At 72.1% G+C, this 221673-nt stretch carries 198 protein-coding genes and 2 tRNA genes (1 of these 200 cut by a window edge); 114 read left to right on the forward strand and 86 right to left on the reverse strand.

Annotated elements, in window-relative coordinates:
- Window positions 1-2133 carry the 5' portion of an AAA family ATPase gene (locus P696_RS52885; protein ID WP_051468087.1) on the reverse strand. Its footprint begins 531 nt before the window's first position, so the window shows 2133 of its 2664 coding nt (coding positions 1-2133); its start codon is at window positions 2131-2133; the stop codon falls past the left edge of the window.
- Window positions 2134-2377: 244 nt separating this feature from the next.
- On the opposite strand from P696_RS52885, the gene P696_RS0124145 reads away from it, so the two are divergent.
- Window positions 2378-2956, forward strand: a complete 579-nt coding sequence (locus P696_RS0124145) for a DinB family protein (RefSeq protein WP_026414355.1) — start codon at window positions 2378-2380, stop codon at window positions 2954-2956.
- Window positions 2957-3176: 220 nt separating this feature from the next.
- On the opposite strand, the gene P696_RS0124150 is transcribed toward P696_RS0124145, so the two are convergent.
- Both P696_RS0124150 and P696_RS0124155 read right to left on the reverse strand, forming a co-directional pair.
- The gene (locus P696_RS0124150) at window positions 3177-4118 is read right to left on the reverse strand and encodes a serine hydrolase (RefSeq protein ID WP_084338053.1); all 942 of its coding nucleotides are present in this window, start codon (window positions 4116-4118) and stop codon (window positions 3177-3179) included.
- Entirely contained in the window at window positions 4115-5095 is a 981-nt protein-coding gene (locus tag P696_RS0124155) for a LysR family transcriptional regulator (protein ID WP_026414357.1), read from the reverse strand. Before P696_RS0124155 ends, P696_RS0124150 begins: the two co-directional genes overlap by 4 nt.
- Window positions 5096-5204: 109 nt before the next feature.
- On the opposite strand from P696_RS0124155, the gene P696_RS0124160 reads away from it, so the two are divergent.
- The gene (locus P696_RS0124160) at window positions 5205-6857 is read left to right on the forward strand and encodes a penicillin-binding transpeptidase domain-containing protein (protein ID WP_026414358.1); all 1653 of its coding nucleotides are present in this window, start codon (window positions 5205-5207) and stop codon (window positions 6855-6857) included.
- Window positions 6858-7120: 263 nt separating this feature from the next.
- Here the strand turns inward: P696_RS0124160 and P696_RS47675 are convergent, their stop codons facing one another.
- Complete coding sequence (locus tag P696_RS47675) at window positions 7121-9982, reverse strand: AfsR/SARP family transcriptional regulator (protein ID WP_034486587.1); 2862 nt, start codon at window positions 9980-9982, stop codon at window positions 7121-7123.
- A 138-nt stretch (window positions 9983-10120) separates the two neighbouring features.
- Here P696_RS47675 and P696_RS47680 point away from each other — a divergent pair, with 138 nt between their 5' ends.
- Entirely contained in the window at window positions 10121-13141 is a 3021-nt protein-coding gene (locus tag P696_RS47680; RefSeq protein ID WP_034486590.1) for an AfsR/SARP family transcriptional regulator, read from the forward strand.
- Window positions 13142-13156: 15 nt separating this feature from the next.
- On the opposite strand, the gene P696_RS0124175 is transcribed toward P696_RS47680, so the two are convergent.
- Together P696_RS0124175 and P696_RS0124180 are read right to left on the reverse strand one after the other, a co-directional pair.
- Window positions 13157-14188, reverse strand: coding sequence for a magnesium transporter CorA family protein (locus P696_RS0124175; protein ID WP_026414359.1), 1032 nt, complete (start codon window positions 14186-14188; stop codon window positions 13157-13159).
- 9 nt (window positions 14189-14197) lie between these two features.
- On the reverse strand, window positions 14198-15226 hold the full coding sequence (locus P696_RS0124180) for a LacI family DNA-binding transcriptional regulator (RefSeq protein ID WP_026414360.1): 1029 nt from the start codon (window positions 15224-15226) through the stop codon (window positions 14198-14200).
- A 78-nt stretch (window positions 15227-15304) separates the two neighbouring features.
- On the opposite strand from P696_RS0124180, the gene P696_RS47685 reads away from it, so the two are divergent.
- The 4 genes from P696_RS47685 (at window position 15305) to P696_RS0124200 (ending at window position 18538) form a co-directional block, all read left to right on the forward strand.
- Window positions 15305-16537 (forward strand): MFS transporter, encoded by a 1233-nt coding sequence (locus P696_RS47685; protein WP_245627789.1) that lies wholly within the window; start codon window positions 15305-15307, stop codon window positions 16535-16537.
- A gap of 110 nt (window positions 16538-16647) precedes the next feature.
- Window positions 16648-17073, forward strand: coding sequence for a DUF6153 family protein (locus tag P696_RS0124190; RefSeq protein WP_026414361.1), 426 nt, complete (start codon window positions 16648-16650; stop codon window positions 17071-17073).
- A 58-nt stretch (window positions 17074-17131) separates the two neighbouring features.
- On the forward strand, window positions 17132-17767 hold the full coding sequence (locus P696_RS0124195; RefSeq protein ID WP_034486594.1) for a DUF305 domain-containing protein: 636 nt from the start codon (window positions 17132-17134) through the stop codon (window positions 17765-17767).
- A 180-nt stretch (window positions 17768-17947) separates the two neighbouring features.
- Window positions 17948-18538, forward strand: coding sequence for a DUF305 domain-containing protein (locus tag P696_RS0124200; RefSeq protein WP_026414363.1), 591 nt, complete (start codon window positions 17948-17950; stop codon window positions 18536-18538).
- A gap of 84 nt (window positions 18539-18622) precedes the next feature.
- Here the strand turns inward: P696_RS0124200 and P696_RS0124205 are convergent, their stop codons facing one another.
- Window positions 18623-20188: a dolichyl-phosphate-mannose--protein mannosyltransferase gene (locus P696_RS0124205; protein WP_026414364.1), complete on the reverse strand. Its 1566-nt coding sequence runs from the start codon at window positions 20186-20188 to the stop codon at window positions 18623-18625.
- Window positions 20189-20332: 144 nt separating this feature from the next.
- On the opposite strand from P696_RS0124205, the gene rsmI reads away from it, so the two are divergent.
- Both rsmI and P696_RS47690 read left to right on the forward strand, forming a co-directional pair.
- Entirely contained in the window at window positions 20333-21193 is an 861-nt protein-coding gene (rsmI, locus tag P696_RS0124210; protein WP_026414365.1) for a 16S rRNA (cytidine(1402)-2'-O)-methyltransferase, read from the forward strand.
- A 115-nt stretch (window positions 21194-21308) separates the two neighbouring features.
- Complete coding sequence (locus P696_RS47690; RefSeq protein WP_157429884.1) at window positions 21309-21614, forward strand: hypothetical protein; 306 nt, start codon at window positions 21309-21311, stop codon at window positions 21612-21614.
- Window positions 21615-21956: 342 nt separating this feature from the next.
- On the opposite strand, the gene P696_RS47695 is transcribed toward P696_RS47690, so the two are convergent.
- Complete coding sequence (locus tag P696_RS47695) at window positions 21957-23591, reverse strand: phospholipid carrier-dependent glycosyltransferase (protein ID WP_051468088.1); 1635 nt, start codon at window positions 23589-23591, stop codon at window positions 21957-21959.
- Between the two features lie 311 nt (window positions 23592-23902).
- Between P696_RS47695 and P696_RS47700 the strand changes: the two genes are divergently transcribed.
- Window positions 23903-25375 carry a glycosyltransferase family 2 protein gene (locus P696_RS47700; RefSeq protein WP_245627790.1) on the forward strand — a complete coding sequence of 491 codons (1473 nt, stop codon included), beginning with the start codon at window positions 23903-23905 and terminating at the stop codon, window positions 25373-25375.
- A gap of 281 nt (window positions 25376-25656) precedes the next feature.
- On the forward strand, window positions 25657-27447 hold the full coding sequence (locus P696_RS47705) for a phospholipid carrier-dependent glycosyltransferase (RefSeq protein WP_051468089.1): 1791 nt from the start codon (window positions 25657-25659) through the stop codon (window positions 27445-27447).
- Window positions 27448-27496: 49 nt separating this feature from the next.
- On the opposite strand, the gene P696_RS47710 is transcribed toward P696_RS47705, so the two are convergent.
- Window positions 27497-29062: an ArnT family glycosyltransferase gene (locus tag P696_RS47710; RefSeq protein WP_245627791.1), complete on the reverse strand. Its 1566-nt coding sequence runs from the start codon at window positions 29060-29062 to the stop codon at window positions 27497-27499.
- Between the two features lie 284 nt (window positions 29063-29346).
- On the opposite strand from P696_RS47710, the gene metG reads away from it, so the two are divergent.
- Together metG and P696_RS0124245 are read left to right on the forward strand one after the other, a co-directional pair.
- Window positions 29347-31143: a methionine--tRNA ligase gene (gene metG, locus P696_RS0124240; RefSeq protein WP_026414366.1), complete on the forward strand. Its 1797-nt coding sequence runs from the start codon at window positions 29347-29349 to the stop codon at window positions 31141-31143.
- Complete coding sequence (locus P696_RS0124245) at window positions 31140-31970, forward strand: TatD family hydrolase (RefSeq protein WP_026414367.1); 831 nt, start codon at window positions 31140-31142, stop codon at window positions 31968-31970. Before metG ends, P696_RS0124245 begins: the two co-directional genes overlap by 4 nt.
- Window positions 31971-32209: 239 nt before the next feature.
- Here P696_RS0124245 and P696_RS0124250 read toward each other — a convergent pair whose 3' ends face one another.
- Both P696_RS0124250 and P696_RS0124255 read right to left on the reverse strand, forming a co-directional pair.
- Entirely contained in the window at window positions 32210-32638 is a 429-nt protein-coding gene (locus P696_RS0124250) for a hypothetical protein (RefSeq protein WP_026414368.1), read from the reverse strand.
- Window positions 32639-32646: 8 nt separating this feature from the next.
- Window positions 32647-33633 carry a hypothetical protein gene (locus P696_RS0124255; protein WP_026414369.1) on the reverse strand — a complete coding sequence of 329 codons (987 nt, stop codon included), beginning with the start codon at window positions 33631-33633 and terminating at the stop codon, window positions 32647-32649.
- Window positions 33634-33875: 242 nt separating this feature from the next.
- Here P696_RS0124255 and P696_RS0124260 point away from each other — a divergent pair, with 242 nt between their 5' ends.
- From P696_RS0124260 to P696_RS0124280, 5 genes are all read left to right on the forward strand, one after another.
- Window positions 33876-34685 (forward strand): resuscitation-promoting factor, encoded by an 810-nt coding sequence (locus tag P696_RS0124260; protein ID WP_026414370.1) that lies wholly within the window; start codon window positions 33876-33878, stop codon window positions 34683-34685.
- An 85-nt stretch (window positions 34686-34770) separates the two neighbouring features.
- The gene (gene rsmA / locus P696_RS47715; protein ID WP_051468131.1) at window positions 34771-35724 is read left to right on the forward strand and encodes a 16S rRNA (adenine(1518)-N(6)/adenine(1519)-N(6))-dimethyltransferase RsmA; all 954 of its coding nucleotides are present in this window, start codon (window positions 34771-34773) and stop codon (window positions 35722-35724) included.
- Window positions 35675-36778, forward strand: coding sequence for a glycoside hydrolase family 26 protein (locus P696_RS0124270; protein WP_051468091.1), 1104 nt, complete (start codon window positions 35675-35677; stop codon window positions 36776-36778). Before rsmA ends, P696_RS0124270 begins: the two co-directional genes overlap by 50 nt.
- 73 nt (window positions 36779-36851) lie before the next feature.
- Entirely contained in the window at window positions 36852-37769 is a 918-nt protein-coding gene (locus P696_RS47720; protein WP_051468092.1) for a 4-(cytidine 5'-diphospho)-2-C-methyl-D-erythritol kinase, read from the forward strand.
- Between the two features lie 7 nt (window positions 37770-37776).
- A complete protein-coding gene (locus P696_RS0124280) occupies window positions 37777-39555 on the forward strand; it encodes an ABC-F family ATP-binding cassette domain-containing protein (RefSeq protein ID WP_026414372.1) in 1779 nt (592 codons plus the stop codon).
- Between the two features lie 25 nt (window positions 39556-39580).
- Here P696_RS0124280 and P696_RS0124285 read toward each other — a convergent pair whose 3' ends face one another.
- Window positions 39581-40078, reverse strand: coding sequence for a MarR family winged helix-turn-helix transcriptional regulator (locus P696_RS0124285; protein WP_026414373.1), 498 nt, complete (start codon window positions 40076-40078; stop codon window positions 39581-39583).
- Window positions 40079-40153: 75 nt separating this feature from the next.
- Here P696_RS0124285 and P696_RS0124290 point away from each other — a divergent pair, with 75 nt between their 5' ends.
- On the forward strand, window positions 40154-40963 hold the full coding sequence (locus P696_RS0124290) for a trans-aconitate 2-methyltransferase (RefSeq protein ID WP_026414374.1): 810 nt from the start codon (window positions 40154-40156) through the stop codon (window positions 40961-40963).
- A 100-nt stretch (window positions 40964-41063) separates the two neighbouring features.
- Window positions 41064-41426, forward strand: coding sequence for a VOC family protein (locus P696_RS0124295; RefSeq protein ID WP_026414375.1), 363 nt, complete (start codon window positions 41064-41066; stop codon window positions 41424-41426).
- 90 nt (window positions 41427-41516) lie between these two features.
- On the opposite strand, the gene P696_RS47725 is transcribed toward P696_RS0124295, so the two are convergent.
- Together P696_RS47725 and P696_RS47730 are read right to left on the reverse strand one after the other, a co-directional pair.
- Window positions 41517-42407 (reverse strand): TetR/AcrR family transcriptional regulator, encoded by an 891-nt coding sequence (locus P696_RS47725; protein WP_245627792.1) that lies wholly within the window; start codon window positions 42405-42407, stop codon window positions 41517-41519.
- Window positions 42408-42424: 17 nt separating this feature from the next.
- The gene (locus P696_RS47730) at window positions 42425-43444 is read right to left on the reverse strand and encodes an acyl-CoA desaturase (protein ID WP_084338055.1); all 1020 of its coding nucleotides are present in this window, start codon (window positions 43442-43444) and stop codon (window positions 42425-42427) included.
- 247 nt (window positions 43445-43691) lie between these two features.
- On the opposite strand from P696_RS47730, the gene P696_RS0124310 reads away from it, so the two are divergent.
- The 13 genes from P696_RS0124310 (at window position 43692) to rfbD (ending at window position 56987) form a co-directional block, all read left to right on the forward strand.
- Entirely contained in the window at window positions 43692-44564 is an 873-nt protein-coding gene (locus P696_RS0124310; protein ID WP_026414376.1) for an ADP-ribosylglycohydrolase family protein, read from the forward strand.
- A gap of 74 nt (window positions 44565-44638) precedes the next feature.
- Window positions 44639-44710: transfer RNA gene (locus tag P696_RS0124315), tRNA-Gln, on the forward strand.
- 179 nt (window positions 44711-44889) lie between these two features.
- The gene (gene glmU / locus P696_RS47735) at window positions 44890-46371 is read left to right on the forward strand and encodes a bifunctional UDP-N-acetylglucosamine diphosphorylase/glucosamine-1-phosphate N-acetyltransferase GlmU (protein WP_051468093.1); all 1482 of its coding nucleotides are present in this window, start codon (window positions 44890-44892) and stop codon (window positions 46369-46371) included.
- 46 nt (window positions 46372-46417) lie between these two features.
- Window positions 46418-47386 (forward strand): ribose-phosphate diphosphokinase, encoded by a 969-nt coding sequence (locus P696_RS0124325; RefSeq protein WP_034486600.1) that lies wholly within the window; start codon window positions 46418-46420, stop codon window positions 47384-47386.
- A 380-nt stretch (window positions 47387-47766) separates the two neighbouring features.
- Entirely contained in the window at window positions 47767-48393 is a 627-nt protein-coding gene (locus tag P696_RS0124335; RefSeq protein ID WP_026414378.1) for a 50S ribosomal protein L25/general stress protein Ctc, read from the forward strand.
- 98 nt (window positions 48394-48491) lie between these two features.
- Complete coding sequence (gene pth, locus P696_RS0124340; protein ID WP_026414379.1) at window positions 48492-49070, forward strand: aminoacyl-tRNA hydrolase; 579 nt, start codon at window positions 48492-48494, stop codon at window positions 49068-49070.
- Between the two features lie 120 nt (window positions 49071-49190).
- Complete coding sequence (locus P696_RS0124345; RefSeq protein WP_026414380.1) at window positions 49191-50657, forward strand: sugar transferase; 1467 nt, start codon at window positions 49191-49193, stop codon at window positions 50655-50657.
- Between the two features lie 106 nt (window positions 50658-50763).
- A complete protein-coding gene (locus P696_RS0124350) occupies window positions 50764-51690 on the forward strand; it encodes an inositol monophosphatase family protein (RefSeq protein WP_026414381.1) in 927 nt (308 codons plus the stop codon).
- Window positions 51691-51734: 44 nt separating this feature from the next.
- Window positions 51735-52652, forward strand: coding sequence for a sulfate adenylyltransferase subunit CysD (gene cysD, locus P696_RS0124355; RefSeq protein ID WP_026414382.1), 918 nt, complete (start codon window positions 51735-51737; stop codon window positions 52650-52652).
- A 32-nt stretch (window positions 52653-52684) separates the two neighbouring features.
- Complete coding sequence (locus P696_RS0124360; RefSeq protein WP_026414383.1) at window positions 52685-53947, forward strand: sulfate adenylyltransferase subunit 1; 1263 nt, start codon at window positions 52685-52687, stop codon at window positions 53945-53947.
- A gap of 159 nt (window positions 53948-54106) precedes the next feature.
- Complete coding sequence (locus tag P696_RS0124365) at window positions 54107-55174, forward strand: glucose-1-phosphate thymidylyltransferase (RefSeq protein WP_026414384.1); 1068 nt, start codon at window positions 54107-54109, stop codon at window positions 55172-55174.
- A complete protein-coding gene (gene rfbB / locus P696_RS0124370) occupies window positions 55171-56151 on the forward strand; it encodes a dTDP-glucose 4,6-dehydratase (protein WP_026414385.1) in 981 nt (326 codons plus the stop codon). The genes P696_RS0124365 and rfbB overlap by 4 nt, the downstream gene beginning before the upstream one ends.
- A complete protein-coding gene (gene rfbD / locus P696_RS0124375; RefSeq protein WP_026414386.1) occupies window positions 56148-56987 on the forward strand; it encodes a dTDP-4-dehydrorhamnose reductase in 840 nt (279 codons plus the stop codon). The genes rfbB and rfbD overlap by 4 nt, the downstream gene beginning before the upstream one ends.
- A gap of 99 nt (window positions 56988-57086) precedes the next feature.
- Here rfbD and P696_RS0124380 read toward each other — a convergent pair whose 3' ends face one another.
- On the reverse strand, window positions 57087-57689 hold the full coding sequence (locus P696_RS0124380; protein ID WP_026414387.1) for a dTDP-4-dehydrorhamnose 3,5-epimerase family protein: 603 nt from the start codon (window positions 57687-57689) through the stop codon (window positions 57087-57089).
- 47 nt (window positions 57690-57736) lie between these two features.
- On the opposite strand from P696_RS0124380, the gene P696_RS0124385 reads away from it, so the two are divergent.
- Complete coding sequence (locus tag P696_RS0124385; RefSeq protein ID WP_026414388.1) at window positions 57737-58816, forward strand: YncE family protein; 1080 nt, start codon at window positions 57737-57739, stop codon at window positions 58814-58816.
- Here the strand turns inward: P696_RS0124385 and P696_RS47740 are convergent.
- Complete coding sequence (locus P696_RS47740) at window positions 58757-60163, reverse strand: O-antigen ligase family protein (protein ID WP_170026568.1); 1407 nt, start codon at window positions 60161-60163, stop codon at window positions 58757-58759. The two genes, P696_RS0124385 and P696_RS47740, sit on opposite strands and share 60 nt — an antisense overlap.
- 47 nt (window positions 60164-60210) lie before the next feature.
- On the opposite strand from P696_RS47740, the gene P696_RS0124395 reads away from it, so the two are divergent.
- Window positions 60211-61119, forward strand: a complete 909-nt coding sequence (locus P696_RS0124395; RefSeq protein WP_026414389.1) for a sulfotransferase — start codon at window positions 60211-60213, stop codon at window positions 61117-61119.
- Between the two features lie 68 nt (window positions 61120-61187).
- On the opposite strand, the gene P696_RS47745 is transcribed toward P696_RS0124395, so the two are convergent.
- Both P696_RS47745 and P696_RS0124405 read right to left on the reverse strand, forming a co-directional pair.
- Window positions 61188-62945, reverse strand: a complete 1758-nt coding sequence (locus P696_RS47745; protein ID WP_051468095.1) for a right-handed parallel beta-helix repeat-containing protein — start codon at window positions 62943-62945, stop codon at window positions 61188-61190.
- 3 nt (window positions 62946-62948) lie between these two features.
- Window positions 62949-63521 (reverse strand): hypothetical protein, encoded by a 573-nt coding sequence (locus tag P696_RS0124405; RefSeq protein WP_026414390.1) that lies wholly within the window; start codon window positions 63519-63521, stop codon window positions 62949-62951.
- 215 nt (window positions 63522-63736) lie between these two features.
- On the opposite strand from P696_RS0124405, the gene P696_RS58330 reads away from it, so the two are divergent.
- Window positions 63737-67057, forward strand: coding sequence for a LamG-like jellyroll fold domain-containing protein (locus P696_RS58330; protein ID WP_051468096.1), 3321 nt, complete (start codon window positions 63737-63739; stop codon window positions 67055-67057).
- Between the two features lie 268 nt (window positions 67058-67325).
- Window positions 67326-68975, forward strand: coding sequence for a PQQ-binding-like beta-propeller repeat protein (locus tag P696_RS47755; RefSeq protein ID WP_051468097.1), 1650 nt, complete (start codon window positions 67326-67328; stop codon window positions 68973-68975).
- A 386-nt stretch (window positions 68976-69361) separates the two neighbouring features.
- Here the strand turns inward: P696_RS47755 and P696_RS0124420 are convergent, their stop codons facing one another.
- Both P696_RS0124420 and P696_RS47760 read right to left on the reverse strand, forming a co-directional pair.
- Complete coding sequence (locus tag P696_RS0124420) at window positions 69362-70165, reverse strand: phosphotransferase (RefSeq protein ID WP_026414391.1); 804 nt, start codon at window positions 70163-70165, stop codon at window positions 69362-69364.
- A gap of 425 nt (window positions 70166-70590) precedes the next feature.
- Window positions 70591-71736 carry a DUF1972 domain-containing protein gene (locus tag P696_RS47760; protein WP_034486602.1) on the reverse strand — a complete coding sequence of 382 codons (1146 nt, stop codon included), beginning with the start codon at window positions 71734-71736 and terminating at the stop codon, window positions 70591-70593.
- A 158-nt stretch (window positions 71737-71894) separates the two neighbouring features.
- On the opposite strand from P696_RS47760, the gene P696_RS0124430 reads away from it, so the two are divergent.
- The 3 genes from P696_RS0124430 (at window position 71895) to P696_RS47765 (ending at window position 77419) form a co-directional block, all read left to right on the forward strand.
- Window positions 71895-73031, forward strand: a complete 1137-nt coding sequence (locus P696_RS0124430; protein ID WP_026414392.1) for a glycosyltransferase family 4 protein — start codon at window positions 71895-71897, stop codon at window positions 73029-73031.
- Window positions 73032-73424: 393 nt separating this feature from the next.
- The gene (locus P696_RS0124435; RefSeq protein ID WP_026414393.1) at window positions 73425-76136 is read left to right on the forward strand and encodes a hypothetical protein; all 2712 of its coding nucleotides are present in this window, start codon (window positions 73425-73427) and stop codon (window positions 76134-76136) included.
- On the forward strand, window positions 76136-77419 hold the full coding sequence (locus tag P696_RS47765) for an MATE family efflux transporter (protein ID WP_051468098.1): 1284 nt from the start codon (window positions 76136-76138) through the stop codon (window positions 77417-77419). Before P696_RS0124435 ends, P696_RS47765 begins: the two co-directional genes overlap by 1 nt.
- Window positions 77420-78176: 757 nt before the next feature.
- Here the strand turns inward: P696_RS47765 and P696_RS47770 are convergent.
- The 5 genes from P696_RS47770 to P696_RS47790 form a co-directional block, all read right to left on the reverse strand.
- Window positions 78177-79154 carry a sulfite exporter TauE/SafE family protein gene (locus P696_RS47770; protein ID WP_084338058.1) on the reverse strand — a complete coding sequence of 326 codons (978 nt, stop codon included), beginning with the start codon at window positions 79152-79154 and terminating at the stop codon, window positions 78177-78179.
- 148 nt (window positions 79155-79302) lie between these two features.
- Window positions 79303-80817: an adenylyl-sulfate kinase gene (gene cysC / locus P696_RS0124455; protein WP_026414395.1), complete on the reverse strand. Its 1515-nt coding sequence runs from the start codon at window positions 80815-80817 to the stop codon at window positions 79303-79305.
- A gap of 113 nt (window positions 80818-80930) precedes the next feature.
- Entirely contained in the window at window positions 80931-82013 is a 1083-nt protein-coding gene (locus P696_RS58340; RefSeq protein WP_051468099.1) for a class I SAM-dependent methyltransferase, read from the reverse strand.
- Window positions 82014-82134: 121 nt separating this feature from the next.
- A complete protein-coding gene (locus tag P696_RS47785; protein WP_084338060.1) occupies window positions 82135-83718 on the reverse strand; it encodes an MFS transporter in 1584 nt (527 codons plus the stop codon).
- Window positions 83715-84350: a TetR/AcrR family transcriptional regulator gene (locus P696_RS47790; protein WP_064744104.1), complete on the reverse strand. Its 636-nt coding sequence runs from the start codon at window positions 84348-84350 to the stop codon at window positions 83715-83717. The genes P696_RS47785 and P696_RS47790 overlap by 4 nt, the downstream gene beginning before the upstream one ends.
- 248 nt (window positions 84351-84598) lie before the next feature.
- Between P696_RS47790 and mfd the strand changes: the two genes are divergently transcribed.
- The 5 genes from mfd to P696_RS0124495 all read left to right on the forward strand — a co-directional run bounded on the left by mfd (window position 84599) and on the right by P696_RS0124495 (window position 93215).
- Entirely contained in the window at window positions 84599-88156 is a 3558-nt protein-coding gene (gene mfd, locus P696_RS0124475; protein ID WP_034486727.1) for a transcription-repair coupling factor, read from the forward strand.
- Window positions 88157-88166: 10 nt separating this feature from the next.
- Window positions 88167-88847, forward strand: a complete 681-nt coding sequence (locus P696_RS0124480) for a SurA N-terminal domain-containing protein (protein ID WP_157429886.1) — start codon at window positions 88167-88169, stop codon at window positions 88845-88847.
- Window positions 88848-88850: 3 nt separating this feature from the next.
- Window positions 88851-89822 (forward strand): nucleoside triphosphate pyrophosphohydrolase, encoded by a 972-nt coding sequence (locus tag P696_RS0124485; protein ID WP_026414398.1) that lies wholly within the window; start codon window positions 88851-88853, stop codon window positions 89820-89822.
- 152 nt (window positions 89823-89974) lie between these two features.
- Complete coding sequence (locus P696_RS47795) at window positions 89975-92176, forward strand: transglycosylase domain-containing protein (protein ID WP_245627794.1); 2202 nt, start codon at window positions 89975-89977, stop codon at window positions 92174-92176.
- Window positions 92177-92270: 94 nt separating this feature from the next.
- A complete protein-coding gene (locus P696_RS0124495; protein WP_026414399.1) occupies window positions 92271-93215 on the forward strand; it encodes an NADP-dependent oxidoreductase in 945 nt (314 codons plus the stop codon).
- A gap of 53 nt (window positions 93216-93268) precedes the next feature.
- On the opposite strand, the gene P696_RS52895 is transcribed toward P696_RS0124495, so the two are convergent.
- On the reverse strand, window positions 93269-93622 hold the full coding sequence (locus tag P696_RS52895) for a hypothetical protein (protein ID WP_051468101.1): 354 nt from the start codon (window positions 93620-93622) through the stop codon (window positions 93269-93271).
- 85 nt (window positions 93623-93707) lie between these two features.
- Here P696_RS52895 and P696_RS56175 point away from each other — a divergent pair, with 85 nt between their 5' ends.
- On the forward strand, window positions 93708-93959 hold the full coding sequence (locus P696_RS56175) for a hypothetical protein (protein ID WP_157429887.1): 252 nt from the start codon (window positions 93708-93710) through the stop codon (window positions 93957-93959).
- On the opposite strand, the gene mgtA is transcribed toward P696_RS56175, so the two are convergent.
- Complete coding sequence (gene mgtA, locus P696_RS0124510) at window positions 93948-96761, reverse strand: magnesium-translocating P-type ATPase (protein ID WP_051468102.1); 2814 nt, start codon at window positions 96759-96761, stop codon at window positions 93948-93950. The two genes, P696_RS56175 and mgtA, sit on opposite strands and share 12 nt — an antisense overlap.
- On the reverse strand, window positions 96745-97107 hold the full coding sequence (locus P696_RS47805; protein ID WP_051468103.1) for an ArsR/SmtB family transcription factor: 363 nt from the start codon (window positions 97105-97107) through the stop codon (window positions 96745-96747). Before P696_RS47805 ends, mgtA begins: the two co-directional genes overlap by 17 nt.
- A 272-nt stretch (window positions 97108-97379) precedes the next feature.
- On the opposite strand from P696_RS47805, the gene P696_RS0124520 reads away from it, so the two are divergent.
- Window positions 97380-97724, forward strand: a complete 345-nt coding sequence (locus P696_RS0124520; protein ID WP_026414401.1) for a hypothetical protein — start codon at window positions 97380-97382, stop codon at window positions 97722-97724.
- Between the two features lie 38 nt (window positions 97725-97762).
- Here the strand turns inward: P696_RS0124520 and tatA are convergent, their stop codons facing one another.
- The 5 genes from tatA to P696_RS0124545 all read right to left on the reverse strand — a co-directional run bounded on the left by tatA (window position 97763) and on the right by P696_RS0124545 (window position 101066).
- Window positions 97763-98035 carry a Sec-independent protein translocase subunit TatA gene (tatA, locus tag P696_RS0124525; protein ID WP_026414402.1) on the reverse strand — a complete coding sequence of 91 codons (273 nt, stop codon included), beginning with the start codon at window positions 98033-98035 and terminating at the stop codon, window positions 97763-97765.
- Between the two features lie 45 nt (window positions 98036-98080).
- Window positions 98081-98623 carry an isochorismatase family protein gene (locus P696_RS0124530; protein WP_026414403.1) on the reverse strand — a complete coding sequence of 181 codons (543 nt, stop codon included), beginning with the start codon at window positions 98621-98623 and terminating at the stop codon, window positions 98081-98083.
- Window positions 98624-98648: 25 nt separating this feature from the next.
- A complete protein-coding gene (locus P696_RS0124535; RefSeq protein WP_026414404.1) occupies window positions 98649-99584 on the reverse strand; it encodes a threonine/serine dehydratase in 936 nt (311 codons plus the stop codon).
- Between the two features lie 20 nt (window positions 99585-99604).
- Window positions 99605-100591: a hypothetical protein gene (locus tag P696_RS0124540; protein WP_026414405.1), complete on the reverse strand. Its 987-nt coding sequence runs from the start codon at window positions 100589-100591 to the stop codon at window positions 99605-99607.
- Between the two features lie 196 nt (window positions 100592-100787).
- A complete protein-coding gene (locus tag P696_RS0124545; protein WP_026414406.1) occupies window positions 100788-101066 on the reverse strand; it encodes a hypothetical protein in 279 nt (92 codons plus the stop codon).
- A 181-nt stretch (window positions 101067-101247) separates the two neighbouring features.
- On the opposite strand from P696_RS0124545, the gene P696_RS0124550 reads away from it, so the two are divergent.
- Both P696_RS0124550 and P696_RS47810 read left to right on the forward strand, forming a co-directional pair.
- Window positions 101248-102630 carry a glycerophosphodiester phosphodiesterase gene (locus P696_RS0124550; protein ID WP_026414407.1) on the forward strand — a complete coding sequence of 461 codons (1383 nt, stop codon included), beginning with the start codon at window positions 101248-101250 and terminating at the stop codon, window positions 102628-102630.
- A gap of 55 nt (window positions 102631-102685) precedes the next feature.
- Window positions 102686-103045 (forward strand): tetratricopeptide repeat protein, encoded by a 360-nt coding sequence (locus P696_RS47810; protein WP_034486603.1) that lies wholly within the window; start codon window positions 102686-102688, stop codon window positions 103043-103045.
- Window positions 103046-103090: 45 nt separating this feature from the next.
- Here P696_RS47810 and P696_RS0124560 read toward each other — a convergent pair whose 3' ends face one another.
- Window positions 103091-103747 carry a dihydrofolate reductase family protein gene (locus tag P696_RS0124560; protein WP_342669036.1) on the reverse strand — a complete coding sequence of 219 codons (657 nt, stop codon included), beginning with the start codon at window positions 103745-103747 and terminating at the stop codon, window positions 103091-103093.
- Between the two features lie 327 nt (window positions 103748-104074).
- Here P696_RS0124560 and P696_RS0124565 point away from each other — a divergent pair, with 327 nt between their 5' ends.
- Complete coding sequence (locus P696_RS0124565) at window positions 104075-104377, forward strand: hypothetical protein (protein WP_157429888.1); 303 nt, start codon at window positions 104075-104077, stop codon at window positions 104375-104377.
- A gap of 90 nt (window positions 104378-104467) precedes the next feature.
- On the forward strand, window positions 104468-104809 hold the full coding sequence (locus P696_RS47815) for a DUF4288 domain-containing protein (protein ID WP_084338062.1): 342 nt from the start codon (window positions 104468-104470) through the stop codon (window positions 104807-104809).
- Between the two features lie 100 nt (window positions 104810-104909).
- On the opposite strand, the gene P696_RS56180 is transcribed toward P696_RS47815, so the two are convergent.
- Entirely contained in the window at window positions 104910-105356 is a 447-nt protein-coding gene (locus tag P696_RS56180) for a hypothetical protein (protein WP_157429889.1), read from the reverse strand.
- Window positions 105357-105399: 43 nt separating this feature from the next.
- Between P696_RS56180 and P696_RS58850 the strand changes: the two genes are divergently transcribed.
- On the forward strand, window positions 105400-105531 hold the full coding sequence (locus tag P696_RS58850; protein ID WP_281174983.1) for a hypothetical protein: 132 nt from the start codon (window positions 105400-105402) through the stop codon (window positions 105529-105531).
- Between the two features lie 187 nt (window positions 105532-105718).
- Here P696_RS58850 and P696_RS0124585 read toward each other — a convergent pair whose 3' ends face one another.
- On the reverse strand, window positions 105719-106069 hold the full coding sequence (locus P696_RS0124585) for a hypothetical protein (protein ID WP_157429890.1): 351 nt from the start codon (window positions 106067-106069) through the stop codon (window positions 105719-105721).
- Window positions 106057-106290, reverse strand: a complete 234-nt coding sequence (locus P696_RS0124590; RefSeq protein ID WP_026414411.1) for a hypothetical protein — start codon at window positions 106288-106290, stop codon at window positions 106057-106059. Before P696_RS0124590 ends, P696_RS0124585 begins: the two co-directional genes overlap by 13 nt.
- A 142-nt stretch (window positions 106291-106432) precedes the next feature.
- On the opposite strand from P696_RS0124590, the gene P696_RS47825 reads away from it, so the two are divergent.
- The 4 genes from P696_RS47825 (at window position 106433) to P696_RS0124600 (ending at window position 109334) form a co-directional block, all read left to right on the forward strand.
- Window positions 106433-107254, forward strand: a complete 822-nt coding sequence (locus tag P696_RS47825) for a helix-turn-helix domain-containing protein (RefSeq protein ID WP_051468105.1) — start codon at window positions 106433-106435, stop codon at window positions 107252-107254.
- A complete protein-coding gene (locus tag P696_RS54810; protein ID WP_084338064.1) occupies window positions 107251-107568 on the forward strand; it encodes a DUF397 domain-containing protein in 318 nt (105 codons plus the stop codon). Before P696_RS47825 ends, P696_RS54810 begins: the two co-directional genes overlap by 4 nt.
- A 208-nt stretch (window positions 107569-107776) precedes the next feature.
- A complete protein-coding gene (locus P696_RS54815; RefSeq protein ID WP_084338066.1) occupies window positions 107777-108094 on the forward strand; it encodes a DUF397 domain-containing protein in 318 nt (105 codons plus the stop codon).
- Between the two features lie 151 nt (window positions 108095-108245).
- Complete coding sequence (locus tag P696_RS0124600) at window positions 108246-109334, forward strand: hypothetical protein (protein ID WP_026414412.1); 1089 nt, start codon at window positions 108246-108248, stop codon at window positions 109332-109334.
- 27 nt (window positions 109335-109361) lie between these two features.
- Here P696_RS0124600 and P696_RS54820 read toward each other — a convergent pair whose 3' ends face one another.
- Together P696_RS54820 and P696_RS47835 are read right to left on the reverse strand one after the other, a co-directional pair.
- The gene (locus P696_RS54820; RefSeq protein WP_051468106.1) at window positions 109362-110549 is read right to left on the reverse strand and encodes a thioredoxin family protein; all 1188 of its coding nucleotides are present in this window, start codon (window positions 110547-110549) and stop codon (window positions 109362-109364) included.
- Between the two features lie 79 nt (window positions 110550-110628).
- Window positions 110629-111804 (reverse strand): MFS transporter, encoded by a 1176-nt coding sequence (locus P696_RS47835; protein WP_034486607.1) that lies wholly within the window; start codon window positions 111802-111804, stop codon window positions 110629-110631.
- Window positions 111805-111865: 61 nt separating this feature from the next.
- Between P696_RS47835 and P696_RS0124615 the strand changes: the two genes are divergently transcribed.
- Window positions 111866-112846 carry an ArsR/SmtB family transcription factor gene (locus P696_RS0124615; protein ID WP_026414413.1) on the forward strand — a complete coding sequence of 327 codons (981 nt, stop codon included), beginning with the start codon at window positions 111866-111868 and terminating at the stop codon, window positions 112844-112846.
- Window positions 112847-112886: 40 nt separating this feature from the next.
- Window positions 112887-113642 (forward strand): alpha/beta fold hydrolase, encoded by a 756-nt coding sequence (locus tag P696_RS0124620; protein WP_026414414.1) that lies wholly within the window; start codon window positions 112887-112889, stop codon window positions 113640-113642.
- A gap of 10 nt (window positions 113643-113652) precedes the next feature.
- On the opposite strand, the gene P696_RS0124625 is transcribed toward P696_RS0124620, so the two are convergent.
- Window positions 113653-114417, reverse strand: coding sequence for a hypothetical protein (locus P696_RS0124625; protein WP_026414415.1), 765 nt, complete (start codon window positions 114415-114417; stop codon window positions 113653-113655).
- Between the two features lie 64 nt (window positions 114418-114481).
- Between P696_RS0124625 and P696_RS47840 the strand changes: the two genes are divergently transcribed.
- From P696_RS47840 to P696_RS0124670, 9 genes are all read left to right on the forward strand, one after another.
- A complete protein-coding gene (locus tag P696_RS47840) occupies window positions 114482-115540 on the forward strand; it encodes a hypothetical protein (RefSeq protein ID WP_051468107.1) in 1059 nt (352 codons plus the stop codon).
- A 14-nt stretch (window positions 115541-115554) separates the two neighbouring features.
- On the forward strand, window positions 115555-116568 hold the full coding sequence (locus tag P696_RS0124635) for a hypothetical protein (RefSeq protein WP_211245840.1): 1014 nt from the start codon (window positions 115555-115557) through the stop codon (window positions 116566-116568).
- Window positions 116565-117473, forward strand: coding sequence for a hypothetical protein (locus P696_RS0124640; protein WP_157429891.1), 909 nt, complete (start codon window positions 116565-116567; stop codon window positions 117471-117473). Before P696_RS0124635 ends, P696_RS0124640 begins: the two co-directional genes overlap by 4 nt.
- Before the next feature lie 322 nt (window positions 117474-117795).
- A complete protein-coding gene (locus P696_RS0124645) occupies window positions 117796-118803 on the forward strand; it encodes an NAD-dependent epimerase/dehydratase family protein (protein ID WP_026414418.1) in 1008 nt (335 codons plus the stop codon).
- A complete protein-coding gene (locus P696_RS47845) occupies window positions 118800-119774 on the forward strand; it encodes a glycosyltransferase family 2 protein (RefSeq protein WP_051468108.1) in 975 nt (324 codons plus the stop codon). Before P696_RS0124645 ends, P696_RS47845 begins: the two co-directional genes overlap by 4 nt.
- Window positions 119771-121126, forward strand: a complete 1356-nt coding sequence (locus P696_RS54825; protein WP_084338068.1) for an ATP-grasp domain-containing protein — start codon at window positions 119771-119773, stop codon at window positions 121124-121126. The genes P696_RS47845 and P696_RS54825 overlap by 4 nt, the downstream gene beginning before the upstream one ends.
- Window positions 121113-121874, forward strand: a complete 762-nt coding sequence (locus P696_RS47855) for a hypothetical protein (RefSeq protein WP_051468109.1) — start codon at window positions 121113-121115, stop codon at window positions 121872-121874. The genes P696_RS54825 and P696_RS47855 overlap by 14 nt, the downstream gene beginning before the upstream one ends.
- Complete coding sequence (locus P696_RS0124665) at window positions 121829-123049, forward strand: hypothetical protein (protein WP_026414419.1); 1221 nt, start codon at window positions 121829-121831, stop codon at window positions 123047-123049. The genes P696_RS47855 and P696_RS0124665 overlap by 46 nt, the downstream gene beginning before the upstream one ends.
- The gene (locus P696_RS0124670) at window positions 123046-124365 is read left to right on the forward strand and encodes a hypothetical protein (protein ID WP_026414420.1); all 1320 of its coding nucleotides are present in this window, start codon (window positions 123046-123048) and stop codon (window positions 124363-124365) included. The genes P696_RS0124665 and P696_RS0124670 overlap by 4 nt, the downstream gene beginning before the upstream one ends.
- On the opposite strand, the gene P696_RS47860 is transcribed toward P696_RS0124670, so the two are convergent.
- The 4 genes from P696_RS47860 to P696_RS0124690 all read right to left on the reverse strand — a co-directional run bounded on the left by P696_RS47860 (window position 124268) and on the right by P696_RS0124690 (window position 128606).
- Complete coding sequence (locus tag P696_RS47860) at window positions 124268-125719, reverse strand: sensor histidine kinase (protein WP_245627795.1); 1452 nt, start codon at window positions 125717-125719, stop codon at window positions 124268-124270. The genes P696_RS0124670 and P696_RS47860 overlap by 98 nt on opposite strands.
- Window positions 125720-125873: 154 nt before the next feature.
- Window positions 125874-126761 (reverse strand): ABC transporter permease, encoded by an 888-nt coding sequence (locus tag P696_RS0124680; protein WP_026414421.1) that lies wholly within the window; start codon window positions 126759-126761, stop codon window positions 125874-125876.
- Complete coding sequence (locus tag P696_RS0124685; protein WP_026414422.1) at window positions 126751-127560, reverse strand: ABC transporter ATP-binding protein; 810 nt, start codon at window positions 127558-127560, stop codon at window positions 126751-126753. Before P696_RS0124685 ends, P696_RS0124680 begins: the two co-directional genes overlap by 11 nt.
- Window positions 127557-128606 carry an ABC transporter substrate-binding protein gene (locus P696_RS0124690; RefSeq protein ID WP_026414423.1) on the reverse strand — a complete coding sequence of 350 codons (1050 nt, stop codon included), beginning with the start codon at window positions 128604-128606 and terminating at the stop codon, window positions 127557-127559. The genes P696_RS0124685 and P696_RS0124690 overlap by 4 nt, the downstream gene beginning before the upstream one ends.
- A 256-nt stretch (window positions 128607-128862) precedes the next feature.
- Here P696_RS0124690 and eno point away from each other — a divergent pair, with 256 nt between their 5' ends.
- The 4 genes from eno (at window position 128863) to P696_RS0124710 (ending at window position 132614) form a co-directional block, all read left to right on the forward strand.
- A complete protein-coding gene (eno, locus tag P696_RS0124695) occupies window positions 128863-130146 on the forward strand; it encodes a phosphopyruvate hydratase (protein WP_026414424.1) in 1284 nt (427 codons plus the stop codon).
- Between the two features lie 62 nt (window positions 130147-130208).
- Window positions 130209-130673, forward strand: a complete 465-nt coding sequence (locus tag P696_RS47865; RefSeq protein ID WP_026414425.1) for an FtsB family cell division protein — start codon at window positions 130209-130211, stop codon at window positions 130671-130673.
- A 442-nt stretch (window positions 130674-131115) separates the two neighbouring features.
- Entirely contained in the window at window positions 131116-131694 is a 579-nt protein-coding gene (locus P696_RS47870; RefSeq protein ID WP_051468110.1) for a DUF501 domain-containing protein, read from the forward strand.
- The gene (locus P696_RS0124710) at window positions 131691-132614 is read left to right on the forward strand and encodes a Ppx/GppA phosphatase family protein (RefSeq protein ID WP_026414426.1); all 924 of its coding nucleotides are present in this window, start codon (window positions 131691-131693) and stop codon (window positions 132612-132614) included. The genes P696_RS47870 and P696_RS0124710 overlap by 4 nt, the downstream gene beginning before the upstream one ends.
- Here P696_RS0124710 and P696_RS54830 read toward each other — a convergent pair.
- Window positions 132565-132909 carry a CocE/NonD family hydrolase gene (locus P696_RS54830; protein ID WP_245627796.1) on the reverse strand — a complete coding sequence of 115 codons (345 nt, stop codon included), beginning with the start codon at window positions 132907-132909 and terminating at the stop codon, window positions 132565-132567. The two genes, P696_RS0124710 and P696_RS54830, sit on opposite strands and share 50 nt — an antisense overlap.
- On the opposite strand from P696_RS54830, the gene P696_RS47875 reads away from it, so the two are divergent.
- Window positions 132809-133513: a TetR/AcrR family transcriptional regulator C-terminal domain-containing protein gene (locus P696_RS47875; protein WP_245627797.1), complete on the forward strand. Its 705-nt coding sequence runs from the start codon at window positions 132809-132811 to the stop codon at window positions 133511-133513. The two genes, P696_RS54830 and P696_RS47875, sit on opposite strands and share 101 nt — an antisense overlap.
- Before the next feature lie 8 nt (window positions 133514-133521).
- Here P696_RS47875 and P696_RS59120 read toward each other — a convergent pair whose 3' ends face one another.
- Window positions 133522-134592 carry a DUF2510 domain-containing protein gene (locus tag P696_RS59120; protein ID WP_342669039.1) on the reverse strand — a complete coding sequence of 357 codons (1071 nt, stop codon included), beginning with the start codon at window positions 134590-134592 and terminating at the stop codon, window positions 133522-133524.
- A gap of 422 nt (window positions 134593-135014) precedes the next feature.
- On the opposite strand from P696_RS59120, the gene P696_RS0124725 reads away from it, so the two are divergent.
- Complete coding sequence (locus P696_RS0124725) at window positions 135015-135833, forward strand: uracil-DNA glycosylase (RefSeq protein ID WP_026414428.1); 819 nt, start codon at window positions 135015-135017, stop codon at window positions 135831-135833.
- Between the two features lie 1236 nt (window positions 135834-137069).
- Here the strand turns inward: P696_RS0124725 and P696_RS52915 are convergent.
- Window positions 137070-137726: a DUF4232 domain-containing protein gene (locus P696_RS52915; RefSeq protein ID WP_051468111.1), complete on the reverse strand. Its 657-nt coding sequence runs from the start codon at window positions 137724-137726 to the stop codon at window positions 137070-137072.
- Between the two features lie 205 nt (window positions 137727-137931).
- Here P696_RS52915 and P696_RS0124735 point away from each other — a divergent pair, with 205 nt between their 5' ends.
- The 3 genes from P696_RS0124735 (at window position 137932) to P696_RS0124750 (ending at window position 141593) form a co-directional block, all read left to right on the forward strand.
- The gene (locus P696_RS0124735) at window positions 137932-139302 is read left to right on the forward strand and encodes an NAD(P)/FAD-dependent oxidoreductase (protein ID WP_026414429.1); all 1371 of its coding nucleotides are present in this window, start codon (window positions 137932-137934) and stop codon (window positions 139300-139302) included.
- A 673-nt stretch (window positions 139303-139975) separates the two neighbouring features.
- Complete coding sequence (locus P696_RS0124745; protein ID WP_026414430.1) at window positions 139976-141223, forward strand: class I SAM-dependent methyltransferase; 1248 nt, start codon at window positions 139976-139978, stop codon at window positions 141221-141223.
- 297 nt (window positions 141224-141520) lie between these two features.
- Window positions 141521-141593 (forward strand) — tRNA-Leu (locus P696_RS0124750).
- 226 nt (window positions 141594-141819) lie between these two features.
- On the opposite strand, the gene P696_RS0124755 is transcribed toward P696_RS0124750, so the two are convergent.
- From P696_RS0124755 to P696_RS0124770, 4 genes are all read right to left on the reverse strand, one after another.
- Window positions 141820-142047 carry a DUF4287 domain-containing protein gene (locus P696_RS0124755; RefSeq protein ID WP_026414431.1) on the reverse strand — a complete coding sequence of 76 codons (228 nt, stop codon included), beginning with the start codon at window positions 142045-142047 and terminating at the stop codon, window positions 141820-141822.
- A 287-nt stretch (window positions 142048-142334) separates the two neighbouring features.
- Window positions 142335-143555, reverse strand: coding sequence for an acetyl-CoA C-acetyltransferase (locus P696_RS0124760; RefSeq protein ID WP_026414432.1), 1221 nt, complete (start codon window positions 143553-143555; stop codon window positions 142335-142337).
- 160 nt (window positions 143556-143715) lie between these two features.
- Window positions 143716-145113, reverse strand: coding sequence for an outer membrane protein assembly factor BamB family protein (locus P696_RS0124765; RefSeq protein WP_034486764.1), 1398 nt, complete (start codon window positions 145111-145113; stop codon window positions 143716-143718).
- A 157-nt stretch (window positions 145114-145270) separates the two neighbouring features.
- A complete protein-coding gene (locus P696_RS0124770; RefSeq protein ID WP_034486611.1) occupies window positions 145271-146284 on the reverse strand; it encodes an SGNH/GDSL hydrolase family protein in 1014 nt (337 codons plus the stop codon).
- A 186-nt stretch (window positions 146285-146470) separates the two neighbouring features.
- Between P696_RS0124770 and P696_RS0124775 the strand changes: the two genes are divergently transcribed.
- Entirely contained in the window at window positions 146471-147853 is a 1383-nt protein-coding gene (locus P696_RS0124775; protein WP_026414435.1) for a cystathionine beta-synthase, read from the forward strand.
- A gap of 247 nt (window positions 147854-148100) precedes the next feature.
- Here P696_RS0124775 and P696_RS0124780 read toward each other — a convergent pair whose 3' ends face one another.
- A complete protein-coding gene (locus tag P696_RS0124780; protein ID WP_026414436.1) occupies window positions 148101-150275 on the reverse strand; it encodes an MMPL family transporter in 2175 nt (724 codons plus the stop codon).
- Window positions 150276-150449: 174 nt separating this feature from the next.
- Here P696_RS0124780 and P696_RS0124785 point away from each other — a divergent pair, with 174 nt between their 5' ends.
- Both P696_RS0124785 and P696_RS47885 read left to right on the forward strand, forming a co-directional pair.
- On the forward strand, window positions 150450-151616 hold the full coding sequence (locus tag P696_RS0124785) for a cystathionine gamma-synthase (protein ID WP_034486613.1): 1167 nt from the start codon (window positions 150450-150452) through the stop codon (window positions 151614-151616).
- Window positions 151617-151792: 176 nt separating this feature from the next.
- Entirely contained in the window at window positions 151793-152908 is a 1116-nt protein-coding gene (locus P696_RS47885) for an alpha/beta hydrolase (RefSeq protein WP_245627798.1), read from the forward strand.
- A gap of 67 nt (window positions 152909-152975) precedes the next feature.
- Here the strand turns inward: P696_RS47885 and P696_RS0124795 are convergent, their stop codons facing one another.
- Window positions 152976-153521, reverse strand: coding sequence for a hypothetical protein (locus P696_RS0124795; RefSeq protein ID WP_026414439.1), 546 nt, complete (start codon window positions 153519-153521; stop codon window positions 152976-152978).
- 334 nt (window positions 153522-153855) lie between these two features.
- On the opposite strand from P696_RS0124795, the gene P696_RS56185 reads away from it, so the two are divergent.
- Window positions 153856-153993 (forward strand): hypothetical protein, encoded by a 138-nt coding sequence (locus tag P696_RS56185; protein ID WP_170026572.1) that lies wholly within the window; start codon window positions 153856-153858, stop codon window positions 153991-153993.
- 194 nt (window positions 153994-154187) lie between these two features.
- On the opposite strand, the gene P696_RS0124805 is transcribed toward P696_RS56185, so the two are convergent.
- The gene (locus tag P696_RS0124805) at window positions 154188-156221 is read right to left on the reverse strand and encodes a vWA domain-containing protein (protein WP_026414441.1); all 2034 of its coding nucleotides are present in this window, start codon (window positions 156219-156221) and stop codon (window positions 154188-154190) included.
- Window positions 156222-156248: 27 nt separating this feature from the next.
- On the reverse strand, window positions 156249-157637 hold the full coding sequence (locus tag P696_RS0124810) for a sigma 54-interacting transcriptional regulator (RefSeq protein ID WP_026414442.1): 1389 nt from the start codon (window positions 157635-157637) through the stop codon (window positions 156249-156251).
- 151 nt (window positions 157638-157788) lie between these two features.
- Between P696_RS0124810 and P696_RS0124815 the strand changes: the two genes are divergently transcribed.
- The 3 genes from P696_RS0124815 to ilvA all read left to right on the forward strand — a co-directional run bounded on the left by P696_RS0124815 (window position 157789) and on the right by ilvA (window position 161499).
- Window positions 157789-158955, forward strand: coding sequence for an FIST signal transduction protein (locus P696_RS0124815; protein WP_026414443.1), 1167 nt, complete (start codon window positions 157789-157791; stop codon window positions 158953-158955).
- Window positions 158952-160001, forward strand: a complete 1050-nt coding sequence (locus P696_RS0124820) for an ROK family protein (RefSeq protein WP_342669037.1) — start codon at window positions 158952-158954, stop codon at window positions 159999-160001. Before P696_RS0124815 ends, P696_RS0124820 begins: the two co-directional genes overlap by 4 nt.
- 283 nt (window positions 160002-160284) lie before the next feature.
- Window positions 160285-161499, forward strand: coding sequence for a threonine ammonia-lyase (gene ilvA / locus P696_RS0124825; RefSeq protein ID WP_026414445.1), 1215 nt, complete (start codon window positions 160285-160287; stop codon window positions 161497-161499).
- 44 nt (window positions 161500-161543) lie between these two features.
- Here ilvA and P696_RS47890 read toward each other — a convergent pair whose 3' ends face one another.
- The 9 genes from P696_RS47890 to hppD all read right to left on the reverse strand — a co-directional run bounded on the left by P696_RS47890 (window position 161544) and on the right by hppD (window position 172546).
- Window positions 161544-162320 carry an ABC transporter permease gene (locus P696_RS47890; protein WP_034486616.1) on the reverse strand — a complete coding sequence of 259 codons (777 nt, stop codon included), beginning with the start codon at window positions 162318-162320 and terminating at the stop codon, window positions 161544-161546.
- Window positions 162317-163279: an ATP-binding cassette domain-containing protein gene (locus P696_RS0124835; RefSeq protein WP_245627799.1), complete on the reverse strand. Its 963-nt coding sequence runs from the start codon at window positions 163277-163279 to the stop codon at window positions 162317-162319. Before P696_RS0124835 ends, P696_RS47890 begins: the two co-directional genes overlap by 4 nt.
- Window positions 163280-163374: 95 nt before the next feature.
- On the reverse strand, window positions 163375-164805 hold the full coding sequence (locus P696_RS0124840) for a M1 family metallopeptidase (protein ID WP_026414447.1): 1431 nt from the start codon (window positions 164803-164805) through the stop codon (window positions 163375-163377).
- Window positions 164806-164882: 77 nt separating this feature from the next.
- A complete protein-coding gene (locus tag P696_RS0124845) occupies window positions 164883-166400 on the reverse strand; it encodes a M1 family metallopeptidase (RefSeq protein ID WP_051468112.1) in 1518 nt (505 codons plus the stop codon).
- Window positions 166397-167830: a M1 family metallopeptidase gene (locus tag P696_RS0124850; RefSeq protein ID WP_245627800.1), complete on the reverse strand. Its 1434-nt coding sequence runs from the start codon at window positions 167828-167830 to the stop codon at window positions 166397-166399. The genes P696_RS0124845 and P696_RS0124850 overlap by 4 nt, the downstream gene beginning before the upstream one ends.
- A 128-nt stretch (window positions 167831-167958) precedes the next feature.
- Window positions 167959-169635 (reverse strand): M1 family metallopeptidase, encoded by a 1677-nt coding sequence (locus P696_RS47895; RefSeq protein ID WP_245627801.1) that lies wholly within the window; start codon window positions 169633-169635, stop codon window positions 167959-167961.
- A 108-nt stretch (window positions 169636-169743) separates the two neighbouring features.
- Window positions 169744-170562 (reverse strand): RDD family protein, encoded by an 819-nt coding sequence (locus P696_RS47900; RefSeq protein ID WP_051468113.1) that lies wholly within the window; start codon window positions 170560-170562, stop codon window positions 169744-169746.
- Window positions 170563-170644: 82 nt separating this feature from the next.
- Entirely contained in the window at window positions 170645-171175 is a 531-nt protein-coding gene (locus P696_RS58345) for a DUF4190 domain-containing protein (protein WP_084338080.1), read from the reverse strand.
- Between the two features lie 279 nt (window positions 171176-171454).
- Entirely contained in the window at window positions 171455-172546 is a 1092-nt protein-coding gene (hppD, locus tag P696_RS0124870) for a 4-hydroxyphenylpyruvate dioxygenase (RefSeq protein WP_051468115.1), read from the reverse strand.
- 116 nt (window positions 172547-172662) lie between these two features.
- Here hppD and P696_RS0124875 point away from each other — a divergent pair, with 116 nt between their 5' ends.
- Window positions 172663-173130 (forward strand): Lrp/AsnC family transcriptional regulator, encoded by a 468-nt coding sequence (locus tag P696_RS0124875; RefSeq protein ID WP_281174986.1) that lies wholly within the window; start codon window positions 172663-172665, stop codon window positions 173128-173130.
- A 9-nt stretch (window positions 173131-173139) separates the two neighbouring features.
- On the opposite strand, the gene P696_RS0124880 is transcribed toward P696_RS0124875, so the two are convergent.
- From P696_RS0124880 to P696_RS47910, 3 genes are all read right to left on the reverse strand, one after another.
- Window positions 173140-173787, reverse strand: coding sequence for a response regulator transcription factor (locus P696_RS0124880; protein ID WP_026414452.1), 648 nt, complete (start codon window positions 173785-173787; stop codon window positions 173140-173142).
- Window positions 173775-175010: a sensor histidine kinase gene (locus P696_RS0124885; protein ID WP_026414453.1), complete on the reverse strand. Its 1236-nt coding sequence runs from the start codon at window positions 175008-175010 to the stop codon at window positions 173775-173777. The genes P696_RS0124880 and P696_RS0124885 overlap by 13 nt, the downstream gene beginning before the upstream one ends.
- Before the next feature lie 183 nt (window positions 175011-175193).
- On the reverse strand, window positions 175194-175598 hold the full coding sequence (locus P696_RS47910; protein WP_051468116.1) for an ATP-binding protein: 405 nt from the start codon (window positions 175596-175598) through the stop codon (window positions 175194-175196).
- 251 nt (window positions 175599-175849) lie between these two features.
- Here P696_RS47910 and P696_RS0124895 point away from each other — a divergent pair, with 251 nt between their 5' ends.
- Window positions 175850-177208, forward strand: coding sequence for a helix-turn-helix domain-containing protein (locus P696_RS0124895; protein WP_026414454.1), 1359 nt, complete (start codon window positions 175850-175852; stop codon window positions 177206-177208).
- A 70-nt stretch (window positions 177209-177278) separates the two neighbouring features.
- On the opposite strand, the gene greA is transcribed toward P696_RS0124895, so the two are convergent.
- Both greA and P696_RS47915 read right to left on the reverse strand, forming a co-directional pair.
- A complete protein-coding gene (gene greA, locus P696_RS0124900) occupies window positions 177279-177779 on the reverse strand; it encodes a transcription elongation factor GreA (protein ID WP_026414455.1) in 501 nt (166 codons plus the stop codon).
- Between the two features lie 233 nt (window positions 177780-178012).
- The gene (locus tag P696_RS47915) at window positions 178013-178555 is read right to left on the reverse strand and encodes a DUF4307 domain-containing protein (RefSeq protein WP_084338082.1); all 543 of its coding nucleotides are present in this window, start codon (window positions 178553-178555) and stop codon (window positions 178013-178015) included.
- 186 nt (window positions 178556-178741) lie between these two features.
- On the opposite strand from P696_RS47915, the gene mca reads away from it, so the two are divergent.
- From mca to P696_RS47920, 3 genes are all read left to right on the forward strand, one after another.
- A complete protein-coding gene (gene mca / locus P696_RS0124910) occupies window positions 178742-179599 on the forward strand; it encodes a mycothiol conjugate amidase Mca (RefSeq protein ID WP_026414456.1) in 858 nt (285 codons plus the stop codon).
- Window positions 179599-179871 (forward strand): hypothetical protein, encoded by a 273-nt coding sequence (locus P696_RS0124915; RefSeq protein WP_026414457.1) that lies wholly within the window; start codon window positions 179599-179601, stop codon window positions 179869-179871. The genes mca and P696_RS0124915 overlap by 1 nt, the downstream gene beginning before the upstream one ends.
- 79 nt (window positions 179872-179950) lie before the next feature.
- Window positions 179951-181258 (forward strand): low temperature requirement protein A, encoded by a 1308-nt coding sequence (locus tag P696_RS47920; RefSeq protein WP_245627802.1) that lies wholly within the window; start codon window positions 179951-179953, stop codon window positions 181256-181258.
- 23 nt (window positions 181259-181281) lie between these two features.
- On the opposite strand, the gene P696_RS0124925 is transcribed toward P696_RS47920, so the two are convergent.
- A complete protein-coding gene (locus tag P696_RS0124925; RefSeq protein WP_026414458.1) occupies window positions 181282-181758 on the reverse strand; it encodes a pyridoxamine 5'-phosphate oxidase family protein in 477 nt (158 codons plus the stop codon).
- Window positions 181759-181840: 82 nt separating this feature from the next.
- Between P696_RS0124925 and P696_RS0124930 the strand changes: the two genes are divergently transcribed.
- From P696_RS0124930 to P696_RS0124950, 5 genes are all read left to right on the forward strand, one after another.
- Window positions 181841-182776 carry a ribonuclease Z gene (locus P696_RS0124930; RefSeq protein WP_026414459.1) on the forward strand — a complete coding sequence of 312 codons (936 nt, stop codon included), beginning with the start codon at window positions 181841-181843 and terminating at the stop codon, window positions 182774-182776.
- 106 nt (window positions 182777-182882) lie between these two features.
- Window positions 182883-183695, forward strand: coding sequence for a glycoside hydrolase family 16 protein (locus P696_RS52920; protein ID WP_051468117.1), 813 nt, complete (start codon window positions 182883-182885; stop codon window positions 183693-183695).
- Window positions 183696-183723: 28 nt separating this feature from the next.
- Entirely contained in the window at window positions 183724-185082 is a 1359-nt protein-coding gene (locus P696_RS0124940; protein WP_026414460.1) for a dihydrolipoyl dehydrogenase family protein, read from the forward strand.
- Window positions 185083-185166: 84 nt separating this feature from the next.
- Window positions 185167-187149 carry a thioredoxin domain-containing protein gene (locus tag P696_RS0124945; protein ID WP_026414461.1) on the forward strand — a complete coding sequence of 661 codons (1983 nt, stop codon included), beginning with the start codon at window positions 185167-185169 and terminating at the stop codon, window positions 187147-187149.
- Between the two features lie 198 nt (window positions 187150-187347).
- Window positions 187348-188517, forward strand: a complete 1170-nt coding sequence (locus tag P696_RS0124950; protein ID WP_026414462.1) for a C40 family peptidase — start codon at window positions 187348-187350, stop codon at window positions 188515-188517.
- A 51-nt stretch (window positions 188518-188568) separates the two neighbouring features.
- On the opposite strand, the gene P696_RS0124955 is transcribed toward P696_RS0124950, so the two are convergent.
- Window positions 188569-189207, reverse strand: coding sequence for an acyl-CoA-like ligand-binding transcription factor (locus tag P696_RS0124955; protein WP_026414463.1), 639 nt, complete (start codon window positions 189205-189207; stop codon window positions 188569-188571).
- Complete coding sequence (locus tag P696_RS47930) at window positions 189188-190699, reverse strand: MFS transporter (protein WP_051468118.1); 1512 nt, start codon at window positions 190697-190699, stop codon at window positions 189188-189190. The genes P696_RS0124955 and P696_RS47930 overlap by 20 nt, the downstream gene beginning before the upstream one ends.
- A 116-nt stretch (window positions 190700-190815) precedes the next feature.
- On the opposite strand from P696_RS47930, the gene P696_RS0124965 reads away from it, so the two are divergent.
- The 12 genes from P696_RS0124965 (at window position 190816) to P696_RS0125020 (ending at window position 201759) form a co-directional block, all read left to right on the forward strand.
- Window positions 190816-191337, forward strand: coding sequence for a hypothetical protein (locus P696_RS0124965; protein ID WP_026414464.1), 522 nt, complete (start codon window positions 190816-190818; stop codon window positions 191335-191337).
- 183 nt (window positions 191338-191520) lie between these two features.
- Window positions 191521-192078, forward strand: coding sequence for a hypothetical protein (locus P696_RS0124970; protein ID WP_026414465.1), 558 nt, complete (start codon window positions 191521-191523; stop codon window positions 192076-192078).
- Between the two features lie 156 nt (window positions 192079-192234).
- The gene (locus tag P696_RS0124975; protein ID WP_026414466.1) at window positions 192235-192996 is read left to right on the forward strand and encodes an isoprenyl transferase; all 762 of its coding nucleotides are present in this window, start codon (window positions 192235-192237) and stop codon (window positions 192994-192996) included.
- A 309-nt stretch (window positions 192997-193305) separates the two neighbouring features.
- Entirely contained in the window at window positions 193306-194655 is a 1350-nt protein-coding gene (gene phoH2, locus P696_RS0124980) for an RNA 5'-3' helicase PhoH2 (RefSeq protein ID WP_084338110.1), read from the forward strand.
- A 506-nt stretch (window positions 194656-195161) separates the two neighbouring features.
- The gene (locus P696_RS57535; protein WP_211245842.1) at window positions 195162-196286 is read left to right on the forward strand and encodes an aggregation-promoting factor C-terminal-like domain-containing protein; all 1125 of its coding nucleotides are present in this window, start codon (window positions 195162-195164) and stop codon (window positions 196284-196286) included.
- A gap of 554 nt (window positions 196287-196840) precedes the next feature.
- Entirely contained in the window at window positions 196841-197302 is a 462-nt protein-coding gene (locus P696_RS0124990; protein ID WP_026414469.1) for an aggregation-promoting factor C-terminal-like domain-containing protein, read from the forward strand.
- A 235-nt stretch (window positions 197303-197537) separates the two neighbouring features.
- Window positions 197538-198215, forward strand: a complete 678-nt coding sequence (locus tag P696_RS52925; RefSeq protein ID WP_051468119.1) for an aggregation-promoting factor C-terminal-like domain-containing protein — start codon at window positions 197538-197540, stop codon at window positions 198213-198215.
- Window positions 198216-198563: 348 nt separating this feature from the next.
- Complete coding sequence (locus tag P696_RS0125000; protein WP_034486618.1) at window positions 198564-198815, forward strand: hypothetical protein; 252 nt, start codon at window positions 198564-198566, stop codon at window positions 198813-198815.
- Complete coding sequence (locus tag P696_RS0125005; RefSeq protein ID WP_026414471.1) at window positions 198790-199308, forward strand: DUF6879 family protein; 519 nt, start codon at window positions 198790-198792, stop codon at window positions 199306-199308. Before P696_RS0125000 ends, P696_RS0125005 begins: the two co-directional genes overlap by 26 nt.
- Before the next feature lie 9 nt (window positions 199309-199317).
- Window positions 199318-200166, forward strand: a complete 849-nt coding sequence (locus P696_RS0125010; RefSeq protein ID WP_026414472.1) for a helix-turn-helix domain-containing protein — start codon at window positions 199318-199320, stop codon at window positions 200164-200166.
- A 64-nt stretch (window positions 200167-200230) separates the two neighbouring features.
- Window positions 200231-200569, forward strand: coding sequence for a hypothetical protein (locus tag P696_RS0125015; RefSeq protein ID WP_157429895.1), 339 nt, complete (start codon window positions 200231-200233; stop codon window positions 200567-200569).
- A 14-nt stretch (window positions 200570-200583) separates the two neighbouring features.
- A complete protein-coding gene (locus tag P696_RS0125020; RefSeq protein WP_051468120.1) occupies window positions 200584-201759 on the forward strand; it encodes a methyltransferase domain-containing protein in 1176 nt (391 codons plus the stop codon).
- 48 nt (window positions 201760-201807) lie between these two features.
- Here the strand turns inward: P696_RS0125020 and P696_RS58855 are convergent, their stop codons facing one another.
- Window positions 201808-202005, reverse strand: a complete 198-nt coding sequence (locus tag P696_RS58855; protein ID WP_084338086.1) for a DUF397 domain-containing protein — start codon at window positions 202003-202005, stop codon at window positions 201808-201810.
- Window positions 202002-202880 (reverse strand): helix-turn-helix domain-containing protein, encoded by an 879-nt coding sequence (locus tag P696_RS0125025; protein WP_051468121.1) that lies wholly within the window; start codon window positions 202878-202880, stop codon window positions 202002-202004. The genes P696_RS58855 and P696_RS0125025 overlap by 4 nt, the downstream gene beginning before the upstream one ends.
- A gap of 179 nt (window positions 202881-203059) precedes the next feature.
- On the opposite strand from P696_RS0125025, the gene P696_RS57005 reads away from it, so the two are divergent.
- The 3 genes from P696_RS57005 (at window position 203060) to P696_RS0125040 (ending at window position 205013) form a co-directional block, all read left to right on the forward strand.
- A complete protein-coding gene (locus tag P696_RS57005) occupies window positions 203060-203356 on the forward strand; it encodes a hypothetical protein (protein ID WP_026414476.1) in 297 nt (98 codons plus the stop codon).
- On the forward strand, window positions 203353-203823 hold the full coding sequence (locus P696_RS52930) for an ATP-binding protein (RefSeq protein WP_051468122.1): 471 nt from the start codon (window positions 203353-203355) through the stop codon (window positions 203821-203823). Before P696_RS57005 ends, P696_RS52930 begins: the two co-directional genes overlap by 4 nt.
- Window positions 203824-204161: 338 nt before the next feature.
- Complete coding sequence (locus tag P696_RS0125040) at window positions 204162-205013, forward strand: SDR family NAD(P)-dependent oxidoreductase (protein ID WP_026414477.1); 852 nt, start codon at window positions 204162-204164, stop codon at window positions 205011-205013.
- Window positions 205014-205090: 77 nt separating this feature from the next.
- Here P696_RS0125040 and P696_RS0125045 read toward each other — a convergent pair whose 3' ends face one another.
- The 4 genes from P696_RS0125045 to P696_RS0125060 form a co-directional block, all read right to left on the reverse strand.
- Entirely contained in the window at window positions 205091-206482 is a 1392-nt protein-coding gene (locus P696_RS0125045; RefSeq protein ID WP_034486620.1) for a class II fumarate hydratase, read from the reverse strand.
- Window positions 206483-206917: 435 nt separating this feature from the next.
- Window positions 206918-208204 (reverse strand): serine/threonine-protein kinase, encoded by a 1287-nt coding sequence (locus P696_RS47945; protein ID WP_051468123.1) that lies wholly within the window; start codon window positions 208202-208204, stop codon window positions 206918-206920.
- A gap of 502 nt (window positions 208205-208706) precedes the next feature.
- Entirely contained in the window at window positions 208707-210347 is a 1641-nt protein-coding gene (locus P696_RS0125055; protein ID WP_026414479.1) for a fumarate hydratase, read from the reverse strand.
- Window positions 210348-210580: 233 nt separating this feature from the next.
- Window positions 210581-211522 carry a DMT family transporter gene (locus tag P696_RS0125060; RefSeq protein ID WP_034486621.1) on the reverse strand — a complete coding sequence of 314 codons (942 nt, stop codon included), beginning with the start codon at window positions 211520-211522 and terminating at the stop codon, window positions 210581-210583.
- A 71-nt stretch (window positions 211523-211593) separates the two neighbouring features.
- On the opposite strand from P696_RS0125060, the gene pdxR reads away from it, so the two are divergent.
- On the forward strand, window positions 211594-213204 hold the full coding sequence (gene pdxR, locus P696_RS47950; protein WP_051468124.1) for a MocR-like pyridoxine biosynthesis transcription factor PdxR: 1611 nt from the start codon (window positions 211594-211596) through the stop codon (window positions 213202-213204).
- 29 nt (window positions 213205-213233) lie between these two features.
- The gene (locus P696_RS0125070) at window positions 213234-213464 is read left to right on the forward strand and encodes a hypothetical protein (RefSeq protein ID WP_026414481.1); all 231 of its coding nucleotides are present in this window, start codon (window positions 213234-213236) and stop codon (window positions 213462-213464) included.
- 117 nt (window positions 213465-213581) lie between these two features.
- On the opposite strand, the gene P696_RS0125075 is transcribed toward P696_RS0125070, so the two are convergent.
- Entirely contained in the window at window positions 213582-214832 is a 1251-nt protein-coding gene (locus P696_RS0125075; RefSeq protein ID WP_026414482.1) for an MFS transporter, read from the reverse strand.
- A gap of 198 nt (window positions 214833-215030) precedes the next feature.
- Between P696_RS0125075 and P696_RS47955 the strand changes: the two genes are divergently transcribed.
- Window positions 215031-215627 carry a DUF1707 SHOCT-like domain-containing protein gene (locus P696_RS47955; RefSeq protein WP_034486623.1) on the forward strand — a complete coding sequence of 199 codons (597 nt, stop codon included), beginning with the start codon at window positions 215031-215033 and terminating at the stop codon, window positions 215625-215627.
- A 63-nt stretch (window positions 215628-215690) separates the two neighbouring features.
- Here the strand turns inward: P696_RS47955 and P696_RS0125085 are convergent, their stop codons facing one another.
- Entirely contained in the window at window positions 215691-217037 is a 1347-nt protein-coding gene (locus tag P696_RS0125085; RefSeq protein WP_026414483.1) for an SMI1/KNR4 family protein, read from the reverse strand.
- Between the two features lie 48 nt (window positions 217038-217085).
- Window positions 217086-217730: a TetR family transcriptional regulator gene (locus P696_RS0125090; RefSeq protein ID WP_026414484.1), complete on the reverse strand. Its 645-nt coding sequence runs from the start codon at window positions 217728-217730 to the stop codon at window positions 217086-217088.
- 94 nt (window positions 217731-217824) lie between these two features.
- On the opposite strand from P696_RS0125090, the gene P696_RS0125095 reads away from it, so the two are divergent.
- A complete protein-coding gene (locus P696_RS0125095; protein WP_026414485.1) occupies window positions 217825-218247 on the forward strand; it encodes a MarR family winged helix-turn-helix transcriptional regulator in 423 nt (140 codons plus the stop codon).
- 15 nt (window positions 218248-218262) lie between these two features.
- On the opposite strand, the gene P696_RS0125100 is transcribed toward P696_RS0125095, so the two are convergent.
- From P696_RS0125100 to P696_RS0125120, 5 genes are all read right to left on the reverse strand, one after another.
- Entirely contained in the window at window positions 218263-218796 is a 534-nt protein-coding gene (locus P696_RS0125100) for a hypothetical protein (protein ID WP_211245844.1), read from the reverse strand.
- 64 nt (window positions 218797-218860) lie between these two features.
- Window positions 218861-219376, reverse strand: a complete 516-nt coding sequence (locus P696_RS0125105) for a TetR/AcrR family transcriptional regulator (RefSeq protein ID WP_026414487.1) — start codon at window positions 219374-219376, stop codon at window positions 218861-218863.
- On the reverse strand, window positions 219369-219791 hold the full coding sequence (locus tag P696_RS52935) for a DUF4260 family protein (protein WP_084338092.1): 423 nt from the start codon (window positions 219789-219791) through the stop codon (window positions 219369-219371). Before P696_RS52935 ends, P696_RS0125105 begins: the two co-directional genes overlap by 8 nt.
- A gap of 56 nt (window positions 219792-219847) precedes the next feature.
- On the reverse strand, window positions 219848-220198 hold the full coding sequence (locus P696_RS0125115; RefSeq protein ID WP_157429896.1) for a hypothetical protein: 351 nt from the start codon (window positions 220196-220198) through the stop codon (window positions 219848-219850).
- A gap of 74 nt (window positions 220199-220272) precedes the next feature.
- Complete coding sequence (locus P696_RS0125120; RefSeq protein ID WP_157429897.1) at window positions 220273-220620, reverse strand: hypothetical protein; 348 nt, start codon at window positions 220618-220620, stop codon at window positions 220273-220275.
- A gap of 123 nt (window positions 220621-220743) precedes the next feature.
- Between P696_RS0125120 and P696_RS56200 the strand changes: the two genes are divergently transcribed.
- Window positions 220744-221568, forward strand: a complete 825-nt coding sequence (locus tag P696_RS56200; RefSeq protein ID WP_157429898.1) for a helix-turn-helix domain-containing protein — start codon at window positions 220744-220746, stop codon at window positions 221566-221568.
- Window positions 221565-221673, forward strand: a 109-nt coding sequence (locus tag P696_RS56205; protein ID WP_157429899.1) for a DUF397 domain-containing protein, incomplete at its 3' end; no start/stop codon positions are given. The genes P696_RS56200 and P696_RS56205, both read left to right, overlap by 4 nt.

The following is a 221673-nucleotide window of genomic DNA, read 5'->3' on the forward strand; positions in this document are numbered from 1 at the left end:
CAGGCGGCGGGTGCGCGGCGCGGTCTGGCCGATGTACTCGCCGACCAGGTGCGTCCGGGACGCCTCGACCAGGTGCCCGGACGACAGGACGCCGAGCCGCCGGTAGATCCGTCCGAGCAGGCGGGCGACCATCGTCTTGCCGGTTCCGGGGCTGCCGGTGAAGACCATGTGCCGGGTCGGCGTGCTCACCCGCAGGCCGGAGCGGACGCGCGCCCGGTCGACGCGCGCGGTCGCGGCGAGCAGCGCGATCTCGTGCTTGACGTTCTCCAGCCCGGTCAGCGCGGCGAGCTCGGCCATCGGGTCGCCCGCGGCCTTCGCGGTGTCGAGCGTCGCCGGGACGTCGCCCTTCCGGACGACCGGCTGCTCGTCCTCGGCGGTCCTCAGCCCGGAGAGGACCAGGTCGGCCAGGTAGGGGGCGAGGCGGGCGTTGCGGAGGGTCTGGACGGGCGGGGTCGCGGCGAGCAGCGTCCCGGCGGCGGCGAGGGCGTGCCGGGTCGCGCGGGCGCCGCGGACGGCGAGCGCGCGGCGGAACAGTTCGGCGTGCCCGTCGGCGGTGAACGGGCGGGTCCGCGCGATCCGGAACCGCTGTGGCAGGACGGGGTTGACCTCGCCGATCCGGTGGTCGCCCTCGGCGTCGCAGAGCGCGGCGACGTGCAGTTCGGGATGGATGGCGAGCAGCCGGTGCAGCTCCTCGGCGACGGCCTCGCCGAGGCTCGGGTCGGCGACCACGGCGTCCAGGCCCTCGAACACCAGGAGGCGGTCGGCGCCGCAGTCGCGGACGTCGGCGTGGAGCTTGGCGACGGCGTCCGGGAGACGCTGCCCGACCAGCAGGTTCGCGGTCAGCCAGAGCGGGTCGCGGCTCAGGGACAGGGCGCGGCTGAGCTCCTGCGCGGCGTCCCGCTTGCCGGTGCCGTCCGGCCCGGCGAGCAGCAGCCGGACGCCCGGACGGGGCGCGCCCGCGCCCGCTGTGGCGCCCGCGAGGACGCGGTCGAGCGCGGCGGTCAGCTCCGGCTGGTCCACCAGGCCCGTGGACGGCGCGGCGGGCACGGCGGCGGGCTCGCCCGGGGCGGGCCTCAGCCGGTCGGCGAGCGGGTTCGGCACCCGGCGGCGCGGCGCGAAGAGGCGCCGCAGGTCGGTCTGGAACTGGACGACCGGAATCCACTCGGGGCGCGGGAACCACGGGTCGCCGGGCAGTCCCTGGACGATCGCGACGAACCGCATCGACATGTCGAGCCAGGCGCGGCAGGCGTCCGCCGCGCCCGAGACCAGGGCCGCGACCAGCCACGACCGCGTCTGCTCCTGCCACGCCGCGGCCTTGAACCCGCGCCGCTCGACCGGGAACCGGGCGCGGACCTCGCGGTACCGGTCCTCGCCGACCGCGACCGCCAGCTCCGGCGGTACGTGCTCCATGCTGCCCTGCAGCAGCAGCTGGACGAGATGGGTCTCGACCGACTCCTCGCGCGGCGCGACGGCCATCAGGTGCTCGCGCGCCGCGAGCAGCCCCTCGCACACCCACTCCAGGTACCCGACCGGCCCGAGCAGCTCCGGGACGGCGGCGAGGACGCTCTCGGGCGCGTGCGCGTGCCACTGCTCGCGCAGTTCCATCTTCGGCAGGTTGACCTCGCCGGGCGGCGGCGCGTCGTACAGGTCGATCAGCGCGCGGCGGCGGGTCTCCAGCGGCTCGATGCCCTCCAGCGCGACCAGGCACTCGCGGGCCAGGTCGATCGCGAGCTCCCGGTCCGGGGCCTCCACCAGCCAGTCCAGCGGCGGACGCCACCGGCCGCCGGGCGCGTCGCAGCGGGTCATGCGGGTGCTCAGCGGCGCGGGGTTCGCCAGGTGCCGGTACAGCAGGCGTTCGGGGAGCTGCGACCACGACCCGGCCTTGATCGCGCCGCCGCCCGGCAGGAACGCCAGGATCGCGAAGATCTCGGCCGTGACCAGGGACGCGGGCAGCGTGAGCAGCTTGTGCTCGTCGGTCGTGAGGCCCGCCGCGCGCGGGTCCGCGGCGAGCGCGTCGATCCGGGCGGCGACCTCGTCGAACAGGCCGTCCGGGACGCGCCAGGGGCCGTGGGCGTACACGTCCAGGACCGGCTCGTCGGTGAGCAGCAGTTCCAGGTGCTCCGGCAGCCGCAACGCATTCTCCCCAGGGACGTCCAAAACAGGGGTACAGCCTACGTTTCCGGACGTGTCGCCCGTCCGGGATCCGGAGGACGCGGCCCGGACGACGCGGCCCGGGCCCGTGCTCCGCCGGATCCCGCCAGTCTCCGCCTCCCCGCCCGTCCCGTCGAGAGTGAGATTCCCGGTTGGCGGGTACCGGCCGTCCGGAACCCGCGGAGCCGGAGCGGAGGGGCAGCGGGAGGGATGCGAGGATGACGGCATGCCGGGAAACGTGCGTCCTGTCGAGGACGAGCGCGACGGCCTGACGGCCTTCCTCGCGCAGCAGCGGAACGTTTTGCGCATCGCCGCGTACGGGCTCACCGACGAGCAGGCGGGGCTCACGCCGTCCGCGAGCTCGCTGAGCGTCGGCGGCCTGATCAAGCACGTCACGCGCGCCGAGCGCAACTGGATGAACATGGTGGAGCGCCTGCCGCGCGACAACGACCCCGAGGCGCACGCCGCGGCCTTCGTCTTCGGCCCGGACGACACCCTGGAAGGCGTCCTCGCCGACTACGCGCGCGCCGCCGAACGCACCGACAGGGTCGTCGGCGGGATCGCCGACCTGGGGTATCCCGTCCCGATCCCGAAGGGCGTGCCCTGGTTCCCGCAGGACGTGGACGCCTGGTCGCTCCGCTGGGTGCTGCTGCACCTGATCCAGGAGACCGCGCGGCACGCCGGGCACGCCGACATCGTCCGCGAGTCGATCGACGGCGCGACCGCCTTCCCGCTCATGGCCGCCGCCGAGGACTGGCCGGACATGCCGTGGATCACGCCCTGGCGGCCGGGAACCCCCGGCTGAAACCGCCTCTGACCTGCGCGGTAATCCAGCGTTGATCGACTCGTGTCAGGGTCGCTGACGTCGGCGCGCCTCCAGGGGGTTGGCAGGCGTGCCGAGCGTTGGCCTGGCCTCATGACGACCGCTGCGTTCTGGCCGGGCACTCCCTCAGCGCGGATCCCGGACGGCCCCAACCGTCCGGGATCCCGCCGCTGACGGGCCCCTCGTGTTCCTCTGGCCGTTCTCAGGTCATCCGGCGCAGCGCCTCGACGGCGATGCGGGCGGCGGTTCCGATCACGGCGTCCGCGCGCGGCGCGACGGCCACAGGCTCGGACGCGCGGGTGAAGACGGCCACGGCGTAGCGTCCGCCGTCGGGGTACTCGACGACCCCGATCTCGTTACGCAGGGTGAGTAGCGTCCCGGTCTTGCCGCTGACCCGGACGTCGTCGCGCGGGAAGCCCGAGGACAGCCGGTGCGGCCACACCTGGAGGCCGAGCAGGCGGCGCATCAGCGCGCACTCGGCGGCGGGGGCGGCCTCGTCCCGCCAGATCATCGACAGCAGCCGGGTCAGCTCGCGCGGGGTCCCGTCGCTGGTGCGGGACGGGTCGAGCGAGCCCAGACGGTCGATCATCCCCGGCTCGTCCAGGCGCTGCCACAGCTCGCCGAGGTCGGCCGCGCCGGAGTCGGCGAGCAGCGCGCCGAACAGGTCCCGGCCGTCGCCGGTCACGTGGACGCCGCGCAGGCCCAGCGCCTCCAGCGCCGCGTTGATCTCGTCCCGTCCGACGCGCGCGTAGAGGGCGTCCGCCGCGGCGTTGTCACTGACCGTGATCATCAGGCAGGCCAGGTCGCGCAGCGACATCGTCACGTCGTCCAGCATGACCGAGAGGCCGGTGCCGCCCTCGGTCCGCTCGTCCGGCCGCAGGGTGACCTGCTCGGACGGGTCCAGGACGCCGCGCGCGGCCAGCCGGAGGAACGCGACCAGAAGCGGGACCTTGTAGACCGAGGCGAGGACGACCGGGTCGTCCGCGCCGACGCCGAGCTCGCGGCCGGTGTCGATGTCCACCGCGTGGAGGCGTCCGGAGACGCCCGCCTCGGCGAACGCCCGCTCGATCGTCCGCAGCGTCTCGCGCGCGGCCACGGACACCGATCCGGCTGCGGAACCGGCCTTGGGGGCGCGGGCGGTCATGCCAGGAACCCGGAGGACGGGCGCAGCACGACGCGCCGCGGCGGGACGGCGTCGAGCGGCCGCATCGCGGCGACCTCGCGCAGGACGTCGGTGGTCACGGCCGCGAAGTCTGCCACCGCCGGGTCCTCCGCGTCGCGCCGCCAGGCGCACGAGGTGCGCAGCGCCAGCGGCGCCCCGGCCAGCGGACGCCACACCGCCCCGCCCCCGCCGCCGGTGCCGGTGGCGCCGGTCACGTCGGCCGGGCGCGGGACGAGCGCGACCGCCGTGCCGGACAGGACGAGCCCCAGCGCGAACTGCGGGTGCCGGGCCTCGTGGACGACCGGCGGCTCGAACCCGTTCCGGCGGCAGGCTGCCAGCAGGTCGTCGTGGACCCCCGGGGCCTCGTCGCGCGGGAAGAGCACCAGGTCACGGCCCCCGAGCGAGTCCACCGGGGGCTCCGGCGCGGAGGCGAGCGGGTCGTCCGCCGCGAGCAGGACGCCGAGGGGCTGCGCGAGCATCGGACCGAGCGCCAGACCGCGGGTGTCGCAGGGGTGGCGCAGGACGGCGACGTCGAGCGAGCCGTCCGCGAGGGCGCGGAGCTGCTCGGCCGTGCTCGTCTCGCGCAGGGTGAGCCGCAGGTCGGGACGCCGGTCGCGGAACGCCGACACCAGCGCCGCGACGACGTCGCCGCCGAGGTCGGACGGCAGTCCCGCGCGCACGAGGCCGACCTCGCCGCTGCGGGCGCGGTCGGCGAGCTCGCGGATCCGGTCGACGCGTCCGAGCACGTCGCGCGCCTCGGGCAGGAGCAGCCGCCCGGCGGCGGTCAGCTCGACCCTCCTGCTCGTCCGGTCGAAGAGCCGCACCCCGAGTTCGTCCTCCAGCCTGCGGATGCGCTGGCTCAGCGGGGGCTGGGCCATGCCGAGCCGCTCCGCCGCGTGGCCGAAGTGCAGTTCCTCGGCGACGACGACGAAGTGGGCGAGATGCCCAACGATGTCCATGACCTGGAACGATATCAATTCCCATACCGCTGCGGGATCGATACCACTCTTGGACATACCCCCGATGACCTGGTGTTCTGTGAGCTCACCGCACCAAGAGGGGGATGTCATGACGCGATCCCGGTGGATGGCGGTCGCCGCAGCCGCGGTGGCCGTCGTGCTCGTCGGAGCCGGGGCGTTCTGGCTGCTCAGGGGAGACGACGGGCCGAAGGGCACCGCCGAGAAGTTCACCGCCGCGTGGAGCCGGGGGGACTACGCCGCGATGCGCGACCTCACGGCGGTCCCGCCCGTCGACCTCACCACGAGGCTCGCCAAGCAGCGCGACGACCTGGGCGCGACGGCGCAGAAGTACACGGTCGCGTCCGTCGGCAAGCCGAAGGGCGGCGAGGCGGGCGGCGCGTACTCCGCGGAGCTCACCCTCGCGGGGGGCCGCACCTGGAGCTACGACGGGACGCTCGGGTTCACCAAGTCCGGCGGCGAGTGGAAGGTGGACTGGTCGCCGACCGTCCTCTACCCGACGCTGAAGGAGGGGCAGCGCCTCACCGCCTCGCGCTCCTGGCCGACCCGCGGGCAGATCAGCTACGCGGACGGTTCGTCCATGGAGGGCTCGCCGTCGGGGTCCGTGCAGCAGATCGTGGGGCCGGTCGGCCCGGCGACGGACGAGGCGGCCAAGAAGCTCGGCGCGCCCTACCGCAAGGGCGACCCGGTCGGCGTGGACGGCCTGAGCAAGCAGTACGAGAAGCGGCTCGCCGGGACGCCCGCGATGACCGTCCAGGTCGTCGACGCGTCCGGGCGGACGGTCTCGACGATCAAGCGGTTCGGCGGCCAGGACGGCCGGCCGCTGCGCACGACGATCGACGCGAGGGTGCAGAAGGCCGCCGGGCAGGCGCTGTCCGGCGTGGACAAGCCCGCCTCGCTCGTCGCGCTGCGTCCGTCCACGGGGGAGATCCTGGCCATCGCGAACAAGCCGGGCGGCCTGAACCGGGTGCTGCTCGGCCACTACCCGCCGGGCTCGACGTTCAAGGTCGTCACCGCCGCGGCGCTCGTCGCGGGCGGGATGGACGCCGGGACCCCGGTGCCGTGCCCGGCGACGATCAACGTCGGCGGCCGGCAGTTCAAGAACTACAAGTACGAGAGCTTCGGCACGATCCCGCTGCGGGACGCGTTCGCGCACTCCTGCAACACCACGTTCGCGCAGCTCGCTGTGGAGAAGCTCGGGCAGAAGAAGCTGACGTCGGTCGCGCAGCAGTTCGGGTTCAACGCGCCGATCGTGGGCGGGCTGCCCGCCGTCCGGGCCGCGTTCCCGGGGGCCAAGGACGACACCGCGTTCGCCGCCGAGTCGTTCGGCCAGGGCGAGGTGCTGACCAGCCCGCTGAACATGGCGAGCGTCGCGGGCGCGGCGGCGGACGGCACGTGGCGGACGCCCCGGATCGTCCCGGCCGACCTCGCCTCGCAGGCCGCCGACGCGGGCGGACGCAAGCCCGAGCCCCCGCACCGGCTCGACCCCGCCATCAAGACGGCGCTGCACTCGCTGATGCCCGCCGTCGTCTCCGAGGGCACGGCGCGCGTCGTGAACTTCCCGTCCGGGACGGCGGGCAAGACCGGCACGGCCGAGTTCGGCGGCGGCGACAACCCGCCCACGCACGCCTGGTTCATCGGCTACCGCAGTGACCTGGCCTTCGCCGCGATCGTCGAGGGCGGCGGCACCGGCGCCGAGGCCGCCGCGCCGATCGCCGCGACCTTCCTGGGCTCGGTCGGCTGATTCGGTCGGCTGAGCTGGGATCGGCGGCGTTGAACGGTTGTTGATCGGGGTTCGGCAGGCTGGGCGCAGACGGGCCGGGCGCGAATGACGGTCGACCTCGTTTCTTGGCGGGGGCGGGGTCTGGATCTCCGTCGGCTACGGGCGCGCCCGGCCCGACCCCCCAGTGTCGGGTGCCGACGGGTACGTCCCTTCTGGCGTTGCGGGCGACCCGCCGGCACCCGCCACGACAGGGGACCACAACCCAGGTCACTGCGTGTGGCGGGTCAGCGTGCCAGGTGGGCGCGGATGGCGTCGGCTTCTGGGAGGGCCTGGTCCTCGAAGATCCGCAGGGCCTCGGTCCAGTGCGTCCGGGCGACGGCGGTGTGGCCGCGCGCGGCGAGGGAGCGGGCGAGCGCGTCCAGGGCCATGGCCTGCCCCCACGGGTCGCCGACCTCACGCAGGACGGTCAGCGCGCGTCGGGCGTCCTCCTCAGCGGCCTCGGTGTCGCCGAGATCCAGCCGCGCGTGCGCGACGCGGAACAGCGACAGGCCCTCCCAGACGCGGTATCCGCCGGAGCGGAAGCGCTCCAGCGCCTCGACGTGCATCGCCAGGACCTCGGCGTGCCCCCGGACGTCCCGCAGGACGACGCCCGCCTGGTAGAGCGCGTATCCGATGCCGTACACGCCGCCGAGTTCGCGATGCAGCGCGAGTCCGGCGGTCACGGCCTCGACGGCCTCGTCGGCGTGTCCGACGTCGAGGAGGGCGCGGCCCATCGCGGCCAGCGTGACGCCCTCGCCGTGCCGGTCGCCGTGCGCGCGGAACGCGGCGAGCGCCTCGCGGTCGAACCCGAGCGCCTCCTCGTGCCGTCCGCGCAGGTAGGCGCAGTTGCCGAGGCGGCTGAGCGCGTCCGCGGCGGTCCAGGTGTCGCCGGTCTCGCGCGCCCGGTCGAGCGCGATCCGGCAGACGGCCTCCGCGTCCGCGATCCGGTTGGCGTAGTAGTGAAGCCAGCCGAGCAGCAGGTGGGCGCGGCCTTCGGCGCGACGGTCCCGACGCTGTGAAGAAGCGTCGATCACCGCATGCGCCGCCTGCTCGCATGCGCGCGCGTGGAATCCCGAGACGACCAGCGCGTCGGTGAGCAGCAGCAGGTCGGCGGCGGGGCCCGTCAGCCCGGCACGCGCGGCCTGTGCGATCACCGCGAGCAGCCCTGGCGCTTCGGCGGACAACCAGTCCCGCGCGGCTTCCGGGTCGGGAAAGGACGCGCCGGACGAGCCCGAAGCGTGCGCGCGGCCGTCGCCGGGGTTGACGGCCAGGTGGGCGGCGCGGGTGGTGGCCAGGCAGAAATCGACGAGGCGGCGGAGGGCGGCGGCGCGTTCGGCGGCCGGTTCGTCGGCTTCGGCGCGCTGCCGGGCGTACAGGCGGAGCAGGTCGTGGTAGCGGTACTGGCCGGGAACGGGCGAGCGGAGCAGGCTGACCCGTTCCAGGGCGCGGCACAGTTCGGCGGCCCGGACGGCCGGGACGGCGAGGACGGCCGCGGCGGCCTCCACCGAGAACGACGGCCCGTCCGGCAGGGCGAGCAGCCGGAACGCGCGCCGCAGCGCCGGGCGGAGCTGGTTGTAGCCGAGCTGGAAGACCGGCTCGACGGCGAGGTCGGCGACGCGGAGCTCGGCGAGGCGGCGGCGCCGGTCGGCCAGCCGGTCCACCAGCGACCGGACGGTCCAGCACGGGCGGGCGGCGAGCCGCGCGGCGGCGACGCGGACGGCGAGCGGCAGGTGCCCGCACGCCTCCAGGAGGTCGCGGGCGGCGTCCGGCTCGGCGGCGATCCGGTCGGGTCCGACGATCCGGACGAGCAGCTCGCGGGACTCGTCCGGCGCGAAGACGTCCAGGTCGACGGGGTGGGCCGCGGGAAGGGCGTCCAGCCGGGCCCGTCCGGTGACGATCACGGTGCTGCCGGACGTCCGCGGGAGGAGCGGACGGACCTGGTCGGCGTCGCGGGCGTCGTCCAGCACCATCAGGACGCGCCGTCCGGTGAGGACGCGGCGGAGCAGGGCCGTTCGGTCGCCGAGGTCGTTCGGGACGGCGTCGGTCGCGACGCCGAGGGCCTTCAGGAACGCGCCGAGGACCAGGTGCGGGTCGGCGGGGTGCTCGTGGGCGCCGTGCAGGTCGGCGAAGAGCTGGCCGTCCGGGTGGTCGGCGCGCAGGAGGTGCGCGACGCGCAGGGCGAGCGCCGACTTCCCGACGCCCGCGACCCCGGCGACGGTCGCGACGCCGGTCTCGGCGAGGGCGCGGCGCAGCTCGTCGACCTGGACGGCCCGTCCGGTGAAGTCGGCGACCGCGCCCGGGAGCTGCGCGGGCCGCGCGCTCGTCGCGGGCGTGGGCGAGGACGCGGCGAGAACCTGCTGGTGGAGGGCCGTCAGCGCGAGGCCGGGTTCGATGCCCAGCTCGTCCACGAGGGCGCGGCGCGTGTCGAGGTAGACGTCGAGTGCCTCCGCCCGACGGCCCGCCCGGTACAGGGCGAGCATCAGCAGCTCGCGCGGCCGTTCGCGCAGCGGGTACGCGGCGATCAGCCGTCTCAGCTCGTCGACGGCCTCGGCGTGGTTTCCGAGCCGGATGTCCAGATCGAGTTTGGCCACCTGCGCGGCCACGAGCCGCTCGGTCAGCCGGACGCGTTGTGCCTCGGCGAACGGTCCGGGGATCCCGGCGAACGCTTCGCCTCGCCAGAGTCCGAGCGCGTCGATGAGCAGTTCTCGTGCGCGCGCGTGGGCGCCGTTCGCCTCCGCTCGCTCCGCCTCGGCGACAAGGCGCGTGAAGCGGAGCGTGTCGGTCGCCTCGGACGGGACGCGTAGCGCGTACCCGCTGCCGACCGTGACCAGCACCTCGGACGCGCCGCCCGCGATTCGGCCGGGCTCGAACAGGCGACGCAGCCGGGACGCATAGGTACGCAGCGTGCCGAGCGCGCGCGGCGGGGGATCGCCGTCCCAGACGGCGGAGACGAGCTCGGGCGCGGACACCGGCGCGCCCTCGCGGAGCAGCAGGACGGCGAGCAGCGCGCGCTGCTGGGGCGAGCCGAGGTCAAGGTCGGTGTCCCCGCGCCGTCCGAGCGGCGGGCCGAGTAGGCGGAACCGCAGTGGCTCGGTCGGCGTCTCCATCGGGAAAGAGTAGATCGCGGCAGCTCATGACCGAACCCGGGCCGTGAGCACGTTCCCGGGGCCGGTCTCGGAACCTGTCGCGTCCGGATCAACGGACATGGCCTATCGATCACCACATTTAGGCCAGAATGGGCGTTTATGGACAGCGATCGGGGCCTCCGGTTCGCCGTGCTGGGCCCGGTGCGCGCCTTCCGGGACGGCGCGGAGCTGCCGCTCGGCGGCCCGCAGCAGCGCGCGTTCCTCGCCGCGCTGCTCGCCGTCGGAGGGCGCGGCCTGCCGATGGACCGGATCGTCGCGGCGCTCTGGGGCGACGACCCGCCCGCCCGCGCCGTCGGGACCGTCCGCACCTACGCCTCCCGGCTCCGCCAGGTGCTGGAGCGTGACCGGTCCCGCCCCGAGATCCTGCTGTCGGACGGCGACGGATACGCCCTGGTCGTCCCGGACGAGGCCGTGGACGCGCGCGCCTTCGAGGCGGACGTCGCCAGGGCCGACGCGTCGGTGTGCCCGGAGGTCCGCCGCGACAGGCTCGACGCCGCGCTGCGCGCGTTCACCGGCGTCCCGCTGACCGGCGTCCCCGGCCCGGACGCCGACGCCTGGCGCACCCGGCTCGCCGAACGCAGGCTCGACGTCCTGCTGACCCGCCTCGACCTCGACCTCGCCCTCGGACGGCACGCCGCCGCCGTCGCCGAACTCGGCCTGCTCGCCGGGGAGAACCCCCTGGACGAACGCGTCCACGGCCTGCTGATGACGGCCCTGTACCGGCACGGACGCCAGGCCGAGGCGCTCGCCGCCTACGCCGACGCCCGGCGCGTCCTCGAGGAAGAGCTTGGCGTCCGTCCCGGCCCTGAGCTCGCCGACCTGCACCAGCGGATCCTGCGCAACGACCCGTCCCTGGACATCGGCGACCGCGACGCCGCTCCGCTGCCCACCCCGGAACCCGCGCCCGAGCCGGAGCAGCCCTCCCTGCCCAAGCCTGCCGCGCTCCCCGCCGACCTTCCCGACTTCACCGGACGAACCGCCCTCGTCGAGGAGCTCGCCCGAGCCCTGACCGTCCCCGCCGAGGAACGCGCCGCGCCGCCGGTGCTGGGCCTGTGCGGCGTCGGCGGCGTCGGGAAGACCGCGCTGGCCGTGCACGTCGCGCACACCGTCCGCTACGCCTACCCCGACGGGCAGCTCTACATCGACCTCCAGGGCGTCTCGGAACACCCGCTCGACCCCTGCGTCGTCCTCGCCGGATTCCTGCGCTCGCTCGGCGTCCCGAAGGACGCGATCCCGGACGGCATGGCCGACCGGTCGGCGCTCCTGCGCTCCCACCTCGCCGACCGGCGCGTCCTGCTCCTGCTCGACAACGCCCGCGACGCCGCCCAGGTCCGGCCGCTGCTGCCCGGCGAGGGGGGCTGCGCCGTCCTGATCACCGGCCGCGCCCGCCTGGGCGGCCTGCCCGGCGCCCGGCACGTCGACCTGGACGTCCTCGAGCCCGTCGAGGCGATCGAGATGTTCGCCACGATCGCGGGACGCGACCGCGTCGCCGCCGAACGCGCGGCCGTCGTCGACGTCGTCGGGCTCTGCGGGCTGCTGCCGCTCGCCGTCCGGATCGTCGCCGCGCGCCTCGCCGCCCGGCCGTCCTGGACGGTCGGCACCCTCGCCGCGCGCCTCGCCGACGGCCGCCGCCGCCTCGCCGAGCTGCGGATCGGCTCGCTCGCCGTCGAGGCGACCTTCCGGCTCGGCTACGACCAGCTGAACCCCGCGCAGGCCCGCGCGTTCCGCCTGCTCGCCCTCCCCGACGCGAACGGCCTGTCGGTGGAGGCCGCCGCCGCGACCCTCGGCGAGACCGACGTGCTCGCGGTCGAGGACGTCCTGGAGTCCCTGGTCGACCTCGGGCTGCTCGACTCGACCGCGCCCGGCCGCTACCGCTACCACGACCTGCTCTGGCTGTTCGCGCGGCAGACCTCCGGACGCCTGGACGACACGGCCGCGCGGACCGTCGTCCCCGTCCGCCTGCTGACCCACCTGCTGACCGTCCAGCGCGCGGTGACCGGCCTCGTCCGCCCCGGCCTGTTCACCTCCGGAATCTCCAACCCCACCCCGCCCTCCGGAGCCGCGCCGACCGCCGAGGCCGCGTCGCCGCTCGAAACCGCGTCGCTCCTCGAAGCCTCGTACACGCCCGGTTTCGACTCCGCCGCACGGGCCCGGACCTGGACGTTCGGCAACCTCGACACGATGCTCACGGTCGTCCGGCAGATCGCCCGCGAGGGGACCGCGCCCGCCGCGGCCGCCGACCTGCTGTTCGCCCTCGACCCGCTGGTCGAGGAGGGCTACCGCTGGTGCGAGGTCGAGTCCGCCGCGCGCGCCCTCGCGGACGGCGGCCCCGGACCGTACGCGGAGGGCCGGGCCAGCTACGTCGTCGGCCGGGTCGCCGTCCACACCAGCCGCCTGGACGAAGCGGAGGAGGCCGCCGGACGCGCCGCCGAACTCGCCGGACTCGTCGGAGACACCGCGCTGCGCGTCGCGTCCCACGACCTGCTCGCGCACGTCGCGTTCTACCGGCTGCGCCCGCGCGAGGCCGCCGGGCACCTCGAACGCGCGCTCAGCCTCGGCCGCGAGCTGGGCGACCGCGCCGGGGAGATGGAACGCCTGGCCAGCCTGGCCTACACGCACGTCGAGCTGGACGAGCCCGATCGGGCGATCGACTGGGCCGAGGACGCCCGCGCCCTCGCCCGCGAACTCGGCTACGGCGCGGGCGAGGCGTACGCGCTCTACACCCTCGGCATGGCCCTCGACCGCACCGGACGCCTCGACGAGGCCGTCGCCCGCTACGACGACGCGCTCGCGATCTGCTGGTCGCAGGGGCTGCGCGCCCGCGAGTCCTACGTCCTGCTGCGGCTGGCCGAGACCCAGCTGCGCCGCGACCGTCCGGCGGAGGCGCTCGCCACGGCCGGGCAGTCCCTCACGATCGGCCGCGAGATCGGCGAGGAGTTCCAGGTCGGCCGCGCCCGCGTCGCGCTCGGCCGTGCGCACGCCGCGCTCGGCGACACCGCGGCCGCCCGCGCCTGCTGGACCGAGGCCCTGGACGTCTTCACCCGCCTCGATGTCGCCGAGTCCGCCGAGGCCCGCGCCCTCTTGAACACCCTCCGCGCCGGGAAAGACGCCACCCCCTGACCCGAGCGGTGAGGGTTAGAGCCAGTCGCGGCGTTTGAAGAGGACGTACAGCCAGGCGCTCAGCACGATGATCGCCAGTGAGCTGAACCAGAAGCCCCAGCCGTGTCCGTAGCCCGGGTACGGGACGTTCTGTCCGTAGAACCCGGTGATGGCGGTCGGGACGGCGATGATCGCGGCCCAGCTGGTGACCTTCTTCATCACCTCGTTCAGGCGGTTGCCCTGGAGGGCGATCCGGGTGTCCAGGAGGTTCGCGATCAGGTCGCGCAGGCCGTCGGTGTACTCGCCGACGCGCAGCGCGTGGTCGTAGACGTCCTGGTAGTAGGGGATCAGCGGCTGTGCGACGAACCGCACGTCCCGGCGGAGCAGGGTGTTGAGGATCTCGCGCATCGGCAGCGACACCCGGCGCAGCATGAACAGGTTCTTGCGCAGCCTGAAGCTGCGCTCCTGGATCTCCCGCACCGGGAACGCGTCGTCGAAGATCAGCTCCTCCAGCGCGTCCGCCTCGTCGTCGAACGCCTGCGCCGCGCCGAGCTGGTGGTCCACGACCAGGTCGAGCAGCGCGTACAGCAGCAGCCCGACCGTGTCGGACGCCGACCTGCCCTGGGTGATGTCGGGGCTGCGGTCCCAGCGCCGCACCAGGTCCTCGACCGGGAACCCCGGTTCCGGCCGGACGGTCACGATCGCCGTGTCCGTCACGAACGCCGACACCTCGAAGAGCCGCATGTCCGCGCCGTCGACGACCGGCAGGTAGAGGTTCAGGAAGAGGTAGTCGGCGTAGCGGTCCAGCTTGGTGCGCTCGTGCCGGGAGACGGCGTCCTCCACCGCGACCGGGTCGAGGTTCAGCTCGCGGCTGATCACGCGCATCGCCGTGTGCTGCGGCCCGCACAGGTCGAGCCAGACGACGGTGTCGTCCTGCTTCAGGTACTCGCTGACGTCGTCGGCCGGGAAGCCCTCGGCCTTCATGGTGCCGCCGTGCCAGGCACGGGTGCGCGGCGGCTCGGCGTAGATCTCGTCCTCGGCGGCAGGTTCCGGGGGCTGCGCGGTCATGCCGTCGCCCTACCCATGGAGCGGCCCGTGTACCGGCGCCGCCCCCACCGCCGCGGGCCCGGTCGACCCCCGGACGACCAGCTCGCCCGGCAGCGACAGCGACCCGGGACGCTCGCCCTCCAGAAGCCGCAGCAGCGCGTCCATGCCCGCCGCGCCCAGCTCGTCGGCGGGCAGCCGGACGGTCGTCAGCTCCGGTTCCAGCGCCGCCGCCAGCAGGACGTCGTCGAACCCCGTCACCGACAGGTCGCGCGGGATCTCCAGGCCGCGCGCCCGCGCCGCCTTGTAAGCCCCGGCCGACATCACGTCGTCGTCGCAGACCAGCGCGGTCGGACGGCCCGGGCCGCCGAGCAGGCGCAGGGCCGCGTCCTTGGCGTCGGCGACGTCGAGCGCGGCGTCCTCGCGGACGAGGGTCGCGCCCGGGACGGCCGCCACGGCGTCCGCGAGGGCCCGCCCGCGCGCGTGGAACGTCCACTGGTCGATGGACGACGCGAGGTGCCCGAACCGCCGGTGGCCGAGCCCGGCCAGGTGGTCCACGATCACGCGCATCCCGTCCTCGACGCCGAACACCACGGTCGGGGCCTCGGCCGCCGGATCCGAGTCGAGCATCACGACCGGCGTCCCGGCGAACCCGCTCAGCGCGTCCTCGGCCAGCGAGGACGCGAGGATCCCGTCGATCGCCTCGTGCGGCGCGGCGAACGGGCTGTCGGCCGGGCCCGCGTGCTCCGGCCAGGGGTAGGCGACGACCCCGAACCCGTGCTGCGCCGCGACCCGCGCCGCGCCCTCGTAGACCGCTCCGAAGAACGGCGCGGTCAGGGTCGGCACGACGAGCATCACCGTGCGGGTGGAGCCGAGCCGCAGGCTGCGCGCGGCGCGGTTCGGCCGGTATCCGAGCCGCTCAGCCGCGTCCTGGACGGCCGCCGCCGTCGCGGGCGACACCCGTCCCGACCACTTCCCGCCCAGCACCAGCGAGACCGTGGACTGCGACACCCCGGCCGCCTTCGCCACGTCCCGGCTCGTCGGGCGGCTGGTCATCGACATGCCTGCAGGCTAGCGGTATCCGTCTCGACGCCGACCACCCCGTCGTGGTACGTATGATGAATCGTCCTAGTAATACGTATGACTTCCCCTCGGAGTGTGATGCTCGGCTACGTGCGGTTCCTGCGTGCCCCGTTCGCGGCGCGGCTGCTCGGCGGAACCCTGCTCGGGCGGCTGCCCAACGGGATGGCGATGCTCGCGGTCGTGCTGCACGTGCGCGCGGCGGGCGGCGGCTATCCGCTCGCCGGGACGCTCGGCGCGGTGCTCGGCCTCGCCACGGCGGTCGGGCAGCCCGTCCTCGGCCGCACGATGGACCGGTTCGGGCAGGCCCCCGTGCTGCTCCCGGCCGCGATCGCGTCGGCCGCCGGGTTCACGCTGCTCGCCGCGTTCGGGGCCGACCCGCTCCCGGTGACCGTCCTCGCCGTGGTGCTCGCCGGGTTCGCGACGCCGCCGCTGGAGGCCGGTCTGCGCGCGCTCTGGCCGTCCGTCCTGTCCGACCCGGGCCAGGTGCACGCCGCCTACGCGCTGGACGCCGCCGCGCAGGAGATCCTCTTCACCGTCGGCCCGCTGCTGGTCGTGGCCGCCGCCGCGGTCAACACCCCGACCGCGCTGCTGCTCACCGGCGCCCTCGGCATCGCCGGGACGCTCGTGGTCATCACCGCCGAGCCGTCCCGCCGCTGGCGCGGCGAGCCGAGGTCGGGGGACTGGGCCGGGCCGCTGCGCTCGTCCGGCCTGCGCGTCCTGCTCACCTCGCTGAGCATGGCGGGCATCGCGCTCGGCGTGTACGCGGTCGCCGTCGTCGCCTACGCCGAACGGCTCCACTCGGCGACGGCGTCCGGGGTGCTGCTGGCCTCGATGTCGGCGGGCGCGCTGGTCGGCGGCCTCGTCTACGGCGCCCGGAGCTGGCCGGGCGAGCTGCACACCCGGCTGCCCTGGCTCCTCGTCCTGCTCGCCGCCGGGTACGCGCCGCTCGCCCTCGCGCCGGGCCTGCCGCTGATGACCGTCCTGGCGTTCGTCAGCGGCGTGTTCCTCGCCCCCACGCTGGCCTGCTCGTTCTCCCTGGTCGACCGGCTCGCCCCCGCCGGGACGGTCACCGAGGCGTTCGCCTGGATCGTCGCCGCGATCGGGGCGGGCAGCGCCCTCGGCTCGTTCGTGTCCGGATACGGCGAGCACCTGGCGGGCGTGCCCGGCGCGTTCGCCGGGGCGGGCGTCGGCGGCGTGCTCGCCCTGGTCGTCTGCCTCGCGGGCCACCGCACCCTCCGTCCGCCGCCCGTCCGCTCGGACGCCCTGACCCGCGGCGCGCCGGTCTCCTGAGCCACCCCTCAGGACCGGCGCGCCGCGCCCTTTCCCGCCCGTCGCGCACGTGGGCGGGGCCACAGAGGACGGAGGCGCCGCTCCGGCCGGGGGCCGGTAGGGTGGCGGGCATGAACGGGCGGGGGGTATCCAGGAGCGCGGCGCTGACGCTGCTCCTGAGCGCCCTGCTCGCGGGCCTGTTCCTGATGCACGGGCTGTCCGCGACCCCGTCCCCGATCCACTTCTCCGACCCCGTCCACGTGTCGGGACCCGCCATGACGGGCCCCGGCATGGGGGCCGACCACACGCCGGACGCGACGCCCCCCGTCCGCGCCGTCGTCGCCCACGCGGGCACGGCCCACGACATGACCGGATGCCTCGGCGGGACGGTCTGCCTGGCCCTTCTGGTGTTCGGCGTCATCGCCGTGGCCCTCGCCGGACGGTCCGTCGCCCTGCTACCCGCGCGGCTCCCGACCGGCGTCCGCTGGACGCGTCGTCGCGGCCCGCCGCGGGCCCGTCCGCCCGATCTTCACAAGCTCTGCGTGATGCGGCTGTGAGAGGTCCGTCCGACCTCGTCAGCACAGCCACACACCCAGAGCACAGGGAGATCGACAAATGAAGAAGCAGCACATCGCGGCCGTCGGCATGGCGGTCCTGCTCGGCCTCGGCGCGGCGGCCTGCGGCGGCGGGGACGACAAGAAGGACGGCACGATGTCCGGCCACGAGGGCATGCCGATGCCGAGCTCGTCGGCGTCGGCGTCCGCGCCCGCGTCCCAGGGCGGCCACAACGCGCAGGACGTGATGTTCGCGCAGATGATGATCCCGCACCACCGTCAGGCGGTGGACATGGCCAAGACCGTCCTCGCCAAGGGCAGCGACCCGAAGGTGAAGAACCTCGCCGGACGGGTCGAGAAGGCCCAGGCCCCGGAGATCGAGAAGATGTCCGGCTGGCTGAAGGGCTGGGGCGAGTCCGTCCCGGCCGCGGGCGGCGGTGGCGACATGGCCGGGATGGGGCACGGCATGGACGGCATGATGACCGAGAAGCAGATGGCCGACTACAACAAGGCGTCCGGCAAGGACCTCGACCGGATGTTCCTGACCATGATGATCGAGCACCACAGGGGCGCGGTCACCATGGCGCAGGCGGAGCAGAAGACCGGCTCCTCGCCGGAGGCCAAGGCCCTGGCCGACGCCATCATCAAGGCCCAGCAGGCCGAGATCACCGAGATGAACGGCCTCCTGAAGTCCTGACGCCCGTCCCGCGGGCCGCCGGTCCCCCGACCGGCGGCCCTGCTCTCCTGGGCCACCCCACAGGACCGGCGAGTCATGGGCCCTTTCATTCGATCTCCACCGGTTCGGCGTGATGCGCCTGTAAGGTCCGGCCCGAACTCAGCACGTCCCCTCACGTACAGAGCGCATGGAGATCGACCGATGAAGAAGCAGTGGATCGTGGCCGCCGGCATGGCCGTCGTTCTCGGCCTTGGCGCCACCGCCTGCGGCGGCGACGACAAGAAGAAGGACGACAAGGCGTCGGGCGCCGCCGCGGCCAAGGGCCCGCACAACAAGCAGGACGTCATGTTCGCGCAGATGATGATCCCGCACCACCGGCAGGCCGTCGACATGGCCAAGACCGTCGCCGCCAAGGGCGCCGACCCGAAGGTGAAGGGTCTCGCCGGACGGGTCGAGAAGGCCCAGGCCCCGGAGATCGAGAAGATGTCCGGCTGGCTGAAGGGCTGGGGGGAGTCCGTCCCGGCCGTGGGCGACCACGCCATGGAGGGCGTGGACCAGGACCTGGGCGGGATGATGTCCCCGAAGCAGATGGCCGACTACAACAAGGCGACGGGCAAGGCGCTCGACGAGCAGTTCCTGACCCTGATGGTCGACCACCACAAGGGCGCGATCACGATGGCCGAGGACGAGAAGCAGAACGGCTCGTCGCCCGAGGCGAAGGCCCTGGCCGGCGCGATCATCAAGGCGCAGCAGGCCGAGATCGCCGAGATGGGCGACCTGCTCAAGTCCTGACCGGACGTCCCGGCCGTTCCCGCGTCCGGCCTCGGGTTCCCGGCCGCCGCCTTCCGGCGGCCGGGCCCGCCCGCCTCCCGGCGGCTAGATCCAGGACTTGAACCAGATCCGGTCGTGCCAGGCGTCGAACGAGATCACCTGCGCCGACAGGATCGGGTAGAAGTAGGCGAAGTTCGCCAGCACCACCAGCAGGAACGCGCCCGCCGCGGCCGCGCCGAGCACCCGGCGCGGCCCCGGCAGGCGGGCGGGCCCGATGAGGTACCCGAGCGCCAGCACCACCGCGATGATCATGAACGGGACCATCGGGGTGGCGTAGAACAGGAACATCGTCCGGTCGTCGAACGCCGACGGGAACCAGGTCAGCCACCCCGCGGTGAAGCCGAGGATGGCCGCCCCCGCCCGCCAGTCGCGGGTCACCAGCCAGATTCCCAGCACGACGACCAGCGCGGCGATCGCGCCCCACCACAGCGCCGGGGTGCCGATGCCCAGGATCTCGCTGGAGCACTTGGACGACCCGCAGCCCGACGGCTCGGTGTAGTAGAACGCCACCGGACGCCGCAGCACCGGCCAGTCCCACGGCCACGACTGGTACGGGTGGCGGTCGTGCAGGCCGTTGTGGAAGTGCAGCATCTCCTTGTGGTACTTCCACAGCTTCGGCATCGCCTCGAACGGCCGCCACAGCGGGTTCGACGACGGCGTCCCCCGGTCCCAGCCGCCCGCGTTGAAGATCCACCCCGACCAGGTGACCAGGTAGGTGACCAGGGCGGCCCCGACGAGCTGGAAGAACGCGGGGACCGCGTCCAGCATCAGGGTGCCGAGCAGCGGCTCCCGCACCCCGGCCGCGCGCCGCGCGCCGTAGTCCCACAGGACGACCATCAGGCCGAACGCCGCGATGTAGAAGATGCCGGTCCACTTGGTGGCGACGGCCATGCCGAGGCAGATCCCGGCGGCGATCCGCCACCCGTGCAGGACGAACGGCCCGTACACCGACGTCTCGCCGCGCTCGACCATGTCGGCGAGGCGCTGCCGCGACTTGTCCCGGTCGACGACCAGGCAGCCGAATCCGGACAGGATCCAGAACATCACGAACACGTCGAGCAGCGCGGCGCGTCCGGTCACGAACGACAGGCCGTCCAGCGCGAGCAGCAGGCCCGCCGCGGAGCCGAGCAGCGTCGACCCGGTCATCCGGCGGACGACCCGGGCCAGGATCAGCACCGCGAGCGTCCCGCACAGCGCGGGCATGAACCGCCAGCCGAACGGCGTCGCGCCGAACAGCCACTCGCCGACGGCGATCATCCACTTGCCCGCCGGGGGATGGACGACGAAACTGCCGCCGTCCGTCCAGATGTTGGCGTGCGGGTCGGCGATGAGCATCTTGTCGGCGTCCTTGACCGTCGTGTGCTCGTAGCCGAACCTCAGCAGCGACAGCGCGTCCTTGGCGTAGTAGGTCTCGTCGAAGACCACCGCCTTGGGCGAGCCGAGCCGGTAGAAGCGGAGCAGCCCGGCGAGCGCGGTCACCAGCAGCGGGCCCAGCCAGCCGGCCAGGACGCCGCCCGGGATCGGCGGGGCCAGCCAGTCGCGCAGCCTCGACGGGTACGCCGGCTGCGGCGCCGCCGGGGACTCGGCGGGCGTCAGGTCCGTCATCGCCATCCGCCCATCGTAGGTGAGCGACCGAGCCCAAACGTGGACCTTCCGGGCCGCACCGAGAGTTCACCCGCCCGTCGCGCGCCCCCCGGACGCGCCCGGACGGAGGGCCCCGGTCCCGGCGCGCCGCCGACCCACGAGAATGGGGACATGACCACCGAGGCCCTGACCAACACCGGAACCCTCCTGCTGGCGGCGGCGCCGATCGGCCGCCCCGAGGACGCGTCGCGCCGCCTGCTCACCGCGCTCGCGGACGTCCCGGTCGTCGCGGCCGAGGACACCCGGCGGCTGCGCCGGCTCGCCGCCGACCTCGGCGTGGAGATCACCGGACGGGTCCTCGCGCACCACGAGCACAACGAGCGGGCCAGCGTGGACGGCCTGATCGCCGAGCTCCTCGCCGGACGCGACGTCCTGGTGATCACCGACGCCGGGATGCCGGGAGTGTCGGACCCGGGCTACCGGCTCGTCCGCGCCGCCGTCGCCGAGGGCGTCCCGGTGACCGTGCTGCCCGGGCCGTCCGCCGTGACGACCGCCCTGGTGGTCTCCGGCCTGCCCACCGACCGGTTCTGCTTCGAGGGCTTCCCGCCGCGCAAGCAGGGCGAGCGCGCCCGCCGCCTCGCCTCCCTCTCCCACGAGCAGCGCACGATGGTCTTCTTCGAGTCGCCCCGCCGCCTGGCCGACAGCCTCGCCGCGATGGCCGAGGCGTTCGGCGCCGACCGTCCGGCCGCCGTGTGCCGGGAGCTGACCAAGACCTATGAGGAGGTGCGCCGAGGCACCCTCGCCGACCTCACCCGATGGGCCGAGGACGGCGTCCTCGGCGAGATCACCGTCGTCGTCGGCGGCGCCCCCGAACACGCGGGCCTCACCGAGCCCGCCGACCTCGCCGCCGCCGTCGCCGCCCGCACGGAGGCGACGGGAGTGACCCGCAAGGAGGCGATCGCGGAGATCGCGAAGGAGAACGGAGTCCCCAAGCGCGTCGTCTACGACGCCGTCGTCGACTCCACCCGATAGTTCTCCGCCCCCGGACCGATCCAACAGTAGAATTGTGGGTAATAAACACCTCGGGCTCCGGATCGGGAAAAGGATGGAACCCGCCTGAAAAGCGTTCACCGAGGGGGTGGGGATCGTGCTTCACGAGGCATGGTCGAACCACGAGGTCTGGGTGTACGAGTGCCAGAACTGCGGTCGCACCTGGGACGAGGAGTTCGAGGTCCGGCACGTGGCGGACGGGCACGGCGGTGAGGCGGTCGCCTACGAGCACGACGGCCACTCCTGCACCACACCCTGGACCGAGCATCTGTGCCCCGACTGCCAGCGCGCCCGCGTCCGGGCCTGGCCGGCTCCGTGGCGCCGCCACCACGCCGTCCCCCCGACGCGCAAGGGCGACGACCTCGAACTCGTCTTCCGGCTACGCCGCCTGCACGCGTATTAAATTGAGCCTCCGGCTCTGAGAGCTCGCCTGGGGGCTCGCCCTCAGCCCGGATGCTCGTGCGAGCGCGGCATCGCTTCGCGATCAACCGCGCGGGGCTCGCCTTCGGCCTTGCCTCGCGCGGTTGGTAGCGCGCTCGCGCCGGTTGCGGTCGTCGCGTGGTTCCTGTGGCTGAGCGTGCGCGCTCTCGCCCGGGTCTTGTGACGCCTGCGGGTGGCGTGACTCAGAGTGTGCGTCCTTGCGGACGCCTCTCGCGTTCTCGCGGCGGGTAGGTTTTCGTCGGGTTATTTTTGCGTTCGCTCTTTTTTAGGAAGATTTAGCTCGGCCCTTTTTGTGCGCCCTGGGTCAGGCGGGCGCGGGGGTTTCGGGCTTCTTTTTGCGCCGGGTGAACAGGCGGGCGTATTTGGCTCGGACGTCGGCGGTGAAGGCGATGCCCGTGGCCAGGCCGGCCAGGGGGACGGCGGGGAGGACGTAGCGGTAGTCGAACTCCGCGGTGGCGGCCGGGGCCAGGAGCAGGCCGATCGCGAGGGTCCAGGGGAGCAGGGCGGGGCCGCCGAAGCGGCGCCAGAGGGGGACCATGCCGCCCAGGCTGACCACCAGCAGGACGCCCAGCAGGGTGCCGCGCAGGTAGACGTGGTCCTGGTAGACGCGGATGACGTCGGCGAACGGGTGGGTGAGGCGGGTGCTCGCCGAGCCGCGCTCGTAGGCGTCGGCCTCCTCGGCGGCGCTGGCGCCGCTGCCCATCGGCCAGGTGGGGTTGGGGCGGGCCTTGGTGCCGAACTCGTACTGGGAGTAGGTGGACTTGTCGGGGAAGACCGTCCGCTTCCAGTCGAAGACGCGGAAGAAGTCGTGCCAGACCGTCTGGGCGTAGTCACCGGGCTGGGCCAGGATCACGCGCTTGGCGTAGTCGTTGCCCAGGCGGTTCTTCTCGGGGTCCCAGCGGGTGCCGGTGTAGCGGTTGAGCGGGGACGCCTCGTTCCAGATGCCGTCCTGGGAGTTCGGCAGGCGGGTGCCGTCCTTCTCGGTGCAGAGGATCATCTCCTCCACCGGCAGGTTCTTGATCTTGTGGCAGTCGGCGAACTTGTAGACCCGGGCGAACAGGAAGAACCCGTTGCTGTCGGTGATCGCGAACTTGCCCTCCTCGGCCTTGTACCAGGACATGTACGCCACGACCGGGAGCGCGCAGGCGACGATCGTCGCGGCCAGCACGCGCCAGTTCATCCACCGGACGACCATGTAGCCGAGCACGCCGAGCAGCACCGGCAGGCCGACCGAGCGGGTCAGCCAGGAGATCCCGATCACCAGGCCGATCAGCGCCGCGACCCGCCAGGACGGACGGTCCTTCCACAGCAGCAGCGTCACCGCGGCCATGGTCAGGAAGGTGAACTGCACGTCCGACAGGACGAGCTGCTCCAGCTGGATCTGGTAGGCGTCCAGCAGCACCGGGACGGCGGCGAGCGTCGCGCCCCAGCCGGGCAGGCGGAACCGGTGCCGCAGCAGCGCGTAGACCATCACGCCCATGCCGAGGCCCATGAGGTGCTGGACGCCGACGACCAGGGCGAAACTATGGAAAGGCTTGAGGATCCAGAGGAAGAAGGAGTACCCGTCGGGCCGCAGCTGGTGCGGGTACGGGCTCATCGCGACGTGCAGGTAGTCGAAGCTGTCGTTGAAGAACATCGCGGGCCGGTAGCCGACCATCGCGATCCCGCGCAGGGCCGCCGCTATGACGAGGATCACAGTGAACAGTGGGTTACGGCGGACCAGGCCGTGGAAACGCGCCCACGCGCGACGCAGCCGGTCGGCCGGCGAGACCCGCTGGTCATCGCCCGGACCGCCCGCGTTCGCGGCCTCCTGCTCGGCGGCGTCGATCACCGCCTGGATCTCGGTCTCGCTGACCTCCTGCCCGGTCCCCGCCGCCGGCGCGTCCCCACCCGCCAGAACCGGACCCTCCGGCGCGCCCTCCACCGGGGGTTTCGCCATCGCGGAGCCTCCTGCCTTCGCTCCCGGGCCGGACCCGGCGGATCCCCGTTCTCCCGCCTGCGTCACAGCGGCCCCACCCCTCCCGGGCCGTGGTGCCCGTATGCTTGTGCCCCTAGAGTGCCGCCGGCGGCCGCGGCGGAGAGGGTCTTCGAGTTGCGAACAGGCAACACGATACGGGCGCTCTCGGACCTTGCGGCCCGCTTGATCCGTCTCCGGCGGGCATCATGAACGATGACACGCCGTCCCGCGGAACACGTCGAGAGTAGTTGAAAGTGCCGCAGACGGTCACCAGGGGTAACGAAGGAGATCGCGTGGAACTCTCCGTAGTGATGCCATGTCTGAACGAGGCCGAGACCCTCGAAACCTGCATCCGCAAGACGCTGGCGTTCTTCGAGGAGCAGGGCATCGATGGCGAGGTCGTCATCGCGGACAACGGCAGCACCGACGGCAGCCAGCAGATCGCCCGCGAGGCCGGGGCCCGCGTGGTGCCCGTCGCCGACAAGGGCTACGGCAACGCGCTGATGGGGGGCATCCGCGCCGCCCGCGGCAAGTACGTGGCCATGGGCGACGCCGACGACTCCTACGACTTCGCCACCCTCGGGCCCTTCCTCGAGGACCTGCGCGACGGCGCCGACCTGGTCATGGGCAACCGGTTCCAGGGCGGGATCGCCGAGGGCGCCATGCCGCCGCTGCACCGCTACCTGGGCAACCCGGTGCTGAGCTTCGTCGGACGGCTGTTCTTCGGCAGCAAGATCGGCGACTTCCACTGCGGGCTGCGCGCCTTCAACCGGCAGTCGATCCTGCGCCTCGGCCTGCAGACCGGCGGCATGGAGTTCGCCAGCGAGATGGTCGTCAAGGCCACCCTCGCCAAGCTCGACATCCGCGAGCGGCCGACGACGCTCTCGCAGGACGGACGGTCGCGTCCGCCGCACCTGAACACCTGGCGCGACGGCTGGCGCCACCTCCGCTTCCTCATGCTCTACAGCCCCCGCTGGCTGTTCCTGATCCCGGGCCTGGTCTTCATGACGCTCGGGCTCGTCGCGGGGATCGCGCTCGCGTCCGGCCCGGTCCGGATCGGCGACATCGCGTTCGACGTCGACACGCTCGTGGGCGCGGGCGCGGCGATGGTGATCGGCTTCCAGGCGGTGATCTTCGCCATCCTCACCAAGGTGTACGCGGCGCAGGAGGGATTCCTGCCGACCGACACCCGGGTGCGCAAACTGACCTCCTGGCTGAGCATGGAGAAGGGCCTGGTGATCGGCGGCCTGCTGGCCGCCGCGGGCCTGGCGGGCCTGGTCGCCTCGGTCATGCACTGGCGGGTCAACAACTTCGGTGAGCTCGACCCGCGGCACTCGCTGCGCATCGTCGTGCCGTCCGCGACCGCGCTGGTGATGAGCTTCCAGACGATCTTCGGCGCGATGTTCGTCTCCATCCTCGGCATCCGCCGCCGCCAGGCGCCGCCGCTGGTGGACGTCGCCGACGAGGCCGCGGGCGTCGTGGACGCGGCGGTCGAGAAGGTCGCCGTCGAGCGCGAGGCCGCCGCTAAGGCCGCGGAGGCCACCACCGAGAAGGCCGCTGAGAAGGCGGCCGGGAAGGTCGGCGTCACGGCGAAGGCCGGGTCCGAGACCAAGGCCGCCGCCAAGACCGCCTCGAAGCCGAAGGCCAAGGCCGCGTCCGCGAAGACGGCGTCTGCGAAGACGGCGTCTGCGAAGGCCAAGGCCGTGTCCGACAAGGCCGAGGCCGACGGCGCCGAGAAGGGCGACCCGGAGAAGTCCGGGGCCTGACCTCCCGCACCACGGCACCACCGCGCCGCAGCACCGCACGGCTCTCGACGCCGCGCGATCTCACACCCCTGACGAGCCCCGGGCCCACCGCCCGGGGCTCGTTCGCGTCCTCGGCGTCCTCGTGGGTGAAGGGCGGGTGACGGGCGGGTGGACGAACGTCGCTTATGCCGAGAAGTTGCTGAGTGTTTCCTGGCCGAAGACGTCGCATTCGCGGTGATGTGGCAGCCTGAGGGAGCAATGGATCAACCGATTGCGACCGTCCGCGCCCGGCCGCGGGTCCGATGCTGACCGACCCCGCCGCTTCGGCCGAGACCACCACGAAGAGCGCGCGGCCGGAGGCGTCGGGGACGTCCGCCGCGGATTCCGGGCTTCCCGGAGGACGGCGCTGGGGCCTGCTCCTCGTCGTCGCGTGGGTCGCCCAGGTCGGGATCCGCCTGGCGTTCGCGAGCGGTCAGTCGATGCCGGTCGCCACCCCGGACGAGACCGGCTACCTGTTCGCCGCGCGGGTCCTCACCGGCGGGCCGCCCGCCGACATGTCCTACGGCACGGTGTACCGGGGCGGCTATCCGATGCTCCTGCTGCCGGTGTTCGAGTTCGTGAACGATCCGGAGACCGTCTACCGCCTGTGCCTGGTGGTCAACGCGCTCGTGGGGGCGCTGGTCCTGCCGCTGGCGTACGTGCTCCTGCGGCGCTTCGGGCTCACCTCCGGACGGGCGTTCCTCTTCGCGAACGTCGTCGCGCTGCTGCCCGCCACGGTCTTCTACAGCGAGTTCGTGCTGACCGACGCCATCCTGCCCGCGGTGGTGCTGGGCTGGCTCCTGCTCGCGCACACGTGGTTCACGAGCGGGAGCCCGCGCGTCCAGGCCGCCGCCGCGGTCGGGGCCGCGCTGCTGGCCGCGTACGCGTGCGTCACGCACTCGCGGGGAGTCGTGATCATCGCCGTCCACGCGGTGCTGCTCCTGGTGGCGGCCGTCCGACGGTGGCGCCCGTTCTGGCAGACGGCGCTCGCGGCGCTGGCGCTGGGCGCGCTCTTCCTCGCCGGGACGAAGCTGAACTCCCACCTTTTCCACGTCCTTTACCCGATGGGTGACAACAACCTCGAGGACAACCTGCGCCAGAGGCTGACCAGCGCGGACGGGCTCGGCTGGACGTTCTCGCTCGCCGTCGGGCAGCTCTGGTACCTGGTCGTCGGGACGGGCGGGCTCGCCGGGATCGGGCTGCTCGGCTGCGGTTCCCTGGCCTTCCGGCGCGGGACCGAGCCGCGGCTGCGCCTGCTGGCGCTGGCCGTCCTGGCGTCCATCGGGGGGATCGCGGTCGCCACGTCGGCGGCGCTGCCCGACGAGGTCCGCGTGGGGAACTACGTGTACGGCCGCTACCTGGCCTGCTTCGCGCCGCTGCTGGTCGGGGCCGGGATCGCGGTGCTCGTCCGGGCGTCCCGGCGGACGCTGGCGTTCGCGGTGGGCGGGACGGCAGCGTTCGCGGCGGCGTCCGGCGCGGCCGTCCACTGGTACGCGGGCGACCGCCTGACCAGGTACGTCTTCACGCCGTTCGACTTCCCCGAGTCGTCCTTCCTGACGCTGGACTGGGAGAGGTTCCATCTGTGGCGGGCCACGGCCGCCGGGCTGGCGCTGCTGGGGCTGGCCGTCCTGGTGGTGTGGGCGCTGCGCGGACGCAAGGCCATGGTCGTCCTCGCCGGGACGCTCGTCGTCGTCGAGCTCGGCATGACCGGGACGGCCACGGCGGAGATCTCCCGGCCGCTCGTCCGCCGGTTCACCCCGATCGCCCGCCTGGACGACCTGGCCGTGCCGCACGAGCGGGTCGCGGTGGACTGGCAGGTCCCGTGGAAGCTCCGCCTCCCGATGATCTACGACGTCTGGTGGAGCAAGACCGTCGAGTTCGACGGGAAGCGGCACGAACCGCCCGCGGACCGCGCCGACCTGATCATCATGGGCTGGCGGGGGAGGGGCTCGCCGGACAAGTCCTGGCGGCGTGGGAAGCCCCCGGCGGGCTGGCACGTCGTCGAGACCCGGACCAGCCCCGAGGGCGGCTGGGTGGCCTGGCGCCACGACTGACCGCCACGACCGACCGGCGCGCGTCCGGTCAGCCCTGAACCGCGTCCGGTCAGTGGAGGTCCGAGCGGTCCGGCGGGGTCGTGGTCGGCGGAGCCTGGCCCAGTGTGGACGGGTGGTCCCAGACCTGCAGGACGCCGTCGGACGACTTCCAGAGCCGCTGCCAGCCCTTCTGCCGCTTGGGCCGCCAGCCGCCGAGGATCTGCGACTCCTGACCGCGCCAGCGCGTCCACAGGACGGGCGCGCTGAACGCCTCGACCGGCAGGCTGTAGTGGTCGTGCGGCCACGACTCGATCCGCCCGTTCCAGGTCCTGTTCCCCCAGGGATCGCGGACGTAGAAGGTCAGGGTCTGCGCGAGCCGCCGGTCGGAGTAGATCGTCGTGATGTCGTTCCGTCCGCGCAGCCAGGTCCGCAGCTCGTTCCAGGCGGTGTCGCGCGGCAGGTCCGGGACGGCCCGGACGCACACGACCACGTACGAGGCGGCCAGCGCGACCGCGAGCACCGCTGCGGGACGGCCGAGCCGCCGCCTGGAACGGTCCGGGACGCGTTGCCAGAGGAGGGCGACCGTGCCGAAACCGGCGGCCAGGATCGCGGGGAGCACCGCGTCCCAGTAGCGGGGCAGCCAGGCGCGCAGCGAGATCGACTTCGGGTCCACGACCCCGGAGAGCAGGGTGATCGGGACGGCGAGCGCCAGGAACCAGACGAGCGCGAGCAGCAGCCGCCGGTCCCGCGTGACGAGCCAGCCGGCGACGCCGAGCGCGAGGGCCGCGATGAAGACCGAGCCGAGCGCGCTCCAGTCGTGGAAGGCCCGGGTGAACGACTCGGCGGCCAGCTTCCGCGTCACGTGGTCGCGCGACAGGCCGCCGTGCTCGGCCGCCGAGATCAGCCCGGCGAGGGGGTTCCCCCAGACGATCTGGTTGTGCACCAGGTCGGCCACGAGGATCACGGCCATCGGGATCCCGACCGTGACGTTCCGCCGCCACGGGATCCGCAGCAGGACGAGGAAGACCGGGATGGCGACGAACATGAACGCCACGAACTCGCGGCTCAGGAAGGCCAGCCCGTAGAACGTCCCGGCGGTGAGGAGCCAGCGCGTCCGGTCGCGTCCCGTCCGGCGGGACGAGGTGACCAGCGCGGCCATGCCGAGCGAGAACAGGCCCGCGCCGGGCATGTCCGGCAGCATCACGCCGGTCGACCAGCCGAGCTCGTGCCCGAACGGGTTGGTCATCGTGAACAGCGGGTTCACGACGATGACCAGCACGGACGCCAGCCCGGCCAGGTTCCCGAACAGCGACCGGACGGCCAGGAAGCACCCGACGAGGAACAGCGTCACGCCGAGCGCCGTGACCGTGAAGTAGGCGATCTGCCCCGGCCCGAGGACCTCCTGCGCCAGCCGGGCGGGCAGCACCAGCCCGACCCGCGTCACCTGGTGCGGGACCTCGGAGAACGGCCACTGCTCGAGCGGGACGTCCGGCCAGTCGCGCGCCGCGAGCCAGACGTAGTACGGGTCGAAGTACAGCGGCGGGACCATGAGGACGTACTGGAGGCCGACCCCGCAGGCGGCGACCAGGGCGGTCAGGGCCAGCACCAGCCGATGCCGCCGCGCCCAGCCCCTCACGCCCGCCCCCGGGGCGCCGGCCGAGGTCTCAGAGACGGCCGTGGGGGCCGTGTCCGCGTCAACCAAAACCCTGCTCCGCTCCAGCGTCTCCGCACGTCATCGGCCAGTTCTGCAGGCTAGCGGGACGTTCCGGGGCGGGGCCCGCGACGACGCCGAACCGTCAGTGACCTTTCAGGAAGCGTCCCCCCTTCCGTGACCGGCCTGTGACCGGGCGTTCGGGACGGGTTGTCCACAGGCGGGGATATCAGTTCGGACGGGCCGGGCTCGCCCTCTACCCTTGGACCATGTCCTCGTCGAGCCGACACATCCTCACCGCGCCCGCCTGGCCGTACGCCAACGGGCCCCGCCACCTCGGGCACGTCTCCGGATTCGCGCTGCCCGCCGACATGTTCAGCCGCTACCAGCGGATGGCGGGCAACCAGGTCCTCATGGTGAGCGGCACCGACGAGCACGGCACGCCCATCCAGGTCCAGGCCGACAAGGAGGGCGTGAGCGCCCGCGAGCTGGCCGACCGCTACAACCTCGCCATCGCCGAGGACCTGCGCGGCCTCGGCATGAGCTACGACCTGTTCACCCGGACGACCACGCGCAACCACTACGCGGTCGTCCAGGAGATCTTCAAGGGTCTGTACGACAACGGCTACATCTTCCCCAAGACCACGATGGGCGCGATCTCGCCGTCCACCGGCCGCACCCTGCCCGACCGCTACATCGAGGGCACCTGCCCGATCTGCGGCTACGACGGCGCGCGGGGCGACCAGTGCGACAACTGCGGCAACCAGCTCGACCCGATCGACCTGATCAACCCGGTGTCGCGGATCAACGGGGAGAAGCCCAGGTTCGTCGAGACCGAGCACTTCATGCTCGACCTCCCGGCGTTCACCGAGGTCCTCGGCCGGTACCTGAAGGGCAAACAGGGCCAGTGGCGGCCGAACGTGCTGAAGTTCGCCCTCAACCTGCTGGACGACCTCCAGCCGCGCGCGATCTCCCGTGACCTCGACTGGGGCGTGCCGATCCCGCTCGACGGCTGGCGCGAGAACCCGGCCAAGAAGCTGTACGTCTGGTTCGACGCCGTCGTCGGCTACTTCTCGGCCTCGGTCGAGTGGGCCCGCCGCTCCGGCGACCCCGAGGCCTGGCGCGCCTGGTGGCAGGACCCGAACGCCCTGTCGTACTACTTCATGGGCAAGGACAACATCGTCTTCCACGCCGAGATCTGGCCGGCGATGCTGATGGGCTACGACGGCCAGGGCGACAAGGGCGGCACGGCCGGCTCGCTCGGCGCGCTGAACGTGCCCACCGAGGTCGTGTCGTCGGAGTTCCTGACGATGGAGGGCCGCAAGTTCTCCTCGTCTCGCCAGGTCGTCATCTACGTGAAGGACTTCCTCGAGCGGTACGACGTCGACGCGCTGCGGTACTACATCGCGGTCGCCGGGCCAGAGAACAACGACACCGACTTCACCTGGTCGGGGTTCGTCCGCCGCAACAACGACGAGCTGGTCGCGGCCTGGGGCAACCTGGTCAACCGGTCGGTGAACATGGCCGCCAAGAACTACGGCGCCATCCCCAGGGCGGGCGACCTGAACGACACCGACCGGGCGCTGCTCGCGCGCAGCCGCGAGGCGTTCGGCAGGGTCGGCGCCGAGCTCGAGCGGTCCCGGTTCAAGAACGGCATCACCGAGGCGCTCGAGGTCGTCCGCGACGCCAACCGGTACCTGTCCGACCAGGCCCCCTGGAAGCTCAAGGACGACCCGGCCCGCGTCCAGTCGATCCTGCACACCGCGCTGCAGGTCGTCGACGACGCCAAGTCGCTGCTCACCCCGTTCCTGCCGTCCTCGTCGCAGAAGGTGCACGAGCTGCTCGGCGGCGAGGGCGTGTGGGCCGCGCAGCCGCGGCTGGAGACCGTCTCGGAGGAGGGCGGCCCCGACTACCCGATCCTGACCGGCGACTACACCGTCGAGAAGGCCGTCTGGGAGTCGCGTCCGATCACCCCGGGCGTGCCGCTGACCAAGCCGACCCCGCTGTTCACCAAGCTGGACGACTCGGTCATCACCGACGAGCTGGCCCGCCTGGAGGGCGAGTGACCGCGGAGGCGCGAGGCAACGGCGAGGCCGCTCGCCCGTTCCCGCCGCTGCCCGACCGGCTGCCGGTGGACGTCTTCGACAGCCATTGCCACCTCGACCTGGTCGGGCTGCCCGTCCAGGAGCAGGTAGCGGCCGCGAAGGCGGCGGGCATCACCCGGATCGTCACGATCGGGGTCGACCTGGCGTCCTCGCGGCTGTGCGCCGACACCGCCGACGAGTTCGACGACGTGTACGCGGGCGTGGCGATCCACCCCAACGACACGACCGGTGTCACCGATGACGTCCTGAACGACATCGCCGTCCTGGCACGGCGTCCCAAGGTCCGCGCGATCGGCGAGACCGGGCTCGACTACTACCGCGACTGGGCCCCCAAGGAGGACCAGCACCGCTCGTTCCGCGCGCACATCGAGATCGCCAAGCGCAGCGGCAAGGCCCTGGTGATCCACGATCGCGACGCGCACGACGACGTCCTGCGCGTCCTGGAGGAGGAGGGCGCGCCCGAGAAGACGGTGTTCCACTGCTTCTCCGGCGACGCCGCGATGGCCGAGGTCTGCGCCGAGCGCGGCTACGTGATGAGCTTCGCGGGCAACATCACCTTCAAGAACGCCCAGCCCCTGCGGGACGCCCTGACGGTCGCGCCCCTCGACCTGATCCTGGTCGAGACCGACGCGCCGTTCCTCACCCCGGTCCCGAACCGGGGCAAGCCGAACGCGTCCTACCTCATCCCGCACACGGTCCGTTTCATGGCCGACTACAAGGGCGTCTCCGTGGACGACCTGTGCCGCGCCATCGCCGCCAACGGCGAACGCGTCTTCGGCCCCTGGTGACCCACCCGGCCCGCTGAACGTGCCCGACGCCCCGGCGACCGCTCCGGCCGCCGGGGCTCGGCGTCTCCTGGGGCTGAGGAGCGCCGCGAGAGCCCTGGCGACCGCTCGGCCGCCGGGGTCCGGCGTCTCCTGGGGGCGAGGAGCGCCGCGCGAGCCCTGGCGACTGCTCACGGCCGCCGGGGTTCGCCGTCGCCCAGTGGCCAGGGAGCGCTGCGCGATCGAGCGCGGCTCCCAGGCGCTCAGCGTTTCTGGGAGGCGCGCCATGCGGCGGCGGCGTCCTTCTTCCTGCGGTCCAGGACGAGCATGGCCAGGACGCCGAGGCAGGCGGCGACGCCGATGCCGAAGCCGCCGGTCGCGGGCGGGACGTGCCGTCCCCACCCGTGCCCGTAGGGCCCGAACGGGCCGAAGCGGATCGTGATGTCGCGGCCGTAGTCGCGCTCGTCCACGTTGTAGATCTTGCCGTCGCCGGGTGAGCCGTCGGTCCGGATCCACGTGCCGGTGCAGGTCGTTGTGCGCACGTGGCCGGTGTGCGAGCGGTGGCAGGACAGCACGCGCGCGTGGGCCTTCTCGCCCGCCAGCACGGTGTATGCGATCGCGACGGGCCAGACGGCGAACGCCAATGCGACCACGTAGAGGAACACCGCGGCTCGTGAACGCAGCGCGCGCATGAGGCTCCTCAGGACGTCCGGTACCGAATGAGAGCGAAGGCTACCGCCACGTTCCGCATCCAGGGATCCACCCCGGGATCGACCCGAACGAGCCATTTGTCGTCCTTCGGCCAGGCCGAGCCCACCTGCCGCCCCGTCGCGTCCGTGATTGCGAAGCGAAGCCCGGCCGCCGACGTGTCCAGCGCGAACACGACGACCGGGGCATCGGACGGGCCGAGGAGCTCGAACCGCAGGGACCCGTCGGCGACGTCGAGGGTGGAGGCGAGGCGGCCCAGAGGAGCGCCGTCCGCGTCATACAGCGCCCAGCCGCTCTCGTCGCCGCTGTCGGCCCCGGCCTGGCCCACAGGCCCGGTCGCGCCGTCGTCCCTGGCCTGACCCTCAGGCCCGGTCGTGCCGTCGTCCCTGGCCTGACCCTCAGGGCCGGTGCGACCAAGGGCCTCGATCTGGATGAGGGTTCTTTCGTCCGGGCCCTCGACGTGGAGCCGTCCGCGGACGGAGCGGATCGTCGTGACCAGCGGTGTTCCGTCCGGCGCCCATGCCTCGCCGCGGGTGACGGTGATCGCTCCGAGGGCGGCCAGGGCTGCGCGGTGCTCGTCCCGGCGGCGGCGGTGAACGGGGATGACGGCCAGTTGGGTGACGAAGCGCGCGCCGAAGAGCAACGGGCCGAGCATGGCTCCGAGGAGGCCCGGCCAGGCGCGCCCGAGGCCGTGCCCGTAGAGGCCGAACGGCCCGGACCGGACGGTGACGTCATGTCCGACGTCGCGCCGGTCCAGGTTGTAGAGATCGTCGGGGCCTCCGACGCCGTCACGGGTCCGCCACGTGCCGGTGCAGGCCAGCTTCGTGCCCCGGCCGATCGGCCGGTCATGGCATTCGACGACGTGGGCGGTCGCCCGATCGCCCGCCAGCAGGGTGTAGGCGACGCTCGCCGGCCAGACGAGGAGGGCGACGGCGAACGCCCCGAAGAGGACGGTCTCCACGCCCGGCGACTTCGGCATCGGCCCTCCCGGACGATCGGAACGTCGGTGGTGAGACGCGGAGGCCCGCGGGGCGGTTTCGGCGATTTCGGTCCAGATTGTGAGGGGGATGTTCCGGACTAGTAGTGGCGTCTGGGGCGGCGGTGGCGCTAGGTTCTCGCCCATCGGGACGGCACCCCCCAACGGCCGTGCCGGACGCCTCCAGGGCCGTCCGGACGCGGCGACCCCTCGAACGACCGTCCCGCCCCCCGGAGGAGATCCTCGTGCGCCGTCCCTCGAGTCTCGTCGTGCCCCTGGCCGCCGTCACCCTGCTCGCCGCCGCGTGCGGCGGAGGGGGAGGCGGGTCCAAGGGAGCTCCTCCCGGGAAGACCGGGGCGGCCGGGGACAACGCCGCGTCGCCGTCCGGCCCGCCGGCCAGGAAAATCGTGATCATGGTCGACACGGCCCGCACCGAGGTCATGACGACCGGGCAGACCGTCCAGCAGGTGCTGGATCAGGCGCATGTCCAGCTCGGAAAGTTCGACCTGGTGAATCCGGCGAAGACGGCCACGCCCGCGAACACGATCAAGGTCACGCGGCTGCTGTCGAAGCCGCAGACCAGGACGGTGAAGACCGATCCGCCGACGGTGAAGAAGAAGATGTCCTCGCTGCCGCCGTTCAGCCAGAAGGAGCTGCGGAAGGGCAGGCCGGAGATCAAGATCGTCCAGACGGCGTGGGTGCACCGGCGCGGCAAGAAGGTCAAGGCCGTCATCTTCCAGAAGCTGAAGCAGAAGGCCGTGCCGCGGATCCTCGGCGTCGGGCCGCAGAGCGCGGCGGGCGGGGACGTGGCCAAGCTGAACTGGGCGGGGCTGGCCAAGTGCGAGTCCGGCGGCAACCCGCGCTCGGTCAACCCGGCCGGGTACTACGGGCTCTACCAGTTCTCCCTCTCGTCCTGGGCGTCGGTGGGCGGCTCGGGCAAGCCGAGCGACGCCCCGGCGGCCGAGCAGACCTACCGCGCGCAGCTGCTCTACAAGCGGGTGGGCGGGCGCTGGCAGGGCCAGTGGCCGAACTGCGGGCGCTTCCTGTTCTCCTGAGATCGGCCCTCCCGGGATCCGGCTCTCCCGCGAACGGCTCTCCTTCGATCCGGAGCATCCCCGGGCACCTGGAAGACTGGGGGACGTGGGGGACTCTCAGGGACTTCTCGGCCCGGCCGACATCCGCGAGCTGGCCGGGGCGCTCGGCATCCGGCCGACCAAGACGCTCGGGCAGAACTTCGTCATCGACGCCAACACCGTCCGGCGGATCGTCCGGTCGGCCGACCTGGCGCCGGACGACGTGGTGCTCGAGGTCGGGCCGGGCCTCGGCTCGCTGACGCTGGCGCTGCTGCCGGAGGTCCGGCGGGTCGTGGCCGTCGAGATCGACGCGGCGCTCGCCCGCGCGCTGCCGATCACGGTCGGCGCGCGTGAGCCCGATCTCGCCGACCGGCTGGAGGTCGTCCACCGGGACGCGTTGAAGATCACAGAACTGCCGGGGCCGGAGCCGACCGCGCTGGTCGCGAACCTGCCCTACAACGTGGCCGTCCCGGTCGTCCTGCACCTGCTGGAGTGGCTGCCGTCGCTGGCGAAGGTGCTGGTCATGGTGCAGGCCGAGGTCGCCGACCGGATGACCGCCGCGCCCGGCGGCAAGATCTACGGCGTGCCGTCGGTGAAGCTCGCCTGGTACGGGGACGCCCGCAGGGCCGGTCCCGTCGGCCGCGCCGTGTTCTGGCCCGCCCCGAACGTGGACTCGGGACTGGTCGCCTTCACCCGCACCGCCCCGCCGGAGACCACCGCCTCCCGCAAGGAGGTGTTCGCCGTGGTGGACGCGGCGTTCGCCCAGCGCCGCAAGACGCTGCGGGCCGCGCTGGCGGGCTGGGCGGGCTCGGCCGCCGCCGCCGAGGAGGCCCTGCGCGCCGCCGGAGTCGACCCGAAGACCCGGGGCGAGCAGCTCGACGTGGCCGCGTTCGCCCGCATCGCCCAGTATCGTCCTGTGGGCGAGACCCGCGGCCGGGGACGGTCGCCGGAACCGGAAGAGGCGGAGGACCATGCTGAGCGCGCGGGTGACGGGGGCCTACCGGACGGTGCGGGCACGTGACCGCCTCCTGACCGGGACGGCGGTGGCCGCGACGCTCGCGCTGGCCGCGACGGGCTGCTCGGACGGCGCGCGCGCGACGCCGCGGATCACCACCACGGTCAAGCAGGGCGTCGCGCCCACCCCGCCGCAGCGCGGCGCGTACTTCGGCGCCTGGGTCTCCCCGGACGAGCGGACCGCGCTCCCCAGCGGCGGCCCGAGCCCCTCGAAGTCGGCGAAGCCGAGCCCGGACGAGTCGTCCTCGTCCCCGGCGTCGCTCACCGCCGTGGAGGGCTTCGAGCGGCAGCTCGGGCGCAAGCTGGACATCGCGCAGAGCTACCACGGCTGGAAGTCCGACTTCCCGGACGATTCCGACAAGGCCGTGCTCGCCAGCGACCGGTACCTGATGCTCAGCTGGTCGGCGGGGGACACCAAGCAGATCCTCGAGGGCAAGTTCGACGACATGGTCCGGCAGCGCGCCCGGGCCCTGAAGGCGACCCGCAAGCCGGTGTTCCTGCGCTGGCAGCGGGACATGGACCGGGTCGCCTCGGGCAAGATCCACACGCCCGTGGACTACGTCGCGGCCTGGAAGCACCTGCGGCTGATCTTCCACCAGGAGAAGGTCGACAACGTCGCCTGGGTCTGGTGCCCGTCCGCGCGCGCCTTCCCCGACGCCGCCGACGACTACTACCCCGGCGACGGCGAGGTGGACTGGGTCTGCGCGAACGTCTTCCCCACCGCCGACTACGACTACCGCGACCTGTCCGAGGTGGCCCGCAGGTTCCTGGAGTGGGCGCAGGACCACCCGCGCCCGGTCATGATCGGCGAGTTCGGCGTCCCGGCGTCCTACGGCTCGCGGCGGGCCGAGTGGCTGCGCAACGCCAGCAAGTACCTCCAGGAGCACCCGCAGGTGAAGGCCGTCGGGTACTTCGACTCCGACGAGGACGCCGAGGAGCCGCGCGACCAGGCGCACCGGTTCTCGGTCTCCGGCGACAAGCGGGCCGTCTCGGCGCTGCGCGAGCTGGCGACCATGCCGTTCTTCAACCCCCGCAACCTCCCCGTCACCCCCGGCTCCTGACCACCCGTCAGGCCCCGGCGTTCCGGGGCCTGACGGCCCGGGGCGGGGCGCGGTTACCGTACGCTCGGTAAGCGTGAATCCAGTGACGGTACGCGTCCCCGCGAAGGTGAACCTCCAGCTCGGCGTCGGGCCCCTCCGTGACGACGGCTACCACGACCTGGTCAACGTGTTCCACGCCGTGTCGCTGTTCGACGAGGTGACGGCCCTCCCCGCGGACGGCCCCGTGGTGACCGTCGAGGCCGCCCCGGACGCGCAGGTCGCGATCGAGGACGTCCCGGTCGACGGCGACAACCTGGCCCTGCGCGCCGCCCGGCTCCTGGCCGAGAGCCTCGGCGTCGAGCCGAACGTGGAGCTGCGCATCCGCAAGGCGATCCCGGTCGCGGGCGGCATGGCCGGAGGCAGCGCCGACGCCGCCGCGGCCCTGCTCGCCTGCGCGCGCCTCTGGAGGGCCGACCTCGCCCTCCCGAGCCTGCCCGACCTGGCCGCGAGGATCGGCAGCGACGTGCCGTTCGCGCTGCTCGGCGACACCGCGATCGGCCTCGGCCGGGGCGAGCGGCTGACGCCGGTCGAGACGTCCGGCACGTTCCACTGGGTGTTCGCGACGGCGGGCGGCGGCCTGTCCACCCCGGCCGTGTACGCCGAGTGCGACCGGATGCGCGAGGCCCAGGGAGAGCCGGTGCCGTGGCCGCGGCCGTCCGAGGCGCTGATGAAGGCCCTGGCCGCGGGGGACGCCCACGCGCTCGGCGCGGCCCTCACCAACGACCTCCAGCCCGCCGCGGTGATGCTGCGCCCGTCGCTGCGCCGCACCCTGGACACCGGCCGCGAGCTGGGCGCGCTCGGCTCGCTGGTCTCCGGATCCGGGCCGACCACCGCGTTCCTCGCCGAGTCGCCCGACCACGCGGCCGACCTCGCCGCCGCGCTCGCCCAGACGGGCGTGGCCCGGCAGGTCGTCCGCGCGCACGGTCCCGTCCCCGGCGCGACGGTAGTCTGAGTCCGCCGTGAATCTGATCAATGTTGAGAACATCAGCAAGTCGTACGGACCGTCCCCGCTGCTGAGCGGGGTGTCCCTGGGCCTGGACGAGGGCGACCGCATCGGCGTCGTCGGACGCAACGGGGGCGGCAAGTCCACCCTGGTCGCGATCCTCGCCCGCCTCCTGGAGCCGGACGACGGCCGTGTCACCCACACCCGCGGGCTCCGCATGGGCTACCTCACCCAGCGCGACGAGTTCCCGGACGGAGCGACCGTCAGTTCGGTCGTGCTCGGCGACCGCGCCGAGCACGAGTGGGCGGGCGACACCCGGGTCCGGGAGATCCTCTCCGGCCTGCTGGCGGACCTGCCGCTCGACGCCCCGATCGCCGGGATGTCCGGCGGCGAGCGCCGCCGGGTGGCCCTCGCGCGCCTGCTGGTGCCCGAGTCCGACCTGCTCGTCCTGGACGAGCCGACCAACCACCTGGACATCGAGGCGATCGACTGGCTCGCCCGGCACCTGAAGGCCCGCCGGGTCGCGCTGCTGGTCGTCACCCACGACCGCTGGTTCCTGGACGAGATCACCGACCGCACCTGGGAGGTCGTGGACGGCAAGGTCGAGCGGTACGAGGGCGGCTACTCGGCCTTCGTCCTGGCCAAGGCCGAGCGCTCCCGGATCGCCGCCGCGACCGAGGCCAAGCGGCAGAACCTGCTGCGCAAGGAGCTCGCGTGGCTGCGCCGCGGCCCGCAGGCCCGCACGTCCAAGCCCAAGTTCCGGGTGGACGCCGCGCAGGCGCTGATCGCCGACGAGCCGCCGCTGCGCGACACCGTCGAGCTGACCAAGTTCGCGACCGCCCGCCTCGGCAAGACCGTCTTCGACCTGGAGGACGTGACGGTCACGGTCGGCGGCAACGACATCTTCGAGCGGCTGACCTGGCAGCTCGGGCCGGGCGACCGGCTCGGCCTGGTCGGCGTGAACGGCAGCGGCAAGTCCACGCTGCTGCGCCTGCTGGACGGCGACGTCCAGCCCGCGTCCGGCAGGGTCGTCCGGGGCAAGACCGTCCAGCTGGCGCACCTGTCCCAGAACCTGGACGAGCTCGACCCGTCCCGGCGCGTCCTGGAGTCGGTCGAGGAGATCAAGCGCCGGATCACCGTCGGCAAGCGCGAGTGGACGGCGTCCCAGCTGCTGGAGCGCCTCGGCTTCCGCAGCGACCGGCAGTGGACGCCGGTCGGCGACCTGTCCGGCGGCGAGCGCCGCCGCCTCCAGGTCCTGCGCCTGCTGATGGGCGAGCCGAACGTCCTGCTGCTGGACGAGCCGACCAACGACCTCGACATCGAGACCCTCACCGAGCTCGAGGACATCCTCGACGGCTGGCCGGGCACCCTCGTCGTCGTCAGCCACGACCGCTACTTCCTGGAGCGCGTCACCGACCACGTGGTCGCCCTCCTCGGCGACGGCAGGGTCTCGTTCCTGCCCGGTGGCATCGACGAGTACCTCGGCCGCCGCGCGTCCGGCCAGGCGACGACCAAGACCGCCGAGGCCGTCCGCGCCGCGGCGGCGCAGGCCCCCCAGCCCGCCGCCAAGCCCAAGAGCAGTGGCCAGGACTGGAAGGCCCGCAAGGAGCTCGACCGCCTGGAGCGCCGTCTCGACAAGCTGGCCAAGCAGCAGGCCGCCCTGCACGAGCAGCTCGCCGCGCACGCCACCGACTACGGCAGGCTCCAGGAGCTCGACGCCGAGCTCAAGGCCCTCCAGAACGAGGCCGCCGAGGTCGAGGAGGAGTGGCTCATGCTCGCCGAGGACGTCGAGTAACCGGACGTCACGGCGGGCGCGGGGGTCAGTCCTGGTCGGTGTCGAAGGGGACCAGGAGGGTGCGCAGGAGGCCGCCGAGGGTCTCGCGGTCGCCGGGGGTGAGCGCCTCCAGGATGGCGTGCTCGCGTTCCAGCAGGGCCGAGAAGGCGGCGTCCACGCGGGTGCGGCCCGCGTCGGTCAGCCGGACGAGCACGCCGCGCTTGTCGGCCGGGTCCGGATGGCGTTCGACCAGGCCCGCGGCCGTGAGGCGGTCGATCCGGTTGGTCATGGTGCCCGAGGTGACCAGGGTGGCGCGCAGCAGGCGTCCGGGGGAGAGCTCGTAGGGCGCCCCGGCGCGGCGGAGCGCGGTGAGGACGTCGAACTCCCACGACTCCAGGTCGTGTTCGGCGAACGTGGCGCGCCGGGCCCGGTCCAGGTGGCGGGCGAGGCGGGAGACCCGGCTCAGCACCAGCAGGGGGGAGACGTCGAGGTCCGGGCGCTCGGTGTGCCAGGACTCGACGAGCCGATCGACCTCGTCGCGCATGAGGTCACCCTACCTGTCTTGATATCGAGACGTCTTTCTTGACATCAAGATAGCGGGCGGGCATCATCTGTCTTGATGTCGAGAGATGTGCGGCGTCCGCACGCGGCCGTCTGGGACCCCGAGCAGTACGGGGCCTTCGGGGGCGAGCGTGGCAGGGCCTTCTTCGAGCTGATCGCGCACGTCGGGCTGGAGCGCCCGGCCTACGCGGTCGATCTCGGCTGCGGTTCGGGCGAGCTGACCGCCGCGCTGGCGGCCCGCTGGCCGGACGCCGTGATCGACGGCTACGACAGCTCCCTGGAGATGGTCCAGGCCGCCCGCGCGCACGAGATCCCCGGACGGCTCGCCTTCGGCGTCTGGGACGTCGCGGACTGGCGTCCGGAGCGTCCGGTCGACCTGATCGTCGCCAACGCCGTCCTGCACTGGGTCCCGGAGCACGTCGAGCTGTTCCCGCGCTGGCTGGACGCGCTGACCGGCAGCGGCGTCCTCGCCTTCCAGGTGCCGGGCAACTTCGACGCGCCGAGCCATGTGCTGCTGCGGGACCTGTGCGAGTCGCCGCGCTGGCGCGACCGGCTCGGCGGGATCGTCCGGCCCGACCCGGTCCTCGGCCCGGCGGGCTACCTCGACGTCCTGACCCGGCTCGGCTGCCACGTGGACGCCTGGGAGACCACCTACGCGCAGGTGCTCCAGGGCGACGACCCGGTGCTGGAGTGGGTCAAGGGGACGGCGCTGCGGCCCGTCCTGACCGCGCTGAACCCGTCCGACGCCGCCGAGTTCGTCGGCGCGTACCGGGAGCGCCTCCGCGGGGCCTACCCGCCTAGTTCCTACGGAACGGTGTTCCCGTTCCGGCGCATCTTCGTGGTCGCAGCCAAGCGCGCCGACCCCTAGAGCAGGATGCCGTCCGCCGCGCGGGGGAAGCGATTCCGTTCCCCTGCGGTGCGTCACCCCGCGCGGCGGACGGCGTCCCATACCCTCCTAGGAGAACCCCATGCCGATCAAGGGCTACCACCATGTCCAGATCGCGGCTCCCGCCGGATCCGAGGACGCCATGCGAGCCTTCTACGCCGGGGTGCTGGGCTTCACCGAGATCCCGAAGCCCCCGGAGCTGGCCAAGCGCGGCGGCGTCTGGTTCCGCGGCCCCGGGCTCGAACTGCACGTCGGTGTCGACCCGGAGTTCCGCGCCCCGAAGAAGGCCCACCCCGCCTTCCTCGTGGACGGCCTGGACGCGCTCGCGGGCGACCTCCGCGCGGCCGGCCACGAGGTGATCCCGGACGGCCTGTTCCCCGGATACCGGCGCTTCTACGCCACCGACCCCGCGGGCAACCGCCTGGAGTTCCTCCAGCCCGCGTGACGGCGGAAACGCGAAGGGCGGCTCCCGCGTGGTGCGGGGGCCGCCCTTTTTGCTCGGACGCCTGGCCTGGACGCGTCCGGAGGACGCAGTTCAGCGGGTGGCGATCTCGGCGGGGTCGCGGACCGGGTCGGTCTCGGCCGCGCCGCCGGTCTCGGTCTCGGGCGCGTCCGGCTGCCCGGCCAGGACGCCCTCCTCGTCGGCGCCGTCCTCACGGCGGGCCTTGCGCTGGGCCTTCTCGGCCTTCGCGGCGGCCTTCTCCTCGGCGCGCTCGGCCTTCGCCTCGGCCTTGTCGGCCCTGGCCTGGGCCTTCTCCCGCTGCTTCTCCATCCGCTCCAGCTCCTTGCGGCGCCGCTTCGGATCGAGGTAGGGACGGGGCTCGAGGCCGGACAGGCCGTTCCAGGCGAGGTTGACGATGTGGGCGGCGACCTCCTCGCGGCCGGGTTTGCGCACGTCCAGCCACCACTGGCCGGTCAGCGCGACCATCCCGACGAGCGACTGCGCGTACATGGGCGCGGCCTTGTCGTCGTAGCCGTGGCGCTTGAACTCCTGCGCGAGGATGTGCTCGACCTCACCGGCGATCTCGCTCAGCAGGCTCGCGTAGGAGCCGGTGCCGGTGCCGCCGTGCGAGTCCCGGACCAGGATGCGGAACCCGTCCGGGCTCTCCTCGATGTACTCCAGCAGCCCGAGGGCGGCCTTCTCCAGCTTGGACCGGTAGTGGATCGCCGAGTTCAGGGCGTCGGTCACCAGGGAGAGCAGCCGCTCGAACTCGCGGTCCACCACGACCGCGTACAGGCCCTCCTTGCCGCCGAAGTGCTCGTACACCACCGGCTTGGAGACCCCCGCCGCGCTGGCGATCTCCTCCACCGAGGTGCCGTCCAGTCCCCGCTCGGCGAAGAGCGTCCGGCCGATGGTGAGGAGCTGCTCGCGTCGTTCCTTGCCGGTCATGCGCTTTCTGCGCGACCTTGGGGCGGGTTCAGTCACGTCGTCAATTGTGACGGTCACGCGGCCTTCTCGCCGCCCGGGGCGGCATCCGCGACCGTTTCGACGCCCGCGCGGCCGCCGGGCCGTCCGCCGGAGAGGCGCTTGGCCGCGAGGCGCTCGGTGTTCGGCCAGCGGACGCTCGTCGCCCACCCCAGCTTCTCGAACGCCCAGATGATCCGGGCGCTGATGTCGATCTGGCCCTTGAGGACGCCGTGCCGCGCGCACGTCGGGTCGGAGTGGTGCAGGTTGTGCCAGGACTCGCCCAGCGACGGGATCGCGAGCCACCACACGTTGCGGGACTTGTCACGCGCCTCGAAGTGCTCGGCGCCGAAGGTGTGGCAGATCGAGTTGATCGACCAGGTCACGTGGTGGACGAGGGTGACCCGGACGAGCCCGGCCCAGAAGAACGCGGTCAGCGCGCCCGCCCAGGACATGGTGATCAGGCCGCCGAGCACGCCCGGGAGGATCAGGGTCACCGCGACCAGGCCCGGGAACCAGCGGTGCAGGGCCGCGATGTCGCGGTCCTTGAGCAGGTCCGGGGTGTAGCGGCGCTTGTTGGTGCGGTTGCCGTCGAACAGCCAGCCGTAGTGCGCCCAGGCGAGGCCCTTGGTGAGGGCCTTCCAGTCCGAGCCGAACCGCCACGGCGAGTGCGGGTCGAGCTCCATGTCGGAGTGCTTGTGGTGCCGCCGGTGGTCGGCGACCCAGGTGATGACCGGGCCCTCCATGGCGAGGCTGCCCGCCACCGCCAGGAAGATCTTCAGGCCGCGGCCGGCCTTGAACGACCCGTGCGTGAAGTAGCGGTGGTACCCGACGGTGATGCCGCCCGCGGAGACCACGTAGAAGACCGCGGTGAGGACGACGTCGGTCCAGCCGAGGAAGCGGCCCCAGAGCATCGGGACGGCGGCGAGGAGCGCGAGGAACGGGACACCGGTGAACACCGCGACGAGGACCTTCTCGGCCGTCCCCTGGGGCTCGGCGTCGAACTCCGGTTGTGCCTTGCGTCGCTCCGTTGCGTCGACGACGGGGGCTGAGGACATGCGACACCACTTCTTCCTGCTCAGAGGGCGCTCTCTCCCGAAGCGCATACCTACGTCACCGTAACCTACGCTCCCGTAAGTAAACAGCGGCCGAAAGTAAAATCGCTCACAGCGGCCGAAAGTCGCGTTACGGTCACCATGCGGTCACCCCGCGCCGCATCCGCCCGACCTCCGACCTCACGACCCCAGACCTCCCCACCCCTCAGGCAGCCCGCACGCTCGGACCCCTCACCCGGACGGAGCCCGCATGGCACCTCTCACCCGCGCCCTCGCGTCCCTGGACGGACTCTCGGTCGGCGACGCCTTCGGCAACCGGTTCTTCGAACCCGACAACCGTGACCTCGCGCCCGACCGCGACCTGCCGCCCACGCCCTGGGCCTGGTCGGACGACACCGAGATGGCCTGCACGATCGTGGACGTCCTCGCCCGGCACGACCGGATCGAGCAGGACGACCTCGCCGCCCGCTTCGCCGAGCGCATGGACGTCGGCCGCCGGTACGGCGTCGGCGCGGCCGAGCTGCTGACCCGCGTCCGCTCCGGCCACGACTGGCGGGTCGCCGCCTGCGACTCCTTCGACGGCAAGGGCTCCTACGGCAACGGCGCGGCGATGCGCGTGGCCCCGCTCGGCGCCTACTTCGCCGACGATCCGGACCGTGCGGCGCAGGAGGCCGAGCTGTCCGCCGAGGTCACCCACGTCCACCCGGAGGGCGTCGCCGGGGCGGTGGCGGTCGCGGTCGCGGCGGCCTACGTCACCCGCACGGACGAGCCGTCCCCGCGCGATGTGATCGAAATCGCCCTCGACCACACGCCCGCTTCGGGGCAGTACGTCCGGCGCGGGCTGCGCCGGGCCCTGAACCTGCTCCGGCACGCGCCCAAGGAGGCCGCGCACGAGCTCGGGAACGGCTCCCGGATCTCCGCGCAGGACACCGTCCCGTTCTGCCTGTGGGCCGTCGCCACCCACCTGGACGACTACGAGCGGGCCGTCCGCGCGTGCGCGTCCGTCGGGGGCGACATGGACACCACGGCGGCCATCGTGGGCGGGATCCTGGGCGTCCGGACGTCCCCGCCCGCGGACTGGCTGGAGGCCCGGGAGCCCCTGCCCGAATGGCTCGGGGCCTGAAAAGGGGTACCGGAGGCGGGGCCCGGCTTCGGTATCCTTGCGGTGATCGGCGGGGCGCTCGTCCCGCCGTGCGGTCCGGCGTGGTGTAACTGGCAGCACAAGGGTTTTTGGTGCCCTTAGACAAGGTTCGAATCCTTGCGCCGGAGCTGACCGGCTTCCTCCCGCCTCGGGTGCTGGCTGACAGATCCGGGCCGGACGGTATCCTTCGGGTGTCGGGTGCGCTCTGACCTGCTCCGCCGCCTTCCGCGCACCGGTCGGCGGCAGGCAACGATCGCAGGCGCGCATCTCGTCACAACACCCGTCCGCGATGCCGAGGAGCCTCCTAGTGAGTGCCAGCCGCCCGGCTGCCGTCATCGTCCTCGCCGCAGGTGAGGGCTCCCGGATGAAGTCCCGTACCTCCAAGGTCCTGCACGAGCTGTGCGGGCGCTCCATGCTGGGCCACGTGCTGGCCGCCGCCGGAGCCCTGGACCCCGAGCGGACGCTCGTGGTCGTCGGCCACCGGCGCGAGCAGGTGATCGAGCACCTCCAGGGGGCCGCGCCGCACGCCGTCCCGGTCGTCCAGGAGCGTCAGGGCGGCACCGGTCACGCCGTCCGCACCGCCCTGGAGCAGGTCGGAGAGCTCCACGGGACCGTGGTCGTCACCAACGGCGACCACCCGCTGCTGCGCGGCGAGACCCTCGCCGAACTCGTGCGCACGCACGAGGACGAGGGCAACGCCGTGACCGTCCTGACCACCGAGATGCCCGACGCCACCGGCTACGGCCGCATCCTCCGGGAGGGGGACGGCGCGGTCGCGGGCATCGTCGAGCACAAGGACGCCACCGAGGCCCAGCGCGGCGTCCGCGAGATCAACGTCGGCATGTACGCCTTCGACGGCGCGCTGCTGGCGGGCGCCCTCAAGCGCGTCAGCACCGACAACGCCAGCGGTGAGGAGTATCTCACCGACGTCGTCGCGATCCTGCGCGGGGACGGCCACCGCGCCGGCGCCCACCTGGTCCCGGACTGGGTGGAGACCCAGGGCGTGAACGACCGGGTCCAGCTCGCCCAGGCCCGCCGCCAGCTCAACGACCGCCTCCTGGAGTCCCTCATGCGCGCGGGGGTCACCATCGTCGACCCCGCGTCGGTCTGGGTGGACGTCCAGGTCACCGCCGAACCGGACGCGGTCGTCCACCCGAACACCCAGCTCCACGGCGCCACCCGGCTCGCCGCCGGCGCCGAGGTCGGCCCCGGCTGCACCCTCACCGACACCACGGTCGGCGAGGACGCCCGCGTCGTCAACGCGGTCTGCGTCGAGGCCGAGATCGGCCCGGAGGCCAACGTCGGCCCCTACGCCTACCTGCGCCCCGGCACGCGGCTCGACCGCAGGGCCAAGGCGGGTACGTACGTCGAGATGAAGAACTCGCACGTCGGCGAGGGGGCGAAGGTCCCGCACCTCACCTACGCCGGGGACGCCGAGATCGGCCCGGGCGCCAACATCGGCGCGGGCACGATCTTCGCCAACTACGACGGCGTCACCAAGTCCCGGACCGTGATCGGGACCCGCGCGTTCGTCGGCAGCAACACGGTGCTGATCGCGCCGGTCGAGGTCGGCGACGGCGCGACGACCGCCGCCGGGTCGGCGATCACCAATGACGTGCCGCACGGCGCCATCGCCGTCGCCCGAGGGCGGCAGCGCAACATCGAGGGGTGGGTCGAGCGCAGGCGCGCCGGCACCCCCTACGCCGAGGCGGCGCGCCGGGCCCGCGAGAACGAGGGCCCGGAGCGGGAAGAGATCCCGGAGCGGGACGAGAACAGGGCCGGCGAGTGAACGGCGCAACGAACTCTGAGGGGGAGTCGTCCAAGTGAGTGGGATCATGACCAGCGGCCAGAAGAAGATGATGCTCTTCACCGGCCGCGCCCACCCGGAACTGGCCAAAGAGGTCGCGGCGAACCTCGACGTCGAGCTGACGCCGACCTCCGCCTACGACTTCGCCAACGGGGAGACCTTCGTCCGGTTCCTGGAGTCGGTCCGTGGCAGCGACGCGTTCGTGATCCAGAGCCACACCGCGCCGATCAACCAGTGGATCATGGAGCAGCTGATCATGGTGGACGCGCTGAAGCGCGCCTCCGCCAAGCGGATCACCGTGGTCGCGCCGTTCTTCGGCTACGCGCGGCAGGACAAGAAGCACCGCGGCCGTGAGCCGATCTCGGCCCGGCTGATGGCCGACCTGTTCAAGACCGCGGGCGCGGACCGGCTGATCACCGTCGACCTGCACACCGCGCAGATCCAGGGCTTCTTCGACGGCCCGGTCGACCACCTGTTCGCGCTGGACCTGCTGGCCGACCACTTCGAGGACAAGCTCGACCTGTCCCAGGTCACCGTGGTCGCGCCGGACGCCGGCCGGGTGCGGGTCACCGAGCGCTGGTCGGACCGGCTCGGCGGCGTGCCGATGGCGATCATCCACAAGAAGCGCGACCCGGACGTGGCCAACGAGGTCAAGGTGTTCGACGTGGTCGGCGACGTCAAGGGCCGCACCTGCGTGGTCGTCGACGACATGATCGACACCGCCGGGACGATCGTGAAGGCCGCCGACGCCCTGTTCGAGCACGGCGCGACCAAGGTCGTCGTCGCCGCCACCCACGGCGTGCTGTCCGGCCCGGCCGTGGACCGGATGAAGAACTCCAGGATCTCCGAGGTGGTGCTGACCAACACGCTGCCGATCCCGGAGGACAAGCAGTTCGACAAGCTGACCGTCCTGTCGATCGCACCGCTGGTCGCCCGCGCGATCCACGAGGTGTTCTCCGACGGCTCGGTGACCAGCCTGTTCGGCGGTCACAGCTGATCGACCCCGACGAACGCCCGGTCCGCCTCGCGGGCCGGGCGTTCGCGCGTTCCCGGCCTCTTTCCCGGCCCCGTGACCTGGGCGATCAAGGGTGGATCGTCCCGATGAGCCCGTTCCGTGCTCACGCAAAGCGGCGGTCGGTGGGCTGAGGCGTTCCGGCCATCGGCTAGACTCTGTGAATCCGCGTATGCCCCCGGGTCGGTTCAGTGCGGCCCTGGCAGTGGAACCTGGACAGGTTCCGCACTCCCCGGGGGACCGCGAACGAGTCTTCGAGGCGCATGACGCATCGCATGACGCATCGAGCAACGCCTGATTTCGCACTGTCCGTAGCGGACGACCGTGTGGTCGGCCGTGGATCGCAACAACGAGGAGTTTTCGCCGTGTCCGAGGTACGCATCGCCGCCGAGCCGCGCACCGAGTTCGGTAAGGGTGCCGCGCGGCGCACCCGCCGGGCCGGCAAGGTGCCCGCCGTCCTCTACGGCCACGGCACCGACCCCGTGCACATCACGCTGCCGGGCCACGAGCTCATGCTCGCCCTGAAGACCCAGAACGTGCTGCTGACGATCGAGGTCGACGGCAAGGACGCCGAGCTGGCCCTGCCGAAGGACGTCCAGCGCGACCCGATCAAGGGCTTCATCGAGCACGTCGACCTGCTCGCGGTGAAGCGCGGCGAGAAGGTCACCGTCGAGATCCCGGTGAACGTGGTCGGCGACGTCATCGCCGGCGGCCTGGTGGCCCAGGAGACCGTCCAGCTGTCGGTCGAGGCCGAGGCCACCCACATCCCGACCGCCGTGGACGTCTCGATCGACGGCCTGGAGATCGGCACCCAGGTGCACGCCTCCTCCCTCGCGCTGCCGGCCGGCGTCACCCTGGTCACCGACCCCGAGACGCTGATCCTGCAGATCAACGACGCGTCGGTCTCCGCGGGCGACACCGAGGGCGAGGCCGCCGAGGCCACGACCGAGGTTCCGACCGAGGCCGAGGCCGCCGAGGCCGCCGCCGAGTGACGACCGGTCCGGTCTGACGCTCGTTCAGCAAGTCTTGAGCACGGCCCCCTCCGGTGCGTCCGCACCGGAGGGGGCCGTGCCCGTTTCTCCGAGGAACCGTGGTGAGCACTGATCTGTGGCTGGTCGTCGGGCTGGGCAACCCCGGGCCGTCCTACGCGGGCAACCGGCACAACGCCGGGTTCATGGTGCTGGACGTCCTGGGCGGACGCGTCGGCGGCAGGTTCAGGTCGCACAAGGCGCGCGCGGACGTCCTCGAGGGGCGGCTCGCGGGCACGCGCGTCGTCCTCGCCAAGCCGCGCTCGTACATGAACGAGTCGGGCGGCCCGGTGAAGGCGCTGCGCGACTTCTACAAGGTCCCGCTCGAGCGCACGATCGTCGTCCACGACGAGCTCGACATCCCCTACGGGGCGATCCGCCTCAAGAAGGGCGGCGGGGACAACGGGCACAACGGGCTGCGGTCACTCACCAAGTCCCTCGGCGACCGGGACTACCTGCGGGTCCGCTTCGGCGTGGGCCGTCCGCCCGGCCGGATGGACGCCGCCGACTTCGTCCTCAGGGACTTCTCGTCGACCGAGCGCAGGGAACTCGATCTGAACGCCGAACGCGCAGGCGACGCGGTGGAGGCCTTGCTCACCGAGGGCCTGGACGCCGCCCAGAACGTGTTCCACGCCTCCTGACGCCCGTAAGATGCATCACAACGTGATGCATGTGGGCGCATGTGAACCTCGTGCGGTATTCGGCCGTCACCGAGATGTGAACCACCTTCCGGGGCAGGCGTGCAAGGCGGTGATTCGAGCATGACCCTGGTGGACGGGCTTCGATCGTCGGAAGCCGAGTCCTCCGGCGCGGCCCGGGCACGGTCGGGCGTCCAGCAGTGGATGCGGGCCTACCAGCGGGCCGCGGTGGCGCTCGACGCGACGGCCATGCTGCTGGGCGCCGGTGCGGCGTTCGCGGTGCGGTTCCCCGGAGTTCCGCACGATGACGATGTGCCCTATCTGGGCTTCAGCCTGGCCCTTCCGATGTTCTGGCTGGTCGCGCTCGCGCTGTGCCGGGCCTACCGGCCGCGCTACACCGGCGTCGGCTACGAGGAGTTCCACCGCGTGCTGCGCGCGGGGTTCCTGCTCGTCGCGTCCGTCGCGATGCTGTCCTACGCGTTCAAGATCGAGATCGCCCGCGGCTACGTGGCGATCGCGCTGCCGCTCGGCGTCTTCCTGACGCTGGTCGCGCGGTACCGGCTGCGCAAGCGTCTGCACCGGCGGCGCTGGAACGGCGCCTGCATGCGCCGGGTCGTCGCGGTCGGGCACCGCGCGGCGCTGTCGGACCTGATCCGCCTGCTGCGGCAGAAGCGCTACCACGGCATGGACGTCGTGGCGGTGTGCCTGCCGCCGAGCGACCGGGGCGGCCCGGTCCGCAAGGTGCCGGTCGAGGGAGACTTCGGCCAGGTCGCCCAGGTCGTGGACCGGGTCGGCGCCGACTCGGTCGCCGTCCTGGCCTGTCCCGAGATGGACGGCGTCGCGCTGCGCCGGCTGGCCTGGCAGATCGAGCGCGACGACGTGGAGCTCGCGGTGGCGCCCGCGCTGATGGACGTGGCGGGCCCGCGCATCTCGATCCGCCCGGTGTCCGGGCTGCCGCTGCTGCACGTGGAGCATCCGGAACTGGACGGCGTCCGCAAGGCGCTGAAGACGCTGCTCGACCGGGTGGGCGCGGGCCTGGCCCTGCTCGTGCTGAGCCCGCTGATGCTGACCATCGCCGTGGCGGTCAGGGCGACCGACCGGGGGCCGGTGCTGTTCCGGCAGGTCCGGGTCGGGCGCGGCGGGCGCGAGTTCACCGTCCTGAAGTTCCGGACGATGGTCGTGGACGCCGAGCACCGCAAGGCCGAGCTGATGGACGACAACGAGCACGACGGCGTCCTGTTCAAGATCCGGTCGGATCCGCGGGTGACCCGGGTGGGACGGCTGCTGCGGCGCTACTCGATGGACGAGCTGCCCCAGCTGTTCAACGTGCTGCGCGGTGAGATGTCCCTGGTGGGGCCGCGTCCGCCGCTGCCGGAGGAGGTCGCCAGGTACGGTGGCGACGTGTACCGGCGGCTGGTCGTCCGGCCCGGTCTGACCGGGTTGTGGCAGGTGAGCGGGCGTTCCGACCTGAACTGGGAGGAGTCGGTCCGGCTCGATCTGCGGTACGTGGACAACTGGTCGCTGGCGATGGATCTTCAGATCATGTGGAAGACGTGGTCGGCGGTGGTCCGGGGCTCGGGCGCCTACTGAGGCGTTCCGGACTTCGGACGGGACCCGATGTGGGTCCGGTTCCGGGGGTCATGGCATTCTTAACCCAATTGATCGGCTGAGTCGGGAATGGGCGGTGGCGGACGGGATGACGGACCTCGGGACGGACCGGACGACGGACCACGCGCTGGCGGCCGAGCTGGCGACGGAGGCGGGACGGCTTCTCCTGGCCGTCCGCGACGAGCTGGGCTTCGGCGACGCGCGCACGCTCAAGGACACCGGTGACCTGCGGGCGCACGAGTACCTGATGGCGCGGCTGGCCGAACGCTGTCCGGGTGACGCCGTGCTCTCCGAGGAGGGACGGGCGTCGGTCGCGGGCAAGCGGTCCGCCGGGTCGTCCGCCGTGCCCACCGCCAACACCGCGGTCGAGGAGCGCCTGGCGGCTCCCCGCGTCTGGATCGTCGACCCGCTCGACGGCACCCGCGAGTTCAGCGAGGAGGGACGGCTCGACTGGGCCGTCCACGTCGCGCTCTGGACCGGCGACCACCTCGCGGCGGGCGCGGTCGCGCTGCCCGCGCGCGGCGTGACCCTCCACACCACGGCGTCCGGCGCGGCCGTCCTGCCGACGGGGCCCGCCGCGTCCGGCTGGACGGCCGACACGCTCGGCTCCACGCGCGCGGAGGCGGCCGGTCTGGTCGTGCCGGAGCCCGCCGAGCCCGGACGGCTGCGGATCGCCGTGAGCCGGACGCGTCCGCCCGCGTTCCTCGAAGCGCTCGCCGGGCGTGTGCCCGTGGAGCTCGACCTCGTGCCGATCGGGTCGGCGGGCGCGAAGATCTCGGCCGTGCTGCTCGGCGAGGTGGACGGCTACGTCCACGCGGGCGGCCAGTACGAGTGGGACTCGGCCGCCCCGGCCGCGGTCGCGCTCGCGGCGGGCGCGCACGCGTCCCGCGTGGACGGGTCCCCCCTGGTCTACAACCGGGCCGACCCGAGGCTGCCGGATATCCTGGTGTGCCACCCCGGATCGGCGTCGACGCTGCTGGACGGCATCCGGGAGCCGTCGGAATCCGCCCCATGACCAGTCCCGACCCGAGTCGCCCCGAAGTCAGGGAGTCCGTGCCCATGCAGCGTTCCGATTACCTGCTGTCCCAGCTGGACGTGCTGGAAGCCGAGTCGATCCACATCATCCGGGAGGTGGCCGCCGAGTTCGAGCGGCCCGTCCTGCTCTTCTCCGGCGGCAAGGACAGCATCGTGATGCTGCGCCTGGCGCAGAAGGCGTTCCGGCCCGCTCCGATCCCGTTCCCGGTCATGCACGTCGACACCGGGCACAACTTCCCCGAGGTCATCGAGTACCGCGACCGGCGCGCGGACGAGCTGGGCCTGCGCCTGGTCGTCGCGTCGGTGCAGGAGTCCATCGACGCCGGACGCGTCGTGGAGGAGACCGGACGCCGCGCGTCCCGCAACCGGCTGCAGACCACCACGCTGCTGGACGCGATCGAGGAGCACCGGTTCGACGCCGCGTTCGGCGGGGCCCGCCGCGACGAGGAGAAGGCCCGCGCCAAGGAGCGCGTCGTGTCGTTCCGCGACGAGTTCGGGCAGTGGGACCCGAAGAACCAGCGTCCCGAGCTGTGGAACCTGTACAACACGCGCATCCGGCAGGGCGAGCACGTCCGGGTGTTCCCGCTCTCGAACTGGACCGAGCTGGACATCTGGGACTACGTCCGGCGCGAGGAGCTGGAGCTGCCGCCCATCTACTTCGCGCACACCCGCCGGGTGTTCGAGCGCGACGGCATGCTGCTGGACGCGCAGACCGGCTTCGCCAACCGCGGCGACGACGAGCCGGAGTTCGAGGCGACCGTCCGGTACCGGACGGTCGGCGACGCGTCCTGCACGGGCGCGGTGAAGTCGGCCGCCTCGTCGCTGGAGGAGGTCATCGAGGAGATCGCGGCGACGCGGATCACCGAGCGCGGGCAGACCCGCGCCGACGACCGCGCGTCCGAGGCCGCCATGGAGGACCGCAAGAAGGAGGGGTACTTCTAGTGAGCGCTGCAGTGGGGGCGACCGGGAAGCCCATGGACATCCTGCGGTTCGCGACGGCGGGCTCGGTGGACGACGGCAAGTCCACGCTCATCGGGCGGCTGCTGTTCGACTCCAAGTCGATCTTCGAGGACCAGCTGGAGGCGGTCGAGCGGACCTCCGCCGACCGCGGCGAGGACTACACCAACCTCGCGCTGCTCACCGACGGCCTGCGGGCCGAGCGCGAGCAGGGCATCACCATCGACGTGGCGTACCGGTACTTCGCGACGCCGCGCCGCAAGTTCATCATCGCCGACACCCCGGGGCACATCCAGTACACCCGGAACATGGTGACCGGCGCGTCCACCGCCGACCTGGCGATCATCCTGGTGGACGCGCGCAAGGGCATCCTGGAGCAGTCCCGGCGGCACGCGTTCCTGGCGACGCTGCTGAAGGTGCCGCACCTGGTCGTCGCGGTGAACAAGATGGACCTGGTCGACTACGACCGGGCCGTCTACGAGCGGATCGTGGACGAGTTCACCGCGTTCGCCGCCAAGCTCGACATCACCGACCTGACCTTCGTCCCGATCTCGGCGCTGCACGGCGACAACGTGGTGGAGCGCTCCGGGAACACCCCCTGGTACGAGGGCAGCTCGCTGCTGCACCACCTGGAGCACGTCCACATCGCGTCCGACCGGAACCTCATCGACGTGCGGTTCCCGGTGCAGTACGTGATCCGGCCGCACAAGAGCACCGACCCCGCCCTGCACGACTACCGGGGGTACGCGGGGCAGGTCGCGGGCGGCGTGCTGAAGCCGGGCGACGAGGTCGTGCACCTGCCGTCCGGGCTGACCACGACGATCACCCACATCGACGGCCCGAACGGCCCGGTGGACGAGGCGTACGCGCCGATGTCGGTGACGCTGCGGCTCGCCGACGACATCGACATCAGCCGCGGCGACATGATCGCCCGTCCGAACAACCGTCCCGAGGTCGCGCAGGACCTGGAGGCGATGGTCTGCTGGATGACCCCGGACCGGCAGCTCACCCCGCGCACCAAGCTGACCATCAAGCACACCACCCGCACCGCGCGCGCGATGGTCAAGGACCTGAACTACCGGCTGGACGTCAACACCCTGCACCGCGACGAGGAGGCGACCGGTCTCGGGCTGAACGAGATCGGCCGGATCGGGCTGCGCGTCACCCAGCCGCTGTTCGTGGACGACTACTCCCGCAACCGGCTGACCGGCGGTTTCGTCCTGATCGACGAGGCCACCAACAACACCGTCGCGGCAGGGATGATCATCTCGGCCCGGTAGGGAGAGGGGCGCGTCCTCACTGTGCGATGGCTGGTTGTGGCCAGGGGTGAGCGGGGCATCGGGCGTCCGGGTGGCCGGTAATGTCGAAGGAGTTTCCTTCGGGGTCTCTGGAGCCACTTTGAACCGTCTCGTTCCCCCCTGGCCCGGCGGGGGTGTCAGGTGAAGGCGCTCGTGCTGGCGGGCGGGTCGGGGTCGCGGCTGCGGCCGATCACGCACACCTCGGCCAAGCAGCTGGTGCCCGTGGCCAACAAACCGGTGCTGTTCTACGGGCTGGAGGCGATCCGGGACGCGGGGATCCGCGAGGTCGGCATCGTCGTCGGCGACACGGCCGCCGAGATCGAGGGCGCCGTCGGCGACGGCTCGCGGTTCGGCCTCGAGGTCACCTACCTGCCCCAGGACGCGCCGCGCGGGCTCGCCCACGCCGTCCTGATCGCGCGCGAGTACCTCGGTGACGACGACTTCGTGATGTACCTCGGCGACAACTTCGTCGTCGGCGGCATCGACGGGATCGTCCAGCGGTTCCGGGACGAGCGTCCGGACGCGCAGATCATGCTCACCCAGGTGTCCGACCCGCGCGCCTTCGGCGTCGCCGAGCTGGACGCGGGCGGACGCGTCGTCGGCCTCGAGGAGAAGCCGCGCGAGCCCAAGAGCGACCTGGCGCTCGTCGGCGTCTACATCTTCGGGCCCCGGGTGCACGACGCGGTCGCGCGGCTCAAGCCGTCCTGGCGGGACGAGCTGGAGATCACCGACGCGATCCAGGGGCTGATCGACGCGGGTCACCGGGTCGAGTCCACGGTGATCTCGGGATACTGGAAGGACACCGGGAACGTCACCGACATGCTCGAGGTGAACCGGCTGGTCCTGGAGGCCGTCGAGCCGTCGGTCGCGGGCGCCGTGGACGACTCGTCCGAGCTGATCGGGCGGGTCGTGGTCGAGGCGGGCGCGACGGTGACCGGGTCGCGGATCGTCGGGCCGGTGATCGTCGGCGCGGGCTCGGTCGTGCGCGACTCCTACCTCGGGCCGTTCACCTCGATCGACCGCGACTGCCGGGTGATCGGCAGTGAGATCGAGTACTCCATCGTCCTGCGCGGCGCGTCCATCGACGGTGTGGGCCGGATCGAGTGCTCGCTGATCGGCCGCGAGGCCGAGGTGACGCCCGCGCCGCATGTGCCCCGTGCCCACCGTCTCGTCCTAGGCGACCACAGCAAGGTGCAGATCAGACCATGAGAATTCTGGTGACCGGCGGGGCCGGGTTCATCGGGTCCCAGTACGTGCGCGACCTCGTGTCGGGCGTCTATCCGGCCTTCGCGGGAGCGGAGGTGACCGTCCTTGACCGGCTGACGTACGCGGGCAACCTCGCGAACCTGGATCCGGTGGAGGGCGGGTACGAGTTCGTCCTCGGGGACGTGTGCGACAGCGAGCTGCTCGCCGACCTCGTGCCCGGCCACGACGTGGTGGTCAACTTCGCGGCCGAGTCGCACGTGGACCGCTCGATCGCGAGCGCCGGGGAGTTCGTCCGGACGAACGTGCTGGGCGTGCAGGCGCTCATGCAGGCGTGCCTGGACGCGGGCGTGCCCCGGGTCGTCCAGGTGTCGACGGACGAGGTGTACGGCAGCGTCGAGGTGGGCTCGTGGGACGAGTCCGCGCCGCTCGCTCCCCGGTCGCCGTACTCGGCGGCCAAGGCGGGCGGCGACATGATCGCGCGGGCGTACGCCGTCACGCACGGCCTGCCGGTGTCGATCACGCGCTGCGGGAACAACTACGGGCCGTACCAGTTCCCGGAGAAGGTCATCCCGCTGTTCGTGACGAACCTGATGGACGGACTGTCCGTGCCGCTGTACGGGGACGGCGGGAACGTCCGCGACTGGATCCACGCCGCCGACCACTGCCGGGGCATCCAGGTCGTGGCCGAGCGCGGCGAGCCCGGCGAGGTCTACCACATCGCGGGGACGGCCGAACTGACGAACCTCCAGCTCACCCAGCACCTGCTGGACGCGCTCGGCGTCGGCTGGGACCGGGTCGAGCGCGTCCCGGACCGCAAGGGCCACGACCGCCGGTACTCGCTGGACGACACCCGGCTCCGCGCCCTCGGCTACGCGCCGGAGATCACGTTCGAGGACGGGCTCGCCGAGACCGTCCGGTGGTACGCCGAGCGTCGCGACTGGTGGGAGCCGCTGAGGAAGCGGATCGGGGACGGCTCGTGAAGTGGCTGGTCACCGGCGCCCGGGGGATGCTGGGCGCCGACCTCATGGCGCGGCTGGCGGACGCGGACGCCGTCGGGCTCGACCGCGCGTCCCTCGACATCGCCGACGGCGTGGCCGTGAAGGACGCCGTCGCGGCGCACCGTCCGGACGTGGTGGTCAACTGCGCCGCCTGGACGGACGTGGACGGCGCGGAGAAGGACTCAAGGGTCTTCGACGCGAACCACTTCGCCGTCATCCACCTCGCCGGCGCGTGCCGGGCCACGGGCGCGCGCCTGGTGCAGATCTCGTCCGACTACGTCTTCCCGGGGCACGGCCCCTACGACGAGGACGACGAGACCGGGCCGATCAGCGAGTACGGCTTCTCGAAGCTGTGGGGAGAGGAGGCCGCGCGCGACCACGAGCTCACCTACGTCGTCCGGACGGCCTGGCTGTACGGCGCGCACGGCGGGAACTTCGTCGCGACGATGGCGCGGCTCGCCGCCGAGCGCGACACCGTGGACGTCGTCGACGACCAGTTCGGCCAGCCCACCTGGACGGGCGACCTCGCCGACCGGATCGTCCGGATGGTCACGTCCGGCGCGCCCTACGGGACCTACCACGGGACGAACGCGGGCGAGACCAGCTGGTACGGGCTCGCCCGGGAGGTGTTCACGCTGCTCGGGCACGATCCGGAGCGGGTCCGGCCGACGACGACCGACCGGTTCCCGCGTCCGGCGCGGCGTCCGGCCAACTCCGTCCTGCGGCACGGCGGGTGGGCCCGCGCGGGTCTCCCGCCGATGCGCGACTGGCGTGACGCGCTGCGCGACGCCTGGCCGCGCCTGGACCTCAAGGGCTAACCCCTCTCCGCCGCGACGATCATGAAGTTCGGCAGGTGCATCTCGAACGCGGGAGGGCGCGAGAACGCGAGACGGGGCGGGGACGCGGGGCGGCGGCGATCAGGGGAACGCGGCGCCGAGCTTGTCGTAGTAGGCGAGGCAGTCCTGGTAGTCGGGGAGGAGCCCCGCGGCCAGGGCCTCGGCGAGGGACGGCGCGGCGGCGTCCTTGTCCGACAGGACGATGTCGAGGCCGTCCGGCCAGGCGATGCCGAGCTCGGGGTCCATCGGGTGGACGCCGTGCTCGCGCGGCGGGTTGTAGGACTCCGAGCACAGGTAGATCGCGGTCGTGTCGTCCTCGAGGGCGAGGAAGGCGTGCCCGAGGCCCTCGGCGAGGTACATGCAGCGCCGGTTCTCCTCGTCCAGCCGGACGGCCTCGGACCGGCCGAAGGTGGGGGAGCCGACGCGGAGGTCGACCACGACGTCCAGCAGGGCGCCGCGCACGCACCAGATGTACTTCGCCTGGCCCGGCGGGACGTCCGCGAAATGCACGCCGCGCAGGACGCCGCGTGCCGAGACCGAGCAGTTCGCCTGCTCCAGCTTCAGGTCGTGACCGAGTCGATCGCGCAGGGCGTCCGCCCGGAACCACTCGTGAAACGAGCCCCGGCCGTCTCCGTGCACGCGGGGCGAAATGACGAACGCCCCTTTGATGCCAAGTGGTTCCACATGCGCAAGAATGCCACACGGTCGGTCGAGGAGAGGCAGGTCACATCGTGCGATCCAGCACCTCCGCCGGAGCGCGGACGGGCACGTCCGCCGCGCTGCGCTCGGGGGCCCTCGCGGTCCCCGTGGCGGTGTCGGTCGCGGGACTGGTCGCGGCGGCCGAGGCCCCGGCGGCGACCGCCGCTCCGGATCCCGTCCCGACCTCCTCGCCGCAGGCGTCGGTGGCCTTCCGCACCTCCGACCCGCGCCTCTCCGACCCCGGCGCGCTGGCCAGGGGCATCGCCCACCCCGACGTCTGGTGGACGCTCGACGCCCGCCGGAACCGCCTGTTCGCCGTCGGCGACGACGGGAGGACGAAGGCGTCGTACACCGTCCCGGGCGCGCGCGGGTGGGACACGCTCGCGATCGTCAAGGGCGACGGTGGCGCGGGCACGCTCTACCTCGCCGACCTGACCGCGTCGGGCGCCAGGCACGACACCCTCACGCTGTACAGGGTGCCGGAACCGGCCAAGCTGGTGGACGCCGCGCTCGCCGCCCGCAAGTACCAGGTCGCCTATCCGGACGGCGCGCACCAGGCGGGGACGATCATCGGCGACCCGGCCGAGCAACGGCTCTACGTCGTGACCCGGGCGGCGGGCGCCGCGTCGGTGTACGCCCTGCCCGCCGCGCTCGGCTCGCGCGTCGTGAACCGGCTGACCGGGGTGCGGCGGCTGCCGTTCGGGGTGCGTGGCGGCGCGTTCGCCCCGGACGGACGCGTCATGCTGCGCGGCACCGGCGACGTCCGCGTCCTCGCCGGGATCCGCGACAAGGTCACCCAGGTGCTGAGGACGAGCGCGAGGGGCGACGCGATCGCCGTCGCGCCGGACGGACGACGCGTCCTCATCGCCGAGGCGGGCGCGCGCCCGCGCGTCGTCGCCCTGCCCCTGACGGACGGCCCCCAGCCGAAGGCGGGGAAGTCCACCCCACCCGCCGGACGCGCCGTGTCCGATCCCGTGGGGGAGTACCACTCCGCGAAGGAGACCGTGCCGGGCGGCATGCTCGGGACCGGGTCGCTCGCCGGGCTCGCCCTGCTAGGGGTGCTGGGTGGGGGACTCTATCTGCGGGGCCGCCGTCGGCGCGTCCGCGACTGACACGATGATGCGCGTCCCGCCGGTGTCGGTCGTCCTGGCCGTGCCCGTCGTCCTGGCCGTGCCGGGCGTCTCAGGCGTCTCGGCCGTCCGGTAACGGCCACGGCGGAGCGCCTCGGTCCACGCGACCAGGAGCAGCAGCCAGATGCCCGACACGTTCGCGGGCATCGCGAGGCCCTCGGTGGTGATGCCGTCCACCAGGAAGAACGCCAGGATGCCGAGCAGCGTGCCCGCGTCGCCGCGCAGGTCCCTGCGCCGGACGAGGGTGAGCAGCACCGTCCCGAGCGTCAGCAGCAGCGCCACGAACAGCGCCGTGCCGACCGTCCCGTTGTCGACGAGCGCGTTGATGAACGCGTTGTGCCCGCCGCCGAGCCCGATGTCCTGGAGGAACAGCCCGCGGGACGCGCCCAGCCCGTGCCCGAAGATCGGCTTCTCGCTGTAGGCGCGCATGGCGAGCGTCCACAGGTCGGTGCGCGAGTTCAGCGACGCGAGCTTGTCGGCCGTCTCGCCGCGCGCCACGAAGCCCATGATCTTGTCGGAGAAGGCCAGCACGCCGACCGCGCCGACCGCCCCGCCGAGCACGACCAGGTCGATCCGCCCGCGCGGGCCGCGCGAGGTCGCCATCAGGACGACCAGCCCGGCCGCAGCGCCCGCCGCCGCGCCGCGCGTCCCGGTCGCGACGAGCGCGCCCATCAGCACCAGCAGGACGCCCGCGTACACGAGCGGCGGCCAGCCGCGCGCCCGCTCCCCGTACACGCGGCTGCGGATCAGCAGCCCGAACACCAGCAGCACCGCGATGCCGAGGTACACGCCCGCGATCACCGGGTGGACGTAGAGCCAGTTGAACCGGGTGAGGGTCTGCGGCGTCCGGGGGAACGGGTGCGCGACGCCGATCGCGATGGACGCCAGCACCACGATCACGAACGCGTGCGCGAGCCGGTGCAGGTCGGCGACCGTCGCCCGCGTCGCCAGCACCTGGACGAGCGCCATCGTCACCATCAGCTGGACGCCGCGGACCGCCCCGAGCGACATGAACGGCGACCACAGCGCCGACATCGCCACGTACCCGGTGAACGCCCACGCCGCGAACAGCAGGCCGGTCGTCCGGCGCACCGGCGGGCGCAAGCCGAACCGGAGGTACAGGTACAGGGCCGCGAGGCCGTAGACGGCGATCTCCAGGAAGACCGTCAGGTCCGGGCTGCCGCCGACCGTCTCGTCCACCGGACGGCTGCGCAGCTTGTAGTCGCTGGCCAGCATCAACGCCATCGGCAGGAGCACGGCCCAGCGGCGGCCCAGTTCGAGGACCACGGCGGGGCGGGGCACGGCGGGACGGGGGAAAAGGGAAGGCATCGCCATCACAGGATAGGCGGGGGCGCGGGCGCAACTACGCTGTCAGCGTGAAACGCGACCTCCTCCCCGAACCGGTCATCGGCGCCGGACGCACCCTGATCCGCCGCTACGGAATGACGACCGCCGCGCTCCGGCCCGGTCCCGACTTCCTGCTGATCGGGGCGAAACGGGGCGGATCGACGTCGCTGTACTACGGGCTGCTCGAGCATCCGCGGATCATGCCGCTGTTCCCGAGCGCGCGGATCCTGCCGAAGCGCAACGACACCAAGGGCGTCCACTACTTCGACTCGCACTACGACGAGGGCGACGCCTGGTACCGCTCGCACTTCCCGGCGATCGCCGCTCGGCGCGCCGCGTCCAAGCGGGCGGGCGGGCCCGTCGTGGTCGGGGAGGGCTCGCCCTACTACCTGTTCCACCCGCTCGCCGCCGAACGCGCCGGACGCGACGTCCCGGACACGCGGATCCTGCTCATCCTGCGCGACCCGGTCGAGCGCGCTTTCTCGCACTACCGCGAGCGCCGCCGCCAGCACGCCGAGGAGCTGGAGACCTTCGAGGACGCCCTCGCCGCCGAGAGCGACCGCCTCGCGGGCGAGGAGGAGAAGATCCGCACCGTCCCCGGCTACCGCAGCTACGCCCACGAGCAGCAGTCGTACCGGGCGCAGAGCGAGTACGCCCCGCACCTGCGCCGCTGGCTCCTGCACTTCCCGCCCGAACGCGTCCACGTCCTGGTCGCCGAGGAGTTCTACGCCGACCAGCAGCGCGCCATCGACGGCGTCGCGACCTTCCTCGGCCTCCCCCCGGCCGTCCTGCCGAAGGCCGCGTCCAAGGTCTGGAACCCGGCCCCCAGCGCCGACCTGAAGGACACCACCCGCAGGTCGCTCGCGGAGCACTTCGCCCCCTTCAACGCCGACCTCGAGAAGCTCCTGGAACGCGACCTCCCCTGGACCAAGCCCTAGGTCGTGCATCGTTCGCGCCGCACGGCGTGCTGAGGCCCGCTCCCATGCAAGGACGGGGGCGGGGTGGGTCAGGTGCGCCAGGCGCCCTGGTGGGTGGTGCCGGTGGGTTTCTTGAGGAGGGTGGCGATGTCGGCGGGGAGGGGGAGCGGGGTCTTGCTCCGCTCCTGGCCGGTGGCGTCGCGGAAGGCGGCCTTGTCCTCGAAGCTCTTCGGGTCGCCCTTGCCGGTGGGCCAGACGACCAGGGCGCGCGGGTGGTCGGCGTCGCGGCGGGAGTAGGCGTTGCCGTTGACGGTGAGGCCCATCTGGGACGCGTCGCGCCGGCGGGTGGTGTCCTCGACGCACAGCAGGCAGGACGAGTCGTCGCGGCCGAGCGCGATGAGGTTGTTCGCGATGGTGATCTGGCCGATGCGCCAGGTCATCGCGCGGTCGGGCGGACGCCGCGGGTCGCTGCCGGTGGCGTGCGCCGGGGCGGTCGGGTCGTCGGCGCGGTGGTCCTGGATGAGGTGCAGGTCGCGGCCGTTGCGGGTCAGGGTGTTGTTCCAGACCCGGACGAACGAGGTGTCGTTGATCTTCAGGCCGTCCTCGCCGTTGTCGCCCACGACGTTGTCGGCGACCACGGCCTGCGCGCAGAGCTCCAGCACCAGGCCGTGGTCGGTGTTGCGGACGACGCGGAGCCCGGTGACCGTGATCCCCTGGACGGACTCGTCGAACCACAGGCCCTTGCCGCGGTTGTCGGCGACGACCCCGCCGACGACGGCGACCTTCCGGGTCCGGGTGATCTTGATGCCGCCGGAGACCGGCGCGGGACGGAAGTGCTCGGTGTTGTTGCCGCGCGACAGGACGTTCTCGATCCGCAGGTCGTCGGCGTAGTTGGCGTGCATGCCGAGCATCCCCGAGCGCAGCGCGGTGATCCCGCGCAGCCGGGCGTGCGGCGCGTCCACCGACAGGCCGGTGGACGCCGAGTCGGTGACCGTCAGGTTCTCGACCGTGACGTTCGCGGCGAGCACCTTGACCGTGCCGAGCTGCGGGATGGACGTGGCGTACCGGCGGACGCCGACGCCGCGCAGCACCGAGCCCGCGCCGCCGAGCGTGACGGCCTCCTCGAGCGTGCTCGCCCGCACCTCGTGCCCGGACGGGTCGGACCCGAGCAGTAGCCGCCGTCCGCGCAGGTCCGCGAAGAACGTGCCGGGCCCGACCCTGGCCGCGGACGCGACCTGCCGTTGTGCGACGCCGTCCACCCAGACCTGCTCGGGGTGTGAGGCCATCGGGAAGGCGGGGTCGAGGAACTTGAATGCCTCGTCGGTGCCGTCCCCGGCGCCCTTGGTGTAGCTGGGGCTGGCGTCGAAGCGGTACGTCCAGCCGCTCGCCGCCCACACCAATCCGGACCGTTTCCACGCGGTGACGCGGGAGCTGCCGTCCAGCCACACGGCCTCGCCTGGATGCGCCTGGATGGTCAGCCGTCGCCCTTGGGGGACGGTCACGGACTCGTGGTAGACGCCGCGCCGCAGCACGATCGTGCCGCCTTCGGGCGCGCGCGTGATCGCGGCGGCGAGGGTGCGCAGTGGCGCGGACGGCGATCCGGAGGCGGCGTCGCTCCCGTTGGGCGCGACGATCACCGCGCCGTGCGGGATCCTGTAGGAGGTGCGTCCGACGGGGAGCGAGCCCGCGCCCGCCTCGGCCTGCGGCGCGGGGCTGGTCCTCACCGCGCGGGGCCTGCTCTCCGGGTCGTCCTGGAAGGCCTGCTGCCAGCCGATGACGCCGCCCGCGACGACCGGGACGGTGATCGCGAGGCCCATCCACACCCGGGCGGTACGGCTGATGCGCATGGGCTAGGGGTGGATCGCGCCAGTGAAAAGGGCCGTCTTGTGCTTGCCGTCGAACGAGACGCCGAGCATAACCGACTTGTACCCCTGGCTGGGCAGGTCGAACGCGTACGAGGCGGACTTGCTCGCGCCGGGCTTGACCGTCCCGTAGAAGTCGTTCAGGTTCGCGTAGGACGTCGGGCTCGCGGTCTGCTTTCCCGCGCCGTACTTCGCGACGACCTTCACGCCGTTCAGGTCGAGCGCCTGCCCGGATCCGTTGGTGAACTTCAGCGTGAAGATGGTGAGGGTCCGCCCGGTGACCTCGCCCGGCCCCTGCTTTCGGTTCTTCACATACCGGACGCCGCTGACCGCGACCGTGACCTTGTCGCTGTAGGTGACCGGCTTCGTCAGCCCGCCCGACATCGTCACCGCCTTCGCGCCCGGCGCGGCGTTGGCCTGCTCCTCGGGCTGCTCGGAGGGCGCGGGGGGAGGCGGTCCGGGCTTGGCGTCCTTCTTCTTCTCCGACGAGCAGCCGGTCAGCGCCAGCGCCACGGTCAGCACCGCGACCGGGGCGACTCGGAGCGAACGCGGAACGGCCATGGGGAGAACTCCTCGAGGGTCGGGGGCGCGCCCGGCCGACGTGCCAGGCTTGGGGGAGGTCGTACGAGTCTAGGCGGACGGACGGGACCCCTGGTCACGATTCAGGCGCATTGCCCGCACCCCCGGGGGCCGACCGACCGGTAATCGTTAACCTAACGCTTACTTCTGGGGGCTGTTGTCACGCCCCGCTCCCTTCTTGTGGAGGATCCCCGCTTGTGAATGTTCGTCTGAATCGACGACTCACCTCCGGCTCGTCGGGACACCACGCCCGGCGCCGCGTCCCCGGCGTCCCCCGCCCGTCCCGGCGGAGCGCGGCGCTCGCCGGAGGCGTCGCGCTGGCCACCGCCGTCGCGGGCGCGATCGTCCTCGTGGACCCGCAGCACTCCGCCACCGTGTCGAGCACGGCCGCCGACTCGGCCGCCACCCCGCCCACGGTCAGCGCGGACCCGCTCCCCACCTGGCAGGTGAACGGCGTCGTCTGGAGCATGGCGACCGTCGGCGACACGGTGTACGCGGCCGGGAAGTTCACCAAGGCCCGTCCGCCGGGCGCGGCCCCCGGGACGCAGGAGGTCGACCGGCAGAACCTCCTCGCGTTCAGCCTGAGCACCGGCGAGCTCGTGAAGTCCTTCGACCACAAGCTGGACGGCCAGGGCCTGCGCGTCGTGGCCTCGCCGGACGGCAAGCGCGTGTACGTCGGCGGCGAGTTCACCGCCGTGGACGGCAGGGCGCACACCCGCCTCGCCGCGTTCGACACCGCGTCCGGCGCCCTCGTGGACGCCTTCAAGCCGGACGTGTCCAACAAGGTCCGCGGCATCGCCGCGACCGACTCGACCGTCTACTTCGGCGGCAACTTCTTCAACGTGAACGGCCAGGGCCGGACGCGCCTCGCGGCGGTCAGGGCGTCTGACGGGTCGAACCTGCCGTGGGCGCCGAAGGCGGACGACGACGAGGTGTTCGCGCTGGCCATCGCACCGAAGGGCGGCGTCCTGGTCGGCGGGCGGTTCCAGACGATCAACGGCGAGCCGCACGTCGGCGTCGGCCAGGTCGACCCGTCCAGCGGCGCGACGCTGCCGTTCGAGGCGCGGCCCATCCCGTCCAGGCAGGGCACGAACTTCTCCTACGTCACCGACCTGCAGGTCCAGGGCGACACGGTGTTCGGCGCCGCGGACGGCGAGGGCCACCACTGGTACGACGGCCGGTTCGCGGCGAAGGCCGACGACGGCAAGCTCGTCTGGCTCGACAACTGCTACGGCGCGACGTACTCGATGCTGCCGCGCGGCAAGACGGTCTACAGCGTCTCGCACGCGCACGACTGCTCCTCGACGGGCGACTTCCGCGAGACGAGCCCCGTCACCTGGCACCGGACGCTCGCCGAGACCGCCGACCCCACCGGCGTCGACCACTCCGTGCCGGGCAGCAACAGCAACTACAACCGGCAGCCCGTCCCGAGCCTGATGCACTGGTTCCCGACGCTGCTGGCGGGCACGTTCACCGGCCAGGGCCAGGCCGCCTGGGCGATCACCGGGAGCGATGACTACATCGCGCTCGGCGGCGAGTTCCCGAGCGTCAACGGCAACCCCCAGCAGGGCCTCGTCCGGTTCGCGAGCCGCGCGAAGGCCCCCAACAAGACCGGCCCGCGTCCGGACGGCTTCGCCAGCCCGGCCGCGCCGACCGCGACGTCGCTGCCCGGCGGCCGTGTCCGCGTCAACTGGCAGACCACCTGGGACATGGACGACCCGGCCCTCACCTACGAGGTGTACCGGGACGGCAACGCCACCACGCCGGTCGGGTCGGTCACCCGGACGTCGACGTTCTGGAAGCGTCCGACCATCGCGTTCGTCGACAAGACGGCCGCGCCCGGCGTCGACCACACCTACTCCGTCAAGGTGAAGGACCCCTCGGGCAACTCCACGCGCAGCGCGGTGTCCAACGCGGCGCGGCCGGGTGACGGCAAGGTCGGCTGGTACACCGACATCGTCGCCGCGGACGGCGCGGCGGGCCACTGGCGCCTGGGCGAGGCGTCCGGCAAGGTCATGGACTACGCGGGCGGGGGCGACCTGACCGCGGGCTCCGGCGTCAGCCGCGACGCGCAGGGCGCGATCGCCGAGGACGACGACCACGCCGGGACCTTCGACGGCTCGTCCGCCGGGACGGCCGGGGGAGCGCCCACGCCCGCCCCGGACGACCTGACCCTCGAGGCTTGGGTCAGGACCACGTCCACGTCCGGCGGGAAGATCGTCGGGTTCGGCGACAAGGCGTCGGGACTCAGCTCGACCTATGACCGTCAGCTGTACATGACCGGCGACGGTTCCGTGATGTTCGGCGTCTATGACGGTCAGACCAAGACGGTGCGCAGCAAGTCCGGTCTGAACGACGGCAAGTGGCACCACGTCGCGGCGACGCTCGGCTCGTCCGCGGGCATGAAGCTGTTCGTGGACGGCGAGCAGGAGTCCGCCGACGCCGACACCACGTTCGGGCAGAACTACGACGGCTACTGGCGGATCGGCGGCGACAACCTCGCCAGCTGGCCGCAGGCGGGCAGTTCGTACTTCAAGGGCGACATCGACGAGGTGGCCTACTACCCGTCCGCGCTGACCAGCGCCGTCCTGCACCGGCACTTCGCGGTCGGCACCGGCCTGGAGAAGCCGAACGTGCCGCCGGTCGCGGCGTTCGACCCGTCCTGCGCGCAGCTGTCCTGCACGTTCGACGCGGCGAAGTCCACCGACGCGGACGGTTCGATCAAGTCCTACACCTGGGACTTCGGCGACAAGACGACCGGTACCGGCGTGAAGCCCGTGCACCTGTACCAGGCCGCCGGGAGCTACACGGTCAAGCTGAAGGTCACCGACGACAAGGACGTCGCGACCGAGTTCACCGGGACCGTCGCGGTCAAGCCGCAGAACCTGGTCACCGACGGGTTCGCCCGGACGGTCGCGTCCGGTTGGGGCTCCACCACGCCGGGCGGCGCGTGGACGGTCTACGGCGGCACGTTCTCGACCAGCGGCGGAGTCGGCTGGATCAAGATGACCAAGACCGGCGCGCTCGGCGGCGCCGGGCTGAAGGCGGTGTCGTCGGCCAGCAACGACCTGACCTTCCAGGTCTCGTCCGACCGCGACCCGTCCGGCGCGGGCGTCGCCGCCTACGGGACGCCCCGGACGATCGCCGCCACGGGCGAGTACCGGGCCCGCGTCCGGATGGCGGCGGGCAAGGTCTACCTGCGGCTGAGCCGGACGAACGCGGCCGGCGCGGAGACCGCGATCGGCAGCGAGAAGGCCGTCGCGGGCATCGCGTTCAAGGCGTGGACGCGGTTGCGCGTCCGCGTCCAGGCGGTCGGGACGGCCCCGACGACGCTGCGCGCCAAGGTCTGGGTCGCCGGGCAGTCCGAGCCGGCCGCCTGGACGCTCTCCATGACCGACACCACGGCCGCGCTGCAACGCGCGGGCGGCGTCGGCGTGCGGGCCTACACCGCGAAGAACACGGCCGTTCCGGTGCGTCTCTCGCTGGATGACCTGCGGGCGGACCGCCTGGCCCCCTGATCCGGGCATCCGGGGTCGCGCGTCGCCGCGGCCCCGGATGAGTCGTCCGGCTCCGAGTCCTTCGGCTCCGGCGAGCCATTTCGGGGGTGTCCGGCGGTCCGCCGGGCGCCCTCCGCGTCCGAGGGCGGGCCCTCATACAGGGGACTCGCCCTCTTTGCTGTCTATTCTCCGGGATGCACTGAGGCGAATGCGGACAAGTACTACGATCACCCCCTGACCGTGGTGGCCGAGCGGCCACCGAGTCTCCGGGGCACAAGGGAAGCGATTCGTGAGGGCTCACACGCGACCAGAAACGTCCACCCGCCGGATCAGGCGCTCCGGCGTCGCGCTCGCCGGAGGGGCCGCGCTGCTCGGCGCGGCGTTCGTCCCCGTCGGAGCCGCGACCGCCGACACCGCGCCGCCGTCCGGGACGCCCGCGACGGTGACCGCCGACCCGCTGCCCACCTGGCAGGTGAACGGCGTCGTCTGGAGCATGGTGACGGTCGGCGACACGGTCTACGCGACCGGCAACTTCACCAAGGCGCGCCCGCCGGGCACCAAGCCGGGCAACGCCAAGGAGGTCGCCCGGCAGAACCTCCTCGCGTTCAGCCTGAGCACGGGCAACCTCGTCACGACGTTCAACCACAAGCTGAACGGCCAGGGCCTGCGGATCGTGGCCTCGCCGGACGGCAAGCGCGTCTACGTCGGCGGCGAGTTCACGACCGTCGACGGCAAGGCGCACACTCGCCTGGCCGCGTTCGACACCAAGACCGGCAAGCTCGTCGACACGTTCAAGCCGGTCGTGTCCAACAAGGTCCGCGGCATCGCCGCGACCGACTCGACCGTCTACTTCGGCGGCAACTTCTTCAACGTGAACGGCAAGGCCCGCACCCGGCTCGCGGCGGTGAAGGCGTCCAACGGCGCCAACGTCGACACCTGGCGCCCGACCGCCGACGACGACGAAGTGTTCGCGCTCGCGCTCGCCCCCGGCGGCAAGACCGTCCTGATCGGCGGACGGTTCCAGAACCTGGACGGTCAGCCCAAGGTGGGCGTCGGCGCCGTCTACACCTCCAACGGCTCCCTGGCCCCGTGGAGCAGCCGCCCGATCCCGTCGCGGGAGGGCCTGAACTTCTCCTACGTGACCGACCTGCAGGTGCAGGGCGACACGGTGTTCGGCGCGGCGGACGGCGAGGGCCACCACTGGTACGACGGCCGCTTCGCCGCCAAGGCCAACGGCGGCGACCTGGTCTGGCTGGACAACTGCTACGGCGCGACCTACTCGATCCTGCCGCTCGGCAAGACCGTGTACAGCGTCTCGCACGCGCACGACTGCTCGTCCCTCGGAGCGTTCGAGGAGACGATCCCGGCCTCCTGGCACCGGACGCTCGCCGAGACGACCGCCCCGACCGGCCGCGACAAGAGCGAGCCGGGCAGCAACAGCAACTACAGCAAGCAGCCGATCCCGAGCCTGCTGCACTGGTTCCCGACGCTGGCGTCCGGCACGTTCACCAAGCAGTTCCAGGCCGCGTGGGCGATCACCGGCAACGCGAACATCATCGCCCTGGGCGGCGAGTTCCCGTCGGTGAACGGCAAGGCGCAGCAGGGCCTCGTCCGGTTCGGCGTCCGCACCAAGGCCCCGAACAAGACCGGCCCGCGCACCATGGCCGCCCCGCGCGCGTCCGTCTCGTCCGGCAAGGTCGCGCTGCGCTGGACGGCCACCTGGGACATGGACAACGCGAGCCTGACCTACGAGGTGCTGCGTGACGGCGGCACCAAGGCGATCGGCACGGTGACCAAGGCGTCCACCTTCTGGACGACGCCGTCGCTGAGCTTCACCGACACGGCCGCCCCCAAGGGCAGGCACACCTACAAGATCCGCGTGAAGGACGCCCTGGGCAACACCTACACCACCCCGGCCTCCAACACCGTCACCCGCTGAACCACGAAGAAGCCGCCGCCCCTACCAAGGGGCGGCGGCTTCTCCACGTCGACCGCCCCCCGCTAGGGCGGCGGCTTCTCCAGTCGGCCGCCCCTCGGTACGGCGGCGGCTTCTTCGCGTCGGCCGCCCCTCGGTACGGCGGCGGTTTCCTCGCGTCGGCCGCCCCTCGGTACGGCGGCGGCTTCTTCGCGTCGGCCGCCCCTCGGTACGGCGGCGGTTTCCTCGCGTCGGCCGCCCCTCGGTACGGCGGCGGTTTCCTCGCGTCGGCCGCCACGACGCGCGTCGCCCGCCACCACGCGCGTCGGTCCGCCTCAGGCTGCCGCCGCATGCTGCGGCGCTGGGACGAGCGCGGTGCGGGGGACGTGGGTGCGGTGCGTCGGGTCAGGTCAGGCGTTCGTCGGCCGGAGGGCGCGGAGGATGTCGAGGAGACGCTGGTTGAGGGCCGCGTCGTGGTCTCCGCCCGCGCGGCGCGCGACGCGCTCCGTCCAGAAGGCGGCGGCCTCGGACACGTCGGGCGGCAGCGTCCCCAGCGGAGCCCCGAGCGCGGCGCTCGTGGTCGCGCGGTGGTAGACGAGGTCGGCGTGCGGGGGAGCCCACGCCGCGTCCTCCCAGTCGATCAGCCACGGCAGCCCGCGACCGCACACCCGCAGGTTCCACGCGGTGAGATCCCCGTGCATGGGACGCCAGCCTTCCGGAGCGTCCCCGCGCGGCAGGACGGAACCGAGAGCCTCCTGGACGGCCTCGACGACCCCCGCGAGATCGGGCTTCCGGACGGGACGCGCCGGACGCGGCGGCATGGCCTCGATGACCATCCAGTGGCTGCCCGCCGCTTCGCCCCGTCCCAGCACCAGCGGGACGCGGAAGGCGGGAGAGCAGCCGTTCGCGAACGCGCGCAGTGCACGCTCTTCCCGGTCGAGTTCGCCCGCGTCCTCGCGAACTTTCAGGAAACCGACAGGATGACCTGCGCGCAGTAGTACCGCCGCTACGCCGGTACGCGATGCCTGCGGACGCTCGTAGACCGCTAGGCCGTCGAAGCCGCCGACACCGTCCGCGACGTCCTGCCACAGCGACGCGTCACCTGGCGCCTCCCACGACGTGCGCGCCCCGGGCAGCATGCGCGGCCCAACGACGGCCACCGCCCCGTACAAGGCCCACTGCGCCGCGACCGCGACCGGCTTCGACTTCGTCAACAACGAAACCCCCGCCATCGCCGCCCGCCGCGACGAAACAGGAACCAACACATTCCCACCCCCCGGCACCCGCACGAACGCCCCCCGCGTGCCTCGGGCCTGCCCGGACGCGCCCCGCGCGCCGGAGGCCGGCGCGGGGATGGCCTGCGCGCTCGGGGGTTGCGTGGACGCGCCCTGCGCGCTCGAGGCCTGTGCGGGAGTGCCCTGCGCGCTTGGGGGCTGCGTGGACGCGCCCCGCGCGCCGGAGGCTTGTGCGGGGTTGGCCTGCGCGCTTGAGGCTTGTGCGGGGGTGGCCTGCGTGCTCGGGGGGTGCGTGGTTGTGGCCTGTGGGCCTGGGGTTTGTGCGGGGGTGGCCTGCGGGGGTGTGGGCTGTGGGTCTTCTGGTCGCTGGGCGGGAGGCTTGGGGGCTGGGGTTCGGTTGGTGGTCATGGCTTGGGGCGGACGGTGCGGCGGGTCAGGCGGCGTTCGGCGAGGTCCTCGCAGAGGCGCTCGTAGTCGCGGGCGATGTCGTCCCAGACGTAGCGCTCGGCGGCGCGCTTGCGGGCCTCCTCGCCGCGGTCGGCGGCGTGGCCCGGGTCGGCCTCGGCGGCCTCGAGCTCGCGTGCGAGGGCCGCGGGATCGCCGAAGAACCGTCCCGCGTCCTCGCCGAGGACCTCGCGGTTGAAGTTCACGTCGTAGGCGAGGACGGACGCGCCCGCGCCCATCGCGCGCAGGAGGGACGGGTTCGTCCCGCCCACCGAATGCCCGTGGACGTAGGTGAGCGCGCCCGCGTAGAGGGAGTCGAGGAGGTCCTGGTCCCAGACGCCGCCGAGGAAGGTGATGCGCGGGTCGTCGCCCGCGAGCTCGCGCACGCGCGCGGTGTACTCGTCCGCGTACGGGGCCGATCCGACCACGACCAGCGGCTTGCGCGCCGCGCTGCGCCGGTACCCCTCGACCGCGAGGTGGACGTGGTTCTCCGGCTCGAACCGGGCCACGACCAGGTGGAACCCTCCCGGCTCGTACCCCGCCTCGGCGAGCTTGCCGGTGTCGGCGCCGTCCAGGATCGTGGCGCCGTAGGGGATGAAGACCGACTCCGCGCCGAACTTCTCCCGGTAGTAGTCGCGGATGCCGATCGCGTCCGCGATCAGCGCGTCCGACCAGCGGACGGCCAGCCGCTCGACGGCCAGGTAGTAGCGCCGCCCCGAGCCGCTCCACTTGGTGCGCTTCCACTCCAGGCCGTCCACGTGCGTGGCGACCGGGACGCGCATCGCGCGCAGGACGGGCAGCAGCGGCGCGTTCGCGGCGTTGAACACCAGCGCCGCGTCCGGGCCGCGCCCGGCGACGCGGCGGCCCGCGGCGTGCGTGACCGACAGGGCGGTGTGGCTGAGCGTCTCGGCGACCTTCTTCTTCACGGCCGGGAGGTGGACGAGCCGCATCCCCAGATAGGTGCGGTCCGGATGCCGTTCGCCCCGGCAGTAGACGGTGACCTCGTGTCCGGCGTCGGCGAGCCTGCGTCCGATCTCCTCGACGGCGGTCTCGAACCCGCCGTAGCGTGCCGGAACACCTCGGGTGCCGATCATGGCGATGCGCACGGGGAGCCTCCGATGCGTCGATAGCGGTCCCTGAGGCTGCCCGGACCGGCGGGGAGGACCGGACGGGCCTCGCGCATCCAGGGGGTAATGCGGAGTTAATCTGAAGGTTGCGGGAGTCTGTTGTATCAAAGCCTGCCAGACGCGGCGGAAGGGGAAGCGTGGGCCAGCGAGGAACCAGACCCGTCGTGGTGCTGGCGCATCCGTCACCGGATCTCTACGGGTCCGACCGGATGCTCGTCGAATCCGTCCGCGGCCTGGTCCGCGACAAGGACGTCCTTGTGACGCTACCGGCGGACGGCCCCCTGGCGCAGGCGCTCCGTGACGCCGGCGCCCGCGTCGAGGTGACTCCCGTACCCGTCCTGCGCAAGGCGTACATGACCCCGGTGGGCATGCTGCGGCTCGCGTTCGACTCGGCCCGCACGCTGCCCGCCGCGTGGCGGCTGCTGCGCCGCGAACGCGCGACCGCCCTCTACGTCAACACCGTGACGATCCCGTTGTGGCTGGTCGCGGCGCGGCTGGCGCGCGTTCCCGCGCTCTGCCACGTGCACGAGGCCGAGGACGGCGTGCCCGGCCCGGTGCGCGCCGCCCTCGCCGCGCCGCTGCGCCTGGCCCGCTCGGTGATCGTCAACAGCCGCGCCAGCGCCGCCGCCCTCGGCTCCGCCGGCCGCCGCGCCCAGATCATCTACAACGGCGTGGACGAGCCGTCCGGGCCGGTCGCCGAACCCCGCGCCGAACTGTCCGGCGAGGCCCGTATCGTCCTGGTCGGACGGCTGTCACCCCGCAAGGGGACAGATGTGGCGGTCCGGGCCGTCCGGCTCCTGCACGACCGCGGCGTCCCCGTCCACCTGACCCTCGTGGGGGACGTCTTCCCAGGTTACGAGTGGTTCGAGGACGAGCTGCGCACCCTCGCGGGGGGCAGCCCGGCGATCGAGTTCGCGGGCTTCCGCCCCTTGGTGTGGGCCTCCTTCGCCGAAGCGGACGTCGCGATCGTGCCCTCGAGGGTCGAGCCGTTCGGTAACGTCGCCGTGGAGGCGATGCTGGCCGGCCGGCCCGTCGTGGTCTCCGCCACCCAGGGCCTCACCGAGATCGTCGTCGACGGCGAGACCGGCGTCCGGGTCGCCCCCGACGATCCCGAGGCCCTGGCGGACGCCATCACCCGCCTGCTGGACGACTGGAACTCCGCCCTGACCATGGCCAAGCGAGCCCGCGCGGACGCCGCCGCCCGCTTCGGCACCGCCCGCTACCACCGCGAACTCCGCGAGGCCGTCACCGCCCTCACCGCCCCCACACCGTGATCCGGAGCCCGAGCCGATTCCGTCCCCGCGAGTTTCCCCCGCGCCCCCCGTCCCCGCGACCCCCGTCCCCGCGAACTTCGTCCCCACGTCCCCCGTCCCCGCGAACTTCGCCCCCACGTCCCCCGTCCCCGCGAACTTCGCCCCCACGTCCCCCGTCCCCGCGAACTTCGCCCCCGCGACCCCCGTCAAACCGCGAACTTCGTCCCCGCGACCGAGCCACTGCCTCCGACCAGCGACGACGATCCACGATGCCGAGCCTCGACCCGCTCCCGAGAACCGAGCCGGGATGAACGCGACGGCGGCGAGCGCGTAGCCTGCCTTCTCGCCCCCCGACCGTTTCGTCCACCCTCCGCAAGGATCTGCCCGACCGCCCAGAGGATGAGAAGCAGCACGATGACCGCACCGAACCCCGCCCCTCCGGCGACCTCCGAGATCAGTCTCGTCGAGGCCGTGTGGCGCTACCGGCTGATGTCGTCCCTCATCGTGGTGGCCTGCGTGCTCGCCTCGGTCGCGGCGACCGCGTTCCTGCTCGGCGGCGCGACGGCGACCGCCCGCTTCGCCGTCACCGACCCGACGAACAACAACAACGTCCTGCGGCAGGGCGTGGTGTCCGGGCCCGGCTACGCCGCCTACACCGCACAGCGCGCCGCGTTCGCGGGCTCCGCCCCGGTGCTCGGCCGCGCCTCCGAGCTGATCAAGGCCAAGCACGGCCCGGCCCTGACCGCCGCCGCCCTGCGCGGACGCGTGAAGACCTCCACCAAGCCCGACAGCGGCGTGGTGATCGTGAGCGCCTCCGGCGGTGACGTGCCCGAGGCCGCGTTGATCGCCAACGCGGTCGTCCAGGCGTACCAGGAGCAGACGATCGCGACCGCGACCGCCAAGCTCGACACCCAGCTCAAGAACATCCAGAACAGCGAGCGCGAGATCACCCGCTCCCTGGAGAGCACCCCCTCGACCACCCGCGAGGGCCGGGTGCTGGCCGCCAACCTCGCCAAGCTCCAGTCCCAGGAGAGCGGCGTCCTGTCCGCCCGCGCCAACGCCAACGACGGCGTGCAGTTCGTGGACAGCGCCGACCCCGGCGGGTCCACCCCGAACCAGCTGCCGCAGAACGCGGTCATCGGCCTGGCCATCGGCGCGATCCTCGCCTGTGTCATCTCCTTCCTGCGCGCCACCTCGGGCGGCCCGCTCCGGCGCGGCCCCCGGGGCTCCCGCCCCGGCGGCCCCGAGCGCCGCATCGAGGCCGTCTGGTCCGACGACGAGGTCTACGGCCCCACCTCCCGTCCCGCACTTCCCGCGGGCCACACGTCCCCGAACCCGGTCGTCTACCCCGACCACCGCACCGACTCGGCCCGGCACGCCACCCCTCCGTCCCGCCGCGGCGACACCTCCCCCCGCCACGCCGACACCTACCCCCGGCACGGCGACACCTCCCCCCGCCGCAGCAACCCCCCCATGCCCTCCGCGGACTCCGCCGCCCCCCGCCCCGGCACCGCCTACACCAACGCCACCCCCTCACGCCAAGACCCGACGAACGCCTACACGACCCCACCCCGAACCAACGGCACCCCCCGCACCAACCCCCCCACCCCACCCGCAGACACCACCCCCCGTGGCAGCGCGCCGCCCGCAGACACCACCGCCTCACGCGCGAACGGCGCCACCCCACGCGGCACCACCCCGTCCCTGGACGCCCCCAACCCCCGCGCAGCGACCCCCGACGCCTACACGGCGGCCACCGGCTCGCACACGAACCCAACGAGCCCCTACGGCACCAGCAGCACTTCCCGCGCGAACGGCACCACCCCGCGCGGCACCGACCCGTCCGCAGACGCCACCAGCACGCGTGCGGCGGGCGCTGACGCGTACACGGCGGCCCCCGGCTCGCGCGCGGACGCGACCAGCTCCTTCGGTACTGGCACGGCCTCTCGCGCGAACGGCACCACCTCGCGCGGCACCGACCCGTCCGTGGACGGCACCAGCACGCGTGCGGCGGGCGCTGACGCGTACACGGCGGCCCCCGGCTCGCGCGCGGACGCGACCAGCTCCTACGGCACCAACAGCGCCTCGCGCGCGGACGCGTCCGGCTCGACTGGCGCGAGCCCGTCCGCGGATGGCACCAGCGCGCGTGGGAGCGGCGCGTCTGTGGATGGCGCTGCCTCGCATGCTGCGGGTACCGACTCTTACTCCGGTGACAGCGGCTCGCGTGCTGGTGGCGCGGGTTCGGGGTCGGGCGCGGGCGCGTCTGGGGCGCGTGGGCGGGAGTCGGTGGCCGGGGACACGTATGTGGCTGGGGGGAATGGGGCTTGGGCTGGTGATTCGGCTGGTGGGGGCTCCTCTCGGGGGGACGGGTCGGGGTTCGGGACGCGAGGGGCCTCGGATCCGGACGGGCGGCGGGTCGCCGGTGCACGGTCCGGAGGAGGACGGCACTCCGCCGGACGGGGGGCCGACGCTGCGGATCCGCTCGGCGTTGATCCGCTGAGCGGGGGTTCGCGGGCGGATGCGGCGGCTGAGAGTGGCTTCGGCAGGGCCCCTGAGCTCGGGGCCTCGAACACCGGGGCCGAGTCGGGCAAGAGTGCTTCGGCCGGGGATGACGGGGCGCCTGCCGCTTCCGGCCGGTCGCGGCGGAGCGGGGGACGGTCGCGTTCCGGTGGGTCTCATTCGCGTGGCTCCTCTCGGGAGGACGGATCGTTCCGCGACCCGGCGAAGGCGCTGGAGACCGGGCTGGCCTCCACGCCGCCGCGGACCGCGGGCAAGGACGAGGGGGAGGGCGCCCCGGAGGGGACGCCGAGCGGGAAGGACGCCGGATCGCGCATCCCCGTGGACCTCTGGAGTGAGGGCACTTCCGATTCTGCGGGAGACCCCGGACGGACGGTGGAAGACCTCCGGATTGTGGACGACGAGATGCTCGCCGCGGTCGGCCTAGGGAAGTCGGGCTCGAACCCGGGGAAGTCCGGTTCCGCTAAGGGAGACGCCTCGTCCAAGGCGGGCAAGGACGAATCGGGCCGGAAGGCGGCCGACGCTAAGAACGCCAAGGACACTCAGGACGGCGACGTTTCCAAGGACGCGTCCGGGGAGACGCCGCCGAAGCGGTACGACCTCGACTGATGGGCAAGGGTCTCAAGGGGAAGGCCGCCAAGCTGCTGTCGTCAGCGGGCGGTGCGGTGGCGGTGCAGTTCGTCACGGCGGGCGGCAGCCTGGTGGTGCAGTCGCTCGCGGCGCGGACGCTCGGGGCGTCCGGGTACGGGGCGTACGCCCTGTTCTTCGCCGTGCTGGTCATGATCACGTCCGTGCAGACCAGCTTCGTCGGGGACACGCTCACGGTGTTCGACCGGTTCGACCCGAAGGTCCGGGGCGCGCTGATCTGGTCGGTGGCCGGGACGGTCACGGCGGGCGCGCTGGTCGGAGCGGTCGTGTCGGTCGCGATGGGGCTCGCTGGGGCGGCCGGGACGGCGCTGTTCGCGCTGCTCGTGGCGTTGTGGCTGCTGAACGAGACCGGACGGCGGATCTTCACCGCGCGGATGGAGTTCTGGCGGCTCACGCTCAACGACGCGTCCTACCTGGTGGTGACGCTCGCCGCGCTCGGGATCGCGGTCGGGTCCGGCGTGGACGGCTCGGTCGAGCTGCTGCTCGGCGCGATGTGCGTCGGCTGCGTCGCCTCGATCGCGCTGGCCCGGCTCCGGCTGCCCGCCGAGGAGTACGCGGGCGCGCCGCTGCGCGGGACGGCGCTGCGGGGGATCCTGGAGTTCGCCTGGTGGCGGTCGGTGCAGGCCGGGGTCCGGCCGGGCGCGCTGCTGCTGGCCAGGATCATGATCGCCGCGTTCGCGTCGACCGCGGCGCTGGCCGGGGTGGAGGCGGCGCGGCTGCTGCTCGCGCCCGCGATGACGTTCGTGAACGGCGCGGGCTGGTTCCTGCTCGGCGACTTCGCGAAGGCCGAGCGGGAGGGCAGGCCGATGCCCGCGCGCGCCGCGCTGCGCGCCTGCGGGCTGATGGCCGGGATCGCGCTGGTCCTGAGCCTCGGCGGGATCGTCCTGGTCGACTGGCTCGGCCCGGTCGTGACCGGGGGCTCCTTCGACGTGAACCGGACGGCGCTCGCCGGATGGGGCCTGTACGCGGTCTGTTTCGCCTGCACGCTGCCGCTGGCGAGCCTCGCGACCGCGCGCAAGAAGTCCCGGACGGTGTTCGCGGTGCGCGGCGTGGAGAGCGCGTTCGGGCTGCTGGTGCTGCTCGTCCTGCTCGCGGCGGCGCCCGGTCACGCGGCGCTCGCGCCGTACTGCCTCGGTGGCGGCGGGCTGGTCTCGGCGGCGCTGCTCTGGTTCCTGCTGCGCCGGGAAGATCCGCGCCCGGCGGAAACGCCCGAAAGGGCCGCTGTGTACGAGGTTTCGGGATAGCTCCGGATTGCCGGGTGGCTATCGTTGCCGCATGCCAGTTGTGCTCTGCGGCGCGGTCGTGCTCGCCGCCGTCCTTGTGGCCGGGGCGGTCTTCCTGGTCCGTCCCGGCCTGGTGGGGACGGTCGCGGACGCCCTGAACGGCGCGAACCCGGTCGGACGCGTTCGGCGGAGGCTCCTCGACGCGCGCGCGGAACTCGTCCGGACGCTCGGCCCCTGGGCGGCGTTCGCGCTGATCGGCACGGCGGTCATCGGGACGACGCTGGTCGTCGCGTGGCCGTTCGGACGGCTGGTCGCCTTCCGTTTCGGACAGCACGCGATCGACCGGCCGGTCTACGACTGGATCGCCGCGCACCGGCTGCACGGCGGCTGGACGAGCCTGATGGCGCAGCTCACACAGATCGGCGACCGTCCCGCGACCCGGTACTTCGCGATCGCGTCCATGGTCGTGACGCTGCTTCTGGCACGGCGACGCCGATGGGTTCCGGTCGTCCTCATCGCGGCGATGTTCGTGACGCAGTACTGGGGCCAGCTCGCGCTCGCCGCGCTCGTGGACCGGGGGCACCCGCCGACCAACCCGGGAACGTACCCGTCCGGTGCGACGATGCGGCTGCTCGCGCAGGGTGGCTTCTGCGTCTTCCTCATCTTCCAGTACGCGCGCGCACGAGGAATGCGCTGGGCGTCGAGCCCGCGCTGGATCACCGCCGCGTTCACGCTCGTCGTGCTGTCCGGGGTGGTCGAGGGCTACACAAGGCTCGACCTAGGTCGCCACTGGATCACTGACGTGGCCGGTGGCTGGCTGGTCTCCGGGCTGCTGCTGTCCGGATTCGCCTTCGCCGCCGGAGCCGTCCTGCCGTGGGCCACGGGCTCGCGCACGCGCGCGGGACAGAGCCCAGAACGCCGCGCCCGCGACGGCCATGCCGACCATGACCCAGGCGAGGGGGACGGCCGGAACGCCGAACATCTTCAGGCCGGACACCACTAGGACGAACGCCAGCATCCGCCGGACGATCCCGCCCGGCGCGCGCGACGAGATCCGCGACCCCAGGTAGACGCCAGGGATCGACCCGGCGAGCAGCGCCGCCGTGACCTGCATGTGGAAGTCGCCGAACAGCAGGTGCCCGAGGGCCGCCGAGAAGACCAGCGGCACGGCCTGGAGCAGGTCCGTCCCGACGAGCTGGTTCGCGCGCAGCGCCGGGTACAGCGTCAGCAGCGCCACGATGATGAGCGACCCGGACCCGACCGAGGTCATCCCGACCACCAGCCCGCCGACCAGGCCCACCAGGGCCGTCGGCACCGGCCGGACGGCGATGTCGGGCGCGGTGCCTTCGTCTTGCTCGTCGGACGCGCGCCCGCGCGTCAGCCACGCCTTGAGGACGATCCCGGCGGCGGCGACGAGCAACGCCACGCCCATCGCCTTCTGCACCACGTTCTCCACGGACGCGCCGTCCCCGAGGGCGCGCGCGACGAGCACCCCGGCGAACGCGGCGGGCACCGAGCCGACGCACAGCCACCCGGCCAGGCGCAGGTTCACCGTCCCGCGACGCAGGTGGACGGCGCTCCCGACCGGCTTCATCACGGCCGCCGCGACCAGGTCGCTGGAGACCGCGGCCAGCGGGCTGACCCCGAAGAACGTCACCAGCATCGGGGTCATCAGCGCCCCGCCGCCCATGCCGGTCAGCCCGACCACGACGGCGACGAGGAACGAGCCGCCGGCCATCGTCCAATCGAAGTGCATCGGCATGACCTACCAGACATATCGGGAAACCCGGTATCAGGGTACGAGGGTTCGCCGCCCGACAAAACCCCGGGCGGACGAAACCCTGACCAGACGAAACCCGGGCGGACGAACCCCGGCCAGGAGGCTCCTCGCCGTGGAAGGAGGTCTACTCCGGGCGGAGCCAGCCGCCCTCGGTGAGGAGCCCGACGACGCGCGCGACGGCCTCGTCCGGCGTCATCTGGGACGTGTCGAGGGCCAGGTCGGCGTCCTCGGGCTCCTCGTACGGGTCGGAGACGCCGGTGAACTCGGGGATCTGGCCCGCGCGCGCCTTGGCGTACAGGCCCTTGCGGTCGCGGCGCTCGCACTCCTCCAGCGGCGTGGAGACGTGCACGAGGACGAAGTCGCCCGCGGCCTCGACCATCCGGCGGACCTCGGCGCGCGTGGCCGCGTACGGCGCGATCGGCGCGCACACCGCGACGCCGCCGTGCCGGGTGATCTCGGCCGCGACGAAGCCGATGCGGCGGATGTTCAGGTCGCGGTCGCCGCGCGAGAACGTCAGGCCCGCCGAGAGCAGGCGGCGGACGACGTCGCCGTCCAGGAGGGTGACGGTGCGTCCGCCGCGCTCGACGACGGCGTCGTAGACGCCGCGCGCGATGGTCGACTTGCCCGATCCGGACAGTCCGGTGAAGAACACCGTGAGGCCGCGCTCGTGCTTCGGCGGGCGCGCCACGGCCAGCTCGGCGGCGACGGCGGGCGGGGTGAACCAGTCGGGGATCGGCTCCCCGCGGTCGAGCAACTCGCCGAGCCGCTCGACCGTCAGCTCCGCCTTGACGTGGTCGGGCTCGATGCGCGCGAGAGGCCGCCAGACCTCCACGTCCGCGTCGTAGGCCCACGGTTCCGGGACGACCACGGGGATCGCCGTGCCCTCCACCTCAGCGGACGCCAGCAGATGCGTCGCGCCGTAGGCCGCGGCCACCTGCGCGCGCAGGAGCGTGTCGCGTTCGGCGTCCGCGTCGCGTCCGTTGGCGCCGTCCGGCGCGTGGCCGTTGGCCGCGGGACGGGCGGGCAGCGGCACCGGGATCACCTGAGTGCCGTCCGGCAGTTCCCGCCGGACGGCAAGAAGCGCGCGCACGAGGGATTCGTCATGCCCACCGCTCAGCAGCGGCAGGACCAGGACGCGCGCGCCCAGCCTCTCCGCGACCTGACGGACCTGCCCGAGGCCACGCCGATGCAGCGGCTCGCGAGTGGCGACGGCCAACACCGGGCCCTCGGCAGGCTCGATCTCGTCCGGACGGCGGCGCAGCCTGTGGAACGGCCCATGCGCGGGCGCGCGCAGGGCCTCCAGCGGACCGGCGAGCCGCCAGCTCTGGGTGGTCGGGTCCTGCCACGCCTCGCCGACCGTCAGGACGGCCAGCGGCACGCCCTCCGGGTCCTGCAGGACGACCCGGTCGTGCGCGGTCAGCTCCTTCGGGACGGTCAGCGTGACCGGGACCGGCCACGGCGTTCCGTCGGCGAGCCGCCCGCCCGCGATCACCATCGCCGTGTCGAACGACCCGAGGAAGCCCGGAAGCGGCCGGAACACGCCCGACAGCAGCAGCTCCAGATCCGCGAGCTCCACCGGGTCGGGCGTCCAGGTGGGCAGGTCGCGCAGCATGTCGGGAAGGCCGGCTTCGGCGGTCACCGCGGTCTCCGATCCCGCCCGGCGCAGACGGCCGGGCCGATCCAGGTCACTAGGGGTTTACCGCAGAAATTTACCGAGCCTCCGGGTCGCCGCGCACCTCGCACCGCGCTCCGTCAGATCACTCTGGCGTACCGGTTCTCCGGCTTGCGGATCACCAGCGTCACCTCGGAGTGCGCGGCGGTCAGCCGCCCCCGGCTCGCCGTCGCCACGCTGCGGCACGCCGCGGCGACCAGCCCGGTCCCCGCCCCGAGGGCGGTCATACAGTCCCGCGAGAGGTACTGCTCGGCCACGACGAGGCCGCGCATCCCGCAGTACCACTCCATCCCGGCCCGCGAGGCGACCCGGTCGTACACCGTCGGCGCGGGCGGCGGCAGCAGGATGACCCCGTCCCCCTCCACGTTCTTGGACACCATGCGCCGAGCCGAGGCACGCCCGGAGGGCACGCTCCCCGCCCCCGTGCCCACCATGTACCGGCCGTCCAGCCGACGGTCCGGCGGCGCGCCGTCCGCGAACCGCCCGTCCAGCGACGCGCCCCCCGCCATCGCGCCGCTCGACGCCGGATCGTTCACAGCCTGGCCGTCCGGCGCTGCATGCTGAACCGGCAGACCGTCCGGCGGGGTCGCGTCGTCGAGCCGGGCGCCTCCGCCCGGGCCGGGGCCGAGTGTCCCGGGGACGTGTTCGGGTTCGCGTACGACGCGCCGGGAGGCGGCCAGACGTGGACGGGGGACGCGGCTCGACGCGGCGCGGGCGGCGAAGCGGCGTAGCAGGTCGGGGACGTTGCGGTCGAGGAAGCCGAAGGCGGTGTCGCGGTCGCGCATCCGGACCAGGAACAGGCCGCCGGGCTTGAGCGCGGCGGCCATGCGGTCGAGCACCAGCTCGGCGTTGCGCAGCCGCTCGATCAGGTAGGGGGCGTGGACCACGTCGAACGCGCGCGGCGGCATCGGGACGTCCCGCAGGTCGCCCAGGTGCCAGGCGTCGAGGTCGGGGCGGGCGCGGGTCCGGGCGCGCAGCGCGGGCAGGTCGAGGTCCACGCCGGTGGTCTGGACGTCGATCCGCCCGAGGTCGAGCGGGTGCCCCCATCCGCAGCCCGCCTCCAGCAGCTGCAGGCGGTACCGCGGACGCTCGGCCGAGTACTGCCGGACGCGTTCGGAGAACAGGACGCCGGGGTTGACCGGTGTCGTGCGCGGTTCGGTCACAAGTGCGCAGCGTAGCCGGGAGATCGCACAGTGTCCGCTATTTATCTTTTCTTGGCGGGTTCCAAAGGAGTCGCATGAGCCCGTTGCGGCCCGGCCGAAACCGGGCCGCAACGGCTGGGGATCAGTGCTCGACCTCGCTCAGGTCCAGGTCGCGCGGGGTCAGCAGCCAGACCGCGACGGCGGCGGCCAGCATCAGCGCGCCGCCCGCGATGCCCGTCCATTCCAGGGACGTGGTGAACGCGGCCTTGGCCTGCTCGACCACGTGCGCGCCGCCCGGGCCGGCGACCTCGACCGCGCCCGCGATGGACTCGCGGGCCTGGTCCGCGGCCCGTCCGGTGATCCCGGCGGACGCCAGGTCGGACGCCGGCAGCCCGTTCCGGAACACCACGGCGGCGACGCTGCCGAGCACCGCGACGCCGAGCGCGCCGCCCAGTTCGTAGCTGGTCTCCTCGAACGCGGCGGCGCTGCCGGACCGCTCGGCGGGCGCGCCCGCCATGATCACGGCGGACGCCACGGCCAGCGCGCCGAGCCCGATCCCGACGACCAGCAGGGAGACCGCGACGGTCGGGTAGCCGAGGGGCCGCGGCCCGAGGAACAGCGCCGCGAACCCGGCGCCGATCAGCAGCAGCCCGCCCGACAGCACGGCCCGCGCGCCGATCCGGTTCGCGATGGCCGGGGCGAGCGGCGAGAACACCGCCGCGCCGACCGCCTCCGGCAGCAGCCGGATCCCGGACTCCAGCGGCGAGTACCCCTGGACGACCTGCATCCACTGCGCGAGCAGCAGCATCGTCGCGGCGGCGGCGACGCTCACGGTCAGCGCGGTGACGATCCCGGCGGAGAACGCCCGTCCGCGCAGGAGCCGGACGTCCAGCAGCGGGTGCTCGCGGCGCAGGCAGCGCCGGACGAACCCGCCCAGCGCGACGGCCGCGATCGCGGCGGCGCCGAGCCCCTCGCCGGTCAGGCCGTCCTTGCCGAGGTGCTTGATCGCGTAGACGAGCGCGACCATGCCGACGACCGACAGGACCGCGCCGAGCGCGTCCCACGGGCCCGGGTTCGGGTTGCGCGACTCGGGCAGCAGCAGCCACCCCGCGACCAGCGCGACCGCCATGACCGGGACGTTCACGAGGAACGCCGAGTGCCAGGAGAACGCCTCCAGCAGCCCGCCGCCGAGGATCGGGCCGAGCGCGCCGCCGAGCGCGGCCATGGTCGCCCAGATCCCGAGCGCCGTCGCGCGCTCGCGCGGGTCGGTGAACAGGTTCCGGATCATCGACAGCGTGGACGGCATGATCATCGCGCCGCCGACGCCGAGCAGCGCGCGGACGGCGATGACCGCGCCGGGCGAGTTCGCCCACAGGACGGCCAGCGAGCCCAGCCCGAACAGGGCGAACCCGGCGAGCAGCGTCCGCTTGCGTCCCCAGCGGTCGCCGACCGCCGCCCACGTGACCAGCAGCCCGGACACGACGAGCGAGTAGACGTCCACCATCCACAGCAGCGAGATCGAGTCCGGCCGCAGGTCGGCGGAGATCTCCGGCAGCGCCACGTTCAGGACGGTCATGTCCATGACGACGAGCAGCAGGCTCGCCGACAGCACGGCCAGGCCCGCCCACCGGCGCGGATGCGGCGCGGGCACACGCGCCCGGGCCTCCGCGCCCGGACGCGGCTCCGCGGCTAGCGGCGCGTTCTCGACCGGCTTGGCGGCCGTCATGGTCTTCCTCCGTCGGTCTTGGTCGGACCCGTGGTCTTGGTCGGACCCGCGGTCTTGGTCGGGCCCGTGGTTTTGGTCGGGCCCGCGCCGGTCATGAAGGTGCCGAGCAGCAGGTCAGGGGCGTCGCGGCGGGCCACGTCGCCGCGGCGCAGGCTCTCCCGGACGCTGATCATCAGGCCGTAGACGGTGTTGCTCACCCAGCGGACGGGCAGGTCGGCGCGCAGGACCCCGGCGTCCTGGCAGGCCGCGTAGAAGACGATCTCGCGCTCTTCCAGGCGTTCGTTCCAGGTGACCAGTTCCGGGACCTGGTTCACGAAGTGGTCGGTGAGCGCGAAGCCGTAGTCGTCGGCGTCCGCGACATAGGCGGTCAGCATCGTGCGCAGGGCCGCGGTCAGGCGGCCGGGGTCGCCGGACGCGGCGGCGGCGTCGATGCCCGCGGCGTCCTGGGACTCCTCCCAGCGGCGCGTGGCGCGCTCGCCGAGGGCCCGCAGCAGGTCCTCGCGGGAGGCGAAGTGCCGGTGCAGGGTGGCGCGGCTCACCCCGGCGGCCTCGGCCAGCTGGGCCATCGAGGCGGTCGGGTCCGCGTTCAGGTACCGGGTCGCGGCCCCGAGGATCTCTTCAGTGTTCCGCATGCTACCCATCAGCGTCTCGTTTGCGACATTGATGTCTCACTCTAGACGATGATGTCAAGGCAATTTCGGGCGGGGGCGCGACGCGGCGAGTGGGGAGGAGTCCGCACGGGTTGTCGCAGGCGCCGCGTAGGGTGGGGCATGACACCGGGGTGGTGGGTGAACTCTCCGGGTTTTCGGGCTGCCCCGAATCGGGTCGCGGCAGGCGACGTCGCGGATTGTTCGGCGGGGCGATGACGTTGCAGGCTGTGATGACGCTTTCTGGACTTGTTGACCTCGCTTACACCGATGACGTGCTCGCCGCCGCGCTGGCCAGCCCCGACGAGCCCCGGGCCGTCGTCGCGCCGCCGTCCCTCTGGCCGATCCTCGGGGCCGCCCTGTCGCGCGCCCTCCACCGCAGCGGCCCCTCCGGCTCCGCTGCGGGCACGGGGGTCGTCCTGGCGGTGACCGCGACCGCGCGCGAGGCCGAGGACCTCGCCGCCGCGCTCACCAGCCTCCTCGAACCGGACCGCGTCGCGCACTTCCCCGCCTGGGAGACCCTCCCGCACGAGAAGCTGTCGCCCCGCTCCGACACCGTCGGCCAGCGCCTCGCCGTCCTGCGGCGGCTCGTCCACCCAGACGCGGACGAGGCGGCGGCCGGAAGGTCGGACGACGCCGGCTGGGCGGCGAAAGCAGGACGGCTGGACGTCGTGGTCACGCCGGTCCGGGCCGTCCTCCAGCCGATCGTGGCGGGGCTGGCCGACCTCGAGCCGGTCCGGCTGCGCGGCGGCGAGGACGCCGACCTCGACGACGTCGTCCGCAGGCTCGTGGACGCCGGGTACCACCGCGTCGACCTGGTCGAGAAGCGCGGTGAGATCGCCGTGCGCGGCGGCATCCTGGACGTGTTCCCGCCGACCGAGGAGCACCCGCTCCGCGTGGAGTTCTGGGGCGACACGGTCGAGGAGATCCGCTACTTCAAGGCCGCCGACCAGCGCTCCCTGGAGATCGCGCAGGACGGCCTGTGGGCCCCGCCGTGCCGCGAGTTGCCGCTGACCGACGCCGTCCGGGAACGCGCCCGCGACCTCGCCGGACGGCACCCGGCGCTGGAGGAGATCCTGCTGCGGATCGCCGACGGCGACACGGTCGAGGGCATGGAGGCGTTCTCGCCCGTCCTCGCCGAGCGCATGGAGCTGGTCACCGACCTGCTGCCGGAGGGCTCGGCGCTGCTGGTGTGCGAGCCGGAGCGGATCCGGACGCGGTCGGTCGAGCTCGTCCGCACCAGCCAGGAGTTCCTGGACGCGAGCTGGGTGAACGCGGCGGCGGGCGGCGAGGCCCCGATCGACCTCGGCGCGGCGGCGTTCCGGTCGCTGGAGGAGGTCGTCGAGCACAACGACGCGCTCGGCCTGCACCGCTGGACGGTCTCCGCCCTCACCCAGGAGGGCGAGCTCGACCTGCGCGTCCATCCGGCCGAGGCGTACCGGGGCGACACCGCCCGGGTGATGGCCGACCTGAAGGCGTGGATCGACGGCGGCTGGCGGGTCGCCCTGGTCACGGCCGGGCACGGGCCCGCCGAGCGGCTCGTCCAGCTCGTCGGCGAGGAGGGCCTCGGCGCGGCGCTCACCGACCTGTCGGACGAGCCGAAGCCGGGCGTGGTGAACGTGTCCACGGGCCTGCTGGAGAACGGGTTCGTCTGGGACGAGATCAAGCTCGCCGTCCTCACCGAGACCGACCTGTCCGGGCAGAAGGCGTCCACGAAGGACATGCGGCGCATGCCGTCCCGGCGGCGCGGCGGCATCGACCCGCTGCAGCTGCGGCCCGGCGACTACGTGGTGCACGAGCAGCACGGCGTCGGACGGTACGTCGAGATGGTCAGCCGCACCGTGCAGGGCGCGACGCGCGAGTACCTGATCCTGGAGTACGCCAAGAGCGACCGGCTGTTCGTCCCGACCGACCAGCTGGAGGAGCTGACCCGGTACGTCGGCGGCGAGGCCCCGAGCCTGCACCGGCTCGGCGGCGCCGACTGGCAGAAGGCCAAGACGCGGGCGCGCAAGGCGGTCAAGCAGATCGCGGGCGAGCTGATCCGGCTGTACTCGGCGCGGATGGCGAGTCCCGGCCACGCGTTCGGCGCGGACACCCCGTGGCAGCGCGAGCTGGAGGACGCCTTCCCCTACGTGGAGACGCCCGACCAGCTCGCCGCGATCGACGAGGTCAAGTCCGACATGGAGAAGGCCGTCCCGATGGACCGGCTGATCTGCGGCGACGTCGGCTACGGCAAGACCGAGATCGCGGTCCGGGCGGCGTTCAAGGCCGTCCAGGACGGGCGGCAGGTCGCGGTGCTCGTGCCGACGACGCTGCTCGTCCAGCAGCACCTGTCGACGTTCTCCGAGCGGTTCTCGGCGTTCCCGATCAGCGTGAAGCCGATCAGCCGGTTCCAGACCGAGGCGGAGATCAAGGAGACCCTGGACGGCCTGGCCAAGGGCACCGTGGACGTCGTGGTCGGCACGCACCGGCTGCTGTCGGCGCAGACCCGGTTCAAGAACCTCGGCCTGGTGATCATCGACGAGGAGCAGCGGTTCGGCGTCGAGCACAAGGAGGAGCTGAAGCGGCTGCGCACCCAGGTGGACGTGCTCGCCATGTCGGCGACGCCGATCCCGCGCACCTTGGAGATGGGCCTGACCGGCATCCGCGAGATGTCCACGATCCTCACCCCGCCGGAGGAGCGGCACCCCGTGCTGACCTTCGTCGGGCCGTACGAGGAGAAGCAGATCGCCGCCGCGATCCGGCGCGAGCTGCTGCGCGAGGGCCAGGTGTTCTTCGTGCACAACCGGGTCCGGTCGATCAACAAGGTCGCCGCGCAGCTCCAGCAGCTCGTCCCGGAGGCGCGGGTCGCGGTCGCGCACGGCCAGATGAACGAGCACGAGCTCGAGAAGGTGATGGTCGACTTCTGGGAGAAGAACTTCGACGTGCTCGTGGCGACCACGATCGTCGAGTCCGGCCTGGACGTCCCGAACGCCAACACCCTGATCGTCGACCGCGCCGACATGTACGGCCTGTCGCAGCTGCACCAGCTCCGCGGACGCGTCGGACGCGGACGCGAGCGCGCCTACTCCTACTTCCTGTACCCGCCGGAGTCGCCGCTGACCGAGACCGCGCACGAGCGGCTCGCGACGCTCGCGCAGCACACCGAGGTCGGCGCGGGCATGTACGTCGCGATGAAGGACCTGGAGATCCGCGGCGCGGGCAACATCCTCGGCGCGGAGCAGTCCGGGCACGTCGCGGGCGTCGGGTTCGACCTGTACGTCCGGATGGTCGGCGAGGCCGTCCGGGACCTGAAGGAGGGCGGCGCCCCGGCGGAGGCGCTGCCCGAGACCAGGGTCGAGCTGCCGGTGGACGCGCACCTGCCGCACGAGTACATCCCGGGCGAGCGGCTGCGCCTGGACGCCTACCGGCGGATCGCCGCGATCACCTCCGACGAGGAGATCGCGGCCGTCGCGGACGAGCTGAAGGACCGGTTCGGCCCGCTGCCCGTCCCGGTGCTGAACCTGCTGGAGGTCGCGCGGTTCCGGGCCAAGGCGCGGAAGGCGGGGCTGAGCGAGGTGACCGTCCAGGGCACGTTCGTCAAGTTCGCGCCGGTCGACCTGCCGGACTCGCGGCAGGTCCGGCTCCAGAGGCTCTACCCCAAGAGCCTGCTGAAGCCGACGACGGGGACGCTGCTCGTCCCGGCGCCGAAGACCAAGCCCCTCGGCGGGACGCCGCTGCGCGACCAGGAGCTGCTCAGATGGGCCACCGACCTCGTCGAGGCCCTGTTCCTCGAACCCGCGCGGGCCTAGGGTGCCGATCATGAAGAAGTCGAGGATCACCGCGCTCGCGGTGCTGCCGCTGTCGGCCGTCCTGCTCTCGGGGTGCGGTCAGGTGAGGGCGGGCGCCGCGGCGCTCGTCGGGGACGACCGGATCACCGTGTCCACGCTGAACCGGACCGTGAACGAGTGGCAGCCGCAGATCCTGGCGGACCCCCAGGCCAACGCCGCCTGGGACGACGAGCTCAAGAAGGAGCTTCTGCTGGATCCGGACAAGCTGAGCGAGCTCGACGTCCGCTCGCCGGCGTCTCCGAGAAGAACCCTGAACAGCATGATCTACCTCAGGCTCGCCGACCGGGCCGCGAAGGACAACGGGATCGAGCCGTCCGAAGGGCAGGTCTCCCAGGTCATCGACCTGCTGAACCAGAATCCGACGAACTTGGCGTCCCGGACGCTCGTCTACGGGCTGCCGACCGACCGGGGGCGGGACGTGGCGCGGGCGAAGGTGATCGAGCTCATGCTGCTCGACCGGTTCGGCGCGGACCAGAGCACCAGGTCCCCCGCGACGCAGCAGGCGATCAAATCGCTGTCCGACGCGTTCACGAACGCGGCGAGGGAACTGAAGATCCGGCTCAACCCCCGGTACGGCGTGTACGACCCGACGAGGATCACGATCGACCCGGTGGTGTACCGGCTGTCCGCTTACGAATCAGGTGTGCGTTAACCCATGAGTCTCATCCTGCTGGCGACCTCCCACCGGGTCGCGCCCGGTCTTCTGACCTGGCGCGCCTGGGAGGCGCTGCGCTCGGCCCCGCGCGTGCTGGCGCGGAACGACCATCCGCTGCTGCCCTACCTGGCCGAGGCCGGCGTCCACGCGGAGCAGGTCACCGACCCCGACCCGTCCGCGCTGGTCGACCTGGCGCGCGAGGGGCGGGTTGTCTTCGTCGCCGGGCAGGACGGCGACGAGCGGCTGATGCGCGACATCGGGCGGCTGGTCGTGGACGACCCGCTGGACGTCGAGGTGCTGCACGGGTCGTACGACCTGCCGGGCGCGCGGCTGCTCGACCTGGTCACGGTCATGGACACGCTGCGCCGCGAGTGCCCGTGGGACCGTAAGCAGACCCACGAGTCGCTGGTGAAGTACCTCCTGGAGGAGGCGTACGAGGTCGACGACGCGGTCTCGGGTGGCGACTACGGCGCGCTGCGCGAGGAGCTCGGAGACGTGCTGATGCAGGTCGCGTTCCACGCGGTCGTGGCGTCCGAGCGGGACGACGAGACCGCGTTCACGGTCGACGACGTGGCGGCGGGGATCGTCGACAAGCTCGTCCGGCGGCACCCGCACGTGTTCGCGGACGTGACCGTCCGGGACGCCGACGAGGTGAACGCGAACTGGGAGCAGATCAAGGCGGCCGAGCGGGCGGAGAAGAAGGGTGAGGCGGCCTCGGTGCTGGACGGCGTCCCGATGGGCCAGCCCGCGCTGAGCCTCGCCGCGCAGCTGCAGCGCCGCGCGGCCCGGGTCGAGCTGCCCGAGGACGCCTACGAGGTCGCGGACTCCGATCTCGGGGCGCGGCTGTTCTCGCTGGTCAGGCAGGCGCAGGCGGAGGGTGTGGACGCCGAGGCCGAGCTGCGGGCCGCGGCCCGGGCGTTCGCGGACCGCGTCCGTGACTGGGAGCGGGAGCACCCCACGACGTCCGGGTGACACCGGCCGGAGGGCCACGGTCAGGGCTCGGACGGGCGTGATCGCACGGTCTGGAAGGGCGGTGCCGCAGGGCTTACGGCCGGATGCGGACCGTTCCGACGAAGATCGGCGAAGGTCTGGTCCGGCCTTGGCCCGCCGTTTACCCTGGGGCGGTGCTGCCTGGACTGCGGGACGACGACATACCGGACAAGATCCGGGCCGTGCGCGGGCTGTTCGGCTTCGCGGCCCTGGCCGGGGTGCTGGTCGCGCTCCTGCTGCTGCCGGCGGCGTTCACCGCGGGGGTGTCCACGCGCGACGCCGCGGGCTGGTTCGAGGACGTCCCGGACGGCGTCGACACCAGCGGCGTGCCGGAGCGGTCCACGATCCTCGCGGCGGACGGCAGCTCGATCGCGACGTTCTACTACCAGAACCGGATCGACGTCCGGATGGACCAGATCGCGCCGGTCGCTCGGCAGGCCGTCCTGGCGATCGAGGACAGCCGGTTCTACCAGCACGGCGCGCTCGACTCCAAGGGCACGCTGCGCGCGCTGATCAGCAACCTCGGACATGGCGAGGTCACCCAGGGCGGGTCGGGCATCACCCAGCAGTACGTCAAGAACCTGCTGCTCACGCAGGCCACCACCGCGACCCAGCGCAAGGGCGCGACGGAGCTGTCGGCGGGACGCAAGATGCGCGAGCTGCGGTACGCGGTCGCGCTGGAGAAGCGGTACTCCAAGGACGAGATCCTGCGCCGCTACCTGAACATCGCCTACTTCGGGGACGGCGCGTACGGCATCGAGGCGGCGGCCCGGCACTACTTCTCCAAGACCGCGGCGAAGCTGACGCTGCCGGAGGCGGCGCTGCTCGCGGGCGTCGTCCGCTACCCCTACGCCTACGACCCGGTGAACCACCCGGACGTCGCGCGCCAGCGCCGCGACGTCGTGCTCGCGCGGATGGCCGCGCTGGGGTGGATTCCGCAGGCCACCGCGGACGCCGCCGCCAAGCAGCCCGTCCAGCTCCACGTGCACCAGGCGCGCAACGGCTGCGTGAGCAGCGGCGCTCCCTTCTTCTGCGACTACGTGCAGCGGGAGATCCTGACGAACTCGGCGTTCGGGAAGACCAAGGCGGACCGGGAGAAGCTGCTCAAGCAGGGTGGCCTCACCATCCGGACGACGCTGAACTGGAAGGTGCAGAAGGCGGCGCAGCGGGCGGTGGACCGGCACGTCCCGCCGAAGAACTCCGCCCACAAGGCCGCCGCCGAGGCGCTGGTCGAGCCGGGCACGGGCGCGATCCGCGGGATGGCGGTCGACCGCGACCTCGGCCCGGACAACAAGCGCGGCAAGACCTGGATCAACTTCGCCGCCGACGCCGACCACGGGTCGAGCATCGGCATGCAGTCGGGGTCCACGTTCAAGGTGTTCACGCTGGCCGCCGCGCTGGAACTCGACATGCCGTTCGGCGCCATGATGAACGCGCCGACCTCGTTCACCCCGACCGGCTACCGCAACTGCGACGGCAAGCGGGTCGGCGACCCGAACGCCTCGCTGCGCAACTCGGCCGACGGCGAGGGCGGCAAGCAGTTCTCGCTGGTCACGGGCACCTGGCACTCGGTGAACACCTTCTTCCTCGGGCTGGAGAAGGAGGTCGGGCTCTGCGAGACCGTCCAGATGGCCGAGAAGCTCGGGATGCGCCAGGCCAACGGGAAGCCGCTGGAGGAGTACCCGTCCTTCACGCTCGGCTTCAACCCGGTGTCGCCGCTGCGGCTCGCCTCGGCGTACGCGACGTTCGCCGCGCGCGGGAGGTACTGCCGTCCGGTCGCGATCGCGTCGGTGACCGACACGAACGGCAAGCCGATGAAGGTCCCGACGGCGGGCTGCAAGCAGGTGATCGACAAGGGCGTCGCGGACGCGGTGAACTACGTCCTGCGCGGCGTGCTGACGAAGGGCACCGCGGCCGGGTCGGGGATCGGGCGTCCGGCGGCCGGGAAGACCGGCACGGTCGACAACTTCTCCGCCGCCTGGTTCGCCGGGTACACGCCGGACCTGGCGTCCGCGGTGTGGGTCGGCGACCCGCGCGGCGGCTACAGGTACCCGATGGACGACCTGTGCATGAACGGGGAGTGCTACGGCGAGGTGTTCGGCGCGACGATCCCGGCGCCGATCTGGCAGGACACGATGTCGGAGGCGCTGGACGGCACGTCCGAGACCGACTTCCACGGCCCGCCGTCGCACTACTTCAGCATGGGCGACGGCGAGGTCGACCCGTCCAAGAAGGACAAGAAGGATAAGAAAGACAAGAAGGGCGACAAGAAGAAGGGCGGCGGCGACACCCCGCCGACCACGCCACCGACCCTCGCGCCGAGCCCCGGGCCCTGATCCGGCGGCAGGTCCAACCCTCTGACCTGCGCGGTCGTGTGGTTTCCCGAACCCTGGGTAGATCATCTGCGACGGGGGAAACGGGGGAAGCCGCATGCGTGCCATCGCCGTGTCGGAGTACGGCGCGACGCCATCGCTCATGGACCTCGACCGGCCCGAACCCGGTCCGGGCGAGATCCTGGTCAAGCTGGTCGCCGCCGGGATGAACCCGTTCGACTGGAAGGTCGCGGACGGGGCGCTGGAGGGCGTCGTCGAGGCGCGGTTCCCGCTCATCCTCGGCCAGGACGGCGCGGGCGTGGTCGAGGCGGTCGGCGAGGGCGTCGACCGGTTCCGGGAGGGCGAGCAGGTGTACGGGTCGTTCGGCGGGATCCCGCGCGGCCTCGGCAGCTACTCCGAGTTCGCCGTCGGCGCGCAGGACGGCCCGGTCGCGACGATGCCGCAGAAGATGGTCTACAGCCAGGCCGCGGCCGTCCCGACCGCGAGCATGACCGCCTACAACCTGGTCGAGAAGGTCGGGGTCGCGGACGGGACGAGGGTCCTGATCATCGGCGCGACCGGCGGCGTCGGGCAGGCGGCGGTGCAGTTCGCCGCGCTGAAGGGCGGCTACGTCATCGCCACCGCGCCGCCCGACATGGCCGAGACGATGCTGCACCTCGGAGCGGACGAGACCATCGACTACCGCGAGGGCGACCTGTTCGAGACCGTCACCGAGGCCCATCCGGACGGCCTGGACGTCCTGATCGACCTGGTCGACGACGAGCGGCGGCTCGACATGCTGGCCGGGGTGCTGAAGAAGGGCGGCGTCGTCGCGTCCACGATCGGGCAGGCGAACACGGCGGGCCTGAAGAAGCGCGGCATCAAGGCGTACAACTTCCAGAACAAGGCGTCCGGGGAGCTGCTCACGGTTCTCGCCGACCTGATCGACCGCGGGAAGTTCACGGTGCACGTCAGCCGCGAGGTCGACCTGTCGGAGGTGCCGGCGACGATCGCCGAGGCCAGGCGCGGCGGGGCACGCGGCAAGACCGTGATCCGCCTCTGACCGATCCGGGGACGCCCTGATGGCGGGCTTGGCGGGGGCGGAGGCCGGGGCGGTCAGTCGGGTTCGGGGGAGTAGCCGCCGGGGCGGGTCTGGGAGTGGAGGTCGTCGGCGAACGCGTCCTCGTCCGGGGGCTCGCCGCCCGGTCCCCGGATGGCGGTGACCTCGGCGGGACGGTCGTCCCACACGGTCTCCTCGCGCCGCCGGTCGCCGCGCCGGTACTCCTCGCCGGTCTCGCGCATGATGCCGAGCCGCCCGTCCCCGGGGTCGGGATCGTCCTCGATCACCAGGTCGTCGGGCGGATCCTCGATGTAGCGCTCGGTCGAGCGGGTGGTGTATTCCTGCTCGTCGTCGCCCATCTCGACCTCGTACCGCTGCTGCTCTTCCTCGTTGTCGTGTCGGCGGACCATAACGTCCCCCCTGCATAGCCCTTAACTGGGTGATTCCCGGTGCAGCGTACGTTATGTGCGTTGACGTGCGGGAATATCATCCGGCATGAGCGCTTCTGACCTGCGAAAACGGCTGGAGAACGTAGAAGCGGCGCTGCGTCGGCTGCGCGGACAGGGCGCGGGGCTCGGCGCCGAGTACGGCGAAGTCCCGCAAGATTTCGGCGATTCCGGGCAGGATCTCCAGATGCGCGAGGAGATCGAGGGGCAGATCGCCGACCTGGAGGCCGAACGCGACCGGATCAAGGCCGAGCTGGGCGAGGAGGGCAGCCCCGACACGACCGACCGGTCACGCCACTGACGCGTTTCCCGCCCCGCCGGCCGTTCTGCCGTCGTCCGCCCTGAAACACCGGTTCCGGACGATCACCAGCGACGCCCCGTACCCCGCCAGGACGGCCCCCAGCACGGGGATCGCGTTCAGCGGGAGCGGAACCAGCCCGAGCGGCCCGGCCAGCGGCGACAACGGCAGGAGCAGCGCGGTCAGCGAGAGCAGCCAGGCCGCCGCGACGACCGTCCGGGACGCGGGAGGCGAGCCGCGACGGCGGCCACGGCCGCGCAGGACCAGCAGGGTGAGGGCCTGCGCGAGCAGGTTCTCCACCAGGAACCCGGTGTGGAACAGCGCCTCGCCGCCCGATCCCGTCCGGGCGTCCAGCAGCCACCAGAACAGCCCGAACGCGACCAGGTCGAAGAACGCGCCGAGCGGCCCGAACACGGCCACGAACCGCGCCAGGACGCGCGGGTCGAAGGTGCGCGGGCCGCGCAGGTCGGCCGGGTCGACCCTGTCCCGGGCGAGTGAGAGCTGCGAGACGTCGAACAGCAGGTTCTGCGCGAGCACCTGGAGCGGCAGCAGCGGCATGAACGGCAGCAGCACGCTCGCCGCCAGCATGGACGCGACGTTCCCGAGGTTCGAGGTCACCGCGATCCGGATGTACTTGACGCCGTTGCCGAACGTCCGGCGGCCCTCGGTGATGCCGTTCGCCAGGACCGACAGGTCGCGGCCCGCGAGCACCACGTCGGCCGACTCGCGCGCCAGGTCCACCGCGCCGGTGACCGAGATCCCGACGTCGGCGGCGCGCAGCGCGGGCGCGTCGTTGATGCCGTCGCCGAGGAACCCGACCGTCCGCCCGGTGCGGCGCAGCGCCCCGACGATCCGCGCCTTCTGCCGCGGATCCACCCGCGCGAACACCGGCGTCACCCCGCACGACGAGCCGTCCGGGCCGTCCGGCGGGGTGAGGAGGCCGTCGGGGGAGGTGAGCAGGGCGTCGAGTTGGGCGTCGGACAGGTCGTCCAGTTCGGCGCCGAGAACGACCCGGCCGGGGGTGAGGCCGGTGTCCCGGCAGGTCCGGACGGCGACGAGGGGGTGGTCGCCGGTCACCACGACGAGCGCGACGCCGAGACCGGCGAGCCGTGCGAGCGCGGCGGGGGCGGACGGGTCCGGCTCGTCCCGGAAGCCGACGAACCCGGCCAGCGTGAGGCCGTGCTCGTCGCCCGGGGCGTAGTCGCGGCGGGCCGCCGGACGGTCGGCGACGGCCACCGCGAGCAGCCGCTCGCCGGTCGCGGACCGCTCGTCGGCGAGGGCCGCGAGCCGGTCCCGGTCGTCCGCGGTGAACGGCACGTCGCCCGCCGGGGTCCGGACGCGGACGCAGAGCGGCAGGACGTCCTCGACGGCGCCCTTGGTGATCAGCAGGTCGCGGCTCAGGCGGCCGGGGCGGCGCAGCACCACGGTCGCGCGGCGGCGGTCGGAGTCGAACGGGACGGCGTCGACGGCGTGGACGTCGTCGGACGGCGGGTCCGCGCCGTCCAGGAGCGCGTCGTCCACGGTGTCGCCCGCGGCCTCGGGGACGAGCTCGGTCGCGAACCAGGCGTTCAGGCGCGCCCAGTGCAGCACCTGGTCGTCCGGTTCGCCCGACGCGTCCAGATGGGACGTGAGTGACAGCCGGTCGAGCGTGAGCGTGCCGGTCTTGTCGGCGCACAGGGTGTCCATCGCGCCGAGGTCGTGGACGGCGGGCAGCCGCTTGACGATCACGCCGTCCCGGGTCAGCGCCGACGCGCCGCGCGCCAGCGTGGCCGTCACGACCAGCGGCAGCATCTCCGGGGTGAGCGCGACCGCGATCGACACCGCGAACAGCAGCGCGCTCGACCACGGGCTGTGCTCGGGCTCGGTGAACAGCAGCGCGATCGGGACGGCCGCCGCGACCATCGCGATCAGCGCCCAGGACACCGTCCGGACGCCGCGGTCGAACGCGGTCTCCGGCGCGGCGCGCGGCACGTCCCGCTGGAGCGCGGCGAAGTGGGTGCGCGGGCCGGTCGCGACGGTCACGGCCGTCCCGGTGCCGCTGACCACGCTCGTCCCCATGAGGCACAGCTCGGGACGGTCGAACAGCGGGGTGTCCGGATCGGGCTCGGGTCCGGCGCGTCCGGTCCACGCTGCGCGCTTGGCGGCGGGCAGCGACTCGCCGGTCAGGACGGCCTGGTCGACGCGCAGCCCGGTCGCGCTCAGCAGCCGCAGGTCGGCCGGGACCATGTCGCCGGGCGCGAGCCGCACCACGTCCCCGGGGACGATCTGCTCGACCGGCACCTCCCGCTCGACGCCGGGGGATCCGGTGTCCGCGCGGCGCAGCACGGTCGCGGTCGTCGTGGTGAGGGCGCGCAGCTCGGCGGCGGCCCGTCCGCCGCGCCGTTCCAGGCGCAGTCGCAGCAGGGAGCTCAGCACGGCCAGCGAGCCGATCAGGGCCGCGCCCCAGGGATCGCGGGTGACCGCGGTGACCGCGCTCAGCAGCACCAGGACCAGCACGAACGGGTCCTTGACGACGACGACCAGGTGCTGCAGCAGGAGGGTGCGCCCGGTGCAGGCGGTCGGGGCGGCGGCCTCCTGGCGGAGGAGCCGCTCCTCGGCGTCCGTCTCGGTCAGGCCGCGCGCGGACGTCTCCAGGCCCCGCAGCACCGACAGCGGCGGACGCCCCGCGAACCCGGCGAGCATGGCGTGGGAGCGGGGCAGGTCGGGCAGGTCGTCCGGCGCGTCCGCGGGCGCCGGGACGAACAGGGGGTCCTCGGAGGGCGGGGCCGCGAGGCCGAACGGGTCGGACTCAGGCGCCGAGGCCACGGACGGGGACCGCTTCCACGGGGACGCCCTGGAGGTGGGCGACCATCTGCGCGACGATCGCCGCGACGTGCGGGTCGTCCACCACGTAGACCTGGTGGCGGCCCTCCCGGCGGGACCGGACGAGCCCGGCCAGCTTGAGCTTGGCGAGGTGCTGGCTCACGGCGGGGACCGTGCCGCCGACCCGCTCGGCCAGCGAGCTGACGTCCTGCTCGCCCTGCGCGAGCACCCACACCATGTGCAGGCGCATCGTGGCGGCGAGCATGCCGAAACGGCCCGCCGCCTCCTGGAGCAGCTCGGGCGAGAGCGTCTCCGGGGGCCGCGCCGTGTCCCGCGTCCGCTCCTTCACCGGTGCGCCTCCCGCCGTCGGTGGCCCCGCCCGTGCGAGGCCGTCCAGGAGCCGTCGCCGCGCGGGCGCCGCTCCGGTACGAGGGTATCCAAAACGCCCGTCCCGGCGGGGAGGAGATCCGTGCGGCCGGATCGGCGCCGGAGGGCAACCTCTCGGCTGCGGCGCGCATCAAACAGGGTGACGACGGAGAACATTAAAGTGATTGCGCAAATAAAATGACCATGGAGACACTGCTGGCTGTACGGGGAAGCGCGGAGGGAGCACCACTGAGCATGAAGCGGGGGAAGAGGGCGGCGGAGGCCGCCACGCTGTCGCTCGGCGTCCGGATGGCGGAGGTCGAGGCGCTGTACTCGGGCGCGCTGACCGCCGAGACCGCCGCGGACGAGGCGGAGGCGCTGCGCGAGCTGGCCCGCGCGGCGCGCCTGCTGTCGGCGCTGGCCGAGGTCGCGGCCGAGAGCGCGGGCGAGCCCGCCGGGATGACCGTCCCGCCGGCCGGACGCGTCGTGGTCGCCCACCCGTCCACGCTGTCGGCGAAGCCGCGCGTCCGCCGCCGGATCGCCCGCACCCAGCACACCGTCGACTGGATCATCACCCGCAGCCGTCCCGACCCGCACTAGGGCGGCGGGCCGGGGGCGTTCGGTCAGGGGGTGGACGGTCAGGGGCGCCGGTGGTCGACGGCCTGGCCGTCCTGGCTGACCAGGCGCGGAGCGGCCTCGGCGACCTCGCGCGAGGCCGGGGCCGAGGGTGGGGACGAGGGCGCGGGGGCGTCCTCGTCCTTCTCCTTGTCGTGCAGGCCGTTCATCTCGGCCTTGAGGATCCGCGCGGACTGCCCGAGCGAGCGTGCCATCTTGGGCAGCTTCGCCGAGCCGAACAGCAGCAGAGCCACGATGATCACGATCAGCCAGTGCGACGGCGACAGCTCACCCATGACGACCCAACTCCTTCCAGGACTTTTCCACCCACCACTCTAAAGTTATCGCGCAAGTGAGCAAGCAATGGCGTCGAGGGTCTCCCGGGTGGACGGCACCGGGCCGAGCTTGCGGAGGACGTAGTCGACGGCGAACTCGTGCGCGTGCGCGTCCAGGCCGCTCATGGCGTCCTCGACGAAGATCATCCGGAACCCGGCGTCGTCGGCGACGCGTCCGGTGGACTCGACGCCGAAGTTGGTCACCAGCCCGGTCAGGATGATCGTGTCGATATCGCGTTTCCGTAGCTGAGCCTCAAGGTCAGTGCCCTGGAACGCGCCCCACGTCCGCTTGACGACCTCCAGGTCGGACGCCGCCACCTCGATCTCGGGGGACAGTCCGCTGCCGGGCGGCTGCTCGTCCACGCCCGGACGCTCGACGCGCACCCAGGCGACCGTCCCGCCCGCGTCGCGCAGGGCGTCCGCCAGCCTCACCGAGCGGGCGAGGACGTCCGGGCCGCTGTGCGGCGCGGTCGGCAGCGCGACGATCCGCTCCATCAGGTCGATCGCGACCAGGGCCGTCCGTTCAGGAGTCAACGTGAGTTCGCTCATGTCGGACATAGTGGCATCGGACGGATTACCGGGTCACCAGATCGGACGGATCGGTGTTCGCCCCGCAGACCACGATCGCCGTCCGCTCGTCCGGCGCGGGCGTGTACGCGCCGGTGAGCAGGGCCGCGAGCGCGGCGGCGGTGCCGTGCTCGGCGACGAGGCGGTGCCGTTCCCACAGCGTCCGCCGCGCCTCGACGATCGCCTCGTCCGGCACCAGGACGGACCGGACGCCCGTCCGCCGCGCCACGTCGAACGCGATCTCGCCGATCCGGGACGCGCCGAGCGAGTCCGACGCCACGCCCGACACCGCCACGGTCGCGCGTTCTCCCTGGTCGAGTGCCGTGTGCAGGGTCGGGCACCGCTCGGGCTCGACCGCGACGACCCGCGCCTCGCCGTCCAGCGCGGTCGCGATCCCGGCCATCAGGCCACCGCCGCCGACCACGATCAGCGCGGTGTCGAACGCGCCGCCGGTCTGCTCCAGCAGCTCCAGGCCGATCGTGCCCTGACCGGCGCAGACCTCCGGCTGGTCGTAGGCGTGGCAGAGCAGTGCGCCGGTGTCGGCGGCGTCCTTGAGCGCGGCCTCCTGCGCGTCCGCGTACTTCTCGCCGACCGGACGGACGTCCGCGCCGAGCGCCCGCAGCTTCTCGACCTTCACGGCGGGCGCGTTGCGCGGCAGGAACACCCGCGCGGGCACCCCGAGCGTCGCGGCGGCGTGCGCGACCCCGAGCCCGGCGTTCCCCCCGGACGCCGTGACCACCCCGGTCGCCGGGAGAACGCCCTGCTCGGCGGCGGTGAGGAGCCGGTTGAACGCGCCGCGCGCCTTGAACGACCCGCCGTGCTGCGTCTGCTCCAGCTTCAGCCACACCGGGACGCCGAACGCGTCGCTCTCGAGGAGCGGGGTCCTGCGGACATGCCCGGCGATCCGGGCGGCGGCGGCGCGGACGTCCGACTTCTCGATCATGGGAGCCCCCTCGGCTGAGATCACGTCCCATCATGCCCGTCGGGCGTCGCCGGGCAGCTCGGCGTCGTCGGCCCCGGCGTGCCCGGATCGCCCGTGGTCGGGTCGGGGTCCGGCGTCGTCGGGGGGCTGGACGGCCTCCGCGCCGGACGGGTGTTGTGGAGCTTCATGACCTGCTGGAGGCCGGGGGAGTCGGCGAGCGTCGGGCAGGCCCAGTCGGACTGGCGGCCCCACGAGTAGCTGATGTCGAACGCGGGCCGCGGCAGCAGCGCGTCCCACTGGCTCAGGATGGTCGTGAGCTGCGCGGACGTCGGCAGCTTCCAGTTCTTCTCGCCCGCGCTGCACGCCTGCCCGAACGTCTGGATCACCGGCACCATCATCGCCCGCGCGAATCCGGCGCGGCCCGCCTGCGCGACCATCGTCCCGATCGCCTTCGGGTCGCAGCCCGATGCGTCCGACCTGCATGGATACGGGTCGAGGCCGATGAGGTCCAGGTGCGTCGCGGACGGTTTCAGCGGGGCCATCGGCCAGTCGGTCAGCGACGCGAACGCCTTCTGGCCGGGCGCGTACCGGTGGATCAGGTCGGCGCGCTCGCGGATCTGCCCGACGATGCCGGGGCACTCGGCGGGGTTCGGCTCGTCCGACAGGTACCAGCCGTAGACGCGCGGGTCGCGGGCGAGGCGCCGGACGGTCGAGCCGAAGTCGTCCGCGGACAGGTCGAAGCCGCCGCACGTGGTGTTCCCGACCCAGACGAGCGCGCGGCCGTCCTTGGGCAGCGCGTCGATCTCGTCCGGGCCGACGTCGAAGAGGTTGAAGCCGAGCGCCGCGGCGCGCGTCCGGTCGGAGGCGGGCATGTTGAGGGCGACGTGCAGCGTCCCGGACGTATGTCGCGGGGCCGCGACGGGCACGACCGGCGACGCCGAGCCCGCGGAGGGGTGGACGAGGTAGCCGAAGACACCGCCCGCGAGGGCCGCGGTGGCGGCGATGGCGGCGAAGTGGTGAGTACGCAACGCTCCTCCCGGGGGCGGGATACCGGCGTCCCGCCGGACCCTGCTGCCCGGCGGCCGGACGCGATCGCTCTCCACCGTCCCCCGGCCACCGCCCGACGCCCGTGTCCCAGAACGAACGGGCATAAATGGGTGGGAACAAAAGAACCGCCCCGGGGCGGGCCGGGGCGGCGTCAGACCGTCAGCGCCAGGCGGAGGGTCAGGCGCGCTTCCAGCGCCACTGGCCGTTCGTGTACCGGACGCAGCGGTACCGCTTGCCCGTCTTGTACGCGTACCCGTAGTGCAGGCGCGCCGCCCTGGGGCAGTACGAGCCCGGCGTGATGCACTCCCAGTGCTTGTTGACCTTGTGGGAGTGGCAGCGCGCGGCGGACACCGTCGGCGCGGTCGCCGGGGCGGCGTTCGCCGGGACGGTGGCGCCGGTGACGACGCCGGTGGCCATGACGCCGGTGGCGGCGGTGACGAGCAGCTTCCTGAGCATCGAGCTCCTTCCGAGGTGAAGGTGACGTGAACGAAGTGCTGCACATTTAACTGAAATCCGATGCCTACGTGGGCGAACACGAAGAGCCGGATATAAGAGGCAAGTTCACCTCAACGACACTGGGCGATCACTCGGGGTGAGTAGCGTCCGGGCCACGCTCCCCCCACCAGCGAGGTTCGCCATGCGTCGCCCTCTCGCCATCGCCGTGACCGCCGCCGTCCTTGTCCCCATCTGGACATCCCCGACCCGCGCGGAGACGGGTTCCGGGTTCCGGTTGCCGCAGCGGTTCTTCATCGCGCACCGGGCGTCCGGGTCGTTCCTGGAGCCGGAGAACACGGCGTCGGCGTTCGAGGCCGGGATCCGCGATCCGGACGCCGACCTGCTCGAATTCGACGTCCAGGTGCTCAAGGACGGCGTCGGCGGCGTCTGGCACGACCTGACCGTCGACCGCATCAGCTCCGAGCGCGGACGCGTCAACGCGCGCACGAGCAGGCAGTTCACGAAGCTGCGCATCGACGCGCACTCGTGGTTCGGCGGGACGGCCAAGGACACCCATCCGCTCCTCCTGGACGAGGTGCTGGCGAAGTACGCGCCGCGCAAGCAACTCCTCGCGCACCCCAAGGACTCCCGCGCGGCCCGCCTCGTCATCAGGCACGTCGTCGCCCGTCACCTCACCGGGCGCGTCCAGATGCAGACGGATCACCTCGCGGACGCCGTGGCCGCGCGGAAGGCGGGCATCACCGCGCAACTCCTCATCGGCACCGACGCCCAGGCCCGGGCGACTTCGCCGTCGCAGGTCAGGAAGGCCGGGATCCAGCGCGTCTCGGTCAACTCGCTGCTCTCGGACGCCCTGATCGCCCGGTACGTCCGCGAGGGGCTGGTCGTGGCGTGCTTCAACGTCGAGTCCCAGACGCGCCGGGACCGCCTGTACCGGCTCGGCGTGCGCGGGATCGACACCGACGACCCCGTCTACCTGCACGGATCCCGCTACCGCCGCACGTCCGACCCGTTCGCCACCGGCACCTACTGGCCGGGCCACATGGGCCAGGCCCAGACCGCCGCCGCCATGGGCCTCTACCAACGCGGCCGTTTCACCGCCCCCGGCTGGTGGACGATTCCGTACGGCCGCGCCGACCTCTTCACCCGGCAGGGCTGGGCGACTCTGGGACGTTCCTACAGCCTGCGTGCGACCGTCCGTTTCGACCGGCTGAGCGCCCGAGGGGCCGACGCCGCCGCGATCCAGTTCTCGTCCCCCACGGACGACCCGTACGCCGCCCAGACCGGCGGCTACGACCTGGCCCTCCGCCAGAACGGCAGCCTCGACCTCTACAAGGATCACCGGCTGCTGGCGTCCGTCCGGACTCCGGCGATCACCCGTTCCGGGACGACGGCGAACGTGACGGTGACCGTCGCGCCGTGGACGATCACCGTCCGGCGCGAAGGTTCGCGGGGCGTGACCGTGTCCGATACGTCCTACCGTGGCCAGTACCTTTACCTGGGCCGGATCAAGCCGCCGGGACACGACGGCCCGCAGCTCTCCTTCCGCGACATCGCCGTGGAATGAAAGCGGGACCCTCTTGGTTGAAGGTTCAACGAACAGCGGGACCGGGAGGGAACAGATGAACACCTACGACGAGTTCCAGCGCGCTCAGATGTTCTTCGACGCGCGGGACTACATCTCGGCGTCGCGCATCCTGGCCCCGGTCGCCGAGGCCGAGCCCGGCAACGGCTCCGTCGCCGAGCTGCTCGCCCGCGCGTACTTCCACAGCGCCCAGCTCGGCCGCGCCGAGGACGCCTTCCGCCGCCTGCTCGAGATCGCCCCGGGCAACGGCTGGGCGTACGAGGCCATGGCCCGCACGCTGGAGCGCCGCAACCGCTCCGACGAGGCGGCCCGCTACCGCAAGCTGGCCACCGCGATGGGCGTCACCCCGTCCGAGGAGATCCAGGTCTCGGTGACCGCCGCGAACCTCGCTGACTGACGAACAACCCCCTCTGAAGGCCCGTCCCGCCCGGGACGGGCCTTTTCAGCTTTTCGCGAGCACGTACGTCCCCACGAAGACGCCGTTCCCGGTGGTGACCGAGTCGACGAGGTCGAACGCGGTCAGTTCGTCCCCGTCCTCCGCGAACAGCCGCACGCCCGAACCCAGCAGGATCGGGTGGATCATCAGCACCATCTCGTCCACGAGCCTGTCCCGCAGCAGCGACCGGACGAGCGCCCCGCTACCGAAGATCACCAGGTTCTCGTCCCGCTGCATCTTCAGCTCGGCGACCGCCTCGCCCGCGTCGCCGTCGAGCAGCGTCGAGCCGGCCCACGGCAGCGGATCCGTCATCGTCGTCGACACGACGTACTTCTGGACGCGGTTGAACGCGTCCGTGACCGGGTTCGGCGGCTGCTTGGGCCAGTAGTCCCAGAACCGCGCGTAGGTCACCCGCCCCACGAGCAGCGACCAAGTGTCCGACATCCGCGCCCCCATGGCCCGCTGCATAGCCGGATCCTGCCGCTCAGCCGCCCACCCCCCATGCCGAAACCCACCCCGAGGATCCTCATCCGCATGCCCCGGAGCCTGCATCACCCCGTCCAACGTCAAATGCTCCATCGCAACAACCTTGCCCATCCCCAACCCCTTTCCGTCGCTCCCCCGGAGCGTCCAGACCTCGAAAGAGCATCGCGACCAGCCCATCACGCGAACCCCCGGATGCCTGCCCGTTCGGATTGCCCGCAACCGCCGAGCATGTCCCTGGCTGCTGCGGCGCTTGTGTCGCACGGTCTGGCCATCTCCGTGGGTGCCCTTCCTCTGAGTGACCTTCCCGGGACGGGTGCAGAGGTTATTTGATTCCGATCACGGCCCGGATGATTCCCGTGTTGAAATATAGGCGCAATTTTAGAGTCGCCCCCGGGAGGGGGTTGGGAGAAAGGGGGATAAATGGACAGGTGGAGGGTTTGCTGGAGAATTTGTGAAAAGGTGATTCCTGTCCATAGAATTGCCGATTTCGCTGTTCGGGGTACGATGGCGGTCCTGCTGACTCTCGGCGGTCTGCTCGGCGGAATCGATCAGGCCCACGCGGTGGCCGTCGAGCAGCCCACGCGGGTCGCGGGCTGCGGTGGGACCAGCGCTGGCAACGGCTGGGACGCGGCCGAAGGTGACTTTCTGACCGCTGACGAGTTCATCTCGTGCTACCGCAAGGCCTCGATCCGGAGAGTCTTCCCTTCGCAGTTCCTCTCCTGGACCATTGGAGACATCCGCAGCGACAAGTCCGCTGCAGGAAAGCGCGCTTGGAAGCTGCTCAACGACAACCGCTTCAAGAAGTAGTCAATCAACCGCGTGCGGCGGGCCGCTTGGGTGGTGAGGCTTCGAGCGGCCCGCCGGGGATTCAGCCGCTGAACCCTTGAGGAGACCTAGGTGAGTACATCCGGCAATCGCCCTTTTGTCGTCGTCCGGCTGTTTGAGGCGACGTCGGACGTGGATTCTACCTTCCGCATGTTCAGCGAGGACTTCGCCCTGATCTATGCCTCCTCGGTGGAGGGCGCACGGTCGGCGGTCGAGCGGGCCGGACGGGAACCGGAGGCCCAGTATCGGAACGCGGTCGGTGAGCAGATCACCTGGAGTCTCAAGCGCATCGTCGACATCGCTCCCGTCCTCGATGAGGACCTCTCTCGCGACGCCGACCTCTACAGCAGAACCTTCGACCGGCTCGAACCCTACGACGAGATCACCGCCCCCGACTCGGCGGCCACAGACTGACCACCGTCGCACCGCCTGACGAGCGGAGCCCCGTGCCTGGGCCACGGAACGCCCGCCCGACACCTTCGGGCGAGCGTTCCTTAGCCTGCCCAGACCGGCGTCAGCCGCCGAAGAGATCACCGACGGCCACGGCTTCCGCCGCTCGTGCCAGCCATTTCCGCAGGACGGCCGGATCGTCGCACTGGGCGATCCGCGCGACCGCATCGTCCGGGACCTCGACGTCGTGGTTGTCCAGCGTCATGAGGATGACCACGGCGAGCCCGCCGACCCTCCCAGCGACCTTGAAGGGGTTGCCGGGCAGGTCGTCCGCCTCCGTGACCTTCGGCCAAGCGTCACGGAAGACGTCCGTCAGATCCGTCGCCACGAGCGCCCGCGCCATCCATACCTTGAAGGTGATCACGTCGGTGGTCGCCTGGAGGCTCTGCAGCGCGTTCGTGCGGTGTCGCGTGGCTACCTCGCGCTCGTTGAGGACGGTCTCGATGGCCTCTCTCCACCCGGCGGCGAGGCCGAGCGAGTAGCCCGGATGGCCGTCACCAGGAAAGCTCACACCGCAGTCTTCCGTGATCGCCTCCGAGGGAGGCGATCCTCGCGTGCTCCTCCAGTACTCGGAGAACGCCTGGGCCATGACCCTGGTGACGGTCTCCTCCGGGAGCTCGAAGCGCCTCGCCCGCAAGATGAAGAGCAGGCTTTCGGCCCCTCCCATGGCCGTGCCCGCCGAGTAGCCGTCGTGGTGTGACCGGACGAGGTCCTGGACGCTTGAGGTGCTCCTCGTTCGGTAAGGGGCCGCGTCAGCCATGGTTGCTCCGCTCGCGGAGGCCCTGGAAGATCTCGTCCACCGAGGCCGACGCGGCGATCAGCGGCTCGAACACGTCCTTGAACTGGTCGGTGAGGGCCATGAGGGTCTCCAGTTCACTGTTCGGGGGGCGTGGCCCGTGCGGGATGGCTGGGGCCGATCCAGTAGGTGAGGATGGCGGTGAGCTGGTCGACGGCCAGGTCGGGGCGGCGGTGGGACGCGAGGCAGTCGCCGCTGGACGAGCGGTAGTACCAGCCGTGCCGTCCCCTCAGGAGAAGGACGCTCTCCCCGAGCTGCGGGGACGTCGCCGAGCGGACGTGCAGGAGCGGGATGCGCGCGTCGTAGCGGGTGTCTACGACCCAGCCCGCTTGGAGGAGAAGCCTGCGGATGCGGTTCAGCCGGTGCTTCATCCACCGGCGGCGGAGCCTTCCGGGGGACGGCAAGGGGCGGGCGATCACAGCGACCACCGACTCCGCGCGCGACGGCGCTCCTGGGCCAGCTCGTCCCAGAGATCGTCGGCGGAGCTGCGGATGATGGTCGGGTCGATGCCTTCGTCCGGGTCATGGAGGGTGGCGCACCAGTCGCCGGGCGCGCCGTCCCCACGTCGGGCCCGCCAAATGCGGTGACCTGCGTATTCGCGGCGCAGCGCGTCCAACGCCTGCTCGTCGGTGACGGTTCGGGTGTTCATATCGCCCTTGTCTGTCGTGCGTGATGTGCATCACAAAGCCTTCCGTGTTCAGCTACTCTCAGCCACAGACCGCAACGGACCGCGATGGGACCGAGTTCGGAGCGGTGGCGATCCGCGCACCCGACCCCCAGAGGGAGACGCGATGACTGCGAGCAAGGAGCCGTACGAGGGACGAGCCATCCGGGCCTTCGCCGGAGATCTGACCGCGTGGAGGGTGCAGCGCGGGCTAAACAAAGTGGAGTTGGCCGAGCGGCTCGGCTACGACGCCTCACTCATCGGCCAGATCGAGGCATGCAAGAACATCCCCTCGCAGAAGTTCGCGGAGGACTGCGACACCTTCTTCTCGTGCGCTGGGTCCTTCGCCCGCCGCTGGGACCAGATTGAGGAGGAGCGTGCGTTGCATCTGTTGCCCCCTGGATTCACGGACTACATGCAGCGTGAGGCCAGTGCGACCAAGCTCTACCTCTTCGAGCAGAATGTCATCACGGGGATCTTTCAGACCCCCGAATATGCTCAGGCGCTCCTGAGTATCGGCCGCACGCAGGAGGAGGCGGAACCGCTGGTGGCCAAGCGGATGGCGCGGCAGCAGCTCCTCACGCGCGATCGTCCGCCAAGGATCGTCGTGGTCTTTGATGAGGGAGCCATCAGGCGGATGGTCGGGGGGCGTGAGGTGATGCGCCAGCAGTACAGACGTCTCATCGAGATTGCCAAGATGCCCAACGTCACGCTCCATATCATCCCGAGGGAGAAGGGGGCACATGCGGGTCTTGCTGGTGCTTTCTTCATCCTCGGCTTCGAAAAAGGGCCCGATGTCGTCTACACGGAAGGACATGTCGGCGGGTACATGACCGAGCACCGACCCGTTGTACAGGAGTACCAAGTACGCTACGACTTGATCAGGGGTGCGGCGTTGTCCGCTGATGAGACCCTGAAGCTCCTGTATGCGGCATTGGAGAATCTGTGAACACTCCAGACTGGGCAGTCGCTCGGTGGCGCAAGAGCAGTCGTAGCACTGATACGGGTGGTGCGTGTATCGAAGTCGCGGACATCACGTGGCGAACGAGTTCCCACAGCGGCAGTACCGGTGGTCAGTGCATCGAGGTGGGCGACGTGGCCTGGCAGAAGAGCAGCCACAGCGGCGACACCGGCGGTGCGTGCGTTGAGGTTGGGGTTGTTGCGCCTGTGGTGGCGGTGCGGGATTCCAAGGATCCTGATGGGCCCAAGTTGCGCCTGAGTGCTGTCGCTTGGAAGGGGCTGCTCGCCCGCGCCGGACGGTGATGTAACCCCTCGGCTTATCTCTCGGTGGGCGCTGCCGCGCTCATGCTGCTCTTAATGTGCGGCGGCGCGGCGCCATCGATTGGCAGGGCCAGTTTGCTATGGGGTGCGTCAGCCGGAGTGGAATGCGCCACCCAGTGAGCTTCCAGTTCATCAGGGCGGCACGTCCGCGATCGTCTCCCCGAGCCGCTGCCCGAGCATCGGAGGTGCTGTGAACACCGCAGACTGGTCGACTGCTTCCTGGCGTAAGAGCAGCTTCAGTGGCAACACCGGTGGTGCCTGCATCGAAGTTGCTGACATCGCGTGGCGGACGAGTTCCTACAGTGGCGGTACCGGCGGAAACTGCGTCGAGGTCGGGGACCTGACCTGGCGGAAGAGCAGCCGCAGCACGAACACGGGTGGCAACTGTGTTGAGGTGGGAGCCGCTGCGGCTGTTGTGGCGGTGCGGGACTCCAAGGATCCTGATGGGCCCAAGTTGCTGCTGAGCGCCGCTGCCTGGACGGGCCTGCTCGACCGCGCCGGACGGTGAATTAGGCCGCTTCGGTTCATTTTCCTGGTCAACCGAAGTTTCATCTGGAGCGTCATTCATCAGGGGATCTCGGCCTGTTGGCGAGGTTTGCCTTGAGGTCTGTGTTAGGCGGCGTGGATGCTGCCTGTGCTCTTGATGGGGTGTTCTGGTTATGGAATTTCTGCGGGACGTGATCTACAGGCAGCTGACGGCGGATATCGCCTGCCCGTGTGGTTATCCGGTTACTCATCTGTCTGACGATCTCGTTCGTCTTGCTGGGGCGGAGGGTTCTACCCGGCACGCGGACGCCTTCGAAGGGCATGTGTTCGAGGGCGAGGTGTTGTGCGAACCGGCGCTTCCTCTGGTGGAAATCTGCTTGGCCGCGCTGACGCAGGAGCTTTCCGCGGCCTCCCGTGAGGCGTTCACCCGCATACTTCTCCGCATCGTTTCGGCCTCGGGGCAGGGGGTGGGGGCTGTTGGTGGTGAGCGGAACATCGTTCAGGAGTGTCTGGAGGCTGTGAGGCGGGGGACCTGGCTGTTCTATGCGGAAGTGTTCAACTGTCGCGCTCCGGGTGCTTCGGCCTTGTCCTTCATGATCCTTGAAAAGCTGGGCGAAGATCCGGCTTTGCTGGGTGCCGCTTATCGGGTTGCTCAACCCGCGTTGCGCAGCACCCCTCCGGATCATGCTGGCGGGTCGCTGGACGCCGTCGGGGAACAATGGGGGGCGAAGGACTTTCTGCGGGACGAGATCGCGCGTCAACTGCCGGAGGGCGTCGCGTGTCCGTGCGGGGAGTCGGTCTCCCACCTGGGGGACGACCTCCTCTACCTGGCCGAAGCCGGGAACGGATCGCCGCGCGTCAACGGCTTCGAGGGGCATGTTTTCAACGGCGAGTTTCTGTATAAGATCGCGCTTCCCGTTGCCAAGATATGCATGGCCGCGCTCACGCAGAGGCTGGCAGCCGAATCCCGTATGACCTTCATCAAGCTTCTGGACTGGATTGTGTCCGGCGATCCGGGACTGGATGTTCCGGCGGGTCGTGATTTCATCCAGGAAATAAAAGAAGTGGTGGAGCAGGCGAGGTGGATGCTCTATGCCGAGGTCTTCAACGGAGCTACGTCTGGTGCCTCTGGTTATGCGTTCATGATTCTTCAGGAGTTGGGAGACGATCCCGATCGTCTGCGGTCCGCCTATCAGGCGGCCTACTCCACTGTGGAATGGGTGCGGTTGGACAGCAGTGATGAGATGGGGGATGACGCGTGACCGAGGGCCGCTGAAATACTCGGCCGGTCAGTGTTCTAGGGCGTGTTTGATGAAGTGGTCCAGGTCTCGGCGGGGGAGGGAGCCGCCGTGGCCTGCTACTACTTCGCCTGCGCGGATGACGAGGACGGTGGGGACGCCCTGGATTTCGTAGCGGTCGGCTAGTTCGGGGGCGACGTCTATGTCGATGCGGGCGGTGGAGATGCGTTCGGCGTTGTCGGCGGCGAAGCGTTCGACTATGGGGCCGAACTGTTTGCAGGGGACGCACCACTTGGCGGTGAAGTAGGCCAGGACGGGTTTCTCCCCTGCGCGGGCGACCAGGCGGTCGAAGTCGTCGGCGTTCTCGATGGCGACGACGTTCTGGTCGCCGACGTGGGCGATGTCGCGGGGGGTGAGGGACGGGAGTTTCTCCGCCGGGTACCAGAGGCCGTTGATCTCGACGTCCGGGAGGGTGCGGATCAGGTCGAGGAGGTGGTCGGGCCTGAGCAGGTCGCCGCCGTCGGACGCCTTGACCTCCAGGACCTCCAGTTCCGGCAGGCGGGTGACGAACATGAAGTGGGACGGTTCGAGTGGGGTGTCCGTCCAGATGGTGAGGGACTCCAGGCCGTCCAGGGAGCCGAGGTTGTCGAGGCCGTCGGCGTTCAGCTCCTCGGAGAGCAGGCGCAGGGAGTAGAGGCCGTCGATGGAGCCGATTCCGGCGAGGGCGTCCTGGTCGGTGCTGCGGCGGGAGACCTCCAGGTTCATGAGGCCGGTTCCGGCGAAGCGCTCGAACCAGCGGCCGGGGCTGGTGTCGTCCTCGATGCCGAGGATCTCGAGTTCGGGGAGGTCGGCGAGGCGGGCCAGGGCGGCGTCCTCGGGGGCGGGTTCCTCCAGGACGACCTGGAACAACTCCTTCTGGCGGGCCAGGCGGCCGAGGCCCGCGCCGAGGACGCCGGACGCGGCGAAACCGGCGAGGGCGTCCTCGGGCAGGTCGTCCAGGAACGCCAGGTCGCCGGCGGGGGTGCCGTCGGGCATCTCCAGGGACGCCATGTGCCCGGCGGGGACGGTCACCTCGCCGCGCGCGTCCACGAGCGTGATGTCGTCGTCCTCGGTGCCGACGGCGACGATCTGGATCTCGCCCACCGAGTGGTCGTCCGGGAACCGCAGGACGACGTCGCCCCGGTTCCACAGCCGCTCGTCGTACTCGGCGCCGTTCTGCCCGCTGCTCTGCTCGGTCACCCCTCGGTGATTCCGCGAGCCGGGCGGGGAATGCCCGACCTGCGGAAACGTGGCCGAGATTTGGAGAACCCGGGACGGTCTAGACGGCTTCGGCGGGCACCGGCGGACGCAGGCCCGGCGCGATGGCGAGGGTGATCGCGACGGACGCGGCGGCCATCACCGCCATCCCGGCGGACGGGCCGGTGAACTGGGCGACGGCGCCCGCGATCGTCGCGCCGACGCCCTGCATCGCCAGCATCCCCGAGGAGAACAGGCCGAGCGCCTGTCCGTGCAGGTCGTCCGGGGTGAGGGCCATGAGCCGTTCCTGGAGGAGGAGCGTCGCGCAGTAGCCGACGGACGCGATGGTGATCGCGGCGACCGCGACGGGCAGGGCCGGGTCGAGGGCGAAGACCAGGTAGGGCGCGGCGAGCAGGAGCCGCAGGTACGGGCCGAGGCGTTCGCGCCACTCCGGCCGGAGGAACCGTCCGGCGAACACGTCCCCGGCGAACATCCCGACGGCCGCGACGGCGAGCAGGATGCCCGCGTGGGACGGCGAGTACGGCACGAACAGCGACTCGCAGCCGACGATCAGGCCGTTCGGCACCCACATCGCGATGTACACGTACCGCCGGGCCGGGGACGTCAGCAGCCGCGCGTTCCCCTGCCAGGTGGCGGCGATCGACGGGCGTCCCACGGCGCGCGCCGGACGTACCGACAGCCCGAACCGCGCCGCGAGCGCCGACGCCAGGTACAGGCCCGCGCCGACCAGGACCGTTCCACGCGGTGACAGGAGCGCGACCAGCAGGCCGCCGGTCGCGAATCCGGCGATCTGCGTGAGTCCGCTCGACATGTTCAGGACCGACCGGCCGAGGACGTATCCGTCCTTCGGGAGGATGTCGGTGAGCATCCCGTACCGGACGCCGCCCCCGATCGACCCGGCGAGCCCCTGGACGGCCAGCAGCGCGAACAGCGCCGCGACCGGCAGCCCCGGGAGCGCGACCAGCGCCGTGGTCAGGGCGAACACCAGGCCGGTGACGGTGAGGGCGGCGCGCGGCGGGAGCCGGTCGGCGGCCGAGAGCAGGGTGGTCGCGCCGACGAGCTGGGCGAACGACGGGCCGAACATCGCCAGCGAGGACAGCAGCGGCGACCGTGTCGCCTCGAACACCAGGGTGCCGAGCGCGAGGCCGCTCATCGCCATCCCGGCCGTGTTCGCCGAGACGACCGCGAACAGCGGCGTGTACTCCGGCGAACGGAACAGATCCCGATAGGTGCGCATGATCTGGATTGTTCGGCGTATGGCCCGAGTCGGTTAATGTTTCGCGGGGAGGCGAAACATCATGAGCGAGTGGGTGATCGACGCGGACACCCTGGCGTCCGGTCGGTTCGTCCTGTCGCCGTTGGCCGAGACCATCGGCTGCCTGCGCGACCTCGAACTGGAGCGGGCCGGGCATCCCGGACGCCGGGTCTGGATGGACGCCGTCCTGCCCGCCTACCGCGCGCACATGAGGGAGAACCCGGTCGCGCACCATATCGTCCGCGAGGGTCTCATCACCCTGAAGACCAGGTGGAACGCCGACTTCCTCACGCCGCCGCCGATGGGCGCCTTCGAGCCGTCCTTCGAGGACGAGCTCGCGGCGATCCGGGGGACCGCGCCCGCGCAGGCCCGCGCCGATCTGGAGGTCTCGTCCGGCGGCCCGCTGCCCGACATCATGTGCCGCGACGACCTGCCCGCGATCGCCGCCGACGCCATCGCCGAGGTCTGGCGCTACGCCGTCGAGCCGTTCTGGCCGCGCCGCCGACGCGTCCTGGAAGCCGACATCATCGCCCGCACCGGCCAGCTCAGCCGGGACGGCTGGGCCGCCGCGCTGGAGGGCCTGCGTCCCGGCATCCGCTGGCTCGGCGACGGCCGCCTGCGGATCAACGCCGCGGAGTACCCGCCGCGCGACGTCGCCGGCGCGCAGCTGTTCCTCGTCCCGATCACCTCGCCCAGGGGCTGGGTGAGCTGGGACGACAGCGTCCGCTACGCCAAGTTCTACCCCTGCGCGGGCGAGCTGGCCGCCCCCGACGGCGTCCGTGCCCCGCAGGCCCTCGCCCGCCTCCTCGGCGAGGGCCGCGCCGCCGTCCTGACCCTGCTGGACGACCCGAAGAGCACCACCCAGCTCGTCGCGCTGACCGGCCTCCCGCTCGGCTCCGTCGGCCGCCACCTCAAGATCCTCCTTGAGGCGCGCCTCGCCGACCGCCGCCGCTCGGGCCGCTCCGTCCTCTACTACCGCACCCGCACCGGCGACGCCCTCGTAGCGGCCCAGCTCACGCCCTGACCCGTCCTTCGAAGGCGCGGACGGCGGGTATTTTGGGGGGATGATCGACGTGCCCGTTCAGTACTTTCCGGCGCGCGACGGCGTGCGGCTGGCCTTCCGGGAGCTGGGGGAGGGACGGCCGCTGGTCCTGATCCACGGCTACTTCTCCACCGCGACCGTGAACTGGATCCGGTACGGGCACGCCGAGGCGCTCGCCGACCTCGGCTACCGGGTGATCATGCCCGACCTGCGCGGGCACGGGGACAGCGGCAAGCCGCACGACCCGGCGAACTACCCGCCGGACGTCCTCGCCGACGACGGGTTCGACCTGCTGGAGCACCTCGACCTGACCGACTACGTGCTCGGCGGCTACTCGCTCGGCGCGCGGACGACGACCCGGATGCTGGCGCGCGGCGCGACCCCGGTGCGGGCGATCCTCGGCGGCATGGGCCTGGCCGGGATCACCACGACCGAGGGGCGCGGCGACCACTTCCGGAACGTCCTGAGCAACCCCGGGACGTTCGAGCGCGGCACCGCCGAGTGGCGCGCGGAGGCGTTCCTGAAGACCGTCGGCGGCGACCGGACCGCTCTGCTCCGCGTTCTGGACACCTTCGTGAACACCCCGCGCGAGGATCTGGCGACGATGACGCTCCCGACGCTGGTCGTCGCCGGAGCGGACGACCACGACAACGGATCCGCGAAGGACCTGGCCACCGCACTCCCGAACGGCCGTTACGCCGAGATCCCGGGCAACCACATGAGCGCCGTGACGCGCAAGGAGCTGGCCGGGGCGATCGTGGAGTTCCTCGAAGGCTGACCGCTTCCCGTCAGGCGAGGGTCGGGGTGTCGTGGGCGTGGCACCGGTCCACGGTGACGCCGCCGGAGTCGTGGGGGACGACCGAGCAGAGCGTCGGGCGGCGGCGCCTGAGTGAGGTCACCTGGAGGACGCCGTCCACGACGCGGGCGTGGTGGTGCCGCCAGAGCAGGTGGAGGGCGCCGCACGCCGGGTGGCGGGCGGCGAGGTAGCCGAGCGCTGGGTCGTGCGCGACGACCGGCCCGGACGTCGTGATCGCCTCCGCCGCCGAGGCGCGGACGACCGTGATCAGGCTGGGCGCGATGATCTCGGGCAGGACGGCGTCCAGCTCGTCCCGCGCTCCGACGACGACGGCGCCGCTCCCCGCGGCGAGCCCGACCGCGCGTTCGTTGAGGGCGCGGCGGCGGGACTCGTCCACGACGTCCGCGCCCGGGGGGAGGATGACCGCATACGGACGACCGCGATCGAGCGTCCGGCGGTCCAGCATGGACGGCCCGGCCTCGATGACGGGCAGGCGTGACGGCGCGGCCACGGCCAGTGCGGCGCGCAGCGTCGCGGTCTCGGCGAGCCACAGGGACGGTTCGCGCGTCGGACGGAACGGGCTGCCCAGCGGGCAGAGCCGGAACAGCTGGTCAGCGAGCCCGGCGGACGCGGCGGGCGCCGGTTCGTCGAGCCGCCGCCCGGCCGCCGCCCACTGCTCGCGGTAGTACGGGACCTCGGAGAAGGCGCGCGCGACGGCGCGGCGGCGCGCCGCCTCCCAGCGCTGCACGGTCGTCATGGCGGCTCCGGTTCCCTGCTCTCACCCGTGGACGTCGCCGAACATTAGATGCCACACTGCGCGGGTGATCAAGGGTTTCAGGATCGGGCTCTTCGATCCGCGGCGCGACCAACACCCCCCTGGCTGGGCGGACTTCCGCGCGGCGGAGGGACTGAACGCGGTCTGGTCGCAGGATGTCCTTCGCGGCCTCGCCGACGGCATGCGGACGCCGCCGCTGCTCGCGGTCTGCTCCGACGAGCAGGGCGTCGCGGGCGCGGTCTGCGGCGTCTACCTGGGGTTCCGGAAGGGCAGGCCGCGTCCCTGGCTCGAGCCGCTGATCCTGGACCTGCGGCTTCCCGGGCAGAGCGGCCCGCCCTGGCACTTCGCCGAGCGGGTTCCCGCGGACGCGCGCCGCGCCCTGCTGCGGCGGGTCGAGCGGCTCGCGACGCGGCGGCTCGGACCCGGCTGCCTGGGCGTCGTCTACCGTCCGATGTCGGACGACCATCTGCGGCTCGTCGCGCGGCGGGGGACGTTCACCCTGGCGTCCACCGAGGGCGCGGAGATGCCGCTCGGCTTCGGCTCGGTGGACGAGTGGCTGCGTTCGCTCAGCAAGAGCCGCCGCACCGACCTGCGCCGCCAGGTCCGGATGATCGACGCCGCCGAGGACCTGGAGGTCGAGGTCGGCGTCCGCCGGACCGACCTCGACACCGGCGAGATGGCCCGGATGCACGCCGCGCACACCGGCAGGCTCGCGCGCCGGTTCGACGTCCGCGCGCCGCTGCCGGTCGAGTACTTCCGCGCGCTGTGCGGACGCGACGACGTGGCCCTCGTGTCCTACCGGGAGAAGCCGTCCGGGCGGCTGCTGGCCTGGGGGACGCTGCTGTTCGCCCGGACGACGCCGTCGCTCGGCGCGTGGGCGGCGCTCGATCCCGAGGAGGGCGGGCGCAAGCACCTGTACTTCGACCACTACGTCCGGCTGATGGGCCTCGCGCTCGAATCGGCGGGGGATGGGCCGGGGGAGGTCGGTGGGGGTGTTCCGACGCTGACCGGCGGGCAGGGGATGGCGGAGATCAAGAAGTCGCTCGGGTTCACGCCCGTCCCGATGCACACGCTCGTCGTCCCGCGTCCACTGGCCGGGCGGTGAGCCTGCGGGCGCGGGTGATCGATCCGCTGGCCGAACCGATCCCGGACGAATGGGACACGTTCGTCGGGGATCAGGGGCTGTCGGCGGCCTGGCGCGCGACGGTGCTCGGCGCGCTGGCCTGGTGCACGCGGCACCGCATGGTGCTGGCGCTGGTGACCGACGCGGGAGGGACGCCGTGCGCGCTGTTCGCCGGACGGCACGTCCTGCTCGGCCGTCCGTACCGGTATGAGGAACGCGCCGGACGGACGCGTTTCGTGCCCGGCATGCTGGAATGCCACCTGCCGCCGTCGGTGACCGCGTCCGGGCACGCGTTCCACCCCGATCTGGACGCGTCCGGACGGGCCGCGGCGGTCGCGGCGTTCGAACGGGCCGCATCGCGCTTCCTCGGTCCGGCGCTCATGGGGATCGTCCACCGGCAGGTCGCGGAGCCGGACCTCGACGCGTTCCGGGGGCGCGGGCGGGTCGTCCGGCCGGTGCTGGCGGAGAGCGTGGTCGTCAACGAGTGGGACGACTTCGACGGTTACCTCGCGAGCCTGCCGCGCCGCGACCGCAAGAACCTGCGCCGCGTGCAGCGCCTGGTGGACGAGGACCCCGGCGTCCGCACCGCCGTCGAGCCCCGGCTGGACGGCGTGGAGGCCGCGCGCCTGTCCCACACCGTCCAGCTCAAGTACTCCGGGGACGGGCGGCGCGGGCCGAACCCGCTGCCGTCGGTCTACAACGACCGGCTCGGCGGGCTGCCGGGCGTCCGCTACTTCACCTACCGCGAACCGGGCGGCGCGCTGCTCGCCTACGGCCTGCTCATGGAGGACGGCCCGGTGCAGCGCTGCATGGGCTGGGGCAGCCTGGACGCCGTGGACGGCGGTCGCTCCAACCTGTACTTCGACCACTTCCTGCGGCAGATCGCGTTCACGGTGGAGCGCGACAGCGACCGGCTGATCATGGGGAAGACGATGACGGAACTCAAGGAGCGGTTCGGGGCGAGGAACGAGCCGCTGTTCGCGGTCGCGGGCGCGCGGAGGTTCCGGTGAGGCTCATCGGGCGGCGGCGCACGCGTGAGGTCCCTGATGTGGACGACACCTGCCTGCAATGCGGACGGCCCGGCACCGATCTGCTGGCGGCCGACGCCGAACGGGTCCGGCAGTCGTGCCGGGTGTGCGGGGCCGTCCTGACCTCCCCGACGTCGCGGCGGCTGCGCTCCGCCGAGAACGTTCCCGACGTGCCGGACGCCACGGACGAACCGCTCGCCGCGTACCTGCCGCCGGACATGCTGGCCTGGCTGCGCGACAAGCACGGCCCCGACCTTCCGGACGCGCCGGACAAGGCCGTGATGACCGCCTGGCACACCGCCTACGACGAGTTCACCGCGCGGACGGCCGAGGACGGCGACCCGCGTCCGCCCAAGTTCGGCAAGGTCGTCGGCGCCCTGAACGCCGCCTGCTTCGACGTGGACCTCGCGCTCGGACGGCTCGTCCCCAAGGGCGGCGACGCCGACCGCGAGATCGCGCGGGAGCGGGCGGAACACCTGCTCCGCTGGGTCGCGGGCCCAGGCCGCCCGGACACCTGGATCGCCACGGCCACTGCCGCGCCGAGCCCCGCCGCGCCGAGCCCCGCCGCGCCGAGCCCCGCCGGGTCGGCCGCCGCCGGAGCGGGCGCCGCCGGGGCGGGCGCTTCCGGGGTGGACGCGGACGTGGTCGAGGCGTCGGAGATCGAGGGGATTCTCGCGTTGCCTCAGTTGACCGACGCCGTCCGGGCGGGTGGGGACCGGACGCTCCGCCGGGCGCTCTTCGGGGTCCAGAAGGGGCCCGCGCTGGCCGACGTCGTCGCGCATTTCGGTGAGGAGAAGGTGCGCGAGGCGCTGCGCGCCCACGCGTCGGACGGTTCCCGTCCGCTCCTGGCCGCACTCACCGAACGGTTGGACGCCGCCGCGCGCTGACCGTAACCGACGAACCCGGGCGAGAAAACGCCCGGGTTCGTCCGTTTCCCAGTGCATTGAGTCACGCGATGATCACCAGAACGGAATTATCGGCCGTGAACAAAGGGGGCGGCGAACCTTAGCCGCCGGAACCGTGAAAGGCAATACCGCCCGGCATGCAGGAAAAGGACAGCGAACGCCGTTCCGCGGGCCGAATCGGCCTTGGTACGTTCTCCACAATCACACCCATCGGCCCGTCTCCGGTGATCCTGGAGGCGGGTTCGCGCTGCATGGAAATGCAATGACGCATTGACTCAGCGTAGTGGACAAAGGAGTGCGAGCGGTGTCCGGTTCGGTACTCATCACGGGCGTCGCCGGGTTTCTCGGCAGCCATCTTGCGGACGCGCTACTCGCCCAGGGCAGGGCGGTTCGCGGCATCGACAACCTCAGCGGCGGCTACAAGGACAACGTCCCCGACGGCGTGGAGTTCCGCGACGTAGACTGCCGTTCCATCAGTGAGTATTCGGACCTTCTCGAGGGCGTGGACACGGTTTACAACTGTGCCGCAGCAGCCTATGAAGGACTCTCCGTATTCGCGCCGTACCACGTTCACCAACACACATGCAGTGCGACGGTCGCCATACTCTCCGCTTCCGCGCGGGCGGGTGTCCGGCGTTTCGTTCACTGCTCGTCGATGTCCCGTTACGGAGACGGCGCGTCGCCCTTCACCGAGGACATGACCCCGGACCCGGTGACGCCCTACGGAATCGCGAAGTACGCCGCCGAGCTGATGGTCCGGTCGATCTGCGGAACGCACGGCATGGAGTACAACATCGCCGTTCCGCACAACATCATCGGACCGCGGCAGCGCTACGACGACCCGTACCGCAACGTCGCCGCCATCATGATCAACCGGATGCTGCAGGGCAAGCAGCCGGTCATCTACGGCGACGGCTCCCAGGTGCGCTGCTTCAGCTTCATCGGCGACGTGGTGTCCTGCCTGGTCGCGCTGGGCGAGGACCCGGCCGTCCAGGGCGAGGTGGTGAACGTCGGCCCCGACGAGAACCCGGTGACCGTCCTGCACCTGGCCGAGACCATCGCGGACGCGCTCGGGATGAAGTGCGACCCGGTGTTCGTCCCGGCGCGTCCGCTGGAAGTGCACCACGCCACCTGCTCGTCCGACAAGGCCCGCCGGCTGCTCGGCTACGAGACCCGCACCTCGCTGAGCGACGGCATCGCGGACATGGCCGCCTGGCTGAAGGACCGCGGCCCGCGTCCGTTCGAGTACGACATCGACCTGGAGATCGTCTCCGCCCTCACGCCCTCGACCTGGACCGCGAAGCTCATATGAGCGGCCTGACCGTCGTGGTGCCCTGCTACAACGAGGGCGCCCAGGTGGAGACCGCGTACGGCGAGCTGACCGCCGCGCTCGCGGACGTCGAGTCGCTGGAGCTGCTGTTCGTGGACGACGGCAGCTCCGACGACACCCTGGAGCGGCTGCGCGGGCTGGCCGCGTCCGACCCGCGCGTCCGCTACCTGTCGTTCACCCGGAACTTCGGGCTGGAGGCGGCGCAGGCGGCGGCGTTCGGCTACGCGTCCCGGCCGTGGTGCGCGCAGATCGACTGCGACCTCCAGGCCCCGCCCGAGGAGATCCCGCTGCTGCTGGCGAAGGCGGCGGAGGGCTACGACGTGGTGTTCGGCGTCCGCCGCGACCGCCAGGACGCGTGGGGACGCCGGATCAGCGCGGTCGTGCAGCAGTGGGTCGCGCGACGGCTGCTCGGCATCGAGCTGCCGCCGGGCGCGTCCACGTTCCGGGTCGTCCGGACCGAGGTGGCGCGGACGATCGTCGGGCTGCGGCTCGGCTCGCCGTACTTCCTCGCGACGGTCCCGCTGGTCGGGGCGCGGTACACGACCGTCCCGACCGGGCACCGGCCGCGCACGGCGGGCCGCTCCAAGTTCCGGCTCACCCGCCTCGCCGGGCACAGCTTCGAGCTGTTCTTCGGGTTCTCGTGGCGTCCGCTCAACGCCGTGTACCTGCTCGCGGCGCTCGGGATCGTCCTCGGCCCGTCGCTGGCGCTGGCGCTCTGGGGGCTGGGCGCGGACGGCGGCGTCGCGCTGACCGCGCTCGGCGTCGTCCTCGGCGCGCTGACCCTGGCCTGCACCGCGCTCGTCGGCCGCTACCTGCACCGGCTGCTGCGCGACATGGCGAAGGTGCGGCCGTACTACATCCGGGAGGCGAACGTGGAGATCCGCCCCGAGGACGCGCTCGTCACCGAAACGAAGGTCGCGCCCCCCTCCACACGCCGGATGGTCCTCCGATGACCCTCCACCCCGACCAGCCACCGTCCACGGACGCGTCGTCGTCAGGTGCGTTGCCGCGGGGGGCGCTGGTGGTGCTCGGCGCGGCGGAGGAGCAGATTCCGCTCTACCGGGAGGCGCGGCGGCGGGGTGTCCCGACCATCGCGGTGGACATGCGGGCCGACCGTCCGGCGATCCCGTTCGCGGACGCGTTCGTGCAGGTCTCCACGCGGGACGCGGACGCGATCGCGGCGGCGCTCGGCGACGCGCGTCCGGCGGGGATCGTCACGTGCGCGAGCGACGCCGGGCTCGCCGCCTGGCACGCGCTGTGCCTCCGCTTCGGCACGGCCTACGTGTACCCGGAGGGCGCGCTCGCGGGCTCCACCGACAAGGCGGCCTTCCACGAGGTCGCCCAGTCGGTCGGCGTCGCCGGATACGGGTTCGTCGAATCGGACGACCCGGACGAGGTGGTCGCCGAGGCGGCCCGGCTGCGCTTCCCGCTCGTGGTCAAGCCCGCGGACGGCTCGGGCAGCAAGGGCGTCGTCCGCGTCACCGGCCCGGACGACCTGGACGCGGCCGTCGCCCACGCCCGCGCGTTCGCCGCGTCCGGCGCGGTGATCGCCGAGGAGGTCGTCGAGGGCCGCCAGCTCGTCATCGAGACCTTCATGCGGGACGGCCGGCCGCACTTCTCGGCCGTCCTGGAGAAGGAGTTCGTGCCCGGCACGGACTTCATGGTCGGACGGCTGCGCTGCCCGGCGCGGCTGCCGTCCGCGACGCTCGCCCGGCTGGAGGCGACCGCCGCGCGCCTCTGCGAAGCGCTCGGCATCGCCGACGGCCCGGCCAACTTCGACGTCGTCCTCGGACCGGACGGCCGGGAACGCGTCATCGAGGTCAACGCCCGCCTCGGCGGCAACGGCATCCCGCGCCTGCTCGCCGCCGCGTACGGCGTGGACAACGTCCGCGCCCTCGTCGCGCTCGCGCTCGGCGAGCCGTTCGACCTCGTCCCGGCCCGCGCCGGGCACGCGACGCTCGAGCTGATCGGCTCACCGCTCGGCACGGACGGCGAGCTGGTCGAGGTCGGCGGCCTCGACGAGGCCCGCGCCGTCCCCGGGGTCACCGATCTCGAACTGTTCGTCCGGCCGGGCGACCGGGTGCGGCCGTTCGACCAGTCCGGGCACAAGATCGGCCACCTGGTCGCCGCGGGCCCGTCCGCCGAGGCCGCGGACGCCGCTCTGGAGAAGGCCCGCGCCGCTCTCCAGCCGATCGTCCGCCCCCTCCCCACGCCTGTCGCCGGGGCCGTGTCCGGCTCGCGGGTGGTGTCCGCGCAACGGCCCGCTCCCGTTTCCCAACCAGGAGAACAGCATGTCGTCAGCTGAGAAGACCCGCGTCGAGCCCGCGTCGGGCGGCGACGCGCCGCCGCCCCCGAAGCCGGTGCCGGGAGGCGATTCCCCGGGCCCGTTCCTGCGGGCGAACAGGGTGACGCTGGTCGCCGGGGTGGTCGCGGCGGTGCTCGGCGCCATCGTGTGGTTCGCGCTGCCGCACGAGCACGACATCACGTCCCTGTGGATGTTCCTGTTCAAGCTCACGCCGTTCGTGGCCGCGTCGGTCGCGGTCGCCTACCTCGACCAGGCGTGGGCCCGGCGGCTCCGGCTGCCCGAGATCGCCGTCCCCGCGTGTTTCCTGGTCTTCTTCTGCTTCTTCGTGCCGCGCATCTTCTTCGTGGCGAAGAAGCCGGGCTTCGAGCTCTACTACACCGTGCTGACCGAGGTGCCGTTCATCATCCTGGCGCTGGCCCTGGCCTACCGGCTCGGCGGCGGGAAGCGCGGCACGACGCTGCGGCTGTGCGGGGCGATGATGCTGCTCCAGCTCTCCGGCCTGGAGGACCTCGCGTACCTGACCGTCAACCACCACACCGACCCGGCCTGGACGCCGATCCCGAAGGTCTGGAAGTGGGCCGACCACATGAAGGTCTTCCTCGGCCACTACCCGACCAAGGGGGAGGCGTACGCGTTCATCACCGTCCATGTGATCCTCGCGCTCGCCGTCCTGTTCGTCCCGGCGCGGACGGTCCGCGCGGCGTGGGCGAAGGTCCGGCCCGGGGCGGCGAGGGGCGGGGCGTCCTGACCGGCTCCTCCGCCACGGGCGCAGCCAAGAGCGCGTCCGCCACGGGCCCGTCCGCCGAGAGCGCGTCCGCCGAGAGCGCGTCCGCCGAGAGCGCGTCCGCCGAGAGCGCGTCCGCCGAGAGGGCGTCCGCCGAGAGGGCGTCCGCCGAGAGCGCGTCCGTCGGGAGGGTGTCTGTCGGGAGCGTCTCCGTTGAGGTCGTGGATCCGCGCCACGACCCCGAACCGGACGGATGGCGTGACCTGGCCGCCTCGGCGCGGCGGCGCGCGGTCTGGTCCTACGACCTGCTGCGCACCGCCGCGTGGACGTCGCGGCATCCGGTCCTGCTCGCGATCGCGCGCGAGGCCGGACGTCCGGTCGCCGCCGTCAGCGCCGTCCTCGCCGGGCCACGACTCCGCAGCTACGCGCCGTCGGCGTCGGTCCGCGCGCCGCGGCTCGCGTTGCCCACGGTGGCCGTCCCGGGCAGCAGTGCCGAGCGTGGCTGGTTCTTCGCGCCCGGCGTGGACGCCGCCGACCAGCGCGCACTGCTCGCGCGCTGCGCACGGCGGCTTCGGCGCGCGGCCGGAGCGGCGGCCCCGGGCGTGCTGTGGCTGCGCGCCGAGGCGGACGACCGGGCCCACGTGCCCGGCGTCGTCCGCGTCTCGCGCCCGCTGAACCCGCTGGCGCAGCTCGCGACCCCCTGGTCCGACCTGGACGGATGGCTCGCGTCGCTCTCCAAGTCCCGCCGTGTGGACCTGCGCAGGCAGCGGCGGGCGCTCTCGTTCCTCGACTGCCGCGTCGGGCCCGCACGTGACCTGGTCGAAGGACGCGAGGTCGCCGAACTCCTCTGGCGGAACGAGGCGAAGTACGAGGGCGGGCACCTGCCGTCCACCCCGCTGGCACTGCCCTACGTGGAAGCCCTCACCGCCCACCCCGACGTCGTGGCCGTCGCCTACCGGGACGCGGCCGAACACCTGGTCGGCATAGCGCTCCTGCTCGACCACCCCACCTGGCCGCTCTACTGGCGCTGGGGCGCGGAACCCGTGCGGCACCTGTACTTCGACTCGTACGCGCGCCTGTTGGAATGGGCCATCACCAACGGGAAACGCGGCGTCATCCTGGGGAAGGGCAAGAGCGACCTCAAGGCCGCCCTTGGCGCGGAGCTCGTTCCGTCCTACGCGGTGGCGGCGGGGCCGTGACCGTCCAGGAACAGCACGAAACCGCCACGGTCGCGCCGCGCGCACGGCTCGTCCTGTTCCTCTTGGTCGGACGAGTCGTCCTGCGCCTTCTCCTCTATGCGGCGGGCATGATCCTGGTTTTTGCCTGGGGACGGGACGAGTTCAGCCGGTACGCGGCGGCGGCGGGGACGGCCGTGTGGCTGACGCCGCTCGTCCAGGCCGGTCCGGAGAAGGCCGCGCTCAAACTGCTGCCGCGCGCGACCCGCACGCGTGGCGACCTTCTCGGACCCCTGCGCGCGACCGTTGCGCTCCTGCCGCTGCCGTTCGCCGCCGCCACGGCCGTCATGCTGCTGTACGACCCGCACGCGACCGCCACGCTCTACATCGCTGCGGCGTCGTACCAGGTCTCGCTCGGATGCACGCTGCTCGGGACGGCCGTCCATCGCGCGCTCGGACGGGCCGACCGGGACGTCGCCGCCTACGCGGCCCTGTCGGTCGGGCTCGCCGTGATGTGCGGGCTGGTGCTGCTGGCCGGACCGCCCCCGGTCGCGTACTTCTGCGGGCTGCTGGTCCTGACCCTGACGTTGAACCTCGCGCTCGCGCGGTTGATGCCCGTCCCGGAACCGTCCCCGCGCGTGCGGAAGACGCGCGCGCTGCTCGCCGGGACGGTCGCCCTGATGGGCGCGCCCGAGGTCACCGCGAACCTCGCCACGAGCCTGCTGTACGTCGAACTGTCCCTGACGGCCCTCGGCCACCACTCCGCCGGACACGACACCGCGGGGCACCGCGCGAGTGGCGACCTCTACCTGGTGCTGATGGCCTGGTCGCTGGCGATCGGGGCCGGGTACTTCGCGCAGCGCGTGTTCCAGCCCGCCACGTCCGTCCGGCTGACCGGGCGCGGAGCCGCCGCCGGACGGTCCCGCGCCCACCGGCTCGCGCGCGGCGTCCTGCTGGGCAGCCTCGCCTGGCCGCCGCTCGCCCTCGCCGCCCAGTTCACCGTCCTGTCCGGCCTGCCGACGCTCGCCGTCCTGGCCGTCCTGATGGTGTCGCGCGCACCCCTCTACATGCTGATGACGTACGCGTCCTACCTGCTGGAGAACTCGGGCGGACGGCACCTGCGCACCAGTGCGATGGCCGGGGCGACCGGGCTCCTCGCGGTCGTCGTCGCGGGCGCCGTCGCGATCCCGCTGCTCGGCGCGGCGGGCGCGGTGTACGCGCTCGCCGCCAAGGAACTCGTCCTCAGCCTCGTGGTCCTGGCCCGGGCGGCCCGTCGCCCTGCCGGTCGTTCCGCCTCCGGGACGGGTCCCGCCCGCCGTCCTTCGGAAGCCGGAGGATGAACCGGGCGCCCTCCGAGCCGTCGGGGCGGTCGGTGATGGCGAGCGTCCCGCCGTGCGCCTCGACGATGTCGCGGGAGATGGCGAGGCCGAGGCCGGTGCCCCCGGCGTCCCTGTGCCGCGCCTCGGCGAGCCGGGTGAACCGGTCGAACACCCGCTCGCGGTCGTTGGGCGGGATGCCGCCGCCGTCGTCCACGACCTCCACGACCGCGTCGCCGCCCTCCTCGCCGACGTGCACCGTGACCGCCGTCGCCGCGTGCCGGTCGGCGTTGTCGATCAGGTTGGTCAGGACGCGCGCCAGCTCCAGCCGTCCGCCGCTCACCACCACCGGGGAGTCCCCGGCGACCGACACCCTCGTCCGGCGCGGGCGGCGCAGCACCTCCTGGTCGGCGATCTCGTGCAGGTCCACCGGCTCCTTCTGGAGGCCCTTGTCGGAGTCGAGCCGGGCCAGCGCGAGCAGGTCGTTCACCACCTGCTCCAGCCGGTCGGCGTTGCGCAGCATCGCCTCGGTCGTCTCGGCCATGTCGGACGCGTGCGGATCCGAGCGGGCGAGCTCCAGCTCGGTGCGCAGGCCGGTCAGCGGGCTGCGCAGCTCGTGCGACAGGTCGGAGATGAACGCGCGCTGCCGCGCCACCGCCCCCTCCAGCCGGTCGAGCGTCTGGTTGATGCTGCGGGCGAGCGCGTGGATCTCGTCCCGCCGGGACGGCTCGGGCACCCGCCGCTCCAGGTCGGTCGCGGTGATCTCGTTCAGGTCGCGGCGGATCGCGTCCACCGGGCGCAGCGCCCGCCCGGCCGCCCGCCACGCGCCGAGCCCGACGACGCCCGCCGCCGCCGGGATGACCAGCGCCACGAGCGCGGCCAGCCCCAGGTTCGGCAGCCACGGGCGCGCGGGCTCCAGCGCGAAGACGACCAGTTCGGTCCGCCCGTTGAAGACGCGCAGCGCCACGACCTCGAAGCACCGTCCGCCGGGCGCGTCGATGTGGCAGCCGACGCCGTCCTCGCGGTTGTCCAGGCCCGTCGGCATCCGGAAGTTCACCGCCGGACGGCCGCGCATCGCCGTCGTCGCCGCCACCACGCGCCGGTTCCTGTCCACGACCTGCGCGAGCGAGTCCTGGCCGGAGGCGACGATGTGGGACTCCAGCTGCCCGTACCGGACGAGTTCGGCCACGACGCGAGCCCGCCGGGCGACCCTCTGTTCCACGGAGTGCCGTGCCTCGACGGTGACCAGCAGCATCGCGACCAGGTAGAGCGGGATCACCAGCAGGAGCGTGATCAACACCGCCCGGACGGTCACCCGGGTGCGGATCGACGGATCCCGCGACACCCGCTGCCACAGCCGCGCCAACGGACCGCTCACGCCCGGAGGGTTCCCCGGCCACGGTAAACGCGAGCCGCCGGACCCGGCAAAGATCCGTTACACCGGCCCCAAAACCCCTTATCGGACGGCCTTTTCGCCCTCCTGAGGCCCTTTCGAGCCCTGGCCCGGGCCCCGGACGGCCCGTCCGGCGGCCTCAGTCCCCGGCGAGCCCCCAGCGGGTCCGGATCGCCCCGTCCACCAGGCCGAACAGCCGGTCCATCACGATCCCGATCACCAGGATCACGATCATGTAGGAGATCATCGCGTCCGTCTGGGAGAACTCCCGGGCCTGCGACAGGAGCACGCCGAGCGAGGTGTGCGACGAGATCACCACCAGCAGCTCACCCGCCATCAGCGACCGCCACGCGAACGCCCAGCCCTGCTTGAGCCCGGCCACGAACGACGGCAGCGACGCGGGCAGGATGAGGTGCCGGTACAGGTTCAGGCCGCGCAACCCCATGACCTTCCCGGCGCGCAGCAGGATCGGCGGCGTGTAGTCCACGCCCGCGATCAGCCCGTTCGCGATGGACGGCGCCGCGCCCAGCACCACCACGAACAGGATCGCCTTCTCGCTCAGCTGGAACAGCAGGATCGCGAGCGGGAACCACGCGATCGACGGCATCGTCTGCAACCCGGTGATCAGCGACCCGACCGCCCGGCGCAGCACCGACGACTGCGTCACCAGCGCGCCCACGACCGTCCCGACCAGCGCCGACACCGCGAACCCGAGCACGGCGCGCTGCATCGTCAGCCCGACCGCGCCCCAGAACGACCCCGTGGTGAGCCGGCGTCCCAGCTCGGGCAGCGTGTCGGCGGGCCCGGGCAGCACGTACGACGGCTTCCATCCCGACCACACCACGATCTGCCACGCCAGCAGCGCGATCGCGACGGCGCTCGCCATCGGCCACACCGCCGACCACGCGCGGGCGGCCGGATTGCGCCGCGTCCCGCCGCCGAGCTCCAGCGCGTCCAGCCCCGAGATCTGCCGCCCCACAGCCTCCGGGGGTGTGGGGCCGTTCGTGGTCCGCACGTCAGGCGCCATGGCGTCCGACCTCCTCGCGCAGCCGGTCGGTGATGGTCCCGGCGAGCGCGGCGACCTCCGGGGAGTCGATGCGGCGCGGCCGGGGGAGGGGGACGGGGAACTCCTCGACGACCCGTCCCGGACGGCTCGACAGCAGCACCACGCGGTCGCCGAGCCGGACGGCCTCGCGGACGTTGTGCGTGACGAACAGCACGCTCAGGCTCCGCTCCCGCCAGATCCGCTCGATCTCGTCGTGCAGCAGGTCGCGGGTCATGGCGTCGAGCGCGCCGAACGGCTCGTCCATGAGCAGGAGCGTGCCGGTGTTCCGCTCCCCGGCGGGTTCGGTGTCGGTGGTCAGCGCGAGCGCGCGGGCGAGGGCGACGCGCTGCCGCATCCCGCCGGACAGCTGGTGCGGACGCCTCCTCTCGAACCCGGCCAGATGCACCGAAGCGAGGAGTTCTGCGGCCCGCGCGCGGCGCTCGGCGCGCGGGACGCCGCGCGTCTTCAGCGCCAGCTCGATGTTCGCCGTGACCGTCAGCCACGGGAACAACGCGGGCTCCTGGAACATCAGCGCGACGCGCCGCCCGGCCGTGTCGATCGTCCCGGCGGACGGACGGTCCAGCGACGCGGCCAGGTTCAGCAGCGTGCTCTTGCCGCAGCCGGACGCGCCGAGCAGGCACACGAACTCGCCCGGCTCGACCGTGAGGGAGACGTCGTCGAGGGCCGGCAGGGGCCCGAACGCTTTGGAGACGCCGTCGAGCCGGACCGCTGCCCCGGAGGGCACGGCCCGGCTCGCGGCGGCCTGGACGGCCTGTGTCATTTGTCGGTGACCTGTGCCTTTCCCTGTGCCTTGAGCACGTCGTTGAGGGGCTTGAGGTCGTAGATCCCGGTCAGGTCGACCTTCTCCAGCAGCCCGATCTCCTCGGCGTGCTGCGCGCCGCTGACCAGGGACGACGCGACCGGGTCGGTGGTGAAGGCGATGCTCTTGAACGCGGCGTCCAGCACGTTCTGCTTGATCGGCTTGCCGGACAGCTTCGTCAGCGCCTCGTTCGTGGCCTGCTCGGCGCCCGCCTTGTCGGAGTTGATGTAGTCCGTCGCCTCGACGACGCCCTCGACCAGCTTCTTGACCTGGTCCGGATGCTTGTCGGCGAAGTCGCGCCGGACGATCAGGTTGGTGATGACGAACTTGCCGCCGGGCCACAGGGACGACTCGTCCAGCAGCTTCTTGCCCTTGCCCTCCAGCACGAGCCGGGACGCGTAGGGCTCGGGCACCCACGCGCCGTCGATCGAGCCCTGCTGGAAGGTCTGGAGGATCTGCGCGTTCTCCTGCGGGACGACCTTGACGTCGCCCGAGCCGTCCTTGTTGGCGGTGAGGCCGTTCTTCTTCAGCCAGTACCGCAGCGCGACGTCCTGGGTGTTGCCGAGCTGCGGCGTGGAGATCTTCTTGCCCTTGAGGTCCCGCGGGCCGTTGATGCCGGGCTTGACGACGAACGAGACGCCGCCGGACGCCGCGCCCGAGATCACCTTGATCGCCTTGCCGTGCGACTTGGCCCAGGCGTTCACGGTCGGGTTCGGGCCGACGAACGTGGCGTCCACCGCGCCGGAGAACAGCGCCTCGACGGCGGCCGGGCCCGCGTTGAACGTCGCGGTCTTCGGCGCGACGCCGAGGTGCTTGGCGAAGATGCCCTTCTGGACGCCGACCAGGGCGGTCGCGTGCGTGATGTTCGGGAAGTACCCCAGCTTCAGCGGGGCGGGCGAGCCGCCGGACCCGCCGTCGTCGTCGCCGCCACAGGCGCTGAGCGTCCCCGCGGCGGCCAGGACGGTCAGGGCCGCGGCGGCGGCGCGCAGGCGGATCCTTCGGTGCATCGGACTGTTCCCTACTAAGAAGGTCGGATTGACTTGCTTAGTAGACAATGTGGGAAATGGCCGCGTCAACCCGTCGAGGGGTTCGAGTGCGCACCGGGTTTGTCGTGTCGCGCCCGGTAAAGGCGGTGTGTCGCTTCTGACGTGCCCGTTCCGGCGTGCCAGTTGGTCGTCGGCTCGGGCCGCTGGATAGGCTCGGGGAGCATTCGCCCACGCGGGTGCGCTGTCTGAGCATGCCGATGCAACTGGGGAGATGCCCGTGTCGTCGATCGAGGCCGTCCTCGCCCGTGAGGTCCTGGACTCCCGCGGCAACCCGACCGTCGAGGTCGAGGTCCTGCTCGCGGACGGGACCGAGTCCCGTGCCATGGTTCCGAGCGGAGCGTCCACCGGCCAGTTCGAGGCCGTCGAACTGCGCGACGGCGGCGAGCGCTACGGCGGCAAGGGCGTCCGCGGCGCCGTCAAGGCCGTCAACGAGGCCGTCGACGAGAAGCTCGTCGGCTACCCGGCCAGCGAGCAGCGCCTGATCGACCAGACGCTGATCGACCTGGACGGCACGCCGAACAAGGCCGGGATCGGCGCGAACGCCATCCTCGGCGTCTCGCTGGCCGTCGCCCGCGCCGCCGCCGACTCCTCCGGGCTGCCGCTGTTCCGCTACGTGGGCGGCCCGAACGCGCACGTGCTGCCCGTCCCGATGATGAACATCCTGAACGGCGGCGCGCACGCCGACACCAACGTGGACATCCAGGAGTTCATGATCGCGCCGATCGGCGCGCCGACGTTCTCCGAGGCCGTCCGCTGGGGCGCCGAGACCTACCACGCGCTCAAGTCCGTCCTCAAGAAGCAGGGCCTGAACACCGGCCTCGGCGACGAGGGCGGCTTCGCCCCGGACCTGTCGTCCAACCGAGCCGCGCTCGACCTCATCCTCGAGGCGATCCGCAAGGCCGGGTTCGAGCCGGGCCGCGACATCGCGCTCGCCCTGGACGTCGCCGCCTCGGAGTTCCACACCGACGGCGTCTACGAGTTCGAGGGCTCCAAGCGCACCGCCGACGACATGGCCGCCTACTACGGCGAGCTCGTCGACGCCTACCCGCTGGTCTCCATCGAGGACCCGCTGAACGAGGAGGACTGGGACGGCTGGAAGTCCCTCACCGACGCGCTCGGCGCGAAGGTCCAGCTCGTCGGCGACGACCTGTTCGTCACCAACCCCGAGCGCCTCGAGCGCGGCATCCGCGAGGGCGTCGCGAACTCGCTGCTGGTCAAGGTCAACCAGATCGGCACCCTCACCGAGACCCTGGACGCGGTCACCCTCGCCCAGACCAGCGGCTACCGCTGCATGATGAGTCACCGGTCCGGCGAGACCGAGGACACCACGATCGCCGACCTCGCCGTCGCGACCAACTGCGGCCAGATCAAGACCGGCGCGCCCGCCCGCTCCGACCGGGTCGCCAAGTACAACCAGCTGCTGCGCATCGAGGACATCCTGGACGACGCCGCCCGGTACGCGGGCGCCGCGGCGTTCCCGCGCTTCACCCAGGGGTCCTGAGCGCGGTCCGGAGCACCGGCCGGGAGCCCGTCCCGGCCGGATCCCCGATCTGAGGAGCGGTGATGGCGGCGGACGACGACGGCGGACGAACGGCCCCGGGCTCCGGCTCCGGGGGTTCCGGGTCCGGTTCGGGGAGGCAGCGCGGCAGGCAGGGCGGATCGGCCCTGACCGGACGCGCGGCCATCCTCGCGGTCGTGGTCTGCGCCATCGCCCTGACGCTCGCCTATCCCGTCCGGGAGTACATCGCGCAGCGCCAGGAGATCGCCGACCTGGAGCACAAGCAGTCCGTGGCGCAGAAACAGGTCGCGGAACTCGCGCAACGCAAGCAACGGCTGACCGACAAGTCGTACATTGAACGTGAGGCGAAGCGCAGGTTGCACTACTGCATGCCCCACGAGAAGTGCTACATCGTCCTGGACGGCGGGGCGAGCGACGAAGGACAGGCCCAGCGGGGCGACGCGAACGAGCGTTCCCCGTGGTACGAGACGCTCTGGCGGTCGGTGGAGACCGCCGACCGCACCCGCTGAGCCACCCCCTCGTCGGCCGAATCCCGTGCGGGACGACGTCCCCACGGGCACGATGCCCACACGGGAACGACGTCCGCGCGGAGACATGATCTCCGCCGGACGCGGTCCCCGCGAGGACGCGGCCTTCACAAGGCCGCGGCCCTCGCAGGGACGCGGTTTTCGCGGGGCGTGATCTCCGCAGGGGCGTGGCTCTCGCGAGGACGCGGCCTTCACGGAGGCGTGGCCTTCGCGGGGACGCGGTCCTCGCGGGGGGTTGTGAACTCTGCGGAGGTGTGGTCTTCGTGGGGTGACGGCCTCGCCGGGTGACCGATCCCGGCGGGGTGGACGGCGTCCGAGAGGCGCCGGGGAGGACGGTGTTCCGCGACGCGGGACGCCGGAGCATCCAGTGCCGCGGGGAGGCGGCACGACGCGGACCGGTGCGGTCCGCGGGTGGGGACGGGAAATGATCGACGAACGCGACACCGCCGCCATCGCGGCGCAGCTCGGCCGTGAGCCGCGCGGCGTCCGCCGGGTGGCCTACCGCTGCCCCTGCGGCAATCCAGCCGTGATCGAGACGGCGCCCCGGCTGCCGGACGGCACGCCGTTTCCGACGCTGTTCTACCTGACCTGCCCGAAACTGGCGTCCGCGATCGGGACGCTCGAGGGCGGCGGGATGATGCGCGGCATGCAGGCCCGGCTGGCGGACGACCCGGACCTCCGGGCCGCCTACGAGGCCGCGCACGCCGACTACCTGCGCCGCCGCGACGAGGCGACGAAGGAGGAGGGCGTCGAGCCGCTGCCCGAGGGCATGCAGAGCGCGGGCGGCATGCCCGAACGCGTGAAGTGCCTGCACGCGCTGATCGCGCACGAGCTCGCCGTGCCCGGCGTCAACCCGTTCGGCCGCGAGGGCCTCGCCGAGCTGCCCGAATGGTGGCGCAACGGCCCCTGCGTCTGCCCGGGGGACGCGCCGTCCCCGGACGGCCCGGCCGCCGAGGACGAGACGACGACACACGAACGGCCAGATCAGGAGGGAGAACGGTGACGCGCGTCGCCGCCATCGACTGCGGTACCAACTCGGTCCGGCTCCTCATCGCCGACGTGGAGGGCGACACGCTCACCGACGTCGAGCGCGAGATGCGGATCGTCCGGCTCGGCCAGGGCGTCGACCGGACCGGACGGCTCGCCCCCGAGGCCCTCGAGCGGACCTTCACCGCCATGCGCGAGTACGCCGACATGATCCGCGCGCACGGCGCGGAGAAGGTCCGCGTCGTCGCGACCAGCGCGACCCGCGACGCCGAGAACCGGGCCGACTTCGTCGGCGGCGTCGTCGACATCTTCGGCGTCGTCCCCGAGGTGATCACCGGGGACGAGGAGGCCCGGCTCTCCTTCACCGGCGCGACCCGCGAGCTCGCGGCGCTGCGTCCGGCCCGTCCCTACCTGGTGGTCGACATCGGCGGCGGCTCGACCGAGTTCGTGCTCGGCGCGTCCGGCGTGGAGGCGGCGGTGTCGATGGACATCGGCTGCGTCCGGCTCACCGAGCGGCACCTGAAGGACGCCGACCCGCCGAGCCCCGAGCAGATCGCCGCGACGATCACCGACATCGACGCCGCGCTCGCGACCGTCCGGGAGACCGTCCCGGTGGACGAGGCGCGCACCCTGGTCGGCCTCGCCGGCTCGGTCACCACCGTCGCCGGGATAGCGCTCGACCTGCCCGAATACGACTCGTCGCGGATCCACCTGTCCCGGATCATGGCCGCCCAGGTCCACGACGTGACCCGCACCCTCCTGCACGCCACCCGCGCCGAGCGCGCCGCGATCGGCGTCATGCACCCCGGCCGCGTGGACGTCATCGGCGCCGGCTCCCTCATCATCGACCGGATCATGCGCGAGTACGGCTTCGGCGCGGTCGTCGTCAGCGAGCACGACATCCTGGACGGCATCGCCTGGTCCCTCGCGGGCTGAGGCACGTCCCAGGACCCGCCTGCGTCACGGGCGGCGACCTCGGGACGTGACCTGGAACCCCTCGCCGATCAGCACCTCGGGCGGCGCGGCCACGGTGAGCGTGGCGGCGTCGCCCTTCGCGTACCGGGGCGAAGGCGGCGCGCCCGTCCTCCGCCTCGTCCCGCCACGGGTCGAACGTCCCGCCCGATCCGCCGGTGCCGCGCCTGCTCTGCAGAACGACGTGGAAGCCCTGTTCGGCGAACGCCACGCCGAGCGTCGCGGCCCACGGGCCCGCCCATACCCGTGCGGAGATCACCGAGGCCGCCGTCGCGGTCGCGGACGCGGCGGGCCCGTCCGGCGCGACGGCCGTGACGATGCGCAAGGTCGCCGCGCACATCGGCGCGGGCGTGATGTCGCTCTACACCTACGTCCCCGACCGGGAGACGCTGCTGGAGCTGATGATCGACCGCGCGGCGGGGGAGCACGCCCCGCCGCCCGCCACCGGCGACTGGCGCGCCGACATGAGGGCCCTCGCGGGCGCGCAGCGCGCGAGCATGCTCGCCCACCCCTGGCTCCCCGCCGCGCTCTCCGCCCGCCGCACCCTCGGCCCGAACACCCTGCGCGTCCTGGAGCACGCCCTGGTCGTCCTTGGGCCGACCGGCCTCCCCCCGGGCGAGGCGCTGGAGGTGTTCTCCCTGATCACGGGCTTCGTCGCGAGCCACGTCGGCTACGAACTCGGCCAGCGCGACGCCGCCGCGCAGGACCCCGGCGCCCAGCTCCGCTACCTCCGCAGGGCGGCCGAAGCGGGCGGCCTCACCGCCCTGTCCGCCCTGCTGGACGCCGACCCGACCCCGCCCCCACCCCCGGACGGCACCTTCGACCGCCTCCTGGACCGCCTGCTCGACGGCCTGGTCCGCTAGGGCGTGCCCTAACCCCCGCCCCGAAGCGCCGCGATCACCGCCGGCACGATCACCGCGTTGGGACTCTGCTGCGGGACGAACATCACGGCCGACCCGCCCCCCACCGGACGGATCCACACCCGTCCCTGCTCGACGACGGCGTCCCCCACCATCGCCCACGACACCGAGGCCTGCCCACTCCGCAGCCCTCCGGGATGGACGACCAGCCCCTGCGCCACCTCCACGGCCCCGCCCCCGCGAACCCGGGCCGCGATCCCGGCGACCAGCCGCGCCTCGGCCCGCTCACGGCACGTCTCGACCAGCCGCGTCCAGATCCCCTGCGCGTCATGGCTCCCTGACGAGTCGAGCACGATCTCGACGCGCCGCCCCGCCTGGAACGGATGGCGGCCGACCCGGAAGATCCACTGCGTCGGCAGGGCGGTCTTCCAGTACGCCGCCCACTCGACGTCCGCCCAGGCCATCGCGCTGCTCCCGAAGGAGACGACCTGATCGTCCACGGAGAGCACCAGCCCGCGCACCTCAGCGGTGACCCCCTCCGCCGACCGCTGCGCCACCACCCGGGACGGCCTCACCGGCTGCGGATTGAGCGCCTCGGTCCAAGCCTCCCCGTCCCACCACCGCAACTTGCTCTCACCCAACGGATCCGGATACCACCCAGGCCGCGTCATCCCCCACCCTCCATCCCCAACCCCACCCACCCGAACAACCCACGCCCCCGCCCCCCGCACGCGCCCACGCAAGGCCACGCCCGCAACACCCACGCACGGGCCCGCGCAGCGCGCCCGCCCGCGACATCCTGCGCGTCCACGAAGAACCCTCGCCTGCGATGCACGGGCCCACGCAAGCTTGGTGCCGCGGCGCGCAGGCGCTTGCCCGAGCCGCGCCCGCGGGGTCCACGCGCGTACCCGCGCAGCGCGCCTGCTTGCAACGTCCTGCACGTCCGCGAAGTACGCCCGCCTGCGATGCACGGGTCCACGCGGGGCCACGCGAGCCTGGTGCGGCGGCGCGCGGGTGCTTGCCCAAGGCGTGCGTCCGAGAGGTCCATGCGTGTGCCCGCGCAGCGCGTCTGCTCGCCACATGCGCCAGATCGCTGAGGCCCATGCGGGGAGGCGCAGGCCGGGCGCGCGTGGCGCGCGGCTCCACCAAGTTTCCGCGCGAGCCTCGCGCACGTGGCCAACCAGAGTGTCCGTCTGCGGCGTCCTGCGCGTGCCCGCGTGAGATCCACGCGTGGGAGACGAGCAGTGCGTCCGTGTGCGGTGTTCTGTGTGACACGGTGTGCGTGGTTCGTGCGCGAGCTCGTGTGCGGGTTCCGCATACGCCTCCGTCCACGGGCCTTCGCACTGGCTTTTCGCGCACAACGTCCGTCCGCGGCTTCACAGTTCCCCTCCAGCGTGGGAGGCATCGTACCGACGAGGCGTGTCCGTGATGTGCGTTTCGTCCCGAGGTGTCGTGATCGGCGTCCGGGCCGCATGCGGCCGGTCCGACGTGCGAGGATCGCAACATGAGCGACGCCGCCAACGCGCCTTACGTCCTGCCTGGAACGGGCTGGCCGGACGATCCCGCCGGGCCGGACACGCCCGTGGCGCACGACGCCGCCGAGGTCGCCGGGCTCGCCGCGTCCGCGCCCTCGCTGCACGAGCTCGTCGCGCGCCAGTCCGTCTGCCGCGCCTGCGACCGCCTCGTCGCGTGGCGAGAGAAGGTCGCCGTCGAACGGCGTCGCATGTTCGCGGACGAGCCGTACTGGGGACGTCCCGTCCCCGGATGGGGCGATCCCGAACCCGGGATCCTCATCGTCGGCCTCGCCCCGGCCGCGCACGGCGGCAACCGCACCGGACGCATCTTCACCGGCGACCGCTCCGGCGACTGGCTGTTCGCGTCCCTCTACCGGGTCGGCCTCGCGAACCAGCCCACCAGCGTCCGCGCCGACGACGGCCTGCGCCTCCTCGGCGCACGGATGGCCGCGACCGTCCGCTGCGCCCCGCCCGACAACAAGCCGACCCCCGCCGAACGCGACACCTGCCGCCCATGGATGGCCCGTGAGATCGCCGACGTCGCCCCGTTCGTCCGCTGCGTGGTCTGCCTTGGCGGATTCGCCTGGCAGGCCGTCTGGCCCGCCCTGGACCAGGCCGGATACACCCTGCCCCGCCCACGCCCCAAGTTCGGCCACGGCGTGGAAGCCGAGATCACCGGCCCCGGCGGAACCCCCGTCACCCTCCTCGGCTGCTACCACCCGAGCCAGCAGAACACGTTCACCGGCCGCGTCACCGAGGACATGCTCGACACCCTCTTCACCCGCGCCAAAACCCTCGCCACGCCCTGACAAACGCCACCCACCACCCCCGGCACGCACACAAGGCGACCTTCCTCGACCTGTCTGACAACGCCTTCGCCCCACCAGGGGACGCCGCCACTCACTCGGAAGACGGTGCCCTTCGATGCGCGCCGAGTCTCGTCGGACGGTCCGCTCCACACGTCCAATGCTGGAACGTCGTGATGTCCAGAGACGTTGCCGCTGATCTGCTGCGGCCCAGCCCGCTCCCCACGGATGCGCCATCGCTCTGGTGGGTTGGCGCCGAGCCCGCCGTGCATCAGACCACCGGAGGCCACGCGATGCGGACGTGCGGCCCACGCAGGACAGGTCGCAGGTATCCCCGGACGAGTCGGACCCTTGTGTTCGCCCGCGTGCGAGGTAGCGAGCGTTGCCACCTCTCAGCTGGTGACTGTCCCTCAGCGGCTGGGTCGGGCCGGGCCGGAGCGGGGCCGGGCCGGAGCGGGGCCGGGCCGGAGCGGGGCCGGGCCGGAGGGGGCCAGGCCGGAGCCGGAGCGGGGCCGGAACCGGGGGCCAGGGGCCGAGGGCGTGAGGCCGAGGGCGTGGGGCGCGTGGCTGGCCGTCGCGGATGGAATGTGCCTGTCTCACGGCCGGGTAGCCCGCTCTCACATGCGCGCTAGGTGTGGGGCGAGCCCGGACGTGAGGCAAATATGCCCAGGTCAAGCCCGATAGGCGTGCAGGTAGGAGGTGCCGGGCAGGGGCCAGGTCACCCCTCGTCGTCCCTCGGGGCAGGGCGGCGACTGGCGGGGTGGTGGACGGCCGGGCTGGCGGACGACACCCCTGGCCAGGTTCTCATGTCGCGGGGGGCCGGGACGCGGTCTGGGAGGCAGCCCGCCACGGCCTGGGGCGGGCGAATCTCAGAAAGCCACCTGCCCTAACGCGACTCCGCCAGGACGCCGCCTGCCCTAACGCGACTCCGCCAGGACGCCGCCTGCCCTAATGCGCGTCCCCGGGACGGTCGCCTGCCGCACTGTGCGTTCCCGGGGCGCCCGCCTTGCCCAACTGCGTGCCCGCCAGAATGGCACCGCCCAAACACGCGCCCCCAGAGCGCCGCCTGCCGCACTGCGCGACATCCAGGACGCCACCTGGCTTACTGTTCGACGCCCAGGCACGCATCCCGCGAGGTTGTCGGCAGTTGATGGCCGAACCCGGGCCGACGTGCTCCTCCGCCCCGCGATGCACGCACCTGGATGCTGGTCGCCACGGGTGCCGACTTTGAGGCGCGTCCTAGTGAGGCGCCGGCGGGGTCGGGGTGAGCGGGTTGACGTCGATCTGGCCGTGGAGGCAGACGGGGCCGAGGTTCCAGGACGCGCGGACCCAGGTGCGCTCGTCCGGCGGTATGACGTGGAGGGCGGTCGGCGTCGGCTCGCACGGGCCGGTCTCGCTCTCGCCGTTGCCCGGGACGGCCGCCCAGTGCAGAAGCGTGTAGGCGTGCCCGCCCGGATTCACGGTGAAGGCCTGGGGCGAGCCCTGGCGGCGCGTGGAGGCCGGGATGGCCGGGTTCTGCGGGTTGGCGAGGCCCAGGCCCGGGAATCCGTACACCCGGCAGGCGTGGCCCGAGACGTTGGTGAGAGTCAGCCGGGCGTAGCGGTTGCCCGCAGCGGCGCCGAGTCCCGTGACACCGGCGTTCCAGACGGGCGCCGGACAGCGCCCGACGCCGCCACGGCCCGTACCGCCGCCGGTGCCACCGCCCGTACCGCCACCGGATCCGCCGCCCGTACCGCCACCGCCGGTGCTGCCCGGGGCGGACGAGCTGGAGGCGGTGCCTCCCGCGGACCCCGTGGTCTTGCCGTCGCTGCCCTTCCCGTTGAGGGAGAACGTGCAACCGGTCGCCATGACGGCGACGGCGGCCGCGACGAGCGAAGCCTGGACGATGCGTGACATGTCGTCTCCCCTGGACTGTGGTGATCCCGTGGTGGCGGGGCAGGGCCGTGGCCAAGCGGCCCCCCGAAACTGCCGCTTGGCGCCCCCGTCTGGCCCTGTCCCGCCGTTTTCGCGATACACATGGTGAGATGCCGGACTTGCTCAAGATGTTCGGATGTGTGGCGCATGGGGTGAGCGCGTCCTCCGCCCGGGTACCGCTACCGGTATGTCTGTCGAGAGGATTCCCCCGTCCGCCAAGCACATCGTGATCGTCGGGGGCGGATATGTCGGCATGTACACCGCGCTTCGGCTGCAGCGCAGGCTGCGCCGCGAACTCCGGCGCGGAGAGGTCGCGGTGACGGTCGTCGACCCGCAGTCGTACATGACCTACCAGCCCTTCCTGCCGGAGGCCGCCGCGGGCAACCTCGAACCGCGCCACGTCGTCGCGCCGCTCCGCCGCGTCCTGAAACGCTGCCGGGTGTTGAACGGACACGTCGTCGGCATCTCCGCCGAGCATCATGTGGTCCAGGTCCGTCCGGCCGGGGCCGCCGAATCGGAGCAGGGCGCGGACGGGACGCTGGAGGTGCCCTACGACCGGCTGGTGGTGGCGCTCGGATCGATCTCGCGGACGTTGCCGATCCCCGGGCTGGCCGAGTGCGGGATCGGGTTCAAGACCGTCGAGGAGGCCATCTACCTGCGCAACCACGTGCTTCACCAGCTGGACATCGCCGTCTCCAACGACGATCCGGAGGTGCGGCGGCGTGCGCTGACCTTCGTCTTCGTCGGAGGCGGGTTCGCCGGAGTGGAGGCGCTGGCGGAGCTGGAGGACATGGCGCGCGACGCCTGCCGCTGGTATCCGCCCGTCCGGCGCGAGGACATGCGCTGGATGATGGTCGAGGCCGCCGACCGGATCCTTCCGGAGGTCGGGCCCGAGATGGGGCGGTGGACGGTCGAGGCGCTGCGCGGGCGCGGCATCGAGGTCAAGCTCGAGACGTTGCTGAAGTCCGCCGAGGGCGGTCACATCGTGCTCAGCGACGGCGAGAGGTTCGACGCCGGGACCCTGGTCTGGACGGCCGGAGTGAAGGCCCACCCGATGCTCCGGAAGACCGACCTCCCCCTGGACGACAAGGGCCGCGTGAAGGCCACCGCCGAGCTGACCGTCGAGGGCCACCCCGAGATCTACGCGGCCGGGGACAACGCGCGCGTCCCGGACCTGAGCGGATTCGGCGAGTTCACCGCGCCGAACGCCCAGCACGCCGTCCGGCAGGCTCGCACGCTCGGCGACAATCTGGCCGCCGACCTGCACGGCAGGCCGCTGACCCCGTACAAGCACGCCTACGTCGGGTCGGTCGCGGGCCTCGGCCTGCACAAGGGGGTGGCGAACGTCTACGGCGTGAAACTCCGCGGGCTGGTCGCCTGGTTCATGCACCGCACGTACCATCTGTCTCGAATGCCGACGGTCAACCGAAAGTTCCGAGTCACTCTGGACTGGACGCTCGCCCTGTTCTTCCGCCGCGAGATCGTGTCCCTGGGCGAACTGTCCAGCCCGCGCGCGCAGTTCGAACTCGCCACCGAGCGCCGCCCGGAGGACCGCTGACCACCGGTTCGGCCGCCGCGTTCGACCTGGCAGGCGAAGCCGACCCAGGCGACCGGAGGGACGGCCGGGCCAGCAGACCCGGCCGAACCAACCGAGTCGGCTGGCAGACCGGCCGAGCCGACCGGGTCGGCCAGGCCGTTCGAGTCGGCAAGGCTGATCGGATCGGTCGGGTTGATCGGATCGACTAGGGCGTGTCTCGAAGTTGGCGGCCGTGGCGAGCGGCGTCCGGGTGCGTGCATCGTGGGGGCGGAGGAGGGAGTCGGCCCGGGTTTGGCCGTCGACCGACGACAACCCCGCGAGGTGCGTGCCTGGGCGTTGCGCAGTAGGGCAGGTGGCTTTGAGACACGCCCTAGGTCGGCCAGGCCAGCCGGGACAGCTGGGCTGATCAGGTCGGCCGAGCCGACCGGATCGGCCGAGCGGGCCGCTTCGGCTGGCGGATTGGCCGGGCCGATCGAGTCGGTCGGGTTGATCGGGGCGGCTAAGTCGGCCGGGCCCGGCTGGGGCGGCTGACGGATCGGCCGGGCCAGCCGGGTGGCTGGGCTGGTCGGATCGGCCGAGCCGACCAGGGAGGCCGGGCTGGTCGGGTGGGTCCGAGCGGTCCGGGCGGTTGGGCGGCGAAGGCTGGTCGGGACGGTGTGGGTGGTTGGGGAGACGGACGTGAGGGAGAACGCGGGTGAGTGAGGGCGTGGCCGGGCGGCTGGGGCCGTTGCTGGCGCGGATCCTGCTCGGGGAGGCGGACGCGCCTGCCGCGGAGCTGCCGATCCGGGTGAAGGCGTGGGACGGCAGTTCGGTCGGGCCGGACGGGGCTCCCGCCTTCGTCGTGAGGCACCGCAGGGCCCTGCGCAGGATGCTGTGGAAGCCGGGCGAGATCGGGCTCGTGCGCGCGTACGTCGCGGGGGAGCTGGACATCGAGGGCGACGTCTTCGACGCGCTGGAGGCCGTGCAGCAGGTGATGCGGATCGGGGACGAGCCGATCCGGCTGAGCGGCGAGGACAAGCGCGAGATCGTCCGGACGGCGGTCATGCTCGGCGCGGTCGGCACCGAGCCGCGTCCGCCCGCCGAGGAGTTCCCCGCCGGGGACACGCGCGATGTCTCCGGACCGCTGGAGGCGCCCGCCGACTTCTTCACCCAGATGCTCGGCCCGTCGCTGGCGACCTCCACGGGGATGTGGGACCAGGCCGTGGACCTGGAGGACGCCCAGCGCGCAGCGCTCGAGGCCGTCGCCGACAGGCTCGGCCTCTTCTCCGGCGCGCGTGTGCTGGACCTCTCCGGCGGCTGGGGCGCGTTCGCCCACCACGCCGCCGCCGACCACGGCGCGCGCGTCGTGTCGCTCGTCCGGACCCCGGAACAGGCCGAGTACATCCGTGAGCGCTGCGCCGACCTGCCCGTGGACCCGCGCGTCGGCGACCTGAGCATCGCCGGGGACGGCCCGTACGACGCGATCGCCGGGCTCGCCGGTGTGGACGCGCTCGACCCGCCGTCCGACCGCCTGTACGCGCTGCTGGCGCCCGGTGGCCGGCTGCTCCTCCAGCAGCAGACGCGCCGCCCCGGGCCGCACCAGATCCGTCGCACCTTCACCACCTCCTACATGTTTCCAACGGATGGCGAGCTCAGAACGTTGGGGTCGATCGTCGGCGGACTTGAGGAAGCCGGTCTCGAGGTGCGCGGAACGGCGGCCCTCCGCGAGCACCACGCCCGGACGCTGCGGGCCTGGGCGGCGGCCCTGCGCCTGCACTGGCCGACCGCCGTCGAGCGTGCCGGTGTCGGACGCGCCCGCGTGTGGCTCCTCTACCTAGCCGCGTCCGCGCTGGCCTGCGAGAGCGGCCGGGTCGGCGTTCACGCGATCACCGCCGTCCGCCGCGACCGCGACGGCCGCGCCGGGACCACCCTCGTCGAGGACCGCGCCGTCCTCCGCCGCTGACCCCTTCCCCATGCCACGTCCCCGGCCTCAAGGCGCCAACCCTGGTCCACGTCCCCGATCTCGAACCGCCGACCCGGTCCACGTTCCCGAGCCGGCGCCTCGAGCCGGCGCATCGAATCGCGGACTCGAAGCGTTGGTGGCTTTGGTGAACCGGGCCGGGATTTGTGGCGTTGAAGTCGGTCACCGGGGGGTGAACGTGTTATTTCGCCCGGAGTGGTGGTGGTTCTGGACGTGGAACGGGTCACGGTCGTGAATTACTTCCGGTGAATTCCGTGTACCGCCGGTATGCTGGCGCGCGCCCCTGTGGCCCAACGGCAGAGGCAGGCTCCCTAAAAGAGCTTTTGTGTCGGTTCGAATCCGACCAGGGGCACAGCGAGCCCCCGGCCCCCCTCGGCGGCCGGGGGTTTCCCTCGATCTCCGGAACCTCGGCGGAAAAGCGGACGAGCAGCCCCTCGCCGGAAGCGGAGACCGGCGAGGGGCTGCTCGTCTGCGGGAACTCGGCGCCACGGTCGCGCTCGCGTAGCGTCGCGACGGCGGGGGCTGTCCGGTGGCGGGTTCCCGCGAAGCCGTTCGGTTGTCTCGGTGGCGGGTTCTCTTCAGTAGTGGCGTTCGCGCCGGGTCCGCTCGTGCTCGCGCACGAGGGCGGCGGCGTAGCCGTGAGAGAGTCCGTGTTCCGCGGCGAGCCACGTCGTCCGTTCGTCGCAGCGCAGGAACGAGGGACCGTTCTCGATGGTGGTGAACCACTCGGGGATGTCACGTCCTGTGACCTTCGGGATGCGTGCGATGAGCTTGGTGTGCGTCTCCGACGAGTGGTTCAGTGACATAGGCACCTCCATGTCGCGGGGCTCTTCAGCCGACTGTGCAACACCTGCCCGAATGTGACAACCCCCTAACGCGGACCTATCCATCACGTAACGTAGATCATTCGTAAAGTGGCGGACGTGGGCGAACACGCAGGTGGCCCGGGTTCTCCGCGAAAACCCGGGCCACGCTGGTTCGACACTAAGTGATCACGCCGCCGGGACGCCGCACCCGCTCCACCGCGAAACGGGGAGCCCTCCGGCCCGGCGAACGCCGGGGCGGGCGGGGAGCGGCGCGTCCGGCCGGACGGTCAGGACAGGCGCTCGAGGACCATCGCCATGCCCTGGCCGCCGCCGACGCACATGGTCTCCAGGCCGAACTGCTTGTCGTGGAACTTCAGGCTGTTCAGCAGGGTGGAGGTGATCCGCGCGCCGGTCATGCCGAACGGGTGGCCGACCGCGATCGCGCCGCCGTTGACGTTCAGCTTGTCCATGTCGACGCCGAGCTGCTCGGCGGACGGCAGCACCTGCGCCGCGAACGCCTCGTTGATCTCGACCAGGTCGATGTCGCCGATGCTCATCCCGGCCTTGGCGAGGGCCCGGGTGGACGCCTCGACCGGGCCGAGGCCCATGATCTCCGGCGACAGCCCGGACACGCCGGTCGACACGACCCGGGCGAGCGGGGTGATGCCCAGCTCGGCGGCCTTGGTGTCGCTCATCACGATCACGGCGGCGGCGCCGTCGTTCAGCGGGCAGCAGTTGCCCGCGGTGACCGTGCCGTCCGGCCGGAACACCGGCTGGAGCTGGGACACCTTCTCGTAGGTGGTCCCGGCGCGCGGGCCGTCGTCCTTGCTGACGACCGTGCCGTCCGGCAGCTCGACCGGGGTGATGTCGGTCTGCCAGAAGCCGTTCTCGTAGCCCTTCTCGGCGAGGTTCTGGGAGCGGACGCCGAACTCGTCCTGCGCCTGCCGGGTCACGCCGTAGGCCTGCGCGACGTTCTCGGCGGTCTGGCCCATCGCGATGTAGACGTCCGGCAGCGCGCCGTTCTCGCGCGGGTCGGTCCACACCTCGGCGCCGCCCTCGGCGCGCTTGGCGGTCCGCGCCTCGGCGTCGGCGAACAGCGGGTTCTGGGTGTCGGGCAGGCCGTCCGAGCTGCCCTTGGCGAACCGCGACACCATCTCGACGCCGGCCGAGACGATCACGTCGGCCTCGCCCGCCTTGATCGCGTGCAGCGCCATCCGGGTGGTCTGGAGCGAGGACGAGCAGTACCGGGTGATCGTCGCGCCGGGCACGTTGTCCCAGCCGAGCAGCACCGACACCACGCGGCCCATGTTGTAGCCCTGCTCGCCGCCGGGCAGGCCGCAGCCGAGCAGCAGGTCGTCGATCTGGTCCGGGCCGAGCTGCGGGACCTTGGCCATGGCCGCCTGGACCATGCGCGCGGTGAGGTCGTCGGGGCGCAGGTCCTTCAGCGACCCCTTGAAGGCCCGTCCGATGGGGGAACGCGCGGTGGCGACGATGACTGCCTCGGGCATTGCGTGACTCCCTGTTCTACGGGACCTTCCGGTCCGGTCTCGTACCGGCCGGCGGTCTGGTTACTCGCCGGTCACCTCCGCAATCTAGCCGCTGCCGCCGGGGTGGGCACACGCCGGGTCCGCCGCTTCGTCCCGAACCGGCCGACGGCTTCTGTGTGGGTCAGGGACCGTACATGCCGGGAGCGCTGCCCTTCGCGTCGTGGAGGGCGTGCAGCGTGCCGGACTCGTCCCGCCAGACGCGCCAGCCGTCGTTCGAGCCGGTGTACCAGCCGGGCGGCGCGCCGGGGCCGGTGATCCGCCGACCGCTGCCCAGGTCGTAGCCGCAGAGCGGGGCGATCGGGTAGAAGCCGGGCAGTCCGGTGATCTTCAGGGGGGACGGCCGGGCCGCGCAGAACGACCACGTGCGCAGCCCGCGCGCCTGGACCGGCGCCGCGTTGTCCAGCGCGACCGCGCGCCCCGGACGGTCCGGGGTGAGGAACCCGATCCGGCTCATGTCGGACGGCAGCGACAGCGACCAGGCCGAACGCGGCGCGCGGTCCGCCGGGACGGTCGCGGTCGTCCGGCCGGTCGCGGGGTCGAGCCGTTCGAACCCGCCGTCCGCGCCGTCCGTCGTGACCGAGCGCGTGATCAGGGAGATCGCGGGGCTGGCGCTTGGGTAGACGCGCAGCCGCCTCGGACGCGTCCAGACGAGACCGCCGTCCGCGAGCCGCACCGAGAAGAACCCGAACGGCGTGGGCGCCTGGCCGTGCCCACCCTGGTAGGGGCCGATGTAGCCCACGAGCGTCCCCCCAGACGCCCCAGACGCCCCAGACGCCCCAGACGCCCCGGAGGCCCCGGACGCCGCAGGCCCCGCAGACGACGTGGGCGACCCGAACGCCCAGCCGCCCGAGAGGTTCACGCCGTTCCCGACGGCCTCCTCGACCGGGTACGTCCAGAGCGTCCTGCCGCCGCGCAGGTCGTGCGCCTCCAGCGACGGATGCCTCGTCATGCGCAGGACGACCACGCGCGACGCGTCCGCCCACTCGGCCTCGGCGACGCCGCCCATGCGCCACAGCTCCCGGCCGTTCGCGGACGGATCGAGCGCCACGAAACGGGCGTCGTTCCCGGCCGTCCGCTCGGTGAGGCACAGCATCGGACCGCACGCCTGCGGGCCGAACGTCGTCCGGACGTCCCTGGTCCAGAGCAGCACGCCGGTCCGGGCGTCGCGCGTGACGAGGATCCCGCCCCGGCCCCGCGGCTCGACCGCCGCGACGAAGCGCCCGGACACCGCCGGGGGCTGGACGCCCTGGCCCGGCGTCCGGCCGAGCATCGTCGCGGGCCTGGCCCACAGCCGCTTGCCCCTGGCCAGGTCGAACGTGTCGGTCTCCAGCGCGCCGTCCGGACGCAGCGCCGTCACCGCCGCGATCCCGTCCCGGACCTCGGCCTTGCTCACCACGTCCAGCCCCGGCGCCGACCACCCCTGCGACCCCATCGCGTCGGGAGCGCCGCCGGAACACCCCGCGAGCGCCGCGCACACCGCGCACACCGCCGCCGCCCCGCCCCAACGCGCCTTCCGCATCCCGCACGAGCCCATGGCGGCACCCTCACTCCCACACCGGACGGACCGAATCAGTGCGGAACGTAGCAGTGCGAACACACACCGGAGGCGGTTTCTCGAACTCCCCGAGAACCCCGCCCCCGGCGCGCATCGCCGGGCTCCGACCCCCAGCGCGAGGTCAGGCGGCGTGGGACTCGGCGGCGGACTCCGACGGCGAGCGGCGGACGCGCCGGGCGCGACGGAGAAGCGTGGCCCAGCGGCCCCGCGGACCCCGGTCGTGACCGCCGACGCGCGCGCCGCTGACCTCGGTCCCCGGCTTCTCGGCGGCCTCGGCGGCGGCCAGGTAGACCGGCAGGACGCCTTCGCCGCGCCGCGCGTCCGGCAGCGGATCCAGGTCGGGTTCGAGGGTGAGGGCCGCGGCCATCGACGGCAGCATGGCCATCGCGGCGGCCGCGTAACCCCGCGCGGACGGGTGGTAGCGGTCCGCGCTGAACATCCCGGCGGGATCGGCGGCGAACTCGCGTCCGAGCAGGTCGCCGAGGGAGACCGAGCGTCCGCCGCGCTCCACGACGGCGATCGTCTGGGCGGCGGCGAGCTGCCGGCTGGCGCGCCGCGCGATCCACTTCAGCGGCTGCATCAGCGGCTTGACCGAGCCGAGGTCGGGGCAGGTGCCGACCACGACCTCGCTGCCCGCCTCGCGCAGCCGCTCGACCGCCCGCGCCAGGTGCCGGACGGCGTCGGCGGAGCGCACCCGCGAGGTCACGTCGTTCGCGCCGACCATGATCACCGCGATCTGCGGTGAGGCGGCCAGCGCCCGCTCGACCTGGTCCTCCAGGGCCTCGGAGCGCGCGCCGGACCTGGCGACGTTGACCAGCAGGACGGGACTTCCCGCGATCGAGGACAGCCCGTCCGCCAGCAGCGCCGCCGGGGTCTCGCCGGGGGAGTGGACGCCCAGGCCCGCGGCCGTCGAGTCGCCGAGCATCGCGAACGTCAGCGGTTCGCCCGGCAGCCGGGCCCCGTACACGCCGTCCGCCCGCGGCGGATCGCCGTTCGGCGTGGCCTGGATGATCCGCCGGGCGAACCGGACCTCCACCATCACCAGGCCGACCGTGATCCCGCTCAACGCGGTGATCCCGCCGCCGCCGTAGGCCGCCGCGGCCGCGACACGCCGCGCGGTGAACGCTCCCGCCATCGTCGTCACCCTCCGTCAGAGCAGGGCACTCGCCCCCGTAGGGTGGAGATGCCCGGCCACGTCCAACTGGGCTACCGTCGGGAACCGGAAACTATCCGGAACCGTATTCCCTCCTGCTTCGGTAAACACTGCCGTGCTGGGATGTCATCCAGATTTCGCTTCGTTGATCACGACAAGGATGTCGCGATGCAGGTGCATGACTCGCTCGTCGAACTGATGGGCAACACGCCGCTGGTCCGGCTGCGCAACGTGACCCGTGGCATCACCCGGCCGTCCGGGCCGCAGGTGCTCGCCAAGGTCGAGTACTTCAACCCCGGCGGCTCGGTGAAGGACCGCATCGCGGTCCGGATGATCGACGCCGCGGAGAAGTCCGGGCAGCTCAAGCCCGGCGGGACGATCGTGGAGCCGACCTCCGGCAACACCGGCGTCGGCCTCGCCATCGTCGCGCAGGAGCGCGGCTACCGGTGCGTCTTCGTCTGCCCGGACAAGGTCGCCAAGGACAAGATCGACGTCCTGCGCGCCTACGGCGCCGAGGTCGTGGTCTGCCCGACCGCGGTCTCGCCCGAGCACCCCGACTCCTACTACTCGGTGTCGGACCGGCTCGCCGCCGAGATCGAGGGCGCCTGGAAGCCGAACCAGTACACCAACCCGAACAACCCGCGCTCGCACTACGAGACGACCGGCCCGGAGATCTGGGAGCAGACCGAGGGCCGCATCACGCACTTCGTCGCGGGCATCGGCACCGGCGGGACGATCAGCGGCACCGGCCGCTACCTCAGGGAGATCTCCGGCGGGCGCGTCCAGATCATCGGCGCCGACCCCGAGGGCTCGGTCTACTCCGGCGGGACGGGCCGTCCCTACCTCACCGAGGGCGTCGGCGAGGACATCTGGCCCGAGACCTACGACCGCGACATCTGCGACCGGGTCATCGCCGTGTCCGACAAGGACTCCTTCACCATGACGCGCCGCCTCGCCCGCGAGGACGCGCTGCTGGTCGGCGGATCCTGCGGCATGGCGGTCGTCGCGGCCCTCCGCGTCGCCGAGGAGGCCCCGGACGACGCGGTCATCGTCGTCCTGCTCCCGGACGGCGGCCGTGGCTACCTCTCCAAGATCTTCAACGACGACTGGATGAGCAACTACGGCTTCCTGGCGGCCCCGACCGAGGAGGCCACGGTCGGCGAGGTGCTCATGCGCAAGGGCGGCGCGCTTCCCGAGTTCGTGCACACCCACCCGCACGAGTCCGTCCAGACCGCCGTCGCGATCATGCGCGAGTACGAGGTGTCGCAGCTCCCCGTCATGAAGGAGGAGCCGCCGGTCATGGCCGCCGAGGTCATCGGCTCGGTCAGCGAGTCCGACCTGCTCGACCTGCTGATCCGCGACCGCGGCCGTCTCTCCGAGCCGGTCGAGTCGCACATGGCCGCGCCCCTGCCGACCATCGGCTCCGGCGAGCCGGTGACCAAGGCCGTCCCCATCCTGGAGAAGTCCGGCGCCGCCGTCGTCCTCGTCGACGGCAAGCCCAAGGGCCTCATCACCCGGCAGGACCTCATCGCCTTCCTGGCGGCCCACTGATCGAGGATCCGGAACGTCCGGCCCTCCGCCGACGCCCTGGCCCCCACGACGTAGAACGGCCCTCCCTCGAAAGAGGGAGGGCCGTTCGCATGAACGGAGACCCTGCCGAGGAGAGGGCCCCGGGAGGCGGGCACGACAAGGCCCCGGAAACCGTGGGGTTTCCGGGGCCTTGGTCTTCCCCTGGGTCGGGGCGCGCGCCGGGGGGTGTGGGCGGCTTGGATAGTCCCGGCGCGCGTCCCGACGTCTTCTAGTAGCGGCTTCCCGTCGGGGCGTACGGGTTGTCGGCCATCGGGTCCTGCGGCGGCGCGGCCTGGACGGGCGCGCGGCGGGCGGTGCCGCCGTGGCCCGGCCACCAGGCCGCGCGGCCCAGCAGGGCCGTGATGCTCGGCACCAGGAACAGCGCCATGACGAAGGCCGACAGGGCGATGCCCATCGCGATGGAGAAGCCCATCTGCTGGAGCATCGACACCTTGGCCAGCAGCATCACCGAGAAGGTCGCGGCCAGGATGAGACCGGCGGCGGCGATCGTCGGGCCGCTGTGCTGGACGGCCAGCGCGGCGGCGCGGCGGGGCTCGTGGCCCTCCTTGGCCTCCTCACGAAGCCGTGCGGTGATCAGGATGTTGTAGTCCGTGCCGATGGCCAGCACGAACAGGTACAGCATGATCGGCAGGTGGAAGATCTCGCCCTCTGTGCCCTGGATGCCCTGGAAGACGAACACCGAGGCGCCCATGGTGGCGGCGAAGCCGAGCAGCACCGCAGGCACCAGGTAGAGCGGGGCGACGATCGAGCGGAGCAGCGCCAGCAGGATCAGCGCGATCAGCGCGGCGGCGACCGGGAGGATCACCGACAGGTCGCGGTTGACCACCTTGTTCATGTCGCTGTAGATCGCGGTCGCGCCGCCGACGTACAGCTTGGTGCCCGCCGGGGTGATCTTGTGCGCCGCGGGGCCGAGCTTGTCCTTGACCAGGGTGATCGAGGCGTTGTCGTTCGGGTTCTGCTTCAACAGGAGGTCCACCCGGACGACGTCGCCCTTGGCGCTCGGCACCCCGGGCTGGACGGTCCCGACGCCCGGCAGCGTCTTGGCCTTCTCACGGAACTCGGCGACCGAGGTCTTCGGGACGGCCCCGCCGTCGGTGGACTTCAGCAGCACCTGGACCGGGGTGGTCAGGCCGGGCGGGAAGCCCTTCTGCATGTCCTTGGCGGCCTGCGCCGACTCGGTGTTCTGCGGGAAGCCGGACTGGAAGTCGTAGTCGGCCTTGAAGGAGAACGCGCCCGCCGCGAGCGCGATCATGAGCGCGCCGGTGCCGAGGGCCACGATCAGCGGACGGCCGCCGACGAACTTGCCGAGGCTGACCGAGGCGCGGGCCTTCGGCTGCTTCTTCCAGGACTTGGACGGCCAGAACGTCGCCGTGCCGAGGAGCGACAGCAGCGCCGGGACGAGGGTCAGCGAGGTGATGCCCATGGCCACGACGGCGATGGCCAGCGACGGACCCCAGGCGGCGAACAGGCCGAACGACGCGAGCATGAGCACCAGGAACGTCGCGGCGATGGCCGCGGCGGCGGAGGTGATGACCTCGCCGACCCGCTCGACCGCGGTGATCAGGGCGGTCTTCTTGTCCTCTCCGGCGCGCAGGCGTTCCCTGTACCGGAACAGGACGAACAGGTAGTAGTCGGCGCCGACTCCGAACAACACGATCGTCAGGATGATCTGGAGGCTGTCGTCGGTCGAGAAGTTCAGCAGGTGCGAGGCCAGGCCGATCAGCTTGGTCGTGACGACCTCGGTCAACATGATCACCAGGATCGGCAGCAGTGCCGCCAACGGCGCCCGGAAGATCAGCAGGATCAGGCCGATGATCAGGATGAACGTCGCGCCCGACACGATCGCCATCGACTGTGCGAACGACTTCTCGTTGTCGGTGAAGGCGGCCGTGTCACCGCCGACCTTCGCCGTCAGGCCGGACCCGAGCACGGACGGGATGTCCTTGCGCATGTCCTTGATGGCCTGGCCCTGGGCCTTCTGCGCCTTGCTGTCCGTCCCGGTCATCGGGACGCTGATGATCTGCACGGCCTTGTTCGGCGCCAGGGTCTGCGGACCGGCCATGAAGCCCTGGACGGACTTGTAGTGCTTGTCGGTCAGCGCCTTGGCCGCGGCCGTCACCTTGGCCGAGTCGGCGGGCGTGATGGGCGCGCCGTCGGTGCGCTTCACGACCACGAACGCGGTGGCGTCCTCGTGCTGCGGGAAGGCTTCCGACAGCACCTTCGTGGCCTGGATCGATTCGTACTTGGAGGGCATGAAGTCCTTCTGGTCGGACTTCTTCTTCGCGCCGGGCGCGAGGAAGACGACCAGAACGCCGATGATCAACCAGGCCACGATCGTGTACCACGGATGTCTCACGACGAAGCGCGCGAGCCGTGCGAACATGCAAGCGTCCTTCAGGTAGGGCCGAGACGGGAGGGATGGGGGTCGCGATTACCTCTCCAACGGTAGAGATCGCGAGCGCCGGTTTGGTCACCCGGTGAGCCGAAATGGCGGCCCATACCTGGGGGGGATGGCCTCATCCTCTGGGAGGGGGGCGGGGTGGATAACCTCGTGCCTATGGACAACGAGGTTCCCCAGGGCAACATCCCTGAGCAGGGGTTCGAGACGCTGGCGATCCACGCCGGACAGGAGCCGGACCCGACGACGGGCGCGGTCGTCCCGCCGATCTACCAGGTCTCCACCTACAAGCAGGACGGCATCGGCGGGCTGCGCGGCGGGTACGAGTACTCGCGCTCCGCCAACCCCACCCGCACGGCGCTGGAGGAGTGCGTCGCGGCGATCGAGGCGGGGACGCGCGGCATGGCGTTCGCGTCGGGCCTGGCCGCCGAGGACACGATCCTGCGGACGCTGCTGCGCCCCGGTGACCACGTGGTCATCCCGAACGACGCCTACGGCGGCACCTACCGGCTGTTCGCGAAGGTCGCGGCGCCGTGGGGGGTCTCCTACGACCCCGTCCCGCTGGGGGACGTCACGGCGGTGCGGGCCGCGATGCGCCCGGAGACCAAGATCGTGTGGGTGGAGACCCCGACCAACCCGCTGCTCGGCATCTCCGACATCGCCGCGCTCGCGGCCGTCGCGCACGAGGCGGGCGCGCTGCTGGTGGTCGACAACACCTTCGCGTCGTCCTACCTGCAGCAGCCGCTGACGCTGGGCGCCGACATCGTCGTCCACTCGACGACCAAGTACATGGGCGGGCACTCGGACGTGGTCGGCGGCGCGCTCGCCGTCCGCGACGCCGAGCTCGGCGAGCGGCTGGCGTTCAACCAGAACTCGATGGGCGCGGTCGCCGGGCCGTTCGACGCCTGGCTGACGCTGCGCGGCATCAAGACCCTCGGCGTCCGGATGGACCGGCACTGCGACAACGCCGAGAAGGTCGTCGAGATGCTGACCTCGCACCGCGCCGTCAAGCAGGTGCTCTACCCCGGCCTGCCGGACCACCCCGGCCACGACGTCGCGGTGAAGCAGATGCGGCGGTTCGGCGGCATGATCTCGTTCCGCACGTGGTCGGAGGAGGACGCCGTCCGGATCTGCGAGGCGACCAGGCTGTTCACGCTCGGCGAGTCCCTCGGCGGCGTCGAGTCGCTGATCGAGCACCCGGGCCGGATGACGCACGCGTCCGCGGCCGGGTCGCCGCTGGAGGTCCCGTCCGACCTGGTCCGGCTGTCGGTCGGCATCGAGGACTCGGCCGACCTGCTCGCCGACCTGGAGCGCGCGCTCGGCTGATCACCCCCACGCCGCCGCGCCTTTCGTCGCGCCTTCGCGCCGATCTTCTTCGGCGCGAAGGCGCAGGTGGTTCCCCGGCTCGCCGTGAAGGTGGGCCGGGGACCGGTCGCGCGGATGATCAAAGTCGTATGATGTGCCCGGGATCGCCCGGAAGCGGGTGTCCGAAAGGGGTTGGAGTGCGCAGAGTTCTGGTCGGCGGCGCGGCCTTCGCCGCGGCGTGCGTGTCCGCCGCGTCGGTGCCGGGGAACGCGGACGCGTCCCCGCTCCCCACCCCCGGGACGACCCTCGGGCCCGTCTCCCCGCCCACGTTCCCGCCCCCGTCCGGGCCGGAGAACGACGACGCGGGCGGCAACCCGTCGCCGACGGGCACGCCCTCCGAGACCCCGTCCACCGGGACGTCCTCGCCGACGACCACGCCGTCCGGCACGCCCGGCGCCGACCCGAGCGCCACCGTGACCGGCAAGGCCGTCATGGTCACGCCGAAGCTGCCGAAGTTCAGGACGTTCGCCTACGGCAAGAACGCCCGGCAGCGCGTGGACGTCTACTGGCAGGCCGCGAACCCCAAGGACAAGAAGAACAAGAAGGCCAAGGCCCGTCCCGGCGTCTTCCTGCTGCACGGCGGTTACTGGCTGGAGGGCGACAAGGGGTCCTGGAAGTACCTCGCGCGCCGCCTCACCGCGCAGGGCTTCACCGTGTTCGCCGCGAACTACCGGCTGGCGACCACCGCGAAGTGGCCCGCGCAGCGCGACGACTCGCTCGCGGCGCTCGCCTTCGTGCGCAAGCACGCCACGTCCTTCAACCTCGACCCGAGCCGCGTCGCGGTGCTCGGGTCGTCCGCGGGCGGGCTGCTCGCGACCCAGCTCGGCACCCTGGACGACGGCGCCAGGCGGGTCCGCGGCGTGGCCGCGCTCTCCCCGGTGAACACGCCCTACCTGGCCTTCCAGGACGGCGGAGCCATGGACGCGACGGCCTCCCAGCGCAAGCTGCGCGGCGCGGTCGACAAGCTCGTCGGCTGCGAGCCGGGCGGCGCCGTCACCTCCTGCTGGAACAAGCTGGACGACGCGAACGCCGCCTCCCACGTCTCGCGCGGGGACGCCCCGATGCTGCTCTTCCACAGCGCCCGTGACTTCGTCCCGGCGACGCAGAGCACCGCCCTCGCGGGCGCGCTGCGCACGGCGGGCGTGCCGGTCACGGTCAAGACCGTCCAGGGCCGCATGCACGGCGGCGCCCTGCTGATCGACCCGACCGTCTACCCGACGCTGCTGGCCTGGCTGAAGGCCCGCACCGCCTGACGGACGCGAACACCGACGACGAAGGGCCGCGCATCCGAGCGCGGCCCTTCGTCGTCCGTGGGGCGGGTCAGTGCCACACCATCATGATCAGGATGACGATCCAGATGAGGGCGATCACCCCGGAGAACGCGGCGATGCGTCCGCGCTCGACGGCGGCGACGTCGTCGGACGGGACGGCCGTCGGCTCACCCTTCCCCTTGTGCTTGGCCTTGTCCTTGGGCTTCTCGTCGGCCTTGACCTCGGAGGCGGTCCCGGCGGTCTCGGCCGCGGCCGTGGCGGGCGCCTCGGCGGCGGCCTCCAGCAGGAGGCGGACGGCCTTGCGCTGGTCGCGCTCCACCAGGAACAGCAGGGCGAGCGCCACGATGAACAGCGTCATGGACGCCGAAAGCCAGACCTTGGCGAAGTCGCCCTTGGCGAGGATCAGCCCGAACAGGAAGACGGCCAGCGACCCGAAGGCGTAGATCGCCGTCGTCCGGTTCAGGTACCGGAGGATCGCGACGTCCCGCTTGCGGATGTAACGCGGCGTGGCCATGGTCGCGGCCGTGAGCGGTCCGAGGGTGAAGATCGCGGAACCGATGTGCAGGATCAGCAGCAGGCGGTCGGAACTCGACATGCCCCGACCCTAACCTGCGGGGATCCGGACGGCGGGGACCCTGAAGTCATCCGGACCCGCGGACGGCATGATCGGCACGGCGGCCCGGAGAAAGTGTGGGCCCGGGGAAGTGGGCCGGGGGATGCGGGGCCGGAAACAGTGGAGGCCGCCCGGCGCGGGAGCGCCGGGCGGCCGCCCGGCCGGGCGCGCTAGGCGGAACCGGCCGAATGGGGCATCCCCGTTAGCGCGTGGAAGGCAGCGGCGCAGGCTGCGGCGCAGGCTGCGGAGGCTGGCAGTGGCCCCCGTCCTTCATCGGGCCGGGCGGGCAGCCCCAGTGGCCCATGCCGTGCATGCCGTGCATGTGGTGCATGTGATGGTGGCCGTGGTGATGCATGTGGTGATGCATGTGGTGATGCATGTGGTGATGCATGTGGTGATGCATGTGGTGGTGTCCCATGGGCATGGGCGTTTCGTCGGCGAGCGCCGATCCTGAGCCGAGCGCGATCATGGCGGCAGCGCCGAATCCGGCGGCGATCACGCCGAGGAGCGGTCGTCGGTACGTCGTCACTATTTCCCCTCCGATGGCACTCAGGGTGCCCTAATGTTCACTCCGCGTATTGACTCCCCGGTGTGATCGGCGGGTAATCCTGTTCCTCGGCAAAGCCGCGTCCAACGACGGCCCGGGGCTCAGCGGCCTCCGCCGCGGCGAACGCGCAGGTAGTCGCTGACGACGTACTCGCCGAGCCGGTCGGCGTCGGGCGCGAAGACCCGGCCGCCGTTGCGGCGGGCCACCTCGTCCACGAACGCGACCAGGCGGCGGTCGTCGGCGAGCATGAAGAAGTTCAGCGCGGCGCCGCGCCGGGTCATCTTGTCCACCTCGGCCGTGGTGAGGACGAGGGTGTCGGCGGACGGCGGGTAGTCGAACCAGGACCGGCCGTCCGGGCGCAGGTGGGCGGTCGGCTCACCGTCGGTGACCACCAGGACGATCGGCTCGAAGTCGGGATGCCGGTCCAGGTGCCGTCCGGCGATCATCAGGGCGTGGTGCAGGTTGGTGCCCTGGACCATGTCCCAGTCCAGGCCCGCCATCTCGGTCGGGTGCAGCACGCGGGCGTAGTTGGAGAACCCGATGATCTGGATGGCGTCCTGCGGGAACTTGCTGGTCACGAGGGTGTGCAGGGCCAGCGTGGTCTGCTTGGCGGCGGCCCAGGTGCCGCGCAGCACCATCGAGTAGGAGAGGTCGACCAGCAGGCAGACGGCGGCGGCGCTGCGCCGCTCGGTCTCCTTGACCTCGAAGTCGTCCACGCTGAGCTTCACCGCGCGCAGCCTGCCACCCGACCCGGCCGCCGCGGATCCGGCGGGCACGGGGGAGTCAGCGGACCCGGCGGGCGCGGCGGGTGTCATGGCGGAGCGCCGGACGGCGTTGGAGACCGTCCGGACGACGTCGAGGGGCTGTTCGTCGCCGAACCGCCACTCGCGCGTCGAGCCGGTCAGCTCGCCCGCCTGGCCCGCGTCGTGCCGGTCGTGGTCGCCGGACCGTCCCGCCGTGAGCTGCGAGAACACCCGCCGAAGCGCGGTCTCGCCGAGCCGCCGGACGGCCTTCGGGGTCAGTTCGAGCTCCCCCCGGCGCCGCTGCAGGTAACCCTGCCGCTCGAGCTCGGCCTCCAGCCGCCGCAGCGCCGCGAGATCGTCGACCGCGGACCGGCCGAGGGCGCGCCGGACGGCCTCCTCGTCGACGTCGTCCAGCCGGGCGCCCGGATAGTCCTGGCCGAGCGAGGTCTCCAGCTCGGCCAGGTCGGCGAGCTCGGCGAGCGCGCCGGTGGCGTCGCCCATGCCGAGCGGCTCGTCCCCGGTCATCTGCTCGGGCGTGCCCCAGGCCAGGTCGGGACGGCGGGCGCGCAGCGACTCCGACAGCCGGGTCATCTCCAGGGAGAGGCCCGCGTCCCGCATGACCTGGTCCATCAGCCCGGACAGCTCGGCGCGCTGCTCGGGCGTCAGGGACGCCATGAGCCGGTCCATCGCGGCGGCGCGGCGGGCCAGCGAGTCGACCAGCTCCTCCAGGTCGGACGGGTTCTCCGGGAAGAACTCGCCGTACTCCCGCATGAACCGGTCGAAGTCCTCCTGGGTGTGCTCGCCGCGCGCGTCCCTGTCGAGCATGTCGTTGAGCGCGGCCATCATGTCCCGGACGCGTTCCATGGCGGCCGGGTCCTGGTTCGCGAGGGCCTGCCGCATGCCCTCGAACTGGGAATCCAGGATCTCGCTGCGCAGCAGGCCCTTGAGGCGCTCGAACGTCTCGCGGGCGGCGTCCGAGCGCCACCGGTAGTCCGACAGCCGCCGGACGGCCTGCGCGGTGTCGGACGGCAGCGCGTCCAGCTCGGCCTCACGCAGGCGCGCGTCGTCGGACGGATCGGGGAACAGCTCGGCGCGCTCCTGCCCGATCGCGGTGTCGAGCAGCGCGCGGACCTGCTCCAGCGTGCCGTCCACCCGGCCGCGTCGCCGCAGCTCACGCCGTCTCTGGCGGACCTCGCGGAGCAGGTCGTCCAGCCCGCGCCGGTTCCGGGCGTCGTTCGGCAGGCCGCGGCGGAGCAGCTCGCGCAGCGCGTCGCCGGGCCGGGTGCCCTCCAGCACCGAGTCGCCGAGCGCGTCCAGCGCCTCCCGGACGTCGTAGGGCGGGGCGAGCGGGTCCGGGCCCTCGGTGTACGCCCCGTACCGGTAACGGCTCATGCCAACCTCAAAGGGTCACGGGCTGTGTCACAACGAATAGGTGCCGGTGTCGTCCTTCGACAGGCGCCGGGTCAGGAACAGCCCCTCCAACGCGAACTCCAGTGCGGCCGCGGCCTGGCCGGGGGACTCCCCGGACATGCCGAGCCGCTCGACGATCTTCCCCAGGCCGGGCACCGGGCCGGTGCGGCGCAGCAGTTCCTCGGCGGACACCAGTTCGCCCGACTCGACCGTCTCGCCCGAGTCGAACTTGTCCAGGAGGCCGGCCAGGTCGGCTCCGCCGAGCGTCCGCCGGAAGGTCTCGGCGGTCGCGCGGCGCAGCAGGTGTTCCAGCACCTCCTGCTCGCGGCCCTCCTCGCTGACCTCGAACTCGACCTTGCCCATCAGCGTCGGGACGACGGCGGGCAGGTCGCAGACGCGGGCGACCGCGCGGTCCTCCCCGGCGAGGGCGCCGCGCCGGACCGCACCGGCCGCGACCGTCTCGGCCCCGGCCAGCGCGAACCGCGCCGACACGCCGGACCGGGCGTCCACCGCCGTCGACTCCCGGACGAGCCGGGTGAACCGGGCGACGACCTCGAGCAGGTGCTCGGGGACCTCGACGCCCGCGCCGAGCTCGGCCTCCTGGCGCACCAGGTCCAGCTCGTCGGACAGCTCGATCGGGTAGTGGGTGCGGATCTCCGCGCCGAACCGGTCCTTCAGCGGCGTGATGATGCGGCCGCGGTTGGTGTAGTCCTCGGGGTTGGCGGACGCGACGAGCAGCACGTCCAGGGGCAGCCGGAGCGCGTAGCCGCGGATCTGGACGTCCCGTTCCTCCAGGACGTTCAGGAGCGACACCTGGATGCGTTCGGCCAGGTCGGGCAGCTCGTTCACGGCGAACACGCCCCGGTTGGTGCGCGGGACGAGGCCGAAGTGGACGGTCTCGGGGTCGCCCAGCGTCCGCCCCTCGGCCACCTTCACCGGGTCGACGTCGCCGATCAGGTCGCCCACGGAGGTGTCGGGGGTGGCCAGCTTCTCGCCGTACCGGTCGTCCCGGTGCAGCCAGGCGACCGGGAGGGCGTCGCCGAGCTCGTCCGCCAGGCGGCGGCAGCGCACGCACACGGGCGCGTACGGGTGGTCGTTGATCTCGCAGCCGCCGACGACGGGGGTCCATTCGTCCAGGAGGCCGGCGATCGTGCGGATCAGCCGGGTCTTGCCCTGGCCCCGCTCGCCCAGCAGCACCAGGTCGTGCCCGGCCAGCAGGGCCCGTTCCAGGTGGGGCAGGACGGTGTCGTCGAAGCCGACGATGCCGGGGAACCTCGGCTGCCCGGATCTCAGCCGGGTCAGCAGGTTCCGGTGGATCTCTTCCTTCACGGTCTCGTACTGGTGGCCGCTGGTGCGCAGCTCGCCCAGGGTGCTCTCGCGAGGTGTGGATGCACGCACGCGACCGACCCTACGTCGCCTTCGGCCGTCCGGAACCCCTTTGTGGCAGCACGTCCGGGGCCCCCGGGTTATCCACAGGCGGCCCGGGGTTCGCGTCGCACCCGGTGGAACGGGGAGACTGGAAGGTGACCGTAGGAGATTGGGGGGACCGATGGCCCGATTCGGTGACGGGCTGGCGTTCGGCCCGGACCTGACCGAGGCGGCCGAGACCGCCGTCCGGCAGGCCCGCGCGGAACTGTCCGCCGCACCCGACCTGGTCTGCGTCTTCGTCTCCGGCGGAGATCCGGACGAGGTCGAGTCCGCGGCCCGCCGGGCGCACGAGACGGCGGGGGCGCGGGTGTTCCTCGGCTGCTCGGCGGCGGGGGTGATCGGCGGGGGCCGCGGCGTCGAGGGGCGCGGCGCGGTCAGCGCCTGGGCCGGGGTGCTGCCGGACGCGCGGCTGACGCCGTTCCGCCTGGAGACCCTGAGGGCCGAGGACCGGCTGATCGTCGTCGGCATGCCCGAGAGCGGCGACGACGACGTGGTGGGCGTGCTGCTCGCCGACCCCTTCAGCTTCCCGGTCGACGCGTTCGTCGAGCGGTCCGGCGAGGCGATGCCGGGGCTGCCGCTGGTCGGCGGCCTGGCGGACGGTCCCGAACGCGGCGCCGCCCGGGTGTTCGTCAACGGCGAGGCGTTCGGCGAGGGCGCGGTCGGGGTCGTCCTCGGCGGGGCGGTGAGCGCGGCGACCGTGGTCAGCCAGGGCGCCCGTCCCATCGGCCCGGACATGGTCGTGACCAAGGCCGACGAGAACGTCCTCTACGAGCTGGCGGGCACCCCCGCGCTGTCGAAGCTGGAGGAGGTCGTCCTCGCCCTGCCGCCGGACGAGCAGGAGCTCGCCGGCCGCGGCCTGCTGATCGGCGTCGCGATGGACGAGTACGCCGACGAGCACGAGCAGGGCGACTTCCTCGTCCGGGGCGTCGTCGGCGCCGACGAGGACACCGGCGCCATCGCGATCGGCGACGTGGTCGACATCGGACGCACCGTCCGGTTCCAGGTGCGCGACGCCGACGCGGCCGACGCCGACCTCGCCGCGTTGCTCGAGCGCTTCGACCTCGCGGACGTCGAGGGCGCGCTGCTGTTCTCCTGCAACGGGCGCGGCCAGGCCATGTTCCCCGACTCCGACCACGACGCGAAGCTGCTGCACCGCGCGTTCGGCGGCGCGGCGGGCGTCGGCGGGTTCTTCGCCGCGGGCGAGATCGGGCCGGTCGGCGGACGCAACCACGTCCACGGTTTCACCGCGTCCATCCTCGCCTTCGGACCCACGGGAGACGACCAGTGACCAGCACGCTCGTCCCGCGCCCGTCGGTGGAGACGGCCACCGGGGAGGTCCTCGCGGCGGTGCCCGCGCCCGTCCCGGAGACGTCCCCCCAGGCCGTCCCGGACCGGGACGCCGACGCGCCCGTCCTCGCGATCGACATCGGCGGCACCAAGCTCGCCGCCGCCGTTGTGGAGCCGGGCGGGCGGATCGCCGTGTACGACCGCGTCCCGACGCCGAACAACCCGGCGATGGACGCCGAGGGCCTGTGGCGCACGCTCGCCGCGCTGCTGGAGAAGCTGCTCGCCGAGGCGGGCGGGCCCGACCTCGCCGGTGTCGGCGTCGGCTGCGGCGGCCCCATGACCTGGCCGGACGCGCACGTCTCCCCGCTGAACATCCCCGCCTGGCGCGGTTTCCCGCTCCGCGACCGGCTGAGCGAGACCTACCCGGGGATGCCCGTCCGCGTCCACAACGACGCGATCTGCCTGGCGATCGGGGAGCACTGGCGCGGCGCGGGCCGGGGCCGCGACAACATGCTCGGCATGGTCGTGTCGACCGGCGTCGGCGGCGGCCTCATCCTGAACGGCCACCTCATCGACGGCGCGAGCGGCAACGCCGGGCACATCGGCCACATCATCGTCGACCCCGACGGCCCGCCCTGCGGCTGCGGCGGCCGCGGCTGCCTGGAGGCCGTCGCCCGCGGCCCCGCCCTGGTGGACTGGGCCCGCGAACAGGGCTGGCCCGGCACCACCGGCGTCGCCCTCGCCGCCGACGCCCGCCGGGGCCACCCCGTCGCCCAGGCCGCGATGCGCCGCGCGGGCCGGGCCCTCGGCCTCGCCATCGCGTCCGCGACCCACCTCTGCGACCTGGAGGTCGTGTCGATCGGCGGCGGCATCTCCCAGGCGGGCGCCCTCGTGTTCGACCCCCTGGAGGAGACCCTCCGCACCCACGCCCGCATGGACTACGCCCGCAGGGTCAGCGTCGTCCCCGCCGCCCTGGGCCAGACCGCCGGCCTGGTCGGCGCCGCGGCCCTCGTCTTCGAAGCCACCAAGTACTGGTCCGCCGACTGACCGTCGGTGCGCGGTCCGCCGACTGACCGTCGGTGCGCGGTCCGCCGACTGACCGCCGGAGCACGGTCCCTCGGCTGATCGTCGGTGCGCGGTCCCTCGGCTGACCGCCGCAGGCGGTCCCCAGGCTGAAGGCTGATCGTCGAGGGCCCTGGGATGCCAGGGGGTGCCCGAGGCCCCGCCCGGGGCGACTCGACCGTTCCCTTGCGGCCCGGTGCGGAGGTGATCGAAGAAGAACGATCATCCGGGGTGCTGCTGGGGGTGGGGCGCGTGGCAGGATGCGGGGGTGGTCACCGTCCCGCTCAAAGACGTCCAGGACGCGCGTGAGCTGCTCTCCGCCGTCGCCGTGCCGACGCCGCTGATCCCCTCCCGCGCGCTGTCGGAGGCGATCGGCGGCCCGGTCCTGCTCAAGTGCGAGAACCTCCAGCGCACCGGATCGTTCAAGATCCGCGGCGCGTACGTGCGGATCGCCCGGCTCACCGAGGAGGAACGGGCGCGGGGCGTCGTCGCGGCCAGCGCCGGCAACCACGCGCAGGGCGTCGCGCTCGCCGCGTCCATGCTCGGCGCGAAGGCCACGGTGTTCATGCCGGTGGGCGCGCCACTGCCGAAGGTCGCCGCGACCCGTGGCTACGGCGCCGAGGTGGTGTTCCCCGGCCCGACCGTGGACGACTGCCTGGAGGCCGCCGCCGAGTACGCCGAGGAGCGCGGCGCGGTGTTCATCCACCCGTTCGACCACCAGGACGTGGTCGCCGGGCAGGGGACCATCGGCCTGGAGATCCTCGAGCAGTGCCCGGACGTCCGGACGGTCGTCGGCGCGGTCGGCGGCGGCGGGCTGATGTCGGGCGTCGCGACCGCGATCAAGCAGGCCGCCGACCATCCGGTCAAGATCGTCGGGGCGCAGGCCAAGCGCGCCGCCGCGTTCCCCGCGTCGCTGGCCGCCGGGCACCCGGTGCGGATCGACCTCCAGCCGACGATGGCCGACGGGATCTCCGTCGGCCGCCCGGGCGACCTGACGTACGAGCTGGTCAGCGAGCTGCTCGACGCCGTCGTGACGGTGACCGAGGAGTCCATCTCGCAGGCCCTGCTGCTCTGCCTGGAGCGTGCCAAGCAGGTCGTCGAACCGGCGGGCGCGGCGGGCGTCGCGGCGCTGCTGGAGCACTCCTACGCCGTCCGGACGCCGGTCGTGGCGATCCTGTCCGGTGGGAACATCGACCCGCTGCTCATGGCGAAGGTCCTGCGGCACGGCCTGGCGGGCGCGGGCCGGTACCTGGTCGTCCGCTGCCGCCTGAAGGACCGTCCGGGCGCGCTGGTCACGCTTCTCAGCGAGCTCGCCGGGTTCGGCGTGAACGTGCTGGACGTCGTGCACGAGCGCGTCGCCGCCCGCCTCCCCGTCGAGGAGGCCGAGGTGCTGCTCCAGCTGGAGACGCGCGGCACCGAGCACAGCGAAGAGGTCACCCGCCGCCTCCGCGAACGCGGCTACACCCTCACCATCGGCGGCTGACCGAGCGTCCGCAAGGTCTCCGGCGCGGGCGGGGGCGGGGGCGGTCAGCGGGAGTTGGCGCGCTGGTACTGGCGGACGGCCAGGAACCCGAACACGACCATCAGCCCCCCGCACCAGGCCAGCGCCTGCCACACGGCGGGGAAGGGGTGGAAGACGGGCGGGCCGATGAACAGCCCGCGCGTGGCGTTCACGATCTTGGTGATGGGGTTGACCTGGGCCCACGCGCGCAGCCAGTCCGGCATCGTCTCCAGCGGGACGAACGCGTTGCTGGTGAAGGTCAGCGGGAACAGCCAGATGATCCCCGCGATGTTGGCGGCCTCGGCGTTGCGCACCGACAGCCCGATCCACGCGCCGATCGACCCGAACGCCAGGACGGTCGCCGCGAACATCCCGAACCCGCCGAGCGCCCCCCAGAACCCGCCGGTGAACCGGAATCCGACCAGCAGCCCGACGAGCACCATGACGACCGCGACGAACATGTTGCGGACCAGGTCCGAGCCCATCCGGCCGACCAGGACCGCCGAGCGCGCCATCGGCAGCGAGCGGAACCGGTCGATCAGGCCCTTCTGCATGTCGTCGGCGAGCCCGGTGGAGATCCCGGCGGTCGCGAACGTCATGGACTGGGCGAAGATCCCGACCATGAGGTACTGGACGGCGTCCACGCCGGGCGGCATCCGGAGCGCGCCGCCGAACACGTACCGGAACAGCAGCACGAACATGACCGGCTGGATCAGCGAGAAGAACAGCAGCTCCGGGATGCGCGGGACCTGCCGCAGGTGCCGCTTGGTCATCTCCCAGCCGTCGGAGAGCACGTAGCTCACGCCTCGACCGCCTCCTCCTCCGCCTTGTGGCCGGTGAGCGCGAGGAACACCTCGTCCAGGGTGGGACGGCGCAGCCCGACGTCGTGGGCCTCGATGCCGAGGCCGTCCAGGGCGTTCACGACGGCGACCAGGCTGCGCGTGCCCTCCCGGACGGGCGCGGACACCGTGCTGGTCTCCTCGTCGACCTCGGGATCCTCGCCGGTGACCCCGAGGACGGCCGCCGCGGCCCTGCTGACCGCCGCCGGGCTCGGCACGGTGAACTGCACCCGCTCGCCGCCGACCATCGCCTTGAGCTGGTCGGACGTGCCGCGCGCGATCACCGTGCCGTGGTCGATGATGACGATGTCGTCGGCGAGCTCGTCGGCCTCCTCGAGGTACTGCGTGGTGAGCAGCAGCGTCGCGCCGTCCCGGACCAGGGCGCGGATGATCTCCCACATGCCCATCCGGCCGCGCGGGTCGAGGCCGGTGGTCGGCTCGTCCAGGAAGATGATCTTCGGCCGGACGACCAGCGCCGCGGCCAGGTCGAGGCGGCGGCGCATCCCGCCGGAGTAGGTCTTGGCGGGCCGGTCGGCGGCGTCGGTGAGCCGGAACCGGTCGAGCAGCTCGTCCGCCCGCGCCGCCGCCTCCCGCTTCGGCAGGTGGTAGAGGCGGCCGAACATGTCCAGGTTCTCGCGTCCGGTGAGGTACTCGTCCACGGCCGCGTACTGCCCGGACAGTCCCATGATGGTGCGGACGGCGTTCGGCTCGGCCACCACGTCGTGCCCGCCGACCAGGGCCCGACCGCCGTCCGGGCGCAGCAGCGTGGTCAGCATCCGCACCATGGTGGTCTTGCCCGCGCCGTTCGGCCCGAGCATGCCGAGCACCGTCCCCGCCGGGACGGCGAGGTCCACCCCGCTCACGGCGTGGACCTTCCCGAACCGCTTGACCAGCCCCTCGGCGACGATCACGTTCTCGCTCACGTTGCCCCCTAGAGGCAACATCATAGGGCGACCGTACGCCTACCAGGAGTTATGTAAAGGGCGGCCCACCATCGTGGGCCGCCCTCCGATCACACCTACAGCGACGGCTTTCCTTCGCTGTAGATCCAGTCGTGGGCCCACTTGGAGACGTCCTTGTGGGAGACCTGCTGGGCGAGCCGGACGAACTGGGCGGTGGAGCCGGTGCCGCCGCGGTGGACGCTCTGCCACGTGCGCAGGAGCCGGAAGAACGCCCGGTCGCCGATCTGCTTGCGCAGGACGTGGATCGCGGCGCCCGCGCGGTCGTAGACCAGCGCGTCGAAGATGTGGTCGCGTCCCGGGTTCGAGACGACGCCCTTCCACAGGTCGTCGGTGGCGGCCGTGGAGTAGACGTCCTGGAAGTTCTTCTCGATTGGCGTGTTGGTGAACTTCTCCTGCCAGAGCCACTCGGAGTAGGTGGCGAAGCCCTCGTTCAGCCAGATGTCGGACCAGCGGTACGGCGCGACGCTGTCGCCGAACCACTGGTGGCCGAGCTCGTGCGCGAGCAGCGAGCCGGACGGGACGGTCCCGGGGCGCCGGTACAGGTCGTAGACCGGACGGCCCTGCGTCTCCAGCGCGTAGCCGACCTTCGCGGCGACCGTGATCCCGCCCGTGGACGACCAGGGGTAGCGGCCGTAGAGGGACGACTCCCAGTCGACGATCTGCGCCGTCTGGGTGTTGAACTGGCGGGCCTTGTCCGCCGGGATCCTCAAGTTCACGTCGGTGTAGGTCAGATTCGGGCGGCCGGTCGCCGTCCGGCCCCTGACCTCGTCGTACTTCCCGATCGCGATCATCGCGAGCTCGCTGGCCATGGGCTGGTCCATGACCCAGCGGGTGGTCGTCCAGCCGCCGCGGGAGCGCTTGCCGACCAGGTCGCCGTTCGTGATGGAGGTGAGGCCCGCGGGCGCGGTGAGGGTGAAGCCGTAGGTGGCCTTCTCGGTCGGGTGGTCGTCCACGGGATAGACCGTGGCGGCGCCGATCGGCTGGTTCAGCATGAGCCCGCCGTCGGCCGTCGGGGCCCAGCCGGAGACGCCGAGCGCGGGGTCGTTGATGGTCTGCGGGACGCCCGAGTAGGCGACCGTGACCGTGAACCGCTTGCCCTTGCGCAGCCCCTTCGGCGGTGTGATCACCAGCTCCTGGGTGCCCTGCCGGGTGTAGGACGCCCTGCGCCCGTCCACGGTGAGGTTCTTGATGGTGAGGCCCTGGAAGTCCAGGTCGAACCGGGAGAGGTTCTGCGTGGCGCGCGCCTGGACGGACGTGACGGCGTCGATGCCCTTGGTCGCCGGGTCGTACTTCAGGCCGATCTCGTAGTGGATCGGCGTGTACCCGCCGTTGCCCATCTCGGGGAAGTAGGGGTCGCCCGCGCCGGCGGCGCCGGGCGTGAACCGGGGCGGCGCGGCGTCCGAGGGCAGCGCCGCGGCCAGGGTGGCGGCCAGCGCGAGGCCGGCGGTGACGGCGGTGGTCGTGAGCGCTCTGGGGACTCTGCTCATGCGCCTCATCCTTGCGAGGGAAATCGTCCGCCCCAGAATTTCCCTGCCGTCACCGTGTGATCAAGCGCGAAACGATCTCAAATTCGCGGCTTGCCCGACGTATGGAGCCAGGCGTCGAACATCGGGCCGAGGTTCCGGTGGCCGACCCGCTCGGCGACCGCGACGAACTGCTGCGTGGTGCCGGTGCTGTGCGCGCGGTCGTGCGCCCACGTCCGCAGGATCCTGAAGAACGTGCGGTCGCCGACGGTCTTCCGCAGCATGTGCAGCGTCATCGCGCCGCGTGTGTAGACGGGGAAGAACGCGAACAGCTGGTCGCGGCCGGGGTCGCCGGTCTCGCGCTTCCAGGCGGCGTCGGACGCGGGCCGCTTGTACGCCTCGTCGAAGGAGTGCTGGGCGGTCGGGCCGCCGTGCTGCTCCTGCCAGAGCCACTCGGCGTAGGTCGCGAAGCCCTCGTTCAGCCAGATGTCCTTCCAGCGCGCGAGGCTGACGCTGTCGCCGAACCACTGGTGCGCCAGCTCGTGGACGACCAGCAGCTGCTCGGCGTCCCCGTGGTAGACGGGCCGGTCCTGGGTCTCCAGCGAGTAGCCGACATCGATGGCCCCCTCGACGCCGCCGGTCGAGTCGAACGGGAACCGCCCGAAGAGGGAGCTCTCCCAGTCGGTGACGCGTGCGGTGGTGGTCTGGAGCCGGTCCGCCATGCCCGCGACGCCGCCCCCGCGCCGTCCCTTGGCCCTGCCTCCGGCCGCGGCCCTGCCCTTGATCTTGGTCACCGGCGCGCCGTCGAGGGTGGTGGAGACCGCGCTGATCGAGCGCACGCCCTTCGGCGTCCGTCCGTCCCGCACGATGTACTTCCCGATCGCGACCATGGCGAGATAGCTCGCCATCGGACGCGTCGACGACCACGTGAACGTGCTGTTCGCGCCCTTCTGGACCGTCCCGTGGGGTTCGCCGTTCGCGACCGCGCCGAACCCCTTCGGGACCGTCACGTGGAACGCGTAGGTGGCCTTGTCGGACGGATGGGAGTTCAGCGGGAACCACGTCTCGGACCCGGTCGGCTGCGACAGCGTGATGACGCCGTCCTTGGTGGGCAGCCAGCCCGTCCTGCCGAGGATCGGGTCCTGGAGGACGCGCGGCCTGCCCGAGTACCGCACCGTGACGGCGAACCGGGCGCCCTTCGGGATCCCGGCGGGCGGCGTGATCACGAGCTCCTGGCCCTGCCGCGTGTAGGTCGCGGGACGGCCGTCCACGCGCAGGTCGGAGATCGTGTTGCCGACGAAGTCGAGGTCGAACCGGGACAGGTTCTGCGTCGCGGTCGCGGTGACCGTCGTCGTCGCGGTGATCCGCCTGCCCTTCGGCCGGTAGGCGAGGGCGATGTCGTAGTGGGCGGCGTCGAAGCCGCCGTTCCCCGCCTCCGGGAAGTACGGGTCCCCGGCGCCCGCCGTTCCGGGCGTGAACTGCGGTCCGGCGGGGGAACTCGGCGCGGGCGTCCGGAATCCCACGCCGATACCGGAGCCCGCACCGGCACCCGCGCCGGCGACCGGAGTGCACGCCATGATCGGGGACATCAGCAGCACCGTCGCCGCCCGTTTGGTCACCACTTCTTCGGTTTGCCCTTCTGGTAGAGCCAGACCCTGAACAGCCGGTCCAGCTTCCGGCCGGAGATCTTCTCGGCCAGCGCGACGAAGTCGGCGGTGGTCACCGGGACGGTGCGATCGCGCGCCGCCCACGTCCGCACCAGCCGGTCGAAGTTCCCGCCGCCGATGCGTTCGCGCAGCGCCTCCAGGGTCATCGCGCCCCGGACGTACACCGAGAAACCGAACATGTCGCGGCGGGCGGGGGAGCCGGGCGGAGGGGCGAACACCGGGGAGCCGCCGGGCTGGGAGTAGTACCGCTTGAAGGTCTTCCTCGTGGAGTCCCCGCCGCCGCGCGCGGTCCACATCCACTCGGCGTAGGTGGCGAGGCCCTCGTTGAGCCAGATGTCCTTCCAGTCGTGCAGGCCGACGGCGTCGCCGAACCACTGGTGCGCCAGCTCGTGCACGATGAAGATGTCGTCCGGGACGAAACCGCCGTAGACCGGGCGCTCCTGGGTCTCCAGCGCGTAGTCGAGGCTGGGGTCGTCGATGACGCCGCCCGCCGTCGCGAACGGGTAGGGGCCGAACTTCCTCACGGCCCACCGGATCGCCGCCACGGTCGTCCGCTCCAGTTTCCGCGCGTTCCCCGCGTACCTCGGGTCGACGGCCGTGATCACCGGGATGCCGCCCGCGGTCGTCCTCCTGACCGTGAACCTCCCGATCGCGATCATGGCCAGGTAGGGGGACATGGGGGAGGTCTCGGACCAGTCGTAGGTGGTCGTCGCGCCCTTCTTCACGACCTGGCCGGGCGTCCCGTTCGCCAGGACCCGCAGCCCGGACGGGACGGTGATGTGGAAGTCGTAGGTGGCCTTGTCGCGCGGATGGTCGTTGACGGGGAGCCAGGTCGGGGTGCCGTCCGGCTCGCCGAGCGCGACCGCGCCGTCCTTGGACGGGATCCACCCGTAGGTGCCGAGCGAGCCGTCCTTGAGGGGCTTGGGACGTCCCGCGTACTGGACGACCGTGGTGAACCGCGCGTCCTTGGCGAGGGCGGCGGACGGCGTCACCACCAGTTCCTGGCCGCTCCGGGTGAACGTGGCGGGCTTGCCGTCCACGGTGATCGCGGAGACCTTCGGGCCCCGGAAGTCGAGGTCGAAGCGGGCGAGCGGCTGCGTCGCGGTCGCGGTGACGGTGACGGTCGCGTCGACCCGTCCGGACGCGCGGCCCGCGTACGCCAGCGCCACGTCGTAGTGCTCGACGTCGTAGCCGCCGTTGCCCGCCGAGGGGAAGTAGGAGTCGCCGAGTCCGGACGAACCGGACGTGCCGCTCACCCCCGTGTCCGCGCGCGTCGCGTCCGCGGGGCCGGGGGCGCTCGCGAGCAGGGCCGCCGCCGACGTCGCGGCGGTGACCGCCGCGACCAGCCGCCACCGCGCCGCACGTGCTCGTCGACCGTTCACCCGTCCCAGAGTGGACGGCGCGGGCATCCCCGTCCCGCCGCTAGGCCGGGTCTTTGACCAGCCCTTGCCGCCCGTTCACCGCCCTCGGACGCTGCCCGCCCTCCCAGGCCGGACGCCGCCAGGCCGGGTCAGCGTGCCGGACGGTGCGGCTGGTACAGCCAGGCGTCGAAGAACGGGCCGAGCTTCTGGCCGGAGACGCGCTCGGCGGTCGCGACGAACTCCGGGGTCGTGCCGTTCGAGCCGCGCTTGGCGGCCGTCCAGGCGCGGAGGATCTTGAAGAACGTCGTGTCGCCGACCTTCGTGCGCAGCGCGTGCAGGGTCATCCCGCCCCGGTCGTAGACGGCGCGTCCGAACAGGTCGGTGCGGCCCGGGTCGCCGATCCGGACGCCCCACAGCTCGGCGCCGCCCTGCTCGTAGAGCCGGTCGAACCGCTGCTGGACCGACGGCCCGCCGCCGCGCTGCCCCCACATCCACTCGGCGTAGGTGGCGAAGCCCTCGTTGAGCCAGATGTCCTTCCAGCGCGCCACGCTGACGCTGTCGCCGAACCACTGGTGCGCCAGCTCGTGAGCCATGATCGTCTCGTCCGGGCCGAACGAGCCGTACACCGGCCGGGTCTGGGTCTCCAGCGCGAAGTCCACGTCCGCGTCGTCGATGATCGAGCCCGTGGACGAGAACGGGTACGGCCCGAACAGCTTGGCCCACGCGTCGGTGATCTGCGCGGTCTTGGAGGCGATAGCGTCCGCGCCCGGCCCGGGGACGGTCGGGTCGACGGCCGTGAGGTACGGGATGCCGCCGGGCGTCCGGCCGCGCCGCACGTCGAAGCGGCCGACGTCCACGGTGGCGAGGTAGGTCGCCATCGGCTGCGCCACGTGCCAGGACGTCGTCGACATCGCCCGCCGCTGGTGAGAACCGTTCTTGTAGGCGATCGTCGTGACGGTCGGCTCCGGCGAGGTCGGCGGCCGGCCGGGGCCGGGCTCGTTCCCCGGACCACCGCCGGGACCACCGCCGGGTGGCGGCCCGTCAGGGACGGACGGCGCGTCCGGTCCGCCCGGCTTCCCGCCGCCGGACCCGTCGCCCCCACCACGGGGGACGGTCCCTGACGTCGGCTCGCCGTTCGAGATCGCGGTCAGTCCCTCCGGGACGCTGACCTGGATGTCGAACGTGGCCTTGTCGCTCGGGTGGTCGTTGCTCGGGAACCAGGTGTGCGCGCCGCTCGGCTGGCACGCGACGAACACCCCGTCGCGGGTGCGGATCCAGCCGTACTTGCCGAGCACCTTGTCCTGGACGGGCTGCGGCGTCCCCGAGTACCGGACGGCCGTGACGAACCTCGCGCCCTTCTCCAGGGCCTTGGGAGGCTGGACGGCCAGCTCCGAGCCGTCCCGGCGGTACTTGGCGGGCTGCCCGTCCACCCTGACCTCGGCGACCGTGAGGCCGGTCAGGTCCAGGTCGAACTCGGTGAGGCGCTGCGTCGCGAGGGCCGTGATCTCCGCCGTGCCGTCCAGCTGCCTGGCCTCGTTCTCCGGGACGATCGTCAGCTTCAGCCCGTAGTGCTGGACGTCGTAACCGGCGTTGCCGTCACCGGGCGTGTACGGGTCGCCGATCGTGCCGAGGCCGCTCGGAGCGTTCGTGGCGTTCCCGGTCGTCGGGCCGGAGCCCTTGTCGCCGCTGCGGATCGACACCGTGCAGCCCGCGACCAGCGCGCATGCCGCCAGTCCAGCGATGCCGCGCAGCAGCGGCGCGGACCGTCCAGGCCGGACGGAACGGGAGAAGTGGACGAATTGGGGGGAGCGGGCGTCCTGGGGCACGGGACCCAGCCTGCCCGTCCGGCGGCAGACTGGGCAACTCGTACATCCGTCCCGTCCCGGACCGGCCACTCACCGGCGGGACGGCCGGAAGCCGCGCGCGGCGAACGGTCAGCGGTACTGGTACGGGTTGGACCCCGCCGGGTCGATCCGCATGACGACGGTCTTGGCGGCCTTGTCGTGCAGGGTCTGGCGGCGCTTGTCGCCGAGCAGCCAGACGCTGTCGACGATCCCGCCGACGCAGCAGATCGCCCACAGCACGTACATGACGACGATGCGCAGCAGCGCCGCGCCGTAACCGATCGCCCCGCCGTCCTCCGCGCGGACGACCCGGGTGCCGACGGCCATCTTCCCGACCGACTGCCCGAACTTGCCGTGCAGGATCGTGAAGTAGGCGAGCGTGATGACCGTGACCAGCAGGTTCGCGAAGAACCCGCCCGCGTGCCAGACGAGCTTCTGGTTCCCCTCCGGCCCGGTGACCTCGACGATCGAGCCGAACGGCAGCGTGACCAGCCAGCCGACGATCCCGAGGATGACGTAGTCGATGAGGATGCCGCCGAGCCGTCGCCACGGGCTCGCGAGCCCGGCCGCCGGATCGGAGTAGCCGCCGGGCGGCCCGCCGTAGCCGGGCAGCGACCCGTACGGCTCCTGCCCCGCGCCGCCCCCGTGAGGCTGCTGCTGTCCCGCGCCCCCGTAGGGCTGTTGCTGCCCTGCCCCACCGCCGTGGGGCTCCTGTCCTGCGCCGCCTCCGTAAGGCTGCTGGCCCGGGCCGCCGCCGTAGGGCTGCTGGCCCCCTCCGCCCGGCGGCGGCTGTTGCGGCTGTTGTGGCTGGGACGGCGGTTCCTGCGGCGGTTGCGGCGGTGGCTGTTGTGGCGGCTGTCCGGGCTGGTCGTCGTCGCCCGGCGGCGGGTTGGAAGGCGGATGCGTCATGCCGTCAAGGTGTGCCGGACGGGACGGGGGCAAACGCCACCCCGCCGCCTCATGGAGCGATCTTTGCCCCCGCTTGCAGGAGTCAGTAGTTGGTCCCGGACCCGGAGTTCCTGGCGGCGACGACGATGACGACGATCAGGTAGAGGATCCACCCGACCAGCCCGATGTAGCCCAGGACGAGCCCGGCGACGCTCATCCCCCGCCCGCCCTCGCCGGTCCGCTTGATGCGGCCGAGCGAGATGTGCCCGAACACGACCGCGAGGATCGCCGAGATGCCGCAGAACAGCCCGAGGATGCCGGTGACGAGCGAGGCGATCGCCATGCCGTTCGTGGTCCCCGGACCGCCGCCGGGCGGGACGCCGTAGGGCCCGTACGGCTGTTGCTGCTGCCCGTACCCGTACTGCGGTTGTTGCTGCGGCTGGTTCTGCCAGGAGTACGGATCGCCGTACGCCTCGCCGTAGTGCTGCCCTGGCTGCCCCTGCCCTGGCTGCCCTTGACTCGGCCCTGCCTCCTGGTCCGGGCGATGGCCGGGCTCCGGGCCGCCATAGGGCCCCTGGCCGGACGGCCTGTCCTCGGGCGGTCCGCCCGGCGGTTGTTGCGGCGGTTGCGTCATGCCCTCAATCTCGACACGCGGACGCCTCCTCAAACCTGTCCGGACGGGCCGCCCCGACCGGCCACCAGCGGGAACGGCCCGGCGGCCCGCCGGGGACGAGGGTCGGCGGGCCGCCGGGCCGCGGGGTGCGGCGGGCCGCCCGCGAACGGGACGGATCTGGTGGACGCCCGTCCCACGCGGACGGCCCACCGCGTGCGCGGCGCGACGGGAGGGGACGCGCCGCGCGAGCCTGCGAGGCCGCACAAGGGGGCGCCGACGAAGGCCGCCCTGACGGCCGGGTCAGAGGTTGCCGCGGCGGGCCTGCTCGCGCTCGATGGCCTCGAACAGGGCCTTGAAGTTGCCCTTGCCGAAGCCGAGCGAGCCGTGCCGCTCGATGAGTTCGAAGAACACCGTCGGACGGTCCTGGACGGGCTTGGTGAAGATCTGCAGCAGGTAGCCGTCCTCGTCGCGGTCGACCAGGATCCGCCGCTTCTGCAGCTCCTCGACCGGGACGCGGACGGAGCCGATGCGCTCGCGCAGCTCCGGGTCCTCGTAGTAGGAGTCCGGGGTCTCCAGGAACTCCAGGCCCGCGGCGGCCATCCGGTCCACCGAGGCGAGGATGTCGCCGGTGGCGAGCGCGATGTGCTGCACGCCCGGACCGCCGTAGAACTCCAGGTACTCCTCGATCTGCGACTTGCGGCGGCTCTCGGCGGGCTCGTTCAGCGGGAACTTCACCTTGCGCGACCCGTCCGCGACGACCTTGGACATCAGCGCCGAGTACTCGGTGGCGATGTCGTCGCCGACGAACTCGGCCATGTCGGTGAAGCCCATGACGCGGTGGTAGAAGTCGGCCCACTCGTCCATGCGCTCGACGTTGCCGACGCAGTGGTCGATCGCCTGGAAGTTCCGCTTCTCCGGCGGCGCGACGACCGGCGCGGCGGCCTCGAAGCCGGGCAGGTAGGGGCCGTGGTAGTTCGACCGGTCGACCAGCGAGTGCCGTGTCTGGCCGTACGTCGCGATCGCCGCGATCGTCACCTTGCCGTGCTCGTCCTCCAGGACGTGCGGCTCCTCGAGCCCGCGCGCGCCCTTCTCGAGGGCGTGGCGGTAGGCGTCCTCGGCGTCCGGGACCTCGATCGCCAGGTCGACCACGCCGTCGCCGTGCTCGGCGACGTGCCGTCCGATGCCGGTGCCGGCGCGCACCGGCCCGCGGAACACGAACCGCGCCGAACCCGACTCGAGCACGTGGACGGCCTCGTCCGGATGCCCGGTCTCCGGCCCCCGATAGGCGACCCGGCGCATCCCGAACGCGGTGGAGTAGTAGTGCGCGGCCTGCTTCGCGTTGCCGACGGCGAAGACGACCGCGTCCATGCCCTTGACCGGAAACTCGTCCATACCACCAATCTCGACAGGCCCCGCAGAATGCGCAAGAGTGGTCCGGATCACTGTGCAATCTGCACAGCGGGACCGGGGTAGCACTTCACAAACCGAACAACCTGACGAGGCCAGAAGTGATCGACGATCTAGACGGCCGCATCATCGAGATGTTCACCACCGAGCCGCGCGTGGGCGTCCTGGAGGCGTCCCGCCGCCTCGGCGTCGCGCGGGGGACCGTCCAGGCGCGCCTGGACCGGATGGCCCGCACCGGCGTCATCCGCGGCTACGGCCCGGAGATCGACCCGGCCGCCCTCGGCTACTCGGTCACGGCGTTCGTGACCCTCCAGCTCCGCCAGGCGGGCGGCCACGATCCGGTCGCGCGGGGCCTGGCCATGATCCCCGAGGTGATCGAGGCCCACACCATCACCAGCCCCGGCGACATGCTCTGCCGCGTCGTGGCCCGCTCGAACGCCGACCTCCAGCGCGTCATCGACCTGATCGTCGCGACCGAGGGCGTCCAGCGCGCCTCCTCGGTCATCTCCCTCGCCAACCAGATCCGGACCCGCACGCTGCCCCTGGTCAGGGCCATCACCCGCGGCTGAGCACCCGGGTCAGGCGCGGTTCAGATACGCCAGGACGGCCAGGACGCGCCGGTTCCCCGAGTCGTCGTCGGTGATGCCGAGCTTGCCGAACATGGACGTCGTGTACTTCCCGATCGCGCTCTCGCTGAGGAACAGGCGGCGGCCGATCGCCTGGTTGGACAGCCCCTCGGCCATCAGCGCGAGGACCTCGCGCTCGCGTTCGGCAAGCCCGTCCAGCCTCCGGTCGGACGGCCCGGACGACAGGATCTTCGCGATGACGGCCGGGTCCATGGCCGTGCCGCCCGCCGCGACGCGTTCGAGCGACTCGACGAACTGGTCGGCGTCGAAGACGCTCTCCTTGAGGAAGTAGCCGATGCCGCCCGCGCCGTCCGCGAGGAGTTCGCGCGCGTAGAGCTGGTCGACGTGCTGGGAGAGGATCAGGACCGGCAGGCCGGGGACCTCGCGGCGGGCGGCGAGCGCGGCCCGCAGCCCCTCGTCGGACTGGCCGGGCGGCATCCGGACGTCCACGACCGACACGTCCGGACGGTGTTCCAGCAGGGCCCGGAGGGTCTCCGGGCCGGTCGCCGCCGTGGCGACCACCTCGTGCCCGAACGCCTCGAGGAGACGGACCATCCCGTCCCGCAGGAGGTAGAGGTCTTCGGCGATCAGAACGCGCATGGCACCGTCATTCTCGCGCGGGTCGGGCCGCCCTCGGGACTGGTGATCTCCAGGGTCCCGTCGAACACCGCGAGGCGGCGGCGCAGCCCCGCGAGCCCGCCGTTCTCGGCCGGGTGGGCTCCGCCGCGTCCGTCGTCCTCGACGTCGACGACCAGGTTCGGGACGTCCCGGACGATCGAGACGCGCGCCCTCCTCGCCCCGGCGTGCTTCACGGTGTTGGTCAGCAGCTCGGCGATCCCGAAGTACACGGCGGACTCGATCGGGGCGTCCGTCCGGGACAGGACGTTCGCGCTCACGGTCACCTCCAGCGGCGTGTCCAGGGCCAGCGCGCGGACGGCGTCGACGAGACCGCGCTCGTTCAGCAGCGGCGGGTTGATGCCGTGGACGAGGTCGCGGATCTCCGACAGGGACGCCGCGGCCCCGGTCCGCGCCTCCCGCATCAGCGCCCTGGCCCGCGCGGGGTCGGTCTCCATCAGCTTCTCGGCGGTCGCCAGCGAGAGCCCGAGCGAGACGAGCCGCGCCTGCGCGCCGTCGTGCAGGTCCCGTTCGATGCGGCGGATCTCGGCGGCCTGCGCGACGGTCGTGTCCGCGCGCTGGGCGGTCAGCTCGTCCACCCGGCCCGCGAGCCGCATCGCCCGCGAGGGCCCCAGGAACCGGACGGCCACCGGCGGCGCGGCCCGCCACGCGTAGGGCGCGCTCGCGACCGCCACGACCAGCCCGCCCACCTCGAGCAGCGGCGACACGGCGAACCCGGCGACCGCCAGGCCGACCCCTGCGAGCGGGACGGCCGCGACGAGCCCGGCGAGCGGCGCGATCGCGACGAACCGCAGGTCACGCCATGTAGCCGGGTCGGACCAGAGCATCCGCAGCCGCTGGTCCTCGGCCGCCTCCTTGCTGGACTTGGAGTAGGAGTAGCCGTTCCACCAGTAGCCGGTCGACATCCGCAGCGGCGGCATGGCCTCCCAGTGACCGCCGGGAATGTCGACGCCCGTCCAGCGCGCGACGAGCGTCCGGAAGATCCGGCACAGCGGACGGGAGAACAGGAGCGTCCCGACGGCCGACAGCACGATCGGGGCCGTCCACGCCCACGGGTTGCCGAACGTCCACATCCCGGCCGCTATCGCGACCCACACCGCCGGAACCAGCAGCCCGGCGACCGCCACCGCACCCGCGCGGACGAACCCGACGCAGGCGTCCCGTCCCCACGATCCCAGTCGACGCATAACTCTTCCCTCACTCCACGGCCCATCCGCCCGCGAATCGGACAGTACGGCTTGGAGTGACCACATTGCACCTGGGCGAACGTGGATCCCAGCGATCCGGGCCCCGAGTGGGGCCAGCCCCACCGACCCGTGCGCCTGACCCCACCGCCGCTCTTCGTCCGCCTGGGTCCGGAGGACGGCGAACTACGTCCGGAGGACGGCGAACACGGTCTTGCCGTCCGCCTCGGGCCGGACGCCGTACCGGACGGCCAGGGCGGCGACGATCACAAGCCCCCGTCCGCCGGGGTCGTCCGGCTCCGGTGACCTGCGGTGCGGCACGGTGAGCGAGGAGTCGTGGACCTCCACGGTGACCGAGCCGGGCGCGTCCACGGCGACGGTCAGGCCGATCATGGTCCCGCCCACCGCCTTCACGGCGTTGGTCACGAGTTCGCACACGACGAGACCGGCGTCCTCGACCAGCGAGGTCGGGAAGCCGCGGGAGCCGAGCACGTGCTCGGTCGATTTGCGGGCGATTCCGACGGCCGACGGCACCGCCGGGTAGTTCATCGACAGCAGGACCTGCCGCGCGTTCATCGTCATGGTCGCCATCGCCTGGTCCTCGGGCGCGATGCGGGTGATTCTCGGAACGGGGTGATGCTCGAAGCGGGGTGGAACCCGGCGTCCGGTGAAGCTCGAAGCGGGTGGGGCTCGTGCGGGTGGGACTCGATCGGGTGACGCTCGGTCTGCGTGGATGTCGGGGCCGGTGCGCGCTTCTGTCAGGAAAGCGTGACGGCCCGTGACGGGCAATGCGACGAGAGTAGCCTCAAGGAGCCTCCCGTGGTCCCGAAGGGACGTCCTCCATGACCCGTCTCGACCTGGTCACCCACCCCCTGGCCTACGTCCGCGAGCAGCGCGGCTGGACGCAGGCGCACGTCGCCTCGGTCGTCGCGCGCGGCCGGAACATGGCCACCTGGAAACAGAAGGTCTACCGCTGGGAACGGCGCGGTGTCCGCCCGGAGCCCGCCGCCCAGCACGCCCTCGCCGAGGCCCTCGGCGTCCCCGCCCGGCTCGTGGACGCCCACCCCTGGCCGGAGTGGCTGCTCTACGCGGCCGACGCGGGCGGGCCGCCCGTCGCCGCCGACGGCGGTCCCGTCTCGGCCGCCTGGTCGGCCCACCACGCGAGGACGACCCTGGCCGGGACGGTGTCCGCGCTCACCGACCGGCGCGGCTTCCTCATCCTCAGCGGGGCCGCGATCGGCGCGCTCGCCGCGGGCTGGAGCGAGCCGTGGAAGCTCGTCCCGCAGGAGAAGGTCGTCCGGACCCTCGGCGGCGGGCGCACCGACCACGAGCTGGTGGCGGCGATCGAGAAGCGCCTCGCCGACCTGTGGATCCTGGACGACCTGGTCGGCGGCGAGACCACCGCCCGCCTCGCGGTGAACGACCTGGAGCTGGTCACCGGCCTGCTGAACAACAGCTCCTACTCCCAGGCCGTGGAGCGGCGGCTGTTCCGGGTCGCCGGGGGCCTGTGCCGCCAGGCCGGATGGGGCGCGTTCGACGGCGGACGGCCCGCGGCGGCCGAACGCTACTGGCACGCCGGGCTCCGCGCCGCCAAGGAGGCGCGGGACATCGACGGCGGCGTCTACATCCTGTCCAACATGGCCATGCAGCGCTTCTACGCGGGCGACGGGGCGGCGTCCCTCGCGCTGCTGGAGGCGTCCCGCGCGTCCCGCGGACGGCTCGGCCGGACGGTCCTGGCGATGCTCGACACCTGGCAGGTCCGCGCGCACGCGAAGCTCGGACGGCGGGCCGACGCGGCGCGGGCGCTCGCGCGGGCCGAGGCGCACTGGGAGCGTCGCCGTCCCGAGGACGACCCCGCCTGGATCTACTGGATGCGGCGCCCGTCGACCACGATCGAGCCGAACCTCGCCATGCTGGAGCTCGGGCAACCCGCCGAGGTGCCCCGGAACCTGTCCGGCTGGGTCGACCTCGACCGGGACGAGTACCCGCGCGACCACGCCCTCGCCCTCACCGTCGTCGCGACGGCGCAGATCCGGATGGGCGAGGTGGACGCCGCGGTGGCCACCGGCCGCCGGGCGCTGGGCCTGCTGAAGTCCGTGGACTCCGGGCGTGTCGGAGACGAGCTGCGCCTCCTCCTGGACCGCCTCCCGGACGACCGGACGGCCCGCGAGTTCCGCGACCAGGTCACCGAGGAAACCTGACCCACCCACGCGCGAACGCCCCGTCCCGGGTGGGGACGGGGCGTTCGCGCGTCTGTTCGCCCGGCTCGGGTCAGGCGGCGCCGTACGGGGTGGCGTCGAGGATCTCGACGCTCATCGAGCGGCCGTTCGGCAGCGAGTACGTGGCCTTGTCGCCGACCTTCTTGCCGTTGATCGCGGAGCCGAGGGGGCTGTTGGGGGAGTACACGTCGATCGGCACGCCGCTCTCCTCGCGGGACGCGAGCAGGAACGTGACCTCCTCGTCGTCGCCCTCGAAGGAGATCGTGACGGTCATGCCGGGGCCGACCACGCCCTCCGAGCGCGGGGCCTCGCCGACCTGGGCGTTCTCGAGGATGTGCTTCAGCTGCAGGATGCGGCCCTCGATCTTGCCCTGCTCCTCCTTGGCCGCGTGGTAGCCGCCGTTCTCGCGCAGGTCGCCCTCCTCCCGCGCCGCCTCGATCTTCTGCGCGATCTCGATGCGGCCCGGGCCCGACAGGTGGTCCAGCTCAGCCTTGAGCCGGTCGTACGCCTCCTGGGTCAGCCAGGTGACGTTGTCAGCGCGGGTCTCGGTCACGGGTACTCCTCATCCACATGTTGCGATCTCGCTCGCCCGGCGGGCGTGCGACACATCGACATGAAGTGCGGCCGGGTTAAACCTCTAGCCTATCCGGTGTGTGCGGTAAAGCTTCCCTGAAGCCGGGCTCCGCAATCTGCCGCGCGGGTTTCGGCTTCGCCGGGTCTTTTTAATCCAGGTATGTCCGACCCGTGAGGGTGTTTTCGCCGGTCAGGGCGATCGGACCGGCCGGATCAGGCCGTGTGGCAGTCGCGGACGCGTCCGCCGGTCGCCTTCCGTGGGGTCTCCAGGGTCTCCTGCGCGGTGACCTTGGCCGTCCCCACGGGAACGGTGATCTCACGCTGGGCGAGCACGTTCAGCTTGTCGTCGTAGGCGTCCACCACGCACCGCACCTGCTTGTCCTTGGGCTTGCCGACGGCGTAGGTCACGACGGCGGCGTTCTCCCGGAGGTCAACGGTCCGGGTCTCCACGGAGATTCCCGGGGTCTGCCCGACATGCGCCATGAGGATCGCCCAGCCCACGGCGATCACGACCGTCGGGACGCCGATCACGACCCAGCCGAGCCAGCCCAGGCCGGGACGGTCACGCCGCCGCCGGAACGGCGAGGAGGACTCCTCGTCCTCCACCTCCGGATGGTGTTCCGTCACCGCCGCGGACGACTCCGCCGCCGGAACGGCGTTCGCGCCGGTCACGGCGGCCGTGTCCGCGGTCGCCGGGTCGACGACCGGGTCGGCGGACGGCTCGGGCGCGGAGCCTGCTGGGACGCTGGCGCTCATGGCGGGGAATCTCCGTGCGGGGTGGCGGTGTTGTCAGGGACAATTCTCTTCGGTCCCGGGTGATGCTCCGCACCGGGTCCCGTCGAACCATGTTGCGAGGGAGATCCCCAGGTGTCCGACCAGGTGTCCGAGCTCACCACCGGCCCGTCCGAGAAGGAGGGCCCCGGCGCGCCCCGGCTGCGCCTGATGGCCGTGCACGCCCACCCGGACGACGAGTCGAGCAAGGGCGCGGCCACGATGGCCCGCTACGTCGCCGACGGCGTGGACGTGCTCGTCGTCACCTGCACCGGTGGCGAGCGCGGCTCCATCCTGAACCCGGCGATGGACCGTCCGGAGGTCAAGGAGAACATCGGCAAGGTCCGCAACGAGGAGATGGCGCGGGCCCGCGAGATCCTCGGGGTCGAGCAGCGCTGGCTGGGCTTCGTCGACTCGGGCTTCCCCGAGGGCGACCCGCTGCCCCCGCTGCCGGAGGGCTGCTTCGCCCTCGAACCGCTGGAGACCGCCGCCGCGGAGCTGGTCAGGGCCGTCCGCGAGTTCCGTCCGCACGTGATCCTCACCTACGACGAGAACGGCGGCTACCCGCACCCCGACCACGTCAAGACCCACGAGGTGTCGGTCGAGGCGTTCGAGGCGGCGGGCGACCCGGACCGCTACCCGGGCGTCGGCGGCGAGCCGTGGCAGCCGCTCAAGCTCTACTACCACATGACCTTCAACACGGCCCGGATCCAGGCGCTGGACGACGCGATGAAGGCCGCGGGCCTGGAGTCCCCCTACGGCGACTGGCGCAAGCGCGCCGAGGAGCGCCCGGAGCAGTGGGAGGTCACGACCCGCGTCCCGTGCGGCGAGCACTTCGAGACCCGGGACCGGGCCCTGCTGGCGCACGCCACCCAGATCGACCCCGACGGCTTCTGGTTCGCCGTCCCACTGGACGTCCAGCGCGAGGCTTGGCCGACCGAGGACTACCATCTGGCTAGGTCCCTGGTCGACACCGAGTTGCCGGAGGACGATCTGTTCGCCGGTATCCGGGAGAAGGTGTCCGTCTGATGCTCGCCCTCGCCACCACCACCGCCACGGTTCTCGCAGACACGAACATGCCGCTGAACAACGACACGGTCACCCCGGGTTTCCTCGGGTTCGGCGTGTTCCTGGCCATCGGCGTGGCGCTGGTCTTCCTCATCCGCTCCATGAACAAGCAGATGAGGCGGATCCAGGCGCCCAAGGAGGCCGACCTGAAGCAGCAGGAGTGGGAGCGCGGCGAGGCCGCCAGGGCCGAGGCGAAGTCCGCCGCCGGGTCGTCGTCCGACTCCGAGTCCTGACCGCCCCGTCCCGATGAACGCGCCAACCCCCCAGGCGCGCCAGGACGACGTCCCGTCCGTGTCACCGGCGATGCCGTTGATGCGGATCAGGGACGACGGCCAGGGCGGCAGGGTCACCTTCTTCGAGCTGTTCTTCGACCTGGTCTTCGTCTTCGCGATCACCCAGCTCTCGCACGGCCTGCTCGAGCACCTCACCTGGCGCGGGGCGTTCGAGACGCTGATCCTGCTGATGGCCGTCTGGTGGGCGTGGATGTACACCTGCTGGACGACCAACTGGTTCGATCCGGACCATCCGGCCGTCCGGATCATGCTGGTCGGCGTGATGGTCGCCGGGCTGCTGATGGCGGCGACGCTGCCCGGCGCGTTCGGCTCGCGCGGCCTCTGGTTCGCCGCGACGTACGCCACGATCCAGGTCGGCCGGACGCTGTTCGTGGCGTGGGTCACACGGAAGCACGCGCTCGGCAACAACTTCCAGCGCGTCCTGACGTGGCTGTCGGCCGCGTCCGCGCTGTGGATCGTCGGCGGTCTCGTGGACGACCCGTGGCAGCGCGCCCTGCTGTGGGTCGCCGCGATCGCGGTCGAGCAGGCCGCGCCGTGGTTCGGGTTCCTCGTGCCCGGCCTCGGCCGCTCGTCCACCCGGGACTGGGACATCGACGGCGCGCACATGGCCGAGCGCTGCCAGCTCTTCGTGATCATCGCGCTGGGCGAGTCGGTGCTGGTCACCGGCGCGACGATCAGCGGCCTGCCGGTGGACGCGGCGCACGTCGCCGCGTTCGCCACGGCGTTCGTCGGCAGCGTCGCGCTGTGGTGGATCTACTTCGACCACACCGCCGACGTCGCGGCCGAGCGGATCGCCGCGTCCGACGACCCCGGACGGCTCGGCCGCTCGGCGTACACGTTCATGCACATCCCGATGGTGGCGGGGATCATCGTCGGGGCGGTCGCGGACGAGCTGGTCATCGCGCATCCGTCCGGGCACGTCTCCGGCGGCATGATCGCGGCGTCGCTCGGCGGGCCGATGCTGTTCGTCGCCGGGCACGCGCTGTTCAAGCGGGTCGTGTTCGGCCACTTCACCGTCGCCCGCGTCGCCACGATCCTCGGGCTGGCCGCGCTCGCCCTCGTCGCGGGGCGCCTCACGCCGCTCGTCCTGAGCCTCGCGACGACGCTGATCATCGCCGCGCTGGCCCTCTGGGACGTCCGCGCCTACCACCGCACGCGGCGCGAGGCGGAGGCCGCCGCCGCGCTCGGCCTCCCGTCCCCGGACGCCACGGTGCACGCCCCGGACGCGGTCGCGGTGCGCGTTCCGGCTCCGCGTCCGGAGGCCGACCTGAGCGGAGGCGCGTACCCGGAGGCCGAGCTGGGCGGCGAGCCGCGCGTGGCCGACTGAGCGGGCCGGCCTCCGCCGAGGGGTCAGGCCTTGCCGTGGTCCCAGCTGACGACGCGGTCGGGTTCCATGACGATCAGGACGCGCTTGGCCATCGCCTGCTCCAGCCCGTCCGCGAACGCGGGGTCGACCGGGTCGCCGATCCTCGGGACGGGCAGTCCGGCCATCCGGGACCCGACGACCGCGCCGACCTTCAGCAGGGGCTCGCGGTCCTCGATCACCAGGCCGCGTCCGTACAGGGCGACGCCGCGCAGCTCGCCGTACTGGACGCCGTCCTCGACCAGGCACGTCATGACCGGGTCGCGGCGCAGGTTCAGCACCTTCTGGGACGACCGGTAGGTGGTGAACGCGATCCTGCCGTCCAGCAGCGCGTAGAACATGGTGACCAGGTGCGGCGCGCCGTCCTTGCCGACCGTCGCGACCTGCACCTTGTGGCTCTGGTCGAGGAACGCACCGATCTCGTCGGGGCTCATCTTGATCTTCTCGCGCTTGCTGCCGGCCACGGCGGCCTCCCGGTTCGGGGTGAGACGACCCGCCCAGGATAATCAAGCGCTTATTTCCTGCGATCGGCGGCATCATGGGCGGGTGTCCGTACGCGAACTCGTCGTCCTCGGCTCGGCCAGCGCCGTCCCCACCAAGCACCGCAACCACAACGGCTACCTGCTCCGCTGGGACGGCCAGGGCGTGCTGTTCGACCCCGGCGAGGGGACGCAGCGTCAGATGATCATGGCCGGGCTGGCCGCGAACGACATCACCTGGATGTGCGTGACGCACTTCCACGGCGACCACTGCCTAGGCGTGCCCGGCCTGGTCCAGCGGATCGCGCGGGACGGCGTCGCCCATCCCGTCCACGCGGTGTTCCCGGCGAGCGGCGCGCGCTACTGGGAGCGGCTGCGGCACGCGACGCCGCACCGCGAGAGCGACGTGATCGTCGAGAGGCCCGTCGCGGGGGAGCGGGCGACGCTGGCGACCGGCGACCCGTTCACGCTCACCGCCCGCCTCCTGTCGCACCCGGTCGAGGCGTACGGGTACCGGCTGGCCGAGCCGGACGGCATGACGATGCTGCCCGAGCGGCTCGCCGGGCTGGGCGTCCGGGGGCCGCTGGTGGGCCGCCTCCAGGTGGAGGGGCGGGTCACCACCCCGGACGGACGGGTGGTCACGCTGGAGGAGTGCTCCGTCCGCCGTCCCGGGCAGAAGGTCGCGTTCGTCATGGACACGCGGCTCTGCGACGGCGTCTACGAGCTCGCGGACGGCGTGGACCTGCTGGTCATCGAGTCGACGTTCCTGGACGAGGACGCCGCGCTCGCCGCCGACTACGGGCACCTCACGGCCGGTCAGGCGGCCGAGGTCGCCAAGCGCGCCGGGGTCGGGCGGCTCGTCCTGACCCACTTCTCCGAGCGGTACCGGCCGTCGGAGGAGCCGCGCTTCCTCGAGCAGGCCGCCCGCGTCTTCGACGGCGACATCACGCTCGTCCACGACCTGGACCGCATCCCGCTGCCACCGCGCCGCGCCGCCCTCTGAGCGCGCGTGCGGGCGGATTGAACGACGTTCGGCGGACGAAAGCAAGTACAAGGCAACAATCGGCATTTCTGCTGACTTGCCGCCCGGACGGCGATCTGATGGGCCCATGGGGATCTCCGTGACCGCCCGGGCCGGGGCGGCGGCCCTGCTCGTGGCGGCGCTCGCCGCGGCCTGCTCGGACTCCGGCCCGGCGGATCACGCCCGGCCGCCCACGGCGGGAGGGACCGCGCCGGAGCCCGCCCGGACGGCGGACCCGCCGACGCCGTCCGAATGGGGCAGTCCGGTCGTCCAGGACGGGTTCGACGGCACGTCGGTCGACGCGTCCAAGTGGATCGTCTACAACAGCCCGAACGACCGCGTGAACCCGCGCACCCCAGCCGCGACCACGGTGGACGCCGGGACGTTGCGGCTGACCGGCGGCGTCTACGGGGGCAAGGACCTCTCCGGCGGCATCGCGTCCAGGCTGACGCTCACGCACGGACGCTGGGAGGTGCGGATGCGGGCGGAGAAGGGCGTCGGCTACTCGGCCGTGGCGCTGCTGTGGCCGAAGGTGTTCGGCGACCCGGAGAAGGCCGAGATCGACTTCGCCGAGATGATCGACCCGACCCGGCAGAGCGCCGACCAGTACATCCACTACGGGCCGAACGACACGCAGCGGCACCAGGTCCAGCGCGCCGACTTCACGCGGTGGCACGTCTTCGCGCTCGACTGGCTGCCGCACCGCCTGACGTTCTGGCTGGACGGCCGGAAGGTCTGGGACTACACCGGCGACCTCACCCCCGAACGCTCCCAGATGGGGCTCGCCCTGCAGAACGACCAGGTCTGCGACCGCGGCCCGACCTTCTGCCGCAACCGTTCCACCCCGGAATGGGTGACAATGTACGTCGACTGGATCAAGATCTTCCGGGCGCCCGGTTGACCCGGCCCCGGCAGGGCAGGAAGGCCGCATGAGCACATCGGTGGACGTCGTCGTGATCGGAACCGGCCCCGGCGGGGAGAACGCCGCGGGGCTCCTCGCGGACGCGGGCCTGTCGGTCGTGGCCGTCGAGTCGCGCCTGGTCGGGGGCGAGTGCCCGTACTTCGCCTGCGTCCCGACCAAGATCATGGCGCGCGGGTCCGACCTGCTCGCCGAGGCCCGCCGCGCGTCCGGACGGGCCGGGACGACGACCGTGACGCCCGACTGGGCCCCGGTCGAGGCGCGCATCGCCGACGAGGCCACCAGCCACTGGAACGACCAGGCCGCCGTCGACCGCCTGACGTCCCGGGGCGTCCGCGTGGTCAGGGGGCGCGGCCGGATCACCGCGCGCGGCGAGGTCGCCGTCGGCGACGAGACGTTCAGCGCGTCCCGGGGCGTCCTGCTGAACACCGGCACCAGCCCCACCGCGCCGCCGGTCGAGGGCCTCGCCGACCTCCCGTACTGGACGAACCGGGACATCGTGAAGGCCACCACCGCGCCCGCCTCGATGCTGGTGCTCGGCGGCGGCGTGGTCGGCGCGGAACTCGCGCAGATCTTCTCCCGGTTCGGCACCCGCGTGACGATCGTGGAGGTCGCCGACCGGCTTCTCGCGCTCGACGAGCCCGAGTCGTCCGCGCTGGTCGAGGACGTCTTCAGCGACGAGGGCATCGTCGTCCGGACGGGCGCGAAGGTGACGTCGGCGTCCTACGACGGCGTCACGTTCACCCTGGCCCTCCCCGACGGCGACCTCACCGCCGAGCGCCTGCTCGTCGCCGCCGGACGCCGTCCCAACATCCGCGACCTCGGCCTCGAGCACTACGGCGTGGACGAGACCGTCCGCGCCCTCCCGGTCGACGACGGCCTGCGCGTCACCGACGGCCTCTGGGCGATCGGCGACATCACCGGCAAGGGCGCCTTCACGCACATGTCGATGTACCAGTCCGCGATCGCCGTCCGCTCCATCCTCGGCCAGGACGGCCCGCCCGCGATGTACCACGCCGTCCCGCGCGTCACCTTCACCGACCCGGAGATCGGCGCGGTCGGCCTCACCGAGGCCCAGGCCCGCGACCAGGGCCTCAACGTCCGCGTCGGCACGACGAAGATCGCCGACTCCACCCGCGGCTGGATCCACGGCGCACCCGGCAACGAGGGCTACATCAAGCTCGTCGAGGACGCCGACAAGGGAATCCTCGTCGGCGCCACCGCCGCCGGTCCCTACGGCGGCGAGGTCCTCGGAGCCCTCGTCACCGCCGTCCACGCCCGCGTCCCCACCGACACCCTCCGCACGATGATCTACGCCTACCCCACCTTCCACCGCGCCATCGAGTCCGCCCTGGCCGACCTCACCTGACCCCGAGCCCCCCCGAACGCCGCGCCCGCCATCATCCCCGCCCCTGCTGACATTCTCTGGGGGCGGGCGGGGGAGGATCGGAGGATGAACCGTCTCAAGGACGCGACCAGCCCGTATCTGCTGCAGCACGCCGGGAATCCGGTGGACTGGTGGGAGTGGGGCGAGGACGCCCTGGCGGAGGCGCGGCGGCGAGATGTCCCTGTTCTCCTTTCTGTCGGATATGCGGCTTGCCACTGGTGCCACGTCATGGCACATGAGTCGTTCGAGGACGGGGCGACGGCGTCGTTGATGAACGAGCTGTTCGTCAACATCAAGGTCGACCGCGAGGAACGGCCGGACATCGACGCGGTCTACATGGAGGCCACGCAGGCGATGACCGGGCAGGGCGGATGGCCCATGACGGTGTTCATGACGCCGGACGGGGAGCCGTTCTACTGCGGGACCTACTTTCCGCGTGAGCATTTCCAGGCGTTGCTGCGGGCCGTCCACAAGGCGTGGACGGAGCAGCGGGACGACGTGGAGCGGCAGGGGCGGCATGTCGTCGAGGCGCTGGCGTCCAAGGACGGGGCCGGGCTCGTGGGCGGGTTCGCCCCGGACGGGGACGTGCTGATCGTCGCCGCCCGGTCGATGGCCGACGACTACGACGCGGCGCGCGGCGGGTTCGGGGGCGCGCCGAAGTTCCCGCCGTCGATGGTCCTGGAGTTCCTGCTCCGGCATCACGTGCGCACGAGGGACGACCAGGCGCTCGCCATGGCCGGGAACACGCTGGAGGCGATGGCCCGGGGCGGGATGTACGACCAGCTCGGCGGGGGCTTCGCGCGGTACTCCGTGGACGCGTCGTGGGTCGTTCCGCACTTCGAGAAGATGCTGTACGACAACGCGCTCCTCGCCCGGGTCTACGCGCACTGGTGGCGCATCACCGGCAGCCCGTTCGCGCGCCGGATCGCCTTGGAGACCTGCGACTGGATGCTCCACGACCTGCGGACGGCCGAGGGCGGGTTCGCCTCGGCGCTGGACGCCGACAGCGAGGGCGAGGAGGGCCGGTACTACGTCTGGACGCCCGCGCAGCTGGAGGAGGTCCTCGGCGCCGAGGACGCGGCGTTCGCCGTCGAGCTCTTCGATGTCACGGGGACGTTCGAGCACGGGACGTCCGTCCTGCAGTTGCTGCACGACCCGGACGATCGCGCGCGCTACGAGCGGATCCGCGCGGCGTTGCTGGCGGCGCGGGAGCTGAGGATCCCGCCCGCGCGGGACGACAAGGTCGTCGCGTCGTGGAACGGGCTCGCGGTGGCGGCGCTCGCGGAGTGCGGGGCGTTGTTCGCGCGACCTGACCTGGTCAGGGCGGCGGAGGAGACGGCCGGGCTGCTGGTGAACGTCCACCTGCGGGACGGGCGGCTGACCAGGACGTCCCGGGATGGTGTCGCCGGGGCCAATGCGGGCGTGCTCGATGACTACGGAAATGTGGCGGAAGGGCTACTCGCGCTGCACGGCGTCACGGGCGACCCGACGCACCTGCGGCTCGCCGGTGAACTGCTGGAGACGGTGCTCGAGCACTTCTCCGACGGCCAGGACGGTTTCTACGACACGTCCGACGACGCCGAGCGGCTGTTCCAGCGGCCCAAGGACCCGACCGACAACGCGTCGCCGTCCGGGCAGTTCGCGGCGGCCGGCGCGCTGCTCTCGTACGCCGCGCTCAGCGGTTCCATGTGGGCGCGCGAGGCGGCCGGGGGAGCGCTCGCTCCCGCCAAGGTCCTCGTCGAGCGGGGCGCGGCCCGGTTCGCCGGGTGGGGACTCGCCGTCGCCGAGGCGAATCTCGCGGGTCCGCTGGAGATCGGGATCCTCGGTGAGGCGGACGACCCGCGCACGCACGAGCTGCACCGGACGGCGCTCATGGCGACCTCGCCCGGCGCGGTCGTGAGCATCGGCGTGCCGGGGACGAGGGACATCCCCCTGCTGGACGGCCGTCCGCTGGTGGACGGCGTGCCGACGGCGTACGTGTGCCAGGGTTTCGTGTGCCGGCTGCCGGTCACGTCCACCGCGGCGCTCAGCCGCGAACTACAGGAGTAATTGGACTCGGAGTCCACTTTTGTCGGGGCGTGACCTTGATCTCTCCTGTGGTTGGTGTTACCACTTGGTAGCGGAGACGGGACTGACCCAAAGCGGCCCAAAGGAGCCGGGTGCCGGCGGTGACGCCGGGTATCTGGACTCTGGTCGCGAATCTGAGCCATAGTCGGTGGTTCCACCGATCGACGAGGGAGCGATGCCGTGCGCAAGCCGGGCCGCCGGGTTCTGCCGACGATCATCGGCGCTTCGGTGGTGACCACCCTGGCCGTGAACACGGCCGTCGTGGTCGCCTACGACGGCCGCGCGCACCACGCACCCGGCACGATGAGCGGACGGTTCGTCGCCGCGTCCAACGACTCGGCGCTCTCGCCGCGGGCCGTCGCGCCGCTCGGCAAGCGGCTCGCGCCCCAGGTGCTGGTCGCCGGGGCCACCACGCTGCCCGCCGACGTCGTCGCCAAGGTCAGGGCCATGAAGGGCGTCCAGGGCGTCGAGACCGTGGACGCCGTCCAGGCCGAGATCGGCGGCAAGCGGGTCGGGCTGTTGGGCGTCAACGTCTCGACCTTCCGCGACTACACGCCCGAGCCGACCGCCAAGTCGGACGCGCTGTGGCGCAACATCGCGGGCGGCGACGTCGCGATCTCGTTCACCATGGGCAACGACGGCGGCGTCGCGCTCGGCAGCCGCGTCCCGGCCGGCGGCAGGGACCACCCGTCCGAGCTGCGCGTCGGCGCGTACGCGACGATGGGCATCGGCGACGTGGACGCGGTCATCTCGCACCAGACCGCGATGTCGCTCGGCCTGCCGTCCGGCAACGCGATGCTGGTCAGCGCCCCGAAGATGGACTCGGCCAAGCTGCTCAAGGCGGTCCGCAAGGCGCTGCCGAAGGGCGTGCGGGCCGTCGAGGTCGACCCGAAGATCGACTATCCGGCGCCCGGCAAGGTCTCCGGCACGCCCGGCAAGGTGATGACCGCGACGCAGGTGCAGACCGTGATCCGCGCCGCCGCGTCCCGGATCGGCTGGCCGTACGTGTGGGGCGGCGAGTCGGAGTCGGAGGGCGGCTACGACTGCTCGGGCCTGCTGCTCTACGCCTTCAACAAGGCCGGGATCCGGATGCCGCGCGTCGCGGCCGACCAGGCCCGCACCGGGTACGTGCTGCCGTTCAGCCAGGCGCAGCCGGGTGACCTGCTCATCTGGGCGAACGACCCGACCGCGCCCGGCTACATCTCGCACATCGCGCTCTACATCGGCGACGGCAAGATGATCGTCGCGCCGCACACCGGGACGGACGTCCAGATCCAGAGCGTGTACTTCCGCAACTTCAAGGGCGCGATCCGGGTCAGCCCGCAGATGGCCGCCCGCGCCGCGGGCTGACACCCACCCGCCCGCGCCAAGGGCTGACGCCCGTCCGGGCGCGCCCGCTCCCTAGAGCGGGCAGCCCGCGGCGAGGAACACGAGGTTGTGGTCGATCAGCTCGGCCATGTCCTCGAAGTCGACGACGCCGTCCATCCACGCGTACATCGCCGACATCAGGACGCCGGTGACGGCCCACGCGAGCGCGTCGGCGTCCAGGTCGCCCGGGGGACGTCCGGTGCGCTCGGCGACGAGCTCCTTGAGGACGCCCTGCGTTCCGGACCGCATCGCCTCGATCATCCTGGCGCGGACGGCCGGGACGTTCGCCGTCAGCCGGAGCCTGGCCATGACGAGCCCGCGCTCCTCGAACATCTCGGGCAGCAGCTCGCGGAACACCCGGCGGAGCGCCTCGATCGGGGGCAGCTCCGGCGGCTGCTGCCGGAACACCTCCACCATGACCGGGTCGTACTCGTCCGAGACGATCACGTCCTCCTTGGTGGGGAAGTACCGGAAGAACGTGCTGGGCGAGATCTCCGCGGCGGCGGCGATCTGCTCGACCGTGGTGTCGTCGTAGCCCTGGCGCTCGAAGAGGCGCAGGGCGTGGTGCTGGATCGCCCTGCGCGTCTTCAGCTTCTTGCGCTCCCGCAGCGGCAGCCGGTCCAGCGGGTCCTCGGAACGGGCGGCCCGCTGCTCAGGAGGCGATGTGCTCATGCTCCGATTCTCGTGCATCGGCCGCGTCCTTCGCGGGACGGGGGAGCGACCGCCACACCAGGACGGCCATCACCAGCGACACGGCGGCGGACCCGACGAGGACGGCGGCCATCCCGGAGGTGTAGGCGTCCCGCGCGTCGTGCAGCAGCGCCATGTCGCGGGTCCTCTCGGCCAGCGCCACGGCCTGGCCGACCGACTCGCGCGCGGCGTGTGGGGCGTCCGGCCCGAGCTGGTCGCGGTAGACCGCGGACGACACGCTGCCGAGCGCGGCGACGGCGAGCGCGCCGCTGGTCTGCCGGATGGTCTGCACGAGGCCCGAGCCGCGTCCGGCCTGGTCGTCCGGGAGGCCCGCGAGCGCCAGGTCCATCGCCGGGACGAGCGCGAACCCGGTGCCGATCCCGGTGATCGCGAGCCACGTCGCGATGAACGCGTAGGGCGAGCCGGGCTCGCTGAATGCGCCGAGCACCAGCCCGGGGACGAGCAGGAGCAGTCCGGTGAGGATGAGCGCCTTGTGCCCGAACCGTGGCGCGAGCCGGTCGACGGCGATCCCGGCGACCAGCAGCCCGGCCATCAGCGGGATCATCCGCAGCCCGGTGCCGAACGCGTCGGCTCCGCGCACCGCCTGGAGGTACTGCGGCAGGACGAACAGCGCGCCCGACATCACCACGGTGCCGACCGCCCCCGCGACCGTCCCCCAGAGGAACGAGGGGGAGCGGAACAGGCGCAGGTCCATCAGCGGCTGCCGGATCCGCGACTCGTAGGCGACGAGCGCGCCGAGCAGCGCGAGCCCGGCGCCGATGGAGGAGACCACGACCGGGTCCGTCCAGCCGTTCTCGGGGGCCTGGATGACGCCGTAGACGAGCAGCGCGAGGCCGGACGCCGACAGGGCCGACCCGGCGAGGTCCAGCTTCGGCGTGGACGGGTCGCGGGACTCCGGCAGCAGCGCCGCGACCGCGACCATGCCGACGACGACCATGGGGACGTTGACCAGGAAGATCGAGCCCCACCAGAAGTGCTGGAGCAGGACGCCGCCGAGGAGCGGCCCGAGCGGCAGGCCGAGCGCCATCGACCCGGACCAGACGGCGATCGCGCGGGTGCGCTCCTCCGGCGGGAAGATCGCGGGGAGCATCGACATGGACAGCGGCATCACCATGCCCGCGCCGATGCCCATGCCCATCCGCGCGACGATCAGGCCGCCCGCGCCGTCCACGAGGCTCCCGGCGAGCGAGGCCGCGCCGAACAGGCCAAGGCCGAGGAGCAGCAGCCGCTTGCGGCCGAACCGGTCGCCGAGCAGCCCGGCGGGCAGCAGCAGCGCGGCGAACACCAGCGCGTAGGCGTCCACGATCCACTGCAGCTGGCTGGTGCCCGCGTGCAGCTCGACGGAGAGCGTCGGCAGCGCGACGTTCAGGATCGTCAGGTCGAACCCGAGCGCGAGCAGGGCGAGCGCGAGCGCCCCGAGCCCCCACCAGCGCCGTGTCTTCGCGGACAGCATGACGGTCACCCTTCTTTGAAAGTTCCTCTGAAGTGAGAGTAACTCTCAAAAGATGGTGCCTGTCAATGCGATGCCCGTGCTGGCCCCCGACTCCAGGCGGGTGTAATTTTGATTACATGACTACGAGCGAATCGATCGAGGCCGTGCGCGGATGGTTCGCGGGACGGCTGCCGGACGGCTGGTTCGAGGCCGCGCCGGAGATCGTGCTGGACCGCGAGGAGATCGGCGTCGTCGGCCGCCTCCCCGAGCCGTCCGCAGCCACCGACGTGTCGCCCACCGAGCGCGCCGAGATGCTCGCCGGGCACGTCCAGCGGTTCCGCGAGGGCACCCGCGACCAGCGCATCGCCATCGCCCGCGAGGCCGAGCACCGGTTCGGGCAGAAGGTCTCCTGGGGCGCGTCCTGCGGCGACCACCGCGAGATGTTCACCACCCTGTCGGTGCCCGTCATGACCCGCCTGCGCCAGCCCGAGCGACGCGTCCTGGACACCCTCGTGGAGGCCGGTGTCGCCCGCAGCCGCAGCGACGCCCTCGCCTGGTGCGTCCGCCTCGTCGGCAAGAACACCGACGAGTGGCTCACCGAACTCCGCACCGCCCTGGAGCACGTCGAGCGCGCCCGCGCCGCGGGCCCCCAGGCCTGACCGAAACCCACCCCGACCCCTGCCCTCCGTCGCGGGTCGGGGGCCGCGGGCCTGGCCGGGCCGGGCTCCGACATCCCTTCTCGTATCTCGTCGTCGCAGGTCAACGAGGCGTAACCGGGATTTGCCCGATCTTCGCGAGCGGGTGGTGGGGGTTTTGGGAAGGGCCCGCCTAGGGTGATCTTTGTGGGAGGACTCCGCTGCCTGGACGGGTCGGCGCTCGCGGTCGTGCCGGTCGCGGCGCGGGACCGGCGCGGGCTCGCCTACGAGGTCACCCTCGAGCTGCGGCGCGACGGCGACCTCTTCGGACGCGTCGGAGAGCGCTGCGGCTACTTCCTCGGCGACCTGGCGCGGCGCCTGGCCGTCGCGCGCGCGGACGACTCCCCGCAGGCCCTGGCCTGGCCCGATCCGGACGACCGGTTCCCCGACCCCGCGGACGAGCGCTGGATCTCCGGACCTGGGACGGGCTGCGAGCCCGAGCTGTTCGCCTTCCGGTACCGGGACCGGGGCGATCTCGCCAGCACCGGCGAGCTGCGGTGCAGCGTGCGCACGTCGGCCGCGTGGGTCGGCCCGCACCGGTCGCCGGACGGCCGCTGGCGGCTCGCCCGGCGGGCGGTCGTGGAGGCGTGGGGCGCGGGCGGACGGGGCGTCCGGGCCGTCCTCACAGCGGGACAACTCGCCGAATTCCTGGCGGAACTTCTCGCCGAGGCCGATCGTCTTGGACCAACCGTGGGCCATAATTGAGCGTCGTTTCCGTCAAGAAACGATCGCGCGAGGGGGTGCCCACACATGGCGGACGAGCGGAGGACCGGGACGAACCGGGCCATCCGGCGGCATCGTCCGCGCCGTGCCCCGGCCGAGGACGGCCTGATCGGCGCGATCCGGCACAGCGCTCCCTACGTGGCGTTCCGCGACGTCGTCTACCGCCTGTACGCGCGGCGCGTGGAGCGGTACATCCCGAACGAGGTCGTCCCCCGGCACGTCGGCGTCATCCTGGACGGCAACCGCCGCTGGGCCCGCGCGATGGGCATGGACGACGTGAACCGCGGCCACCAGCGCGGCGCCGACAAGATCTCCGACCTGCTGCACTGGTCCACCGAGGCCGGGGTGGAGGTGGTCACGCTGTGGCTGCTGTCCACCGACAACCTGTCCCGTCCGGCGGCCGAGCTGGATCCGCTGCTGCGCATCATCGAGAACACCGTCGAGGGCCTGGCCGCCGAGGGATGGCACGTCAAGCCGGTCGGAGCGCTCGACCTTCTGCCCGACAAGACCGCGTTGGTCCTCAAGAAGGCCGGTGAAGAGACATCTGACCGTCCCGGCCTGATTGTGAACGTCGCGGTTGGGTATGGAGGTAGACGTGAGATCGCTGATGCGGTGCGCTCACTGCTCCTCGAGCAGGCGGGTAAGGGCACCAGCATCGAGGAGCTCGCAGAGATCCTCGACGTGGAGCACATCGCCGAGCATCTCTACACGCGCGGCCAACCGGACCCCGACCTGGTCATCCGAACCTCGGGTGAGCAGCGGCTGTCCGGTTTCATGCTGTGGCAGAGCGCGCACTCGGAGTTCTACTTCTGCGAGGTCCACTGGCCGGACTTCCGCAAGGTGGACTACCTGCGGGCCCTGCGCTCCTACGCCGCGCGTCACCGGCGCTACGGTTCCTGACGGTCGCCGCCCCAACCTCGCGATCACCGCCCCGGGCATCCCCGGTCACCTCTCCGGTGGCCCGCTCCGGCATGCCTTGGGGGCGGACCGCCGCGCCACGAGTTCATCCCCCACGATCAGGGAGATCGAGTGGCCACAACCCTCCCGCGCCGTCCCGAGTCCGGCGAGCCCGCCGGACCGTCCGGCCGCCACGTCACGGGCAGCCACGTCAGCGGAGCTCCGGCCGGCCGTGACCGCGGCTCGTCCGGCGCTGTGGACGGCACCCTGTCCGGAGTCGCCGACGGTGCGCCAGGCGGCCTCCGTCACGGCATCCCGGACGGCGCCCCCGGCGAGACACTCGAAGACGCCTTCGAGGACCTCCCGGACCGGCGCACCTACGTCCTCGACACCAGCGTCCTGCTCGCCGACCCGGGGGCGATGACCCGGTTCGCCGAGCACGAGGTCGTCCTTCCGATCGTCGTCATCTCCGAGCTCGAGGGCAAACGGCACCATCCCGAGCTCGGCTACTTCGCCCGCCAGGCCCTGCGCACGCTGGACGACCTGCGGCTCACCCACGGACGGCTGGACGAGGCGCTGCCCATCGGCGACCTCGGCGGCACGCTGCGGGTCGAGCTGAACCACTCCGACCCGTCGGTGCTACCGGACGGGTTCCGGCTCGGCGACAACGACACCCGCATCCTGTCGGTCGCGAGCTGGCTGGCGCACGAGGGCCGCGAGGTCGTCCTCGTCTCCAAGGACCTGCCGATGCGGGTGAAGGCGTCGGCGGTGGGCCTGGCGGCCGAGGAGTACCGCGCCGAACTCGCGGTCGTGGAGTCCGGCTGGACCGGGATGCGCGAGATCGAGGTGACGGCCGCGGCGGTCGAGGAGCTGTACGAGGACGGGCACACCGACCTGGAGGAGGCCCGCGACCTGCCCTGCCACACCGGGCTGCGGCTGCTGTCGGAGCGCGGCTCGGCGCTGGCCCGCACCGCGCCGGACAAGTCCGTGCGGCTCGTCCGGGGCGACCGGGAGGTGTTCGGGCTTCGCGGACGTTCCGCCGAGCAGCGCGTCGCCCTGGACCTGCTGATGGACGAGTCCGTCGGCATCGTCTCGCTGGGCGGACGGGCCGGGACGGGCAAGTCGGCGCTCGCGCTGTGCGCGGGGCTGGAGGCCGTCCTGGAGCGGCGGGCGCACCGCAAGGTCGTCGTGTTCCGCCCGCTGTACGCGGTCGGCGGCCAGGAGCTCGGCTACCTGCCGGGGACCGAGAACGACAAGATGTCGCCGTGGGCGCAGGCCGTCTACGACACGCTCTCGGCGGTCACCACGCCCGAGGTCATCGAGGAGGTCCTCGACCGGGGGATGCTGGAGGTGCTGCCGCTCACCCACATCCGCGGCCGGTCGCTGCACGACGCGTTCGTGATCGTGGACGAGGCGCAGTCGCTCGAACGGGGCGTCCTGCTGACCGTCCTGTCCCGGATCGGGTCGGGCTCGCGGGTCGTCCTCACGCACGACGTGGCCCAGCGGGACAACCTCAGGGTCGGACGCCACGACGGCGTCGCGGCCGTCGTGGAACGGTTGAAAGGCCACCCGCTGTTCGCGCACGTGACGCTGACGCGCTCCGAGCGCTCGCCGATCGCGGCCCTGGTGACCGACATGCTCGGCGACGTCGGGGGAGTGTGAGGAAGGCGGCGGACGAGGCTGACGCCGCGGAGCTCCGGGGCTGACGTGGTGGCGGGCCGGGTGCCCGAGTTGGGCGGAGGGTGATCCGGCGACGACGTTCCGTGGAGGCCCCGGCGGTTTCGACACCGCCGGGGCTTTCGCTTTTCCTCTACGTAAAGTGATCACTAAACATCACTCCGTAGAGCTGTGACGAACGTCACACAACCTAAGGCGAGCGTTAAGAATCCCAGGTCTCGCGGCGCATCGGGCCATTCCGGTGACGAGTTGACAACCGTCGCATGAAGACCATCAATCTCGATTTGGTTGCGAACCACCCGATCACGTCGGGCATTGTGTCTCCCCGTAAGCACCTCCGAGCGGAGTGCGGACGGCGGGCGAGTCCCTGAAGCGCCGCGTCCACCTCCGCTCCGGGCCGGGGCAGCCGCCGACGGCGGGGTCCCGCGACGGCCCAGGGGTGACAGCCTCGTCCGCGCGTCCATGCGCGGACGACCGTCGGAAGGACCGCCTTGTCCGGAGACCGTCACGGCTCCCCTTGGCGAGACGATCGACACAGCTCCGACCCTCTCGGGCAGAACGGCTTCGCGTCGTCCGGCGGCGCGCCGGTGTCCGGGCCGGTCGGCTCCGAGCCCTACGCGGCCCCCGACGCCTTCGGCACCACGCCCGACGCCTTCGGCATGACGCCCGCGGCCTCCGGCACGACGCCCGCCGCCTTCGGCATGGCGCCGGAAGCCGCTGAGATCGCCGAGGACGACGTCCGGGTGGCCGGGTCGGCCGCACGGCCGGGTTCCGGCGGCGCGGGCGACACCGGCGAACTGCCGCCGGTCGGGTCCGCCTTCCCCGGAGCCACCGAGGTCATCTCGAGCGACGAGCCCGCCGCCAGGAGCGCGCGCGGTCCTCGCCAGGCCCGCAGGAGCGCCGGTCGTCGTCCCGCGTCGTCAGGTTCTTCCCGTTCCGGCCGCACCGGCCTGAAGATCGCCGTCGCCGCGGCGGGCGCGGTCGTCGTGCTCGGCGGTGGCGCCGCCGCCTTCGCGCTCACCGGGTCCGACTCGGGCTCGTCCAAGGGCAAGGGCGCGAACTCGGACCAGACGACCGTCGCGTCCGGCCAGGCCAAGGCCGCGATGCCGCCGCTCGACCCGGCGAAGGTCGAGGCGCAGCGCCGGAAGCTCGCGATCGACCGCGCGTCCCGCGCCGCCCGCGACGACGCCGACCCCGCCAAGCTGATGCCCAAGGGCAAGCCCGTCCCGTCGCCGACCCCCTCCAAGAGCGGCGACTCGTCCGGCGGAGGCAGCGGCAGCGGTGGCGGCCCGTCCGGCGACCCGGTGCCCGCCGGTGAGGCGCAGCAGATCGCCAAGTCGATGCTGCCGAGCTACGGGTTCTCCGGCTCCGGGCAGTTCGGCTGCCTGGTCAAGCTGTGGAACAAGGAGAGCGGCTGGAACACCCACGCCGCCAACCCGACGTCGGGCGCCTACGGCATCCCGCAGGCCCTGCCCGGTTCGAAGATGGCCAGCGCCGGTTCCGACTGGCAGAACAGCGCCCGCACCCAGATCAAGTGGGGCCTCGGCTACATCAAGAACCGCTACAGCACTCCCTGCGGCGCCTGGTCGCACAGCCAGTCCGTCGGCTGGTACTGACCACCGGACGAACGGCCGGCGCACCTCTCGCGTCGGCCGTTCGCTCCGACAGCAGCCCGCTCTGAAGGCCGCCCGCTTCGACGGCCGTTCGTTCTGCGGTGTTCGTCCTGCGGTCGTTCGCGTTGGCGGACGGGTTCCGGTGAAGGGCCGCGTCGGCGGCGTCCGGGGTCCGGTGGCCGCTCACCTTTCCTGCCGACATCGCCGTCGGCTGCTCTGACCGGCGCTTCTTCGGCCGGTTCTAACTCCACAGGTCTCGGACGGCCCTTCGGCGGGCCGTCCGCGAGGGACGCCCTCCCCGTTACGGAGGGGAGGAGTCCCCGGGCGCGCAAGCTCCGCGCCCTCAGGCCGGTCCCACCTACCGAGGATCGGCCTCTCACCTCGGCAGCACGTGCGGCCCGTTCCCCTCAAGGGGACGGTTCTGTCCGCATGGCCATCGCGTCCCCCCGACGCCCCCTGGCGCCCGGTCGTCCCGCCCGTTCGCGGACGGGACCGCGCCGTCCGAGGTGGCCCTTCGCCGGACCGACCGGTCCGTCCGGCACGACGAAAGGTCTGCATTGGCTGTCAAGCCCCTCCGACGCTCCGCCACGGTCGTCCTCGCCGCGTCCCTGACCTTCGGGGTCGTCGCCGAGGCCGTCCCGGCCCAGGCCGCGGCCCCGACCCGCGCCGCGTCCGTCGTGACCGCGAAGACCACGGTCTCGGCGCAGCGGCTCACGCGGGCCCAGCGCAACCGGGTCATCGCGAAGCGCATGGTCGCCAAGCGCGGCTGGTCGAACCGGCAGTACAAGTGCCTGGTGAAGCTCTGGAATCGGGAAAGCCACTGGAATCACAAGGCGGGCCGGACGTCCGGCGCGTACGGCATCCCGCAGGCGCTCCCCGGACGCAAGATGCGCAGCGCCGGCAAGGACTGGCGGACCAACCCGCAGACCCAGATCAGGTGGGGCCTGCGCTACATCAAGGGCCGCTACGGCACCCCGTGCCGCGCCCTCGGGCACTCCAGCTCGCGCGGCTGGTACTAGCCGCTTCGCCCGGATCGGGCGGTGTGCTCCGCGATGGTCACTTGTGACGTCTGATCTGTAGTGCTGTGTGTCGCATGGGGCTTATGCCCTGGCGCGGACGTGAGGGGACGGACTCCGGTCCGTCCCCTTTTGTCTGCTCGCTCGGAAAGCGCCGACCCATGGGTCGGCAAAAGCCCGGTGCGCGGCTCCGGAATCTCCCCGCGCGCCGCCGCGGAACCGGAGCACGCTACGACCCGTGTCCACTCACCGATCCACAGGCCCAGCGTCCACCCCAGACACGGCGTCCGGCTTCGACACGGCGTCCGCTTCGGGTGCCGCGTCCGGCCCCGACAGCGCGTCCGATCTCGACCTCGCCACCGCGCCCGGTGTCGCGCCGGGTGTCGCGCCCGGATCTGGGGGCCGCATCCGCGCGGCGGTCCGCCTGGCCGCCGTCGGCGCGGCGACGGCCCTGGTCGCCACGCCGCTGCTGGCCACCCCGGTGAAGACCATCTCGTCCGCCGCCGAACGAGCCACCGGCGCCGTCCTCCCCACCGGGCCCGACCGCCGCCCCCTGCTCCGCCGCGCCGCCGACCGCCACACACCGGACCGCCGCGACCGCCGGACGCGCCGCCTGCACCGCAACAAGACGATGGCCCGCGCCCTCATGAACCGCTTCGGCTGGCGCTCCGCCCGCCAGTACCGCTGCCTCGAACACCTCTGGACGCACGAGAGCCACTGGAACGAACGCGCCCACAGCCCGTCCGGCGCCCACGGCATCCCCCAGGCCCTCCCAGGCGCCAAGATGTCCGCCGCGGGCCCCCACTGGCAGTCCAACGCCCAAACCCAGATCCGCTGGGGCCTCCGCTACATCCGAGGCCGCTACGGCACCCCCTGCACCGCCTGGGCCCACTGGCAATCCGCCGCCTGGTACTAACCCGCCCCGCCCGGAGCCCCAGCCAAAGGCCCTCGCTCCGCTCGGACAGCCCCCTTGAGGCTCCCGCCCCAAACCCCAAGCTGGGGGCTCCGCCCCCAGACCCCCGAAAGCCGCGGATGCTTCGGCCCATCCGGCGGCACCGAGCTCCGCGACTCTCGTCTCACTTGGCCCTCATTCCCGCGTCCGTCTCAAACTCAAGGAGACGAGGGCTACTGCGCGCGCGGCTTGGCTACCTGGCTCAACGGATAGGGCGATACCAGAATCCTTGACGGTGTGGAGAACCAAGGCAGAGGATCAGACTGCAGCGTGCGCGCAAGCTCGCGCACACCAGCCGCACTGGAGGACATTGTGGCTCTGGAGTTCTTCGGCAAGGACGACACCAGCAAGAACCAAGGATCTCCCGCGGTCTTCGTGGACCGGGGCACCAACGAACTCGTGCTTCAGGGCTGGACCGAAGCCGACACGGCGGTGCTGAAGGAGATCTCTGCTTTCAGTCGTACCGCGGACAACGAATCATCAGTGCGCCTTCCGGCCCGCATGAAGCCGATGATCCTCAAGGCTCTGGAGGCTCTCGATGGGGACTCCCCTCACCAACGATAGATTTGAGGACCTCCTCTCTGCGGCGAATCGATCGGCCGTCCACCTGGAGCTCCGCGATGCCTACATGGCGGATGACTCGTTCACGAGATGGCGGGAGACGGGTGCCGTCGCCAGGGATGCCAATGATGAGTGGTGGATCTCCACTGTGGGCAAGCAGGTCGAGCGGGGCGTTGCGGTCAAGAGGGCGCGCATCGTCTCCGAACCCCTGTCCGCTTATAGTCGATGGCTCTGGGAGTGCACGCCCGCGGTGAATCTGGCGGCTGGTGAGACGGTTCGCTGGCTGCCAAGACATCGAACGGCAGGACTGGTTGTTCCTCCTGCGGATTTCTGGGTCTTCGATTCCGAGGTCCTGGCGTGGAACCACTTCAGCGGTGATGGCGAGTGGGCAGGCAACGAGGTGACTCGCTCCCGGGAGCTGATCAAACTCTGCCTGGAAGCGTTTGAGGCGGTGTGGGAGCGAGCCATCGACCACCAGGAGTACAGGCCCGTCTAGCATCCGAACATGCCCACGCACCCCTCGTCCTCCATCCAGCAAGCACGCGAAGCCCTGGCCGCACGGCTACGAGAACTGCGCCTCGACGCCGGTCTGTCCGCCCGTGAGCTGGCTGCCGCCTGTGGTTGGCACGAGTCGAAGTGCAGTCGAATCCAGAGTGCGAGGCAAGCGCTCGCGGACGCTGACATCAGAGCGTGGTGTGGGGCATGCGGCGCCGGTGAACGAACAGTATCCGAGCTGATCGCCGCGAATCGGCAGCTCGACTCTGCCTATGTCGAATGGCATCGAATGCAGCGCGGTGGCCTGAAGCGACTCCAGGAGGCAGTGCTGCCGCTATGGGAGAACACCAGGACGTTCCGCATCTATGAGCCGGGTGTGGTTCCGGGTTTCTTTCAAACTTCGGGCTATGCAGGCGCGCTGCTTGATCGGATAGCCGAGTTCTTTTCGATACCAGGCGGCGCCGACGAGGCGACAACTGCACGATTGGAACGGCAGCGGCTTCTCTATTCCGGCGCTCATCGATTTGCCGTGGTGATCGAAGAGAGCGTACTCCGAACCCGCATCGGCGGGGCGGACGTCATGGCGGGGCAGCTTGGCCACCTGCTCGACGTCATGGCCCTCCCCTCGGTCTCGCTCGGCATCGTCCCCTTCTCCGTGGACCGGTCCATGTGGCCGACCGAGGGATTCTGGATCCTGGATGATGAACAAGTTGTCATCGAGACCGTGTCCGCCAAGATCACAGTCGAGCAGGCGGGCGAATTGGACCTTTACGGGCGGACCTTCGCGGAGCTGTCCGCGATGGCGGTGACCGGAGCTCCTGCGCGACAACTGATCACGGCTGCGATCTCCATGCTCTGACCTCGTGTGCAAGTCGGCACAAGTTCATGGCCTCTGGGGCGGGCACGCTTCTAGCGTCCAGAGCATGAGCTTCGACCGTCCCAGGGATGCGGTGCGCGCAGTTGATCAGGTGTTGCCGTCCAACCAGCGGCGGACCTTTCTGGAAGTGCTCGACCAGGTGATCGGTGAGACGCAGCCGGGGCTCCGGTCGGGGCTGGTCACGCGGCAGGGATGTCCGGTGCTGTTCGTTCTGAACTCCGCGAACATCGCGCACCGGGCCGACATCGGGTGCGACTTCGACACGAGGGCCGGGTGGACGTTCACCTGGGCCGCCGACGGCCGCACCATCGAATCGGTCAGCGACACCCGAGCAGTCGCGCAGGTGGTCGCGCGGACGCTGCGCGCCACGTCCAGCCAGAGATGAGGAGGTGCAGCACGATGGGGAAGCACGAGGACCCGGCGGAGAAGAACGGCCACAAGCCGGGCAAGCCGATTCCGCTGACGGGAGGCGTCATGCGGCGCATCGAGGCGATGGTCGAGCGACTGACCGCGTCCGGATGGCTGACACAGGGCCCTATCAAGTCAGCGCTGCATGACGTCCCCCGGCACGCGTTCGCGCCGCCGGTGGCCTGGACCGGCGAAGGCGACCGGGTGAGTCGGCGGGCCGACCCCGAAGGCTGGCTCGATCTCGTCTACGGGAACGACGCGATCATCACTCAGCTCGATGACGGAACGACCGACATCACCACAGGCACGGGCCGGTTCACCTCGTCGCTCTCCGCGCCGAGCACCGTCGTGTCCCTTCTTGAGCTGCTGGACGCGGAGCCGGGGCATCGCGTCCTCGAAGTGGGCACCGGCACCGGATGGACGGCCGCGCTCCTGTCGCGTCTGGTCGGCGCGGAGAACGTCACGACCGTGGAGGTCGATCCTCAGGTGTCGGCTTGGGCCGCCGCCAACCTCAAGCAGGCGGGCAGCTCACCTCGGCTGATCGTGGGGGACGGGTCCCGGGGTTGGGCACAAGGCGCACCCTACGACCGGGTTCACGCCACGTGCGCGGTCGCTCGTGTGCCGTATGCGTGGATCGAGCAGACGCGTCCCGGTGGCGTGATCGTGACGCCCTACGATCCGGGGTTCGGGTCCAGCCACGAACTGCGCCTTGTGGTGATGCCGGACGGAACCGCGGTCGGCCGCTTCACCGGCTACGCCTCGTACATGATGCTGCGGGCGCAGCGTCATCCCGAGTGGAACACGTCCGCCCAACCCAGGAGCCGTTCGACGACCGACATCGACCCTCGGACGATCGGTTACGCGTCCGCAGGCGCGGACCTGGCGATGGGCGCGGCCATGCCCGGCGTGTGCGCAAGAGGCGAGCGCGAGGGCGACGGCTACACCCTGCGCTTGTGGAGTGGGGACGCATGGGCCACCGCCCGCTACGAGCCGGGGCGCGAGACCTACGAGGTCGAGCAAGCCGGAGACCGGGCGCTGTGGGATCTCGCGGTGTCCGCCTACTTCGGCTGGATCACGCACCGCAGCCCAGGCCGCGACCGCTTCGGCCTGACCGTCAGTCCCGCTGGCGACCGCGTCTGGCTGGACTGTCAAGACGGCGTCAACTGAAACCAGCGCCCGCCACCTCACCGAGCGGCCGTGAGTCGACCTCCGTGCCTACTCCGCACCGCGGATACGCGTGAGGATGCCTCCCCAAGCGCCGCTGGTGAACACCAGAGCAGGACCACAAGGATCCTTGCTGTCCCGGACGGCAATCGACTTGTGGGCATGCACAGGAGCCACATCCACGCAGCCGGAGGTCTCGCCGCTGTGGGTGCTCTTTCTCCAGCGAAGTTTCAGCAGATCCACGTTCACCTCGGCAGTTCCACAGCGATGGCTCTGATCAGCTCACGGGACTCGGCCGGACCGGCGGCATGCGCCTTGAGCTGATCGAACAGTCTGATGTGCATTCGGACCTGCTCCTCGTCCTCAAGAAAAAGTCCCGATACGACCTCACGGTAGACCACTGCCGGATCGCGCTGATCAGGAAAGCGCAACACGGTGAAAGAACCTGCGGCGAGGGCGGGGTGAGGCCCGTTGGCGAAGGGGAGTATCTGGAGCTGGACGTTGTCCAGGCGTGAGACGTCGACCAGGTGGTCGAGCTGCTCGCGCATCACGGCATCGTCGCCGACTCTGCGGCGGAGGCACGCCTCATCGAAGACGAACCAACACTCCACCGGATCGTCCTTCAGGCGGCGGGACTGTCGTGTCTGGCGGGCTTCGATCTTCTCTTCGGTCTCTTCCTTAGACCAGGAGTGCAGCTCGGCGGCGAGCAGTGCGCGCTGATAGTCGCGCGTTTGGAGAAGCCCGGGAATGGCCTGGCACATGAACTGCATGAGTTCGCCGGCCTCCTCTTCGAGGCCGATGTAGGTGAGGTAGCCGTCCTGGAAGGTTCCGCCGAGCCGTTGCCACCAGCCCTTGATCTTGCATTCGCGGGCCAACTGAACGAGTTCTTCTGTTTCGGTCTCGTCGAACTCCAGGAAGTGCGCATACCGCTCGACGTCGGCGAGCTTGGGGCGGCCCTCAGTGGGGGACTCGATGCGCGTGATGGTGACGGCCCCGACACCGACGTACTCGGCGGCCTGCCCTCGGGTGCGGCCGAGTTCGGCGCGACGGTCACGAAGGATCTTGGCCAGCCTGCGGCGGCGCACGGTGGGGCTGATCCGCCTTGTGGTCATCGCAACCTCCATGGGTGGGTTTGTCGCACGCGTGGACCCGAGAAATCTGAACCAGTTCACCTGAACGACTTGCGATTCGTTGAGGTGCTGAACACACTCCAAGTTACTGACCGATGACGCATCGTGCTGGCGGTTCGAACGATGAACCACGGGCTCAGCGTCGTTCGAGCCTTCCAGATCGAGGACTGACGATGTCGGTACCGGAGCAGTTCGAGCAGGGATTCCATCGGGAGCGGGTGCGACGTCATGAAGAGCTGCGGAACGCACTGGTTCAGATGGCTCCGGAGCTCACGTGCGAGCTGCGCGGGGGCGGCGACGTCATCGCGGTCTGGGACGGAAGAGACCCGCAGCGCCGTCGGGTCCTGGTGATGTGCACGCCCGTGACGCACTCCCGCGAGGAGCGTTGGCAGTACCTCTGGCATGGGGACGCAGGCGGGGCGTGGACGGCCCAGGAGGCGGCCCGGAAGATCAAGGAGCACTTCGCGTGAACGTCTCCGGCTTCACACGACTGCCGATCGGAGAGCGGGACGCCCCTTCCGCCACGCAGATCCCGGGTGCCGTCCGCAAGTGGCTGGCAAGGCAGATCGGAAGCTTCCACCCCGTGCTGGACGATGCCGGGCATGCGCTCGGTGAGGCGGTGACCAACGTCGTCCAGCACACGACGAGCGACGCGGTGCGCGTGAGCTACACACTGACGAGCCCGTTCGCCATTTACATCGAGGTCTACGACCAGGGCGGCAAGGGCGGACGGCCGAGGCTCGGCACCGCCAACCTCGATGCTGAGGAGGGGCGCGGCCTGTACATCATCGACGCCTTGTCGGACGGCGACTGGGGCTGCCGCCGGATCCCCGGCAGCGAAGGTCACGTCGTGTGGTTCAGCATCGACGTCAGCCCCGACCACTCCGACGAACAGAGCGATGTGGACGGGAGTCTCGTGGCTGTTTCTTCTCCGTGAGCTGACGGAGCATGGCATCTCGCTGGTGGATGGGCGCCTTCGCAAGGACAAGGGGCGGCTGTCGGATGGGGCTGACGGCCGCCCTCTTGTCGAACACGTTCACGTTCGGGCCTGAGATTTCGGGGGTCTGGGGGCGGATCCCCCAGCTTCGGGGTTGGGGCGGGAGCCCCAAGGGGGCTGCCCGAGCGGAGCGAGGTCCTTTTGAGGAGGTGCGCGGAGCGAGGTCCTTTCGAGGGTGGCCGGGCGTGGTGGGGGTCACAGGGTCGGGGCGTTATGCGGGGCGGGGTGGCGGTGTCTTGTGGGCGTCAGTGAATGGACGCGAGAACGGAAACGTCATCATGAGCAAGGTCTGGTTCGTCACCGGTTCGTCGCGTGGCCTGGGGCGGGAGTTCGTTGAGGCGGCGCTTTCGCGGGGGGACAAGGTGGCCGCGACCGCGCGGAGTGTCGGGAGCCTGGACGAACTGCTCGCCGAATACGGGGACGCGGTGCTTCCGCTGCGGGTGGACGTGACCGACCGGGACGCCGTCCAGGTCGCGGTGAAGCGGGCCCACGAGTACTTCGGACGGCTCGACGTCGTCGTCAACAACGCCGGATACGCGCAGATCGGCGCGGTCGAGGAGCTGAGCGAGCGGGAGCTGCGCGACCAGTTCGAGACGAATCTGTTCGGCGCGGTGTGGGTCGTCCAGGCGGCGCTTCCGTACCTGCGGGAGCAGGGGGCGGGGCACATCGTCCAGCTGTCCTCGGCGGCCGGGCTCATCGCGATGCCGCTCGGCGGCGCGTACCAGGCGTCCAAGTGGGCGCTGGAGGCGATGAACGAAACCCTCGCGAAGGAGGTCGCCGGGTTCGGGATCAAGGTGACCATCATCGAGCCGGGTGGGTTCGCGACCCGTTCCGGCAAGAACCCCGACCCGCTCGCGAACGGGTTCATGGCCGAGCTCAACCCGGCCTACGACGGGCTGCGTCAGCGGATGGCGGAGATCGCGGGCAGCCAGCCCGCGGGCGACCCCGCCTCCGCCGCGCGCACCCTGCTGCGGATCGTCGACTCCGACAACCCGCCGCTGCGGGTGCTGTTCGGTCAGGGCTTCCACCCGATGATCAAGCAGGCCTACGCCGAGCGGCTCCAGGTCTGGGAGGACGGCCAGGACCTCGCGGTCGCCGCCCACGGCAAGCTTGTCCCGTCCCCTGAGTGAGCTGAGCACGCCCGTACCCGCACCCCGTACGCCTTGGCCTGGCGCGGCGCTTCCGGTGGATGCGCCGCGCCTTGTGGTCAGGGGCGGGGTGGGCGGGTCATGGAGAGGACGTCGAGGGCGGCGTCCAGCTGGGCCTCGGTGAGGTCGCCGTTCTCGAGGTGGCCGCGTTCGATGACGACCTGGCGGATGGTCTTGCGTTCGGCGAGGGCCTGCTTGGCGACCTTCGCGGCCTCCTCGTAGCCGATGTAGCGGTTCAGCGGCGTCACGATGGACGGGGACGACTCGGCGTACTCGCGGGCGCGTTCGACGTTCGCCTCGATGCCGTCGACCGTCCGGTCGGCGAGGAGGCGGGAGACGTTCGCGAGCAGGCTGATCGACTCCAGGACGTTCCGGGCCAGCATCGGCAGCATGACGTTCAGCTCGAAGGAGCCGGACGCGCCGCCGAACGCGATCGCGGCGTCGTTGCCGATGACCTGGGCGGCGACCTGGGTGACGGCCTCCGGGATCACCGGGTTGACCTTGCCCGGCATGATGGACGACCCGGGCTGCAGGTCCGGCAGGCGGATCTCGGCGAGCCCGGCGCGCGGGCCGGAGCCCATCCAGCGCAGGTCATTGGCGATCTTGGTGAGCGAGACCGCGATCGTCTTCAGCGCGCCGGACGCCTCGACCAGGCCGTCCCGGGCGCCCTGCGCCTCGAAGTGGTCGCGGGCCTCGGTGAGCGGCAGGCCGGTCGCGCGGGCGACCTCCGCGATCACGCGGGCGGCGAAGCCGGGCGGGGTGTTGATGCCGGTGCCCACGGCCGTCCCGCCCAGGGGCAGCTCGGCCAGCCGCGGCAGGACGGCCTCCAGCCGCTCCACGCCGAGCCGGACCTGCGCCGCGTAGCCGCCGAACTCCTGGCCGAGGGTGACGGGCGTCGCGTCCATCAGGTGGGTGCGTCCCGACTTCACGACCTCGGCGAACTCCGCCCGCTTGCGCGCGAGGGACGCCTCCAGGTGGCGCAGCGCCGGGATCAGGTCGTTCAGCACCGCGCCCGTCGCCGCGATGTGGATGGACGAGGGGAACACGTCGTTCGACGACTGCGACGCGTTGACGTGGTCGTTCGGGTGGACGTCCCGTCCGAGGCGCTCGGTGGCGAGCGTCGCGACGACCTCGTTGGTGTTCATGTTGGACGACGTGCCGGAGCCCGTCTGGAACACGTCGATCGGGAACTGGTCGTCCCACGTCCCGGCGGCGACCTCGAGCGCCGCCTCCCGGATCGCCTGGGCCATGTCCTTCTCCAGGACGCCCAGTTCGGAGTTCACGGTCGCGGCGGCGGCCTTGATCTGGCCGAGCGCGGCGATGTGCGCGGGTTCGAGGCCGCGTCCGGAGATCGGGAAGTTCTCGACGGCGCGCTGCGTCTGCGCCCGCCACTTCGCCTCGGCCGGGACCCGAACCTCGCCCATGGAATCGTGCTCGATCCGGTAGTCCATGGAAAGCCACCTCCGCTGTGCCACGTCTCCGACGACGTGTCGGCCATGAATCGACGTTAACCCTCGTCGGTTCGCAGCCTCCGGAGCGCCCCGTCCATTCCCGGACGTGATCGACCAGACACCCCGTCCCCCGGATCCGGCCCCATCAGGATCCCGGCCTGCTGGAACCGGGATCCCGAAGCGCCGCAGCCGAGACCGCCAGCCATCTGCGACCGTCAGCCGCCCGAGGCCGTCAGCCGCCCGAGGCCGTCCTGCCATCCGGGCCGTCCGCCATCCGGGCCGTCCGCTGCTCGCGGGCGTCGGCGGCCCGGTGACCGTCCGCCGTCCGTGGCCGTCTGCCACCCGAGGGCGTCTGCCACCTGTGGCCGTCAGCCGTCCTGGCTGTCAGCTGCCCGTGGCTGTCAGCCGCTCGCGGGCGTCGGCGGCCCGTGGGTGTCAGCCGCCTGTGGCGGAGCGGTCCACGTTGTAGGTGCGGCGTTCGCCGGGACGGCCCTCCGGCTTGTGCTCGCCGTTGACCCAGATGTCGCAGGCGGCCGCGTTGCTCACGACGGCCGTCAGCTTCTGCTGGTTGTACTTGCGGGCGTCGCCCTTGGCGAGGGTCTCGTCCGCGAGGACGGTCAGCTTGGAACCGGGCACCGAGACGAAGATCTTGCAGCCGTCCTCGCGCGCGCGCACGAGCAGGGTCGCGGACTCCGCGCCCGCCGGGACACCGGACGAGGGCGTGCCCCCGCCGTTGGTCTTGCGCGAGGACTGGGTCGGGGACGGCCCGGGCTTCTCCTTCGTCATCCCGAAGATCAGTGCGGCGGCCCCGATGCCGCAGGACGCGACGGTCGCGCTGACCAGCGCGATCACGATCATGAGTCGGAGGCGGGGTGTGGCGGGCGCCGCGCGCCGGGCGGAGCGCGGCCCGTTGAGAGCGCGCTCCAGGCGGTCGGCGGCGCGGGCGTGGGTGAGCCTGCGCGTGGGGTTCTTCACGAGCAGCCCGTCGATCACCGGGGCCAGCGGCCCGGCGCGCAGCGGCGGCGGCGGGGACTCGTTCGCCAGGGCGCTGAGCGTCGCCATCACGTTCTCGCGCTCGAACGGCGGCTTGCCCTCGACCGCGGCGTACAGGGTCGCGCCGAGGGACCACAGGTCGGAGCGGGGCGTCGCCTTCTCCCCGGCGGCGACCTCGGGCGCGACGTAGGCGGGCGACCCCATGAAGTGGCCGGTCTTGGTGAGCTTCACCGAACCCGACGAGAACGCCAGGCCGAAGTCGGTCAGCACCACCCGGTCGCCGTCCAGCAGCACGTTGGACGGCTTGAGGTCGCGGTGCACGATGCCGGACCGGTGCGCCTCGTCCAGCGCGGTGAGGAGCTGGCGTCCGATGTGCGCCACGCGCTCGGGCGGGAGCGGCCCGTCGCGCTCGATCAGGTCCTCCAGGCTGGGGGACTCGATCAGCTCCATCACGATCCACGGACGGCCCTGCTCGATGACCACGTCGTAGACCTCGACGATCGAGGTCGAGCGCAACTGCGCCGGAGCGCGCGCCTCGCGCAGCGTCCGGCGGTAGAACACCACCCGGTCGTCCTCGGAGAGGTCCTCGGGCAGCCGCAGCTCCTTGATCGCCACCGCGCGATCGAGGAGGTCGTCGTGGCCTCTCCAGACGGTTCCGTTGGCGCCGTGACCGATTTCCGAGACCAGCCGGTAGCGCGTCGCCAGCACGAGGCGCTCTGACTGAGACATGGCGGAAAAGATACCGGAGTGACCAGGTTCCGAGCGGCTACACCCAGGCACCAACTTGGATTTTCCGCCGAATGTATCCGCTCTGTCACCTTAGGCCCGGCCAGTGCCCCCGCGTCCCCAGATCACCCCCGTGCAAACCTGCCCGACCGTCCCCGAAAGCCTCGTCCCGCAACGCCCCCGAGCCACCCCGTTCTCACCCACACGCGACGCGCCCCGCGAGCCCGCGACCCGGCGCGTCCGGGCGACCTGAGCGGCTGCGCCCGGACGCGTCAGACGGCGCGCTCCCGCCCCGAAGCGACACAGCCGAACCGCGATCTCCGCGGGCTAGGTGTGCGAGGAGCTCAGCCTGCGCACGAGCGCGTTACCAACCGCGCGGGGCGACGCCGGAGGCGAGCCCCGCGCGGTTGATCGCGAAGCGATGCCGCGCTCGCCCGAGTCACCGGGCCGCGCCCGAGCCGTTAGGCGAGGGCGTGGAGCCGGGGGCTCCATGAACACGCTCCGATCAACGCCGTCCGATGGTGAGGACGGGGCCGGTGGTGTCGGCGAAGAAGTCCTCGCCCTTGTCGTCGACGACGATGAAGGCGGGGAAGTCCTCGACCTCGATCTTCCAGACGGCTTCCATGCCCAGCTCGGGGTACTCCAGGACCTCGACCTTCTTGATGCAGTCCTGGGCGAGGCGGGCGGCGGGGCCGCCGATGGAGCCGAGGTAGAAGCCGCCGTGCGCGCCGCACGCGTCGGTGACCTGCTGGGACCGGTTGCCCTTGGCGAGCATGACCAGGGAGCCGCCCGCGGCCTGGAACTGCTCGACGTAGGAGTCCATGCGTCCGGCGGTGGTGGGGCCGAACGAGCCGGACGCGTAGCCCTCGGGGGTCTTGGCCGGGCCCGCGTAGTAGACGGCGTGGTCGCGCAGGTACTGCGGCATGGGCTCGCCCGCGTCCAGCCGCTCCTTGATCTTGGCGTGGGCGATGTCGCGGGCGACGACGAGCGGGCCGGTGAGCGACAGCCGGGTCTTGACCGGGTACTTGGTCAGCTCGGCGCGGATCTCGTCCATCGGGCGGTTCAGGTCGATCCGGACGACGTCGTCCGAAAGGTGCTCGTCGGTGGTGTCCGGGAGGTAGCGGGACGGGTCGGTCTCCAGCTTCTCCAGGAACACGCCCTCCGCGGTGATCTTGCCGAGGACCTGCCGGTCGGCGCTGCACGACACGGCGATCGCGACCGGGCAGGACGCGCCGTGCCGCGGCAGCCGGATCACGCGGACGTCGTGGCAGAAGTACTTGCCGCCGAACTGCGCGCCGATGCCGAGCTTCTGGGTCAGCTCGAACACCTGCTGCTCCAGCTCGACGTCCCGGAAGCCGTTGCCGAGCGGCGAGCCCTCGGTGGGCATGGTGTCCAGGTAGTGCGCGGACGCGTACTTGGCGGTCTTCAGCGCGTACTCGGCGGACGTCCCGCCGACGACGATCGCCAGGTGGTACGGCGGGCACGCGGCGGTGCCGAGCGAGCGGATCTTCTCCTCCAGGAAGGACATCATCCGCTTGGGGTTCAGGACGGCCTTGGTCTCCTGGAACAGGAACGACTTGTTGGCGCTGCCGCCGCCCTTGGCCATGAACAGGAACTTGTAGGCGTCGCCGTCCGTCGCGTACAGCTCGACCTGCGCGGGGAGGTTGTTGCCGGTGTTCTTCTCGTCCCACATGGTGACGGGGGCCATCTGCGAGTAGCGCAGGTTCAGCTTCGTGTACGCGTCGTACACGCCGCGCGAGATGGCCTCCTCGTCCCGCCCGGACGTCAGGACGTGCTGGCCGCGCTTGCCCATGACGATCGCGGTCCCGGTGTCCTGGCACATCGGCAGGACGCCGCCGGACGCGATGCCCGCGTTCTTCAGCAGGTCCAGGGCCACGAACCGGTCGTTGGGGGACGCCTCCGGGTCGTCCAGGATCTTCCGGAGCTGCGCCAGGTGCGCGGGCCGCAGCAGGTGCGCGATGTCCCGCATGGCGGTCTCGGTGAGCAGCCGCAGAGCCTCCGGCTCGACCTGGAGGAACGTCCGCCCGCCGGCCTCGAACGTCGACACGCCGTCCGTGGTCAGCAGCCGGTACTCGGTCTCGTCCGGACCGGTCGGCAGCAGGTCGGTGTAGGAGAACTCAGGCATCGAAGATCCTCAGGAGGTGTCCGGGTGGGGCCGCCCTACAGGGTACGACCTGTCGGCGGGAGCCTCCGGCCGGGAGCCCGTGTCCCCACGGACCCTCCGGCCGGGAGGTCGTGACTCCACGGAGCCTCCGGCGGGGAGGCGTGTGTTCACGAACCCTCGAGCCGGAAGGCGTGTGTTCACGGACCCTCCGGCCGGGAGGCGTGGGGCGGGGAGAACTCTGCCGGTGGGCGAGGTCACTTCGCGACTTCCGCCCTGAGCGGCTCGGCCGTGGCCTTCCGTGGCGTCCGGGCCGGTTTCGCGGGACGCAGGCCGAGGGCGACGCCGACCGCCACCAGCGCGGCCCCGGCGACCTCGGCCGGACGGGGCGTCGCGATGCCGAGGATCATGGTCGTCAGGACGGCGCTCACCGGGATCATCCCGGCGAACAGGCCCGCCCGGTCGGCGCCCATCCGTCCGAGGGCGTCGTACCAGAGCAGGAACGCGGCGCAGGTCACGACGACCGTCAGGTACAGCAGCCCCGCGAACTCGGCGCCGGTCGGGAGGCGCAGGACGTGCCGTCCGTCCGTGATCAGGCCCGTGACCAGCAGCATCGGGGACGCGAGCGCCGCCGACCACGCCGACGTCCGGATCGGTCCCAGCCGAGGCAGGACGGGCACGGCGAGCAGCGAGAAGCAGATCTCCCCGCCCAGCGCCCCCAGCGACAGCAGCAGCCCCCGGACCGTCCCGCCGCCGAGCCCGTTCGCCAGCCCGGCCCCGGCCGTCACCACGCACGCCGCCAGCACGGTCGCCGGGGCGGGCCGCCGTCCCGCCATCAGCGGCGCCGCCAGCGCCAGCACGATCGGCACGGCCGAGATGACCGTCCCGATCGTCGCCGGGCTCGTGTCCCGCGTGCCGAGGACGATGAACACGTTGAACGCCGCCAGCCCCGTGACCGCCAGCATCACCAGGAACCCGAGGTCCCGCCTCGACGGAAGCCGTCCGGCCCGCCCGCCCGTGCGGCGGTCGTCCAGGCGGGCGATGGCGAAGAGCAGGACGGCCGCGCCCGCGTAGCGGACGGCCTGCCCGCCGAAGACGGGGAAGTCCGCGATCGTCGCGGAGACGGCGGTGAGCGACCCGACGATGGACATCGCGAGGGCGGCCTGCACGATGTCGCGGGTGTTGGCCGAAGTGGTCATGGCATGGAACGCTAGGAGCGCTTTGGTCCATGAAACAGGGCCAATCTCTTCACCGTTCAGAGGACCAAGTCGTGACGGACCTGCATCTCAGCCTCGACCACGCGGCCGGGCACCTGGCGGCGCAACTCGCGGCAGGCTGCCGGGACGCGATCCGGACGGGACGCCTCGTGGCGGGCACGCGCCTGCCGTCCAGCCGCGATCTGGCCCGCGACCTGGGCATCTCCCGGGGCGTCGTGGTCACCGCGTACGAGCAGCTGATCGCCGAGGGCTTCCTCGTCGCACGCCGGGGCGACGGCACCCGCGTCGCCCCCAACGCCCGCCCCGTCTCGGTCTCCGCCCCGACCCCCGCCGAGCCAACCAGCCACCCCCGGCGAATGGGCGGCCCAGGCCAGGCCGTCGGACGGAACGGACGACCGACCGGCGGGCTGCGCGGGCGCGCGGAGGTTCCCGGGCAGGCCCAGAGCGGCAGGGAAGGCAGCGCCGGGCCGGACGGGCGGGCCTGGGCGGACGGATGGGGCGGGGTGGGCCCGCGCAGGGTGCGGTTTGATTTGACGCCGGGGCGGCCCGATTTGTCGGCGTTTCCGCGGTCTCGGTGGTTGGCGGCCTATCGGGCGGCGCTGCAGGCCGTCCCGCATCAGGCGTTGACCTATCCCGACCCCGGCGGGGTGGCCGAGCTGCGGGCCGAGCTGGCGGCGTATCTCGGACGGGTCCGGGCGGCGCACGCGGACGCCGGCCAGGTCGTGATCATGAACGGGGTGGCGCTCGGGTTGTCCTCGGCCGTCCGGGCGCTGGTCGTGGCCGGGCGCACGACGCTCGCCGTGGAGGATCCGACCAGCGAGCGCCAGCTCCCGATGCTGCTGGCGACGGGCGCGCGGATCGTCCGGGTGCCCGTGGACGCGGGCGGCCTGGACGTCGCGGCGCTCGCCTGGAGCGGCGCGGACGCCGTGCTCGTGACCCCCGCGCACCAGTACCCGACCGGCGTCGTCCTCGCCCCCGAGCGCCGCGCCGCCCTGGTGGACTGGGCCCGCGCCGCCGACGCGGTGATCGTCGAGGACGACTACGACGCCGAGTTCCGCTACGACGGCGACCCGGTGGGCTGCCTCCAGGGCGTCGCGCCGGAGCGGACCGTCCTGCTCGGCTCGGTCAGCAAGGCCCTCGCCCCCGGGATGCGGCTCGGCTGGGCCGTCGCGCCCCCGTGGATGGCCGACGACCTGCGCGAACACCGCGAGCTGAGCGATCTCGGCGGGCCCGTCCTGGACCAGCACGCCTTCGCGCGCCTGCTCGCGGACGGCGCGTACGACCGTCATCTGCGGGCCATGCGACGGCGTTACCGGGCCCGGCGGGACACGCTGGTCGAGGCGCTCCACGAGCACGTCCCGGACGGCGTGGTCCGCGGCATCTCCGCGGGCGTCCACCTGTACCTGGAGCTGCCGCCGGGGACGTCCGAGACCACCGTGATCGATGTGGCGGCCGAGTCAGGTGTGCTCGTCCACGGAGCGAGGGAGATGTGGAGCGCGGAGCGACGTCGTCCGGCGCTCGTCCTCGGATACGCCGCTCTCACCGAGACCCGCCTGCACGAGGCCGCCCGCGTTCTCGGCGCCGCCGTGGCCCACGCGCGAACCCCGGCCCCAGGCCGGGGCGACGGCGCTGGCCGGACGGTTATCGAGGGTCGGCGAGGGTAGGAACGGGGTTCCCGTCATAGGAGGTACGGATGACTCTGGACGAGGCCGCACGGCAGCTGAAGATGGCCGTCCACGACGCGCAGGTGTCGTTCGACCTGATCGGCCTCGGCGACCTCGACCGCGCGCAGGAGAACGCGGTCACCGCCCGCGCCGCGATCGACGCGACGATCACGGCGCTCGACCGCGCCTCCACGGACCTGAGTCCGGACGAGGCGCGCGACGCGGGCGAGAAGGCGATCATGGCCATCGGCAAGGACTGACCCCACCCACGCGACCCCACACCGACTCTCATAGCCCACCCCAAAGAAGACCGCGTCCGGCGCGCACGGAGCGGGGGTCGTGCGCGACGGACGCGGGGCGGGGGTGGGTTCGGAGGGTCAGGCCACCGGACGTTCGGCCGCCACGGGAGCGGGCTCGCCCGCCGAGTCGGCGGGCTCGAACCCGCGCGCCAGCGCGATGGTGACGAGCGTCAGCACGGCCGGGACGGCGTAGCTGGCCTGGTAGCTGGACAGCGGCTGGACGATCAGCACGATCACCGCGCCGACCACGAACCCGACGTAGTTGAAGATGTTGACGCGCGCGACCGCGATGCCGAGTCCGCTGCCGTCCACCTTGCCCGCCGCCGAGAACGAGATCGGGGCGACCACGCACAGGCCGAGGCCGGTGACGGCGAAGCCGACGATGGCCATCGGGGCGTTCTGCGCGGCGAAGACCAGGAGCAGGCCGAGCGCGCCCACGAGCGTCCCGGCCCGGACGACCCTGGTCGCGCCGAAGCGGCGGACGCCGAGGTCGGCGACGGCGCGGCTGGCGACCATCATCACCTGGTAGGCGGCGAGGCCGAGCGGCGCGACGGACTTGTCGTGCAGGTCCTTGTCGAAGAACAGCGTGCCGAAGTTCGAGAGCATCGAGTCGGCGATGTAGAAGCAGGCCATCGCGACGCCGATGATCAGGACGGGCCGCCACGGGACGAGCTTGGCCGCCGACTTCATCGCGTCCGCGGCGACGCTCGCGACCTCCTCGGAGCGGCGGTAGAGCCGCGTCCCGGCGGCGGCGGACACCGCGATGCCGAGGACGGCCGGGATCGCGAACCCGACGGCGAGCGACTTGGTCAGCGAGTCCGGGAAGACGTACTCGTTGGCCGCCCACGCCCAGACCGCGCCGAGCCCGGCCGCCGCGCTCCACAGCGCGTGGAAGCCGGTGAGGATGCTGACGCCGTACGCCCGCTCCGCGCGGACGGCCTGCGAGTTCATCGACGCGTCCACCGCGCCGACGGCCAGGCCGAACAGGCCGATCAGGACGTAGAGCGGGAGGTTGGCGTGCCCGGTGAGGCCGATGCTGAGGACGGACAGGCAGACCAGGGGCTGCGAGATCCGCAGCACCGAGCCGCTGCCGTAGCGTCCCATCAGCGGCGCGGCGATCGCGCTGCCCACACCGGCGATGATCGGGACGCAGAGCACCAGGATGTTGATCTGGTCGTCGGTCATGTGGTGCGCGTCGCGGAGCTGGTTGACCCGTCCGACCAGGGTGGCGAAGCACAGGCCCTGGACGGCGAACGCGGCGTACGCGGCGAGCCGGGCCTGGCGGTCCCGGCCGGTGACGGCCCGTGCCGTGGCGGCTTCCGTTGGCATATCCGCCCCTTCTCAACCGCGAATCCGGGGTCCGGGCGGCCGAAACATGAAAGAGTTTCGCATGAGGGTAGAGAGCCGGACACTCGGCGGTCAACGCCCGCGAACATAGCGAAAAGGTTGCTCTTCGGCCACAGCCCACGACACCGGACGGGCTGTCTGGGCTTCGGATACGCAGGGGCGGGCGGATACGCTGGCGGCGTGGACAGCAGCCGCCCGCCCCGCGTGCGCGACCTGCGCGCGTCCGACACCGACCGGGAGCGCGTGGTCGCGGTCCTCGGCGAGGCGCTCGCCGACGGACGGATCACGATGGAGGAGCACGCCGAGCGCACCTCCCGCGCCTACGCCGCCCGCACCCTGGGCGAGCTCACGGGCCTCACGACCGACCTCGGCCCCGAGGAGTCCCAGCCGATCCTGGTGGACGACCGTCCGGTGTCGGTGCTCTTCGGGCGGACGCGCCGTGAGGGCCGCTGGGTCGTCCCGGTGAAGCTGCCCCTGTTCGCGCTGTTCGGGACGGTCGAGCTCGACCTGCGCGACGCCGTGCTGCAGCGCCGCCACATCGTCCTCGACTCGCTGCTGGTGGCCGGGCGCGTCCGGTTGCTCGTCCCGGACGGGGTGCACGTGACGGTCACCGGACGCACCGCGCTCACCACCCGTGACCTGCGCACCCGTCCCGAGCACGACGGCCCGACCGTGGAGGTCAGCGGCACGCTGATCTTCGGCTCGATCACGGCCCGCGCCCCGAGGCGCACCCTCCGCGAGCGCGCCCGCGCCCGCCTCCCCCGCCGCCGCTCCTAGAGCGTGTCTCAAAGCCACCTGGGCGCCGCTCGCCACGGGCGCCGACTTCGAGACACGCCCTAGCTAGAGGACGCCATCGAGGACGGTCTCGGTGATCGGGGGGCGTTCGCAGAGCGCGAGCAGCTCGTTCGCGAGGGACGTGAGGAGCAGCGGGTCGGTGCCGTAGCCCTCGAACCCGGCCGCGAGCAGGGTGCGCGGGACGGCGTCCGCGTCGAGCAGGACGCGCCAGTCCTCGGGCGAGAGCGCGAGGTACTCCAGGTGCCGGAGCCGCGTGATCTCCAGCGGGTCGGCGAGCGTGCGGGGGTAGGCGGTCAGCGTGCGCAGGCGCGGGCAGTCGAAGACGGGCGCGAGGCTGAGCGGCTCGTCCTCCCAGACGCCGAGGTGCAGGACCTCCAGGTCCGGGTGCGCGGCGGCCTCGACGCCCGGCAGGCTCGCGTGGTTCACGTACGCCACCGCCCGGGACCGCTCGCCGGACGGCCGCCACGCGCTGTCCCGGTCGTGGACGATCCTGTCGGTGAGCGAGTCGGCGATGAGCTCGCCGCCGATGTTCTCCTCGTGGCCGATCAGGATGACCTGGCCCAGGTGCCCCTTCGAGCCGGGCGTCAGGTCGATCGCGTAGCGGTCGCCGCCGCCGTTGTCGCCGAACGCGATCCAGCCGGGCGAGCCGACCAGGCCCTGCACGGCGTCGTCCGGCAGCGTGACGACCGCGTCTCCGGCGGCGAACTGCCATGGGGCTGGACGGGACGCCGCGTCCGCGATGTAGAGGCCGTCCAGGGGGAAGAGTTCGCAGCGGACGGCGCGGGCGTGGTCGCCCATCGCCGTGTAGTCGCCGTTCAGGTCCTCGAACCGGGCCCGGGTGACGCGGTAGAGCGCCTTGAGCTCCTCGGGGAGCGGGACGCCGAGCCGCGCTTCGGCGGCGGCGATCTCCTCGTCCGTCGCGCCGATCGCGTTGGGGAGGCGCTCGCGGAGCGTCCGCTCCAGCAGTTCCGCGTCCGCCGTGGGCGCGGGAGTCGCGTCCGGGGACGGCTCGGGGAGGCGGCGCCACGGCTCCGGGACGGCGCCCTCGACGAAGACGAGCTCGCCCGGACCGGCGTGCCCGACCGCCCGGTCGGCGGCGGCGCCGGTGTCGATGAGGCGGAGCGTGGTGTGTCCGTCCGGCTCGATGTCGACGACGAACGAGACGCCCTCGAGGGCGCCGAGCGAGTCGCGCACCAGCTCGACCGCGTCCCACTCCTCCTGCATGTCGCTGACCTGGTAGGCCCGCCCGAGGACGGGCGCCGGACGCGGCACCGGGACGCTCCAGCTGCCCTGGCCGATGAACCCCTCGGCCCGGCCGCCCTCGGCGCCGAGCCCGTCCCGCACGAGCCGCAGCAGGGGCACCCAGGTGGCGAAGTCGTCGAGGGCGGGCATGCGGGACCTCCGGATTCGTTGATCGTTGCGAAGCCCGATTGTGCCCGCTCAGCCCGACATTTCAGGCAGAGACAGCTCCAGGCTGCCGGAGATCGCCGCGAACGCTCGTCCGACGCGGTCGAGGAGATCGTCGAACGGGGCGTCCGAGAAGACCCAGCCGCGTCCGGCGACGCTCCACGCGGTCGTGGTGAGCTGCGCGAGGACCTGCGGACGGAGGTCGTCGTCCGGCAGCCCGAGCCGTTCGCCGAGCAGCCCGGCGAGCTTCTGCTCGGCGCCGTGCCGGTGTTTGCCCGCGTACGCGAGCAGGGACGGCGCGGTCACCACGAGCCGTCGCGTCGCCTTGTACCGCTCGCCCCACTCGGGTCCGAGACCGGTCACGACCTCGGCCAGGACGTCGCGGAGCGCGTCGATCGCGCGTCCCGCGGGCATGCGGCCGAGGGCGTCGAGGTAGGCCGTCCACAGCTCCTCCTCGGCCTCGATCGCCGCCGCCTCCTTGGCGGGGAAGGTCCGGAAGAACGTGCTCTTGGAGACCTCGACGGCGTCCACGAGCTCTTCGAGCGTGACCGCGTCGAAGCCGCGCTCGGTGAACATCCGCAGCGCCGCCTCGGCGAGCGCGCGCCGCGTCCGCAGCTTCTTCCGCTCGCGCAGCGGCAGCGCCCGCACCGCGTCTTCGCCCGCCATCGGAGAGGTCATGCGGCTCACGCTATACCGCTCCGTGCACGGTTGCTAAATGAGACTCAGTGCCATTAGGTTCTAGGTATCGACTTCGATGGTGAGGAGAACCGAGATGTCCGCAACCACCGCGCCCGCTCTGAACGGCCAGGTCATCGGCCGCGCCCACTACGCCACCCGCGCCGTCCTGGAACGTCGGCTGGAGGGGCTCGGGCTGACGTTCCAGCAGGGCCTCGTGCTGAACGCCCTCGCCGCCGGCGACAAGGACCGTGACCAGGTGATCGACCTGCTGGCCTCGTCCCTGAAGATCGCCCGGACGGATGCCGAGGCCGTGGTCGACTCCGTTTTGGAGGCGGGCCTCGTCGACCCGTCCGGCGGCGCGCTCACCGAGGCCGGACGGTCGGTCCAGGCCGAGATCGGAGCCGAGACGGTGAAGATCGTCAGCCGCCTCTACGCCGGCCTTCCGGCGGACGAACTCGCCGTGGCCGCACGCGTCCTCACGACCCTGACCGAGCGCGCCAACGCCGAGCTCGCCTGATCGGGGAGCCTCGTGTCAGTGGCCCGCGACGATCTTGACGGCGACGACGACCGCGCCGATCAGGAGGTCGAGGACGCCCGCGACCAGCGCGGCGAGCGGACGGCCGCCCATGCGGCGGCCACTGACATAACCCCAGACGAACAGGGACAGGACGTCCAGGCCGACGGCGGTCAGCAGGGCCGTCCGAAGCGTCATCAGGCCGAGGGCGGAGACGCCGATCAGCAGCAGCGGGCTCACCGCCGACAGCAGGAGGGGGCTGGTGATGTAGAGCGAGCGCAGCATCCCGTGCCGGTCGGGACGGACGCCGTGGACGGTCATGTGCGCCTGGCCGTCCGAGACGAGCGTGGCCAGCCAGAGTCCGGCGGCGGTGCCGATCACCGACAGCGCCGCTCCGCCGGGGCCGACGTGGCCGCCGAGGGCGAGCCCGGCGGCGACCGCGATCATGGTGATGGTCGCGTAGATGCGCTCCTTGAGGCGCTCGGTCGCGATCTCGACGCGCAGTTCCGCGTCGACGCCCGGTCGGTTCGGCTGCGGTCGCGGCTCGTCCACCCGGCGATCGTGGCACGTATCGGCCGCTGACCTGCTGAGACACGCAGTCGGCGCCTGGGGCCGATCAGGTGGAGAAGGTGGCCATGCCGACCCGCCAGGCGGGGTCGAGGTCGGCGTCCGGCGGGAAGCGTCCGTCCAGTTCCAGGATGACCATGCCGTGCGCGAACGCCCAGACCGCGCGGGCGCGATGCTCGTCCGGGACGGCCTTGACCAGCGGAAGCGCGGCGCGCGCCTCCAGGCCGTCCGGGAGGAGATGGCGGGGGAGCGGGCCCGCGGTCATCAGCCGGTACAGATGCGGATGGGCCAGCGCGTACTCGCGATAGGCCGCGCCGAGGGCGACGAGCGGCTGTCCCGGCTCGGCGGCCACGGCGGCCTCCTGCGCATCGGCCATCTCCGCGAGGCCCTGCGCGATCAGCTCGGCCTCGACGGCCTGCTTGTCGGGGAAGTGCTTGTACAGCGAGGGCGCGCGGATGCCCAGTCTGTCGGCGATGCGGCGCATGGTCAGGGCGTCCGCGCCCTCGGTCTCCAGCAGTTCACGGGCGGCGTCGACGATCTGCCGCGAGCGGGGACGGTCAGCCACGGCGCGATCCGTCCGCGGCGCGAAGCCCGTAGCCGAACGTCCGGTCCAGGGCGATGTGGCCGAGCCAGCCGAGCAGTCCGGCGAAGACGGCGGGGGGCGCCAGCGGCGAGAAGGGGAAGGCGACGGCCAGCGCGAGCGGGATCGCCGACCGGTGCGCGGCGTTGTAGAAGGGGACGGCGCGGGGGCCGAGCTTGCCCTGCCCGCCGTTCCTGGAGTCGATGACCATCATGAAGTCCGGCGCGACGAAGAAGGCGACGGCCATGACCAGGGCCAGCACGCCGTGGTTCCAGACCTCCAGCCCGGCGAACGCGGCGTAGAAGGCCCAGAGCGCGGCCCACCCGGCGCGAGCCGTCCACCAGAGGAGGGACCGTCCCTGCGTGGCGGCTCCACCCATCACTGCACTGTGCTGAACCATCGTGGCCTCCTTGGCTAACGGCGTTAGCTAGACAGTAAGGCTAACGGCGTTAGCCGTCAAGAGAGGAGCACCTTTGCGATCCGGCGAGCGGCCTCCCCGGGCGTCCCGACCGGGCTGATGGCCTCGCCCCACGACCACAGGTACGAGCGGACGCCGTTGCCGTACCCGACCGACACGTCCTCGCAGAAACGCCCCCCGACCTGCGGATTGTTGACGTGGAGCCGCACGTCACCGTCCGCCGCCCGCTTGATCAGGACGTCCAGTCCAGGCCCCACGTCCTCCAGGGCCCGCCCAAGCGCGTCAAGATCCCGCTCGTCGTCGGACGCCGCGTCCAACTCCGCGAGGTTCTGCTCCGCGTATGAACTGATCACCCTGATCGTCGACGAGAGGAAGCCATGTCGTCGCATGGCCTCCTCATAAGCCGCCCGAACGATCTCCGTAGCCCGATGCAGCACGACCCGCTCCACCTGAGGCACATCCATCAGAACGCCACCGCCCGTCCACCCTGCACGTGCAGCATCCGCGCGATGCTTTCGGCCGCCCCCACGGCGTCCACGACGGGCCCGAGCGCGACCCCGCTGGCGACCCAGACGAACCGCCACCCCACCGCCCGGTCGAAGTCACACCCGACGTCCGCGCAATGCGCCACATGAATCGAGTTGAACACGAACAGAACCGGACACCCCGACCGAAGAACAACGGTCGACCGAAGCCCCGGCCACCCCTCCTTGATCACCTGATGCAACACCTCCAGGAACGCCACCCGCTGATTGGACGGCAGGTGATCCCCTTTCGGGTAAGCCGTGACCCGTGCTTTCTCGTGATCCACGTCGAGTGCCTCCGAACTTCTGGGTGGACTTTTCGATTTCCGCCACCAAGCGTGTGCGCACGGACGTACTTTGTGCATTGTTCGGCGTGACCTTGGAACATCTCGGAAGACGGGAGCCCTGCCATGCCGCGGAAGCGTACCCCCAACGAACTGCCGCAGCCGAGAACCAACATGTGGGACCTCATCGCCTGGTACCTGCGGATTCTCCGCTCCGAGCGCGGTCTCTCGGGCACTCAGCTCGGCCAGGTCATCGGTGCCAGCACCACCGAGGTGTCCCGTATCGAAACCGGCCAGGCACGCCTGGACGGAAAACGCGCCGAGCTCGCGGACCGGAAATGGAAGACAGGTGGCATTCTTGGGCATCTGGTGTGGTATGCCAGCCTCGGTCATGATCCCGAATGGTTCGACCAGTACAAGGAACTGGAGCGCCGTGCCGCCTTCATCAAGATCTTCCAGTCCCAAGTGATCCCAGGTCTCCTGCAGACCGAGGATTACGCTCGATCGCTGGCGCAGGCAAGCGTGGACCCTGATTGGGTGGCCATCCTCGATGAGCGTATGGAGCGGCAGGAGATTCTCGGGCAGCAGCCGTGCCCGTTCCTCAGCGTGGTGCTCTCACAGAATGCCCTGGAGTGGCCCGTGGGCAGCCCCGAGATCATGAAGGAGCAGTTCGTGGCGTTGCTTGAGGCGTCGGAGCGGTTCAGCATCCGTGTCGTTCCACGCAACTGGGAGACCGCGGCCTATCCGGGGCTTGATGGCAGCTTCACTCTGCTTTCCGGTGACGACTACGGAGAGGTCGCCTACACCGAATCCCCCGAGGGCGGCAGGTTGGTCTCGTCGCCTACGGATGTTCGGAAGTTCGCCGTAAGGTTCGACAGGGTGAGCGCAAGAGCGCTCCCCGAGGGTCTCTCGCGAGACCTGATCCGTCGGCTGATGGAGGCGTTCAGTTGAGCACCACTCCCGTTTGGCGTAAGTCCAGCCACAGCGGCACCCAGCAGGGCGACTGTGTGGAGGTCGCTCACCTGGAGCACCGGGTCGGCGTCCGCGACAGCAAGG

Origin of the sequence: Actinomadura oligospora ATCC 43269, assembly GCF_000518265.1 — a bacterium.
In the GTDB taxonomy this organism is placed as follows: domain Bacteria; phylum Actinomycetota; class Actinomycetes; order Streptosporangiales; family Streptosporangiaceae; genus Spirillospora; species Spirillospora oligospora.

What these genes read in the sequence shown, in the direction of transcription:
- P696_RS0124145 (WP_026414355.1), top strand. Translation starts at nt 2,378, where the DNA reads ATGCCGGGAAACGTGCGTCCTGTCGAGGACGAGCGCGACGGCCTGACG.
- P696_RS0124150 (WP_084338053.1), bottom strand. Translation starts at nt 4,118, where the DNA reads ATGACCGCCCGCGCCCCCAAGGCCGGTTCCGCAGCCGGATCGGTGTCC.
- P696_RS0124155 (WP_026414357.1), bottom strand. Translation starts at nt 5,095, where the DNA reads ATGGACATCGTTGGGCATCTCGCCCACTTCGTCGTCGTCGCCGAGGAA.
- P696_RS0124160 (WP_026414358.1), top strand. Translation starts at nt 5,205, where the DNA reads ATGACGCGATCCCGGTGGATGGCGGTCGCCGCAGCCGCGGTGGCCGTC.
- P696_RS47675 (WP_034486587.1), bottom strand. Translation starts at nt 9,982, where the DNA reads ATGGAGACGCCGACCGAGCCACTGCGGTTCCGCCTACTCGGCCCGCCG.
- P696_RS47680 (WP_034486590.1), top strand. Translation starts at nt 10,121, where the DNA reads ATGGACAGCGATCGGGGCCTCCGGTTCGCCGTGCTGGGCCCGGTGCGC.
- P696_RS0124175 (WP_026414359.1), bottom strand. Translation starts at nt 14,188, where the DNA reads ATGACCGCGCAGCCCCCGGAACCTGCCGCCGAGGACGAGATCTACGCC.
- P696_RS0124180 (WP_026414360.1), bottom strand. Translation starts at nt 15,226, where the DNA reads ATGTCGATGACCAGCCGCCCGACGAGCCGGGACGTGGCGAAGGCGGCC.
- P696_RS47685 (WP_245627789.1), top strand. Translation starts at nt 15,305, where the DNA reads ATGACTTCCCCTCGGAGTGTGATGCTCGGCTACGTGCGGTTCCTGCGT.
- P696_RS0124190 (WP_026414361.1), top strand. Translation starts at nt 16,648, where the DNA reads ATGAACGGGCGGGGGGTATCCAGGAGCGCGGCGCTGACGCTGCTCCTG.
- P696_RS0124195 (WP_034486594.1), top strand. Translation starts at nt 17,132, where the DNA reads ATGAAGAAGCAGCACATCGCGGCCGTCGGCATGGCGGTCCTGCTCGGC.
- P696_RS0124200 (WP_026414363.1), top strand. Translation starts at nt 17,948, where the DNA reads ATGAAGAAGCAGTGGATCGTGGCCGCCGGCATGGCCGTCGTTCTCGGC.
- P696_RS0124205 (WP_026414364.1), bottom strand. Translation starts at nt 20,188, where the DNA reads ATGGCGATGACGGACCTGACGCCCGCCGAGTCCCCGGCGGCGCCGCAG.
- rsmI (WP_026414365.1), top strand. Translation starts at nt 20,333, where the DNA reads ATGACCACCGAGGCCCTGACCAACACCGGAACCCTCCTGCTGGCGGCG.
- P696_RS47695 (WP_051468088.1), bottom strand. Translation starts at nt 23,591, where the DNA reads ATGGCGAAACCCCCGGTGGAGGGCGCGCCGGAGGGTCCGGTTCTGGCG.
- P696_RS47705 (WP_051468089.1), top strand. Translation starts at nt 25,657, where the DNA reads ATGCTGACCGACCCCGCCGCTTCGGCCGAGACCACCACGAAGAGCGCG.
- metG (WP_026414366.1), top strand. Translation starts at nt 29,347, where the DNA reads ATGTCCTCGTCGAGCCGACACATCCTCACCGCGCCCGCCTGGCCGTAC.
- P696_RS0124250 (WP_026414368.1), bottom strand. Translation starts at nt 32,638, where the DNA reads ATGCGCGCGCTGCGTTCACGAGCCGCGGTGTTCCTCTACGTGGTCGCA.
- P696_RS0124255 (WP_026414369.1), bottom strand. Translation starts at nt 33,633, where the DNA reads ATGCCGAAGTCGCCGGGCGTGGAGACCGTCCTCTTCGGGGCGTTCGCC.
- P696_RS0124270 (WP_051468091.1), top strand. Translation starts at nt 35,675, where the DNA reads ATGCTGAGCGCGCGGGTGACGGGGGCCTACCGGACGGTGCGGGCACGT.
- P696_RS0124285 (WP_026414373.1), bottom strand. Translation starts at nt 40,078, where the DNA reads ATGCGCGACGAGGTCGATCGGCTCGTCGAGTCCTGGCACACCGAGCGC.
- P696_RS0124290 (WP_026414374.1), top strand. Translation starts at nt 40,154, where the DNA reads ATGTCGAGAGATGTGCGGCGTCCGCACGCGGCCGTCTGGGACCCCGAG.
- P696_RS0124295 (WP_026414375.1), top strand. Translation starts at nt 41,064, where the DNA reads ATGCCGATCAAGGGCTACCACCATGTCCAGATCGCGGCTCCCGCCGGA.
- P696_RS47730 (WP_084338055.1), bottom strand. Translation starts at nt 43,444, where the DNA reads ATGTCCTCAGCCCCCGTCGTCGACGCAACGGAGCGACGCAAGGCACAA.
- P696_RS0124310 (WP_026414376.1), top strand. Translation starts at nt 43,692, where the DNA reads ATGGCACCTCTCACCCGCGCCCTCGCGTCCCTGGACGGACTCTCGGTC.
- P696_RS0124325 (WP_034486600.1), top strand. Translation starts at nt 46,418, where the DNA reads ATGACCAGCGGCCAGAAGAAGATGATGCTCTTCACCGGCCGCGCCCAC.
- P696_RS0124345 (WP_026414380.1), top strand. Translation starts at nt 49,191, where the DNA reads ATGACCCTGGTGGACGGGCTTCGATCGTCGGAAGCCGAGTCCTCCGGC.
- P696_RS0124350 (WP_026414381.1), top strand. Translation starts at nt 50,764, where the DNA reads ATGACGGACCTCGGGACGGACCGGACGACGGACCACGCGCTGGCGGCC.
- cysD (WP_026414382.1), top strand. Translation starts at nt 51,735, where the DNA reads ATGCAGCGTTCCGATTACCTGCTGTCCCAGCTGGACGTGCTGGAAGCC.
- P696_RS0124360 (WP_026414383.1), top strand. Translation starts at nt 52,685, where the DNA reads ATGGACATCCTGCGGTTCGCGACGGCGGGCTCGGTGGACGACGGCAAG.
- rfbB (WP_026414385.1), top strand. Translation starts at nt 55,171, where the DNA reads ATGAGAATTCTGGTGACCGGCGGGGCCGGGTTCATCGGGTCCCAGTAC.
- P696_RS47740 (WP_170026568.1), bottom strand. Translation starts at nt 60,163, where the DNA reads ATGCCTTCCCTTTTCCCCCGTCCCGCCGTGCCCCGCCCCGCCGTGGTC.
- P696_RS47745 (WP_051468095.1), bottom strand. Translation starts at nt 62,945, where the DNA reads ATGCGCATCAGCCGTACCGCCCGGGTGTGGATGGGCCTCGCGATCACC.
- P696_RS0124405 (WP_026414390.1), bottom strand. Translation starts at nt 63,521, where the DNA reads ATGGCCGTTCCGCGTTCGCTCCGAGTCGCCCCGGTCGCGGTGCTGACC.
- P696_RS0124435 (WP_026414393.1), top strand. Translation starts at nt 73,425, where the DNA reads ATGACCGCACCGAACCCCGCCCCTCCGGCGACCTCCGAGATCAGTCTC.
- P696_RS47765 (WP_051468098.1), top strand. Translation starts at nt 76,136, where the DNA reads ATGGGCAAGGGTCTCAAGGGGAAGGCCGCCAAGCTGCTGTCGTCAGCG.
- P696_RS47770 (WP_084338058.1), bottom strand. Translation starts at nt 79,154, where the DNA reads ATGCACTTCGATTGGACGATGGCCGGCGGCTCGTTCCTCGTCGCCGTC.
- P696_RS47785 (WP_084338060.1), bottom strand. Translation starts at nt 83,718, where the DNA reads ATGACGGCCGCCAAGCCGGTCGAGAACGCGCCGCTAGCCGCGGAGCCG.
- P696_RS47790 (WP_064744104.1), bottom strand. Translation starts at nt 84,350, where the DNA reads ATGCGGAACACTGAAGAGATCCTCGGGGCCGCGACCCGGTACCTGAAC.
- mfd (WP_034486727.1), top strand. Translation starts at nt 84,599, where the DNA reads ATGACGCTTTCTGGACTTGTTGACCTCGCTTACACCGATGACGTGCTC.
- P696_RS0124480 (WP_157429886.1), top strand. Translation starts at nt 88,167, where the DNA reads ATGAAGAAGTCGAGGATCACCGCGCTCGCGGTGCTGCCGCTGTCGGCC.
- P696_RS0124485 (WP_026414398.1), top strand. Translation starts at nt 88,851, where the DNA reads ATGAGTCTCATCCTGCTGGCGACCTCCCACCGGGTCGCGCCCGGTCTT.
- P696_RS0124495 (WP_026414399.1), top strand. Translation starts at nt 92,271, where the DNA reads ATGCGTGCCATCGCCGTGTCGGAGTACGGCGCGACGCCATCGCTCATG.
- P696_RS52895 (WP_051468101.1), bottom strand. Translation starts at nt 93,622, where the DNA reads ATGGTCCGCCGACACGACAACGAGGAAGAGCAGCAGCGGTACGAGGTC.
- P696_RS56175 (WP_157429887.1), top strand. Translation starts at nt 93,708, where the DNA reads ATGAGCGCTTCTGACCTGCGAAAACGGCTGGAGAACGTAGAAGCGGCG.
- P696_RS0124520 (WP_026414401.1), top strand. Translation starts at nt 97,380, where the DNA reads ATGAAGCGGGGGAAGAGGGCGGCGGAGGCCGCCACGCTGTCGCTCGGC.
- tatA (WP_026414402.1), bottom strand. Translation starts at nt 98,035, where the DNA reads ATGGGTGAGCTGTCGCCGTCGCACTGGCTGATCGTGATCATCGTGGCT.
- P696_RS0124530 (WP_026414403.1), bottom strand. Translation starts at nt 98,623, where the DNA reads ATGAGCGAACTCACGTTGACTCCTGAACGGACGGCCCTGGTCGCGATC.
- P696_RS0124535 (WP_026414404.1), bottom strand. Translation starts at nt 99,584, where the DNA reads ATGATCGAGAAGTCGGACGTCCGCGCCGCCGCCGCCCGGATCGCCGGG.
- P696_RS0124545 (WP_026414406.1), bottom strand. Translation starts at nt 101,066, where the DNA reads ATGCTCAGGAAGCTGCTCGTCACCGCCGCCACCGGCGTCATGGCCACC.
- P696_RS0124550 (WP_026414407.1), top strand. Translation starts at nt 101,248, where the DNA reads ATGCGTCGCCCTCTCGCCATCGCCGTGACCGCCGCCGTCCTTGTCCCC.
- P696_RS47810 (WP_034486603.1), top strand. Translation starts at nt 102,686, where the DNA reads ATGAACACCTACGACGAGTTCCAGCGCGCTCAGATGTTCTTCGACGCG.
- P696_RS0124560 (WP_342669036.1), bottom strand. Translation starts at nt 103,747, where the DNA reads ATGGGCTGGTCGCGATGCTCTTTCGAGGTCTGGACGCTCCGGGGGAGC.
- P696_RS0124565 (WP_157429888.1), top strand. Translation starts at nt 104,075, where the DNA reads ATGGCGGTCCTGCTGACTCTCGGCGGTCTGCTCGGCGGAATCGATCAG.
- P696_RS0124590 (WP_026414411.1), bottom strand. Translation starts at nt 106,290, where the DNA reads ATGAACACCCGAACCGTCACCGACGAGCAGGCGTTGGACGCGCTGCGC.
- P696_RS47825 (WP_051468105.1), top strand. Translation starts at nt 106,433, where the DNA reads ATGACTGCGAGCAAGGAGCCGTACGAGGGACGAGCCATCCGGGCCTTC.
- P696_RS0124600 (WP_026414412.1), top strand. Translation starts at nt 108,246, where the DNA reads ATGGAATTTCTGCGGGACGTGATCTACAGGCAGCTGACGGCGGATATC.
- P696_RS47835 (WP_034486607.1), bottom strand. Translation starts at nt 111,804, where the DNA reads ATGCGCACCTATCGGGATCTGTTCCGTTCGCCGGAGTACACGCCGCTG.
- P696_RS0124615 (WP_026414413.1), top strand. Translation starts at nt 111,866, where the DNA reads ATGAGCGAGTGGGTGATCGACGCGGACACCCTGGCGTCCGGTCGGTTC.
- P696_RS0124620 (WP_026414414.1), top strand. Translation starts at nt 112,887, where the DNA reads ATGATCGACGTGCCCGTTCAGTACTTTCCGGCGCGCGACGGCGTGCGG.
- P696_RS0124625 (WP_026414415.1), bottom strand. Translation starts at nt 114,417, where the DNA reads ATGACGACCGTGCAGCGCTGGGAGGCGGCGCGCCGCCGCGCCGTCGCG.
- P696_RS47845 (WP_051468108.1), top strand. Translation starts at nt 118,800, where the DNA reads ATGAGCGGCCTGACCGTCGTGGTGCCCTGCTACAACGAGGGCGCCCAG.
- P696_RS54825 (WP_084338068.1), top strand. Translation starts at nt 119,771, where the DNA reads ATGACCCTCCACCCCGACCAGCCACCGTCCACGGACGCGTCGTCGTCA.
- P696_RS47855 (WP_051468109.1), top strand. Translation starts at nt 121,113, where the DNA reads ATGTCGTCAGCTGAGAAGACCCGCGTCGAGCCCGCGTCGGGCGGCGAC.
- P696_RS0124680 (WP_026414421.1), bottom strand. Translation starts at nt 126,761, where the DNA reads ATGGCGCCTGACGTGCGGACCACGAACGGCCCCACACCCCCGGAGGCT.
- P696_RS0124685 (WP_026414422.1), bottom strand. Translation starts at nt 127,560, where the DNA reads ATGACACAGGCCGTCCAGGCCGCCGCGAGCCGGGCCGTGCCCTCCGGG.
- P696_RS0124690 (WP_026414423.1), bottom strand. Translation starts at nt 128,606, where the DNA reads ATGCACCGAAGGATCCGCCTGCGCGCCGCCGCCGCGGCCCTGACCGTC.
- P696_RS47865 (WP_026414425.1), top strand. Translation starts at nt 130,209, where the DNA reads ATGGCGGCGGACGACGACGGCGGACGAACGGCCCCGGGCTCCGGCTCC.
- P696_RS47870 (WP_051468110.1), top strand. Translation starts at nt 131,116, where the DNA reads ATGATCGACGAACGCGACACCGCCGCCATCGCGGCGCAGCTCGGCCGT.
- P696_RS59120 (WP_342669039.1), bottom strand. Translation starts at nt 134,592, where the DNA reads ATGTGGCGAGCAGACGCGCTGCGCGGGCACACGCATGGACCTCTCGGA.
- P696_RS0124725 (WP_026414428.1), top strand. Translation starts at nt 135,015, where the DNA reads ATGAGCGACGCCGCCAACGCGCCTTACGTCCTGCCTGGAACGGGCTGG.
- P696_RS52915 (WP_051468111.1), bottom strand. Translation starts at nt 137,726, where the DNA reads ATGTCACGCATCGTCCAGGCTTCGCTCGTCGCGGCCGCCGTCGCCGTC.
- P696_RS0124735 (WP_026414429.1), top strand. Translation starts at nt 137,932, where the DNA reads ATGTCTGTCGAGAGGATTCCCCCGTCCGCCAAGCACATCGTGATCGTC.
- P696_RS0124755 (WP_026414431.1), bottom strand. Translation starts at nt 142,047, where the DNA reads ATGTCACTGAACCACTCGTCGGAGACGCACACCAAGCTCATCGCACGC.
- P696_RS0124760 (WP_026414432.1), bottom strand. Translation starts at nt 143,555, where the DNA reads ATGCCCGAGGCAGTCATCGTCGCCACCGCGCGTTCCCCCATCGGACGG.
- P696_RS0124765 (WP_034486764.1), bottom strand. Translation starts at nt 145,113, where the DNA reads ATGCGGAAGGCGCGTTGGGGCGGGGCGGCGGCGGTGTGCGCGGTGTGC.
- P696_RS0124770 (WP_034486611.1), bottom strand. Translation starts at nt 146,284, where the DNA reads ATGGCGGGAGCGTTCACCGCGCGGCGTGTCGCGGCCGCGGCGGCCTAC.
- P696_RS0124775 (WP_026414435.1), top strand. Translation starts at nt 146,471, where the DNA reads ATGCAGGTGCATGACTCGCTCGTCGAACTGATGGGCAACACGCCGCTG.
- P696_RS0124780 (WP_026414436.1), bottom strand. Translation starts at nt 150,275, where the DNA reads ATGTTCGCACGGCTCGCGCGCTTCGTCGTGAGACATCCGTGGTACACG.
- P696_RS0124785 (WP_034486613.1), top strand. Translation starts at nt 150,450, where the DNA reads ATGGACAACGAGGTTCCCCAGGGCAACATCCCTGAGCAGGGGTTCGAG.
- P696_RS0124795 (WP_026414439.1), bottom strand. Translation starts at nt 153,521, where the DNA reads ATGTCGAGTTCCGACCGCCTGCTGCTGATCCTGCACATCGGTTCCGCG.
- P696_RS0124805 (WP_026414441.1), bottom strand. Translation starts at nt 156,221, where the DNA reads ATGAGCCGTTACCGGTACGGGGCGTACACCGAGGGCCCGGACCCGCTC.
- P696_RS0124815 (WP_026414443.1), top strand. Translation starts at nt 157,789, where the DNA reads ATGGCCCGATTCGGTGACGGGCTGGCGTTCGGCCCGGACCTGACCGAG.
- P696_RS0124840 (WP_026414447.1), bottom strand. Translation starts at nt 164,805, where the DNA reads ATGAGCAGAGTCCCCAGAGCGCTCACGACCACCGCCGTCACCGCCGGC.
- P696_RS47900 (WP_051468113.1), bottom strand. Translation starts at nt 170,562, where the DNA reads ATGACGCATCCGCCTTCCAACCCGCCGCCGGGCGACGACGACCAGCCC.
- P696_RS58345 (WP_084338080.1), bottom strand. Translation starts at nt 171,175, where the DNA reads ATGACGCAACCGCCGCAACAACCGCCGGGCGGACCGCCCGAGGACAGG.
- hppD (WP_051468115.1), bottom strand. Translation starts at nt 172,546, where the DNA reads ATGGACGAGTTTCCGGTCAAGGGCATGGACGCGGTCGTCTTCGCCGTC.
- P696_RS0124880 (WP_026414452.1), bottom strand. Translation starts at nt 173,787, where the DNA reads ATGCGCGTTCTGATCGCCGAAGACCTCTACCTCCTGCGGGACGGGATG.
- P696_RS0124885 (WP_026414453.1), bottom strand. Translation starts at nt 175,010, where the DNA reads ATGCGTCGACTGGGATCGTGGGGACGGGACGCCTGCGTCGGGTTCGTC.
- P696_RS47910 (WP_051468116.1), bottom strand. Translation starts at nt 175,598, where the DNA reads ATGGCGACCATGACGATGAACGCGCGGCAGGTCCTGCTGTCGATGAAC.
- P696_RS0124895 (WP_026414454.1), top strand. Translation starts at nt 175,850, where the DNA reads ATGACCCGTCTCGACCTGGTCACCCACCCCCTGGCCTACGTCCGCGAG.
- P696_RS47915 (WP_084338082.1), bottom strand. Translation starts at nt 178,555, where the DNA reads ATGAGCGCCAGCGTCCCAGCAGGCTCCGCGCCCGAGCCGTCCGCCGAC.
- mca (WP_026414456.1), top strand. Translation starts at nt 178,742, where the DNA reads ATGGCCGTGCACGCCCACCCGGACGACGAGTCGAGCAAGGGCGCGGCC.
- P696_RS0124915 (WP_026414457.1), top strand. Translation starts at nt 179,599, where the DNA reads ATGCTCGCCCTCGCCACCACCACCGCCACGGTTCTCGCAGACACGAAC.
- P696_RS47920 (WP_245627802.1), top strand. Translation starts at nt 179,951, where the DNA reads ATGCGGATCAGGGACGACGGCCAGGGCGGCAGGGTCACCTTCTTCGAG.
- P696_RS52920 (WP_051468117.1), top strand. Translation starts at nt 182,883, where the DNA reads ATGGGGATCTCCGTGACCGCCCGGGCCGGGGCGGCGGCCCTGCTCGTG.
- P696_RS0124940 (WP_026414460.1), top strand. Translation starts at nt 183,724, where the DNA reads ATGAGCACATCGGTGGACGTCGTCGTGATCGGAACCGGCCCCGGCGGG.
- P696_RS0124945 (WP_026414461.1), top strand. Translation starts at nt 185,167, where the DNA reads ATGAACCGTCTCAAGGACGCGACCAGCCCGTATCTGCTGCAGCACGCC.
- P696_RS0124955 (WP_026414463.1), bottom strand. Translation starts at nt 189,207, where the DNA reads ATGAGCACATCGCCTCCTGAGCAGCGGGCCGCCCGTTCCGAGGACCCG.
- P696_RS47930 (WP_051468118.1), bottom strand. Translation starts at nt 190,699, where the DNA reads ATGCTGTCCGCGAAGACACGGCGCTGGTGGGGGCTCGGGGCGCTCGCG.
- P696_RS0124965 (WP_026414464.1), top strand. Translation starts at nt 190,816, where the DNA reads ATGACTACGAGCGAATCGATCGAGGCCGTGCGCGGATGGTTCGCGGGA.
- P696_RS0125005 (WP_026414471.1), top strand. Translation starts at nt 198,790, where the DNA reads ATGGGGACTCCCCTCACCAACGATAGATTTGAGGACCTCCTCTCTGCG.
- P696_RS0125010 (WP_026414472.1), top strand. Translation starts at nt 199,318, where the DNA reads ATGCCCACGCACCCCTCGTCCTCCATCCAGCAAGCACGCGAAGCCCTG.
- P696_RS0125015 (WP_157429895.1), top strand. Translation starts at nt 200,231, where the DNA reads ATGAGCTTCGACCGTCCCAGGGATGCGGTGCGCGCAGTTGATCAGGTG.
- P696_RS0125020 (WP_051468120.1), top strand. Translation starts at nt 200,584, where the DNA reads ATGGGGAAGCACGAGGACCCGGCGGAGAAGAACGGCCACAAGCCGGGC.
- P696_RS0125025 (WP_051468121.1), bottom strand. Translation starts at nt 202,880, where the DNA reads ATGGAGGTTGCGATGACCACAAGGCGGATCAGCCCCACCGTGCGCCGC.
- P696_RS57005 (WP_026414476.1), top strand. Translation starts at nt 203,060, where the DNA reads ATGTCGGTACCGGAGCAGTTCGAGCAGGGATTCCATCGGGAGCGGGTG.
- P696_RS0125040 (WP_026414477.1), top strand. Translation starts at nt 204,162, where the DNA reads ATGAGCAAGGTCTGGTTCGTCACCGGTTCGTCGCGTGGCCTGGGGCGG.
- P696_RS0125045 (WP_034486620.1), bottom strand. Translation starts at nt 206,482, where the DNA reads ATGGACTACCGGATCGAGCACGATTCCATGGGCGAGGTTCGGGTCCCG.
- P696_RS47945 (WP_051468123.1), bottom strand. Translation starts at nt 208,204, where the DNA reads ATGTCTCAGTCAGAGCGCCTCGTGCTGGCGACGCGCTACCGGCTGGTC.
- P696_RS0125055 (WP_026414479.1), bottom strand. Translation starts at nt 210,347, where the DNA reads ATGCCTGAGTTCTCCTACACCGACCTGCTGCCGACCGGTCCGGACGAG.
- P696_RS0125060 (WP_034486621.1), bottom strand. Translation starts at nt 211,522, where the DNA reads ATGACCACTTCGGCCAACACCCGCGACATCGTGCAGGCCGCCCTCGCG.
- P696_RS0125070 (WP_026414481.1), top strand. Translation starts at nt 213,234, where the DNA reads ATGACTCTGGACGAGGCCGCACGGCAGCTGAAGATGGCCGTCCACGAC.
- P696_RS0125075 (WP_026414482.1), bottom strand. Translation starts at nt 214,832, where the DNA reads ATGCCAACGGAAGCCGCCACGGCACGGGCCGTCACCGGCCGGGACCGC.
- P696_RS0125085 (WP_026414483.1), bottom strand. Translation starts at nt 217,037, where the DNA reads ATGCCCGCCCTCGACGACTTCGCCACCTGGGTGCCCCTGCTGCGGCTC.
- P696_RS0125090 (WP_026414484.1), bottom strand. Translation starts at nt 217,730, where the DNA reads ATGACCTCTCCGATGGCGGGCGAAGACGCGGTGCGGGCGCTGCCGCTG.
- P696_RS0125095 (WP_026414485.1), top strand. Translation starts at nt 217,825, where the DNA reads ATGTCCGCAACCACCGCGCCCGCTCTGAACGGCCAGGTCATCGGCCGC.
- P696_RS52935 (WP_084338092.1), bottom strand. Translation starts at nt 219,791, where the DNA reads ATGGTTCAGCACAGTGCAGTGATGGGTGGAGCCGCCACGCAGGGACGG.
- P696_RS0125115 (WP_157429896.1), bottom strand. Translation starts at nt 220,198, where the DNA reads ATGCGACGACATGGCTTCCTCTCGTCGACGATCAGGGTGATCAGTTCA.
- P696_RS56200 (WP_157429898.1), top strand. Translation starts at nt 220,744, where the DNA reads ATGCCGCGGAAGCGTACCCCCAACGAACTGCCGCAGCCGAGAACCAAC.